Annotated in this window: 196 protein-coding genes, 2 tRNA genes and 1 pseudogene (2 of these 199 only partly in view); 95 read left to right on the top strand and 104 right to left on the bottom strand. The window is 43.6% G+C overall.

The window, feature by feature from the left end:
* Positions 1 to 4,431, top strand: the 3' portion of a protein-coding gene (locus tag O3Q51_02215; protein ID MCZ4407607.1) for a DNA repair ATPase. 483 nt of this gene lie to the left of the window's left edge; only the last 4,431 of its 4,914 coding nucleotides appear in the window; the start codon falls outside the window, past its left edge; the stop codon is at positions 4,429 to 4,431.
* On the top strand, positions 4,431 to 4,808 hold the full coding sequence (locus tag O3Q51_02210) for a hypothetical protein (protein ID MCZ4407606.1): 378 nt from the start codon (positions 4,431 to 4,433) through the stop codon (positions 4,806 to 4,808). Before O3Q51_02215 ends, O3Q51_02210 begins: the two co-directional genes overlap by 1 nt.
* A gap of 5 nt (positions 4,809 to 4,813) precedes the next feature.
* Here O3Q51_02210 and O3Q51_02205 read toward each other — a convergent pair whose 3' ends face one another.
* From O3Q51_02205 to surE, 4 genes are read right to left on the bottom strand one after another with little or no spacing between them, the layout of a single operon-like run.
* On the bottom strand, positions 4,814 to 5,983 hold the full coding sequence (locus tag O3Q51_02205; protein MCZ4407605.1) for a SpoIID/LytB domain-containing protein: 1,170 nt from the start codon (positions 5,981 to 5,983) through the stop codon (positions 4,814 to 4,816).
* 36 nt (positions 5,984 to 6,019) lie between these two features.
* Complete coding sequence (gene lpxB / locus O3Q51_02200; GenBank protein MCZ4407604.1) at positions 6,020 to 7,141, bottom strand: lipid-A-disaccharide synthase; 1,122 nt, start codon at positions 7,139 to 7,141, stop codon at positions 6,020 to 6,022.
* Entirely contained in the window at positions 7,141 to 7,449 is a 309-nt protein-coding gene (locus tag O3Q51_02195; GenBank protein ID MCZ4407603.1) for a hypothetical protein, read from the bottom strand. Before O3Q51_02195 ends, lpxB begins: the two co-directional genes overlap by 1 nt.
* Positions 7,439 to 8,221, bottom strand: a complete 783-nt coding sequence (surE, locus tag O3Q51_02190; protein MCZ4407602.1) for a 5'/3'-nucleotidase SurE — start codon at positions 8,219 to 8,221, stop codon at positions 7,439 to 7,441. Before surE ends, O3Q51_02195 begins: the two co-directional genes overlap by 11 nt.
* A 119-nt stretch (positions 8,222 to 8,340) precedes the next feature.
* Here surE and ftcD point away from each other — a divergent pair, with 119 nt between their 5' ends.
* From ftcD to O3Q51_02160, 6 genes are all read left to right on the top strand, one after another.
* Positions 8,341 to 10,032: a glutamate formimidoyltransferase gene (gene ftcD, locus O3Q51_02185; GenBank protein ID MCZ4407601.1), complete on the top strand. Its 1,692-nt coding sequence runs from the start codon at positions 8,341 to 8,343 to the stop codon at positions 10,030 to 10,032.
* Positions 10,033 to 10,182: 150 nt separating this feature from the next.
* Positions 10,183 to 12,351 carry a hypothetical protein gene (locus O3Q51_02180; protein ID MCZ4407600.1) on the top strand — a complete coding sequence of 723 codons (2,169 nt, stop codon included), beginning with the start codon at positions 10,183 to 10,185 and terminating at the stop codon, positions 12,349 to 12,351.
* Between the two features lie 31 nt (positions 12,352 to 12,382).
* Positions 12,383 to 13,567: a DUF4105 domain-containing protein gene (locus tag O3Q51_02175; protein MCZ4407599.1), complete on the top strand. Its 1,185-nt coding sequence runs from the start codon at positions 12,383 to 12,385 to the stop codon at positions 13,565 to 13,567.
* Positions 13,551 to 14,078, top strand: a complete 528-nt coding sequence (locus O3Q51_02170; protein ID MCZ4407598.1) for a DinB family protein — start codon at positions 13,551 to 13,553, stop codon at positions 14,076 to 14,078. Before O3Q51_02175 ends, O3Q51_02170 begins: the two co-directional genes overlap by 17 nt.
* 1 nt (position 14,079) lies before the next feature.
* Positions 14,080 to 14,415: a translation initiation factor gene (locus O3Q51_02165; GenBank protein ID MCZ4407597.1), complete on the top strand. Its 336-nt coding sequence runs from the start codon at positions 14,080 to 14,082 to the stop codon at positions 14,413 to 14,415.
* A complete protein-coding gene (locus tag O3Q51_02160) occupies positions 14,390 to 15,565 on the top strand; it encodes a THUMP domain-containing protein (GenBank protein ID MCZ4407596.1) in 1,176 nt (391 codons plus the stop codon). The genes O3Q51_02165 and O3Q51_02160 overlap by 26 nt, the downstream gene beginning before the upstream one ends.
* Here O3Q51_02160 and O3Q51_02155 read toward each other — a convergent pair.
* The 8 genes from O3Q51_02155 to O3Q51_02120 form a co-directional block, all read right to left on the bottom strand.
* Positions 15,562 to 17,559: a dehydrogenase E1 component subunit alpha/beta gene (locus O3Q51_02155; GenBank protein ID MCZ4407595.1), complete on the bottom strand. Its 1,998-nt coding sequence runs from the start codon at positions 17,557 to 17,559 to the stop codon at positions 15,562 to 15,564. The genes O3Q51_02160 and O3Q51_02155 overlap by 4 nt on opposite strands.
* Positions 17,560 to 17,658: 99 nt before the next feature.
* Entirely contained in the window at positions 17,659 to 20,607 is a 2,949-nt protein-coding gene (locus O3Q51_02150; GenBank protein MCZ4407594.1) for a T9SS type A sorting domain-containing protein, read from the bottom strand.
* Positions 20,608 to 20,761: 154 nt separating this feature from the next.
* Positions 20,762 to 21,268, bottom strand: coding sequence for a DUF4920 domain-containing protein (locus O3Q51_02145; protein MCZ4407593.1), 507 nt, complete (start codon positions 21,266 to 21,268; stop codon positions 20,762 to 20,764).
* Positions 21,269 to 21,294: 26 nt separating this feature from the next.
* Positions 21,295 to 23,292, bottom strand: coding sequence for an OmpA family protein (locus tag O3Q51_02140; GenBank protein ID MCZ4407592.1), 1,998 nt, complete (start codon positions 23,290 to 23,292; stop codon positions 21,295 to 21,297).
* A 41-nt stretch (positions 23,293 to 23,333) separates the two neighbouring features.
* A complete protein-coding gene (locus tag O3Q51_02135; GenBank protein MCZ4407591.1) occupies positions 23,334 to 26,180 on the bottom strand; it encodes an AsmA family protein in 2,847 nt (948 codons plus the stop codon).
* Positions 26,177 to 27,589, bottom strand: a complete 1,413-nt coding sequence (locus tag O3Q51_02130) for a dicarboxylate/amino acid:cation symporter (protein ID MCZ4407590.1) — start codon at positions 27,587 to 27,589, stop codon at positions 26,177 to 26,179. Before O3Q51_02130 ends, O3Q51_02135 begins: the two co-directional genes overlap by 4 nt.
* A complete protein-coding gene (aroC, locus tag O3Q51_02125) occupies positions 27,586 to 28,662 on the bottom strand; it encodes a chorismate synthase (protein MCZ4407589.1) in 1,077 nt (358 codons plus the stop codon). The genes O3Q51_02130 and aroC overlap by 4 nt, the downstream gene beginning before the upstream one ends.
* 90 nt (positions 28,663 to 28,752) lie before the next feature.
* Entirely contained in the window at positions 28,753 to 29,604 is an 852-nt protein-coding gene (locus O3Q51_02120; GenBank protein ID MCZ4407588.1) for a prephenate dehydrogenase, read from the bottom strand.
* A gap of 125 nt (positions 29,605 to 29,729) precedes the next feature.
* On the opposite strand from O3Q51_02120, the gene hutI reads away from it, so the two are divergent.
* Positions 29,730 to 30,986, top strand: coding sequence for an imidazolonepropionase (hutI, locus tag O3Q51_02115; GenBank protein MCZ4407587.1), 1,257 nt, complete (start codon positions 29,730 to 29,732; stop codon positions 30,984 to 30,986).
* Positions 30,987 to 30,990: 4 nt separating this feature from the next.
* Here hutI and O3Q51_02110 read toward each other — a convergent pair whose 3' ends face one another.
* From O3Q51_02110 to O3Q51_02085, 6 genes are all read right to left on the bottom strand, one after another.
* Complete coding sequence (locus tag O3Q51_02110; protein ID MCZ4407586.1) at positions 30,991 to 31,569, bottom strand: hypothetical protein; 579 nt, start codon at positions 31,567 to 31,569, stop codon at positions 30,991 to 30,993.
* Between the two features lie 223 nt (positions 31,570 to 31,792).
* The gene (locus tag O3Q51_02105) at positions 31,793 to 34,360 is read right to left on the bottom strand and encodes an adenosylcobalamin-dependent ribonucleoside-diphosphate reductase (GenBank protein MCZ4407585.1); all 2,568 of its coding nucleotides are present in this window, start codon (positions 34,358 to 34,360) and stop codon (positions 31,793 to 31,795) included.
* Between the two features lie 373 nt (positions 34,361 to 34,733).
* On the bottom strand, positions 34,734 to 35,498 hold the full coding sequence (locus O3Q51_02100; protein ID MCZ4407584.1) for a succinate dehydrogenase/fumarate reductase iron-sulfur subunit: 765 nt from the start codon (positions 35,496 to 35,498) through the stop codon (positions 34,734 to 34,736).
* A complete protein-coding gene (locus O3Q51_02095; GenBank protein ID MCZ4407583.1) occupies positions 35,495 to 37,405 on the bottom strand; it encodes a fumarate reductase/succinate dehydrogenase flavoprotein subunit in 1,911 nt (636 codons plus the stop codon). Before O3Q51_02095 ends, O3Q51_02100 begins: the two co-directional genes overlap by 4 nt.
* Positions 37,402 to 38,064: a succinate dehydrogenase cytochrome b subunit gene (locus O3Q51_02090; GenBank protein ID MCZ4407582.1), complete on the bottom strand. Its 663-nt coding sequence runs from the start codon at positions 38,062 to 38,064 to the stop codon at positions 37,402 to 37,404. The genes O3Q51_02095 and O3Q51_02090 overlap by 4 nt, the downstream gene beginning before the upstream one ends.
* Positions 38,065 to 38,148: 84 nt before the next feature.
* The gene (locus O3Q51_02085) at positions 38,149 to 38,916 is read right to left on the bottom strand and encodes an NYN domain-containing protein (protein ID MCZ4407581.1); all 768 of its coding nucleotides are present in this window, start codon (positions 38,914 to 38,916) and stop codon (positions 38,149 to 38,151) included.
* A gap of 134 nt (positions 38,917 to 39,050) precedes the next feature.
* On the opposite strand from O3Q51_02085, the gene O3Q51_02080 reads away from it, so the two are divergent.
* The 5 genes from O3Q51_02080 to O3Q51_02060 are packed head-to-tail and all read left to right on the top strand — an operon-like array spanning position 39,051 to position 45,518.
* Positions 39,051 to 39,659, top strand: coding sequence for a TetR/AcrR family transcriptional regulator (locus tag O3Q51_02080; protein MCZ4407580.1), 609 nt, complete (start codon positions 39,051 to 39,053; stop codon positions 39,657 to 39,659).
* Positions 39,652 to 40,770: an HlyD family efflux transporter periplasmic adaptor subunit gene (locus O3Q51_02075; GenBank protein MCZ4407579.1), complete on the top strand. Its 1,119-nt coding sequence runs from the start codon at positions 39,652 to 39,654 to the stop codon at positions 40,768 to 40,770. Before O3Q51_02080 ends, O3Q51_02075 begins: the two co-directional genes overlap by 8 nt.
* A complete protein-coding gene (locus tag O3Q51_02070; GenBank protein MCZ4407578.1) occupies positions 40,767 to 43,919 on the top strand; it encodes an efflux RND transporter permease subunit in 3,153 nt (1,050 codons plus the stop codon). Before O3Q51_02075 ends, O3Q51_02070 begins: the two co-directional genes overlap by 4 nt.
* Complete coding sequence (locus tag O3Q51_02065; GenBank protein ID MCZ4407577.1) at positions 43,916 to 45,223, top strand: TolC family protein; 1,308 nt, start codon at positions 43,916 to 43,918, stop codon at positions 45,221 to 45,223. The genes O3Q51_02070 and O3Q51_02065 overlap by 4 nt, the downstream gene beginning before the upstream one ends.
* Before the next feature lies 1 nt (position 45,224).
* Positions 45,225 to 45,518: a DUF3817 domain-containing protein gene (locus O3Q51_02060; protein MCZ4407576.1), complete on the top strand. Its 294-nt coding sequence runs from the start codon at positions 45,225 to 45,227 to the stop codon at positions 45,516 to 45,518.
* Here O3Q51_02060 and O3Q51_02055 read toward each other — a convergent pair.
* Entirely contained in the window at positions 45,515 to 47,110 is a 1,596-nt protein-coding gene (locus O3Q51_02055; GenBank protein ID MCZ4407575.1) for a T9SS type A sorting domain-containing protein, read from the bottom strand. The genes O3Q51_02060 and O3Q51_02055 overlap by 4 nt on opposite strands.
* A 101-nt stretch (positions 47,111 to 47,211) precedes the next feature.
* Between O3Q51_02055 and O3Q51_02050 the strand changes: the two genes are divergently transcribed.
* Positions 47,212 to 47,802 carry an alpha-ketoglutarate-dependent dioxygenase AlkB gene (locus tag O3Q51_02050; GenBank protein ID MCZ4407574.1) on the top strand — a complete coding sequence of 197 codons (591 nt, stop codon included), beginning with the start codon at positions 47,212 to 47,214 and terminating at the stop codon, positions 47,800 to 47,802.
* Between the two features lie 8 nt (positions 47,803 to 47,810).
* Here O3Q51_02050 and O3Q51_02045 read toward each other — a convergent pair whose 3' ends face one another.
* Entirely contained in the window at positions 47,811 to 48,884 is a 1,074-nt protein-coding gene (locus O3Q51_02045) for a T9SS type A sorting domain-containing protein (GenBank protein MCZ4407573.1), read from the bottom strand.
* Positions 48,885 to 48,991: 107 nt separating this feature from the next.
* Between O3Q51_02045 and O3Q51_02040 the strand changes: the two genes are divergently transcribed.
* On the top strand, positions 48,992 to 50,107 hold the full coding sequence (locus O3Q51_02040; GenBank protein MCZ4407572.1) for a serine hydrolase: 1,116 nt from the start codon (positions 48,992 to 48,994) through the stop codon (positions 50,105 to 50,107).
* Here the strand turns inward: O3Q51_02040 and O3Q51_02035 are convergent.
* Positions 50,098 to 50,430 carry a hypothetical protein gene (locus tag O3Q51_02035; protein MCZ4407571.1) on the bottom strand — a complete coding sequence of 111 codons (333 nt, stop codon included), beginning with the start codon at positions 50,428 to 50,430 and terminating at the stop codon, positions 50,098 to 50,100. The two genes, O3Q51_02040 and O3Q51_02035, sit on opposite strands and share 10 nt — an antisense overlap.
* A gap of 164 nt (positions 50,431 to 50,594) precedes the next feature.
* On the opposite strand from O3Q51_02035, the gene O3Q51_02030 reads away from it, so the two are divergent.
* Positions 50,595 to 52,523, top strand: a complete 1,929-nt coding sequence (locus O3Q51_02030; protein MCZ4407570.1) for a DUF3857 and transglutaminase domain-containing protein — start codon at positions 50,595 to 50,597, stop codon at positions 52,521 to 52,523.
* A 109-nt stretch (positions 52,524 to 52,632) separates the two neighbouring features.
* On the opposite strand, the gene O3Q51_02025 is transcribed toward O3Q51_02030, so the two are convergent.
* Genes O3Q51_02025 through O3Q51_02015 form a run of 3 tightly spaced genes read right to left on the bottom strand, consistent with a single transcriptional unit; the run spans position 52,633 to position 56,215 of the window.
* Entirely contained in the window at positions 52,633 to 54,123 is a 1,491-nt protein-coding gene (locus O3Q51_02025) for a DUF5723 family protein (GenBank protein ID MCZ4407569.1), read from the bottom strand.
* Positions 54,124 to 54,177: 54 nt separating this feature from the next.
* Complete coding sequence (locus O3Q51_02020) at positions 54,178 to 55,710, bottom strand: PH domain-containing protein (GenBank protein ID MCZ4407568.1); 1,533 nt, start codon at positions 55,708 to 55,710, stop codon at positions 54,178 to 54,180.
* Entirely contained in the window at positions 55,703 to 56,215 is a 513-nt protein-coding gene (locus O3Q51_02015; GenBank protein MCZ4407567.1) for a PH domain-containing protein, read from the bottom strand. The genes O3Q51_02020 and O3Q51_02015 overlap by 8 nt, the downstream gene beginning before the upstream one ends.
* 59 nt (positions 56,216 to 56,274) lie before the next feature.
* On the opposite strand from O3Q51_02015, the gene O3Q51_02010 reads away from it, so the two are divergent.
* From O3Q51_02010 to O3Q51_01975, 8 genes are all read left to right on the top strand, one after another.
* Complete coding sequence (locus O3Q51_02010) at positions 56,275 to 56,463, top strand: hypothetical protein (GenBank protein MCZ4407566.1); 189 nt, start codon at positions 56,275 to 56,277, stop codon at positions 56,461 to 56,463.
* Positions 56,464 to 56,465: 2 nt separating this feature from the next.
* Positions 56,466 to 57,215: an outer membrane beta-barrel protein gene (locus O3Q51_02005; protein ID MCZ4407565.1), complete on the top strand. Its 750-nt coding sequence runs from the start codon at positions 56,466 to 56,468 to the stop codon at positions 57,213 to 57,215.
* A gap of 144 nt (positions 57,216 to 57,359) precedes the next feature.
* On the top strand, positions 57,360 to 58,541 hold the full coding sequence (locus tag O3Q51_02000) for a T9SS type A sorting domain-containing protein (protein ID MCZ4407564.1): 1,182 nt from the start codon (positions 57,360 to 57,362) through the stop codon (positions 58,539 to 58,541).
* Positions 58,542 to 58,679: 138 nt separating this feature from the next.
* The gene (locus O3Q51_01995; GenBank protein ID MCZ4407563.1) at positions 58,680 to 59,372 is read left to right on the top strand and encodes a DUF2064 domain-containing protein; all 693 of its coding nucleotides are present in this window, start codon (positions 58,680 to 58,682) and stop codon (positions 59,370 to 59,372) included.
* A gap of 44 nt (positions 59,373 to 59,416) precedes the next feature.
* Positions 59,417 to 62,434 (top strand): TonB-dependent receptor, encoded by a 3,018-nt coding sequence (locus O3Q51_01990; protein ID MCZ4407562.1) that lies wholly within the window; start codon positions 59,417 to 59,419, stop codon positions 62,432 to 62,434.
* Positions 62,435 to 62,468: 34 nt separating this feature from the next.
* Positions 62,469 to 63,449, top strand: a complete 981-nt coding sequence (locus tag O3Q51_01985) for a phosphotransferase (protein MCZ4407561.1) — start codon at positions 62,469 to 62,471, stop codon at positions 63,447 to 63,449.
* Positions 63,446 to 64,420, top strand: a complete 975-nt coding sequence (locus tag O3Q51_01980; GenBank protein ID MCZ4407560.1) for a nucleoside hydrolase — start codon at positions 63,446 to 63,448, stop codon at positions 64,418 to 64,420. Before O3Q51_01985 ends, O3Q51_01980 begins: the two co-directional genes overlap by 4 nt.
* A gap of 150 nt (positions 64,421 to 64,570) precedes the next feature.
* Complete coding sequence (locus O3Q51_01975) at positions 64,571 to 65,734, top strand: hypothetical protein (protein MCZ4407559.1); 1,164 nt, start codon at positions 64,571 to 64,573, stop codon at positions 65,732 to 65,734.
* 15 nt (positions 65,735 to 65,749) lie between these two features.
* Here the strand turns inward: O3Q51_01975 and O3Q51_01970 are convergent, their stop codons facing one another.
* The 3 genes from O3Q51_01970 to O3Q51_01960 form a co-directional block, all read right to left on the bottom strand.
* Positions 65,750 to 68,188: a TonB-dependent receptor gene (locus O3Q51_01970; GenBank protein MCZ4407558.1), complete on the bottom strand. Its 2,439-nt coding sequence runs from the start codon at positions 68,186 to 68,188 to the stop codon at positions 65,750 to 65,752.
* An 87-nt stretch (positions 68,189 to 68,275) separates the two neighbouring features.
* The gene (locus tag O3Q51_01965; GenBank protein MCZ4407557.1) at positions 68,276 to 69,502 is read right to left on the bottom strand and encodes an NAD(P)/FAD-dependent oxidoreductase; all 1,227 of its coding nucleotides are present in this window, start codon (positions 69,500 to 69,502) and stop codon (positions 68,276 to 68,278) included.
* A 67-nt stretch (positions 69,503 to 69,569) separates the two neighbouring features.
* Positions 69,570 to 72,845: a glycosyl hydrolase gene (locus tag O3Q51_01960; GenBank protein ID MCZ4407556.1), complete on the bottom strand. Its 3,276-nt coding sequence runs from the start codon at positions 72,843 to 72,845 to the stop codon at positions 69,570 to 69,572.
* Between the two features lie 190 nt (positions 72,846 to 73,035).
* Between O3Q51_01960 and O3Q51_01955 the strand changes: the two genes are divergently transcribed.
* The 6 genes from O3Q51_01955 (at position 73,036) to O3Q51_01930 (ending at position 82,558) form a co-directional block, all read left to right on the top strand.
* On the top strand, positions 73,036 to 75,273 hold the full coding sequence (locus O3Q51_01955; protein MCZ4407555.1) for an NADP-dependent isocitrate dehydrogenase: 2,238 nt from the start codon (positions 73,036 to 73,038) through the stop codon (positions 75,271 to 75,273).
* Between the two features lie 93 nt (positions 75,274 to 75,366).
* The gene (locus tag O3Q51_01950; GenBank protein MCZ4407554.1) at positions 75,367 to 76,137 is read left to right on the top strand and encodes a hypothetical protein; all 771 of its coding nucleotides are present in this window, start codon (positions 75,367 to 75,369) and stop codon (positions 76,135 to 76,137) included.
* Between the two features lie 3 nt (positions 76,138 to 76,140).
* On the top strand, positions 76,141 to 76,962 hold the full coding sequence (locus O3Q51_01945; GenBank protein ID MCZ4407553.1) for a hypothetical protein: 822 nt from the start codon (positions 76,141 to 76,143) through the stop codon (positions 76,960 to 76,962).
* A 155-nt stretch (positions 76,963 to 77,117) separates the two neighbouring features.
* On the top strand, positions 77,118 to 77,855 hold the full coding sequence (locus O3Q51_01940; GenBank protein MCZ4407552.1) for a hypothetical protein: 738 nt from the start codon (positions 77,118 to 77,120) through the stop codon (positions 77,853 to 77,855).
* A gap of 84 nt (positions 77,856 to 77,939) precedes the next feature.
* Positions 77,940 to 81,545, top strand: coding sequence for an SBBP repeat-containing protein (locus tag O3Q51_01935; GenBank protein ID MCZ4407551.1), 3,606 nt, complete (start codon positions 77,940 to 77,942; stop codon positions 81,543 to 81,545).
* Between the two features lie 26 nt (positions 81,546 to 81,571).
* Entirely contained in the window at positions 81,572 to 82,558 is a 987-nt protein-coding gene (locus O3Q51_01930; GenBank protein ID MCZ4407550.1) for a PorP/SprF family type IX secretion system membrane protein, read from the top strand.
* A gap of 330 nt (positions 82,559 to 82,888) precedes the next feature.
* On the opposite strand, the gene O3Q51_01925 is transcribed toward O3Q51_01930, so the two are convergent.
* The 5 genes from O3Q51_01925 to O3Q51_01905 all read right to left on the bottom strand — a co-directional run bounded on the left by O3Q51_01925 (position 82,889) and on the right by O3Q51_01905 (position 89,634).
* Positions 82,889 to 82,962: transfer RNA gene (locus O3Q51_01925), tRNA-Asp, on the bottom strand.
* A gap of 104 nt (positions 82,963 to 83,066) precedes the next feature.
* Positions 83,067 to 83,990 (bottom strand): DUF58 domain-containing protein, encoded by a 924-nt coding sequence (locus tag O3Q51_01920; GenBank protein ID MCZ4407549.1) that lies wholly within the window; start codon positions 83,988 to 83,990, stop codon positions 83,067 to 83,069.
* A 225-nt stretch (positions 83,991 to 84,215) separates the two neighbouring features.
* Positions 84,216 to 84,533, bottom strand: coding sequence for a thioredoxin (gene trxA, locus O3Q51_01915; GenBank protein ID MCZ4407548.1), 318 nt, complete (start codon positions 84,531 to 84,533; stop codon positions 84,216 to 84,218).
* Between the two features lie 84 nt (positions 84,534 to 84,617).
* Positions 84,618 to 88,895, bottom strand: a complete 4,278-nt coding sequence (gene dnaE, locus O3Q51_01910) for a DNA polymerase III subunit alpha (GenBank protein MCZ4407547.1) — start codon at positions 88,893 to 88,895, stop codon at positions 84,618 to 84,620.
* Between the two features lie 94 nt (positions 88,896 to 88,989).
* Positions 88,990 to 89,634: an HD domain-containing protein gene (locus O3Q51_01905; GenBank protein MCZ4407546.1), complete on the bottom strand. Its 645-nt coding sequence runs from the start codon at positions 89,632 to 89,634 to the stop codon at positions 88,990 to 88,992.
* A 170-nt stretch (positions 89,635 to 89,804) separates the two neighbouring features.
* On the opposite strand from O3Q51_01905, the pseudogene O3Q51_01900 reads away from it, so the two are divergent.
* The 4 genes and pseudogenes from O3Q51_01900 to O3Q51_01885 all read left to right on the top strand — a co-directional run bounded on the left by O3Q51_01900 (position 89,805) and on the right by O3Q51_01885 (position 92,849).
* Positions 89,805 to 90,431, top strand: a pseudogene (locus O3Q51_01900) (30S ribosomal protein S16).
* Between the two features lie 282 nt (positions 90,432 to 90,713).
* A complete protein-coding gene (rimM, locus tag O3Q51_01895; GenBank protein MCZ4407545.1) occupies positions 90,714 to 91,244 on the top strand; it encodes a ribosome maturation factor RimM in 531 nt (176 codons plus the stop codon).
* A 55-nt stretch (positions 91,245 to 91,299) separates the two neighbouring features.
* On the top strand, positions 91,300 to 91,962 hold the full coding sequence (locus tag O3Q51_01890; protein MCZ4407544.1) for a methyltransferase: 663 nt from the start codon (positions 91,300 to 91,302) through the stop codon (positions 91,960 to 91,962).
* 101 nt (positions 91,963 to 92,063) lie between these two features.
* A complete protein-coding gene (locus tag O3Q51_01885) occupies positions 92,064 to 92,849 on the top strand; it encodes a hypothetical protein (GenBank protein MCZ4407543.1) in 786 nt (261 codons plus the stop codon).
* Here the strand turns inward: O3Q51_01885 and O3Q51_01880 are convergent.
* Positions 92,841 to 94,196: a saccharopine dehydrogenase NADP-binding domain-containing protein gene (locus O3Q51_01880; protein ID MCZ4407542.1), complete on the bottom strand. Its 1,356-nt coding sequence runs from the start codon at positions 94,194 to 94,196 to the stop codon at positions 92,841 to 92,843. The two genes, O3Q51_01885 and O3Q51_01880, sit on opposite strands and share 9 nt — an antisense overlap.
* 354 nt (positions 94,197 to 94,550) lie before the next feature.
* Between O3Q51_01880 and O3Q51_01875 the strand changes: the two genes are divergently transcribed.
* From O3Q51_01875 to O3Q51_01840, 8 genes are all read left to right on the top strand, one after another.
* The gene (locus O3Q51_01875; GenBank protein MCZ4407541.1) at positions 94,551 to 95,888 is read left to right on the top strand and encodes a hypothetical protein; all 1,338 of its coding nucleotides are present in this window, start codon (positions 94,551 to 94,553) and stop codon (positions 95,886 to 95,888) included.
* Positions 95,885 to 97,258 carry an LPP20 family lipoprotein gene (locus O3Q51_01870; GenBank protein ID MCZ4407540.1) on the top strand — a complete coding sequence of 458 codons (1,374 nt, stop codon included), beginning with the start codon at positions 95,885 to 95,887 and terminating at the stop codon, positions 97,256 to 97,258. Before O3Q51_01875 ends, O3Q51_01870 begins: the two co-directional genes overlap by 4 nt.
* A 56-nt stretch (positions 97,259 to 97,314) precedes the next feature.
* Positions 97,315 to 97,905, top strand: coding sequence for a hypothetical protein (locus tag O3Q51_01865; protein MCZ4407539.1), 591 nt, complete (start codon positions 97,315 to 97,317; stop codon positions 97,903 to 97,905).
* Between the two features lie 72 nt (positions 97,906 to 97,977).
* On the top strand, positions 97,978 to 98,403 hold the full coding sequence (locus O3Q51_01860; GenBank protein MCZ4407538.1) for a DUF423 domain-containing protein: 426 nt from the start codon (positions 97,978 to 97,980) through the stop codon (positions 98,401 to 98,403).
* A 135-nt stretch (positions 98,404 to 98,538) separates the two neighbouring features.
* The gene (pckA, locus tag O3Q51_01855) at positions 98,539 to 100,152 is read left to right on the top strand and encodes a phosphoenolpyruvate carboxykinase (ATP) (protein MCZ4407537.1); all 1,614 of its coding nucleotides are present in this window, start codon (positions 98,539 to 98,541) and stop codon (positions 100,150 to 100,152) included.
* Between the two features lie 60 nt (positions 100,153 to 100,212).
* Positions 100,213 to 100,908, top strand: coding sequence for an RsmE family RNA methyltransferase (locus O3Q51_01850; protein ID MCZ4407536.1), 696 nt, complete (start codon positions 100,213 to 100,215; stop codon positions 100,906 to 100,908).
* A gap of 18 nt (positions 100,909 to 100,926) precedes the next feature.
* The gene (locus O3Q51_01845; GenBank protein MCZ4407535.1) at positions 100,927 to 101,592 is read left to right on the top strand and encodes a DUF4159 domain-containing protein; all 666 of its coding nucleotides are present in this window, start codon (positions 100,927 to 100,929) and stop codon (positions 101,590 to 101,592) included.
* 3 nt (positions 101,593 to 101,595) lie between these two features.
* Entirely contained in the window at positions 101,596 to 103,026 is a 1,431-nt protein-coding gene (locus O3Q51_01840; GenBank protein MCZ4407534.1) for a DASS family sodium-coupled anion symporter, read from the top strand.
* A 67-nt stretch (positions 103,027 to 103,093) separates the two neighbouring features.
* Here O3Q51_01840 and O3Q51_01835 read toward each other — a convergent pair whose 3' ends face one another.
* From O3Q51_01835 to O3Q51_01770, 14 genes are all read right to left on the bottom strand, one after another.
* Positions 103,094 to 103,954, bottom strand: coding sequence for a DUF4249 domain-containing protein (locus O3Q51_01835; protein ID MCZ4407533.1), 861 nt, complete (start codon positions 103,952 to 103,954; stop codon positions 103,094 to 103,096).
* A 5-nt stretch (positions 103,955 to 103,959) separates the two neighbouring features.
* A complete protein-coding gene (locus O3Q51_01830; protein ID MCZ4407532.1) occupies positions 103,960 to 106,320 on the bottom strand; it encodes a TonB-dependent receptor in 2,361 nt (786 codons plus the stop codon).
* Positions 106,321 to 106,476: 156 nt separating this feature from the next.
* On the bottom strand, positions 106,477 to 107,166 hold the full coding sequence (locus tag O3Q51_01825) for an alpha/beta hydrolase (GenBank protein MCZ4407531.1): 690 nt from the start codon (positions 107,164 to 107,166) through the stop codon (positions 106,477 to 106,479).
* Entirely contained in the window at positions 107,163 to 107,630 is a 468-nt protein-coding gene (locus O3Q51_01820; GenBank protein ID MCZ4407530.1) for a hypothetical protein, read from the bottom strand. Before O3Q51_01820 ends, O3Q51_01825 begins: the two co-directional genes overlap by 4 nt.
* Positions 107,631 to 107,805: 175 nt before the next feature.
* Complete coding sequence (gene hutH, locus O3Q51_01815; GenBank protein ID MCZ4407529.1) at positions 107,806 to 109,311, bottom strand: histidine ammonia-lyase; 1,506 nt, start codon at positions 109,309 to 109,311, stop codon at positions 107,806 to 107,808.
* The gene (hisS, locus tag O3Q51_01810; protein MCZ4407528.1) at positions 109,311 to 110,687 is read right to left on the bottom strand and encodes a histidine--tRNA ligase; all 1,377 of its coding nucleotides are present in this window, start codon (positions 110,685 to 110,687) and stop codon (positions 109,311 to 109,313) included. Before hisS ends, hutH begins: the two co-directional genes overlap by 1 nt.
* 82 nt (positions 110,688 to 110,769) lie before the next feature.
* Positions 110,770 to 112,458, bottom strand: a complete 1,689-nt coding sequence (gene ettA, locus O3Q51_01805) for an energy-dependent translational throttle protein EttA (GenBank protein MCZ4407527.1) — start codon at positions 112,456 to 112,458, stop codon at positions 110,770 to 110,772.
* A 204-nt stretch (positions 112,459 to 112,662) separates the two neighbouring features.
* A complete protein-coding gene (gene rimO / locus O3Q51_01800; GenBank protein ID MCZ4407526.1) occupies positions 112,663 to 113,979 on the bottom strand; it encodes a 30S ribosomal protein S12 methylthiotransferase RimO in 1,317 nt (438 codons plus the stop codon).
* An 8-nt stretch (positions 113,980 to 113,987) separates the two neighbouring features.
* Entirely contained in the window at positions 113,988 to 114,941 is a 954-nt protein-coding gene (ftsY, locus tag O3Q51_01795) for a signal recognition particle-docking protein FtsY (protein MCZ4407525.1), read from the bottom strand.
* Between the two features lie 75 nt (positions 114,942 to 115,016).
* On the bottom strand, positions 115,017 to 115,172 hold the full coding sequence (locus O3Q51_01790) for a DUF4295 domain-containing protein (GenBank protein ID MCZ4407524.1): 156 nt from the start codon (positions 115,170 to 115,172) through the stop codon (positions 115,017 to 115,019).
* Positions 115,173 to 115,181: 9 nt separating this feature from the next.
* Positions 115,182 to 115,364 carry a 50S ribosomal protein L33 gene (gene rpmG, locus O3Q51_01785; protein ID MCZ4407523.1) on the bottom strand — a complete coding sequence of 61 codons (183 nt, stop codon included), beginning with the start codon at positions 115,362 to 115,364 and terminating at the stop codon, positions 115,182 to 115,184.
* Positions 115,365 to 115,375: 11 nt separating this feature from the next.
* Positions 115,376 to 115,615: a 50S ribosomal protein L28 gene (rpmB, locus tag O3Q51_01780; protein ID MCZ4407522.1), complete on the bottom strand. Its 240-nt coding sequence runs from the start codon at positions 115,613 to 115,615 to the stop codon at positions 115,376 to 115,378.
* 57 nt (positions 115,616 to 115,672) lie between these two features.
* Entirely contained in the window at positions 115,673 to 116,932 is a 1,260-nt protein-coding gene (locus O3Q51_01775; GenBank protein ID MCZ4407521.1) for a competence/damage-inducible protein A, read from the bottom strand.
* A gap of 94 nt (positions 116,933 to 117,026) precedes the next feature.
* A complete protein-coding gene (locus tag O3Q51_01770) occupies positions 117,027 to 117,164 on the bottom strand; it encodes a hypothetical protein (protein MCZ4407520.1) in 138 nt (45 codons plus the stop codon).
* A 281-nt stretch (positions 117,165 to 117,445) separates the two neighbouring features.
* Here O3Q51_01770 and O3Q51_01765 point away from each other — a divergent pair, with 281 nt between their 5' ends.
* From O3Q51_01765 to O3Q51_01730, 8 genes are all read left to right on the top strand, one after another.
* Complete coding sequence (locus O3Q51_01765) at positions 117,446 to 117,775, top strand: PadR family transcriptional regulator (protein ID MCZ4407519.1); 330 nt, start codon at positions 117,446 to 117,448, stop codon at positions 117,773 to 117,775.
* A gap of 5 nt (positions 117,776 to 117,780) precedes the next feature.
* Positions 117,781 to 119,514: a PspC domain-containing protein gene (locus tag O3Q51_01760; GenBank protein MCZ4407518.1), complete on the top strand. Its 1,734-nt coding sequence runs from the start codon at positions 117,781 to 117,783 to the stop codon at positions 119,512 to 119,514.
* Positions 119,515 to 119,591: 77 nt separating this feature from the next.
* Complete coding sequence (locus tag O3Q51_01755; protein ID MCZ4407517.1) at positions 119,592 to 119,777, top strand: hypothetical protein; 186 nt, start codon at positions 119,592 to 119,594, stop codon at positions 119,775 to 119,777.
* 87 nt (positions 119,778 to 119,864) lie between these two features.
* On the top strand, positions 119,865 to 122,267 hold the full coding sequence (locus tag O3Q51_01750; GenBank protein MCZ4407516.1) for a thiamine pyrophosphate-dependent enzyme: 2,403 nt from the start codon (positions 119,865 to 119,867) through the stop codon (positions 122,265 to 122,267).
* A 140-nt stretch (positions 122,268 to 122,407) separates the two neighbouring features.
* Positions 122,408 to 125,353, top strand: coding sequence for a TonB-dependent receptor (locus O3Q51_01745; protein MCZ4407515.1), 2,946 nt, complete (start codon positions 122,408 to 122,410; stop codon positions 125,351 to 125,353).
* A gap of 41 nt (positions 125,354 to 125,394) precedes the next feature.
* Positions 125,395 to 127,128 (top strand): T9SS type A sorting domain-containing protein, encoded by a 1,734-nt coding sequence (locus O3Q51_01740; GenBank protein ID MCZ4407514.1) that lies wholly within the window; start codon positions 125,395 to 125,397, stop codon positions 127,126 to 127,128.
* 69 nt (positions 127,129 to 127,197) lie between these two features.
* Positions 127,198 to 127,998 (top strand): N-acetylmuramic acid 6-phosphate etherase, encoded by an 801-nt coding sequence (gene murQ, locus O3Q51_01735; GenBank protein ID MCZ4407513.1) that lies wholly within the window; start codon positions 127,198 to 127,200, stop codon positions 127,996 to 127,998.
* A 5-nt stretch (positions 127,999 to 128,003) separates the two neighbouring features.
* The gene (locus O3Q51_01730; protein MCZ4407512.1) at positions 128,004 to 128,582 is read left to right on the top strand and encodes a hypothetical protein; all 579 of its coding nucleotides are present in this window, start codon (positions 128,004 to 128,006) and stop codon (positions 128,580 to 128,582) included.
* Here O3Q51_01730 and O3Q51_01725 read toward each other — a convergent pair.
* A complete protein-coding gene (locus O3Q51_01725; protein MCZ4407511.1) occupies positions 128,568 to 128,987 on the bottom strand; it encodes an NUDIX domain-containing protein in 420 nt (139 codons plus the stop codon). The genes O3Q51_01730 and O3Q51_01725 overlap by 15 nt on opposite strands.
* Positions 128,987 to 129,658, bottom strand: coding sequence for a tRNA (5-methylaminomethyl-2-thiouridine)(34)-methyltransferase MnmD (mnmD, locus tag O3Q51_01720; GenBank protein ID MCZ4407510.1), 672 nt, complete (start codon positions 129,656 to 129,658; stop codon positions 128,987 to 128,989). The genes O3Q51_01725 and mnmD overlap by 1 nt, the downstream gene beginning before the upstream one ends.
* Before the next feature lie 93 nt (positions 129,659 to 129,751).
* Here mnmD and O3Q51_01715 point away from each other — a divergent pair, with 93 nt between their 5' ends.
* Complete coding sequence (locus tag O3Q51_01715; protein ID MCZ4407509.1) at positions 129,752 to 133,069, top strand: T9SS type A sorting domain-containing protein; 3,318 nt, start codon at positions 129,752 to 129,754, stop codon at positions 133,067 to 133,069.
* On the opposite strand, the gene O3Q51_01710 is transcribed toward O3Q51_01715, so the two are convergent.
* Entirely contained in the window at positions 133,070 to 135,130 is a 2,061-nt protein-coding gene (locus O3Q51_01710; protein ID MCZ4407508.1) for an OmpA family protein, read from the bottom strand. It abuts the gene before it with no gap.
* Positions 135,127 to 136,221 carry a tetratricopeptide repeat protein gene (locus tag O3Q51_01705; GenBank protein ID MCZ4407507.1) on the bottom strand — a complete coding sequence of 365 codons (1,095 nt, stop codon included), beginning with the start codon at positions 136,219 to 136,221 and terminating at the stop codon, positions 135,127 to 135,129. Before O3Q51_01705 ends, O3Q51_01710 begins: the two co-directional genes overlap by 4 nt.
* Positions 136,222 to 136,334: 113 nt before the next feature.
* On the opposite strand from O3Q51_01705, the gene O3Q51_01700 reads away from it, so the two are divergent.
* Positions 136,335 to 137,429, top strand: coding sequence for a M42 family metallopeptidase (locus O3Q51_01700; protein ID MCZ4407506.1), 1,095 nt, complete (start codon positions 136,335 to 136,337; stop codon positions 137,427 to 137,429).
* Here O3Q51_01700 and O3Q51_01695 read toward each other — a convergent pair.
* The 6 genes from O3Q51_01695 to O3Q51_01670 all read right to left on the bottom strand — a co-directional run bounded on the left by O3Q51_01695 (position 137,426) and on the right by O3Q51_01670 (position 141,285).
* Positions 137,426 to 137,965 carry a DUF4924 family protein gene (locus tag O3Q51_01695; GenBank protein MCZ4407505.1) on the bottom strand — a complete coding sequence of 180 codons (540 nt, stop codon included), beginning with the start codon at positions 137,963 to 137,965 and terminating at the stop codon, positions 137,426 to 137,428. The two genes, O3Q51_01700 and O3Q51_01695, sit on opposite strands and share 4 nt — an antisense overlap.
* A complete protein-coding gene (locus tag O3Q51_01690) occupies positions 137,965 to 138,594 on the bottom strand; it encodes an OmpH family outer membrane protein (protein MCZ4407504.1) in 630 nt (209 codons plus the stop codon). Before O3Q51_01690 ends, O3Q51_01695 begins: the two co-directional genes overlap by 1 nt.
* A gap of 2 nt (positions 138,595 to 138,596) precedes the next feature.
* Complete coding sequence (locus O3Q51_01685) at positions 138,597 to 138,857, bottom strand: hypothetical protein (protein MCZ4407503.1); 261 nt, start codon at positions 138,855 to 138,857, stop codon at positions 138,597 to 138,599.
* A 51-nt stretch (positions 138,858 to 138,908) separates the two neighbouring features.
* On the bottom strand, positions 138,909 to 139,328 hold the full coding sequence (locus O3Q51_01680; GenBank protein MCZ4407502.1) for a DUF1987 domain-containing protein: 420 nt from the start codon (positions 139,326 to 139,328) through the stop codon (positions 138,909 to 138,911).
* Between the two features lie 168 nt (positions 139,329 to 139,496).
* Positions 139,497 to 140,234, bottom strand: coding sequence for a LytTR family DNA-binding domain-containing protein (locus O3Q51_01675; protein ID MCZ4407501.1), 738 nt, complete (start codon positions 140,232 to 140,234; stop codon positions 139,497 to 139,499).
* The gene (locus O3Q51_01670) at positions 140,206 to 141,285 is read right to left on the bottom strand and encodes a histidine kinase (protein ID MCZ4407500.1); all 1,080 of its coding nucleotides are present in this window, start codon (positions 141,283 to 141,285) and stop codon (positions 140,206 to 140,208) included. The genes O3Q51_01675 and O3Q51_01670 overlap by 29 nt, the downstream gene beginning before the upstream one ends.
* Positions 141,286 to 141,354: 69 nt before the next feature.
* On the opposite strand from O3Q51_01670, the gene O3Q51_01665 reads away from it, so the two are divergent.
* Together O3Q51_01665 and O3Q51_01660 are read left to right on the top strand one after the other, a co-directional pair.
* Entirely contained in the window at positions 141,355 to 141,945 is a 591-nt protein-coding gene (locus O3Q51_01665) for an acyl carrier protein phosphodiesterase (GenBank protein MCZ4407499.1), read from the top strand.
* Between the two features lie 65 nt (positions 141,946 to 142,010).
* Positions 142,011 to 143,480, top strand: coding sequence for a transporter substrate-binding domain-containing protein (locus O3Q51_01660; protein MCZ4407498.1), 1,470 nt, complete (start codon positions 142,011 to 142,013; stop codon positions 143,478 to 143,480).
* A 1-nt stretch (position 143,481) separates the two neighbouring features.
* On the opposite strand, the gene O3Q51_01655 is transcribed toward O3Q51_01660, so the two are convergent.
* Positions 143,482 to 144,078 carry a hypothetical protein gene (locus tag O3Q51_01655; GenBank protein ID MCZ4407497.1) on the bottom strand — a complete coding sequence of 199 codons (597 nt, stop codon included), beginning with the start codon at positions 144,076 to 144,078 and terminating at the stop codon, positions 143,482 to 143,484.
* Positions 144,079 to 144,095: 17 nt separating this feature from the next.
* Here O3Q51_01655 and O3Q51_01650 point away from each other — a divergent pair, with 17 nt between their 5' ends.
* The 4 genes from O3Q51_01650 (at position 144,096) to O3Q51_01635 (ending at position 148,273) form a co-directional block, all read left to right on the top strand.
* On the top strand, positions 144,096 to 144,746 hold the full coding sequence (locus tag O3Q51_01650) for a dienelactone hydrolase family protein (protein ID MCZ4407496.1): 651 nt from the start codon (positions 144,096 to 144,098) through the stop codon (positions 144,744 to 144,746).
* Positions 144,747 to 144,811: 65 nt separating this feature from the next.
* On the top strand, positions 144,812 to 145,183 hold the full coding sequence (locus O3Q51_01645; GenBank protein MCZ4407495.1) for a BlaI/MecI/CopY family transcriptional regulator: 372 nt from the start codon (positions 144,812 to 144,814) through the stop codon (positions 145,181 to 145,183).
* A complete protein-coding gene (locus tag O3Q51_01640) occupies positions 145,180 to 146,424 on the top strand; it encodes a TonB family protein (GenBank protein MCZ4407494.1) in 1,245 nt (414 codons plus the stop codon). The genes O3Q51_01645 and O3Q51_01640 overlap by 4 nt, the downstream gene beginning before the upstream one ends.
* A 67-nt stretch (positions 146,425 to 146,491) precedes the next feature.
* Positions 146,492 to 148,273 carry an agmatine deiminase family protein gene (locus O3Q51_01635; protein MCZ4407493.1) on the top strand — a complete coding sequence of 594 codons (1,782 nt, stop codon included), beginning with the start codon at positions 146,492 to 146,494 and terminating at the stop codon, positions 148,271 to 148,273.
* Here the strand turns inward: O3Q51_01635 and O3Q51_01630 are convergent.
* Positions 148,251 to 150,044, bottom strand: a complete 1,794-nt coding sequence (locus O3Q51_01630; GenBank protein MCZ4407492.1) for a hypothetical protein — start codon at positions 150,042 to 150,044, stop codon at positions 148,251 to 148,253. The genes O3Q51_01635 and O3Q51_01630 overlap by 23 nt on opposite strands.
* 98 nt (positions 150,045 to 150,142) lie before the next feature.
* Here O3Q51_01630 and O3Q51_01625 point away from each other — a divergent pair, with 98 nt between their 5' ends.
* Both O3Q51_01625 and O3Q51_01620 read left to right on the top strand, forming a co-directional pair.
* Positions 150,143 to 150,601, top strand: a complete 459-nt coding sequence (locus O3Q51_01625) for a MarR family transcriptional regulator (protein MCZ4407491.1) — start codon at positions 150,143 to 150,145, stop codon at positions 150,599 to 150,601.
* Positions 150,602 to 150,616: 15 nt separating this feature from the next.
* A complete protein-coding gene (locus tag O3Q51_01620; protein ID MCZ4407490.1) occupies positions 150,617 to 151,225 on the top strand; it encodes a YceI family protein in 609 nt (202 codons plus the stop codon).
* Positions 151,226 to 151,280: 55 nt separating this feature from the next.
* Here O3Q51_01620 and O3Q51_01615 read toward each other — a convergent pair whose 3' ends face one another.
* Genes O3Q51_01615 through O3Q51_01600 form a run of 4 tightly spaced genes read right to left on the bottom strand, consistent with a single transcriptional unit; the run spans position 151,281 to position 154,136 of the window.
* Positions 151,281 to 152,051 carry an outer membrane beta-barrel protein gene (locus O3Q51_01615; protein ID MCZ4407489.1) on the bottom strand — a complete coding sequence of 257 codons (771 nt, stop codon included), beginning with the start codon at positions 152,049 to 152,051 and terminating at the stop codon, positions 151,281 to 151,283.
* Positions 152,051 to 153,157: a M23 family metallopeptidase gene (locus tag O3Q51_01610; protein MCZ4407488.1), complete on the bottom strand. Its 1,107-nt coding sequence runs from the start codon at positions 153,155 to 153,157 to the stop codon at positions 152,051 to 152,053. The genes O3Q51_01615 and O3Q51_01610 overlap by 1 nt, the downstream gene beginning before the upstream one ends.
* 51 nt (positions 153,158 to 153,208) lie before the next feature.
* Complete coding sequence (locus tag O3Q51_01605) at positions 153,209 to 153,556, bottom strand: hypothetical protein (GenBank protein MCZ4407487.1); 348 nt, start codon at positions 153,554 to 153,556, stop codon at positions 153,209 to 153,211.
* The gene (locus O3Q51_01600) at positions 153,549 to 154,136 is read right to left on the bottom strand and encodes a nitroreductase (GenBank protein ID MCZ4407486.1); all 588 of its coding nucleotides are present in this window, start codon (positions 154,134 to 154,136) and stop codon (positions 153,549 to 153,551) included. Before O3Q51_01600 ends, O3Q51_01605 begins: the two co-directional genes overlap by 8 nt.
* Before the next feature lie 44 nt (positions 154,137 to 154,180).
* Between O3Q51_01600 and O3Q51_01595 the strand changes: the two genes are divergently transcribed.
* Positions 154,181 to 155,599: a M20/M25/M40 family metallo-hydrolase gene (locus O3Q51_01595; GenBank protein MCZ4407485.1), complete on the top strand. Its 1,419-nt coding sequence runs from the start codon at positions 154,181 to 154,183 to the stop codon at positions 155,597 to 155,599.
* Positions 155,600 to 155,705: 106 nt separating this feature from the next.
* Here O3Q51_01595 and O3Q51_01590 read toward each other — a convergent pair whose 3' ends face one another.
* Positions 155,706 to 156,506 (bottom strand): TIGR00266 family protein, encoded by an 801-nt coding sequence (locus O3Q51_01590; GenBank protein ID MCZ4407484.1) that lies wholly within the window; start codon positions 156,504 to 156,506, stop codon positions 155,706 to 155,708.
* Positions 156,499 to 157,785 (bottom strand): mechanosensitive ion channel, encoded by a 1,287-nt coding sequence (locus O3Q51_01585; protein ID MCZ4407483.1) that lies wholly within the window; start codon positions 157,783 to 157,785, stop codon positions 156,499 to 156,501. The genes O3Q51_01590 and O3Q51_01585 overlap by 8 nt, the downstream gene beginning before the upstream one ends.
* Positions 157,786 to 157,875: 90 nt before the next feature.
* Between O3Q51_01585 and O3Q51_01580 the strand changes: the two genes are divergently transcribed.
* On the top strand, positions 157,876 to 158,988 hold the full coding sequence (locus tag O3Q51_01580; GenBank protein ID MCZ4407482.1) for a VWA domain-containing protein: 1,113 nt from the start codon (positions 157,876 to 157,878) through the stop codon (positions 158,986 to 158,988).
* A gap of 102 nt (positions 158,989 to 159,090) precedes the next feature.
* Here O3Q51_01580 and O3Q51_01575 read toward each other — a convergent pair whose 3' ends face one another.
* Complete coding sequence (locus tag O3Q51_01575) at positions 159,091 to 159,813, bottom strand: DUF6090 family protein (GenBank protein MCZ4407481.1); 723 nt, start codon at positions 159,811 to 159,813, stop codon at positions 159,091 to 159,093.
* Between the two features lie 187 nt (positions 159,814 to 160,000).
* Between O3Q51_01575 and O3Q51_01570 the strand changes: the two genes are divergently transcribed.
* On the top strand, positions 160,001 to 160,489 hold the full coding sequence (locus tag O3Q51_01570; GenBank protein MCZ4407480.1) for a hypothetical protein: 489 nt from the start codon (positions 160,001 to 160,003) through the stop codon (positions 160,487 to 160,489).
* Between the two features lie 106 nt (positions 160,490 to 160,595).
* Here the strand turns inward: O3Q51_01570 and nqrF are convergent, their stop codons facing one another.
* Genes nqrF through O3Q51_01540 form a run of 6 tightly spaced genes read right to left on the bottom strand, consistent with a single transcriptional unit; the run spans position 160,596 to position 166,569 of the window.
* Positions 160,596 to 161,891: an NADH:ubiquinone reductase (Na(+)-transporting) subunit F gene (nqrF, locus tag O3Q51_01565; protein ID MCZ4407479.1), complete on the bottom strand. Its 1,296-nt coding sequence runs from the start codon at positions 161,889 to 161,891 to the stop codon at positions 160,596 to 160,598.
* A 21-nt stretch (positions 161,892 to 161,912) separates the two neighbouring features.
* Complete coding sequence (gene nqrE / locus O3Q51_01560) at positions 161,913 to 162,527, bottom strand: NADH:ubiquinone reductase (Na(+)-transporting) subunit E (GenBank protein MCZ4407478.1); 615 nt, start codon at positions 162,525 to 162,527, stop codon at positions 161,913 to 161,915.
* 3 nt (positions 162,528 to 162,530) lie between these two features.
* Positions 162,531 to 163,241 carry an NADH:ubiquinone reductase (Na(+)-transporting) subunit D gene (locus tag O3Q51_01555; protein MCZ4407477.1) on the bottom strand — a complete coding sequence of 237 codons (711 nt, stop codon included), beginning with the start codon at positions 163,239 to 163,241 and terminating at the stop codon, positions 162,531 to 162,533.
* Positions 163,238 to 163,999: an NADH:ubiquinone reductase (Na(+)-transporting) subunit C gene (nqrC, locus tag O3Q51_01550; protein ID MCZ4407476.1), complete on the bottom strand. Its 762-nt coding sequence runs from the start codon at positions 163,997 to 163,999 to the stop codon at positions 163,238 to 163,240. The genes O3Q51_01555 and nqrC overlap by 4 nt, the downstream gene beginning before the upstream one ends.
* A gap of 2 nt (positions 164,000 to 164,001) precedes the next feature.
* The gene (locus O3Q51_01545) at positions 164,002 to 165,201 is read right to left on the bottom strand and encodes an NADH:ubiquinone reductase (Na(+)-transporting) subunit B (protein MCZ4407475.1); all 1,200 of its coding nucleotides are present in this window, start codon (positions 165,199 to 165,201) and stop codon (positions 164,002 to 164,004) included.
* 15 nt (positions 165,202 to 165,216) lie between these two features.
* A complete protein-coding gene (locus tag O3Q51_01540) occupies positions 165,217 to 166,569 on the bottom strand; it encodes a Na(+)-translocating NADH-quinone reductase subunit A (GenBank protein MCZ4407474.1) in 1,353 nt (450 codons plus the stop codon).
* Between the two features lie 149 nt (positions 166,570 to 166,718).
* Between O3Q51_01540 and O3Q51_01535 the strand changes: the two genes are divergently transcribed.
* Together O3Q51_01535 and apaG are read left to right on the top strand one after the other, a co-directional pair.
* Positions 166,719 to 168,053 carry a DUF5103 domain-containing protein gene (locus tag O3Q51_01535; protein MCZ4407473.1) on the top strand — a complete coding sequence of 445 codons (1,335 nt, stop codon included), beginning with the start codon at positions 166,719 to 166,721 and terminating at the stop codon, positions 168,051 to 168,053.
* Between the two features lie 71 nt (positions 168,054 to 168,124).
* Entirely contained in the window at positions 168,125 to 168,511 is a 387-nt protein-coding gene (apaG, locus tag O3Q51_01530; protein ID MCZ4407472.1) for a Co2+/Mg2+ efflux protein ApaG, read from the top strand.
* 1 nt (position 168,512) lies between these two features.
* On the opposite strand, the gene O3Q51_01525 is transcribed toward apaG, so the two are convergent.
* Positions 168,513 to 171,578 (bottom strand): triple tyrosine motif-containing protein, encoded by a 3,066-nt coding sequence (locus O3Q51_01525; protein ID MCZ4407471.1) that lies wholly within the window; start codon positions 171,576 to 171,578, stop codon positions 168,513 to 168,515.
* A 232-nt stretch (positions 171,579 to 171,810) separates the two neighbouring features.
* On the opposite strand from O3Q51_01525, the gene pruA reads away from it, so the two are divergent.
* The 6 genes from pruA (at position 171,811) to O3Q51_01495 (ending at position 176,885) form a co-directional block, all read left to right on the top strand.
* Positions 171,811 to 173,439 (top strand): L-glutamate gamma-semialdehyde dehydrogenase, encoded by a 1,629-nt coding sequence (pruA, locus tag O3Q51_01520; protein ID MCZ4407470.1) that lies wholly within the window; start codon positions 171,811 to 171,813, stop codon positions 173,437 to 173,439.
* A 54-nt stretch (positions 173,440 to 173,493) separates the two neighbouring features.
* Entirely contained in the window at positions 173,494 to 173,817 is a 324-nt protein-coding gene (locus O3Q51_01515) for a septum formation initiator family protein (protein MCZ4407469.1), read from the top strand.
* Between the two features lie 64 nt (positions 173,818 to 173,881).
* Positions 173,882 to 174,481 carry a hypothetical protein gene (locus O3Q51_01510; protein MCZ4407468.1) on the top strand — a complete coding sequence of 200 codons (600 nt, stop codon included), beginning with the start codon at positions 173,882 to 173,884 and terminating at the stop codon, positions 174,479 to 174,481.
* A gap of 55 nt (positions 174,482 to 174,536) precedes the next feature.
* Positions 174,537 to 175,262 carry a hypothetical protein gene (locus tag O3Q51_01505; protein ID MCZ4407467.1) on the top strand — a complete coding sequence of 242 codons (726 nt, stop codon included), beginning with the start codon at positions 174,537 to 174,539 and terminating at the stop codon, positions 175,260 to 175,262.
* Positions 175,263 to 175,385: 123 nt separating this feature from the next.
* Positions 175,386 to 175,550 (top strand): hypothetical protein, encoded by a 165-nt coding sequence (locus O3Q51_01500; protein ID MCZ4407466.1) that lies wholly within the window; start codon positions 175,386 to 175,388, stop codon positions 175,548 to 175,550.
* Positions 175,551 to 175,613: 63 nt separating this feature from the next.
* Complete coding sequence (locus O3Q51_01495) at positions 175,614 to 176,885, top strand: sodium:proton exchanger (GenBank protein ID MCZ4407465.1); 1,272 nt, start codon at positions 175,614 to 175,616, stop codon at positions 176,883 to 176,885.
* On the opposite strand, the gene O3Q51_01490 is transcribed toward O3Q51_01495, so the two are convergent.
* Complete coding sequence (locus tag O3Q51_01490; GenBank protein ID MCZ4407464.1) at positions 176,868 to 177,770, bottom strand: hypothetical protein; 903 nt, start codon at positions 177,768 to 177,770, stop codon at positions 176,868 to 176,870. The genes O3Q51_01495 and O3Q51_01490 overlap by 18 nt on opposite strands.
* A 79-nt stretch (positions 177,771 to 177,849) precedes the next feature.
* Here O3Q51_01490 and O3Q51_01485 point away from each other — a divergent pair, with 79 nt between their 5' ends.
* Entirely contained in the window at positions 177,850 to 179,322 is a 1,473-nt protein-coding gene (locus O3Q51_01485; protein ID MCZ4407463.1) for an SDR family oxidoreductase, read from the top strand.
* On the opposite strand, the gene O3Q51_01480 is transcribed toward O3Q51_01485, so the two are convergent.
* The 4 genes from O3Q51_01480 to rpsF form a co-directional block, all read right to left on the bottom strand.
* Positions 179,300 to 179,752 carry a DUF4199 domain-containing protein gene (locus tag O3Q51_01480; GenBank protein ID MCZ4407462.1) on the bottom strand — a complete coding sequence of 151 codons (453 nt, stop codon included), beginning with the start codon at positions 179,750 to 179,752 and terminating at the stop codon, positions 179,300 to 179,302. The genes O3Q51_01485 and O3Q51_01480 overlap by 23 nt on opposite strands.
* Positions 179,753 to 179,860: 108 nt before the next feature.
* Entirely contained in the window at positions 179,861 to 180,307 is a 447-nt protein-coding gene (gene rplI / locus O3Q51_01475; GenBank protein MCZ4407461.1) for a 50S ribosomal protein L9, read from the bottom strand.
* Positions 180,308 to 180,311: 4 nt separating this feature from the next.
* A complete protein-coding gene (gene rpsR, locus O3Q51_01470; protein ID MCZ4407460.1) occupies positions 180,312 to 180,581 on the bottom strand; it encodes a 30S ribosomal protein S18 in 270 nt (89 codons plus the stop codon).
* An 11-nt stretch (positions 180,582 to 180,592) separates the two neighbouring features.
* A complete protein-coding gene (gene rpsF / locus O3Q51_01465; protein ID MCZ4407459.1) occupies positions 180,593 to 180,943 on the bottom strand; it encodes a 30S ribosomal protein S6 in 351 nt (116 codons plus the stop codon).
* 180 nt (positions 180,944 to 181,123) lie between these two features.
* Here rpsF and O3Q51_01460 point away from each other — a divergent pair, with 180 nt between their 5' ends.
* The 3 genes from O3Q51_01460 to O3Q51_01450 all read left to right on the top strand — a co-directional run bounded on the left by O3Q51_01460 (position 181,124) and on the right by O3Q51_01450 (position 185,521).
* Complete coding sequence (locus O3Q51_01460; protein ID MCZ4407458.1) at positions 181,124 to 183,031, top strand: DNA polymerase III subunit gamma/tau; 1,908 nt, start codon at positions 181,124 to 181,126, stop codon at positions 183,029 to 183,031.
* A gap of 195 nt (positions 183,032 to 183,226) precedes the next feature.
* Positions 183,227 to 184,183 (top strand): hypothetical protein, encoded by a 957-nt coding sequence (locus O3Q51_01455; GenBank protein ID MCZ4407457.1) that lies wholly within the window; start codon positions 183,227 to 183,229, stop codon positions 184,181 to 184,183.
* A 6-nt stretch (positions 184,184 to 184,189) separates the two neighbouring features.
* On the top strand, positions 184,190 to 185,521 hold the full coding sequence (locus tag O3Q51_01450; protein ID MCZ4407456.1) for an MATE family efflux transporter: 1,332 nt from the start codon (positions 184,190 to 184,192) through the stop codon (positions 185,519 to 185,521).
* Between the two features lie 76 nt (positions 185,522 to 185,597).
* On the opposite strand, the gene O3Q51_01445 is transcribed toward O3Q51_01450, so the two are convergent.
* On the bottom strand, positions 185,598 to 186,236 hold the full coding sequence (locus tag O3Q51_01445) for a hemolysin III family protein (protein MCZ4407455.1): 639 nt from the start codon (positions 186,234 to 186,236) through the stop codon (positions 185,598 to 185,600).
* A gap of 169 nt (positions 186,237 to 186,405) precedes the next feature.
* On the opposite strand from O3Q51_01445, the gene O3Q51_01440 reads away from it, so the two are divergent.
* Positions 186,406 to 187,179: a formate/nitrite transporter family protein gene (locus tag O3Q51_01440; protein MCZ4407454.1), complete on the top strand. Its 774-nt coding sequence runs from the start codon at positions 186,406 to 186,408 to the stop codon at positions 187,177 to 187,179.
* A gap of 39 nt (positions 187,180 to 187,218) precedes the next feature.
* Positions 187,219 to 187,536, top strand: coding sequence for a hypothetical protein (locus O3Q51_01435; GenBank protein ID MCZ4407453.1), 318 nt, complete (start codon positions 187,219 to 187,221; stop codon positions 187,534 to 187,536).
* Between the two features lie 56 nt (positions 187,537 to 187,592).
* Here the strand turns inward: O3Q51_01435 and O3Q51_01430 are convergent, their stop codons facing one another.
* Complete coding sequence (locus tag O3Q51_01430) at positions 187,593 to 187,784, bottom strand: CsbD family protein (GenBank protein ID MCZ4407452.1); 192 nt, start codon at positions 187,782 to 187,784, stop codon at positions 187,593 to 187,595.
* Between the two features lie 235 nt (positions 187,785 to 188,019).
* Here O3Q51_01430 and O3Q51_01425 point away from each other — a divergent pair, with 235 nt between their 5' ends.
* A complete protein-coding gene (locus O3Q51_01425) occupies positions 188,020 to 188,892 on the top strand; it encodes a mechanosensitive ion channel family protein (GenBank protein ID MCZ4407451.1) in 873 nt (290 codons plus the stop codon).
* 75 nt (positions 188,893 to 188,967) lie between these two features.
* On the opposite strand, the gene O3Q51_01420 is transcribed toward O3Q51_01425, so the two are convergent.
* Positions 188,968 to 189,405, bottom strand: coding sequence for a hemerythrin domain-containing protein (locus O3Q51_01420; protein MCZ4407450.1), 438 nt, complete (start codon positions 189,403 to 189,405; stop codon positions 188,968 to 188,970).
* Positions 189,406 to 189,671: 266 nt separating this feature from the next.
* On the opposite strand from O3Q51_01420, the gene O3Q51_01415 reads away from it, so the two are divergent.
* On the top strand, positions 189,672 to 190,232 hold the full coding sequence (locus tag O3Q51_01415) for a type 1 glutamine amidotransferase (GenBank protein ID MCZ4407449.1): 561 nt from the start codon (positions 189,672 to 189,674) through the stop codon (positions 190,230 to 190,232).
* A gap of 73 nt (positions 190,233 to 190,305) precedes the next feature.
* Here the strand turns inward: O3Q51_01415 and O3Q51_01410 are convergent, their stop codons facing one another.
* From O3Q51_01410 to O3Q51_01375, 8 genes are all read right to left on the bottom strand, one after another.
* Complete coding sequence (locus tag O3Q51_01410) at positions 190,306 to 191,355, bottom strand: AI-2E family transporter (GenBank protein ID MCZ4407448.1); 1,050 nt, start codon at positions 191,353 to 191,355, stop codon at positions 190,306 to 190,308.
* A gap of 333 nt (positions 191,356 to 191,688) precedes the next feature.
* Complete coding sequence (locus O3Q51_01405) at positions 191,689 to 192,039, bottom strand: hypothetical protein (GenBank protein MCZ4407447.1); 351 nt, start codon at positions 192,037 to 192,039, stop codon at positions 191,689 to 191,691.
* Complete coding sequence (locus tag O3Q51_01400) at positions 192,039 to 192,269, bottom strand: YtxH domain-containing protein (GenBank protein ID MCZ4407446.1); 231 nt, start codon at positions 192,267 to 192,269, stop codon at positions 192,039 to 192,041. Before O3Q51_01400 ends, O3Q51_01405 begins: the two co-directional genes overlap by 1 nt.
* Before the next feature lie 81 nt (positions 192,270 to 192,350).
* Entirely contained in the window at positions 192,351 to 192,866 is a 516-nt protein-coding gene (locus O3Q51_01395) for a hypothetical protein (protein MCZ4407445.1), read from the bottom strand.
* A 174-nt stretch (positions 192,867 to 193,040) separates the two neighbouring features.
* Positions 193,041 to 193,469: a PA2169 family four-helix-bundle protein gene (locus O3Q51_01390; protein MCZ4407444.1), complete on the bottom strand. Its 429-nt coding sequence runs from the start codon at positions 193,467 to 193,469 to the stop codon at positions 193,041 to 193,043.
* 165 nt (positions 193,470 to 193,634) lie between these two features.
* Positions 193,635 to 195,089 (bottom strand): ATP-binding protein, encoded by a 1,455-nt coding sequence (locus O3Q51_01385; protein ID MCZ4407443.1) that lies wholly within the window; start codon positions 195,087 to 195,089, stop codon positions 193,635 to 193,637.
* Complete coding sequence (locus tag O3Q51_01380) at positions 195,086 to 196,462, bottom strand: sigma-54 dependent transcriptional regulator (protein MCZ4407442.1); 1,377 nt, start codon at positions 196,460 to 196,462, stop codon at positions 195,086 to 195,088. Before O3Q51_01380 ends, O3Q51_01385 begins: the two co-directional genes overlap by 4 nt.
* A gap of 49 nt (positions 196,463 to 196,511) precedes the next feature.
* Complete coding sequence (locus O3Q51_01375; GenBank protein MCZ4407441.1) at positions 196,512 to 196,883, bottom strand: response regulator; 372 nt, start codon at positions 196,881 to 196,883, stop codon at positions 196,512 to 196,514.
* 118 nt (positions 196,884 to 197,001) lie between these two features.
* On the opposite strand from O3Q51_01375, the gene O3Q51_01370 reads away from it, so the two are divergent.
* The 3 genes from O3Q51_01370 (at position 197,002) to O3Q51_01360 (ending at position 200,119) form a co-directional block, all read left to right on the top strand.
* Positions 197,002 to 198,075: a DUF748 domain-containing protein gene (locus tag O3Q51_01370; protein MCZ4407440.1), complete on the top strand. Its 1,074-nt coding sequence runs from the start codon at positions 197,002 to 197,004 to the stop codon at positions 198,073 to 198,075.
* Complete coding sequence (locus tag O3Q51_01365) at positions 198,075 to 199,106, top strand: DNA topoisomerase IB (GenBank protein MCZ4407439.1); 1,032 nt, start codon at positions 198,075 to 198,077, stop codon at positions 199,104 to 199,106. Before O3Q51_01370 ends, O3Q51_01365 begins: the two co-directional genes overlap by 1 nt.
* Before the next feature lie 95 nt (positions 199,107 to 199,201).
* Positions 199,202 to 200,119 carry a mechanosensitive ion channel family protein gene (locus tag O3Q51_01360; GenBank protein MCZ4407438.1) on the top strand — a complete coding sequence of 306 codons (918 nt, stop codon included), beginning with the start codon at positions 199,202 to 199,204 and terminating at the stop codon, positions 200,117 to 200,119.
* Positions 200,120 to 200,526: 407 nt separating this feature from the next.
* Here the strand turns inward: O3Q51_01360 and O3Q51_01355 are convergent, their stop codons facing one another.
* Positions 200,527 to 200,685: a DUF1328 domain-containing protein gene (locus O3Q51_01355; protein MCZ4407437.1), complete on the bottom strand. Its 159-nt coding sequence runs from the start codon at positions 200,683 to 200,685 to the stop codon at positions 200,527 to 200,529.
* Positions 200,686 to 200,986: 301 nt separating this feature from the next.
* Here O3Q51_01355 and O3Q51_01350 point away from each other — a divergent pair, with 301 nt between their 5' ends.
* Positions 200,987 to 201,919, top strand: a complete 933-nt coding sequence (locus O3Q51_01350; protein ID MCZ4407436.1) for a YihY/virulence factor BrkB family protein — start codon at positions 200,987 to 200,989, stop codon at positions 201,917 to 201,919.
* Positions 201,920 to 201,943: 24 nt separating this feature from the next.
* On the opposite strand, the gene O3Q51_01345 is transcribed toward O3Q51_01350, so the two are convergent.
* A complete protein-coding gene (locus tag O3Q51_01345) occupies positions 201,944 to 202,573 on the bottom strand; it encodes a porin family protein (GenBank protein MCZ4407435.1) in 630 nt (209 codons plus the stop codon).
* Positions 202,574 to 202,865: 292 nt separating this feature from the next.
* On the opposite strand from O3Q51_01345, the gene O3Q51_01340 reads away from it, so the two are divergent.
* Positions 202,866 to 203,396 carry a DUF421 domain-containing protein gene (locus O3Q51_01340; GenBank protein MCZ4407434.1) on the top strand — a complete coding sequence of 177 codons (531 nt, stop codon included), beginning with the start codon at positions 202,866 to 202,868 and terminating at the stop codon, positions 203,394 to 203,396.
* 44 nt (positions 203,397 to 203,440) lie between these two features.
* Here the strand turns inward: O3Q51_01340 and O3Q51_01335 are convergent, their stop codons facing one another.
* Both O3Q51_01335 and O3Q51_01330 read right to left on the bottom strand, forming a co-directional pair.
* Positions 203,441 to 204,475, bottom strand: a complete 1,035-nt coding sequence (locus O3Q51_01335) for an AraC family transcriptional regulator (protein ID MCZ4407433.1) — start codon at positions 204,473 to 204,475, stop codon at positions 203,441 to 203,443.
* 49 nt (positions 204,476 to 204,524) lie between these two features.
* The gene (locus tag O3Q51_01330; GenBank protein MCZ4407432.1) at positions 204,525 to 205,091 is read right to left on the bottom strand and encodes a hypothetical protein; all 567 of its coding nucleotides are present in this window, start codon (positions 205,089 to 205,091) and stop codon (positions 204,525 to 204,527) included.
* Between the two features lie 311 nt (positions 205,092 to 205,402).
* Here O3Q51_01330 and crtI point away from each other — a divergent pair, with 311 nt between their 5' ends.
* From crtI to O3Q51_01285, 9 genes are all read left to right on the top strand, one after another.
* Positions 205,403 to 206,863: a phytoene desaturase family protein gene (crtI, locus tag O3Q51_01325; GenBank protein MCZ4407431.1), complete on the top strand. Its 1,461-nt coding sequence runs from the start codon at positions 205,403 to 205,405 to the stop codon at positions 206,861 to 206,863.
* Complete coding sequence (locus O3Q51_01320) at positions 206,860 to 207,513, top strand: carotenoid biosynthesis protein (GenBank protein ID MCZ4407430.1); 654 nt, start codon at positions 206,860 to 206,862, stop codon at positions 207,511 to 207,513. Before crtI ends, O3Q51_01320 begins: the two co-directional genes overlap by 4 nt.
* A 3-nt stretch (positions 207,514 to 207,516) precedes the next feature.
* Positions 207,517 to 208,611, top strand: coding sequence for an AI-2E family transporter (locus O3Q51_01315; GenBank protein MCZ4407429.1), 1,095 nt, complete (start codon positions 207,517 to 207,519; stop codon positions 208,609 to 208,611).
* 409 nt (positions 208,612 to 209,020) lie between these two features.
* Complete coding sequence (locus O3Q51_01310; protein MCZ4407428.1) at positions 209,021 to 211,270, top strand: DPP IV N-terminal domain-containing protein; 2,250 nt, start codon at positions 209,021 to 209,023, stop codon at positions 211,268 to 211,270.
* A 7-nt stretch (positions 211,271 to 211,277) separates the two neighbouring features.
* Complete coding sequence (locus O3Q51_01305) at positions 211,278 to 212,672, top strand: peptide MFS transporter (protein ID MCZ4407427.1); 1,395 nt, start codon at positions 211,278 to 211,280, stop codon at positions 212,670 to 212,672.
* A 12-nt stretch (positions 212,673 to 212,684) separates the two neighbouring features.
* Positions 212,685 to 214,289, top strand: a complete 1,605-nt coding sequence (locus O3Q51_01300; protein MCZ4407426.1) for a peptide MFS transporter — start codon at positions 212,685 to 212,687, stop codon at positions 214,287 to 214,289.
* Positions 214,290 to 214,337: 48 nt separating this feature from the next.
* Entirely contained in the window at positions 214,338 to 214,874 is a 537-nt protein-coding gene (locus tag O3Q51_01295; GenBank protein MCZ4407425.1) for a DUF255 domain-containing protein, read from the top strand.
* Positions 214,875 to 215,004: 130 nt separating this feature from the next.
* Positions 215,005 to 216,291: a citrate synthase gene (locus tag O3Q51_01290; GenBank protein ID MCZ4407424.1), complete on the top strand. Its 1,287-nt coding sequence runs from the start codon at positions 215,005 to 215,007 to the stop codon at positions 216,289 to 216,291.
* A gap of 120 nt (positions 216,292 to 216,411) precedes the next feature.
* Positions 216,412 to 217,227, top strand: a complete 816-nt coding sequence (locus tag O3Q51_01285; protein ID MCZ4407423.1) for a universal stress protein — start codon at positions 216,412 to 216,414, stop codon at positions 217,225 to 217,227.
* Between the two features lie 347 nt (positions 217,228 to 217,574).
* Here the strand turns inward: O3Q51_01285 and O3Q51_01280 are convergent.
* The 5 genes from O3Q51_01280 to O3Q51_01260 all read right to left on the bottom strand — a co-directional run bounded on the left by O3Q51_01280 (position 217,575) and on the right by O3Q51_01260 (position 222,927).
* Positions 217,575 to 217,650: transfer RNA gene (locus O3Q51_01280), tRNA-His, on the bottom strand.
* Between the two features lie 64 nt (positions 217,651 to 217,714).
* Entirely contained in the window at positions 217,715 to 219,193 is a 1,479-nt protein-coding gene (locus O3Q51_01275) for a TolC family protein (GenBank protein ID MCZ4407422.1), read from the bottom strand.
* Complete coding sequence (locus O3Q51_01270; protein MCZ4407421.1) at positions 219,181 to 220,554, bottom strand: biotin/lipoyl-binding protein; 1,374 nt, start codon at positions 220,552 to 220,554, stop codon at positions 219,181 to 219,183. The genes O3Q51_01275 and O3Q51_01270 overlap by 13 nt, the downstream gene beginning before the upstream one ends.
* A complete protein-coding gene (locus O3Q51_01265) occupies positions 220,532 to 222,256 on the bottom strand; it encodes an ATP-binding cassette domain-containing protein (GenBank protein ID MCZ4407420.1) in 1,725 nt (574 codons plus the stop codon). Before O3Q51_01265 ends, O3Q51_01270 begins: the two co-directional genes overlap by 23 nt.
* Complete coding sequence (locus tag O3Q51_01260; protein MCZ4407419.1) at positions 222,244 to 222,927, bottom strand: TetR/AcrR family transcriptional regulator; 684 nt, start codon at positions 222,925 to 222,927, stop codon at positions 222,244 to 222,246. The genes O3Q51_01265 and O3Q51_01260 overlap by 13 nt, the downstream gene beginning before the upstream one ends.
* Before the next feature lie 129 nt (positions 222,928 to 223,056).
* Between O3Q51_01260 and O3Q51_01255 the strand changes: the two genes are divergently transcribed.
* Positions 223,057 to 225,153, top strand: coding sequence for a cation-translocating P-type ATPase (locus tag O3Q51_01255; protein ID MCZ4407418.1), 2,097 nt, complete (start codon positions 223,057 to 223,059; stop codon positions 225,151 to 225,153).
* Here the strand turns inward: O3Q51_01255 and bshB1 are convergent.
* The 6 genes in view from bshB1 to ccsA are tightly spaced (at most 22 nt apart) and all read right to left on the bottom strand, a layout consistent with a single transcriptional unit that may run on beyond the window.
* Positions 225,150 to 225,872 (bottom strand): bacillithiol biosynthesis deacetylase BshB1, encoded by a 723-nt coding sequence (bshB1, locus tag O3Q51_01250; protein ID MCZ4407417.1) that lies wholly within the window; start codon positions 225,870 to 225,872, stop codon positions 225,150 to 225,152. The genes O3Q51_01255 and bshB1 overlap by 4 nt on opposite strands.
* Positions 225,869 to 226,423, bottom strand: coding sequence for a Maf family nucleotide pyrophosphatase (locus tag O3Q51_01245; protein ID MCZ4407416.1), 555 nt, complete (start codon positions 226,421 to 226,423; stop codon positions 225,869 to 225,871). Before O3Q51_01245 ends, bshB1 begins: the two co-directional genes overlap by 4 nt.
* 22 nt (positions 226,424 to 226,445) lie before the next feature.
* Positions 226,446 to 227,441: a geranylgeranylglycerol-phosphate geranylgeranyltransferase gene (locus O3Q51_01240; GenBank protein ID MCZ4407415.1), complete on the bottom strand. Its 996-nt coding sequence runs from the start codon at positions 227,439 to 227,441 to the stop codon at positions 226,446 to 226,448.
* A 3-nt stretch (positions 227,442 to 227,444) separates the two neighbouring features.
* The gene (locus O3Q51_01235) at positions 227,445 to 227,969 is read right to left on the bottom strand and encodes an HAD hydrolase family protein (GenBank protein MCZ4407414.1); all 525 of its coding nucleotides are present in this window, start codon (positions 227,967 to 227,969) and stop codon (positions 227,445 to 227,447) included.
* On the bottom strand, positions 227,953 to 228,738 hold the full coding sequence (locus O3Q51_01230; GenBank protein MCZ4407413.1) for a DUF2520 domain-containing protein: 786 nt from the start codon (positions 228,736 to 228,738) through the stop codon (positions 227,953 to 227,955). Before O3Q51_01230 ends, O3Q51_01235 begins: the two co-directional genes overlap by 17 nt.
* Positions 228,735 to 230,686, bottom strand: partial view of a cytochrome c biogenesis protein CcsA gene (gene ccsA / locus O3Q51_01225; GenBank protein ID MCZ4407412.1) — the 3' portion only. Its footprint extends 853 nt past the window's final position; only the last 1,952 of its 2,805 coding nucleotides appear in the window; its start codon lies off the right edge, out of view; its stop codon occupies positions 228,735 to 228,737. Before ccsA ends, O3Q51_01230 begins: the two co-directional genes overlap by 4 nt.

Here is a 230,686-nt window from a genome sequence, read left to right as displayed (position 1 = left end):
GAAGACATAAAGACCTTTAAATGGCTGGTGGGAAATGGTCAGGCTACCTATGTTGACAATCGAAGCGATCACGAATTTACCTTTCCCAATCAACAAGAGTTCAGCTGGATAAAAGCGACAAGGGATATGCAAAGGCATGGTGTTCACCCCCATGTATCAATTGAAGACAAGGTTTTTGTAGAAACCGTAGGAGGAAATCTAACCATAAAAATTGAAGACAACACCAAGTCAGGAAAGGGGATTTTGGAGGAACCCGTAGACGAAAAAGATCAGACCCTTGACGATGCTGAGATATATTATGCTCCTCTGGGAAATCTGATGGCGCTTAAAATAAGACCGTATAAAGAGGACCATTTCAGGCATTTCATTTATAATGAGAAAATCAAACAGGCTTTAAGGGTTGATGCCATGGCTTCTGCCTGCGTTCTTTTACCTGATGATCAGGGATTGATTTTCGCTGAAGGGTATTATGTTCAAACAGGTGAGTTCAAGTTGTTTCAAAACGACTTAAAAAACATGCTCTTCGAAAAGAAAATACAAGCACCAAACGGTGAAGATTTTCTTTATATCTTCTATGAAAAAGAGCAAGGAATATACGTTCTTCTCTCCTACAACATCATCGTACAAGAAGTAAAAACTCCAACAATTTGCAATGGTTTCAGCCTGTTTGAAAGTGGAGAAATGATACTTTTCAAAGCCGAAGCGGACCAAACAAAGCACCACGCCATTCAAATTTGGCAAACCCCTTTTCACTCTCCCAACCTTGTAATTGACTCGGAAAACAAAGCCTATCTATACAAAATCGGAAACAAAGAGGTGGTGCGAGCTATGGCAGAGGCAAACGAGCTACTAAAACTTCTGAATAAAGAAGATTCTTATGGCAACCTCTACACTGATATTACCCGGATGGCTACAGATCTGCTCGACTCGTATCACTGGTTGGATCATAAGGAAGCGGGTAGTATTAATGAGGTTCTTAAAGGCGTCCGCGATGCAGCAGATTCCGCCATATCAGAGTTTGAGAAAGTTACCGAGCTCAGAAAAAATGCAGCTGAAGAACTTTCGGAAATTGAAGCTAAAGCTTCAAGCGCAATCAATAAATCGCAAGGAAGCCACAGGAGTATCAATCAATACGTCGAACACCTCTCCAAACTTCGCGAGATGCGAGGAAAAGTCATAGGACTTAGAGATCAGCGCTACATCGACGAACAAAAAGTAAATGAATTAGAAGAGAAGCTCACCGCGGTCAGCAATAGCTTATCTACGTCATGCCTTCAATTTTTATTGAGAAAGGAAGCTCTGACACCTTATCAGACTAAGGTTGAAAAACTCAACCAGACAGTTGCCGAGATAACTAAAGCAGCCGATGCCGTTGAGCTGAATAAGGAAATTGAGCGAATAGCTCAAGAATTAGAAATGCTGATAGAAATTGTAGGAAATCTTAAAATTGACGATTCCACAAAAACGACTCAGATTATCGACAGCATTTCAACCATTTACTCTCGATTCAATCAGATTAAAGCAGTCCTTTCTAAAAAACGTAAAGAATTAGCACTGAATGAAGGGGAGTCGGAATTCAATTCCCAATTAAAGCTGATAAACCAAAGCCTCGTAAATTATTTAGACATTTCTGATAGTCCCGAAGCATGTGAGCAGAATATGAACAAGCTCATGGTTCAAGTGGAAGACCTTGAAGGGAAATTTATCGATTTTGAGGCATTCATTTCAAAGCTTTCCGAAAGAAGAGAAGAAATATACTCAGCCTTCGAAAGCAAAAAAATAGCACTTGTTGATCAGCGAAACAGAAGATCACTTTCCCTTCAAGAATCGGGAAATAGAATAACTACCGGTATACGCAAGCGATTGCTAAGCATGTCCACTGAAAGTGAGATCAACGCCTATTTCGCTTCTGACATTATGGTCGAAAAAGTGCGAAGTCTTATTAGTGACCTACTGGAAATGGGCGACTCAGTAAAAGCTGATACGCTGCAATCATCTTTAAAGTCAGCATTTGAAGACTCGCTAAGACAGCTTAGGGACAAAACCGAACTATTCGTAGATGGAAAAGATACAATCAAACTTGGCAGGCACTTATTCAATACCAACAACCAAACTGTTGACTTATCACTCGTAAAGAGGCAAGAAGATTTCTTCTTCCATATCACAGCGACCAATTTTTTTGAAAAAATTGACCAAGCCAATTTCGCTTCTCTGAAAGCAGTTTGGAACCAAGAAATTATAAGTGAAAATCATTCGGTCTATCGAGCCGAATATCTGGCCTTTAAATTATTCAAGCAAGCTGAAAACCAAGTCAACGAGTCTCCTACTTTGTCAGAGTTTAATGAATTGACTGAAAAGGAGGTTACCGAATTTGTAAAGCAAGAAATGGCAACTCGGTATGAGGAAGGATACGTAAAAGGAGTACATGATCATGATGCAGCAAAACTTCTCATGAGAATGGCTGCTCTGAATCAAAGTCTGGGTCTGCTGAAGTTTTCAGGTTTATGCCGAATGAAAGGGTTAATAGGCTGGCGCGTTATTCTGTCAGGAGATAGCCGAGAATTTTGGATTTCACAAATTGCCAATGCAACCAGAGTAAGAAAGGTTTTTCCCTCTACCTCATCATTCGGGCCATTGATAGGTGCATTGAAGGTAGCGTTGAACGAAGCTCTCAAGAGCACATATTGGGATGAAGCCGATTCAAAGGAAGCAGCCCTATTTATTTTTGATAAAGAAACATTAAATCTGCCTTTTCAATCAAGCGAAGAAGCATACAGGCTTTTCCAAGAATTTAGAACTTACTTAAAGAATAGCAAGGCCTTGATGAAGTTTAACGATTCTCTGACCAATTCTAAAGGTGCTATCGAAAAACAATTTATCCTAGCGACCAGATGGATCGAATCCTTCGCTGAACAAAATAAATTAGAAGCAGATAAAAGCCTGATCGGCGAAGCAGCGTATCTCGGGTTGCTGTCGGAAAACTCCATAGCAAAAGAGCATCGCCATTCACTTTCTGTAGAGTTGGATGAGCTCAGAGGTGATCATCCCAGCCTAAACGGGAACGAAAAGTATGTTTTACATTACAATAAGTTTCAACACCGCTTACACGATTTCGACCTTCATTCCACGGCTCAATTCAAGAAGTTTACTCATTTGCGGAAAAGGCTTTTGGAAGAGAAAAGAGAAGAAATCAGGTTATCAGAATTCAAGCCAAGAGTGCTGAGTTCGTTTGTTCGGAACAAATTATTGGACGAAGTTTATCTGCCTATGATTGGCGAAAACTTAGCCAAACAAATTGGCGCAGCAGGCGATAGCAAACGAACCGATCTAATGGGTTTGCTTCTCTTGATATCACCTCCGGGGTATGGGAAGACTACCCTAATGGAATACATAGCAGACCGACTCGGTTTGATATTTATGAAGATAAACGGGCCATCGCTTGGACATGATGTAAAAAGCCTTGACCCCGAAGTAGCCACTAATTCAGGGGCGCGAGAAGAGTTGGAGAAACTCAACTTAGCTTTTGAGATGGGTGACAATGTCATGATATATATCGATGACATCCAGCATTGTAATCCTGAGTTTTTGCAAAAATTCATTTCCCTTTGTGATGCTCAACGAAAGGTAGAAGGAGTCTATAAAGGAAAGAGCAAAACTTATGATTTCAGAGGGAAGAAAGTTGCTGTGGTCATGGCAGGTAACCCATACACAGAGAGCGGTGAACGATTTCGAATACCGGATATGTTAGCCAACAGGGCAGACACCTATAATTTAGGTGACATCATTGGTGGTCAAGAGAGGGCATTTGCCTTGAGCTACTTGGAAAACAGTATTTCTTCCAATGAAGTGGTGGCGCCACTAAACAAGAAAAGCAGATCCGACCTTCACGCGATCATTCGAATGGCGGAATCAGGCGAAACAGAAGGAGTTGAGCTGGAATCGAAACATAGCAGTGAGGAAATAGACGACTACAGAAAAGTATTCACTTTGATGCTACGTGTGCGTGACATCGTTTTGCGCGTGAACAAAGAGTATATCAGGTCTGCATCACAAGCAGATGAATACCGTATTGAACCACCATTTCGGCTACAGGGTTCCTATCGAAACATGAATAAGCTGGTAGAGAAACTAAGCCCGATAATGAACGAGAAAGAGTTGGAGATTACGGTACTATCGCACTACGAAAACGAAGCACAAACACTCACTCAAGGAGCAGAATTCAACTTTCTTCGCTTTAAAGAACTAAACAAGCTTACCTCAAAAGAAGAGGAGGAGCGCCTTGCATCCATTCGTGAAACCTTTATGCGCAATCAAAAACTTAAGGGATATGGATCAAATAAGGATGCTCAATTGATGGAGCAAGTAGAACTTATCTCTAAAGGATTATTCAGTATCAGCAAAGCAATAGACACAAGACAAAACGAAAAATAATGGAAAAAGAATCTCACTTAGCCAACCTTATTACATTGGCAAAAGCCGATGGAATTATGCATCCGATGGAATCCCTTTTTATTCAAGGAGTTGCAGCCCGAATGGGAATAGATAATGTGGCCTTCACACGAATAGCCCGAAGTCCTGAGATCGCATCAAAAATGGTTCCCACCAACGATGAAACGAGAGTAAGACATTTCTGTGAACTCATCGTTTTGACTCAGGTGGACTTTATGGGAAGTGATGAAGAAAAAAGGCTACTTGAGGAGATCGGAGAAAGAATGCATATCCCGAAAGAGAAAGTCACAAAACTTGAAAAGTACCTTTCTGAAAACAAGCTACCCCAGGACTATACGGAACTCTATAACAACCTCTAGAGAGGCTATTCCTCTCTAAAGAAATCCAGTGCACGTAGATCGATCACGTGCACATCATCATAGTAGAAGTGCAGTATGTCGACATAGCCAAAACCCAATTCGGCCATCCGCATGGCTCCTTCTTGACTCAAACCAATGCCATGTCCGAAGCCTTTTCCGGAAATGACTAAGGAGTCTCCATCCGACGTGATGTCAAAAAAGGTTGACTTCAATTTCCAATCCATTCGGATGTCTTTGAGCGGGATCTTGTAAGCCGGATCAATAAAAAATACTTGACGATTTGGCTGTTTGTAATTGGTAGCCATCTCGGAGATTTGCTCATCCTGATTAGAAAGGTCGTATTTCTGATAAAGGTACTCCAGCCATTTATTCCTGTGGACCTTTTGCTCCCATGTGTAGTGCTCCCCTGTTCGGGAAAACTCGTCTGATCGCGGGCTTAAATAGGGCAGCTGCTTGGACCAAACATCATCGCTACTCACCGTCTCACCACCGCTGTTTGAATGAAATGCAGCGGTAACAAGATTCATTTCACTATCCACCAAAACTTTCCCTTCGGTTTGGCGCACCGCTTCAAGAATACTTGGCTCCCAGCGGCACTTACCGTGGTATACCTGACTATCGACGAGGTCATTCAGGTTAAAGCCTTTCGCTAAAAACTTGCGCCGATTACTCAAGGCATAAGTCCTGGAAATAATGGCTTGTACTTTATAGAACTCCAGCTCCTTTTCTTTACCCGACTCTGCTTCAACGACACCCGCAACGTACTTTTCCAAATTCACCCGATTGATTAATCGAAGTTCATTTTTGAGTGGTTTTATGATCAGGTGATCGTCATATACCCTTTCGTCCTTTTTGGGTGACAAGACATAGATTCTGAAAAAGCCCTCATCAGTCAGACTCATGAGTCGAACCTCTTTGAAAAGACCTAGTGTCCTTCCGGGGAAACTCACCTTCACCCGCCCGTTGGATAAAGAAAGACTAACTCTTTCACCTGCCCTTATTGTAGCCTCATTGTGACCATCAGCAATGACCGCAAATGATCCTATTTCAGGAATAACCTGCACAGCTGACGGGTTTATCGGATCAAGGATTCCAATGTCAATCAACTCAAAATCAGTAGCTGCATTTGAGAAATATGAGACCAAAAGAAAAAATGCGAGAAAGGCTCCTCTCATAAAACGAAATTAGCATGCTGGTGATGGCATCTCCTATCAATCATTCAGACTTTTCAACATGAGTTCTGCGGTAAGCGCAGAAGCACCCTTTCCGCCGAGTTTGTCATAGAGCTCGTCGTACTCTCGTAGCTGCTTGGCGCGGGGTTCCCCGTCCTTTGCAATTTTGGAAAACTCCGAATCGAGATTCTTGAAATTGAATTCGGTTTGGATCAATTCCTTCACTACTTCTCGATCCATGATCAAATTGACCAGGGAGATATACTTGATCTTCACCAGATTTTTGGCAATCACATATGAGATAAACCCTCCTCTGTAACAAACGACTTGTGGCACTCTAAAAATGGCTGTCTCAAGTGTTGCCGTGCCCGATGCCACAAGAGCAGCGCGAGCATAAGAAAGGAGCTGGTAAGTCTTTCCGGAGATCAGCTGCACCTTTGACTTACCTATAAATTCATGGTAGTATTCCGCGTTCTGCCCCGGAGCTCCCGCAACCACAAAATGATATTCAGGGTGCTTCTCGGCTACTTGCAGCATTAGCGGAAGCTTCTTACTAATCTCTTGCTTACGACTGCCCGGCATGAGCAAGACAAGCGGTCTGTCTGACATTCCGTGCTCTTTAAAAAACAGTTCCTGATCGGGAAGGGTTTCTTTAAACTGATCAACGGCATCAATCAGTGGGTGGCCAACAAAATGCACATCCACGTCAAACTTGGCGTAAAAGTCTTTTTCAAAGGGGAGAATGACATACATCTCGTCTACGTAGGCCTTGATCTTCTTTACCCGATTTTGTTTCCAAGCCCAGATTTGCGGAGAGATGTAATAAAAGACTTTAATTCCTTCTTTGTGGGCAAACTCCGCCATCCGAAGGTTGAACCCTGGATAGTCAATTAAGATCAAGACATCGGGAGAAAAGCTGAGAATATCGGCTTTGCAGAGCTTGAAGTTTTTCAGAATAGTGCCAATATTGGCAATAACTTCAGCAAAACCCATAAAGGCCAAATCGCGATAGTGCTTGACCACATCGGCCCCCGCTTCGCTCATCAAGTCACCACCCCAAGCGCGAATTTCTGCATCCGAATCCTTCTTAATGATTTCCTTAACCAAATTGCTTCCGTGCAAGTCGCCCGAAGCTTCGCCTGATATGATATAATACTTCATTACCAGAAGCGAAGGTAAAGAACCAAAGGAACGTAGATAAACAGAGCCAGCAGAACTCCTCTTCCGCTTCGGTATCGATCAGAACGAAGAAAAACGAAAAAAGGAACCAGATTGAAAATCAAGCTGAGGGCCACAATGGAAGATTGAAAAGCCTGAACTCCGATGAATATGGTATTAATAAAATAATCGAATGGTTTTTCGAAGTAGATGGACCACAGCAATCCGTAGATGGCAAAACCGATCAATGGGCTTATCAATCCCGCAGCCAAGCCCAGGGGCATACTGTCATACTTTTTCTTAGGCATCATAATCCCATTCGTTTAGCTCGGCCATAGCGTGGTGAGCTGTGAGGTCAAATTGAACGGGAACGACGGACACATAATTGTGATCCAATGCCCAAACATCGGTATCGTCCCCTTTGTCGGGATTTACAAACTTTCCGGTTATCCAATAATAGATTTTTCCCGAAGGATCTTTTCGCGGCTCAAAATCATCTTCCCAAGAAGCTTTCGCCTGACGGCAAACCCGAATACCTTTGATCTCTTCGATCGAGACATTGGGAATATTTACATTCAAGCAAGTATTCTTGGGGACACCCTTCTCTAAGGCGTTCTTTACCACTTTTCTTACCACTTCTTTACTGGCTGTAAAATCAGCTTCGGCACTGTGATCGAGCAAGGAGAATCCAATAGATGGAATACCCTCCACTGCTCCTTCTACCGCGGCCGACATGGTACCGGAGTAAATGACATTGATGCTGTAATTTGCTCCGTGATTAATTCCAGATAGAAGCAAATCAGGCTTCCTCTTGAGAACGCGGTAAATGGCAAGCTTAACGCAATCTACCGGAGTGCCCGTGCAGCTGAATTCCGTTACTCCTTCCACATCACTGACTTCTTCTAATCGAAGAATATCGTGCACCGTGATAGCATGTCCCATTCCACTTTGAGGGCTATCGGGAGCTACTACCCAAACATCACCAAATTCTTGCGCAACCTCGATGAGGCTTCTAATACCGCCTGCCGTAATTCCATCGTCATTAGTAACGAGGATGAGAGGCCTTTCTTTTTTTTCGCTCATGTTGGACAAAACTAAAGAAAAAGAAACCGAAAAATCGCTTTGAAAAAGACTTGAATCTCTTCATCATACCCATAGCGAATTCATATATTCGACCCCCGAACCACCTGAATAAAATCAACATGTCAGCACTCATCGAATGCGTCCCCAACATTAGCGAGGGACGAGACCCTAAGATCATTAAAGAAATCGCCTCAGTCGTAGAAACCGTCGAGGGTGTAAAGCTCTTGGACGTAGATCCGGGTAAGAGCACTAACCGCACGGTGATCACCTTTGTCGGTGCTCCCGAACCCGTTATTGAAGCGGCTTTTCGATTGATCAAAAAGGCGAGTGAACTGATTGACATGCGCAAGCAGAAAGGAGAGCATCCACGAATGGGCGCTACCGATGTTTGTCCGCTGGTGCCTATCTCAGGAATTGAGATGGAAGAAGTTGCCAAATACGCTCACAAACTCGGCGAACGAGTAGGAAGAGAGTTGGGAATTCCAGGCTATTTCTACGAGAATGCAGCCAAAGAGCCAAAACGTAAAAACCTGGCCTACTGCCGATCGGGTGAATACGAAGGCTTGGACAAACTGAGTAAGCCCGAATGGAAGCCCGATTTCGGCCCTGCTGAATTTAACGACTCGGTGAAAGGAACAGGAGCGACAGCAATTTCGGCGCGAGACTTCTTGGTAGCCTACAACGTCAATTTGAATACAACTTCGGCTCGAAGAGCTAATGCCATCGCCTTTGATATACGCGAGGCAGGAAGAGTGAAGAAAGATGGAGATGGCCTTACCGGCAAAGTAGTCACCGACGAAAACGGAGAGCCAGTCAGAATACCGGGGACGCTGAAAGCGGTAAAAGGAATTGGGTGGTACATTGAGGAATATGGCATTGCCCAGCTTTCGCTGAATCTCACAAATATCAAAATCACCCCAGTGCACAAGGCGTTTGACGAAGCTTGCGAGAAGGCAAGAGATCGCGGAATCCGCGTCACGGGTTCAGAAATTGTAGGTTTGGTTCCGCTTCAATCACTGCTCGATGCGGCAGATTACTTTCTGAAAAAGCAAGAGCGCTCATTGGGCATCTCGGAATCTGAGAAAGTAAAAATTGCCGTAAAGAGTCTCGGATTAGATGACCTGACCCCTTTCGATCCATACAAAAAAGTGATCGAGTACATGATCAAAGATGATTCGACTAAGAAATTGGTCGATATGAGTTTGACAGCTTTTGCGGATGAAACTGCTTCAGAATCTCCCGCCCCGGGAGGTGGAAGTGTTTCGGCTTACATCGGTAGTTTGGGAATTTCGCTCGCAACTATGGTGGCTAATCTTTCTTCGCACAAGCGCGGATGGGATGACCGATGGTCAGAATTCTCCCAATGGGCCGAGAAAGGTCAGGAATTGAAAGAAAAACTCATTGCAGCCGTTGATGAAGATACGGCGGCCTTCAACGAAATCATGAAGGCCTTCGGAATGCCAAAAGACAAGCCCGAAGAAATTCAAGCCAGAAAAAAGGCGATTTCAGATGCCACAAAATATGCGGCAGAAGTTCCTTTGAAAGTGGCTCGCCTGGCAAACGAATCTTTTGGAGTGATCAAAGCCATGGTAGAAATTGGTAATCCGAATTCCATTACTGATGCGGGGGTCGGAGCTCTATGCGCTCGGGCAGCTGTAAAAGGAGCTGCCATGAATGTGCGAATCAACCTAAAAGGATTCAATGATTTAGACTTTGTAAGTCAGGCTATTTCGGAAGTTGAAAAGTTAGAAAAGGCAGCAGATGAGCACGAAAAAGAAATCAATAAAAAAGTGATGAAGGCAATCGCATAAAGCAGGATAACCGAAGTAGATGGTTTTGCGTAAGTAACAAGAAGAACACCCCTTATGGTAGCTAAGCCCACAAATAGGCAGAAGCAAAATCGATTTTGGTACTTTTTTCCGTTTCAATTGGCATTGCTCCATTTGAAGCGAAACCACTTCTTGTTATTATTTTGGATCGTTCTATTCGCATTTACAACCCAGGCTTTCGCCAACAAACTGGGAATTCCTTCTCAATTTCTTTCCCCGGAATATCAAGGCGTTGTGGGGATCACTTCATTCATGATTCTTGGTTTTGCCTTGGGTGCCTTTATTATGGCATTCAACATATACACCTACATTAACCATGCACATCGTTTCCCTTTCCTAGGAACACTCTCAAGACCATTCTTTAAGTTTTGCATCAACAACTTCATTATACCTGTTGCATTTATTATTACCTATATCTGGAGTTCTTCAGCTTTCTTGGGAGCGATCGAACTAAAGACCAGTTTTGAGATTTTCCTAGACATGTCGGCTTTCCTTTTTGGAAACGCCCTGTTCATCGGCTTGGCATTTATTTACTTTTTCCCTACCAATAAAAACATCTTCAAAATTACAGGGCTTTCGGAAGCTGAGTTTGAAGCGAAACTAGAGAAGAGTATAGCCCGCAATAAAAAAAGGGGGTATAGAATTCCGAGCGTCACCGAGGGCTCACGCTGGAGAGTTGATACGTATCTGGTAAATCCGTTTCGGGTGAATCTGGCTCGCGAATCGCAACACTACGATACTGAAACACTGAAAAAAGTCTTCTACCAAAACCACGTGAACGCTTCTCTTTTTGAAGCCATTATCGTACTAGTCTTCTTTGTGATCGGAATCTTTCAACACAACGATTTTTTTGTGATACCAGCTGCCGCTAGTGTATGCTTGGTATTTACGGTAGTATTGATGGCCATCAGCATTGTCATGTCCCGACTTAAAGGGTGGACGCTGACTTTCTTCGTGATTCTCTTTCTTTTGGTAAACTGGGCTTCTTCGAATTGGGACATTTTGAATCAAGCCAATTACGCTTACGGCCTCAACTATGACAAGGAGCCGGTGGCCTACAATCTTGCCACCATTGATAGCTTGAACAACGATCTGGTTCGAGTAAATATCGACAGGGAGCACCATGAGCGAATCTTGAAATCAAAAGTGATTCAGATCGGTGGAAGAGACAAGTCTGAAAAGCCAAAACTGGTAATTGTAAATGCGACGGGGGGTGGCCTTAGGTCGACACTTTGGACAATGCGCACCCTGCAATACGCAGACAGCATAACACTAGGTAAACTGATGCAACATTCCGTATTGATGACTGGCTCGTCAGGGGGAATAATCGGGGCTTCCTTTTTCAGAGAACTGGTACTGAGAAAAGATTCTTTAGGCGAGAGCATATACGGCCAGACATACCGAGATAAATCTTCAAGTGATATTCTCAATCGTGTCCTGTTCACTTTCGCGACAAACGATATTTTTATTCGCTTCAGAAGGACACAGGTTGATGGGAAATCTTACATCCTCGACAGAGGAAAGACATTCGAAAACCAGCTTAATCGCAATACGGACAACGTCATGAACAAAAAACTTCATGACTATTATAAACCGGTTTCGGGTGGATTGATTCCCATGATTGTGATGGCACCTTCTATTACAAATGACGGTAGGCGATTACTCATATCATCCCAGCCCATTTCTTTTCTGAGTTATGAATATCCCGACTTAAGAGATCAGCTCAATATTGGCAGTGAAAACATCGAATTCGGCAGAATCTTTTCGCAGCACGATGCCAATGATTTGCGCTTTACGTCAGCGCTTCGGATGAACGCCACTTTCCCCTACATCATGCCCTATGCCAATCTGCCCACAGAGCCGAAAATAGAAGTGATGGACGCAGGGCTCAGGGATAACCTAGGTACCAAAATCACGGCCCAGTACCTTAAGGTATTTCAGGATTGGATTGAAGAAAACACCAGCGGTATTATCATACTTCAGATTCGAGACACAGAGAAATTTACCGAACCCAAAGAAGGCAATGTCTCCATTCTCGATCGCTTAACAAATCCGATCGGATCGTTCTATGGAAATTACTTCAATGACCAAGATTACAATATGGATCAACTCCTTGAAATCTTGCAATCGTCATATGAGGTACCCATTTATAAAATTCCTTTGGAGTTGCGCTATGAGTTAGATGAAGAAATTCCATTGAGCTGGCACCTCACCGCTCTGGAAAAGAAAATGATCAACGAAGCAATCTACCGTCCGCATAATGAGGAGTCGTTAGTGAAACTTAAGACACTGCTTCATTAAGCTCGACTGTTTTTAGTTAACTTCGGCCGCCATGGGAATTCGTCGATGGTTGACCATCTTATTTCTACTTCTCCTCAATAATCTCACCGCTCAGAACATAGGTGAGAAAACGAGTGTATCGCTAATCACCTGCGGATCGGGAAACGAACTGTACTCAACATTCGGTCACAGCGCACTCCACATATACGACCCCACCACAGGGCTCGATCGAGTGTACAACTATGGCACCTTTGATTTCGACACACCGAATTTTTACGTCAAGTTTTGCCGAGGTCAGCTCAACTATTTTCTAAACGTCACCGACTTCAACCGATTCGTAGGGACTTACCAATATGAGGGGAGATGGGTGTACCGTCAAGAGTTGAATCTTACTACCAATCAAAAGGCGGAGATTTTTGCTTTTCTCGAAAACAATGCCTCGCCGCAAAACAAGTTTTACAAATACGACTTCTTCTACGACAATTGTAGCACTCGGCTGCGAGACGTTATGGAAAGGCTATTGGGAGAATCCTTAGTTTATCCTGATGTGAGCACAGACACCACTGCGACCTTTCGGCAAATGATTGACCTCTATCTGATCGATCTGCCTTGGAGCGACTTGGGTATTGATTTAGCACTGGGTATGCCTTGCGATGAGGAGGCCGACTTTCGAGAGAAGATGTTCCTACCGGATTACCTGATGGCTAATTTAGGAAAGGCCAAAGTGCTCCGAGACGGGGAACTAATGCCACTGGTAAAAAAGGAAGGACTTGTTTTGGCAGAAAATCCCAATCTCACCAAATCCGATGCGTCTTCCATCTTATGGATTTTTTGGGTCTTGATGATTTTCTGTTTCATCACGGGCATCTTCATTCATCCCAAAAAACTGAAATGGTTTGACATTTTCTTTTTCATCCTAATTGGAATTCTAGGCATCGTGATCGCTTTGCTTTGGTTTGCAACTGAACATAGCGCCACCAAATGGAACCTTAATTTGCTGTGGGCGGCACCCTCTTGGATTTGGGGGGCGATTCTCTTAGTACGCAATAAACCAAGCAGTAAATTTTTCAAGGTTCACGCCATTATTACCTTTACCATAGTGGTATTCTGGATTGTCATTCCTCAGTCGTTCCATCAGGCGGTCATTCCGATTGTTTTGGCTTTAGCAGCCAGAAGCTGGTCATGGCAAAAAAGAAGATTCATCATCAAAAAAGCGGCCGATGCTCCCCAAGTTTGAGAAGAAGTTGAATAGTATGGATGAGTCCTTGGCTGAGATGATTGCTTTTTTGGACCAATTGGACTCTGATCAATTGCATCATAAGTCAAACGGAAAGTGGAGTGGCGCTCAAGTCTTTCAACATCTTCACGATTCTGAAAAAGGAACTACGGGATACCTCCAAAAGAAATTGCAGGCCCCTCCCGGCGAAGTTCCATCAGGAGGAATTGCTGCTGCCATTCGATCAATGCTCCTGAGGCGAGCACTGAGAAGTAGAAAAAACCAATTTACGGCGCCGAAGGTTTTGGGTGAAATTCCTGAAACGCCCAACTACCTTGAGTTGAAGCAGAGCTACCTTGACATCCGAAAAGAAATGAGAGAAATCTTGTCGGACATTGATTCAAAAGGATCGTCGAAAGAATATTTCAACCATCCAAGAGCAGGAAGATTAACCATTGGTCAGACTCTCGGATTTTTAAAAGATCACTTTGACCGGCACTTTGACCAAGTCAAAGCAAGAACAAAACAGTAGTATGGCGAAGAAGAATAAAAAGAGGATTGTATACAGCACTAGTCCCGATTTCAATTATTCCTACAGCGATCATGTTGGGGTAAAGACTTTGCCTCCCAATGAGCAGGATCTACGCGTTTGGATTGATCGCAAAAAAGGCGGAAAAGTGGCCTCGATTATTAAAGATTTTGTGGGAACGGATGAGGATATGAAGATTTTGGCCAAAGAGCTCAAAAGCCTCTGTGGAGTTGGCGGAACAGCAAAGAACGGCGAGATTTTGATTCAAGGAGATCACCGCGATAAAATAATGGATTACCTCAAGAAAGAAGGCTATGGCGCAAAGAAAGCAGGTGGGTAATCCATCGGACAATAAACGATTCCAAATGGTGGCCACCACCTTGGAAGGGCTTGAAAATGTCTTGGCTAAGGAACTGATGATGATCGGTGGAAATGACGTGCGCACGGGGAAGCGCGCAGTCTACTTTTCTGCTGACATGGATTTGCTTTACAAAGCGAATCTGCGGCTGAGAACTGCCCTGCGCATTCTCAAACCGATAAAGCTTTTCAGGGCCGTGAACGAAGAAGACCTTTATGACGGCATCGCCTCCATCGACTGGACGGAGATTTTTGATGTCAATAAATCATTTGCGATCAAGACCGCCGTCAGTGGGAAATTTTTCACCCACAGCCACTTTGCAGCATTGAAGTGCAAGGACGCCATCGTCGATCAATTTCGGGAAAAGTTCAACGAGCGACCCGATATCGAAACACGCGAACCAGACTTGGTTTTTCACGTGAGAATTCACCGAGATCAAGTGACTGTTTCGTTGGACAGCTCTGGAATACCGCTCAACAAAAGAGGGTATCGCCAAGCTGATGCAGCCGCTCCGCTAAATGAGTGTCTCGCCGCAGGTATGCTCCTGATAGCGGGCTACGAAGGAAAGCGAAATTTCGTGGACGGCATGTGCGGTAGCGGAACCTTATGCATTGAGGCCGCATTGATCGCTAATAAGATTGCTCCGGGCCTCCTTCGCGAAGATTTTGCTTTTATGCATTGGAAGGATTTCGATCCTGAGCTATATGAGATCATTCACAACGCCACTGTGAACAGAATCAAGGAGAGCACCCATGAAATCATGGGTTACGACGAGAGTATGTCGGCAGTAAAACTGGCAAGGAAAGCAGCGCAGGCAGCTGGTGTTGAGGAGTCAATCAACTACAGGATCACCGACTTTTTTGACGAAGACCCACCCGAAGCACCAGGCATTTTAGTGATGAACCCTCCTTACGGCCAACGGATAGAAATGAATAACATCGAGCTGATGTACAGTGAAATCGGTGATAAATTCAAGAAGGCTTACCCTGGCTACCAAGCATGGATACTGTCAGGTCATGAGGATGCGATGAAAAGCGTCGGTCTGCGCACTTTTGATACGCACCACTTGATCAATGGAAAAATTCCTTGTCGGTATTCGGGGTATCGGATATATAGTGGATCGAAAAACTAGTAACCCAATAGAGATTTCACCTTTTCAGAAAGTAAGGCACTCGCCAAAAACTGTTTTTCCAAACTACCCACAAACGGCACCGCCGTATCCATACTGGCACAGCGCATCACCGGTGCATCCAGCGCATCGAAGCAGTTCTCATTGATCAAAGCGGCCAACTCGCCGCCGAATCCACCAAAAAGGGTGTCCTCGTGCAATACGAGTACCCGACCCGTTTTGCGCGCTGATGTGAAAACAGTTTCCGTGTCAAGTGGTACTAAGGTGCGCAGGTCGATTACTTCGATGGAAGCGTCATGGTTATCGGCTTCCGCCAATGCCCAATGCACGCTCATGCCGTAAGTCACAATGGTGAGGTCGGTTCCTTCTCTAACAGTATTGGCTTTGCCGAAAGGCAGATTGTAATAGCCCTCGGGCACCTCTGATTTCAAACTTCGGTAAAGTGCTTTGTGCTCAAAAAACATCACCGGATTCGGATCTTCAAATGCTGTGATCAAGAGACCTTTGGCATCTTCCGGAAAAGCGGGATAAACCACTTTCAAGCCCGGGATATGCGTAAACCAAGCTTCATTGCTCTGCGAGTGAAATGGCCCCGCTTGGACTCCTGCTCCTGTCGGCATACGCACTACCACGTCGGCATTCTGCCCCCAGCGGTAGTGAATCTTGGCCAAATTGTTCACGATCTGATTAAAGCCTTCGGTCACAAAATCGGCAAACTGCATTTCAACCATGGCCTTCATTCCCTTGATGGAAAGGCCTAAGCCCGTTCCTAGAATAGCAGCTTCGCAAAGCGGGGTATTGCGAACACGTTCTTTTCCAAATTCCTCGACGAAGCCTTCGGTGATCTTGAAAACACCACCATAGTCGGCAATGTCTTGTCCCATCAAAACCAAGTCGGGGTGCATACGCATAGCTTCACGCAGCCCATCTGAAACAGCATCGATCAGACGCATTTCTTTTTTTTCTCCGGTGGGTAGAATCTCTTTGAAGTCATATGGAGCATAAACATCTCCAAGCTCCTTTTCGATCGAGGCTTTAATGTCTTCTTCGGCGTAAGCCTCCTTGAGTCCTTGTGCTATTTCAGCTTTGATCCTTTCTCGTTCTCTTTCTATCTCCTCCGCTTTCAGTACGTTGATTTCTTTAAGAAAGTCTTCATAATTGGAAATTGGATTCTTTCTCCCCCACTCTGCCATCAGCTCGTCGGGAACATACTTCGTTCCCGAAGCTTCCTCGTGTCCGCGCATTCTGAAGGTGAGGCATTCTACCAATACGGGACGAGGGTTTTGACGAATATCTTCCGCTAAATCTCTTAATGCGGTATAGACTTCCAAAACGTTGTTACCAGCCAATTGGAGGGATTCCATTCCGTAGCCGATTCCCTTATCGATGAATTGCTTGCAGCGAAATTGCTCTGAAGAAGGAGTTGATAATCCGTAACCGTTGTTTTCAATGATGAACATCACGGGGAGATCCCAAACGGCGGCCACGTTTATACTTTCGTGGAAATCGCCCTCACTCGTTCCGCCATCTCCTGAAAAAACTGCCGTCACGGCTTTTTCGCTTTTCAATTTGTGTGCCAGCGCTATTCCGTCAGCCACTCCCAGTTGAGGCCCGAGGTGGGAAATCATCCCCACAATTTTGGCCTCCTTCACACCGAAGTGAAAAGAGCGATCTCGACCATTGGTGTAACCATTGGCCTTGCCTTGGAACTGACTGAACAAACGATTCAGTGGCAACTTCCTGGTGGTAAACACCCCCAAATTTCGGTGCATTGGAAGAATGTACTCTTCATCGTTTAAGGCCATCGTAGCTCCGATGCTTATCGCCTCTTGGCCAATGCCCGAAAACCATTTGGAAATTTTTCCCTGACGGAGCAAGCTGAGCATTTTCTCCTCAATCAATCTCGGCTTGAGAATGTTGCGGTAGATGGCTAGAAGTTGCTGGTCGGATAAGTCTTTTCGATCGAAGGTGGTTTGCCTGTCCTCGGCAGTGATCATAGGTAAATTGTTTAACCAAAGGTAGACAAATTTGAATTTGACAAAACGCAAAAAAGCCCACTCCATTCAGAGCGGGCCCTTTTTTAGCTGTAGTCGGTATTAGTCTACAATAAGTTTTTCCGTCGTAATCAGTTCATTTCCAGCTCTCGCTTGGAGGAGGTAAATTCCCTTGCTCAATCCATTCAGATTCAATCGCTGAATTCCTGATGAATTTGGAATCAATTCAGAAATGAGTTTCTTTCCTTGCAGGTCATAAATTTCGAGAGAGATTTGGTCTTTTTCCAAAGCAGTTTCAATGGATATTTGAATTTCAGATCCATCCGATGGATTTGGGAAAATCATTATTGACAACTGATCATCTTGTTCCATGGAATAGTCGGTATTCGGAAGAACAACCAGACCACTTAAACCTTCCACGGTGATTTCACATCCGTTGGAATAGTCTCCTTGAAGTCCTCCTGAGTTAGCCTTAACGGTCACGTTATAGGTATCTCCAGAAATGAGACCTGTAACAAATGACAAAAGCACATTTCGATTTGGTCTCACGATCTCAATCGGGTTTTCACCAGGCTGGGAAACATTATCAAATCTGAAGGTATATTGCTCAGCAGAGCAAACCTCAACCGCAGTAAGAACCTGGCTTAAAGAAACGGTTACACCGCAAGTGAAAAGCATTGGATTCACTTCCGTATTTGGAACAAAATTGTTCATATTAATTTCCTTAGCCAGACTGATTGTGCTTTCATTTCCCTGAGCGTCAGTGGCAAAAACCGTTACCGAATAAGTCGTTCCTAATTCCAATCCATCAACCAATTGAAGTGGACAAATCGGACTTGTTGTTCCAGAGTTGTATTCCAATTGATCCGAACCATCATCAAATACCCATCGGTAATTCGTCGCTCCAAAAATTCTTCTGGCTTTCACAAAATCACACATGTTATAAAATCCATCTGCAAAATTGTCAAGCAAGAACGTGGTAGGACCATCAGCCATCGAGATGGTACACGAAACACCATAGTCTCCAAGATTAGGACCTTGATACATGCGTGCTCTCACCCTCACATCGTACGAACGACCGTATTCAAAGTTTTCAAACCATCCGATGTAAAAGTTAGGATTGGTTCCGTTTGGTGATTCTACTTCATACGTTTCGAACGGCGATTCTAGCTCAGTAAATTCAAATATGAAACCGTCTAAAAGGAAATTCGGATTTGGTAGAGTCGCTCGAATCAAACTATTGGCGGTGAGTTCTGAAGCTCCACAATCGGCGGGACGCAGTCTAACGAAAGGAATGTGCGCTACACCCGTAGTGAATGACGTGGTTGCCGGAGCTGATCCACCTGCATGATAAACACGGTATACATATTCCTGTCCAGGTGTCAAATCGTTTACCCAAAACAGTTCACGGAGTCCTGCACCTGCTTCGTTTACACAAGCGAGTTGCGTTCCATCACAGCCATCAAATACTTCTACAGCAGGATCAAAATCACCTGAAGTTTCCACTCTGAAATAGCTGGTACTTCCTACCGCCGTGAAAGAGAAATATGGATCGGGATTATTTCCGGGTCCGTTGCATTGAGGTTCCAAAGAATAAGTGACAGATGAAACATCACCACCTATTTCTGAGTCAGCGAATGTGGTTTGAGATATTACTGTTGAAGCATTCAAACAATTATCACCTGTAGGGCAAGTGAAATCAAGGCCACCTTGAACCAATTCACAACCGGAGATACTTTCACTCGACACGGTGATTTCAACGGGTGAACCAATATTGAATGGTCCAACATTTTGAACACCGGTAGCACTAACTCCTGTAGTAGCGGTAACACCTGCATCGTTAGAAATAGAAACAGATGCGCTGTTTCCGAGAGATGTGATATCTACATCAACTGTAAACGTTCCCGCTCCACAATTATCAACAACAGTAAAATCTACTGTCGGAGCAGTACAACCCTCACAGGAAACTTGCCAAGCCCATCCCAATTCAAAATTGAAACTACCGTCTTCACAGCTTCCGCTTACATCAGATGTAGCTGTCATAGACAAGCTTCCACTTGTGGCAGTTTCACTAACTCCTGTTAAATCACCTCCATTGCTTCCTTGAAAGAGAATTGTTCCTGCCCCATCGCTACCGTCTCTGATAGTGATTTGATCAAGAACGTCTTCCAGCTCTCCCGAAAGGAATGTCAACGTGATGGGAGAACCATCAGGCGAACTATATAAAAATGAAGTGTTATCGTTGTTTTGATAGCAATAAGATTGATCGAGGGTATTACCACAAGTCAATACGTTGTCGCAAGCCAAGCCTACATCTGTTACGAGTTGGCTAACATTACATGTATTATCGTCATTATGAACTACGTTAATGGTAGCTGAAGTTCCTAAAGGAAACGGGCCAACGGTTTGAATTCCTGGAGAAGTAATATTCGTAATGGAAGCAGCGCCTCCGTCATTGGTTATGTTCAATGAAGTGGCATCTCCCAATGAAGAAATAAAAACGTCTACCTCATATTCATTGCCTCCGATACATGATTCTGAAAAAGCAACCGTAGGTGGTGTACAAGTCGTTGCTCCATTGGCACAAATACTGTAATCACCTTGAACATTATTGTTTGTTTCCCAAAGTTGTATGAATACGGTTTCGCCTGCTGTACCTGTCAGTTCGAGTTCAGGAAAAAATCCCGGACCACTATTGGCATCGCAACCTATTAGCGTTAAGCTACCGCAAGTTCCTGAATAAGCTGCAGCATTAATGTTTAATGCAGGTGGTGTCGTGCCCGGGATCAATGTAGTAGAAACCGTTACAATTCCTGAAGCAGGAATGACTATTGAATACCATCCATCTCCGCCCGAGTAAAAATCACAATCAGCACCTACAGGTACTTGACCAGAGTTGGTCAATCCTGTATTTGAAGCCGCGCTAAACACGCAACTCCCAACATTTACAGTGAGGGATTGGGCACTCGAACAGTCATTTCCCTGACCATATGAGTCAATAGACCATGAGCCAAAAAAGGTAATCATGATCATCAATAATAAATTTTTCATTTTGGAATTGAGTTTAAGGGTTAAAGAGTACTTCGTCTGCATACGAGGGCTTTGCAAAATAAGATTCAAAATACCCCTTTGAAATTCGTGAAAATTATGAGAAACAAAAAAGCCCGCATTTCTGCGGGCTTCAGATTCAATTTCAAAATGAGTACTATTCAGTGATTACGACACCTACTGCTTCAAAATTCATGCTGATCTCAGGCTCTGTAATTGCTGCAATCTCTTCAGGCGATTTTTCAGCATCTTCGGCTAAGTGCTTTAAATAGTCAACATCCAGGGTATCCGTAAATGCTACTCCTTCCATAATTACATTCATTCCTCCTACACCTTCTTTAGGAACGAAGAATCCGTAATCCTTAAATCTCACTCGCATCTCTTCACCATTCCCCATATCCACTGTCATCCAGCATCCCTTCACTTTACAAGTCTCATTGATGGTAGCTTGAAGAGTCGTGTAAAGTGAATCCTTACCTTCCATTGCTGTTAAAAAAGCTTCAGGTGTCAAGGCTCCAGACGTTTCGATGGTATCACCGTAATAATTCATAGAAATGGTCTGTGCAACCGTTTCAACTTCTGGAGTTTTAGCTTCTGTGTTCTCAACTGTTTCGCTACAAGCGTAAAATCCGAGTAGTGCTAATGCTAAAAGTAGTCTTTTCATGGTTTAATATTTTGCCGCAAAGATAGTTAACGCTTTACAATCTTGAACTCGGTCCGTCGATTTATAGCACGGTCTGCATCAGAATTATTCGGAACCAATGGCTTTGATTCACCAAACCCTTTAAAATTCATCTTGTCGGGGTTCACACCTGATTCTTGCAAGTATCCAAACACTTCAAACGCCCGATCAGCACTAAGAGCTAGATTGGCTTCTGCATCTCCTACATCATCGGTATGTCCGAATATATCAACTTGATAAGTTGGATTATCGTTTAAGTAATCGGCAAATTCACTGAGTACAGATTTTGATGCCTCATCGATTTCAGAAGAACCCGTTGCGAAGCGGATATCGTTCATTCGATATGTCTTTCCTGAAACCAGCTTCTCGACCTTCATTTCCAAATCACGCACCGTTTCCGCCGTATCGGCTAAAGTGAATACGCGGGTATTAAAGGCTAGATCTTCTGTATCGCTTTTTACGCTCACTACGACATCTTCGTCTTTTCTAAGATTGACAACTGCGGCGTAAGTCCCGTCTATATCGTCAACTTTAACCTCCTTCACTTCTTTGGTCTCGGCATATTTGATTTCAATCTTCGCATCGGTCACCAACTCACCTTGTTCATTCTTTACATCACCTTTTAAAATCAGCACCTTCTCAGGTCTGGCTTCCTTCGGAACGTCAAATGCATATATATCCAGTCCTTTAGCTGAAGCGACATTCGACGATGCAAAAAGCGCAATTTTTCCGTCGGTGCTCACAACCAAGCCGTGCTCATCTTGGGGAGAGTTTACGGGGTAACCAATGTTCTTTGGCCTCGTCCAACCGCCATCATCTTCTTGCTTGCTGTAAAATATATCGTAGCCGCCTGCTCCGAGGTGACCATTGCTGGCAAAGTACATCGTTCGGCTATCAGCATGGAGAACAGGGCTCTTGTCGTTTCCATCAGTATTGATGTCATCGCCAATAGGTTTGGCAAGAGACCACTCGCCAGTCGCAGAACGCTCCGTGTAGAAAATATCAATAGTTGGATTTCCGTCTTTATCAGGCGTGGTCGTCTCTCTTATGGTGGCGAAATAAAGCGTATTTCCATCTGCCGACAAGGTGGGCTGCGCCTCCCAGCCATCTGAAGTATTCACATTCTCACCTAAATTTTCCAGCCCGGTCCAATTGTAAAGGACCTTACCCGCATCATTCGTTTCTCGTTCATATCTCGAAACATAGAGATCGCAGTTTTTATAGCTGGAAGAAACAGGCTTGCACACTGTAATGAACATCTCGCGATTGTCCAGAGAGAGGGTCACTCCTCCATAATTATCTCCGACATTGAAAGGAGCAGGAAGAGATTCAGCATTGTCGTATTCACTGGCACCATCGATTTGTTCAGCCATCATGAATCGCTCCACCTCTGTCGCGTACAAGTCGCCTTTTGCTTTTTCCTTAGATTTCCGAGTGAAAAATATCAGCTGGTTATCGGGCGATAACATAGGCAAGTACTCTCCTGCTGCTGTATTCACATTTGCCAGCCTTCTCGGATCGTAGTCCACCGGATTGGAATAAAATTCATTGTAGAAACGTACTTCGGGCAATACAGATGCAATATCCCCTTCTTTTGCTTCGTGATCACGCGACGTTTTCCCAGCCTCCTTATCGAAAGTCAAAAAGCCTTCAAAATACTTCTGAGCATTCTCGTAGTCTTGGTTTGCATATGCAATGATTCCAGCGTAATAATAAGCATCTGCGTGGTAGTTCGGACAGGAAGTGATCACTTCTACAAAATCGTTGTAGGAACGATCATACCCCGTATTTTGCTCCATGGCTAAGCCATATTCCGCTCGGGCTTTTCCAAAAAGACATTCGATGCATTCAGGGTCTGCATCAAGTGATTTTCGGAAAACATCAATTCGCTCACCGAGGTCCAGCCGCGAACTGTTCATCGCTTCATCTAAAAGCTTTTGGGCTTTTTTCGACGAAGATGGACCGCAATTCTGTGCCTGCAACGCAAAACCTATCAAGAAGGTCACGCTTAGACTTAGATATTTTATTGCTTTAAAAATCATGGAACTTACTCTCCGTTATTGATCTTATCTGCTTGTTTTCTGGCGTCAGCCATAATCTTATCAGCTTGCTTTTGGGCTTCCGCTACCAATTTATCACCTTGCGTGTCCGCTTGCTTCCTCAACTGATCGGCTCCTATTTTTGCACCAGCTTTCGCAATCGGATTCTTCGCATCCTTGATCAACTTATCCGCTTGCTTATCTGCTTCCTTACGAAGGTCATCCGCAGCTTTTTCAGCCTCTCTCACCAATTTATCGGCTTGCTTTTGCGCATCGGCCAATATTTTATCCGCCTCCTTAGCAAGCTCTTCCTTGGCATTATCGATCTGCTTATCCACCTCTTCTTTGATGGCTTCAGTAGCTTGCTCTTTAACAGAACTTTCGCCCTCCATGCCTGCAAAGGCAGGTTTGATTGAAGGATCATAAAGATCTCCCTCGATCGTTACGTCCATATTGATGTATTCACCCAAAGACATGTTCCCACCGAGAAAAGCATTGGCTTGACCTAAGAGCCCTTCAGCCATTTTGTTGAATTCACCTCCTAACTCTTCACGTGGAATTTTCATCTTCATGAGGTAGTCGATCTTTTCATCAAAGCTTACCCAACCGCTCACATTGGCCGTCATTGCATCGATTTTTACATCGAAAGGCGAAGTGGTAACTTTTCCGTCTTCAATTACAAAAGTTGCATCTAAGTCTTGAATGCGTTGTTCTTTCAAACCAGGCGCTTTCATAGTAGTCGAAAGCTTTTCAAGGAAATCGCCACCTTTTAAAACCACCTCATCACTCACTAAAGAGCCACGTCCTTGCATGGTTTCATAAATGGGCTCCATATTCTGATCGAGAATTCCTTCAACCTTCAAATCAGAGCTCACCTTACCTTTCGCGTGCTTCGCAATCGGGGCAATCTTTTGAACAGTGTTGAACGTATTAAAAGCTTGGTCAATCTCAATTGAGTTTAGGTCATATGCAAAGTCATATGAGGGTTTATCCAGGTCTTGAGTCGAATAGCTACCGCTAATACCCATGGTTCCTCCAAGCCCCTTAGCAACTAATTTCTCCAACTCAGCCCTCTCATTTCGCAAGGTGATTTTTCCTTTGATATCCGAAAGAACAAGATCGTCGTAAGTAATTTCTCCGATAGTGGCATTCAAGACCAAGTCCAGATTATCAGGAATTGGAACGACTCCAGAAGCGCTATCGCTTGAAGCTGTCTCAACTTCTTCACCAGTTGACTCTTCAGCCGTTACTGTTTCCTCTCCTTCTTCTGATGTCATGAATTTATTGACGTCAATCTTGTCAGCACCGAAATTGAATACTCCTTGGAGCGTAGTGTCCTGAAGAGCGTAAGCCACATAATTGCTGATGTAGCCATCCATCTCCATATTGATGCCTTCGTAAATCAACTTCACCGTTTCGACATTCAATCTTTGTGGAGTAAAATCCATTTTAGCAATCGGCAATGCCACATCTACCTCTGCATCTCGATAAATGAAATCATTCATTGCCGCAGCCCCTGAAGCATCAAAATCATTGAACCGCTGGTTCTCGATAGCGCTAAGATTTCCATCCAATTTGAAGTGGGCCGAAAGAATACCTGCCATCTCAAATTCTTCTTCCATAGGAACCACGTCGCTAAAGCTGCCCAAATCGAGATCGGCGTCCACTTTCGTGCGAATGTTCGGATCACTCATCGGATTGCGCAAAAAGAGGTATGCATCGATTGTATTAGGCTTAGCAGCTGTTTTCCCAATTTCCATGTGAAACTTGGGAACGTCCACCGCTATTTTATCCAGATCATTTCCTTCGGGGCTTTCTACCTTCGCGTCAATGGCGATGTTTTGAATGCTCTTTGGCAAATCGGGATATTGCACCGATCCATTATCAACTTTAAGCTCGGCCATAAAAGCAGGCATGTTCTGCTCGTTGTAGGTTCCGCGAACATAACCATCCAACAAGACCGATCCCGAAGCACTTACACCTTCTAAATCTTGGGTGTAATATGCAGGAATCAAACTCATAATAGCTGTAAGCTCTGCCGTTTCTGTGGCAAAGGTGATATCCATATCGATGTCGTCAGTCGGCATGGCCACAAAACCATCAAACTTAAGAACCAAGGCATTCACGTCGAGTTCGTTTTCCATAAACTCAAACCGCATTTCTTCAAGGTTCATGGCCAAATCGGCAATCAAATCAGCTTTGAGCGCATTCGCATACTTGATGCCGTCATAATCAACGGTGAAAGCCTGAATATGCGTTTCGGTCTTAAGCGTAAAAATATCCTGAGCAAAATCTCCATTGCCGGTATGATCCAAATCGTCGATGACCAAGCGCATAGGCAAGGTGGCGTCATCGTAGATAATTACCCCATCTGAAATACTGTATTCTTTTATCGACAAGTTGAGCGGGGCACTCTCTTCAGTGACAACCTCTTCTTCCTCGGCTGAAGAATCATCAGAGGCAATGGCGATGTCGTAATTGGCAGTACCGTCTTCCAATACCTTCACCATGAAATAAGGCCTCTCGAGGTTGATGCTTTTCACCACGATTTGATCTCCACTAATGACGCTCATCACATCCATCACGAGTCCAATATTTCCAATGCTGGCCAAAGTGTCGCCTTCGAAATCTTCGATACCGACAACACTCAATTCTTCAATCCCAACGGCCAGGTTCGGGAAATTGCGAATAAGCGAAAGCCTTACATCGTTAAACTCGACTTTCGCGCGGAGATTCTCGTTGGCTTGCTGTTTTACCAGATCAACGATTTTCCCTTTAAAGACAAAAGGAAGAATCAGCAGGAGCAGAAAGATAGCCACGACAATGATGGCAATAATTTTCAGCGCTTTTTTCATATGTCCTCTCGGTAATTTAGTTCGTTTTCAGATTTCGCAATCACGGTTGAAACAGTTGCATCTCCCGTTACATTTACTACGGTACGACACATGTCTAAGATACGGTCAACGGGGAAAATTATTGCGATCCACAATGGATTCAACCCGACACTTTGGAGTACGATAATAAGCATCACAAGGCCCGCACTAGGAACTGCAGCCGATCCAATAGAAGCCAAAGTGGCAGTGAGAACAATTGTTAATTGCTGTCCAAGGCTAAGATCAACATAGTGTAACTGAGCCAAAAAGATAACGGCAACCGCCTGATAAAGACTTGTCCCGTCCATATTGACGGTCGCCCCAATGGGAAGCACAAAGCCGGTAATGCTTCTGGAAACGCCAATGTTCTCCTCTACACATTCCATGGTAACAGGAAGTGTTGCGGCACTGGAACTCGTAGAAAAAGCGAGGAACTGAGCGGGTGCAATTCGTTTGAAAAACCCACGGTAGGTCAACGGTTTAACCACCGTTTTCGCGATAAGCGGATAGAAAACAAAAATCATAAAGGCCAACCCAACCGCCACCGTGATGGAATAACTTCCGAGTCCTTTGAATATTTCGAATACTTGAGCAGGCGTATCGGCCATGGTGGAAAGCACACCTGCCATCAAGGCAAAAACAAAGAAAGGTGCGGCTTGCATGACAATGTCTACCATTTTAAGGAAGACCTCATTGGTTCCTTCCACAAAGGCCTTCAAGACGCTCACTTTTTCTTCGGGAACAATTGCCAGACAAAGACCAAAGAAAATGGCAAAGAAGATGACTTGGAGCATTAATCCATTGTCGGAAATGGAGAGAATGATATTCTCGGGAACCATGTCCACCAAGAACTTTAGAGGGCCATCTTCCTTTGAATCATCAGCGGTCTTGAGCTTTTCTTGGGCTTTTGCAAGACTTTCCTGGTCGGCTAACATCTGAGCCTCCTCCGTGAGATAATCAGCGTAGGCTGGATCTCCCGAAAAGTACTTGCCGTCTTTGATTTCGATCTCATTCGAAACAGCCCAAGTTTCATAAGCAATCCGATTTTTAATCCGAGATTCTTCATCGACAAAACTTCCCGGCTGGATGACGTTTACCAGCAAAAGACCAATACCAATTGCGGTAACCGTCGTAATAAGGTACAATCCCAAGGTTTTGGCTCCGAGTCTTCCTAGCTTCGAAACATCCTTGAGTCCTGCGATTCCCGACATGATGGAAAACAGGACTAACGGAACAGCTATAAACTTGAGCATTCGGATAAAAATTACCCCGAATGGATCAATCCAATTTTTGGTAAATTCATTCCACCCAAGGTAACTCGCCAAAAATGCCCAGATAATTCCGAGCACCAATCCTATGATGATTTTCCAATGAAGTGCGAGTTTGGTCATAATCGTATCGTGCGGTTTCTGAGAAGGTGATCGGCCAAGATGAGTGCAGTCATAGCTTCGACAATGGGCACCGCTCTGGGCACTACACATGGATCGTGCCTTCCTTTTATTTCCAATTCAGTTTCTTTCCCTTCTCGGGTAATGGTTTGTTGTTTCTTTCCAATGGAGGCCACGGGTTTAAACGCCACTCGAAAAACTATATCCATTCCATTTGAGATACCGCCTTGAACGCCTCCACTATGATTGGTTTGAGTATGTGGCTTGCCGTCCACTATTTCGAAACCGTCGTTGTGATCGCTTCCTTTCATTTTGGCGGCCTCAAATCCGCTTCCTATGTCAAAGCCTTTTACAGCATTGATGCTGAGCATGGCCTTGCCTAAATCGGCGTGGAGCTTATCGAATACGGGTTCGCCCAATCCTGCAGGAACGCCCAGAGCTAGTCCGGTAACTATCCCCCCAAGGGTATCGCCCTCATCGCGGGCTGTTTCTATGGCCGTTCTCATGGCTTTCGCCGAATGTGGATCAGGACAACGAACTTCATTTTCGACGGCAGTCAAATCCAGCTCTGTGTGCGGCTTATCAACTTCAACTTGTCCAATAGCGCTCACATAAGAATTAATTTCAATCCCTTCTGCTTGTAAGAATTGCTTGGCAATAGCTCCTGCCGCCACTCGGCAAGCCGTTTCACGAGCAGATGATCGCCCACCACCGCGATGATCTCTAATGCCGTATTTGGCCTCATAAACGTAATCGGCGTGCGACGGACGAAAGACATCTTTGAGGTTTCCGTAGTCTTTTGATCGTTGATCGGCATTGGGAATAATGAATGCAATTGGAGTGCCCGTAGTTGTTCCTTCGAAAATTCCCGAAAGGAATTTAACGGTATCCGACTCTTTTCGTTGGGTAGTCAAATCGCTTTGACCGGGCTTCCGACGATCCAGTTCTTTTTGGATGGCATCCATATCGAGCGAGAGACCCGCGGGACATCCGTCTACAATTCCTCCGATCGCCTCGCCATGCGATTCGCCGAAGGTGGTGAGCTTAAAAAGGGTACCTAAGCTATTTCCCGCCATGCGGCCAAAGATAGAAATCTTTCGTGCGGAGAAGTATAGATTTCAATGGAGGATTGAGAAGAATTTACTCGCCTTTTTAGGCTTTCGCTTTTATGCATTCATCCCATTTAGAATGCTCCTGATATGATTCGCACTTTGCATTTCGCTGTAGATTGCTTCAAAATCGTCTTCTTGCATCAACTGTTTGAATCGTTCCAAATTCCGAATGTATTCTTCGAGCGTCTCGATCACATTGGCTTTGTTTTGCTCAAATATTGGCGCCCACATGGCAGGGGAACTTTTTGCCAATCGTACAGTAGATTCAAAACCACTCCCCGCCATATCGAAAATATCCCTTTCGTTTTTTTCTTTCTCAATTACCGTCTTTCCCAGCATGAATGAACTGATGTGTGACAAATGGGAAACGTATGCTATGTGTCGATCGTGAGCGAAAGGATCCATGTAGCGAATGCGCATACCTATCTTTTTAAAGATCTCTAAGGCCCTTTCTTGTAGTTTGAAAGCTGTTTTTTCCACCTCACAAATGATGTTGGTCTTTTCCCTGTACAAATCCTTCAAGGCGGCCTTTGGCCCCGAAAATTCAGTTCCCGCAATAGGGTGTGCCGCCAAGAAATTACGCCTCTTCGGATGGCCCGCCACGGCTGAGCAAATCCCTTGCTTCGTAGATCCAGCATCAATGACTACAGCATCGTCGTGAATGACATCGAGTACTTTGGGAATTAAATCCAAGCTTACATCTACCGGGACAGTAATAAATACAACATCGGCCTTTGAGAGATCGTCAATTGTGGCTTCTTCATGAATGACATTCAGGTTTTTGGCTTCAGCCAAATGCGCAGGATTATGATCGACTCCATAGATTTTTGCCTCAGCATAAGCATCTTGAATATCCAGGGCAAAGCTGCCTCCGATTAATCCCGTACCCACTATATATACGTTCATATTTCTATTTTCGATTTACAAGTATAGAAGTACAACCTTTAACTTCAGGTATCAGAAGTACTATTTACGAAGTTTGATTCTTTGTTAACTATTTGAATGGTTTTCTTTGTCACAAACTTGGAGTCATGAAAATTCTCATCAAAAACATCAAAGGACTTGTCGGTCACTATGAAGAGGCACCCGCTTTTTTGCGCGGACATCAGATGGACGAACTTCCTGTTTTAGAAAACGCCTTTTTGGCAATTGAAGATGGAAAGATTGGGATGTACGGAAAGATGGAAGACTGGGGTGGTATAACCGACTGGAGAGATTTAGAGGTGGTCGATGCGGAAGGTCGATTCGTGCTGCCTTCGTTTTGTGATTCGCATGCGCACTTGGTTTTTGCCGCTTCGCGCGAATTGGAATTCGAAGACCGCATCAAAGGATTGACTTACGAAGAAGTTGCAGCCCGAGGTGGCGGAATTCTCAACTCTTCGCGAAAGCTCCGAGAGATAAGCGAAGACGAGCTTTTCGAAAGAGCGATGGTGCGTTTGAAAAAGGCTCAGCTTTCGGGAACGAGTGCCATCGAAATCAAAAGCGGCTACGGACTTGACACCGAGTCAGAATTAAAAATGCTGCGCGTCATTCGTCGCCTCCGCGAAGAATCGGGGATGATGATCAAGTCGACATTCTTGGGCGCGCACGCTCTGCCACCTGAGTTTAAAGACAATCGCGAGGGATACGTCGACCTCATTATAAAAGAGATGATTCCCGAAATTGCCAAACAAGGATTGGCCGATTACGCCGATGTCTTTTGCGAGAAAGGCTACTTCACCACGGCTGAAACGCTGGCCATTGTGGAAGCTGCATCACAGCGCGGAATGAAGAGCAAGATCCATGTCAATCAGTTCAATGCGTTCGGCGCCATACCCGAATTGGTGAAAGCGGGTGTAGTTTCGGTTGACCACCTCGAAGTATTGGGCAGAGGCGATACCGCCGCTTTGGCAAATTCAAATACCATTGCTACGGCACTTCCGCTTTGCAGTTTGTTCCTGAGCATTCCCTACACGCCAGTTCGCGAATTGATTGATAACAATGCTATCGTGGCTCTCGCCACCGATTTTAATCCTGGCTCGGCCCCTTCGAGCAACATGGCTATGGCCGTTTCTTTGGGATGTATCAAAATGAAAATGACTCCGGCCGAGGCTATCAATGCAGCGACGATCAATGGCGCCGCTGCCATGGAAATATCGGACACACATGGAACAATCACCCAAGGAAAATCGGCCAATGTAATGATCACAGAACCTTGCGAGCATTTGAGTTATTTGGCTTATAGTTTTGGAGAGCCTGCGATTGATGGGGTGATATTGGAGGGAGAAATTCTTAAAAATTTCGATTAGCCTGTTAAAATTGGAGAATGGCTCCTACTCCTCCTGGAGCTGCATTAAGGCTCAAAATCATATTCTCACCTATCACCACCTTCTTATGAATCAAGACCATCGCCACATCAAAAGCAAAAAGAAAGGCCCCTTGAAACATAATCGAGCGGCCATACCCTTTCCAGAGGTCGGGGTTTTTGGAAACGTTCTTTGAGCGCTCTATCATCCAAGCTCCCGCGGCAATGTATCCTAAGTCGAGGCCCGCATTGAAAAGAAGTGTCTTGTCGATCCCCATCTGCTCTTGGAGGAGTTCCAGCGCAGTACCGTCAGTCCCTAGCTTTGCCGCACTGAAATACCCAAAACCCGCAATAGCCAAGTTGACTCCATTCCAAATGGCGTTCATTTCCCAAAAGCGTGAATCAACTCCGGTGGTGTTGGAACGCATCACCAAACCAGAGGCGATATTGGCCACAGCCCAGCTTCCCAGAACCATCATTCCCGTTTGACGGTAGTTCTGCTCGGCCTCCCAAGATTCAGTTAGGGATTGGCCGAAAGCCAAAAACGAAACAAGCAGAAAGACGGAAGTGAGAATGGTTGATTTCATAATAAAAGAACAGACATTTATCTGCATAGTTCAAATCTAGAAAATGAAAAAAGCCCGCAAGCGGGCTTTTAAGTCTATCTTTTGTTAATAGGTCAAACTAGTGTTCGATCAAGTAAGTTCGGTAGCAAGGCAGGCGCAATTTGGGGAACCAAGGAGTTGACATAAAGTCAATGACTGTTCGCAAAATAAGAGTAACGCAGCTAATGAGCTTTCATGTCGGACACTAACCGCATTTGCTGTGCCCGCAGTTTTTGCAATTCAAACATCCTTCTTCGTAAACGAGTGACTCCTGTCCACACTCTGAACACTCGACTCCTTCGGCTACCGTGCCCGAAGGAACGTATTGCTTGAGCGCTCGGATGACTCCGTTCTTCCAAGTGTTCAATGTCTCGTCGTTGAGGTGGAGATTTTCCACCATGTGCACCACATCAGCGATGGGCATACCGTGACGGAGTACTCCGCTGATGAGCTTGGCGTAATTCCAGAACTCAGGGTCAAATGAGCGCGAAAGTCCTTCGATAGTTACAAAATATCCGTCCTTGTCTTGGTAGCGAAAGTCGTAGCGACTTTTGCCCGTTTCTTCGTCTTTGCTTTTGATGACAAATCCCGCGTCAACGGCTTTTGGCAGGTGAAAAGACTCTTCGGCGTGACCCGTGAAAATCTCGTAAGGTCGACCGTTCAAAATACCGACAACTGCCAGCCATTTCTCCGAATCGTTGTTGAAGCGTACGACATCTGCCTCCAGAGATTTCGGTCTCGCAGGAGCAGGATTCTCTGATACGATTTCTTTGGTTTCAGGAGTGTCGGAGATAAGTACACCCGAGCGCGAACCGTCGCGGTAAACGGTGATTCCTTTGCAACCACTTTCCCAGCCGGTTTCGTAAATGCTGGCTACCATTTCTTCCGTGGTCTCGTTGGGGATATTTACCGTCACAGAAATCGAGTGATCAACCCATTGCTGAACTTTTCCCTGAAGGTGTACCTTGTTTACCCAATCCACATCGTTTGCTGTAGCGCCGTGATAGGGTGACTCAGCGATGAGCTTGTTCAATTCTTCATCGCTCCAGTTTTGAACTTCCTTCACGTCATGGCCTTTGGCTTTGAGCCAATCGGCAAATTTGTGGTGGAACACCGCAAACTCTTGCCAGTGGTCTCCTACTTGATCCACAAAGTCGGTGCGAGTGTTTTGATCGTTGGGGTTAATCTTTTTGCGACGCTTGTACGAGACCATAAATACGGGCTCAATTCCAGAACTCGTCTGAGTCATCATACTCGTTGTCCCCGTTGGCGCAATGGTCAAAGAAGCGATGTTTCGTCGACCGTGCTTCTTCATGTCCTTAATCAGCTGAGGATCAGCTTCAGCCAAACGCTGGATAAACGGATTCTCCACTTCTCTTTTCCAATCAAAAATCGGGAAGCTTCCACGGTCTTTAGCCAAGCTCACAGAACCGCTGTAAACAGATACTGCGAGAGACTTGTGCACTTTTTCCGAGAAGGAAATAGATTCTTCTGAACCGTATTTGATACCCAATGCAGCCAGCATATCACCCTCTGCAGTGATTCCAATCCCCGTTCGGCGACCTTGGATACACTTCTCTTGAATTTTCAACCACAGGTTTTTCTCGGTAAGCTTGATCTCTTCACTTTCAGGGTCGGCATCGATCTTGGCGATAATCGCGTCGATCTTCTCCATTTCCAAGTCGATGATATCGTCAGCGATACGCTGTGCCAATCGACCATGAGCTTCAAATTTTTCAAAATCAAAACTCGCCTCTGGCGTAAATGGATTCTCTACGTAGCTATAAAGATTGATTGCCAATAGGCGACAAGAATCATAAGGACACAATGGAATCTCGCCACAAGGATTGGTAGAAGTCGTTTTGAATCCGAGATCAGAATAACAATCAGGGATGGACTCTTTGGTGATCGTGTCCCAAAACAGGATTCCTGGTTCGGCGGAAGCCCATGCATTGTGAATAATCTTCTCCCAAATTCGCTTGGCATCCACTTCATTGACGTGAGTCGGAATGTCTGAATCAATTGGGTATTGTTGCTTATAAGTTCCGCCTGACTTTACCGCTTTCATGAATTCATCGTCGATACGAACAGAAACGTTTGCTCCCGTGACCTTGGTTCCGTCCATCTTCGCGTCTATAAAACGTTCCGCATCGGGGTGCTTGATTGAGATACTCAACATCAATGCTCCGCGGCGTCCGTCTTGTGCCACCTCGCGAGTAGAATTGCTATAGCGCTCCATAAAAGGAACAACTCCCGTTGAAGTAAGCGCTGAATTTTTTACCGGTGATCCCGTAGGACGAATTCCCGAAAGGTCGTGCCCTACTCCACCGCGACGCTTCATGAGCTGCACTTGCTCTTCATCCGTTTTCATAATCCCTCCGTATGAGTCACTTTTGCCGTCATTTCCAATTACAAAGCAATTGGATAAAGAGGCCACTTGGTGTTTGTTTCCAATTCCCGTCATCGGTCCACCTTGAGGAACGATGTACTTGAATTTTGCCAAAAGGTCAAAAACCTCATCCTCCGAAAGTGGACTTGGATACTTGTTTTCGATACGGGCAATTTCCTTCGCCATACGTCTGTGCATGTCGTCAGGATTCTGCTCGAAAATGTGTCCGTAAGAGTCTTTAAGTGCGTACTTATTGAGCCAAACACCAGCGGCCAGTTCATCGCCGTCAAAATACTCAGTAGCGGCCTTCAGGGCTTCATCATACGTATGGCCAACTTTCTTCTCTTCAGTAATTACGGGGGTTTCCAAGGTTTTTGTGCTCATTTTTCGGGATTATAGAATTTTTAAAAACGGACTTTAAAGGTACACGAGGAATTCATTTTTCGTCTATCGAAAAAGGAGTAATCCCAATAAAAGCATGCACAAAGAATTGTTGATATCGCCGTTACCTTCGATGGAATAACGGGTTGCGATCGGATGGGTTGTTGAAAGCTTTTGACAGCAGATTTTGAGCTAAATCACAATGTTAGAAACTGTCATATTACCGTTAAAAAACAATGCTCACGAACCGGTGAGGGTGATGCTTTTTCTTACTATGAAGCTCCCCTTTTGAGTTAAGATAAGGTCACGCTAAATCCGTATTTACGCAGATGATCCATTTAGACAATCGCAGGACACATTCATCCGGCGGTATCGACTAACTTGGCTTGCTATCCAAAAAATCGACTAGCTTCGATTTAAAGAATGAAGAATTCATCTCAGCAATTGAAGCCACCGAAATCTCCACAGGACATTCCACCGAGCAAGCGCCCGTGAACGAACAGTTTCCAAATCCTTCGACAGCCATTTGGGCCGTCATTTCCAAAGTTCGCTTGGTTTTCTCAGCCTTTCCTTGAGGAAGGGTGTTGAGGTGGTTGATCTTTGCGGAAGTAAATAATGCCGCCGAGGCATTTTTACAAGTAGCTACGCAAGCTCCGCATCCAATGCAAGCGGCATGATCCATCGCTTTGTCAGAAATATCCTTCGCAATCGGTATGGCATTGGCCTCGGGAGCGGTTCCCGTTTTTGCAGAAATGTATGCACCCTTCTCAATAATTCGATCAAAGGCCGATCGATCGACCATAAGGTCTTTGATGACAGGAAATGCTTTCGCTCGAAATGGTTCAACGGTTATCGTATCACCATCCTTGAAGCTACGCATATGCAATTGACAAGTAGTAATATGATCGTGTGGACCATGAGGACGACCGTTAATGAACACGCCGCACTGTCCACAAATTCCTTCACGGCAATCGTACTCATAAGAAATGGTTTTCTCCTTTCGGCGAACGAGCTCTTCGTTGAGGTAATCCAATGCTTCAAGGAAAGACATCTCTTCAGTAAGCCCTTCCACCGGGTATTCTACCAACTTACCTTCAGAATCAGGACCGTCTTGCCTCCATATTTTAAACGTCACTCTCATTTGTAGCTTCTTACGGTTGGTTTCACTTTCTCAAATTCCAGCTCCTCTTTGTGGAGTTTGAATTCCCCTTGCGCATATTCCCAAGCAGAAACGTAGGTGTATTCTTCATCGCGACGAAGAGCCTCCCCTTCTTCAGTTTGGAACTCCTCGCGAAAATGAGCGCCGCAGGATTCTTCGCGTTGAAGGGCATCGATGCACATCAATTTGGCCAGCTCGATGAAGTCTGCCATACGATACGCCTTTTCCAACTCGCCGTTATGCTCCGTCGAAGTTCCCGTCACACAGACATTTTCCCAAAACTCCGATTTGATTTCATCAATTTGCTTCAAGGCCTTTTTCAATCCAGCTTCAGATCGACTCATCGCACATTCATCCCACATGATACGTCCCAACTCACGGTGGAAGTCATCAACGGTTTTTTCTCCATTTATCGACATGAGTTTGTCCAAATACTCCGCGACCTCTTTTTCGCTTTCCGCGAAAGCGGGGTGATCTGTAGATAGTGATGGGTCGGCCAGATGATCTGCCAAGTAATTATTGAGTGTATTCGGCAATATAAAGTAGCCGTCGATGCTCGCCTGGAGCAAGGAATTTGCCCCAAGGCGATTGGCACCGTGATCGGAGAAATTGCATTCGCCTAAAGCGTACAAACCAGGAATGGTCGTCATTAATTCATAATCCACCCAAAGACCGCCCATCGAAAAATGCGCCGCGGGAGAGATCAGCATGGGTTCTTTGTAGGCATCTATTCCCGTGATCTTTCGGTACATATCGAAGAGGTTACCGTAGCGATCGCGAATAACATCCAATCCAAGTCGTTCGATGGCATGCTTGAAATCAAGGTAAACGGCATTCTTCAAGGTTCCGACTCCGTGGCCCGCGTCAATTCGCTCCTTGGCTGCTCGCGAAGAGATATCGCGAGGTGCGAGGTTCCCAAAACTCGGATACCGTCGTTCGAGGTAGTAATCGCGCTCTTCTTCTGAAATTTGGTTGGCTGGTCGCTGATCTCCTTGCTTCGATGGAACCCAAATGCGGCCATCGTTTCTCAAACTCTCAGACATCAGAGTCAGTTTTGACTGAGCGTCGCTGGCTTGGGGAAGAGCGGTAGGGTGAATTTGTGTGAAGCTCGGAGCGGCAAAAAAGGCTCCTTTCTTGTGTGCCTTCCAAATGGCACTTCCGTTGCAACCAATGGCCAAAGTTGACAAGCGGAAAACGCGGGAATATCCACCCGTGGCGAATATGACCGCATCTCCCGAAAATCGCTTAAGCTCTCCCGTAGTGAGTTCGCGAGCGATCACTCCTCTGGCTCGACCATCGATCAGCACCAAGTCCATTATTTCATGGCGAGGAAGCATGGTGACTTTCCCCGCATTGATATTCTTGTAAAGTTGTGAGTAGGCTGCCATCAGCAATTGCTGACCTGTTTGACCACGGGCATAAAACGTGCGCTGCACCTGAACTCCGCCGAAACTTCGATTGGAAAGGACGCCGCCATATTCCCTGGCAAATGGAACACCTTGCTGCACAAAGTGATCGATCAGTGGAGCCGAAAGCTCTGCTAATCGGTAGACATTGGCCTCACGCGAACGGAAGTCGCCTCCCTTAAGCGTATCGTAAAACATCCTCCAAACACTGTCGCCATCGTGTTGGTAATTCTTGGCGGCATTTACACCTCCTTGTGCGGCTACTGAATGGGCGCGTCGGGCAGAGTCCTGATAGCAAAAACAAGTCACTTCGTAACCAAGTTCGGCCAATGAAGCCGCAGCGCCTGCTCCTGCCAATCCCGAACCTACGACTAAAACCTTCAGCTTCTTTTTGTTTGCGGGATTGATCAGCTTGCTATCCATTTGGTAGCGCTGCCATTTCTGTTCCAATGGACCTTCGGGTATTTTGGAATTCAGACTCATCTCAAATACACGATTATAGGGATTAAGGCAAATCCTGCCGTCATGATCAATGCATAAACCAGCGCTACTTTCGATAGAATGTTCAATCCCTTAATGGAATGAAAGCCCAACGATTTGAAAGCACTTTTCAAACCGTGGTGGAGGTGAAAGCCCAGCGGAATAGCCGTGATTGCATAAAACGCCGCGTAAAAAGGATTCTGAAAAAGCGTGTAGGTCACCGAATAAACGTCTAAATATCCATCCACATCGAGAGCCACAGGTTCGCCGAGTCCAAGTTTGATTCGCGACCAAAAGTTGACCAAATGAATCACGATAAAGAGTAGAATCAAAATACCCAGCCATCCCATATTTTGCGATGCCCATGAGCTGTTCGCTGCCGGCTTATTCACTTCGTATTTCGTCGGTTTCGACTTTCGATTTCGAATGGTGACGATGGCCGTAAAGACCACGTGCAGGATAATGGAAGCATAGAGCAAGTAAGCGATTATTGCCACCAAAGGGTTCTCGCGTAAGAAGGTAGAATAGGCATTGTACATGCCTTGTGATAGACTCTCGGGAAGAAGTAGGATCAGATTTGCCGAAAGGTGAACGATCAAAAACAGGCAAAGAAAAAGGCCTGTTAACGCAATCCAAACTTTCCTAGTTATAAGGGGGTTCATTCTACCACAAATCTATTCTTAGCTCGTTAAAGCTAATCGAAAAATATCATGTGCCCCCACAGGATGACCTAAAACTGACGAAAATCACCTCTTCCGACCGGGAGCTTTCCTCTTCACTTTATTACGGACGTAAATCAACTTATTTGAACCACGATTACCCTGTCTTTGCTCAATCTCGAACTCACCGATTGAGTCAATTAAAGGCGTAAGCTTCTGAAAACCATAATTCCGAGAATCAAAATTGGGCTGTTTTTTCTGAATCAAACTTCCTACATCACCTAAAAAAGCCCATCCGTCATCGTCGGAAAGATCAGATATGGATGAACGGATCAATCGAATATCTCGAGCGGTAATTTTATCAACGCCGCTCGTATTATCATCTTCTTCGGAAGGCTTGGTTTCTTTCTTGTCATCTGATCGAGACTTCAATATCTCCACATAGATAAACTTGTCGCAAGCCACAATAAAAGGCTCGGGTGTTTTCTTCTCCCCCATTCCCAGTACGAGCATTCCTGCTTCTCTGAGTCGGGTAGCAAGCCTAGTAAAGTCGCTATCGCTGGATACAATGCAAAAACCACTCACCTTTCCCGAGTAGAGAATGTCCATCGCATCGATGATCATCGCCGAATCAGTAGCGTTTTTCCCCTTGGTGTAGCCGTATTGCTGAATGGGCGTAATCGCGTTTTCAAGAAGTAAATTCTTCCATTTCGAAAGGCGGGGATTGGTCCAGTCGCCATATATGCGCTTGATAGTCGGATTACCGTATTTGGCAATCTCTTCCATCATTTCTTTTACGTGGGCTGAGGGTATGTTGTCACCATCAATTAAGACAGCTAGCATTGAATTTTCCATTGTCCAAAGGTGACGATATTTTTAGAAGTGATATACCTGACATGGTTTTCTCAAAATTGGTAACTAAAAATAATTTCAAAAACTTGAACAATTCACCATCTAACTAAGTTAGATTCCCCACTTTTGTACCCGAATTGAAACCGACAATCACCCAACGAGAGTCTGCAACCCGAGAAGGCATAATCTCCGAAGCCCTGAATTTGGCTAAGGAAGAAGGCTGGAAAAAGGTAACCGTACGTGCCATCGCGGCACGTTTGGATTACAAGCCTCCCGTGCTCTATCAGTTTTTTGACAACAAGGATCATCTGATTCAAACCATTTTAAAAAATGGATTTGAAACGTTGAGTGCTTCCTTGATGGAGGCAAGGATGAGCCAAGATAATCCCGAAGAAAAACTGCTGGCAATGGCGAAAGCCCGTTTTCGCTTTGCAACGGAGCACGCGGCCCTGCATTCCTTAATGTTCACTACCGACAATCCTGCCTGGTTTCGAGAGACTGTTTTTTCCGGAATGTGCCAAACCCGAGAAATCGTGACTTCCCTGATCCAAGAGATTTCAAGAAGAGAAGACGAGTGCCTCGACTTGGTAACAAACTTCATTTCCCTGATAAAGGGCTATACATTTTTTGCCACCGAGCTTCCCGCTGACCTCGCCAAGAGTCAGTTTTTTGGCTTGAAAACTCCCGAAGAAGCATTGGCAGAAGCCATGACAAGATTTATAAATTCCATTCAACCCAATGAATAAAAGACAAATCATTATCGTCCTCGCCGGAGTCGCTATTCTAGCGCTCGCCTTCCTCCTTTCCGGAATGCTGACAAAGGAAGGAGCAGAAAAGCCCAAAGAGTTTCAGATGCTCACTGCTGTTCAACTCAAAAAGATGACTCCAAACACCATTGTGCGCACTATCCCGATTACCGGAAGGTTGATTCCTAAGCAATCGGTGATGCTTTATGCCGAAGTAGGCGGAAGAGCGACTTTTGGTTCGAAGCCGTTTAAAGAAGGGGTGAGTTTTGGTCAAGGCGAAGTCTTGTTGCGCATCAATAGCGATGAACTGCAAAGCAGCCTCAGCGCCAAGCGCAGCAATTTTCAAAGTTTGCTGGCCTCTGTTATTCCCGATCTAAAACTCGATTTTGTCGATGCTGCCTCAGAATGGGAAGAATACCTTTTTGAAATTGACACCGATAAAAAGCTGCCACCACTCCCTGAGGTTGAAGACAAGAAGCTAAAGCTATTCCTGAGCGGTCGAAAAGTATTTTCAGAATACTACAGTGTTGCCGAAATGGAAACGCGCTTTGACAAACACACCATTCGCGCTCCGTTTCGCGGGTCTTTGACGAAAGTTGAATTGGACGAATCATCATTGGTACGAACGGGTCAGCCCTTGGGAACGATCATTAGCTCGGGGCAGTACGAAATCGAAGCGGGTGTGAGCTACACCGAGGTGGATTACATGAAAGTGGGGACGACCTTTACCATGGCCGACATCAACACGGGGAAGGAATACCAAGCGAAGGTGGTTCGAATCAATGATTCGGTAGATCCCCAAACGCAGCAGGTGAAGGTCTACGCTGCCATTACAGACCCCGAAGCGAAGAGTGGGATTTATTTGAAAGGACAAATTCCTGCAGGTGAAGTCGAAGAAGCCATTGCCATTCCTTTGGAGGCATTGGTCGGGGAAGACCAAATCTACCTAATCAAGGATTCTATTGCTACACTCCAAAAAGTAGAGGTCGCCTATAAAAATGGCGAGCAAGCGATCATTTCTGGCCTCAAGGGTTCGGTAGACGTGGTAATTGACAAGCATAACGAAGCATTGAATGGATCGAAAGTAGCACCCGTAAATCTGGCTGAATGAAAAAGATCATCGCATTTTGTGTTCAAAATCAATTGCTGGTTTACTTGGCCATGTTCCTCGTGATCATTGGCGGAGTGATCTCGGCGAAGCGAATGAACACCTCGTTTTTTCCAGCTCAAAAGGAAAAATTTATCCAAATCAACGCCATCTATCCCGGAGCTTCTCCAAGTGAAATTGAAGAGGGAATCACCCTAAAAATAGAGGAGAACCTGAAAGGAGTAACGGGCATAGACCGTGTGACTTCTACCAGTAGCGAAAACGCCGCAAATATTCTTGTCGAGATTGAGACCAAAGCCAACGCTGATTTGGTATTGCAGGATGTCAAGAATGCCGTGGATCAAATTTCGAATTTTCCGGAAGGAATGGAGCAAATTGTGGTTTTTGTCCAGGAGGTGGTCAACTTCACTTCTAAATTGGCATTGGTAGGTGATGTTGACATAAACACCTTGGAAGAAACCGCTGATCTTGTAGAAGATGAATTGCGCTCTTTGCCAAACATCTCTCAAGTGAGCGTTTATGGATACTCTGAAGAGGAGGTAGAAGTGGCGGTGCGCGAGAACGACCTTCGCTCCTTTGGATTGAGCTTTCAGGACATTGCCAACGCTATCGGTCAGCAAAACATTGAGGTGACAGGAGGACGAATCATGGCCGACACCGAAACAATCATTCGCTCTGATCACAAAGAATACTCAGCAGATGAGCTTCTGGATCTCACGATAAAAGTATTGCCCGACGGGCGTCGAGTGGAACTACGGGATGTGGCAGATCTTCGTGAAGATCGAGCCGAAACCACGAATGCTGCTTTTTTCAATGGGCAACAAGCCATTACCATCACGGTAAATACATTGAACGAAGAAAACATTCTGGATGCGGCAGATGCCGTGGATCAATACCTGATGGATTTTAACAAACGAGGTGGTGCCGTAGAGTTGGTTTTGATCCAAGATGGAACAGTCACACTCAAGGAACGAATTACTCTGCTTCAGGAAAATGGAATTCTAGGGGCGGTTTTAGTCTTTATTCTTCTCGCGCTCTTTTTGAGAATCAGACTGGCTTTTTGGGTTGCCGTAGGTATCCCGATTTCTTTCTTGGGGATGTTTATTATCGCCAACTTGGTTGGGATCACCATTAACGTACTGTCCCTTTTCGGGATGATCTTGGTGATCGGTATTTTGGTGGACGACGGAATCGTCGTGGGAGAAAACATCTTCCAGCATTATGAACGGGGTAAGAGCAGACTTCAGTCGGTAATTGATGGAACTGCAGAAGTGTTTCCGTCGGTTCTCTCGGCCATCCTTACCACTTGTGTGGCCTTTGCCTTCTTCCTTTTCATAGAAGGTCGTTTAGGAGAATTTTTCGGTGACGTAGCCATCGTCGTTATCGCGGCATTGGGCTTCTCTTTGATCGAGGTATTACTCTTTCTTCCGGCTCACTTGGCACACATTAAAGACCTTTCAGATGAGGCTCATCCAAACAAAATAAAAGAACAGGTTGAGCAACTATTGATCAGGTTTCGGGATGTGGTTTTCCAACCCATCATGAACTTCACAATTCACCATAAGCTTTTCACGTCCTTGGTTGTAACTGCAGCATTTATCCTTACCATCGGAGCCTTCAAAGGTGGATTAATACAAGGTGTTTTCTTCCCGAATATCGAACAGAACACGGTCAATGTGACCTTGGAACTGCCTTCAGGAACATCAGAAAGAGTGACCGTAGAAACCATGGATTACATCATGGAAAGGGTGATCAGACTGAACAAAGAATACGCTGATCGAGAAGATGTAGGCAAAGAGCTTTTTACGGACTACGAGGTACGATATGGGCCACAAAGCAATGAAGCCCTGGCCACTATTTATTTAGTCGGATCGGAAGAACGAAATATCAGGAGCTTCGATATATCGAATGATCTGCGAAGAATTGTTGGACCTATTCCCAGAGCGGAAAAGTTGAGCTATGCTACGCAAAGTCCTTTTGGAAAGCCGATCAATATTTCACTGGCAGGAAATGACTACAATAACTTAAGAGCAGCCATTGATGAACTCAAAGTGGCCATTATGGCAACAGGTGAGGCAAAAGATTTGATCACCAACGATAAGGTAGATCAGCCTGAGCTAAACGTATCATTGAATGATGCAGGGCGTGCAATGGGCTTCACCGAGCTCGGTTTGATTAGCCAGATCAGAAGTGGTTTCTTCGGTTATGAGGCTCAACGCCTGCAACGCGGTGATGACGAAACAAAAGTTTGGGTGCGCTATGCACGTGAAGACCGACAAAGTCTTGACCAGCTTGAAAACATGCAAGTGCGCGCACCGAATGGGCAGCTGGTTGCGGTGAAGGATATTGCCACTTTGGAGCGCCAAAACGGATTGATCGCCATCAACCACCGCGATGGAAGAAGAGAGATCACGCTCGAGGGAGAAATAGCCTCGCTGGAAACCAATGTGGTGCAGCTCTTGGGCAGAGTTCAATCAGAGCTCCTTCCTCCTATTTTGGCAAAATACCCGGGCATTGATGTGAGCATGGAAGGGCAGCAAAGGGACACGGCAAAGCTTCAAAAATCAATTGCGACAGTTGGCCCTGTGATCTTGATTTTGATTTTGGCCTTGCTCATTATTAGCTTCCGTTCTTACAGCCAATCTTTCGCCTTACTGATGCTGATCCCGTTCGGATTGATCGGAGCGGCTTGGGGGCATTACATCCACGACCAACCCATGAGTATTCTTAGCTTCTTGGGATTAATTGCTTTGATAGGGGTATTACTCAATGACGGCCTCGTTTATATCAATGCCTTCAATGGCTACTTGGGAGAGGGAATCAAGTTCAACGATGCTCTGAAGAAAACGACTCTCTCTCGTTTTAGACCCATCTTCCTGACTACCATTACCACTTCAGCGGGACTTGGACCACTGATTTTTGAGAAAAGTTTCCAAGCGCAATTCCTCATCCCAATGGCCATTTCGATTGCTTACGGGATGATCGTTGGTTCTCTTCTCATCATCATCTTTTTGCCAATTACACTTACACTCACCAATCGAGTTAAAGTATTGGCAAAATGGCTTTGGGTAGGAGAAAAACCCTCACGGGAGTCGATGGAACAAGCGGTGAAGAGAGCGAATCAAGAAAAAATAACTTTCAGCGAATCATGAGAATAGGTATACAACTTTTCCTTGTACTAATACTGATGGTGCAATCGATCTCGGCTCAGGAAATCGACTTGAATCAAGCCATTGCCATCGCTTTGGAAAACAATTACGACATTCAAGTAGCGAGCTATTCGTACGAGATTGATCAAAACAATGCCGAGCTCGGAAATGCGGGATTCATGCCATCAGTTTTCCTATTGGCCAATGGTTCATATAGTAGTCAAAATACTGAAGTCACTTTCGCCAATCCTGAGCAGCGGCCTATCGAGGGAAATGGAGCAACGACAATTGGATATGGTGCCAGTGCCAATTTGGAATATGTCCTTTTTAATGGTGGCCGACGCGTGCACTTCCTGAATCAGCTTGAAACATTGAGCGAAGACGGGAGATTGCGACAACGGCTTTCGATGGAGAGCACAACCCTTCAGGTTTCTACACGATTCCTAGAATCACTTCGGCTGAAGGAAGAGGCAGAGATTCTGGAAGAAACCATTGAGCTATCACAAAAGCGATTGGAACGCGCCGAACAAGGGTATGAATATGGTAACACCAACAAGCTTCAAGTATTAAATGCCGAAGTAGATCTGAGGAGAGACAGTATTGAATTGGCTCAGAAAGATTTGGAATACATCAAAAGCCTGAGAACATTGTTTGTAAGCATGGGCATTCCTGCAGATACGACATTGGCTTTAGGCAGTGACTATGAATTTTCGGCTTTTCTGGATAAAGAAACTCTCCTGAAAAGAGCACTCGAAGCCAATACCATTTACTTACGTTCGCGCAATGGACTACTTACGGCCGAAGAAAACCTGGACGTAGCCCAATCCGACATTTGGCCTACATTGGCCGCCAATGCGGCTTACCAATACCAATACAGCGACTTTGAAGCCAACTTCTTAAATACCCAAGAGAACCTTGGGTGGAACGCGGGTCTGACATTTCGGTTCAATATTTTTGATGGAAATCGAGTACAACGGAATATTGCCAATGCAAAACTCAACCGCGATATAGCTGAGGTTGAAGCGAAAAGATCGGAGAACGAAGTCGTGCAATTGGTCAATAATGCCTACGACACCTACCTCACTAATCTGGAACTCCTCGACATCAGCGAACGAAACCTCGAAGTGGCGCAAACCAACTTCGAGCGAAGTGAAGATGCCTTTGCTACAGGTCAGATTACGGGTATCGAATTGAGAAACGCACAGTTGAATATGAATGATGCTCAAACAGCCATCGTTCGACAAAGAATAATTACAAAAGTAGCCGAGCTAGCTCTCTTGTTTGAAGCAGGAGCATTACTGGAATAATATGAATCTGAAACAATTTATCTTAATTGGAAAAGCGGAGGGAATCTCTTCTCTTCTGCTCTTTTTTGTGGCCATGCCACTGAAGTACATGGCCGACATACCGCAAGCGGTAACTTATGTGGGAATGGCTCACGGAGTCTTGTTTTTGGGCTATGTGGGCTCAGCTTTACTAAATGGTTTTGAGCGCAAGTGGAAATTTTCAAGCTTCGCACTTTTGGCTTTAGCCTCTATTCTACCGGGCGGACCACTTTACCTCGATCCTGTAGTATTGAAACGAGAAGGAGAAATCGTTTAGTCTAATAAAATGATTTTTTGGCTACTGGTCTGTTCGCCCGCCATAAAGCGAACCGTGTAATTTCCCGGAGGTAAATCCAAGTCGACAGAAAGAAGATTTTCTCCGACCGTCCATTGCTCTCTAGAGTAGACTTTTGAGAAAACTTGCTTCCCCGTTTCGTCGATTAATTCGATTTCGACAGGAGTTAATTCCTTCAGATTAAATCGAAACGTGAAATCTCCGGTTGATGGATTCGGATAAACCGTTAAGGCTAAACCATCACTTTTTTTTTCATTCGCGTCGCCCGTCGACAAGGTTTCGAACACCAAATAAACCGCCAATATTTCTGAGCTAGCCTCGCTTTGGGTTCCGTTGTTGATCCAGAAAATATTACGATCGGTGCTTCTGATTCCTCCGTAGATGTATCCCAACAAAATCGAATCTCCCTCCAAGGCATCCAAGTCGATGACTCTATTCTCAAGAATGGGCAAATCATCCAGTGCAATAAACTCCGCACTCGCCCCCAGCAGGTCGGGCATTTCACTGTCAAGTTTGTACTCGGCCATGCTGCCATCGGCCGATCGGGTAACCTGAGCAATTGTGCGCACAAAAGGAACATTGTCGTCCTGAATCAAACCGCCATCTACCTCATAGTACTGCGCCATTCCGCCGAAGAAAACGGTGTGCATTTCATTGGTAGCGTCGCTGTATAGCGGAATATGCGCGCAGTGGTAGTGATTGTAATATTGAGTGAAATCGTTGTTAACGGTATAGCCATCTTCCGAAATATCTATAGAGTTCAGCCAAGGCAAGTCGTCTGAATTAAAGACGCCCGAAAATGCCGTCAACCCAAAAGAGCCATCAGGCATAATTTGGGAAACGACGTTGTAATCCCTTCGGTGAAGATTTGCTGCATCGTACCACTCTTCCAGATGCGTGATCTCTAGATTTTCACCGTCATCGACCAAGGTAAATCTACGAATGGAGTTGGTGTATTCTTGTACGAAAGTGGGATTATTCATAGGGTTATAGGCCCCATCGAACCGCTGACCGCCAACTAAGTAATAGGTTCCATTTATATAATCCAGGTAACCGCCCGTTACCGCAAATACCTCATCCTCCACTTGACGGAAGTGATCTTGCAGATCGCCGCCTGACTTAACAGCGCTGATTACGGCAGGCACATCAACGGCAGTCAGCCGTGGATGGGTAATATGGTCATCATTGGAAGGACTAAAGCCATAACCTCCGATGACGTAGAGGTAATCTCCTTGCTGATAAAACTCAAGATTTGTGGAGCTGAGTTGTTCTCTAAGGTTGGTCTCCAAACTGCTGATCGGAGCTGACCAAGATTCGCCTTCTTCAGGGTTTACCACGATGAGTTGGTTATTGTTTCCCGCCTCATCAAAAGAAGCCCACGGCTGACGTCGGTGCAGGCCGTCAAGTCGACCACCGATGATGAGCCAATCTCCTTCGTGCGTTCCAACCGCGTAGGACTGAACACCACCTAAACCCGAAATCTCAAGTGGTTCCAAGTGAACTTCGAGCAAGGTCTGCCCGAAGAGCAGAGATGTCCAAAAGACAAAAAGCAAAGAAAGAAGTCTAGCGTGCATGGCGATAGTAGTTTGGAGTAAAGTTAAGGCCGATCTATCATACCCGGAGTGACTCAAGTCGCATTGCTAAACCGAAGAGCTATGTAGTTGTTAAGAGCACCATGAATCATTCCGAAAACCTTCTTCCCGCAGACGGAGTCGTCCACCTTTTTGAGAATTGGTTGAGCTCGGAAACGGAGCAGCTGTTTCGGGCATTGGCCAAAGAAGTCGACTGGAAACAAGACGAAGTGGTCATGTTCGGCAAGCGAATCACCATGCGCCGACTTACGGCTTGGTATGGCGATCGGCCGTTTGAGTACACCTATTCGCAAGTAAGTCGTAAAGCCTTGCCTTGGTCGAAGACCCTCGCGGAAATCAAAGCAGAAGTTGAGAAAATATCGGGAGAAACCTTCAACTCCTGTCTACTCAACTTTTACCACAATGGCGAAGACTATATGGGTTGGCACAGCGATGACGAACCCGAACTGGACCCCAATGCATGTATTGCCTCAGTGAGCCTTGGCGCTGAACGAAAATTCTCTTTTAAACATAGAAGGAGCAAGGATACTAGCTCAGTTTTTTTGAATGACGGAAGTCTCTTGCTGATGAAACCACCCACTCAAGAGCATTGGTTGCACACTTTGCGCAAAAGCAAGAAGGTGACTGAAGGGAGAATTAATTTGACTTTTCGTAAAATGCGGATAGTGCCTTGAGTGCTTAACTAAGGCACAATAATCTTCTTGGTACTGGAATCATTCCCAATACGAAGCTGCGCAAAGTAAATACCCGTGGCGAGCTCGACTCCATTCAACAAAACTTTGTACTCCCCGGGACTTCGCATCCCCTCTATAAGGGTTACCACCGTTTTTCCAGATTCATCGAGAATGGAAAGAGCGACCTGAGTATGAGTGGTAGTTGTGAATTGAAAATAGGACTGATTGGTGATGGGGTTCCCGATAGTACCGAATTGAAAGCGATCATCACTTCGATCTCGGACTGAGAGAGGGTTTTCAAAACCTACAAACGTCACTGTATTATTACCACTATTTGGAATAGCGAGAGTATCGATTTCTTTGGCGTAACAGATGTCGGCAGGATTAGAAATTCCCGGTGCTTCGATCGTTTCGGGCGTTCCTGAAAAGTCGGAATTGAACTTAGAGATCCGCAAAGGGCTCCACGAACTCACAAAGTAATTATCGGCTGCGTCGTTGTCGATTCCATCGCAATTCCCAAGAGATGTTCCGGTCAAGGTACTTACTTGATACGTTTGAAGATTTACAGCTTTGATATCGGCACTTCCTCCCCAATTCACAAAAACGAGACGATCATTGGTCTCGTCATAAACGATACCATTGGGGGTGCTACCCGTATTCGCCACTACCATTTCTGAAGTCGGGTTATCGAGATCGGTCACGTCAATCTCGTAAATTCTGCCATTGGAAAAGTCAGTGACCCAAAGTCGATTTACACCATCACTGGCCATCCCATTCAAAAAGCCTGAACCTGGAATGCTCAAGCTCATCACCTCTTCTTCCGTTGATAAATCGTACCCTTTTATTCCATTACTGATGGCAAAGAGGGTATTGTTCATCACCTCCATTCCAAATCCTGCAGCACCATCACCAAAGAAGGACAATTCAAGGGTAGGTTGATCCATCGCAATTATCGAATTGGAATTCGACACCAAAAATCGGCTGTTCTCATGGTCGTACTCCACACTCTCAATGTTTTGAAGAGCCTGCGAAAATGATAAAAAGGAAATGGTCAGAGAAAGGAGGAGTAGAGATGTTTTCATGAGCTGATGATTAGTGGGAGTCAAATGTAGCAACCTTGCTGAGAACCTAGACTTTCTTTGGAAATCGGAGTAAATTCTTTTCTGCGGAAGTTTATACATTGGTCCCTATGAATAGACGTCTTCTCTTCCTTTTTTCAGCACTGCTTATTATCCTTGCTTCGTGCACTGCAGGTAGAATGATCATTTACAACTTTGCTGACATCAAGGATTATAAGAAATTCGCAAACCGACCTATCCAAGCACCTTCAGATACCTGGACATTTTCTTACGGTGATTCTTTGAAACCTCCTAAGACTATAACTGCCGACGGCGAATCGATGGCATGGAGAGATTTTCTGGAAGAGTATAAATCAGTTGCTTTTCTACTGATTCGAAACGACACCATTCTGATCGAAGACTACCTCAATGGCTACGATGAAGAATCTATCGTAACATCTTTCTCAGTGGCGAAATCGGTGGTTTCGATTCTTTATGGAATTGCTATTGAAGAAGGCATCATAAGCGGCGTGGATGAACCGGTTACCCAATACATTCCCGAGTTGAAGGAGGCAGGGTTTGACAAGGTCACAATCGAGCACTTGCTTCAGATGACTTCGGGCCTGAAGTTTAACGAGAGCTATGCCAACCCATTCGGTGAAGCAGCCAATTACTACTACGGTAGCAACCTGGAAAGGCTGGTAACGCATGCAAAGTTGGAAAACGAACCAGGTGCGGAATTCAATTATGTAAGTGGAGACACCCAAATACTCACACTCATTCTTTCTCGTGCCCTCGGAGAAAAAGCGGTAAGCGCCTATTTCGAGGAAAAAATCTGGAAACCTCTTGGTATGGAGTTCGATGCTTCTTGGAGTTTGGATAAAAAGGATGGCTTGGAGAAGGGGTTTTGCTGCCTTAACATGCGTGCTCGTGATTTCGCAAAAATCGGGCGACTTTATTTGAACAAAGGCAATTGGAACGGAACCCAAATCGTACCCGCAGATTGGGTAGCCCAATCCACAAAAGTTGACAGTTCTAATGGGAGTGCCGACTATTATCAATACCAATGGTGGCTTTTTCCTGAAAAGAATGAATTCTACGCCAATGGAATTTTGGGGCAATACATATTTGTAAGTCCTGATAAGAACATCGTAGCAGTGCGATTGGGGAAGAAAACTGCCGGTGTCGGCTGGTCAGGGTTTATCTCGAAATTGTCTGAGAGCTATGGACAGCAAATTCAAGAGTAACTTTTCAATATCCGCTTCAACCCGATCATCAAATTCTGCTCTAAGGTGGAGTAATCTCCATCGGCCTTGAACAGTTTTAAAACTTCTGAAGTGAGGGTCGCCGCATCGGCTTGAGAATAGTTTCCCTTTTCCATATAATAGCGAATTCGATCAATTCGCTGGATGTCGTTGTGCTTTTCGAAAATGCGATTCACCCGGTTGAAGGTCGATTCATCCACCTTAGAAAGAATATATTCTCTTTCCTCTTCATCAAAATTAAAATCAGCGTGGGTGGCGAATAAGAGAAGATAAGTAAGAAAATCTTTGTGAAATTCAGCTTCCATAATTCTGATGAAGATAAGCTAAAACTTAAGTTTACCGAAAATAAAGATCATTTTCAGAAACCTAAAGACGCACATATGCTACCGCTCTGATAGGCACTTTGGTTTCCGTTTTTTGCCCTGAAATTTTAAATGGATTATACTTGTGTTCTTATTTCCATTAGTCTATGAAACATATTGCTTTGTGCTTTTTTCTTTTGCTAAGCGTAATTACATCGGGACAGAAAATTGCTTTCACCGAAATACCCGAATGGGTAAAAGACGAGATCCCGGAAATTACCTCAAAAACAACCAAGAATGATGTGATTGGTGGTGCTTATACATCGGTGATTGACTACCAGACTAACCTGATTACAAAAGACGACTATTTCTTCACGAGAACACACGTACTTACTGAAACAGGCGTGTCATGGTCGTCTGAAATTAGCATAACGATTGATACCATTTACAATGAGCTCGATTTTCACTATTTCCGAATAATTCGGGACGATCAAATTATCGATCGAACTTCAGACCTGACATTGGATTTTCTTTCCAGAGAAGACAACCTAAGTCAAGGAATTTATACCGGTGCGGTAACGGCACACGATATCTTAGAAGACATAAGAAAGGGGGATATCATAGAGTATGCCTACACTATCAAAGGAGAGAATCCCATATTCGAAGGTCACAGTTACCGCAGTTATGCTCTGGCATCTATAAACCCTATTGACTATTACCGACTTCGCTTAATAAAAGATCCGAAAAGTGAGTATTTCATTTCAGCATTGAATATGGAGGATTTGCCGACGTGGAATAAGAATGGAAAAATAGAAGAACTAGAGTTGGTGAGAACAAATTTAGAATCATTCGAATTTGAGGAATCTACTCCACCTTGGCACATAGCTTTTCCTTACTTTTTCGTATCAGCTTTCCCCGAAATGAGCTCAGTAAGCAATTGGGCCGTGAAAATTTTTGAACTGGAAAATGAAAGTAAATTGGCCATCTCAACCTTATTTGAGCAGATCACAGCAGGAATAGACAAGGAAGAAGAGAAGATAGATGCCATCATCAGATGGGTTCAAAATGAGATTCGATACATGGGGATAGAATCAGGGATAGGATCAATTAAACCATTTCAACCCGCCCAAACCATCGAACAGCGCTATGGTGATTGCAAAGACAAGACGCTGCTCTTGGTTTCCCTTTTAAAGGAGATGGATATAGAGGCCTACCCGTATCTAGTAAATTCCACGATGCAGCACAGGCTTGGAGACCTAGCACCCGGTGCCCAAATCTTCGATCATGTTATCACCTATTTTTCTTATGATTATGAAGATTACTATATCGATCCTACCGTATCATTTCAAGGAGGTAGCCTGGGTAAGAGAGCAACTTTTGACTACGGTTTAGGGCTTTTGGTGAAAACAGGTACCGAACTGAGTGAGATGGAAGGACAAGACAATGAATCGTCGATGTTGATAGAAGAATCCTTTGAAATTGTTGATTTCGAAAATGCCGGAATGCTTACCGTAAAATCGACTTTGAGCGGAATGAACGCAGACTATATGCGCATGTATCTCGATGTCTTTTCTACACGTGAATTATCGAAGGAGTTTAGAGCGGTCTATGGTGTGCTTTACGATGTATTTGAAAAAGAGAAGCTGAATATCTCTGATGATCTCAATGCCAATATTATCGAGATTACCGAAGTCTATGAAACTCAATCGATTTTTAAAACAATAGAACAGGAGGGTAAAGAGTTTTACCAGATGCATTACGAGCCTTTAAGCCTTTACGACTACGTGAGCAGTATGAACTGTGAGTACAAAAACTATCCTGTATATGTCCCCTACCCTGTAAATTTCAAACAGATTACCAGTGTAAAACTTCCTCTGCCTCTGATCATACCTCTGGACGTAAAAACTGTAGATAATTCGGCATTTAACTACCTGTATTCAGAAAAGATGAAAGACATGACTGAACTAGTACTTTCCTACACTTACCGAGCGAAAACGAATGAGATTAAAAATACAGAGTTCAATCAAGTTTGTCGGGACATGCAAGGAATCATACAAGAATTGCCGCTTACACTCACCTTTCCTAAAAATCTTTAAGTCCTGAAAGCTATTCCAAAAACGAACCGTTAAGGAAAGTCAGGTATAAAAAGAGGTCACACCACTTTGTCACTCAGATACAGGGCACTCGGATTTAGCACAAACTAAACTAGTACATCCTTGAAGGGTTCTCCTGCTCCATATCTCCAAAACGGAAACGAAGTAGTCCCATTACAAAAGATAAATTGGGACGATCATCACGGAAGAAGTACATCACATCTCTCGATGCTACGCCTAGTTCCCAGCTTCCTTCATTAATGACGAAATTCACTCCAAACGGAACTCTGAATCCAAAGTTGTCTCCTGCACCAATTCCCGCCGACAAGCTCACTGAAGAGGCCACGAGGTATTCCGCTCCAAAAGCAAATGCCATTTTCTCAATATTTCCGGGTTCTTCATTTAAAGGAAAAGCGAAATCCAAACCTACTCTGAGTTTTTCATCATGAAAATAGCCAAACCCTGCCCGAAACTGGGTAGGTAGATTTACCTTTTGTTCGCGCTGCCCCTTCCAATCAAATACACCATCATCACCAGCGAAAGAATCGTAATTTCCGAAGACATTATAGCTGTCGATTCCTTGAGTTTCAATATCGAAAACGATCGTATCGGCCGAGCTGTATACGTTGCCATCAAAGTTTATCGACCCAATATCAGTAATGGAAGCAGAAACTCTAAACTGATCACTTATTTCCGCATTCACACCAATATCAAATCCAAAACCATCACCAACGGGAGAATAACCTGAACCCTCTTGAAATGAGGGGTTGTCCTCGCCATCACCAAGATCTATATCCAACGCGGGAGATGCTGCGATGAAAGCATCTTGAACTTGGCCTCCCTCTAGATTCAAATCTACAACGAAGAGACCTTGTAAGTACTTTACTCCTACCCCCGCATTGATAGAAATATCGTCATTCTCGTATACATTGCGTCCATAGCCAAAGTTCAATTCAGTAAATGCCATTGACTTCAATCTTGAATCTCGGTACAAGTCACTCGCGAATTGTGGATTACTTGCAATACCCAAGAGAACGTCATCAAGCCGGTCTGATTCTGCACCGCCATTGGGAATAATTGACGTTGTACCATCTTCATTTTGCACTTCCCACTGGTCAAAGTACGGATCAATATATCCGGTAAACAATTGACTCGCACCCACATCATTGAAAGTGGAGTAGAAAGAGGTACGGAAGTTTACACTTACTGCAAAATATCCTGCGTTTTCCGTATTCACCGCAAACCCGAAAATGGTGGTATACAGATTTACAGAATAGTCAGAATCGGCAAAATCAATTCCTGCCTGTTGCTTTTCAGCGGCAGTCAAACTCCCGTCTACATCGGTTATCCCATCCCACAATTGTTCCTTAGTGAATGCCTCGCTATAAAAAGACAGACCTGTTTGTCCCAGGCCAAGAGTGTACTTTTTGTTATATGGATTTCCAAAGGCAAGGTTGGCAGGGTTGATACCCAGCGCATGATAATCAGTTGCGAAAGCGAACGAAGCACCTCTACCGGTTTCGGTAAAAGCAGCATTTTCCATTTGAGCGGAAGCGAAGAAGGTACAGAAAAAAGCACCTACGAGGGTTAGTGTAGTTTTCATTGTCGGATGATTGGTTGCAACGAATATAAGTAATTCGAAAAATTACACGTATCACTACATCCAGCTACCCTCGTATTTCTCCACTGCATATATCAAAGAGTTATATACTTCTAGAGCCTCACGCTCATTCAGAAATCGAACGGTTTTGCTTCCTGCAGCAGTAAAAAAAGTGAGGTGACAGAGCTTTCTTCTCTTCAAGATAATATTCTGTGTGAGCTGTAGCGACTGAGTCTTGTATGAAGGAAGAATTACTCGTTTGGGAAACAACCAGCCTCGGAGAATATAGACATGCTTTTCATCAAAATGGACGCGAACCGTTTTACCGTATCGGTAACCATAGGCTGCAAACATTCCGACCAAAAGTAAGATAGCGATACCAGGATAGGAGTACTGCCAATAAAGGATTCCAGCGAGTGGAGCGAAAATTATTGCACCGATTATAGCGTGCAAACGAGCATAGGCCCATGGATCTCCATCAATATGCTCATCGGGTTTTTGAGCTCCCGGGAAGACTCCCGTTGCCAGGTAATTGCTTTCTTCTATCCGTAAAGCGGGAATTTCAATGGATTGTTTATTGGCTACCTCCCCCACTGAATTAGACGGCTTGATGGTAGCAGATTCGTAACCTGCAAGCTTTCTCAATGGGTTCGTCTCCCATTGAATGTATTGTATTTTGTTTTTCGGAATGCGGTACTCGTTTCGCTGCAGGAGACCCGTAGATATTTCAAGAGCTTCACTCTTTAAAACGGCCTTCAAATCAAAAAACCGCAAGAGCGTTCTGACTAAACTTATAAGCACCGATACAATAGCGTAAAAAATCAAAAAGCTGATCACAACGGCTATTCCTGCATCCGTAACTTGAGAGGCGTAAGTGTCGACATAGCCTTCAATGTATTCTTGTAACAGTTCCTGATACTGACTAGCATAACCAAACACGAATGCCAACGCGATGAAACCTGTCTTCAGGTGGTTCTCGGTAAGGCCTACTTTCAAGAGATCGAATAGCCCCAACTTGACCAATACTCTTCCTTCATCTTCGGGCAACTTAGCTTTTGGTGCTTCCGCCTGATCTACCTCAGTTACTTCGTCAGTCTCACTAGTATTAGTGATGAGAAGCGCCTCTTTCTTTTGATAAAGCAAATCGCGTAAAGCGTCGGCACGGTCTCTTTCTAATGCTGGAATTTCAAGCTCATTTCCACGAGATCCCGCCGTATCGACTTTGAGAGCCACCAAGCCCAAAAGTCGTTGAATCACGTTTTTGGTGACTTGAATGGATTGGATTCTCTCGATGGGAACGGACTTTCTGTCTTTAACCAGTACTCCTTTGTGAATAATGAGATTATCTCCTTCTACATGAAACGTGAAGTTGCGGTATTGCCAATAGGCGAATAGTGCAAATAAGATGAGGAGCGGAATTATCGCAATGCCCATAATAGTCCAAAACATGGGAGCAGCTGCTGCAACAGCAACAAGCGAAATCAATAGAGTCCCTAAAGCGCGTAAATTCCTGAGCAGGTATACAATCACTCCAAGGTAACTTTGACGGGTCGGCTCGTGGATATCCCAATCCTTATTTTCTTCACTCATAAATTGCGGCTTTCTTTGCTACAAATTCTTTGAGTTGTTCGGCCTCATCAGCCTCAAGTCCCGGAATAGACAAGTCAGAAGTACTTCCTCCTGCCGTGTAAATTTTAAGTGTACTGAGTTCAAATTTTCTCTCGATGGGTCCGCGTGAAATCTCTGTGTGTTGAATTCGGTTAAAAGGAATGGTAATCATCGAGGAAAAAATCCACCCTTTTTTATAAGTCAAATCTCTTTCGCGGAGCGCATATGACCTCTTTCTATAGCCGATGGGTATGGCAATAAAACTTAAAAGAATCAAAAAAGCCAATCCGCCGCCGATAAAGGCGAGCCAAATACCGGGCGCGATTATAGCCGGTATAGTCAACCCAATTATGGGGAAGCTCCAAAAGATTACTGCCAACAGTCTTCTGTAAGTCATGTAACGAACAGGATGCTTTTGAAATGACACTTCCTCGATCACCGGCAGCTCATTGATTGGAACTACTTCATTATGCCAAGTTTCTTCCATGCGTCGAAATTAGGGCTTCCGCCGAACAATTTAAATCTATTTTTGTCCAATTAAGTCATATGGAAAACATCACACCAGGCCATTGGGTTTTCGCAGGGATTTTTGTTGTGGCATTCGTTACCGCCATGGCGCTTGCTTACCGCAAAGATTTGAACCGCCTAAAACCGCATTACAAGAAAATTTGGCTACTCTTTATAGCCATGATAATCATCTATTTTATTATTTTCGGCCTCAATAGAATTACCTAATTATGAAAGCATTCCGACGCTTTATTATCGCCGCCTTATTTGGCCTCGCAACAAGTGCCTCAGCACAAGATGCATCAAACGATTACAGTTCCAATAAAAGCTATGTCTCATTCGAAGGAGAAATGATCTTTTCATTCGCTGAGTTTGATACACCGGATGGGGTTGATGTAGAGCAAAACATGCGTTGGTCTCCCGTATTCAACATGGCGTGGCACTACAACTACGATGTAAGCGACCATTTTGGCTTAAACCTTGGTTTGGGATTTAGAAATGTCGGTTTCATTGTGAAAGCCGATCAAATCGATCTTGAAGATGAAGACATTGATCGAAAGAAATTCCGCACCTATAATTTGGGTATACCCTTAGGTTTTAAAGCCGGAAGGCTAGATCAGGAAAATCCTTTGTTTTTATTCGCTGGTTATGAAATCGAGTTTCCTTTTCACTACAAGGAAAAGGAGTTTGACGGTGGAGATAAGCTAAGAAAACGAACTGATTGGTTCTCTGATCGCACGGAAGATTTTCAACAAGCCGTTTTTGTAGGAGTTCAGCTACCAGAGGGTTTTTCGCTTAAAGCGAAGTACTATTTAACTGATTTCTTTGACCCTAATTTTTCTGAAACCGTTCGGATCGATGGAACAGACAGTGATGTTGTAGTCAAGCCATATGAAAACTTCAACGCCAGCGTCTTTTACTTCTCCATCACTTGGTTTCCATTCCAAGATTTAGAGTATGCAAAAAACAAATACTTCTAATCTCTGGTTAAAATAGGAATAAGGCCTCTGATAGTAAAACGAAATAGAGTTCTACTAGACTATTCTAATTAACAGCAGTAAAGCTTCATCAGGAACGAGGCTTTGCTTCGATAAGAATTTGTGTTTTGATTCGTTAATTGCGGGATGCTGCGCCTAGCCATTTTAATCGTTTTCTCAATATTTTGCTATTCGACTTTCTGCCAAAGCTGGGCTGAAATCAGTCCGTTCCCTGGCTTGTCGAGAGATGATGGAATCGCTTTTTCCATAAATGGCAAAGGGTATGCGGGAACAGGGTTTGCAGAAGGATTCGTTCTCACCAACGATTTTTATGCTTACGATCCCAATTTAGACTCTTGGAGCCCAGTGGCTTCACTTCCATCTGAGCCACGTCAGTATTGTGGTCGTTTTACAGTAGCTGACACCGGCTATGTCGTCTGTGGATTCGGACAATCAGGGTACCTCAACGAGCTTTGGGCTTATCATCCGGAAACGGATACTTGGACGGAAAAAGCCCCTTTTCCCGGAGAGCCTCGATCCTCGCCCATTGCGTTCTCCATTGCCGGAAAGGCATACGTCGGTACCGGAAGAAACGGAGACGACTATTTTGAAGATTTCTGGGAGTACGATCCTGAACGAGATGTATGGACTCAGCTCAACGATTTTCCGGGAGGACGTCGATTCGAATCCATCGGTATGAGTTCAGGCAGTTTTGGCTATGTAGGACTCGGTCGACTACAAGACGAATCTTTTGCCAATGACTGGTGGCAATTTAATCCTGCGACTAACCAATGGCTTCAAAAAGGTGATTTCCCCGGTGCGAATCGATATTACGCCATTGAATTCAGTTTTAGTGGAAAAGGCTACATAGCGGCAGGTCAAAACGTAAATTTGGAATACCTTAATCAAGTATTTGAATACGATGCATTTAATGACCAATGGACCGAAACCGCACCAATTCCTTCTGTGCCGTTAAAAGGGGCCTTCGCTTTTTCCATTGGCCATTCAGCATTTCTGGGAGTAGGAATTACGTCGCAAGATGTGCGCCTAGACAATATGTACCGCTTTGAAAATCCAGCGAAGGGCCAAACCATACGTGTGTACCCAAACCCTGCCACTGATGTGGTCTTCTTTTCATGGACAGGGGAATCACCAATAAGTATGGAGCTCTACGATAGCCACGGAAAACTGATCAGCACCTCTTTGATAACCGAACAATACTATCTCCGAGAGCGTTTAATCGCTCTTTTGTCAGGTGGTTACGTTGCTCGATTTCATTGGAAAGATGGTAGCGAGGTATCCAAAACTTTCATTAAAGGAGGCAATTAGACCACCTACTTGCCGCACTGGCGACATAACACTGTAAATGATCTTCCATCGAGAATTAAGTTCATTTTTAATATTCATATTGCACCCTTCAAATCTGATCGTCATTTTCACACGTAGGTGATTTGAATCGATTAAAATATGCTTCACCCGTCTAAAACCGCTATCATCTATTTCGCCCGCAGCGCCGGCGAAGATTATAAGCGAAACCGCTTTTCTGAAAGAGATGTCCATGGTCGGTTAATCGACCGACTCAGTCGCCACACGCTTAGCACCATTAGAGCGACAGGACTGACAATACTTCTCTCAAACGAAGCGAATCAAGAAGGTGAAAACCTGGCTGAAAGACTCGCTCACGCTTTTTCGGAGGCCTTCGCCAAAGGCTATCAAAATGTCATTGCCGTTGGAAACGACACTCCTGATCTTGATGCGAAGACTCTGATTCAAGCAGCAAATGAGCTTGCCGATGGAAATCCCGTTTTGGGACCTTCCCTCGATGGAGGAAACTACCTCATCGGTATTCGAGAAAAGGATTTTAAAGAAACGGCATTTTGCCGAGCTCTCAAGGTTCCGGGAGAGACTCACGCAAGACTCGGCAGCCTCCTGGGGAAATATGAGGAGCTCCCGACCCTCATCGATGTAGACGATGAGAAATCGCTGAAAAGGTGGCTCCGCTCCTTCTCATCTGATTCTAAAAAAACTCTTTTCCGAAAGGAGATAAAAGGAATACTTGCCGTTCCTTCGACGGGTAGAAATTACACTCCTGCGATCAACCTCCGCTTGAGTGAATTTAAAATTTCTGATCGAGCTCCACCCCTCCGACTGGCCTCATAAGTATCTATTCCCCGTTCACCCGTTTTTAAACTTATCCTTTTCTAATGAAAAAGCTATACACACTTTGTGCCTTGGCCTTACTGCCTTTTTTTGCGCAAGCGCAAACCCTCACGATCACCCTTAAATCATTGACTCAATCCACGCCAATAGATAGCATGGAGGTATTTCTTGTGGGCCCCAAAGACATCATTTCCGATTTTACCGATAAAAAGGGAGAGGTGGTTTTCCAAAACTTGGAAGCCACTGCTAAGTACCGCGTTTTTGTAGAAGACAATAACAAATACCAGTATACCGCCTCACCCGAACTAAGCGTAGACGGTGGCAAAAAGTATTTGATGCAAGTACCCGACCGCATGTCGGCCAGCTTAGGAGAAGTCTTGATAACAAGTTCGCCTATGGCCAAAATGAATCGGCAAGATGCTACTGTCTCAGGTCAGCTCAAGAAAGAAGAGTTTATGAAAATGCCCATCGAGGGTCGCGATGTGACGAGGGGCTTGTACCGCTTACCGAATGTGACCCAAGCTGTTTTGGGATACGCTGAAGGGCCAAATATCAGCATCAACGGGTTGAATGGAATCTTTACCAATTACCTCGTAGATGGAATGGACAATAACGAGCGGTTTCTGGGAAACATGAAGATTAACACGCCCGTTGGATTTGTAGAAAACGTGACCGTTCTAACCAATAACTACTCTGCAGAGTGGGGAAATTCGAGCAATGGAATTGTCAATGTGCTGAGTCGCTCAGGAACAAATGAGGTAACGGGTGAAGCATTTTACTTGACTCGCCCAGGATCGGTGATTGACTCACCCTCTGATTTTGCTCAGCGCGACCTTTCGGGGAACTTGGTGAAAGATGGTTTCCAGCGCCACCAATTCGGGTTCTCAGTTGGTGCACCCATCAAGAAGAACAAGACATTCCTTTACATCAATGCAGAGCAAACGATTGACATCAAAGACAATCTCTTGAATTCACCCGAACTCGACGTAAACGAGACGGTTCGTGGAAACAACTATTTCACATTCATAAGCGGGAAAATAGACCACAGTTGGTCCAACAAATGGCGATCCTCACTTCGCGGACAGGTAGGAAGAATCTACATAGACCGTCAAGGTGGTGGACTGGAAGGCGGAGTAACCTTTCCGTCGGCAGCCTCGGCTCAGGACAACGATACGTACCTCATTGCCTTTAAAAACACCGGAGTAATCAATAGCCGATTGAGCACCGAGGTAAACTACTTACACAGCTATTTCCGCTGGAATTATCGGCAGCCTGTGAATCCCGAAAACCCCTCTGTGACACTAAGAGATCCTATGCAGCAGACCATAGCAGTTATTGGTCAGGCAGGTTCCATATTCGACGACAAAGAATACACGCACCAATTCCAAAACAAGTGGTTTTACGATGCAGGAAATCACTATATCAAGGCAGGTGTTGAATTCATCACTTCCGATTTCAACTTGACAGGAGGTGGGAATCCCAACGGGAGTTACCTGGTTGATTTGAACGAAGAGCAACTCGCCGAAATTCGCAATAGCGGCGTGGGTGCAGATTTGAATGTAAACGATGTTCCGTCTGATGCATCCGTGTTTCAATACGATGTGGAGTTGCGGCCGAGATCACTCGGAAGAACTCAAAATGTGACTAGCGCTTACATCGAAGACAGATGGTCCATCAACAATCGCCTTACGGCAAATATTGGATTGAGATGGGATTATGACAATCTATCCAAATCAGGAGGAACAGAGGGAGATTGGGACAATATCGCCCCCAGATTCAGTTTGAATTTTCAATTGACTGAGAACAGTGTGATCCGAGGTGGTTATGGGATCTTCTACGATAAAATAAAGTACTCCGTTTACAGCGATGCGCTGCAGTTCAGCAATAACTCGAGCGATTTCAAAGCGCAGCTCGCCGAGCTTCAAAGACTCGGAATACTGGATGCCGATGCCGATTTAGATCGGATTACCTTTGAAGGAAATCTCCAAGCCACGGCTCCTGATGTGGACTACTTGCAAGGGCCAACCGCGGAAGACCTCAGCGATGAGCGCGAAGGTATATTTAGAAACAACACACGCATTCTCAACCCAAACGGTTGGGACAATCCATACAGTCATCAATTCTCTATTGGTTACCAATACAAACCCGATAACGAGACGCTCTTCAAATTTGACGCGGTACACACGCGTACGGAAAATCTATACGTCGTGAGGAATCTCAATGTAGCCTCTCCTTATCTTTTTGAAGAGGGAATCGACCCTGACGATGTCGTAGCCAGATCAAGAGACGAAGCAGATGCCAGCCGACCCGTCGCCGTATTCAGCGATGATGCCGGTTTCTATAGCGTGGTTCAAGGCGATACGCTCAGAGGCGGAACCAGAAACGTTTTTATGACTACAGGTGATGGCCGTGCAGAATACACCGCGTTGAACTTTATGCTCCAAAAAGAAGTGAACGATGGTAAACTCGGATTTCGATTGCTTTACACCTTGAGCTGGACCAAAAGCAATACCAGCAGTATCAATACCAGAGCTCAAGATAATAACGATTTTGATGCAGAGTACACCTGGGATGAGAATGACCGTCGCCATGTATTGAGTGCGGTTACGATTTATCAACCTATCAAAGGATTATCCATTTCGCCAACAGCTTTGATTCAAAGCGGTCAGCCGGTAACACGAGTGGCTGATGCGACGATTTTCTATTATTTTGATGACGATGGAAACCAAAGATTCACAGGAGATCTAAACGGAGACGGAGAAAACTTCGGTCTACCTGCCGACCGATGGCCTGGCGTCGATGAAAATACGGACAGATTGCCTTGGGCTGCTACCTTCGACATTTCGGTAAAATACCTCTGGAGCTTTGGGAAAGACAATCAAGGAATTGAATTTAGCGCAGATGTATTCAATTTGTTCAATGCTCAAAACTGGTCGGGCTACAATACGACGCGATCGGTGAGTAACCAAGCCCAAGTAGGCCCTCCAGACTCATACAACTACCGATTGAATTCTGCTTCTCCGCCACGTCAATTCCAGTTCGGAGCGCGATACATCTTTTAAAAAATTGAGTTATTTTTAGAGCAGATTTAGAGCTATGAAATTTGAACTCAAAGTAACAGACCTCTCGAGTTTAGAGAGTTACCTCAAGAAAAATGAGGTGATCAAAACCGAAGAAAAAATCACTCACTTGGCAACGGCAGGAGAAGGAAATATGAACCTGACCTTGCGCGCTGATTTAAGTGAGAGAAGCCTGATTGTCAAACAGGCCAATCCGTTCGTACAGAAATACCCCTCGATAGCTGCGCCGGTAGAACGAGCCGAGATGGAGTACACCTTTTTCACAGAGGCAAAGTCAATTAAGAAAATAGCGCACTATTTGCCTAGAGCGATTTTTTATGATGGCGAAAATCACATTCAAGTGATAGAAGACTTGGGCCGACAAGGTGACTATTCCAAATACTACTCACCCGATCTCAAATTTCCTCCACGCCTCACGCATCATTTGGTTGAGTTTCTGCAGCTGTTGCACACTTCGACTCAAAAAAGCTCAGCTGTATCAAACTTCAAAATGAGGGAACTAAACCACCAACATATTTTTGACATACCTTTTAATCCGACAAGTGGATTGAACCTCGACGAGACTCAAAAAGGACTTCAAGCACTTGCAAAAAAGTATGTTTTGAATAACCCAGAACTGCGCAAAACCGCAACAGAACTCGGCGACATATACCTTTCGGTAAAAGGGCCCGCACTGCTCCATGGCGATTTCTTTCCAGGCAGTTGGCTCGATACCGAGAAGGGGGTGAAAATCATCGATCCTGAATTTTGCTTCTCGGGTCCTGTAGAGTTTGAGCTGGGAGTTTTCAAAGCCCACTTGATTTTTTGCGGAATGAGCAACAGAGGCATCAACACCATTTTGCGGCGCTATGGCGATTACGATAAGCTCCGCGCCGATCAATTTGCCGGAATTGAAATTTTGCGACGCCTTTTTGGGGTGGCACAACTGCCGTTGTCGCGCACCATTTCAGAGAAGGAAGAACTGACTCAAACAGCATTGAATTTACTGAACCTATGAGAATACTCGCACTTGCACTTTTTGCTTTTTCCTTTTGCCAAACGGCATTTTCACAAGAGACTCCGAAGAGAATTTGGTTTGATACCGACATCATGATGGGTCTCCCCGAAAGGGCACCACGAGAAATCGACGACGGCGTAACGCTGATTATGGCCTTGGCCCAAGACAATATTGAAATTGCAGGAATCACGCTTATCACCGAGGTGGATTACGGCGAAGAAATCACCGAGGAGATTCTGAAAAGATACGCTCCCGAAAGAAACATTCCCGTTTACAAAGGCTCACCCGATTGCGACGATTTGGGAACGGAAACGGACGCATCGAACGCTTTGGCGGAAGCCCTGAAAAAAGAAAAAATGGCCATACTCGCTCTGGGACCTGCCACCAATGTCGCGACCGTACTAATGAACCACCCTGAATTGGCCGATCAAATTACTGAGATTGTCTTTTGTGCGGGACGCACCACGGGCTATGCCTTTCAACCTGGCTTAAGGCAAAACACCGTTCACGATTACAATTTCGAGAGAGATGTGGAGGCTTTTCGTGTCGTCCTGAACGCGGGAATCAAAGTCGTATTAAGCGGTTTTCAATGCAGCGAATATTTACTGCTCAGCCGCACCGATACTGACTTTTTAGCCAGTGGAAGCAAAAACGACCAGTGGCTTAACGCCTTTATGGTTCCATGGCAAGAGCGGGCACGCGGCATGTTCGGGATACCTGGTTTCATTCCATACGACACCACTCCTCTAGGCTACTTAACGCATCCTGAGTATTTTCTTGTTCATGAGGATATGCCCACTGTAATCAATTATCGAAAGAACGATGCGACGATGGGTCGAATGCGCTCAGATGAGAAGCACTACTTGGAGGCGGGTTATGAATACACCTCCGATTGGAAGGTAGATTTTGCCTACAGAACCCTTCCGGGCTTTGAGGAGATTGTGATCGAGTCGTTGAAGTGGGAAGAGTAGTCACAACTTTCCCCTATCTATAAGAGCGAACTATTCGAGCGCACTCAATAACTGACTATTCGCTCGTTCGATTTGTTAATAGTTTGAAAATGCATTTTCATTCTGCCTCGGAAATAGGAGATTCGCATTTGCTCACTTTATAAGTTAAAAATGAAAGCTCTTCTCGTCGCGATTTCACTTATCGTTTCAACCCCATTTTACAGCCACGCCTGCAGCATGTTCAAAATCACCAAGGCTGGAAAAACCATTGTTGGCAACAATGAAGACTGGATAAGTCCAAACTCGAAATTTTGGTTTGAAGGAGGTAAAAAAGGTCACTATGATGTGATGTACATGGGCCAGCTAAACAATTTTGCCCAAGGAGCTATGAACAGCGCGGGACTCGTTTTTGATGGATTTGCCATGGACTATCTGGCCGTCAACAATGCGGAGGGTAAAGTCTCGATTTCCATAAGCGATGCTGTTCGCGAGATCATGCAAACCATGAATGATGTTGCTGAAATTAAAGAATACTTAGCGACCATCGATCTGAGCTTTTTAACTACGGGGATGATTGTTTTTGTCGATAAAAACGGTGACTACCTCATCGTAGAAGGCGAAGAACTGATCTTAGGATCTGAACCAGAACAGTGCTTTTCAAATTTTTACTACTCTCAAATCGAATCTACTGATGAAGTAGAACTGGTTAATTTCAGAAATGGAATGAAATACCTTTCTGAAAGTGAAGGGAAGGCTACAATCGATTACACCGGCGAAGTCATGAAAAACATGATGAGTCCTGAAGGTTCTACACAATACACTACGGTATACGACTTGCAAGAACTCACGGTAAGGGTTTATCTTTTTCACGATTACACCAATTTTGTTGAATTCACACTGGATGAAAAAATCCAAGAAGGTGACCATCAGGTAATGATAGCCGAGCTCTTTCCGCAAGATTCCCCTGGATACAGAAACTATGAGCAATACAATAATTCCGATCACCCTACCTTTTACTTAGAAGAGCTAATCGGAGAAGAATCCATCAATGAGGAAGAGTTCGAGCAAATGGGGTTTTCTTGGATGGTGAACACCATTGGCTATGAATGGCTCGATGATAAGGGTGATGCCAAAGGCGCGATAGAAATATTCAAATTTGGGACGAAACTTATGCCGCATAACGCCGACCTTTTTGATAGTTTGGGTGAAGGGTATTTTAAAAATGAGCAGTTTGAAAAGTCAGCGGCGGCTTATCGCAAATCGCTGGAGCTAGATCCCAAAAATGAGGGTGCCAAACAAAAGCTCAAAGAGATTGCTGCTCTGAAAAAGGAATAAAGAAAGACAATTCGTCTAGTTGCTTATTCTCTTCAGCTCATCGTCCATTGCCCCTCTTGATCGACGCATGGTTTTGAGCTTTTGATTCCCGAAGTTCCAAGTGGCTCCGGCTCCGAAACGTTGATTATCGAAGGATCTCGCTCCATCGGTTTGTATTCCGCCATAATCGCCCTGATAGAAGTAATCACTATCCGTTCTAAAGACATCACTTCCCGTAATTCGCACCTCCAATTGGCCATCGAGAAACGACTTTCGAAAACCGAAATCCAATCGCTGGTTTCCCTCCACATCGACCGATCCACGCCAGATCCAGTCGCTGTATCGCATATACGTCAAGTCCATTTTCACTCCCCATGGTAGTGATATGCTGTTTTGAATTCTGAAGCTCCAGGTCAATATCTCCAAGTCGATAATAGTTCCTTCCAAATCGCCGTCATAGGTGTTATAACCTCCATCGGCAAAAGCGATAAACTCCCAAAATGCATTTACCTCGAAAGGGTAACTCGCAGAGATGGAATAGCGCGTAGTGTTCTGCATATTGCGCGGGATAAGGACGTTGCTTTGATCGCCGGTAATCTCAACAATCGTGGCAAAAAAGTCCGTTGTTTCGCTGTACGAATTGGTGATGGTCAGCTTCTTTTTGAATGCGTAGGTAAGCTGGTAGTTCATGGTATAACTTGGGCTGAGAAAGGGGTTTCCCTTCCAAGCACTCAGCTCACTTAGGGGTGATTCAAACGGATTTAAGTTTTGGTAATTCGGCCGAGTGATTCTGCGACCTACGCTAAGGCTGAGAGCGTGATCTTTATCATCGCTGAACGAAAGACTTACATTTGGAAAGAAGTCCGTGTAGTTTCTCTTTACATCATTGTTGTCTACTTCTTGGGCACTTTCAAGTCTTCCACGTGAATCCGTGTTCTCCATTCGAAGTCCTGCACTGAGGTTAAATTTGGGAGATAGCTTGACATCGGCTATCGCGTAAAGGGCGGCTACTTTCTCTTCGTAAGTAAAGTCATTGCTTTGAGAAGGATCGAGTACCTGTTCGCCGTCATTCACATTGTAGAAAGCAAAACGATTGTCAGTGATGATACTTGCATATTTCGATCCGACCGATAGGCTCCATCCCTCCCAATCCTTTTCATAATCGACCTTTCCCGACCACAGATCGATGTACGTATCAGAGTCGAAAGCATTATCCGAAACATCAATAACTGTTGTGCCATCAGGAGCAAAAAAGGTATTCGGTTGAAACGTGCTTCCCTCCGAATTGAAATCCCCAAAGCTCATATCCGCCGACAATTTGGAAGAGGAACTCAGTTTCCAATGGTAGTTTAAGTTGAAGTTGTAGTTCGAAGATTCTTGATCGAGTAGAGTCTGTGACTCCAGAATTTCGTCCAAGGATCCCGTTTCGAGCAGAGAAATGAATGTGGTACTCTCGAGATCATCGTTATTGGAATTAAGAATGGCATTCCCCGAGAAACTAAGGCTGTGCTTATCATCTATCGTATACTCCAATCCCGTCGTAACGGTATAACCATCAAAATTCCTGATTTGATCTGAAGCGAGCTCAAAAGAATAGCCGTTCTGTATTCTTGTTTCACGAAAGTTGTCATACGTTTCATTATCTACTCGACTAACGCCGAGGTTGGCCTTCAACTTTTCACCGCCGTAATTGAGATTTACGCTTTGATTGTTCCTAAAATAGTCTCCTTGTGTAAAGGAAGCTATCGCACTTCCGTTGAAACCCGTTGCGACATTTTTCTTCAGGTTAATGTTGATGATCCCGGCATCACCTTCCGCCTCGTACTTCGCGGATGGATTCGAAATAATCTCAATATCCTCAATATTGTCAGACCCCATGTTTTGGAGAAGGTTGGCCAGATCATTTCCCGAAAGCCTGGTAGGCCTTCCATTGATGAAAATCCGAACGCCCGATTTGCCTAACAAGGCGATATTGTTGTCCATATCTACGTTCACTCCCGGAGATCTCCGCAATAATTCCAAAGCATCAATACCCGAAACGCTGGGAGTCGTAGCTACATTGAACACAATTTTGTCGGGACGTACTTCGATCATGGATTTTTGGGCGACGATTTCTACTTCTTTCAATTCCAGATTATCACTCAATGCGATCTCACCCAGATCAACATCTCCCGAAGTGGCATCGACAGTAAACACATCAATACCGCTCTTGGTGAAACCTACCATACTCACCTCGCAGAAGTAACTTCCAGCGACCACGGATGAAAAATTGAACTCCCCGTCTTGATTGGTCACTGCTCCTTTGATAAAACCAGTGTCCGCAGCCGAAAAAAGAACCACATTGGCATAAAGCAATGCCTCACCTGAATCATTCACGACCTTGCCTCTGATCTCACTCTGAGAAAAGCCGGTCAGAGTTAAAGCGCAAAAAATGAACAATAAAAGGCCTTGAATTCGATGAGCAGTCTGGGTCATTAATTTGTAGTCAGGATTAATCTTGCTTTTTCGAGCAGATTCTGTAAACGGTTTAGTTTTGCCTTGTGGCAGGCGAAAGTACGTTTTTCAATTAGCACCACCTGCGGTCTTACCAGCCAAATACCCACTCGTCCAAGCGTGCTGAAAATTATAGCCGCCGGTTACGCCATCTGCATTGAGTACTTCTCCCGCGAAGAAAAGACCGGAATGCTTCTTAGATTCGAAAGTGCTTAGATCAACTTCACTCAAGTCGACACCACCTGCCGTTACAAACTCTTCTTTGAAGGTCGTTTTTCCATCTACCTGATACGGGCACCGCACCAAGATTTCGATAAACCGATTCATGGTCTTGGCGGGTAAATCGGCATATTTCAGCGATTCGGGAATCTCTGCCTTCTGGCAAAGACGCTCCCAAAGCCGTTTAGAAATCTCAAACTGAGGATTGCTGGCAATCTGTTTGGTGGGATGATTTTTTCGCATTTCCTGTAAGATTGACCGCACACTGTTCTCACTTTGCCCCGTCCAATTGATGTGGATGGGAAATCGATAGTTTCTGGAGTGTAAATCAATCGCGGCCCAAGCTGACAGCTTGATCACGGCAGGAGCGCTAAAACCCCAATGGGTGATAAGAATCGGCCCGTCGTCTTTCCACTTGCTGCCTGGCACAGATACGATTCCGTTATCCACCGAGAGTCCTTGCAAGTCTTTCATATCCGAATCGGGAACATTGAAGGTAAAAAGCGAGGGAACGGGTTCGACGATTTTTAAACTGAGATCGCGCAGCCATTGGTAGCTCTCAGATTTCGGGTAGCCGCCCACCGTGACAATTACCTTATCGGCCTTGAAGGACTCACCGCTTTTCAGCTCCAGACTAAATCCATTTTCGTGGGGTTTTAATTCGGTGACTTCCGACTTGGTTCGGATTTCAATCCCTTTCGATTCGACCTCCTTCATCAGGCAATTGATGATGGTTTGGGAATTATCCGTAATCGGAAAAACCCGACCATCGGATTCGGTTTTGAGCTTGACTCCCCGCGACTCAAACCATTGTCGGGTATCGTTTACGTCAAATTTGTTGAAGGATTTTTTCAAGGACTTCAAGCCGCGTGGGTAGAACTTCACCAATTGGCTTGGATAATCACAGTCGTGGGTGACGTTGCACCGTCCGCCTCCGCTCACCTTCACCTTGGACAAAAACTTTGTAGTCTTTTCAAGAATGATCACTTTGGCTCCGTTCTCAGCCGCTTGGATTGCCGCGAAAAAACCCGCTGCGCCCCCACCAATAACAATTGCATCCCAGTCCTTTCGAATCATAAAAATACGTCAACACGGTGATAGATGCAGCTAACTGCTAACTGCTAACTGCTAACTGCTAAAATAATTATTCTTCCCCCCAATCACTTCCTCTTCCCGGTGTATATGGCACTTTCATTTCAACCAGCCTCTTTTCCATCGCTTCCACTGAGCTGGCTACACCACGCATTTTTTCGAGAATTTCCACGTACTCCTCCTCGGCGATAGTGATTTGCTCTTTGGCCGTTTTGGTAGGCTCTGCCGTATTCCACCAGCTGGAATAAGCCGCGTACCCTACTCTTCCATTAAGGCTAGGCTCAGTCTCTATATCGCGAGATGATCGCGTTTGATCGCCGTAAATAGCCAATCGAATTTCGTAGAGTTCATCTTCCAATTGGCGAATTTCATCCATCATCGCCATAGGAACTGCGGGATACATCTCCACCGCTTTTTCGATGTATTCAAGTTTCTCCTTGTTTTCGCCATAAAGCTTATTGGTTCCTGAAATAGAGCGTTGCAACTCAGCTACCTTTTCCTGAAAAGCCAACACCTCTTCTCGGTCTTGCGCCATCAGCGTTTGTCGGTCGAGCGGAGTGACCTCAAAGGCCACTGGCTCATGAATTTGGGTAAACTCGCCATTGATATTTTTGTACATCTCGACGGTGTATGTTCCGGGCAGCGCAAGCATCCCTTCGTCGGGAGACGAGTAACGACCGAGCTTTCCTGTTTTCAACTTAATAGGCGAAGTCGTGGTGTGGCGTAAATTCCAAGTAAGGCGGTGCATTCCCTTACTCACTGATTCACGCATTTTGCGAATGGGTTCACCTGAGGAGTCTTTGATAACAAAAAGCAGATATGGGGCTTCTTCTCGATCCTCTTTTCTCAACTCATCCAAGGATGGATACGCCTCGTCGAGGTTTTCGTTTCTCAGTTCCTTCTCTTTCTCTTTCCGCTGATCTTCGAGCGTTTTGATTTCTTCACCCAAATAGTAGGTGATCGTTGCACCAAAATCAGGATTCTCAGAAATGAAGAGCATACCTCCCTGAGAGCCCTTTCCTCTTCCTCCCATTCGGTTGTCTTTGACATAAAGCAGAGCGTCTTTTATCGGATAGATATGCGCATCCTTCGCGACTACCTCATCTGATAAATCGCGCAATGGAGTGTAGTCATCGAGTACGTAAAAGCTACGTCCGAATGAAGCGACCACCAGGTCGTTCTCCCGTCGCTGAATTTCCAAATCACGGGCAGCGATCGTCGGAATTCCACCTTTGATTTGCAGCCAATTTGCTCCGCCGTCATTGGTAAAGAACACCCCAAACTCCGTACCTACAAAGAGTAGGTCTTCATCTACGTGATCTTGAATGATCGCATAGGTAGATCCTCTTTCAGGGAGATTGGAGGTAATACTCGTCCATGACTTTCCGCGGTTGTCGCTACGGTAAACATAGGGCTTAAAGTCTCCTTCCTTGTGGTTATTAAAAACAGCATAAACGACATTTTCGTCATAAAGAGACGCCTTCAACATATTGACGTACGTGCGGTCAGGAACTCCCGAGACGCTCGCGACCTTCGTCCACGTATCACCGCCATCCTCTGAAATTTGAATCAGCCCGTCATCGGTGCCTGCGTAGAGCAAGCCTTCCTTAATCGGCGACTCGTCAAAAGCCACGATATTTCCATAGATCGACGTCGATTTGTTTTTCATAACCGCATCGGGACCCCATACCTTGTCCATCACCTTGAAGGTATTTCGATCGAGTTGCTGTGTCAAATCAGGACTAATTGTTTCCCATGAATCGCCGCGGTCTTCGCTTTTAAAAACCTTATTGGCTGCGAAGTAGAGTCTCTTCGGATTGTGCGGGCTGATTAGAAGCGGTGCGTCCCAATTCCAGCGGTAAGCTGCTTCGTCTTTGCCCGGCTGAGGCTGAATGGCCACGCGTTCTCCGCTTTTCTTGTCATAGCGCACTAACCATCCGTATTGGGCTTGACCGTAAACGATGTCGGGATTGGTCGGGTCAATGGCGGGTTCAAATCCGTCACCACCGTTGGTGATAAACCAATCAGAATTCATGATGCCGTGCTGACTAGTCGTCCGCGATGGTCCACCTTGGGTATTGTTGTCCTGAGTTCCACCGTATACATTGTAAAATGGCTCAGCATTGTCAACGGCTACTTTGTAGAACTGCGTGATGGGAAGATTCGGATAGTACAACCAGTCTTCTGCTGCATTCCAAGTTTCGTAGAGACCACCATCGCAACCAACACGCCAGTGATCGGGCTGATCGGGATCGATCCACATGCAGTGGTTATCCACGTGCTTGTACTTTTCACCCGTTTCTTTAAAAGTCTTTCCGCCGTCTTCGGTATGATGCAACCAAGTGCTCATAGAGTAAATGATGTCCACATCGTAGGGATGGCAAACAATCTCTTGGTAGTAGTTTCCACTAGTCTGATAATCCGACATTTTCTTCCAACTCTCACCGCGATCCATTGAGCGGTAGAATCCGCCATTATCTGTAGCTTTGATGATCGCATAAACCACATCAGGATTGGCAGGAGAAATGTCCATTCCGATTCTACCCATGTCGTTCTTGGGCAAACCACTTTCAAGCTTTTTCCAGTTAGCACCCCCATCAGTACTTTTGTAAATGGCCGACTCAGGACCACCATCGATGTAAGTGAATACGTGACGCCGTCTCTGATGTGCCGTTGCATAAAGCAAATCAGGATCTCGCGGATCCATGTGTATTTCGTTAAAACCGGTATGCTCTGAAACCTCGAGTATGAGCTCCCAGTTTTCGCCGCCATCGGTGGTTTTGTAAATACCACGCTCACCTCCTGCACTCCATAGCGGACCGTAAGCCGCGACGTAAACAGTGTTTTCATCATCAGGGTGAATGGCAATCATACCAATGTGTTCCGACTCTTTGAGTCCCATATTTTTCCAAGAAAAACCGCCATCGGTACTTTTATAAACTCCATCGCCGTAGGCTACACTTCGCTGGTTGTTGTTCTCACCAGACCCGACCCAAACAACACTCGAGTTGGAAGGAGCCATCGTAATACACCCCGTCGAATAAGAACCTTCTCCATCAAAAATCGGTTCGAAGGTGGTTCCGTTATTAATTGTTTTCCAAATACCACCTGAGGCGATCGCCAAATAAAACTCATGGGGTTTGTCAGGGTTCACTGCTATGTCGGCGATTCGGCCCGAGGTAAGAGCAGGACCAATATTCCGAAATTTTAACCCGCTGTATGCCGAGGCTTCGTATCGGGGTTTCTCTTCTTCTGATTTATCTTTCTTCTGGGCTGAAACGCCAATAGCTAGGAACAAGCCCAAAATGAGCGGGAGTGCTTTTTTCATAATTCTCAATAGTGGATTTTATAATTCGTGAATATAAGGAAGGTCCTGAAACTTATCTTGAGAAGTCTGATAAGGCGCACTTGAACACTTCATCGATTCCGAAGGCTAATACTGATGAATGACTTTTGTACATTTGCAGCCCGAAATCGGCGAAACTGACCCCTCGGAATTGAACTTAAAAACACGATAAATGCCCATTAATCCTACTATAATTTACACCCTTACTGATGAGGCTCCTTATTTAGCGACTCACTCATTTCTTCCCATTGTAAAAGCCTTCACGTACACAGCCGGCGTGCATGTAGAGACAAGAGACATCTCCTTGGCCGGGCGAATTCTATCGCAATTTTCCGAGAGGCTCTCAGCCGAACAGCGCGTTTCTGACGATTTGGCCGAACTGGGAGAAATAGCCAAAACACCCGAAGCAAACATCGTAAAGCTTCCGAATATCAGTGCCTCTCTTCCACAGTTGGAAGCGGCCATCAAAGAGCTTCAAGGAAAGGGGTACGATATTCCCAACTATCCGGAAGAGCCAAAAAGCGAAGAGGAAAAAAGCATACAGGCTAAGTACGATAAGGTAAAAGGTAGCGCCGTGAACCCGGTATTGAGAGAAGGAAACAGCGATAGACGCGCACCCAAAGCCGTGAAAGATTACGCTAGAAAACATCCACACTCGATGGGCGCTTGGAGTAGTGATTCCAAAACCCATGTATCAAGCATGAACGGTGGTGACTTTTACGGAAGTGAGAAATCCGTAACCATGCCAAATGCGGATGTAGTTTCCATCGAATTGGAAAAAGCCAACGGTGAAAAGCAAGTGTTGAAAGCCGGTCTTCAAGTACAGAAAGGAGAAATCATCGATGGCTCTTTTATGAGTGCAGCGAAATTGAGAAAGTTTCTCGTTGAGCAAAAGAAAGACGCAGCAGACAAAGGAGTTCTTTACTCCATTCACTTAAAAGCAACAATGATGAAGGTTTCCGACCCCATCATTTTTGGTCATGCGGTAGAGACTTTCTTCAACGAAGTTTTTGAAAAACACCGAGAAACGCTGGAAGCAGTAGGTGCTGAAGCGAACAACGGTCTTGGAAGTGTGCTCACCGCTATAGCAGAATTGCCATCAGAAAAGCGCCATGAAATTGAAAGAGATATTCAGGTAGCTTACGAAAACGGCCCTGATATCGCTATGGTCAATTCAGACAAAGGCATTACCAACCTTCACGTACCGAGTGATGTAATCATCGACGCATCGATGCCCGCCATGATTCGCAAATCGGGTCAAATGTGGAACAAAGACGGGAATCAACAGGACACGAAAGCCATCATTCCGGATCGCTCTTATGCCGGCGTTTATGCGGAGACCATCGACTTTTGCCGAGAGCACGGCGCATTCGACCCAGTGACTATGGGTAGCGTTTCCAACGTGGGGCTTATGGCCCAAAAAGCCGAAGAATACGGTTCACATGACAAGACTTTCAAAATTCCGGCTGATGGTAAAGTGGTGGTTAAAAACGCTGCAGGAGATGTACTTATGAGCCACGACGTGGAAAAAGACGACATCTGGCGCATGTGTCAAACCAAAGATGCACCGGTGAAAGACTGGGTGAAACTTGCGGTAAACCGAGCGAAAGACACAGGCGACCTGACTATCTTCTGGCTCGATGAAAACAGAGCACATGACAGAGAAATCATCAAGAAAGTAAATCTATACTTGCCTGAGCACAATACGGAAGGATTGGATATTCGGATCCTTTCTCCCGTCGAGGCAACAAAGCTTTCTCTTCGTCACATAAAGTCAGGAAAAGATACCGTATCTGTAACGGGTAACGTTCTTCGTGATTACCTCACCGACCTTTTCCCTATTTTAGAAGTAGGAACCAGTGCGAAGATGCTTTCGATTGTTCCATTGATGAATGGAGGCGGACTGTTTGAAACAGGTGCGGGTGGATCAGCTCCGAAACACGTTCAGCAATTTGTCAGTGAAAATCACCTCAGGTGGGATTCTTTGGGTGAGTTTTTAGCCCTATCAGAATCTTTGAATCACCTTGGAAAAACATTTGACAATAAACGAGCACTTTTACTCGGAGAAACACTTCAAGAGGCTACCGGAAAATTCTTGGATGAGAATAAGTCTCCTTCTCGAAAAGTAAAAGAGCGCGACAATCGCGGAAGTCACTTTTTCCTTGCTCTTTACTGGGCAGAAGCATTGGCCGCACAAGAGGAAGATCAAGAACTCAAGCAAGCATTTACCGAATTGGCCCAAGAGCTTCGAGAAAATCTCGACAAAATAAACCTAGGACTTCTTGACATTCAAGGAGCACCAGTTGATTTGGGAGGTTATTATAAGCCGGAAGAAAATAGGGTAAACAGTTCAATGCGACCAAATAGTACGTTGAATCAGGCAATCGATAAAATTTCCGAATTGGTTTAAGATCAATTTTGGATAGAGAATACAGGAGGATAGTCAACTATCCTCCTTTTTTTTTGAGATTTTTTCTATTTTCGGAGGGACGAAACAAGAAAAATGATGAGGAGACTATTGAACCTTTCCCTTGCAACCTTAATTCTCAGCTCCTGTGCCATTCACACCGGCAACACTTCGAGCAATGCGGCGGTAACCGATGACAACTTTCGAATAATGGATCTGGCCATTGGCCAAGCCCAAACAAAACAAGTCTTCGGAATCGGCGGATTAAATCCCGATGCCCTGGTCCTTGAAGCAAAAACGGCAATGTATAGAAACTACCCACTGGAGGCAGGTCAGATATATGCCAACGTAACGGTAGATTACAAGCGTTCGTTCTACCTTATAGTGGTTACTACCATGGTGACGGTGAGCGCAGATGTGGTTCAATTTAATCCTTCCGAATCTCAGAAAAAAGAAGACATTTTTTCAAAACAACAAGCAGGCAGACCAAGTGCCGAGCCTATGGCCAAACCCTCGGGAAGAAGCACAAGCGAATACTTGAAACCTGGTGAACAGGTGGGCGTCTATACGATGGGTGACTTGAAAGTGATGAAATTAGAAAACCAAGTCGGGAAGAAACGCTACGAGCTGCTTTCCACCGATTCGAGCAAATTCATTTATGATGTAAAAAGCATCTACCTCATTGATGAATTGACTTATGATTTCGAACATGGGTATTCTGTGGGTGAGCAGGTTAAATGGGAAGTTCGCGGAGAATCTAAGACGGGAATGATTATTGGTGTGAATGAAAATATGCTGGTAATAAAAAATGAAGATAAGATCACCGAATTTCCACCCGAAGATGTAAACCCAATCGAAACAGAATAAGTTATGAGACGAGTTGCCGCTTATTTATTTGGTCTACTTTTTTTGAATTCCTGCGCCTTCCATTCGGGAATGATGACCGCAAATCTCCCGGATAATTTCGATCAAGAAATAATCGCTCAAGCGGAAGGTCGTGCCTCTGCAGTTTACATTTTTGGAATTGGTGGTCTGGATCACAAATACCTTGTAACCGATGCAAAGAAGAACCTTTACTCCAACTACCCTTTAGAAAAAGGTCAAGCCTATGCTAATTTGGTAGTGGATCGGCGGCTGTTTCCTTTTCTGTTGGTCAACGTGAATCAAATTTTCGTTACAGCAGATATTGTAGCCGATCCCTCTCTGAAGAATGATTCTCTTCAGCACTTCTTTGAGCCACCAATCAATGAGAAGGGGCTACAGATATTTTCGAAAGAAGGCATTTGGATAAAAGCGAATGATGAAGTTGCAATAGTAAAAAGCAAGAAGAATGAAGTTGGAAGAATTGTTAGAGTCTTAGGAAGAAAAAAAGTGATGGTTACTTCTCCGGCTTTTGGTGAGAAGAAATATAAATTGAGGAAATTCTTTTTGAAGGATCAGAACGTCCGATTCAAGGATGTCGATTACTTTGTTGGCCAATCTGTACCTGCAGAATATAAAGGAGATGATGTTACCGCCACGGTTTCCGGAATCAACCACAAGTATTTACTCTTACAAACAGATTCAACTTTTTTAGTGCGCTCCATCCACGCGACAAATGAACTCTTGGAAGATGCCGAAAGTGAAGTAAATTCTAAAGGATCTTCTGGTCCAAGTGTAGAGCCGCGACTACGCTCTCCTCAACCAAAATAAAATGCGTTTCTGAAGCTGTGATTATCAAAATTCTAGATGAGAAATCTATTACTGTTATGACTGTTGAACAGGAAGCTATTTAGACCAAAATCAAGAAACATCGAGGTATAGCCAAGAAACGCTATGACTAACCAATTAATAGTTCTTAAAAGACGATGAAAACACTAAAACTATTCACCTTAGCTGTGCTAGCCACTGGCATCAGTTCCTGCGCCTTCCATCAAGGAATGATGAATGACAGCGCCAGCCTGCACGGGCAAGATTTTGAATTAATCGGAATGGCAGTTGGCAATGCACAAACGACTCATGTGCTCGGAATAGGGGGACTTGACCCCACCGGGCTTGTTCTTGATGCAAAGAGAAGTATGTACAACCGCTTTCCACTTAGAAAAGGACAAGCATACGCAAATCTCAGCGTAGATTTCAAGCGGTCATTCTTCTTTATTGTTCAAACAACCCAAGCCACGGTGAGTGCCGACATTGTTCAATTTGGAGAGTTAGAAACGGATAGTCTCCAAAAACTTTTTCAAAATAACCTGGAGCTAGCGTATACTACAAACCTTGACGACAGTGAGGTTTTAGGAATTATGCTAAACGGGAAATTAATCAGAGTAAGCATTCTAAGAAAATCAAATAATGGCCACTTAACCCTGATCGACCAAAACGGAAAAATTTATGAAAACATGAAGCAATATCTCCTATTCCAAATGAAAAAGGGATATACCACCGATGAAATTGATTTCAGCGTGAGAGATCAGGTCGGTTTTAAAATTGATGAAAGTACCTTAGTGAGAGGAATGGTGATTGGAATATCGGGGTCAACCATCGCCATTAAAGCACAAGAAAAAACCTATCAAATCTTTGCGCAGGATATTTTCGAAGTTATCAAGTAAGCTTAACCTGTTAACTATTGCCAAATTCTTATTCCAAGCTACGGTCTGAAATCCTTATCTTGTTTCAATCAAATGAAATCCGATATGAGACAGACGATATTCACGACACTGTTCTTTTTTTTAGTCAGCACGACGTGGGCAGGTAATCCCACACCATCTCCCAAAGCCTTTGTGAAAAACGAGGGCCAAATCCGTACGACTACAGGAGTGGCAAATGACGCCGTTCAATACCTCTGGTCTTCGCGCAACGGGATGAACGTCCAATTCAAAAACTCAGGTCTTGCTTTTGATACTTACCAGAAAAGCGTCGATGATGGATCGATACTCTTTCACCGCATGGACATGGATTTCATTGGTACCAACACAGATGTACGGTTGCTCGCTCGAAACAGATCAGACGAAGAGCTAAACGTGATCAAAGGAGATGAGCGATTCGAAAAAATCGGCCTATACGAAGAACTCATTTACAACAACGTTTACGACAACATTGACATTGTTGCCCACTCCGGTGGAGCGCATTTCAAATATGATTTTGTTCTAAAAGAGGGAGCTCAAGTCAGCGATATTCAGATGAGCTACAAAGGCTTTGATGCCTACGAAGCCGAGGCAGGAGCTATCACTTTCATCCTTTCGGGAAAAGAGATTAAAGAAAATATTCCAGCCAGCTGGCTCAGTGAAACGGGAGAACAAATTGAAGTCGAGTACCGAATTATTGAAGAGGGAGAGCATTCAATCATTGTGGGATTTGAGATTTGCGATGACAATCATCAGAACAAAACGATGGTCATTGATCCCGAGGTAGTTTACGAATGGTCAACATATCATGGTGATAGCCTATACGATACGGCAAATGATATTGTGGCTGATTCACTTGGCAACGTATTCATTGCAGGAACTACGGAGAGTTTAGAGATGATAGCCTCTGAGGGGAGTTACCAAAATACTTATGCGGGTGGCGGCACTGATGCCTACCTTCTCAAATTCAATCAGCACGGTCTTCGGCACTGGAGCACTTACTATGGAGGAAGCTCCGAAGATGAAGGTTTGGGAGTCTGCGTCGATAATTTCGAGCACGTTTATCTGGTTGGGCGCACCAACTCTATCGACTCTATTGCACAAGGAGAAGCTTTTCAAGATTCATTAGCGGGAAATCAAGACGGATTTGTGGCAAAGTTCGACCGTCTGGGAACGATCATTTGGGACACCTATGTAGGCGGCCCAATGGATGATAATGTCGTTGCATGTGAAGCATTCAACAATGGGTCAATTCACGCATTGGGGACTACGGCGAGCACATCATTCTTGGAGGATAATAGCCTGAATGTCCCTCAACCCCATGGTGGAGGAACCGATGCCTTTTTGGTGCAATTGAATTTTTCGGGAGAAGCAGAACGCGGTATGTATCTCGGAGGAACAGGCAACGAAACGGCAGTTGGATTTGCGATCAATGCCATACCTGAGTTGTTCGTAGCCATCAACACGGATGGCTCTACCGGATTAGCCACTTCAGATGCAGCCAACACAGTACCGTTAGGAAATTCAGACGGTGTAATCTTCAGCATGGACACGACCTACAATGTTTGGTGGTCGAGCTACTTTGGTGGAGCGGGTGAAGATATGATCACAGACATCTGCGCCAAGCAAGATGAATTGGTCTTCTTTCTGAGCGGATATTCCGATTCAGAAATAGATGGAATTGAGACCTTCACAGATTTGGCAATGCCGTCAGGTGGGCTGGATGGATTCATCGGAAGTTTCAGCGATCAAGGATTCAACGACTGGTTCACTTACGTTGGGGGCCCATTGGATGATCAAGCCATCTCCATTGACTTGGATGGTGATACATCCATATTCGTACTCGGAAATACGCTTTCAGAAGAAAACATTGATCTCCCCGAAGATGAATTCACTGACCCTACTACCCTGGGCGGCGAGTACGACGCTTTTCTAACACGATATGACATGAATAGTGGAGCAAAACTTTGGGGCAAGTACTTTGGCGGAGAATTGAACGAAACGGCAAAAGGGATGGATGTATACGGCGTTTCCGCAATATTCTTTGCCGGTGAGACGGCGTCAGACTCAACCATTTCCTTTGCTAATGGCGAAGAGGAAGAAGCCCACCAAGCAGAATATGGGGGCGGTCTTGCCGATGCATTTGTTACCAGATTTACAACAAACCGATCCACACCGCCCTATGACATTTGCGTTGGAGGAAATCAATATGGAGTTGGCCAAGGACATTATGATCCAGCCATTTGCTTGGGCGATAGCATTTTAGTAAGTGTAGGCGGAGGGTGCTTGGCACAAGGAGCTATGTGGGTATGGTATGCTGATACGTGTGGAGGTACTGACAATTTTATAGGAGAAGGGAATGAAATTTGGCTCGCACCGGATACCACCTCTTCATTTTACATTAGAGCGGAGAGTATAGATAATTACACCAGTTGTTCATCGGTAAGAATCATCGTTGAAGAACCATTTGAAATTACCGCGACTGTCACCGATTCTATCTGCGAAGGAGAGGAATTGATATTCACAGCCGACAGCGCCCTCACATATGAGTGGATAGGACCTGACACCATTTCATTTTCGGGATCACCCTACACTCTGGATAGTGCCACGGTCGAGAATATTGGCTGGTATTATGTAACGGGAACAGGCCTTGCATGCACCGATGATGATTCAGTGCAGGTCACTACAATCTATCCTGCCCCGTTCATCCAAGCCGACTTGTTTAACCCTACTTGTGTAGGACTGGCCGACGGAACCATTACGATAGAGCCTTTGGACGAAACTATTACCGCTTTCTCTTGGACAGATATCCCGAGTGATACGCTCTTCCGAGATAATCTTTCTGCTGGTTTTTATCCATACTCTGCGGAAAATATTTACGGATGTACGATCAATTCCGGATTCGGACTTTCAGACCCTGCTAACCCTGTAGACAGTATTGCCGTTACACCTGATAGCTGCGGTCAAAGTATCGGTACAGCCATTCTTTCTTTGTCGCCAAATGCATTGGACGAATATGAATTAACATGGTCAGGGGGCGTTCCGGTCAATACTATCGAGGCTCTAGACTTGTCGGCCGGCACTTACACCATTGAAGCATCAAACATCTACGGTTGCACCTTCGAGAATAGCTTGACAATTGGCTCATTTGGAGATTTCACCACTATCATAAGTCCCGACTCACTCTTTCTGGAGTTTCTCCAATCTGAAACCGTCCAAGTTTTTAATACACCCGAACCAGACAATCCAACCTACCTATGGACTCCGGAGAATGGTCTGAGCTGCACGGATTGTAGCACTCCTGTTGTGAACCCTGCTGCCACTACAACCTATGTTGTTCAAGTAACCAGCGAGCTTGGCTGTACCTCTTCAGATACGCTCTTCGCGGAGCGAGAAATCCCACCGCCGACTACATTCATTCCAACCGTATTTTCTCCAAATAACGATGGGCTCAATGACCAACTGTGCATACTTGGAAATGGAATACTGGAAGTTGACTTTGCCGTGTATAATCGCTGGGGTGAAGAAGTATTCGCTACCAGTCGATTGGAATCATGTTGGGATGGCACCCACAATGGCGAGCCCGTATCGGGTGCCCTAATTTATACTTTTAAAGCCGTGCTTGAAGAAGGTGAACCCGTTGAAGAGTCTGGCAATATTCAGATTCTCAGATAGTATTGAGGTGTTTCAGATACGTCATATTGGTATTGTTATTTTCTGCGGAATTAAGTGCTCAAGACGCGCTGTTTTCGCAGCAATATCTTTTGCCCACTTTAATCAATCCAGCTGCAGTAGGCAGTGGTAATGATTTCAGGGCCGGGCTTAACTACCGCAATCAATGGGGATCGGTGGCGAAGCCGTTCAACACCATAGCTGCGAGTTTTGACACCCGCTTGACCAAGAATAGCCGATCCAAAAAGAAAAACGGTTTAGGTGTGGGAATCAACTTCCTGCGCGATAAGGCCGGAGATCCCGAATTAACTACCCTTCTCGTAGAAGCACAAGTAGCTTACCGCGTTCAGCTTTCTGCAAACTCGACTCTCTCGGGAGGACTCTCCACGTCATTTGACCAAAGAAGCGTAAATCCAGCTGATGGAAAATGGGCCAGTCAATTCAACGGAGTATTCTACGATCCAAGCATTGGAAGCGGGGAGTCTTTTGCAGGAGACAGCGAAAGTCATCTGGATTTGGGGGCAGGTGTCGTATATGAAATGCAAAAGAAGCCCATAGGCCGAAGCAAAAAATTACCCCTACTATTTCAAGCCGGTCTGTCAGCTTACCACCTCGGCCGGGTTTCACTTTCCGATTCCCAGTTGCTCACACAAGAAATTGGAGCGCGGGTGACAGGTTTTGCCAATGCCCAAATTGGAATCAAAGAAATGATGGCTGTAGTCCCTGCAGTATTTGGTCATTACCAAAATGGTTCCTCCAAAATTGTAGCGGGTGCATACTTCAAGCAAGTCTTGGTATCCGGAAATACGTTTATTAAAGAGATCAATCAGTCATCCATGATGATTGGGGCTTTTTATGAGCCCTCACGAGCCGTCATTGTAAAAGGTCTGGTAGAATGGGGAAACTACACCCTTGGTTTGGCATACGACATCGACATTTCCGATGTGGCCGATTTTGGTTCATCGGCCAGAGCCTTTGAGCTGAACTTGGTGTATCAATGGGGAAGGAAGAGGTGACAACTTCACGAAAGTGAGATTGCCTCCCTCTGGTCGGCGGACTCAAGGGGGGCTTCGCAAATAAAGCCAATCGCTGCGCGCTTGTTCTTTTTTGCTTTTGGGATTAGGCCAAGCTTGCTTGGCAACTGACTTTTGTTGCAATAAGAAAAATTGTTTCTATTTGAGAGACGAGATTGCCTCCCTCTGGTCGGCGGACTCAAGGGGGGCTTCGCAAATAAAGCCAATCGCTGCGCGCTTGTTCTTTTTTGCTTTTGGGATTAGGCTCAAGCAAGCTTGGCCTAATCCCAAAAGCAAAAAAGCCTTCCATCTTGCGATGAAAGGCTTTGTTTGCGGTCCGGACGAGACTCGAACTCGCGACCTCCTGCGTGACAGGCAGGCATTCTAACCAACTGAACTACCGGACCTCTTATATGCTTCTCATTCGAAGCGGAGGCAAAAGTAAATGATTTTCTTAATTGAACAAACCTATTTTGAGGAAAATAAAACTTTGATTTGAAATGATTCGCAATCACTTCATTTTCCCCCTCTTAATCAAAAACTTGAGCAAGATTTGATTAAAGCCTTCGGCAATATCGGCCTCAACTAAATCAATACCGTACTGTCCACAGCGAATTTTAAGCTCTTCTCGGAATTTTTTGATCTCCGTGAGGTAAGTTTCCCGTATCTCATTCGGGTGCGCCTTCACTTGCTCACCTGTTTCAGTGTCGATAAAGGTATATGGTCTGTTTTCAAAATCGAAGTCGAGTTCGGTCTTCTTGTCTGTAACGTGAAAAAGCACCACCTCATGTTTATTGAACTTCAAATGCTGAAGTGCTGAAAACAGCTCTTCCTCACGATCTGAATTGTCGAACATATCGCTGAACACAATCACAAGGGAGCGTCGCGGGATTCGCTCTGCGACTTCGTGAAAAGCGTCAACCGCAGACGTTTTAGCTCCTGTTCCCTCATCCGCCATAATCTTCTCCATCTCGGTGAAGAGAAATTTGTGGTGTGCAGTAGTGCTCTTGGCCGGTGAATGAAAATTCACTCCTTCATCGAAGGTGGTAAAACCTACCGCATCTCGTTGCCGACGCATAATTTCAGTCAGAGCTGCGGCTGCATAAACGGAAAAGGTAAACTTGCTGTGTTCATCGTCGCCTTTTGGCTCGGGATAGCGCATGGATCCCGAAGTATCAAGAAGAATCCGACAGCGTAAATTGGTCTCCTCCTCGTAGCGTTTTACGAAAAGCTTCTCTGTTCTGGCTGCGAGTTTCCAATCGATGTGTCGCGTGCTCTCGCCTGTATTGTATATACGGTGTTCGGCAAACTCTACCGAGAAACCGTGAAAAGGACTTTTATGTAATCCGGTAATGAAACCCTCCACCACTTGTTTGGCCAAGAATTCAACCTTGGTGAGGTTTTGGTACCGATTGCGATCAATGTTTAATGGCATAAAGTCGAAGTTAGAAAAACCAACGGTGCTAAACCAAAAAAAGCGCCTTAGGGGCGCTTTTAATTACTTTTAAAGTTAGCCTGAACTAACAACAAATAATGTGGCTGAAATGAAAATTCGATAACAAGGCTTTCGAAGTTTTGGAATTCAGGGAGTTGACAAATGTCAATGACTGATTACAAAACAAGAATAACGCAGGTAGCGGATTATTCAGGCAGCCACAGATTACATTTGGCTATCAAGCTTTTCAGTCAGAACGTTCTTAGGAACAGCTCCTACACTCTTATCAACTACTTCTCCATTCTTCAAGAAAAGGATCGTAGGAATGTTACGGATTCCGTACTTCATCGAAATTTCAGGATTCTCATCCACGTTTACTTTTCCGATAACGGCTTTTCCATCGTATTCTTTTGCAATCTCTTCGACTACAGGTCCGACCATTCTGCATGGTCCGCACCATTCTGCCCAGAAATCGATCAAAACCGGTTTGTCTGATTTAAGTGCCATTTCTTCGAAGTTTGCTTGTGTAAATTCAACTGCCATGATAGTATAATTTGAGATCAAAAGTATTTCAAGTTTCGTTGTCGCTTTGACAACTAAACGACGTTGTTCAAATAGGGCACAAAATTAAGCCTTTAACTTGTAGCTGACTCCGTGAATGGTATCTAATTGCTTTATGGAATCATTGGATAAATCTATTCTCATAGATCGAGATGGCATACGAACGGAAAGTTTTCGCACAGGATCAACCACACGAAACTCCACAGCGCAGGTGCCTCCGTTTCCATTTTTGTGCATTAGCGGCTCCAATCCTTTCAGTAACTCCTCGGAAATATCCTCAGCTCTAACCTCGAGCAGCACTTTCTTGGTGCGCTTCTCCCTGAGCTCATTTAGCAATTCGATTCCTGTAATTTTAAATTCCAACTCACCTGTCTTGCTCCATTTCTTGGGCATGACCTTCCCACGAACCAATACGAAAGCTCCTGTGATCAAAAAGTGTTTCAACTTCAAGTAGTCTTCAGCAAAAAGGAAGAACTTATGGGTATCGAAAAAGTCTTCCAGCTCGAAAGTTCCAAAGGGATTTCCGTTTTTGCTCATACGGTGCTGAACGGCTCCCATCATTCCGGCTAATGCCAATTCCTTTCCATTGATCGGATGGAGGTCGCTGAGCAATCGAATATCACCACGGGTGAAGTTTTCAAGCTCCAGCTTAAAATCGTCAAGTGGATGGGCTGAGATGTAAATCCCGACTACTTCCTTCTCTTTGTTCAATCGCTCCAGTGTACCCCATGGAGCCACAGGAGGGGCTACGGGAGTTTGCACTTCTACGGCTACGGTATTTCCGAAAAGGTCGGGTGGGGCATCCTGTGAATCTTGCAAGGCTCCTCCAAATTTCACCAATTGTTCGGCGAAGTTGGCACCACTCGCTGTCTCGGCAAAGTACTGACTGCGGTGAACGGATTCAAAACAGTCCAAGGCTCCTGCCAATGCTAGGTTTTCCAAGCATTTTCTGTTGACGTGTCTCTTGTCCGTACGCGTCACGAAGTCATAAATATCTTTGTAAGGACCGTTGGCTTCGCGCTCTTCGACAATGGCACGCACGGCATTCCCCCCTACTCCTTTGATGGCCGCCATTCCAAAGCGAATTTGATCGTTTTCGTTGACAGTGAATTTCAGATTTGACTCATTCACACTCGGCCCGAGTACAGGCGTTCCCAAGCGGCGACACTCTTCCATAAAGAAGGTCACCTGCTTGATATCGTTCATGTTATTGCTGAGCACCGAAGCCATGTAGGCTGCGGGATAATTAGCCTTAAGATACGCCGTTTGAAAGGCCACCCAAGCGTAGCAAGTGGAGTGAGACTTGTTGAAGGCGTAGGATGCAAAAGCTTCCCAATCCTTCCAAATCTTTTCCAGTACCTTTTCATCGTGGCCCTTGGCTTTGGCCTGCTCGATGAACTGAGGCTTCATTTTGGCCAGGACATCGTGCTTCTTCTTACCCATTGCCTTTCGCAAAACGTCGGCCTCACCTTTGGTGAAATCAGCCAATTTTTGCGAAAGCAACATCACCTGCTCTTGGTAGACGGTGATTCCGTAGGTACTGGTCAAAAGCTCTTCGCAATCAGGCAAGTCGTAAGAAATTTCCTCTTCTCCGTGCTTCCGGCGAATGAAGCTGGGAATGTACTCCATCGGCCCCGGACGGTAGAGGGCGTTCATGGCAATGAGGTCATCAAAGGTCGTCGGCTTCAAGTCCTTCATATGCGCCTGCATCCCTGGCGATTCGTATTGGAAAACTCCAACTGTATCACCGCGCTGGAAAAGCTCGTACGTTTTTGGGTCGTCTAGTGGAATTTCATCGGGATCAATATCAGTCCCATACCGCTCTTTTACAATCACCACGGCATCCTTAATCAGGGTAAGCGTTTTCAACCCGAGGAAGTCCATCTTGAGTAGTCCGGCATCTTCTACCACGGAGTTGTCGAACTGCGTACACCACATGTCGCTGTCCTTCGCAAGAGCGACAGGAACGAATTTGGTGATGTCATCAGGGGTAATGATCACTCCACAGGCATGAATCCCGGTATTCCTGACAGAACCCTCCATAGAGTGGGCCTGGTTCACCACGTCCGACTCCAATCCTTTTCCTTTGGCTAAAGCCAAAAGTTCATTGATACCAACCACCTCATCATCGCGAAAACTGTCTTTGATGGTCTTGTCGTCCATTTTGAACAGCTTCTTCAGCTTCGAGTTGGGGATAAGCTTCGCAATGCGATCAGTATCAGAAAGAGACAACTCCATCACACGACCTGCATCGCGTACAGACGATTTGGCCGCCATCGTCCCGTAGGTTATAATTTGAGCTACCTGATTGGAACCATATTTTTCAATTACATAATCGATTACTTTTTGGCGGCCTTCGTCGTCAAAGTCGATATCGATATCGGGAAGCGATACACGATCGGGATTGAGGAAACGCTCGAAAAGGAGGTCGTACTTGATCGGATCCACATTCGTGATACCAATGCAATAGGCTACAGCCGATCCTGCGGCGGACCCACGGCCTGGCCCAACGGAAACACCCTGATCGCGAGCCTCTCGGCAAAAATCCTGAACGATCAAAAAGTAACCCGGATAGCCGGTGTTCTCGATAGTTTGCAGCTCAAAATCGAGGCGCTCCTGAATTTCGGGAGTGATTTCCCCATAGCGCTTCTTCGCGCCTTCAAGAGTAAGATGGCGCAGGTAGGCGTTCTCTCCTCTTTTTCCGCCGTCTTCATTATCCTTGGCATCAAGAAATTGCTCAGGAATATCAAATTTGGGCAGAAGTACTTCGCTCGCTAGCTCGTAACTCTCGAATTTTGCCAACAGTTCTTCCATATTCTCAATGGCCTGCGGCATGTCGGCAAAGAGCTTCTTCATCTCATCCCCCGACTTGAAATAAAACTCGTCGTTGGGAAAGCCATAGCGGTATTCGCGCCCGCGCTTTCCAACGTATTTCTTCGGTTTGTTCACCGATTCGGCATCGCGCACACAGAGCAGAATGTCGTGTGTGGTGGCATCACTTTTATCGGTGTAATAGGTATTGTTTGAAGCGATTGCTTTTACGCCATACTTCTCTCCGAACTTGATCAACGTCTCGTTAACGATGTCCTCTTCCGGAATTCCGTGACGATTGAGCTCGATGTAAAAATCCTCACCGAATTGCTCTTTCCACCAAACGAAGGCCTCCTCAGCTTGGCTTTCGCCAACGTTTAGAATCAAGAAAGGCACCTCTCCCCAAAGTCCACCAGTGGTGGCAATGATGTCTCCTTTTAGTTCGATAAGTGTTTTGCGATCGATTCGAGGAACGTAGTAAAACCCTTGAGTGAATGAGATCGAAGAAAGCTTGGCCAAATTGTGGTAACCCGCCTTATTCTTGGCCAAAAGAACGGTCTGGTATCCGTTGTCTTTTTTGGTTTTGTCAGCGAGATCAGCGCTAAGGTTGAATTCACAACCCACAATCGGAGTGACATCATTTGCCAAAGCCTCACGCACGAAGTGAAAGGCCGCCATCATATTTCCATGATCGGTCATTGCCACGGCAGGCATGCCGTATTCTTTGGCCTTAGCCACCAAACTACCCACAGTAGACGTAGATTGGAGTATCGAAAACTGCGTGTGGCAATGAAGGTGTGCGAAGACCATGTCTTCCATCTCTCCGATATCAGCTTTATTGACCTGCTTGAGGTCGGTGGCCGTTTCGGGAGCCATTTCGGGAGCCTTCTTGAAATTGGCTGCGGCTAATGTCGGTGGCTCGTAAACGATCTCGGCGGGATTGGTTACTTCGTCGACCGTGAAGACTTTTCGCTCGATCAGCGCGAAGAAGCACTTTGCCGTTGCGTCCACATCGTAAGCCGCATCGTGGGCATCTTCAAACCCCACTCCGAATAATTTGTGGTGGAGTTCGGTGAGTGTAGGCCATTTAAACTTACCGCCTCTTCCACCGGGAATGGCACAATACTCAGTCGAAAGATCTTTGGTATCGAGCTGAGGCGCATCAACGACGGGATAAGGCAATCCTGCTCTGAAGAATTCAGCACCGATGACGTTGACGTCGAATTCAATGTTGTGACCGGCAACGTATTTGGCTTTGGCTCGAGCCTCTTCAAATCTCGCCAAGACTTCTGTGAGAGGAAGCCCCTCTTCCAGCGCTCGCTCGGTGGTAATCCCGTGAATTTTCACTGAGTTGTACGGAATGGTAAAACCATCCGGTTTTACAATCAGATTTTCGGCCGAGATCAGTTTTCCCGTTTCGTCGTGCAACTGCCAAGCGATCTGAACGACTCGGGGCCAGTTCTCGCTATCGGTTACAGGAGCATTGTAATTATTGGGAAGACCGGTGGTCTCGGTATCAAAAATCAGAAACATGGGTGGGGTGCTGTTTGACACAAAAATACCGAATCCCATTCCGAATTTGAGGCGGTGTTAATAAGAATTAATAAGTCGGAAGTGACTTATTCGATCACCGTCTCCCCTCCCATTCTCTATGAAACTGCTCCAGAAACGATTCCATAAAAGCGTGTCTTTCCTCTGCCATTCCCTTGCCTGAATTCGTATTCATTCTATCCTTTAGTAGAAGTAGCTTTTCGTAGAAATGGTTGATCGTAGATGTCCGCGTTTTGGCGTAAGCCTCGAAATTGCCGTGAAGAGTAGGCTCCAGTACAGGATCGTGAATGGGTTGGTTGCGGTGGCCTCCATAAGCGAATGTTCTTGCTATCCCGATGGCACCAATGGCATCGAGCCTGTCGGCATCTTGCACCACGGCCGACTCGATGGATGAAACGGGCGTTTCAACCCCTGCGCCTTTAAAGCTGGTTTCGGTGATGATCGTGCTCACCCGATCGGCAAGTTCCTGATCGCCTCCATATTCCAATATGATCGACTTCGCCTTGGCAGGCCCTGCAGTAAGGTCGTTGTCGTGAAATTTGTGATCTGCAATATCGTGGAGCAAAGCAGCCAACTCAACTACCTCCATGTCTGCTCCCTCGGACTGTGCGAGTTTCAGAGCTACTTTTCTAACCCGATCGATGTGGTACCAATCGTGGCCGGTACCTTCTCCTTCAAAGGTGGCCTTTACCAATTCAACAATACTTTCTACAAGACTCATGGCCTCAAAAATATACCTTTGACCTCAGTAAATGGAATCCTGCAAACTGATCAGTGCAGTTTATTCTCTTAAAAACTGATCATTTCCTTCGCGTATTCAAATAAAAAGCAGATATTTGCGGCCCTAAAAATTAATAACGGAGGTTTTCGTACCTCAATATTTAATGATTTATGCCAGTAAAAATTAGACTTCAACGTCACGGAAGAAAAGGACAACCTTACTTCCACATCGTAGCCGCTGACGCGCGTTCACCACGAGATGGTAAATACATTGAGCGCCTCGGATTCTACAACCCCAACACCAACCCGGCTACTATAGAGGTAGACGTAGATACTGCAGCGCAGTGGTTGGTAAACGGAGCACAACCAACTGATACGGCAAGAGCAATTTTGTCTTACAAAGGTGTGCTTTACAAGAATCACCTCATGAGAGGTGTTCAAAAAGGTGCATTCTCTGAAGAGGAAGCCGAAAAGCGTTTTACTGCTTGGTTGGAACAGAAACAAGAGAAAATCGAAGCCAAACAAAAAGGCTTGGATACCGCATCTGATACCGCCAGAAAAGAAAGACTTGCGGCTGAAGCTGAAAAGAGCCAAGCACGTGCAGCCGCTATTGCCGCTGCCAATACTCCTGAACCTGTAGCAGAGGAAGTTGCTGAAGCGACTGAAACTCCTGTAGATCAAGCGGAAGCTCCTACTGAAGAAACTCCTGCTGCTGAAGCGGAAGCAGCTCCGGCGGAAGAGGCTAAAGTTGAAGAAGCTCCAGCTCAAGCTGAAGAGCCGAAAGCTGAAGCAAAAGAAGAAGCTCCTGCTAAGGAAGAGAAAGCTGAAGTAGCTGAAGGAACAGCTGAGGAGAAAACTCCTGTACCCACTCCCGAAGCTGATCCTGTAGAAGCTAAGGCCGAAGAGGCAAAAGAAGAAGCTCCTGCTAAGGAAGAGAAAGGTGAAGAGCCTAAAGCCGAAGCGAAGGAAGAAGCTCCTGCTGAAGAAAAAGAAAACAAAGAGGAAGAGAAGAAGTAATTCTTTTCCAATCATCAAATTCGAAAACCTTCGGCAGATTCTGTCGAAGGTTTTTTTATACCTATGATATTATCTCACAAAGACTGTTTCAACTTAGGACACATTGCCAAGAGCAAAGGTTTTAAAGGGGAGCTCTCTCTATTTCTCGATGTGGATGAACCCGAAAACTACCAAGAACTAGATCGGATTCTGGTAGATTTAAACGGGGTATTAACTCCATTTTTTATTGATGTTTTTCGATTGAAAAACGATGGTTATGCCGATATAAAACTGGAAGGCGTTGAAACCAAAGATGACTCGGTGAGACTTTCAGGCAAACGAGTTTACCTGCCTTTGACAGATCTTCCCCCACTTCCCGGAGACGAATATTATTTGCACGACTTGGAAGGCATGGAGGTAATCGATGAGAGTCACGGAAACTTAGGAATGGTTTTGAAAGTATTGGACTACTCCAATAATCCACTGCTTGAAGTGAATGATGGAAAAGCAGAAGTCTTAATTCCCATAAACGACCTTTTCGTAAAAAAAGTCGATAAGGCAAAAAAACAAATCTTGGTGGACCTTCCCGAAGGACTCGTGGATGTGAATAAATAGAGTGAGCAGACCCTTCCGTTTTAAGCAATTCACGATCCGCCAGAACCACGCACCAATGAAAGTGGGCACGGATGGAGTTCTATTGGGAGCATGGGCCGGTAGAGGAGTTCCCAAAAAAATTCTTGATATCGGAGCAGGTACCGGGCTCATTGCTTTGATGTTGACACAGCGATTTCCTGACGCGCGCATTACGGCTATTGAACCCAACAGTGATGCACTTTATGATGCGGAGTTCAATTTTAGGAATTCCCCATTCGCCGAAAGGCTAAAACTGGTCAAGACCAACATTCAAGACTTTAAAACGGAAGATCGTTTCGACCTGATCGTCTCTAATCCTCCATTTTTCACCAATTCTCTGGTCTCAGAGAATGAAGGTAGAACCGAAGCGCGGCACGCCCATACACTGAGCCCTGGTGATTTGGCGAAAGCCACTGCCCTACTGGCTGAAAATGGAAAAATAGCAGTGATTTACCCGACTGAGACCTACATCGCTTTCAGCGCTGCGATGCGCAAAATCGGATTCTTTGAAGAAAGAAGAACAGAAGTAAAGCCAACGGCGACGAAACCTTTTCACCGCATTATGGGAGTTTTTGGAAAAAGCAATCAACCAACAGAACGTGCCGAGTTGGTCATCGAAAAATACGGCAGACATCAATACAGCGAAGAATATGTTGAGTTGACCCGTGACTTCTACCTTTTCGACGATTCCAAGAGCTAAAACTATTTACAATCCTATCTTCGTATCTCTCTATTGGTAGGGAATCCCATCAACGGAATTGTTTTATCTTGCGCACTATTACGTTTTTCACTCCGAGTAAAATGATTAAACGCAGTTTCTTTTACACCCTGTTTTTGCTTCTAGTATTGGCGTCATGCAACAATGATGGTGATGACGAAAGTGATTTCCCCAGCAGCATAGGGATCAGAGGAAAGGTATTGACTCAAAATGAGTTTCAGCAGCCCTTGTATGAAGAGCGCGACGGAGTGGAGCTTCAACTCGAAGTGGGCTTCCGTGAGTTTTTCCTTGACGCTGACAATGTCGGGCAGTGGCAGTTGGGCGGAGCTCCCGTTGGAACTTATGCATTTACCCTTCAAAAAGAGGGCTACGGAACGATTGAACAAAGAGGAATTCGAATTAGTACGGTAAATCCTGAATACCCCGTTTTTAATGGATTTCAGACCATCCCGACTTTTGTGTTGACAAAGCTTCCGATAACTCAATTTGAAGATATTGAGCTCGATCTCACCTTTACTGAAATGGGCGAAGACACGATATGGAATTTGGATATGTCGGCCGTGATGAGCCCAGCCCCACCGCCAACCGGTCAAGCGAAAGGTTACCGCGTTTTTTGGGGAACCGATGAGTTTTTGAGTACGGAAAATTACCTCTTCCAGGCTCACTACACTTCCACATCACCTGAGATTACTTTAAACTACAATGATCAAATTTTTGATCTTTTGGGTGTTAAATCAGGAGATGTCATCTACGCACAATTCTACGGTGACGCTAATTTCAATCTTGAAATCACAAACCAAGACGGGACGTTGACTTTCCCTAATCTTTCGGCAGAGCCGAGCCCGATTGTTTCGGTAGCTCTACCCTAAGCTAGCATTTTCTATTTCTCTTTCGTTGAATTCAATTCCATGCTCCTCTAGCTCGGATAATATTGGCTTATACAGCTCAGGAATTGTAGGAATGTGCACCCCGGAGATCTTGAACTCACCGTTTAAAACCAGTCTTGCGGCCATGCCAACAGGAAGTCCTACAGTCTTGGCCATCGCCGTTCGAGGACTTTCGTCCCCTATCACAACGAGACTCGAATTAATCTCTTTCAATTCTTCTTCACCTGGCTTCTTGTAGCAGAGTTTATGCCACATGACAATCATGTCTTTATCACCTGGATCTAGTGTCCATTTCTTCTCCAGAATGTGCTGTAGGATTTGAGCAGGACTAGATGGTTTATCCAACCCTATCGGTTCGTCATCAAATATTCCGATCCATTTCAATTTATCAATGATCTCGCTATCCTGATCCAGCTTCATGTAGTGCATCAACTTTAGCTCTACACTGTCGTTTTGATTAAAAGCCAAAAACGCATTTGTAAATTGACGATGCGTCATATTCGGACAATCCTCAATAGTATAAGAATCATCGGTCATTCCCATTTGCACAAAAATATTCCAAGCTCTACAAAAACCCACACGACGCAGAGTTCCGCGATAAATAGTAGGTATACCTTTCAGATCGTAAGTACCTCGATAGTTCAGCGAATCGCGATTGGCGTATCCTTCGAAGCGACCATACCCTGGAATCTCAATAATCTCAGTACGTCTAAATAGCTTTTGGTAAGGAATGTATTTGAATCTGCCATTGTGTTTAAACTGCACCGCACCACCTTGTCCGGCAAGTACTACGTTGCGCGGATTCCAAGTGAACTTGTAATTCCACGGATTGTTATCACTCTCGGGAGCTACCAAACCACCGGTAAAGCTTTCGAAACAGGCTATTTCATTTCCTTGAGATCTTATTTCATCAAGGAGTTTCATTGCCGACATATGGTCTATACCCGGGTCAACTCCGAGCTCGTTCAAGAAGATCAAACCCTTTTCTTTTACTTGATCTTCCAACTCGCGCATCTCTTTACTGACGTAGCTTGGTGTTATCAAATTCTTGCCTGCATTAAGGCAATCTTTTGCCACTAAAATGTGCAAGAAGGCCGGCAACATGCTTATGACCAGATCAGCTTGGGAAATCAACTTCATCCGCTGCGAGTCATTTTTGGCGTCGAGCTGAACCAATTCTACATCGGCATCGTCTACCAGAGATTTAGCAGCTTCGGGATTCGCATCAGCAATGATAATCTTCCACTGATTTTGTCCTGATCTTTCTATCAAATAATCCAAAAGTGAAACGGACGATCTCCCCGCTCCAAGGATCAATACATTTTGCATAATGGCAATTCTTTATTCTAGGGAAAACGAAGTTATGACTCTATGGTAACCCATCATAAATTCTCACGTATCTTCTTTTCAACAGAGCTACTGCATAACTTGATTGGAGCATTTGGCACGAGCGTTGCTAATCTCTGAACAGAAAAAAGTTAATTTAGCTTCTGACCTCTTAAACATGATTAAAAATTTACCTGAATATTTTCATAAATCAATGGATCACTCGTCTTTGAAAGACGGTAATTCAAAACATGAGCTCAGAGGCTACAGTAATAAATTGCAATTTTCTTCTTAAGACAAGAAATGCCTCTACTCAAAACATACAACGTTAAACTGATCAGAAAGCTGGTCTATTGTATGGCGATATGCTTCATAGCATACGGATGCAATGGCTCAAAATCGCTGTCAAAAAAGGCTGTAAAGCTTGAAGAGGCAGGACTATACTCAGATGCTGCTCTCTTTTATTACAATTCCCTACTCAAAAATCGAAACAATGTAGATGCCCGTATTGGCTTGACCAAAATGGGCCAGCGAATGCTGAATAACAAGGTGGATGAATTCACCAAAACCAAGGCCATGGGAGAAACCAAAGAAGCGGTTTATTCCTATTTGGAAGCCATGGCTTACCACGATAAGGTGGAGCGATTGGGAATAGACCTAACCTACCCACGCTACATTACTGATGACTATGAAGATGTAAAAGCCGCATACATCAAGGAGCTATATAACGAGAGCAACGAATTGATGGCTGATAAGAAGTTCAATCAGGCTACCATCTTGCTAAAGGAAATAGAGCAGTTGGAACCTGGTTATAAGGATGTTTCAGCTCTTAAAAACACTGCCGTAAACGAACCACTTTACATCGCAGCAGTGCAGCATTTTGATGGTGGGAGATACAGATTGGCTTACTACGAATTTGATGAAATCTATCGGGTTGATCCCAATTACAAAGATGTAGCTGTACTTCGGGATGAGTGTCTCGACTTAGGCAAATTCCCTGTGGCAATAGGTGAGTTCAAGAATAGTTCTAAGCAAAAAGGAGTGAACGATAGACTGACTGCTTTTGTCATTACCGAACTGTCGGCGATCAATGATCCCTTTTTGAAAATTGTCGAAAGAGATAACTTGGAGTTGATTCTGGAAGAACAAAGAATGAGCCTGAGCGGAATTGTCGATGAAGGGACTGCTGTAGAAGTTGGAAACTTGCTCGGCGCAAAGGCAATTATAACGGGAACCGTCATTTCCTACGCCGAGCGCAGGGGCCGATTGAAAGTTTCTGAAAAGAAAGGGTTTGAAGGGTACCGAGTAAAACTTTACAATAAAGAGACTGACAAACACTACTACCAGACGAGGTATAAGCCGGTAACATACAAAGAGTACTACAATGCGAATGAAGTATCCATCTCATTCCAGTACAAAGCCATCTCGCTGGAAACCGGTGAGGTACTGTTTTCTGACATCGCAGAAAAAAAGATTTCTGATGATGTGTATTATGCGTCGTATGAAGGTGAAGCTACGAAACTCTACCCTGCAAATGATGATGGAGTGATTACATCTCGTTCTGACAAAAACCGACTCTTAGGTATGTTGAGAGCCGAAAGGACATTGCAAACAGTAGATCAATTAGCAAATAGTGCCTACTCAAGCGTAGCTTCTGACCTCGCCTCAGAACTCACAAAACTTATGCGCCAATGAGAGTTCTGAGCTATGTCTTTTTATGTACCGTCCTTCTATTTTCTTGTTCAAGCCAAAAAAAAGTTGCTACAACAGAGAACTTCCCTGCTTCGCCCACTTGGGTTCAAAGTAGACCAATTACCAACTCTTACTATGTGGGAATTGGAGTTGCCCAAAAAACGCCGGGAACTGATTTCAGAAGTGCGGCCAAAGAGAATGCCTTAAGCGATTTAGCCTCAGAAATAAAAGTGAACGTCAATTCCAACTCTCTCTTATACACCCTTGAACGCGAATACAAATTTGAACAAGAGTTCAGAGAAACCATACGAACGAGCACCAATCTTGATTTGGAAGATTTTCAGCTTGTAGAACAGTTTGAAGATGCCGATGCATATTGGGTTTATTACCGGCTCGATAAATCCACATATGCAGAAAAGCAACGACAGAAAAAAGAATCGGCTGAGTCATTGGCTTTGGACTTTCTAGCGAAAGCCGAAGCCGCCGAAGCTGATGGACGCTACTCTGAATCGGTCGACTATTACTTGAGAGGCCTTCAAGCCATCGAGGAGTTCTGGGCAGACAAAAACGAGGCTGTCTTTCGCGGGCAATCAATATTGCTCGACAATGAACTATTCAGCGGACTCAAATCAATGCTCGACGGAGTGGTATTGGACCTAAGCAATAAGCCAAGACTCACTTTTCAAAACAGTTACCAAACCGAAGCAGAACTATCGGTGGCTGATTCAGAATCGGGCCAACCGCTTTCGGGTGTTCCTATCAACTACGTTTACCAAGGCCAGTACGGAAGAATCAAGGGTTCGCTTTCCACCAATGTCAATGGCAGAATTACTATACCCATTTCGGAAGCAGAACGGTCTACTAAGCCAAATATGCTTTCAACCGAAATCGATACAGAACAACTTTTTGAACCTTTCAAGGGAGACAGCTTTATGCGAAAGCTGACTGAATCTTTGAGAGGCAAAAGCATCTCTTCTCGGATCGACTATTCACCACCCTTGGTGCACATCGATGCTGATGAAAGAAATTTGGGAAACGAAATGAGCGGTGAACCAATAAGTGCTGCCATTATCGCGTCGCTCAATAGAAAGGGGGTGCGGTTTACGAAAGATCCCAAAAAAGCCGACGTAATCATCGAATTAAAATCTGATACGAAGTCTACGGGAGAATCACAGGGATTTTCAACTGTAAGACTCGAGCTCGATGCCAATGTAATCGATGCTCGAAAAAGTGAAAGTGTATACAAGATTTCGAAAACCGATATTAAAGGAGTTGACCTCACTTTTGAGAAGGCCGGACTCAAAGCTTATCAAAATTTCACTAAAAACATTGAATCAGAGCTGATGAGAAAGCTCGCAAACGACTTATTTTAAACACAATAGCCATTTGGCACAATTTCTGAATAAACTAACAACCTAATACGGAAACAATGAGAACAATTGCACGAAGCACCGGAATTGCAAAAACTGCCTTTTTATTTTTGGCGGTAGGACTAGCCTTCACGGCTTGCAAGAAAAACAAAGAAGTAGCAGCTCCCGCAGGAGAAGTTTTAATTAACGAGTACTGCGCCGGAGAAGAGTATTTCAGCAACGATGAATTCTTCAGATCAAATGGTTTGGGAGAAAGCATGGATCAGGCCACAGCCAAAAAGAAAGCATTCAGTAATGCGAGAGCTGATTTAGCCTCTGCGATCAATACAACCATCCAAGGAACAATTGATAACTACGTGAATTCACGTGAATTCAACAACCGCGAAGAGGTAGAAGAAAGATTTGAAGGTTTGACCCGTGAAGTTCTGGACCAAGAACTAACAGGTACTAAGACCATTTGCCAAAAGGCAGTGAAAGTTACGGAGACCGGAAACTACAAATACTATGTGGCAATCGAGTTGAGCGGACAAGACTTGATCGGTGCTATGAATGAAAGGTTATCTCAAGACGAAAGGTTGAAAATTGACTATGACTACGAACAGTTCAAAGAAACCTTCAACCAAGAGATGGAAAAATTGAAGAAAAACTGATCCTCGACTCTATGAATCAGGAAAGGCGGCCAGGAAGGGTCGCCTTTTTTTGTTCTTGACTATTTTTGACAAATGAATTCAATCGAAAAGTCAACAATTGCCATCGGTGCTCTTTCTATGGCCATGGCGGTCATACTCGGGGCGCTTGGTGCTCATGCTCTCGAGGCGCTTATTTCAGCTGAGCAGCTAGACAGTTTCAAAACAGGTGTCCGCTATCAAGTGTGGCACTCTTTGGCACTCATCGTCCTTGGATTTTCAGGGAGTAAATTACTCAGCACGAAAAATTTCAAGATTCTCTCCTCTCTCTTCATTGGGGGTATTATATTCTTCAGTATTTCTATTTATCTCTTAAGCACTCGAGATCTTTTGGGCATTGAATCTTGGAAGTCCGTGTTGGGACCAATTACTCCTATTGGAGGCTTATTACTAATTGTAGGCTGGCTGTTCTTTGCATACAGGGCTTGGACAGCAAAGAAGACAGGGATATCTGTTGATTGATTTGTTAAAATGATCCTGTTTAATAAACTTTTCCACGATACAAACTGTCAAAAGTCAGGAATTCTCATTCTCTATTATGACCTCAAACCCTTACCTTTGACATGTAACACCAACTGAAGAATTAAACCATTTACTATGAATAATTACGGAAGAATTCCTGAGAAACACGATCTCTCTTATCTGGGTTTAGAAAATGTGGGAAGCGCATTTTGGAACTTAACACCAGCCGAATTGGTAGAAGAAACGTTGGTTCTAGGACTAGGGTCGCTTTCAAGCACAGGTGCTTTAGCTATTGACACGGGAGACTTTACAGGAAGATCTCCTAAAGACAGATTTATTGTAGAAGACGATATTACCCGCGATGCCGTTTGGTGGGGTGATATCAATAAGAAATTTGATTCCGACGCTTTCGATCGCCTTTATGACCGCATGTGCGCCTACCTAACAGGCCGCGAAGTCTATGTGAAGGATGCAGCCATTTGCGACGATCCTAAGTATCGTGTACCGGTAAGGGTTGTCACCGAATTGCCTTGGAGCAATATGTTTGTAGACAATATGTTCCTGCGTTTGACGAACGAGGAAATCGATAAAAACGATCCCGAATGGAATATTGTTTGTGCCCCAAATTTCTTTGCTGTTCCTGAGTTAGACGGAACACGCCAGCCAAACTTCGCCATCATCAACTTCACCCGTAAAATGGCCATTGTAGGTGGGACTGGATACACTGGTGAAATCAAGAAAGGGATGTTCAGTGTATTAAACTTTATCCTTCCACACCAGAAGAATGTACTGGCTATGCACTGCTCTGCCAACATTGGCAAAGACGGAGATACAGCCATTTTCTTCGGTTTATCAGGAACTGGTAAAACAACACTTTCTTCAGATCCTGAGCGAGGATTGATCGGAGATGATGAGCATGGTTGGTCAGACGATAGCGTCTTCAACTTCGAAGGGGGATGTTATGCGAAATGTATTGATCTTACCGAGGAACAAGAACCTGAAATTTACCGAGCGATCAAATTTGGAGCTATTTTGGAAAACATCGTTTTCAAAGAAGGTACATCTGAGCCGGATTATACGGATTCGACTAAAACTGAAAATACGAGAGTTAGTTACCCAATTCACCATATTGAGAATGCGGTAAGTCCTTCGAGAGGAGGAGTTCCAAAGAACGTATTCTTTTTAACTGCTGATGCTTTCGGAGTGTTGCCTCCGATCAGTAAACTGACTCCCGCCCAAGCCTCTTACCACTTTATTTCAGGTTACACGGCAAAGGTTGCCGGAACTGAAGAAGGAATCACAGAACCTGTTGGCGCATTTTCGGCTTGTTTCGGAGCGCCATTTATGCCATTGCATCCGGGGGTTTACGCAGAAATGCTAGCTGACAAAATGGAAAAAAGCGGAGCCAATGTTTGGTTGATCAACACAGGTTGGTCAGGTGGTGCCTACGGAACAGGAAGCCGAATCAAATTAAAGTTCACGAGAGCCATGATTCACGCAGCTCTTGACGGGCATCTTGATAATGTTGATTACCACAATCATGAGATATTCGGATTGGCTATTCCAAATGAATGTCCAAATGTTCCTACAGAGATTTTGAACCCGAGAAATACTTGGGCCGACAAAGATGCCTACGACAATAAGGCCAATGTCCTTGCAGGCAAGTTTGTAGACAATTTCAAAAAGTTTGAGTCAGGCGTATCTGAAGAAATTCTGAACGCAGCACCTCAAGTAAAAGAGAACGCTTAAACACAATACATTACTCAATGAAGCCCCATGGATTTCCATGGGGTTTCTTTTTCTCAAATAATGCACTTCTTCTTAGACCCTGAATTCGATCCGAAACATGGCTTTCTCAATCCTGAGGAGAGCAAGCACGCTGCGCGTGTTCTTCGATTGAGGGAGGGCGATGAAGTTCTGATCGGAGACGGAAAAGGCGTGCAATACACTGCCAAAATCAGCCAAATCTCCAAGCTGGATGTCAAGGTGAGTGTTTTGGAGAAGAAGAGCTACCCTAAACCACTTCACCGTGTGACAGTAGCTATTTCACCTACAAAAAACCTGAGTAGATTCGAGTGGTTCTTGGAAAAGGCAACCGAACTTGGCATAAGCGAAATCGTTCCATTGATTTCTAAACGAACGGAGAGAGCGAGAATCAAAGATGAAAGGTCTGAGAAAATTATTCTCAATGCTTCAAAGCAATCCCAAAGAGCTTTTGTCCCGATCCTTAGGCCGATGATTACTTTCGAAGAACTTGTGAGAAAAGATAGCAACGGGGGATTGATCGCCCACTGCATTAGCGACAAAAAGCGCACACCCATTGAGGTAAACCCCGAAGGATCTGAATCGCTGATCTTGATCGGGCCCGAAGGTGATTTCACTCTGGAGGAAGTTGAACTAGCGGAACAGGCAGGATTTAAAGGAGTTGTGCTGAATGAAAACAGATTGCGCACCGAAACGGCAGGAATTTTGGCCGTGGCAATGCTTCAAATGTCTTCGCGTTAAGTTTATATTTGACTGAGCATGAAAAAACTTCTCTTCCTTTTCGTATTGATTTCAAATTCCGTCTTTGCCCAAGACGGCTCATTTTCATTGGCGGTACTTCAATACCGTGGCGGAGGAGACTGGTACTCCAATCCGACTTCCGTTCCCAATCTGGCGGAGTTTTGCCGTGAGCAACTCAACATGAGTATTGGTGAAACGAAATATGTTGAGGTAGGTAGCCCTGATATATTCAACTATCCTTTCATCCACATGACGGGGCACGGAAATGTGGTGTTCAACAGCAATGACCGTGAAAACCTTCGGCTTTATCTACTTGGAGGTGGCTTTCTGCACATTGACGATAATTATGGAATGGATGCTTTTTTGAGAAATCAGCTAGAGCAGGTTTTCCCCGAAAAGGAGTTGGTTGAAATTCCTTTTGACCATCCCATCTACCACCAGAAATACGACTTCAACAAAGGGCTGCCAAAAGTTCACGAACATGATGGAGCGCCGCCGCGCGGTTACGGAATCTTTCACGAAGGAAGACTTGTACTCTTCTATAGCGTAGAGTCTGATCTCGGAGATGGTTGGGAAGATCCTGCCGTGCACAATGATCCTGAAGAGACTCGTCAAGAAGCCCTGAGGATGGGCGCCAACTTGGTTCAGTACGCTCTGGTAGGCGAAAAAACAGAAACACCTTAGAAAATGGCAACATACGACTCCAGAAGAGCCGCATTCCGTCACTATCGAAAGAAAGCATTTCACTATTTATTCAACACTTCCACTTTTATTGGGAATGTCATAATAGCGCTCGGAATAGCCTATTTCATTGATATACCGGATTCGTCTCCCGCGATGAACTACGTGCTATTCCTACTCATTCTCGCAGTCGGCTTGTGGCTTACTGAAGCCATTCCTCCTTTTGCCGTGGGAATCTTCATCATTGCCTATCTGGTCTTTGTACTGGGCTCAGACTACTTCCTCGTATCGCCTATGGACGTATCGGTCTACGTGGGCACTTGGACAAGTAATGTTATTTGGCTCTTATTGGGAGGGTTCTTCCTTGCCGAAGGAATGCAGCGAGTGCAACTCGATAAAGCCCTGTTTCAATTTACCGTAAAGCGGTTTGGGTCCAAACCGACTAGCCTTCTCTTTGGACTTATGATGATGACTGCCGTCGCGAGCATGGTCATGTCGAATACAGCCACTGCTGCCATGATGATTACCAGTATTCTGCCATTGGCTCGAAGCCTGGGAAAGGAAGCACCGATGACCAAAAGCCTATTGATCGGAATCCCTGCAGCAGCATCCGTTGGTGGTTTGGGAACTATAATCGGTAGTACGCCAAATGCCATTGCAGTAGGGGCTCTAGAGGCTGTTGACATCAAAATCGAGTTCCTCACCTGGATGGCTTTTGGAGTTCCACTAGCCCTATTCTTGGTTTGGAGTTTTTGGGTTTATCTAAGCAAAAGGTATGTCCCTCAAGTCAAAGAACTCGACTTGAGCTTCATGGAGAAAGAAGACGAAGCGCATCCAGTTGACAAAAAAGAACGTAACATCATGATTTTCACGTTGGTTTTTACCGTATTGCTTTGGAGTACCGAAACTTTACACGGTATTCCTTTGGCGGCAACCTCCGCTGTACCAATTGTTATTCTCACGCTTACGCGAATCATCCGCGCTGATGAAGTCAGATCACTACCATGGGACACTCTGATGCTCGTTGCCGGTGGTCTTGCCCTTGGTCATGCCATCGTTGATGTTGGCCTTGCCAATGAATTTATCGTATTGCTGGAAAGCATCAATATGCCCATGGTCGTCTTGGCCATCCTTTTTGGGTATTTGACTTTGGCCTTGAGCAATGTCATGTCAAACACGGCAGCTACCTCGATTCTAGTTCCGATAGCACTCGGGCTATCAGGCACCTACCAACTTTCGGTTCCATTGATTGTGGCGCTCTGCGCCTCATGCGCCCTTTTTCTACCTGTCTCTACTCCCCCGAATGCAATAGCCTACAGCACGAATCTACTCGAGCAAAAAGACTTTAGAATCAGCGGTGGTTACTTCTTTGTATTGGCCCCTGTGATCATTTTTCCGCTGGCGATGCTGGTGGCGTATCTGATAACGATGTATTAGGTACGAAGTATTAAGAAGGCCACCTATCAAAATGACTTTGTACTTCGGTCTTAAAACTTCAAAAAACTCACTCCACTCCCACCACAATCGTGGCCCTATCTCTTCCTGAAGCTCCGAAAAAGCCCAGCGCTATATCATCAGGATCATTCACATTTTCAATGTTTCCTCGAATGGGTGAAGGAGGAGGATCGAAAGGTCCACCCACAAAGGCTGTCTGCGTTTGCAACAATTGTAAGAATTCGCGTGCGTCACGCGAGATGCGTTCTTGAATGATCACAACTGTATCAAACTGAGAGTAAAGTTCATCCGTCACGTTAAAATCAGGAATTGGATTTCCGTCTACGAATTGGTCATCAGTAACAAAAATATCGAACGGTTCACGCGCTTCTTCTCCGTTCAGAATAGAACGCCAGCGGTAGTTGTCACCAAGACCGGCAGGCTCTATGGTAAAGATAAGGACATCGTAAATATCATCGATATTTTCACCGTCATCTACATCGGGTTCATCTTCCGATAGCTGCCATTGGATATCTAGAATCGGAACAGGCTCGAAAATTTCCTCGAAAGAAGACAAGTAGCGTTTTCCATTTTCTAAGACAATCTCCAGTTGGTAGGCTTTACCAACAGTTCCCGAATCGGGATAAGTATAAACGCCCGGGCTTGTTTCCGTCAATAGAGTTTCCATTCCTTCATTGTCGCGGATAAAGACATTGGCTCCGGACACGGGCGCGGGATCGGCTTCGTCAAAATAGGCGGCCGTAGTGGTGAGAATAACATCATGCGGCCGATTTTCATTGGTAATCCAACCTTCTACGACTAAGAATTCATCGCCTTCGGGCAAGTCGAGTTCTACAACATCTTGGCAAGAGCTTAGTATTGCTGTAGCGGCCAAAAACAAAAAGAGGTTTTTATATAAAGTTCGTTTCATGGCTATTAAAATTTGAGGTTATAAGTAACGCCCGGAATAATGCTTCCGAAGATGCTCAAGCGCACTGCTTCAGTCTGAGCGGGATTGTCTTCATTTTGACGGAAGAAAATGCTGTATGGGTTTCTTCGTCCATAGGCATTGTAAAGGGAGAAGGTCCATGACCCTTCCCAAGTATCCGGTCTATTGAAAAAGAAAAAAACTTTATCCGTTTCATTGGGAATCAAGGTGGCAGAAAAATCCAAGCGGTGATAAGCCGGTGTTCTGGCCCCATTTCGATTGGTATAGTTTGGAACAACGATTCCTTCGTACACGTACCTGGAATCGGGATAAGTAATCGGTCGCCCCGTCATAAAGGCAAAGTTTCCACCAAACTTCCACTTTTCGTTAAGTTTAAATTGAGCCACTACGGAAATGTCATGAGTTTTGTCGTAATTCGATGCATACCAATCGTTTCGATTGATGCCATCCACTTGGAGCTCACTTCGGCTTAAGGTATAACTCACCCAACCGGTCATTCTACCTTTCACTTTCTCGACTTGAAATTCCAAACCATATGCTCTTCCAATTCCTTGCAAAAGCTCCGTCTCCACATTGTCATTGAGCAGCAGCTCTGCATTGTCCTTATAGTCCAGCAGATTTTGGTAGTCCTTGTAATAGACCTCCACCGATGCTTGGTACATATTGTCATCAAAATTGCGGAAGTACCCAACCGAAATCTGATCGGCAATCGCAGGATCCACATACTTACCGGCAGGCGTCCAAATGTCGATCGGAGTAGCTGCGGTGGTATTTGAAACGAGTTGGATGTACTGACGCATTCGATTGTACCCTGCCTTAATCGACGATCGTTCAGAAAAGGTATAGTTGATTGCAAACCTTGGCTCAAATCCACCAAAATCGGCAATTACTTCTCTGTTTCCGAAACTCACGGTATCCACGATGGCTAAATCCGAACTCGGAATGTCGTCTTCGTACATAAATACATCACGCGCACCGTAATTGAAGAAATGGCTGTACCGCACACCATATTCAATGGAGAGTCTTTCTGTGATGGTTTGCTTATTACTGATGTAAGCAGCAGCTTCCAGTGCATTTTCTCCTTGTACTTCAATTACATTGAAAATAGACTGCTCTCCAATTCCTTCGGCACGACCGGGAGAAAAGCTGTAGAACGTAGCGTGCGCACCAAACTCTATGGTGTTCTTTACATTGGGGAAAAATGAAAAATCAGCTTTAAAAGCTGTGTTTTGAATCCCCGCTTCCCACTCAAATGCGTTTACACCTTCCGGCACACCGAGAGAGTATTCATAGTCACTATAAACGGCAGAAAAGTTGGAGAACAGTCTTGGGTTAAAGAGGTGATTCCATCGCAAAGTGGCTGTATTGTTTCCCCAGTAGCTTTCAAAATCATTGCCGAATTTAAAACGGTCTGCGCCGAAGTAACCGGAAAGAAAAAGTCGATTCTTTTCGTCAATCTTGTAGTTCAGCTTGGCGTTTACATCGTAGAAGAATAGTTTGTCCCCTCTGAAGTCCTCATTAAATATGGGTAGCAAAATATCGCCGTATGAGCGTCGACCTGCGACCATAAATGACATCTTGTCTTTGATGATAGGACCTTCAAGTAATAATCGACTTGATACCAGTCCGATACCAGCGTTGCCTGCAAACTTTTTAGAGTTTCCCTCTTTTTGACGAACGTCTAGAACACTGGAAAGCCGCCCACCGTACTTGGCGGGAACACCACCTTTGTAAAGCGTCAAATCCTTTACGGCATCGGCATTGAACACCGAGAAAAAACCGAACAGATGAGAGGAATTAAATACCGTGGCCTCATCCAAAAGAATAAGGTTTTGATCGATATTTCCTCCGCGAACGTTGAACCCCGTAGCTCCTTCTCCCACTGTAGAAACTCCCGGTAAAAGCTGAATACTTCTGATGATATCTACCTCTCCCATGAATTGTGGGATATCCTTCACCATTTGAGCATCCATCTTCTCAACTCCTATGTCGAGGTTCTTGACATTCTCATTTGCTTTATCGGCGGTGACCTCAACGACTTGGAGTAGTTTTCGATCTGGTTGCATTTCGACGTCGTATGTGCGATCGCCGGTTAATTCTACAGATTCCGTTTGCGCGGCAAAACCAAGGTAATTGAAAGTAATGTTGTACGTGCCTTCCGGCAAAGAAATCGAGTAGAAACCGTAAACATTTGTAGTGGTTCCGGAAGCGATTTCGTCCACGTAAACGGTGGCACCGATCAGGCCTTCCCCGTTCTCAGAATCCCGCAGGTATCCGCTCAAGGTATACTTGGACTGCGCAAGCGCTGAAGCACTCACGAGTACAAGCATTAGTGTGATAATTCTCATGGTTAATTTATTGTTTCGTTTTGGTTCTTGCTCCTAGTGACACGTAAATCCCAAAAGGTTGCACGGGAATCGTAAAAATACCGACTGGATAACTGCGCAAAGGTGAAAGAATAATATGCAAGGGAATCAACTTTTGTACGAACGGCGGCCATAAGGTTATGAGCGGCATTCGTCTGAGAGGTAATTTATTCTAACCAATATATCATCAATTGTTTGGGAAATAATTTTCGTTATTTCCTCCCCTCTCTCAAAAATCATAAAATGATTGCCTCCTTCGATCATCGTAGCATCGGTGATCTTTGATGCGGGGAAAACCCGGTCGATCGTTCCGTGGATGCGCACCGTGGGAAGCTTGTTTTCAGGTGGTTCCCATTCGAGGATAGACTTAGCCCCAAACTTCATGAAATCAGGATCAGAATCGTGAAGCATATCCAAAAATAGCTTCCGCCCTTCGGGAGACTTCATCGTAAACTGATCGGCAAATTTGGCTATGCCTTCAAGAGCGGGTTTATTAAAAAGTGAAGCCAATCGAAGTTGGCGAGCCCATTCAAATAGCAGGGGCATTTCTGCTCGTGAAGTCGCTGTGGAGATGAGCACCAATCCCGAGGGATTGGTTACGTGCGCCAGCTCCTGAGCAATCATTCCACCCATGGAAATTCCACCGAGAAAATAAGGCTCTTCGAAAGTGTAGTGCTCCGCTAAAAGCTGTGCATAGTCCCTTAACGTTTTCGATTCTTTGGGATGAATAAATTCCAATGGAACCAATTCGTAGCCTTCGATCGAGCCGAGATTTTTAAATAGGCGAGTATCGGCACCCATGCCGGAAAAGAGGTAAATCTTTTTCACTCCTTGGGGAATTTCTTGACTTGTGTTTGGTACATGATGATCCAAACCAGATTCCAAAGCAAGGTGAAAACAAGCACGGCAATTCCAAATTGGCTAAAGCCACCAAAGACGGCAGGAATAAATGCCAAACCGATTTGCGAAGCGATGTAGAGTACAAAACCGATTCGGTTGAGTCGAAACATCAATATGACCCCGATCATCTCAATCCCAAAAAAGAGAAAATTGGCAGCTGCTACATTTCCCATCGTCAGCATCAGGTTGAGGTAATAGGTCTTTACATCGTCGCGAAGCCCTTCCATCGGTAATTCAAATTGATCAAGCCGCTCCATGAAGCCATCTATAAAGGCCTGATCCACATCCGGCGGAGCGATGGCTCCGAGCACTCCCGAGATAATTCCGTAAGACGCGTTGAGCAAACTCAGGAAACAAATGACTTTGAAGAATTGGGTATGGATAGGTTTCAAATGGTGCAATTAAGAATGTTCAATTAGGGATGTTCGATTAAGAATGAGCAATTGAGAATTAAAAATGTTCAAGTTCGATTAGCGTTCCTGCTAACTGATTAGCAAACGGCCCTAAAATTGTGTCACGAGTCGAGAGCGGACAATCCTCATTTTAAATTCTTCATTGTCATATTCATCATTTCTTTTGAAGATACTTACTCACCAAAAGTTCATCTAAAAACTCCTTGCTCTTCGCAATTAATAAGTACATCTCTTGATCGTGCTCGATAGCAGGAACAGTTTTGCGGTAAGCGGCATACAGGTTTTTGATGCCGGAAGCACAACCTTCCGTTCCCCTAAGGTGAAGCGCTTGGCAGGCATTCAAAAGCTCAATGGCTAGAACGGACTGCACGTTTTCTACAACTTCCATGGTTTTCACAGCAGCGTTGGCTCCCATACTCACGTGGTCTTCCTGCCCGTTGGACGAGTCAATGGTATCAACAGAGGCGGGCGTGCAGAGCTGCTTGTTCTTGCTCACGATACTCGCGGCTGTGTATTGAGGGATCATAAATCCCGAGTTCAATCCTGGGTTCGCGACCAGGAAGGCGGGCAAACCACGGGTTCCTCCCACCAATTTATAAATTCTCCGTTCGGAAATGCTGCCGATCTCGGCCATAGCAATCGCCATAAAATCCAGGGCCAGTGCCAAAGGTTCTCCGTGGAAATTTCCTGCCGAAATGATCTCATCCATTTCGGGAAAGATGGTAGGGTTGTCAGTAACGGAATTGATCTCATTCTCAAAAACATCGAGGCAGTGGTTCACCGCATCGCGGGCCGCTCCATGCACTTGAGGAATGCAACGGAAACTATAGGGATCCTGAACGTGGGCTTTGGCCTTGTAGAAATTCTCGCTGTCGCCCAGCAGGTTTCGGAAATGCTCTGCCACCATTCGCTGTCCCGGCTGACGACGCACTACATGCACCGCATCGTTAAACGGTTCGGGGCGTCCATCATACGCCTCGAGAGACGTCGCGCCAATCAGGTCGGCCATGTCGAGTAGCCGTTTTGCATCCAGGCAAATGGCCACTCCATAAGCACTCATAAACTGAGTACCGTTCAGCATCGCCAAGCCCTCCTTACTTTTCAAAGCCAAAGGCTCCAAGCCGTAATTGGCCAAAATCTGAGCAGTTGGACGCTTCTCGCCTTTTTCCCAAACTTCGCCGAGACCGAGCAACGGCAAGGCCAAGTGGGCCAATGGGGCCAGATCGCCCGAAGCGCCGAGGCTTCCTTGATCGTAAATCACAGGAAGGACATTGTTGTTATAATGCCAAATCAATCGCTCTACCAATTCAAGTGTAGCGCCCGAATGGCCGTAAGACAAGCCTTGAATCTTTAGCAAAAGCATCAATCTGATCAGCTCGGGCCGAATTGTTTTTCCCGTTCCCGCCGCATGGGAGGTCACCAGATTTTGCTGCAATTGCCCAAGACTTTCATTGCTGATTGTGGTGTTGCACAATGAACCGAACCCAGTGTTAATTCCATAGATCGGATCATCGGATTTCTCCATTCGTTGGTCCAGATACTCCCGGCACTTGATAATTTTCTTCTTCGCTCCTTCACTCAACTCCAACTTCGCACCTGAACGAACGATCTCGTCTACTTTGTCCAGGGTTAAATATTCATCAGAAATGGCGTGTTGCATCAAGTGAGTTTTTGAATGAGTTCGTCAATGTCGAGGGCAAATTGCTCGCCGCTCTCCATGTCTTTCAGGGTCAGGTGGCCACTGTTCATCTCGTTCTCCCCCACTAGTGCCACAAAAGGTACTTGTTTGTCGTTGGCGTACTTCATTTGCTTTTTCATCTTGGCCCCATCGGGATAAAGCTCCGCACGGATGCCTGCCTTTCTGATTTTCACCAAAGCATTGTGGCAGTAGTCGGCTTCGCTTTCGCCAAAATTCACAAAAAGCAATTTCGTGCCTTCGGTCTCCTTATCGGGAAAGGCATTCTCGGCTTCGAGAAGATCGTAGATTCGGTCGGCACCAAAAGAGATTCCTACTCCCGACATGTTCGGCATTCCGAAAATTCCCGTGAGGTCGTCATAACGTCCGCCGCCACAGATACTACCTACTTGACTTTCTGTCAATGGCCTCACCTCGAAAATGGCACCAGTGTAATAATTCAGTCCGCGGGCAAGACTCAAGTCCAAAACGATTTTGGCCGATTCCATTCCTAGCTTCTCAATCTTTTCCAAGATAAATCGGAGTTCCTCTACTCCTTTTTGACCTTCTGGGCTTTCGCCCAAAAGCGTTGCAACTCGATTCAGCATCTCGGCATTGGGCAATTTCTCGGCGGCTATTTCCAAAAAACTTTTAAGCTTATCGATGGCCGACTCGGGAAACTCCTGCTTTCGCAAATCTTCCAAAACGGCATTCATAGGCATCTTGTCCAGCTTGTCAATGGCGATGGTCATCGGCACCAAACGGTCTTTCTCACCGATGTATTCGGCCAGAGCTGCGAGCAGTTTTCGGTTATTGAGACGAATCTCAACAGGCAATCCCAGCTCGGAAAATACCTCATCGAAAATCTGGCAATACTCCACTTCACATCTCAGCGAATCGGTTCCCACCACATCGGCATCGCATTGAAAAAACTCGCGGTAGCGGCCTTTCTGCGGACGGTCAGCTCTCCAAACAGGTTGAATTTGGTAGCGCCTGAAAGGGAAGCTGAGGTCGTTTTGGTGCTGGACGACGAATCGCGCAAAGGGAACGGTGAGGTCGTATCTTAATGCAATATCCGCCAGATTTTTTTCCGACAACTTCCCATCTTCAGTTTCTCCTTGATTTAGGACAGCGCTGAGTGCTTTCTGTAATTTTTGATCGCGTTGTAGAATCTTAAAAATCAATCGATCCCCTTCATCGCCATACTTCCCTGTTAAGGTTTCCAAGTTCTCCATCGCGGGAGTCTCAATCGGCTGATAGCCGTACTTCTCAAAAACCGCACGTATCGTCCCGAAGATGTAGTTTCGCTTGCGAACGACGTCAGGCAGAAAATCTCTTGTTCCTTTAGGGGTGTTGGGCATATGTTATTCAGTATTAAGACGGCAGTATTAAGTATTAAGAGTAAAACCCGTCTTTATACTTAATACCTCGTAATATCGTCAATTATCCACGTACCAACTTCCGATACTTAATCCGCTTCGGGCTCACATCACCCAATCGTTTCTTCTTGTTTTCTTCGTATTCGCTAAACGAACCTTCGAAATAGTACACTTGTGAGTCTCCCTCGAATGCGAGAATATGCGTACAGATTCGGTCGAGGAACCAGCGGTCGTGAGAGATTACCACGGCGCAGCCCGCGAAACTCTGAATACCTTCTTCCAAAGCACGAAGAGTATTCACATCAATATCGTTGGTCGGCTCATCGAGCAGGAGCACGTTTGCTTCTGTTTTTAAAGTCATTGCCAAGTGCAGTCGGTTTCGCTCGCCACCGGAAAGCACTCCGACTTTCTTGTTCTGCTCGGGGCCATTAAAGTTGAATTTGGAGCAGTAAGCACGTGAGTTGACTTTCTCTCCGCCTACTTCCAAAAACTCCGTTCCACCTGAAACAACTTCCCAGACTGTTTTCTCTGGATCGAGATCATCATGTTGCTGATCCACATATCCGATTTCTACCGTTTCGCCGATTTTGAATTCACCTGAATCGGGTTTTTCCTCACCCATTATCATGCGAAATAAAGTGGTTTTACCTGCACCGTTCGGTCCTATGATTCCCACGATACCTGCGGGTGGCAATTTGAAATTCAGTCCTTCGTAAAGCAGACGGTCGCCGTATCCTTTCGACACATCCACCGCTTCGATTACTTCGTTCCCGAGTCGTGGACCGTTAGGAATAGCCAAGGAAATGCGTTGTTCCTTGTCCTTGGTGCCTTCAGCCATCATCTTGTCGTAGTTGGCGATACGTGCTTTATTCTTGGCTTGGCGGCCTTTTGGATTCATGCGAACCCATTCCAACTCGCGCTCCAATTCTTTTCGTCGCTTGCTCTCTTTTTTCTCTTCCTGCGCAAGTCTCTTGGATTTCTGGTCGAGCCACGAGCTATAGTTTCCTTCCCAAGGAATACCCTGTCCGCGGTCGAGCTCGAGAATCCATCCCGCTACATTGTCTAGGAAGTAACGGTCGTGAGTCACGGCCAGTACCGTTCCTTTGTACTGTTGTAGGTGCTGCTCCAGCCACATTACCGATTCGGCATCGAGGTGGTTGGTAGGCTCATCGAGTAGCAAGATATCAGGCTCTTGCAAAAGGAGTCGGCACAGTGCGACGCGACGACGTTCCCCACCCGAAAGGTTCTTTACAGGAGTATCACCTTCAGGCGTTCGAAGGGCATCCATGGCGATCTCTAATTTCGTATCCAAGTCCCATGCACCGAGTGCTTCGATCCGCTCCTGTACTTCCGCTTGGCGATCGATCAACTTCTGCATTTTGTCGGGGTCGTTCATGATCTCTTCGTCCATGAACTTGTTATTGATGTCTTCATATTCCTGAAGTACGTCGGTAATTTCTTTCACCCCTTCCATCACGATTTCCTTCACTGTTTTGGATTCATCCAATTCGGGTTCCTGCGGCAAGTAGCCAAGAGTGTATCCAGGAGAACGAACTACTTCGCCTTTGTAGGCTTCATCTAGACCAGCGATAATCTTCAACACCGTTGATTTTCCCGCCCCGTTGAGACCGAGGATTCCGATTTTCGCTCCGTAGAAAAAGGAGAGGTATATGTCTTTGAGTATTTGCTTTCCTTGAGGTGTGGTCTTATTGACCTTCACCATGGAGAATATGACTTTTTTGTCGTCGCTCATAGAGGTTTATTTTGAGGGGGCAAATATCGGAAAAATGCGCCGTTTTATTTAGGGTTTCTTAGGACTTGCTAAACAATTCACTCCAGCCTCAAGCAAGAGACTTGCATAAGTCAACTCCTAGAAGGGAAGGAGCTCACAGTATTCAAAAACATGTGGAGAGCAGATTAACAAAAGATGAAATCTACTATAAGACTGAAGGAATTCTTAAGGAGCGACCAACTCCCCATAGAGATCATACGGAGCACAATCCGTGATCTTCACTTCGGCAAAATCACCAATCCGCGCATAGCCCGTCGATTTAGGAATAATCACTTCGTTGTCCACCTCGGGTGAGTCAAATTCGGTGCGACCGATGTAGTCGTTACCTTCTACTCGATCGATCATCACCTTAAAGGTTTTACCAACTTTTTCTTGATTGATCTCGTGTGAAATGCCGCTTTGCAATTCCATAATTTCATCGGCACGTTGCTTCTTCAATTCTTCAGGGACGTCGTCCTCCGAATTAAAAGCATGCGTATTCTCCTCGTGCGAATAGGTGAAACAGCCCAATCGGTCAAAGCGCATTTCGCCAACCCATTCCAACATTTCAGCGTGGTCTTCTTCACTCTCGCCAGGGTATCCGGAAATGAGGGTTGTTCTCACAGCGATTCCGGGAACCTGCTCGCGAATTTTGCGGATCAATTCAGTCGTCTTCTCTCGGGTGATTCCTCGTCGCATCGCTTTGAGCATTCGCGTTGAGGCGTGTTGAAGTGGGATATCGAGATATAGGCAAACGTTTGGATGCTCGCGCATCACATCGAGCACCTCCATAGGAAAGCCACTCGGAAAGGCGTAGTGCAAACGAATCCATTCGATTCCTTCCACATCAGCTAAAGCCTGAAGCAATTTCGCTAACTCTCGCTTCTTATAAATATCAAGGCCGTAATAAGTTAAATCTTGTGCAATAAGCATCAGCTCTTTTACTCCTTTCGCTGCAAGTCCCTTGGCTTGCTCCACCAATTCCTCGATTGGAGTTGAGCGGTGCTTACCACGCATTAGCGGAATGGCACAAAACGAGCAAGGTCGGTCACATCCCTCTGCAATTTTGAAATAGGCGTAATGAGATGGAGTCGTGAGCAATCGCTCTCCCACTAACTCATGCTTGTAATCAGCCTTCAGAGTTTTCAGCAATCGAGGTAATTCACGCGTACCGAAATAGGCATCCACTTCGGGGATTTCTGTTTCAAGATCTCCCTTATACCGTTCCGAAAGACATCCCGTAACGTAGACTTTATCTACAAATCCACGCTCTTTGGCATCAGCCCATTGAATAATGGTGTCAATACTCTCTTGCTTGGCATTATCGATAAATCCACAGGTATTGATGATAACGACTGAGGCATCTCCGTCGTCACTTTCATGCACCACGTCATACTTATTTGCCTGAAGCTGGTTCATCATTACCTCACTGTCGTAGATATTCTTTGAGCAGCCTAGAGTAACTACATTAACCTTGTTCTTTTTTAGGGTCTTCGTCTTCATCCTACACCTTACTTGCTGAAAAGGGAATCAACAAATTCGTATTTATTAAACACTTGTAAGTGCTCCATTCCCTCTCCTACCCCGATGTACTTTACGGGAATTTTAAATTCATCTGATATTCCTATGACGACACCTCCTTTGGCAGTGCCGTCGATTTTAGTCAATGCTAAAGCCGTTACCTCTGTGGCTTTAGTGAACTGACGCGCTTGCTCAATGGCATTTTGACCAGTACTCCCGTCCAATACCAAAAGCACCTCATGGGGCGCTCCCGGGACGATCTTATCCATCACGCGGCGAATCTTGGTCAGCTCATTCATTAAGTTCACTTTGTTGTGGAGCCTTCCGGCCGTATCAATCAATACCACATCGGCATTTTGCGTTACCGCAGATTGAAGGGTATCGAATGCTACTGAAGCAGGATCAGCACCCATACCTTGAGAGACAATTGGAACTCCTGCTCTTTCAGACCATATAATGAGTTGATCTACCGCTGCCGCACGGAAAGTATCAGCTGCTCCTAACACAACTTTCTTTCCGATCTTCTTAAACTGATAAGCCAACTTTCCGATAGTGGTCGTTTTACCAACTCCGTTCACACCCACTACCATGATCACATAAGGCTTATGGGTATCAGGAACAGAATATTCAGTGGCAACTCCTGAATTATTCTCTTCAAGCAAAGCAGCTATTTCTTCACGAAGAATCTTGTCGAGTTCTCCTGTACCGAGGTATTTATCCTTGGCTACTCGCTCTTCGATGCGCTCTATGATTTTGAGCGTAGTATTCACTCCAACGTCCGAAGAGATCAAGATCTCCTCGAGTTCATCGAGCACTTCTTCGTCAACCTTTGACTTTCCGGCGACGGCTTTGGTAAGTTTGGAAAACAGACCGGTTTTGGTTTTTTCCAAACCTTCGTCAAGCTTTTCCTTCTTGTCTTTCGAGAAAAAATTAAAGATTCCCATGCTTTGATCTATTAAAACACAAAAAGCCTTTTTCCGAATTTTGGAAAAAGGCTTGTAAAATTATTACATGGAGGACTATTTGTCTTCTTTGAAGAAGTCGCCCACTTTATCGTTGGTTACGATTTCTTCACGAAAGCTGTAAGAACCTGATTTAGACTTTATCATCTTAATCACTTTTGAGTGGTTCTTTCCGCCACCTGTCTGGAGTGTTGCTACGGTCTTCTTTGCCATGACTCAGTATTATTTAATCTCCTTGTGGACAGTCTTTTTCTTCAAGATAGGATTGTACTTCTTGAGCTCCATTCTGTCCGGAGTGTTTTTTCTATTCTTGGTAGTGATGTAACGAGAAGTTCCGGGCATGCCCGTCTCCTTGTGCTCAGTGCATTCCAAAATAACTTGAACGCGATTGCCTTTCTTTGCCATTTCTACTCTTATTATCCGTTGTAATAGCCTTTTTCTTTCGCTCTTTTCAAAGCTTTGGCTAATCCAATCTTGTTAACCGTGCGAAGAGCTGAAGTCGAAATTGTCAGTTCGATCCATTTTTTCTCCTCTGCGAGGTAAAATTTCTTTCTTATCAAATTCGGGTTAAAGCGACGCTTGGTTCTTCTGTTCGAAAACGAAACATTGTTACCAACCATTGCTGTCTTGCCCGTAAGTTCACATGCTTTAGCCATGATTACTGTCCTTTAGGGTGTAAAAAGTGGGGTGCAAATAACGGTATTTTCTATCTATTATTCAAAGGTTCCCGAAATAATTTCTTGTCTCAACCAATTCAAGACGCTAAGCATTGATATTCTGATGTTTCGCTCACGACTTTTACCCAAATTGAGTCTTTTTGACAAGGTTTTTCCAGGACCTGCGACAGAAACCCATACCGTTCCAACCGGTTTTTCTTCGGTACCACCATCAGGACCTGCTACTCCTGAAGTAGCAATTGCATAATCTGAACCCAGTTTCTGCCTCACTCCTTCAGCCATTTCTCTAACCACCTGTTCACTCACAGCACCATACTCTTCCAGGCTTTCTTCCTTTACACCTAAAATGATCGTCTTAGCTTGGTTGCTGTATGTAACCATAGATCCCATAAAGTGGGCTGAAGAACCCGGAATAGAAGTGATCTCGTGAGCAATTAATCCACCGGTACAACTTTCGGCGGCTGCCAAAGTCAAGCCGCGAGACTGAAAAAGATCCTGAACAGCTTTTGCGACCGTATCCTTTTCCCTCCCAAAAATATATTCAGGAATCCTCCTTTCTAACTCCGAAATGTAATGTGCTATTTTATCAGATACCTCGTCTTTATTAGCACTATCAGCATAAGCAGTAAGTCGCAACTTAACCAAGCCAGGTGAAGGCAAATAAGCCAGAGATACACCGTCATTTCTTAATGCAGTTTCCCAATCGCTGATTATCTCGGCAAGAAAGCTTTCACCGATGCCTTGTGTTTGAATCGTCTGATGCAGGATTGTCTTTGTGGGGAAGAAATCTTGGAGCATTCGTAGACCATGGTCCTGCATTATGCCTTTCATTTCGTAAGGCACTCCAGGCATTGAGATCAATACTTTCCCATTTTTCTCAAACCACATTCCCATTGCGGTGCCTCTGGTATTGCGAAGGATTTTAGCGTCTTTGGGAAGATCGGCCTGTTTGCGGTTCGACTCGAGCATTTGCAATCCCTTGGCCGTAAAGTAGGAATCGATCTCATCTAAAACTTCTTGATTCCGCTCAAGGGTAGTCCCAAAAAATTCTACTAAAGTTACTTTGGTCACATCATCTTGGGTAGGCCCAAGCCCGCCGGTCATCAATATCAAATCGGCTCGATTAAAAGAATCGTCTATAGAGTCACGAATGGCCTCAGGGGTGTCGCTGATGGTAACTATTCTATTCAGCTTTACACCTATCAGATGAAGTTGCTCCCCAAGCCAGGCTGAATTGGTATCTATGGTTTGACCGATTAATATCTCGTCGCCAATGGTAATTATCTCCGCTTTCACAGCGCAAAATTACGCATTAATAAGAGGGTTAGAAACAAAAAGAATCGGCACATAGGCCGATTCGTATTCTTGATCTTGCAGGTTTCTTGGATGCTTATTGCACCTCGTGATAGGATGGCTGGTTGCTCGTATCATGCTTGGTGTAAGCCGCGCATTTCTTTTGTCCGCTTGAACAGGATTGGATCAGAGCCACAACTGCTATTCCTATTACTATGGAGAATAACTTTTTCATGCTTGAGGTTTCTTTATTCTCGAAAGTATACCTGAATAAGCGGTGAAGGTTTCAAAAAACTACAACACCAACCATTTATCCTCAAATAAAACCACCCAAATAGTACTTGGTTAAATTATGGTACTTTGTTTTGCATAGTACTGTATTAAATATGTATGTTTGTATCGGTTAAACATTAAACAAGTTAAATAAATGGCAAATTCAAAAACAGGGGCCGAATACAAAAATCCCTATGGCAGGGAAATTCAGCACCTAATTCACGAATCAGAACGACTCCAATTATGAAGATTGAAAACACAAAAGCGCAAATGCGGAAAGGAGTCCTTGAGTTTGTGATTCTTCAACTGCTCAGCCAAAAAGAAATGTATCCATCGGATATTATAGGCGAGCTAAAGGAATCAAAGCTCATCGTAGTTGAGGGTACTCTCTATCCCTTGCTGACGCGACTCAAGAATGCGGGTCTTCTGGACTACCGCTGGGAGGAATCCAAATCAGGCCCCCCGAGAAAATACTATAAGCTCACCGAGCTAGGAGAACAATTTCTAAGCGAATTGAGCCAAACATGGAATGAATTGGTTCACGCCGTTAAACAAACCACTACCAAGGACTGACTATCATGAATAAGACAATAAACGTAAACATAGGCGGACGCATTTTCAGTATAGAAGAAGATGCCTTCGCCAAATTGGAAAAATACTTGGAGGCGATTCGGAACTCATTCGAAGGTCACCAAAGTGCAGACGAAATAATATCTGATATCGAATTGAGGGTTTCTGAACTCTTCTCAGAAAGAATCAATGAAAGCAAGCAGGTAATCGTCTTTGAAGATGTAGAAGCGGTCATTGCTATTATGGGTAAACCTGAAGACTACATCGATGCAGAAGATGAAGAAATGGAACAGGAGTTTAAGAGAAAAACCTCAGGAAAAAAGTACGAAAAGCGTGTTTTCCGGGATCCTGATGACAAACTATTATTTGGAGTTTGTAGCGGTCTAAGTGCCTACTTGGGCTGGGATCCAATTATTCTAAGAGCCCTGTTTGTAATCTCAACGATCGCATTCGGTGTGGGACCAATCGTGTACATTATACTTGCCTTGATTATACCGAAGGCAAAAACCACTGCTGAGAAACTCCAGATGAGGGGTGAAGCAGTTACAGTAAACAATATCTCAAAGAAAGTAAATGAGTCATTTTCGGATATCAAAGACGATATCAAAGATTTTGGTAAAAGAAATGACATCAGCGGTGACCGCGTCAACAGCGCGGGAAAGCATCTAGGCGACGTCATCAGTGATTTTTTCGATGCACTCGGAAGAATTCTGAAAGTCCTGATTGTCGTCTTGGCAAAAATCTTGGGAGTAGTCTTTTTTCTGGCAGGAGCATTCGCGTTAATGGCTCTGATTACCGGACTCTTTGGAATTGATTCGTTTCTATCAGCTACCGGTTCCGGTGAGCTAAGAGAGTTTATGAATTCTACCTTGGCTGACTCTACCAATAGAGGACTATTCGTAGGAGGAATAGCACTGGTACTAGGAGTTCCGGCCGTTTCAATACTCTTACTTGGAATCAGAATACTCTTTCAGAAGATTCGCTACTCGGGTATCGTTGCGATAGCATTAATTGTCATTTGGTTCGTAGGTATTGGGTTACTAGCTGCCAGTGGTGTTCAATTATTCGAGAATCGTCAAACGAAAGCAAGATTTACGGAAACCCTGCAAATGGATGTCGATTCTCGCATTGATACTCTGATTTTGGATATTGAAGGAAGCGAACTCACTCGATTCAAATTTTCCGGAGACTTTATTGACGGCTCGATTTTTTTCGAAGGTGGTGTAACAATTCCATGGGTTGATTCGACTAATGTAGTGTACGTCGGAAAGAACACATTAACCACTAGGCAAGCAGCTGGAGATCGTTTTCTTTTTGAAGTTGAAAAATCGGCGAGAGGTTCTTCGCAAAAAGATGCCATCAGGAACGCTCGTCAAATGAAATCGAGCTGGTCGATAAGCAACGATAGTTTGAGGGTATCACCTTATTTCATTCTTGAAAAGGGAAATAAGGTAAGGTCTCAAAAAGCACGCTACATTCTCTACATTCCTATAGGAAAAGCTATAACACTAGCACCTAGTTCTAAGGAGGTGATCTACGATATTCCGAATGTCACCAATACCCGTGACCGAAATATGTTGGGCCATACGTGGCTGATGACAGAGAAAGGACTAAAGTGTAGGACTTGCCCAATTAGTGAAGAGGAAAAAGCACAGGCAAGGGAAGACATTTTACAAGAATCAGCCAAGCAGATTGAAGCGGAATTACCAGAAGACTTAGACATTAATAAAGACAATGATTAACTGCTAACCATTAAACAAACCAAACAACATAAAGCAGGCCCTTTTAGGCAGGGCCTGCTTTAAAAAAACTCAAAGCCATGACCAAGAAATATGCACCCGCCCTGATCCTGATAGGATGCTTCGTAGTTGTAGCCTTTCTTACTATGATTTATGGTTTCACGCATGCGGCCCCATTTACAGAGAAACCACCCGAAGCAGAAAAAACAACCGCCACTTATTCGATGCCAAACATCGTCCCTTCCGTTTGGCTGGGAAAGCATTGAGCAGCAGACCGTTCTTATGAATCCCCACCCACTACTGAAAAATGGCATTCGCTTTTGCTATCTTTGCAGCATCTAAATGCCACCTACATGACGACCGAAGAACAAAACGTTTCCGTAGAGGAGGAAGCGTTTATTCAAGAGATTATTACAGATTATAAATTAGCATGCGAGAGCCGTGAGGCTTCACTTTTGGGTAGAAAAGAAGTTCTGACGGGAAAAGCCAAATTCGGAATTTTCGGAGACGGAAAAGAATTGGCTCAAATTGCCATGGCGAAGCAATTTCAAAATGGCGATTTTCGATCCGGATACTACCGTGATCAAACTTTTATGATGGCCATAGGGGCGCTATCAGTAAAAGAAGCTTTTGCCGGTTTATATGCACACCCCGACCCTGTGAAAGAACCAGCCAGCGCAGGCAGGCAGATGGGCGGACACTTCAGTACCAGAAATCTGGATGAAAATGGAAACTGGAAGAATCTTACAACTCAAAAAAATTCTTCTGCAGACATCTCTCCCACTGCGGGACAAATGCCCCGACTTGTTGGGTTGGCGCAAGCCTCAAAAATCTATCGTAAAAACAAGGAACTTCATGCAGGATTTGAAAAATTCTCAAATCAGGGAAATGAAGTAGCGTTTGGAACCATAGGTGATGCAAGCACCAGTGAAGGAGTATTTTGGGAATCCATCAATGCCGCCGGTGTTTTGCAAATACCCATGGTCATGTCCGTTTGGGATGATGGATATGGAATTTCTGTTCCTAAAAAATATCAAACAACAAAAGGTAGTATTTCTGAAGCTCTCAAAGGATTTCAGAGGTCAGAGAATAGCCCGGGATATGAAATTTTCAAAGTAAGAGGCTGGGATTATGTCAACCTCATAAAAACATATGAAGATGCTGTAGCTATATCTCGCAAAGAGCATGTCCCTGTGCTTATACACGTCGAGGAGGTAACTCAACCTCAAGGCCACTCCACATCAGGTTCACATGAACGATATAAGTCAAAAGCACAATTGGAGTGGGCAAAAGAACACGATTGCATTGTCAAGTTTAAGACTTGGATTCTCGAGCACGACTTATCTACGGAAGAAGAGTTAGAAGCCATAGCCAAGCAAGCAAAGAAAGATGTTCGCTCAGCACAGAAAGAAGCGTGGAAAGAGTTTCAGGATGATATATTAACTGAACGCGAACAGTTATTCTCAATTTTTGAAAAGGCAGAAGGAAACGGAGAGATCCGGTCTGTTCAAAACGACCTGAAGTCCTTAACGGAACCTCTTCGCAAAGATTTGCTTTCAGGTGCAAGAAAATTACTTTATAGTTTTCGAGATAGTGATGATCCGATCCGCAGCGAATTGCAATTATGGATAGAGAATTATCGGAGTCTCAATAACGATCGTTACAGCTCTCATTTGTACAGCGAAAGCGAACAATCTCCTCTAAAAATCGGAGAAATCAAACCGACCTACGACTCTGATGAAAAGGTCGATGGACGAATTGTACTACGCGATAATTTTGCTGCACTGTTTAAGAAATACCCGGAGGTTTTAACCTTTGGCGAGGACGTTGGAAAGATCGGTGGAGTCAATCAGAGTATGGAAGGAATGCAGGAAGCGTTTGGAGAAATTCGAGTTTCTGATACGGGTATTCGAGAAGCCACCATTATAGGCCAGGGAATCGGCATGGCGATGCGCGGACTCCGACCTATTGCCGAGATCCAGTATTTGGACTACTTGCTTTATGCCCTGCAAATAATGAGCGATGATTTGGCAACAGTTCAATACCGCACCAAAGGAGGTCAAAAGGCCCCATTGATTGTTCGCACAAGAGGCCACAGATTAGAAGGGGTTTGGCATTCGGGCTCACCAATGGGAGCTATTCTCGGCGCTATCCGAGGGATTCACATTTGTGTTCCCCGAAACATGACTACTGCCGCAGGTATGTTCAACACCTTACTGCAAGGAGATGATCCCGCTTTAGTAGTAGAACCGTTGAACGCATACCGCAGTAAAGAACGACTACCGTCAAACCTGAGTGAATATAAGGTAGCATTGGGAATACCTGAGATTGTGAAGGCAGGAACAGATCTCACTATCGTGTCATACGGATCCACATTCAATATTGTTGAAGAAGCGGTAGAGTCACTTAGCTCGATGAATGTGGACGTTGAGCTAATAGATGCCAGAACTTTATTGCCTTTCGATAAAAATCACATGGTTGTTGAAAGTCTGAAAAAGACTAATCGACTCATGATTGTAGATGAAGATGTGCCTGGTGGCGCCTCTGCTTTTCTTCTTGACAAAATTTTAAATGAACAAGATGGATATTTCCATCTCGACAGCAAGCCAATAACCCTTTCAGCAAAGGCTCATCGACCGGCTTATGGGACTGATGGTGACTACTTTTCGAAGCCAAATCACGAGGATATAGTTGAAGCGGCCTACGGAATCATGCATGAATTTGACCCGTTTTCCTATCCACCATTATACAATTAAGTGTGCGCAAGGAATTGCTCAACAATTCAATTGTGCAGAAAATATTTCCTAAAAATTGAGACGGTAAGTCGCGTCACATCGATGATTTCTTTATTTTGGCACTCCGAGGTGTAAAATTGACACCATTATTTCTACAACGAATGAATTTGACGATAACGTGGAAGGCGGCGGTGTTCGCACTAATTTTTGCATTAATTAGCTCTTTTTCCTACTCACAAGGCACTATTAAAGGGACGATTTCGGACGATGACACAGGCGAAACCCTGATCGGTGCATCCGTTGTAATAAAGGGAACAACCACTGGAACCACCACTGATATTGACGGTAATTTCTCACTCGATGTAAGTCAGAACCCGCCAATCACTTTGATTATAAATTTCTTGGGGTATACGGCTCAAGAGTATACTGTAAGCTCCTTTGACGAAAAGGTAAAAGTGGCTTTGGGCACTGACAATGTTTTGATAAACGAAGTGGAGATAGTAGGAAGTAGGATCAGTGAAAAAAGTAAACAGGCCCCACTTACAGTTGAGTCTATGGACGTGATAGCAATCAAAGAGGCACCCTCCGGAAGCTTTTATGAAGGTCTGGGAAATCTAAAAGGTGTTGACATCACATCAGCTAGCTTAGGTTTTAAAATACTCAATACCAGAGGTTTTAACAGCACATCTCCCGTTCGTTCGCTTCAACTAATCGATGGAGTAGACAATCAATCACCTGGTTTGAACTTTTCACTCGGAAATTTCTTGGGAGCCTCAGACTTGGATGTACAATCTGTCGATATCGTGGCTGGTGCGAGCTCGGCATATTACGGCCCGGGAGCCTTTAATGGAGTCATCGATATGAAGACTAAGGATCCATTTCTTTTTCCTGGATTGACTGTTTCCCTCAAAGCCGGAGAACGATCGCTTTTTGAAGGAGCAATTCGTTGGGCTGAGGTCTTTAAAAACAAAGACGGAAAAGAGAAATTTGGATACAAGTTGAACGTATTCTATTTGAGTGCTTTGGATTGGGAAGCTGAAAATTACGACGCTATAGAAGGATTAGCCGTCGATGAAACAAACTTCTCGGGCTATGATGCTGTGAACAGATATGGAGATGAAGTAACAACCGGTGGAAATATTTTCATCAACGACCTGGGACCTAGCATTGAACAGAGACCGGCTTTGACGAGGGTTTACCGCCCCGGATACCGCGAAATAGACCTGGCCGATTACGATACCAGAAACCTTAAGACCAGTGCAGGATTATACTACAAAATCAAGGACGATTTGGTGCTTGACTACTACTTTAATTATGGAAACGGTACGACGGTCTATCAAGGAGACAACCGCTACAGCCTAAGAGATATTCAATTTTTCCAGCACAAAGTACAGATTGAGAAGAAGGACAAGTTTTTCTTCAGAGCTTATGCAACCAGCGAGGACGCAGGCAATAGCTACGATGCCGTTTTGACGGGAGCATTAATGTCAGATGCGCACATGACGGAGGGTACGTATTACCGTTCGTACTCTCAAAACTATCAGACTTTTAATGACGAGCTTTTCATGGCAGGAATGCCGAGTCCTGATAGTACTGAATACTCTTCTACGCGACCTAATTTTATTGACTTTTTTGATCCCGAAACAGGCACAGCTCCAGGCTTTGCTGAGGCAAATACTGCCTGGAGGATGATGGTTCAGAGCGATCAATTGCAGTGGGCACAGGACAACGCAGAGTTCATGCAAGAGTACAACGATCTCATTCAGAGAACTACCAAAGGACAGGGTGAAAATGCCTATTTCGAACCGGGAACGGCAAGATTTGATTCACTCTTTAACGATGTGACTTCTCGATTATTCACAGAGGGCGGATCTCGCTTTTACGACAAGTCCAGTTTGTATCACGCACAGGGAGAATATATTTTTGACACAAGGTTTGCGAAAATAAGAGTTGGAGGTAGCGGTAGACTTTATCGTCCCAATTCACGCGGAACAATCTTTGAAGATACTCTGGAATACACACGAGAAACGATCATGAATGAAGACGGTACTACTTCAATCGTGAGAACGGACTCGAGCTATCGAACTGTTACCAATTGGCAAGCCGGAGCTTATGTTGGATTAGAGAAGAAATTTATCGATGAAAGGCTAATACTTCAAGCGACTTTAAGAGTAGATAAGAATGAAAATTTCGATGCTATTGTCTCTCCTGCAGCAAGTTTAGTATTTCAATTAAACGAAAACACTGTGCTGAGAGCAGGTGTATCATCAGCCGTTCGTAATCCCACAATGGCCGATCAGTTTCTGTACTATGATGTCGGCCGGGCCATTCTACTTGGTAATTTGTCAGGGCAAGATTCTTTAGTTACTTTGGAATCCTTTGATGAAGCACGGAACAGTTCTCTCTTCGACTGGAATCGTCTCGAATTTTTCAATGTTGACCCTATCCGACCAGAAAAAGCCAGAACATTTGAGGTCGGATATCGAAGTACCTTGTCAAACAAGATTTATGTGGACGCTAGCTATTATTACACCTTCTATGAGGATTTCATTGGTTTCAACATTGGTTTGACACTGCCTTATACTCCTCAAGCCGAGCGACCTGACTTTACCAGCTTACAGGTTTTCAGAGTTGCGGCCAATGCCACAGAAACCGTTACAACCCAAGGATTCTCAGTTGGAGTAAATTACTATTTCTACAAAACTTTCGCTCTCACAACCAATTATAGCTGGAACAATCTGGTGAGTGGTGAAGATGATCCGATCATCCCGGCGTTTAATACGCCTGAACACAAAGTAAACGTTGGAATAAATGCAAGAGACCTAAAAACAGATCTGGGCTTCATGAGACTCAAAAACTGGGGATTCAGTGTGAATGCCAAATGGGTAGATGGGTTTATTTTCGAAGGCAGTCCGCAGTTTACAGGTTTTGTTCCGTCATACTACATGGTGGATGCAGCCGTGATGACCAATTTCAAAAAGATCAACACCACACTGAAATTAGGAGCTTCGAATCTTACTGACAATAGAGTATTCACTGTTTACGGTGGACCTTACGTTGGAAGAATGGCCTACTTTTCCATAATTTATGAATGGCTAAATCGATAAATGTCTTATTTTACAATTCAAATAGCAAAAACAAAGCACGTATGAAGAAACACCTACTCGGCCTAAGTCTGGGATTATTCCTAGCAGCCTCGTTACAAACACAAGCGCAGCGATATGCTACAGAGATTTTCTCCTCGAACGAGGTCGAAAATGACGTGGTATTTGGAGCCAATGTGAATCCATTCTCTATTCCCGGTATCCTTACTGATCCTGCGACTTGGACCGCTGAAATGACAGCGTTGAATGAAAATATTGACAATGATGAACCATTCCCAACAGAATATTTCATTCCGACAGGAGCACCAGGTGGAGATCAGACATTGGTAAAACTCTCATCATTGGAGATGGACATATACACTCCTCCCGGAGAAGATGATTTGGATTCGCGTCCACTGATTATTTTCATCCATACGGGTAACTTCCTTCCCGCTCTTTTCAACGGTTCTATTACTGGTGATAAAATAGACAGCGCAGGTGTAAACCTCTGCCGTCAATGGGCTAGAAGAGGATTTGTTGCGGCTTCTATTAACTACCGTCTCGGATGGAACCCTGAGTCAACTGATGCAGACGTACGTCGTGGAACTTTGCTTCAAGCGGTTTACCGTGCATTGCACGACACACAAAGCGCTGTCCGGTTTTTCAAGGCTTCTGTAGATGACGGAAATCCTTATGGAATTGACCCTGATAAAATCGTCCTATTCGGACAGGGCTCAGGAGGATACGTTGCACAAGCTTATGTTACACTTGATGATTATGTTGAAGAAATAGCCAGTTTGCCCAAATTTCAGGGAAACGATGGGCCATATGTTATTCCGGCCATTGATGGTGACATTGACGGTGGACCAGGCGCGACAAGACTGCCCGACCCACGTCAAGAAGCTGGAATATCCAAAGAAATTCACATGGGTGTAAACGCAGGTGGAGCACTTGCCGATAGCTCTTGGCTTGATGCGGGAGAAGTTCCAATGGTAAGCTTCCATTGTATCAGAGATCCATTTGCGCCGTTTGATGATGGAACTGTAGTCGTTCCTACTACGAATGAAAATGTTGTAGATGTGAGCGGAGCAAACGTATTTGTTCAAAATGCGAATGATCTTGGTAATAATGATATTATTCAAACGATGCCTTCAGATCCATTTACCGATCGCGCTCGTTCATTGTATGGAGAGACGTTTGACTATATTCTTCCGACACAACCTACCATGACGGTAGCATCCACTCCTGAGGGATTGTTCCCAATTCTTCTTCCGATAAATGAGCCAATTCCTGGTGTTCCTTTCTTTAATGAGAGTGGGCCTTGGGATTTCTGGGATCTTCCAACCCTTGAAGCTGTAGTTGCTGCTACAAATGCTGCAGCAGGAACTGCTTTTAACGCGCAAGAACTTCATCAGACCGGTATTCTTGGAAATCCGGGAATGGGTCCTGAAAAAGGTCTTGCCTACATTGATACTATTCAAGGATACGCCGTGCCGCGTATTATGTGTGTATTAGGTTTAGAGGGAGCTAGCTGTGGTCCAAATAGTACCGATGATGTAGTTTATGAAAACTCAACCATTGTTTATCCTAATCCTACTCAGGGAGAATTGACGATTCGAAATGATGAATTCGTTATTCGCAGAGTTGAGCTTATGGACATCACAGGTCGCGTTGTCATGAATGAAGTAGTGAATTCAGGAATCTACTCAATGAATCGGACTGACTTTAGCGATGGAGTATACCTCATGCGCGTAGTCTTTGATGACAATCAGGTTACCAAAAAAGTTCTTTTTAACTAGTACTAAGAATTGAATTAATCTTGAAGCCCTTTCGCCTATGCGAAGGGGCTTTCTTTTTACCTTTACGCCGTGAAGAAACACACCGAAAAAGAGTCTCATTACGACGACTTAGAAAAGAAAAGTATCGGAACAATCTTAACCGAACTCAATCAGGAAGATGCCAGAGTTCACCAAGCCATCAGCGAAAAGCTGCCGCAGATTGAACAATTTGTATTTGAAGCTACCAAGCGAATGAAAAACGGTGGCCGCCTTTTTTATATAGGAGCCGGCACAAGCGGCCGACTGGGAATAGTCGATGCTTCTGAATGCCCACCGACCTTCGGTGTGCCGCATGGCTTGGTCATAGGAATTATCGCAGGAGGTGACTCAGCCATTCGAAAGGCGGTCGAATTTGCGGAGGACAGTGAAAATCAAGGCTGGAAAGATTTGACTGAGCACAAGATTGGTCCTGAAGATACGGTCGTTGGAATTGCTGCTTCAGGCACTACACCCTATGTAATCGGTGCCGTAAAAGAAGCGCGACAAAACGGCATTCTTACCAGTGCCATTACCTGCAACGAAGGGTCACCATTGGCGGAAGCCGTAGAATACCCCATCGAAATAATCACGGGACCTGAATACGTAACGGGTAGCACCCGAATGAAGGCCGGAACGGCTCAAAAGCTTGTTCTCAATATGATCTCAACCAGCTTGATGATCCAGCTGGGAAGGGTAAAAGGGAATAGAATGGTAGATATGCAGTTAAGCAATAATAAATTGGTAGACCGAGGAACAAGAATGGTGATGGATGCGTTAGGAATCGACTATCAAAAAGCAAATGAATTGCTTCTAAAGCACGGCAGTGTGAGGGAGGCGATAAACAGGAAATAAGATTAATGCACAGTATTGAGCCATATTTTAACTGGAGGGAATTTTACACTGCAGAGGAAGACCCTCGATCTCCTTTTTATGGAAATGAATACAGTGAATTTGAATTCACCAATGCACTATACGATCACCTCATACACCCGCAGTGGGATCAATTCGGCTCTCCTTCCCTCTTTGTAAAAGTACTATACGCCAATTATAATGAGGGCATTGTGATTCTTGAGCTCTTTGGCGAGTGGAATGATTGTTTGCACAACGACATTATGTTTTTAAAGCGTGATCTGGCAGACCATTTCATCGGCTTAGGAATAGACAAATTCATTTTAATCGGTGAGAACGTATTGAATTTCCACTACTCCGATGATTGCTATTATGAGGAGTGGTTTGAAGACATTTCAGAAACAGATGGATGGATCGCATTAGTCAATTTTAGAGATCACGTTCTTAAGGAATTCGATGAAGTAGGCGCAGACAATTACTTTGTACTAGGGGGCCGATTACAAGAAGTGAATTGGCGCACTAAGAAACCCACAAAAGTGGCAGATTCCATCTCGGGTTACGTTCAAAAGCGACTAGAGCTTTTTTAATTCTGAGACGAGCTTTTTATCAATGGGAAAGGTGAAATGCTCTTCGCACAGATCACGAAGTTGAATCCACTTAAATTGCTGATTTGCCTCCCTTGGCTCAATTGGTCTAATACTTTCTAGTCCCTCTGATTTCACCAAATAGTAGATTGAAATCACCTGGTGATCCTTGTTGAATGCAGAAATCTGAAAAAAGTCGGTGGTATAAATATGTCTCACAACTTCCACATCAAGCCCCGTTTCTTCTCGAAATTCTCGCTTGAGACAATCAGGCGTTCCTTCACCAAATTCAAGCCCGCCACCCGGCAATTTGGTAAATGAAAAATCCTTTATTGTTTCGTCGCTCAGGAGGATGTGATTTTCACAAATCAACGCACCGTATACTCTTACGTTAAAGGGAAAACTCATTACAACTTCGTGGCTCTCATCATTTCTCTTTTCCCGGGTGCTCCGGGAATTTTCTCTACCTCAAACCCTGCTGAAATCATGTTTCTTCTGGCCGAACCTTTTGAAGCGTAAGTCACCAAGATTCCACCCTTTCGCAATAACGAAGCACAAATTTGAAATACTTCAATTTCCCAAAGCTCACTTTGAGCGCGATGTCCGAAAGCATCAAAGTAGAGTAAATCAAAACTGCTTTCCTGATCTGAATAATCAAAAAAGTCACCCTCAATTTTTTCCAGAATAAAATTCGAATTGATCTCCACCTTTTGCCCCCAAGTAGCTCCGGCAATAGCATGACAATCTCGAGCGTAATCAGGTGATGGTAGTAAGAGCGAATATCCCAAGCTGCAGTGATCAGAAATACTTAATGGGTATTTTTCAATGGTTCGATAGTGAATTTTGCAGTTTGATTTCCTTGCGAAATCGGAAGTGAGATAGGCATTGAGCCCCGTTCCAAAACCCATCTCAAAGACTTTTATAAGTTTCGGATTATTTTGATCTACTAAGTACTCAATCCCTGACTTAATATAAACATGCTGTGATTCTTGGAGTGCACCATGCGTAGAATGATAGGTTTCATCCAATTCCGGGAGATATAATGACTTACTACCATCTTTCGTCTCGATAACCTTCATACACTGCAATAGTTTGGAATTACAATTTTGACTTTATGATTGCCCGAATTCAACCACAATAAGTTCTATTTTTCGGCAAAGTTCCAAAGTTCTATGAGAAAACTACTGTTTTTATTCGTTTTTGTATGTGCAGCTCTTTACTCAGAAGCCCAGACTTGGGTTGATCTGATGACAGACGATAATGTGAATTTCTACGAGGTTCAAGAGGCCTTTGAAGAAGAATGGGGAGATCAAGGGTACATACGAGGTCGCGGCTACAAGCAATTCAAACGCTGGGAATACTTTATGGAACCACGCGTCTATCCTTCCGGAGAAAGAGTGTCGGGAGTGAAATTTATGGAGGCATTGAAGGTGATGAACAAGATGGGTGGCTCAGAAATGAAATCGGATAATCCGTGGACACCTGTTGGACCCACCTCATGGACAGGATTCGGATGGAACCCCGGGCTTGGCCGAGTGAATGCAACATATGTTGATCCTACCAACTCAGAACATATATATGTGGCCACACCGGCAGGTGGACTATGGAAATCAACTGACAACGGAGACTCATGGACCTCACTTACTGATACATTGGTTGCGATAGGGGCAAGCGCCATAGCTGTAAATCCCGAAAATACAGATGTCATTTATTTGGCGACAGGAGATGGAGACGCAAATGACACCTACAGCTTTGGTGTCATTAAATCTACAGATGGCGGAAACTCTTGGACGCCCACTAATTTGGGTTTTGACATCGAAGATCAAATTCGTTGCACAGACTTACTGATGGACCCTCAGAATCCTGAGAAGATTTACGTCACGTCTTCACAGGGACTATACGTTACCGAGGACGGTGGTGAAACTTGGGATCAACCACTGAGTATATTCTTGAGGGATGTAGCCATTCACCCGGGAAATTCAGATATCGTATATACTACCGGAACCAGATTCTACAAGTCTGAAAACGGAGGTGAAAGCTTTGATCAAATCACTTCAGGTTTACCTTTTTCCTCAGAGGTAAATCGTTTGGAAATGGCCGTTACTGCTGCAAATGATCAATTGGTCTACATTCTGGCAGGAGACGCCGGCGACTCAGGATTTCAAGGTTTTTATAGAAGTACCGATGAAGGAGAGTCCTTTGAATTAATGAGCAACTCACCGAATCTTTTAGGGTACTCACAAAGCGGAGATTCACCGGGTGGTCAAAGCTGGTATGATTTGGCCATTGCCGCTTCGCCTACTGATGAAGACCGAGTATTTGTAGGAGGAATAAACGTTTGGGAAACCACGAATGGGGGAAACAGTTGGAGTATCAAATCACATTGGTACTACCCACCTAATATTGCATACACTCATGCAGACATTCATTCGCTTGACTTTTTTGGAAACGCTCTCTATTGTGGGAGCGACGGAGGTGTTTTTCGCTCAGAAGATAATGGAAATGCGTGGGAAGATATTAGCGAAGGTCTTCAAATCAGTCAGTACTACAGGATTGCCGTTTCAGTGAGTGATCCTGATAAAATTCTAGCTGGTGCACAAGACAATGGTACAAATCTTTTCAGTAGCGACAACGCATACGAACACATACTCGGTGGAGATGGAAACGGAGCGGCCATTGACTATACGAATGATGACATCATGTATGCCTCTTACCCCGGAGGGGCGTATCAACGATCTACCAACGGAGGTCTCTCTTTTCAAGACTACACAGATGGCATAAATGAATCAGGGGCATGGGTTACTCCTTTTGAAATTCATCCGACCAATCCTGATATTCTTTTTGCCGGGTATGAAAATGTTTGGAAAAATGAAGAGGGCTTTTGGACCTCTATTAGCAATTTTAACGCAGGGACTACTTTAAGAGCCCTACGCGTAGCCCCGTCGAATCCCGATGTGATTATGGCTTCCACTTTTCAATTGCTTTACCGAACAGAAGACGGTGGCGAAACGTGGGATGAAATAGGAAATGGACTCCCCAATTTGTTCATCACTTCGATAGAAGTAGATCCCCAAGACAGCGATAGGATTTGGGTAGGGCTTTCGGCATACGAAGAAGGTCAAAAAGTATATTACTCTGACAACGGAGGAGATAATTGGGAGAATATAACCGGCAACTTGCCCAATATTCCCGTGAACTGCTTACACTACCTTCAAGGCAGCAATGACGCGATCTACGCCGGCACCGATGCAGGAGTATTCTACATTGACGGTGATCTCGAAAATTGGAGTCCATACAATGAGGATCTGCCAAATGTTATCGTCAATCAAATCGTATTTCACTATTCAACCCAACAGATCTTCCTAGCAACCTACGGCCGAGGAGTATGGAAAAACGGATTCTTCAATTCGGACGACTTAGCACCGATTCCTAATTTCTCTGCAAATAATACCGCCATTTGTCCAGTCGGCGAAGTAATATTTAATAACCTATCGCTCAATGCCACCTCTGGAGTAGAATGGACATTTGAAGGCGGTCAACCCGAATCAAGCACTGAATCAAGCCCTCTAGTTACTTATTCAGAATCGGGTTTTTATCCGGTAAAGATTAAGGCGATAAATGGAGATGTAACAGACAGCTTGACGATAACGAACTACATTCAAGTATTGAATAATGAAAGTGCTCCCTATACAGAAGATTTTGAAGAGCAAACCGAAGACTTGGAAGATTGGATTGTATCAGAACCTGAGCAGAACATCACTTGGGATTTTAATCCTGAAGTAGGTTTCTTGAGTGATAAATCTGTTTTCATAGAAAACTATAACCTGATCGGGAATGGCCAAATAGAACTTACCAGCCAAGTCATTGACTTATCTCAACTGGACACAGCTTTCATTTCCATGCGAGCAGCCTTTGCCAGAAAAACGGATTCAGGTTACGAGGCTCTCCGAGTATTTGTAAATACTGACTGCACCGATGACTGGACCTTCAAAAAGGTATTCCCTGCCTCGAGCGCCTTACCTTCAGTCGAACCAACGGATACTTATTTCATTCCCCAAAACGAAGATGAATGGAACTATTTGGTAGTGACCAATATTCAACCCGAGGAACGAACGGAAAACTTCAGGTTTCGATTTGTTTTCTACAATAACGGAGGAAACAATATTTACCTCGATGACATAAACCTCTCTGAAAACAATGTACTCAGCTCTTTTGAGCAATCAACATTTAGCGGCGAAGTGAAATTGTTTCCAAACCCCACTACTGATAAGGTCAATATCGCACTGACGCTCACCAATCCCGAAACTGTTTCACTCCATTTGATGTCAACCGACGGAAAACTCTTGTTCCAAGAAGGTCCTCATGAAATGAGTCAGGGAACACAAAACGTAAACCTTTCATTGGGTTCGATGGCTCCCGGATCTTATATTCTTGAAGTGGTTGGCGAGTCTGGAATTTCTCACCATAAAATCATCTTAGCCAAACAGTAATCAATCGATAATTTTAAACTCAGTTCGGCGATTTTCTTGTCGACCTTCAGGAGTATCATTGGTAGCGAGTGGTTGAGATTCACCATATCCTTTTGCGATCATACGCGATGGATCTATACCATTGCTTTGCAAGTGTGAAACAACTGATTGAGCGCGCTGCTCCGAAAGATTGAGATTATAATCATCGCCTCCCACATTATCGGTGTGGCCTGATATTTCAACTTTTATGGTTGGATTTTCAACCAGTACCTTCTCTAATCGATCAAGTTCAGCAGTTGATTCATCGCGGATGGTGGCTTTATTGTAATCGTAAAAAATATTTCGAAGTACAATGGTCTCCCCTATCTTAATGCGCTTCATTTTGATGACTTTGTAAAACTCACGATAGCCTGCTGAGTCGGGAATATTGAAGTTTAACGAATTGAAAAGGTAGCCATCAGCATTTACATTCAAACCGTAATTTTTACCTGCGGGTAACGAAACCAAGTATTTACCCGAAGAGGGTTCAACTTGAAAAGAAGCAAGAACCTCAGCTGTAGAATTATCGATCAAATCTATGGTCGCGGCAACAGGTGCCTCTGTTTCGTCATCTAAAACCAATCCCATAAGGAGAACCATTTTACTGGTTCGGATCTCTACTGCGGGTTGTAGTGGAATCTCGATTTTTCGCTCATTCGACCCGGCAATCAGTCGATCTTCAACATTGAGGACTGGTTGCTTTTCAGGCCCTAAAAATGTCAATCTGTAAATATCTTTTTCGCCATAACCTTCTTCTCGATCTGAGGAATAGTAAGCCGTTCGGCCATCAGCGGCTACACTGAAGAAGACATCATCGTCCGGTGTATTTATAGGAATACCCAGATTGACCGGTGTTTTCCACCTTCCATCGTCATATTCGGAATAGAAGATATCATTTCCCCCAATTGAGTTATGACCTTCTGAGCTGAAGTAAAGGGTTTTTCCGTCGGGATGCATGTATACCCCATCTTCGTCATAGGGCGAATTGACAACAGGGCCCAAGTTTTTGGCTTCCCCCCATCTTTCTTTTTCCACATCCCACTGCGCTTCATAGATATCTTTACCTCCGAAGCCACCTTCTTTCTCGCTAATAAAAAACAGCGATTGTCCATCAAAAGAGAGTGCTGCAGCAGACTCGTGTGCATCCGTATTGATTGTTTTGTAAAGTGCTTTAGGTCTACTCCACTCGTTGTTTTGATAAACGGATTGATAGATGTCGCCTCCCCCCTTTACGTCACCTCGGAATACGAAAAGCGTTTTTCCATCAGGCGAAAGACCCGAACCAGCATCATGGCCAGAGGTATTTACATCCTTTCCAATGTTTTTCAAGGGAGACCATTCACCGCCTGAACTTCTGCTATAATAAACATCCTCAAAGGGTAAATTATCCGATTCGTCTTTAAGTCCTCCTTCATTTGATTCTCTTCTAGCGGTTATGATCAGTAATGTCTCATCAGTAGAAATAAGCGGAGCATACTCAGGAGCAGCAGAATTTATTGCCGATCCGAGATTGTCAACCCAAACCCGAACAGGTGATTTTTCGAATTCTTTTCCGTGCTTAGACTCAGTCAAGCGTTTTTGCACTTTTTGGAATTCAATTTGTTCACCGTCAGATTCAGTCAGCACCTTTAATTGCTTTTCAAACTCAGCGATGGCTACATCCCAGTTTGAGTTGAGTTGATGGGCCCAACCGAGTAAATAGTGGATGTTGTATGGATCGAGATTGACATCTGATTCATAAGCCTTCGTCAAAAAAGGAAGACTCTTTCTCTTCTGAGAAGAAAACAAGTAACACACCCCCAATTTGTAGTTCAACTCAGCGTTGTCAGGATTAAATTCATGAGCTGCGGTGTAAAAAGGAATAGCCAAATTGAAATACGCTCTTCGGTCTTCTTCAAAGATCCGATCTCCTTCTTTTATATTCTTAATTGCCAGTTTAAAACCATCCTTATCATTGGGAAAGTTTTCTTTTTCGAACGGGACATTCTGAGCATGAGCAATAGAAGCAAATCCCAAAAGGAGAATGATCAATAATGTTCTCATGGCTCAACGTATTTACAAACTGAAGCTTGGTAATCAGCGGCATTTTTTACGTGAAGGGTTGCTGCCATTTCCCAGTCGCTACAGGCACCGCGAATGTCGCGAACCATCTCTCTTGCTATCCCGCGATTTAAATAGGCAAATCCATACTCAGGATCGAGCGATATGGCCTGACCGGCAGCGTCAACAGCTTCTTGGTACTTTTCCAGCCTGATGTAGGCTGAAGCCAAATTATTGTGTGCATAAGCATACTCCGGTGATAGAGCCGTTGTGTTTTTGAAATCTTCCACAGCCTTCTCATAATCTTCCCCAAGGAAATAAGCATATCCCCTGTTGTTTAGAATCATTGCATCTTCCGGTTCAATTTTGAGTGCATCGGTATAGGCATCAATTGCCTCATCGTAGCGCTCTAATTTTCTCAAAACGGTTCCCAAATTGGCGAAAGCCGTTGCCAAATCGGGGCTCACTAATGCCGCTTGTCGATAGTCTCGCTCTGCTGATTTAAAGTCAAGGAGAAGCTGATATGCCGAACCCCGATCGTGCAGCACCATGCCGTCAGAAGGGTGATACCGCAAATATGCGGTATAGTTGTCGACAGCCTCTTGATAAGCCTCATTTCTCAATTGAATATTTCCGATGGCTAAGTATGCCAAGTCGGCTTGATCTTCTTTTTGCGCAGCAGTTTGATATGCGCTCAAGGCATCTTCCTGTCGTCCCAGTTCATCCAGAATAGCTGCTCGTGTGAAGTATCCATTAGAGGCAGTATCCGTTAGAGCCAAGTACTGATCTATGTCAAGTAGCGCACCACTCAAATTATTTAATACCAAAAATGCAGAGCTACGATTGTAGTATGCTTTGGCAAATTCGGGCTCGAGCTGGATGGCTTCTGTAAAATAGATAATGGCAGAATCTGTCTCTTGTACTTCGGCTTTTTGGAGAGCGAGGTTGTAAAGACCAAGGGCTTCAACGGAGATGCCACCTTCTTGCATGTCTTTTCCCAACGTATCAGCAGCTACTTTTACCAGAAGAGAATCATCCTGAGCAAAACTGCAGATACTGAAAATAAGAAAGGTGAAGAGTAAGGTTCTTTTCAAGTGGATAAGATTTGTATGAATTTACATGTTCTACGTATAAATTAGTCTTAAAGGTTGCCACAGTTATTCATCGCCATTGGTTGAAAAGGCTATTTTTGCTCAAAACAATATTTATGGCCCAAAAATCCATTCTCAATAAGAAATCTATTGCCTTTTTAGAAAAGTACATCAACAATGCCTCTCCTACAGGTTTTGAAACCCAAGGACAGAAGATGTGGCTCGATTACTTAAAACCCTACATAGACGATTACCAAACGGATATCTACGGTTCGGTAGCTGCGGTGATCAATCCGGGACAAGACTACAAGGTGGCTATTGAAGCCCATGCAGATGAGATTAGCTGGTTTGTACACTACATCACCGATAAGGGATTTATCTACTTGCGTCGAAATGGTGGTTCAGACCATATGATTGCTCCAAGTAAGAGAGTAGTCATACATACGGACAAAGGTCCTGTAAGAGCGGTCTTCGGTTGGCCTGCTATTCACACAAGAAATGTGGCAAGCGGCAAGGACGAAGCACCGAGCATGAAAAACATCTTCTTGGATTGCGGATGTTCATCAAAAGATGAAGTCGAAAAGCTAGGAGTTCATGTGGGCTGCGTGGTAACTTTCGAAGATGAGTTTATGACTCTCAACGAGAAGTATTACGTAGGTCGCGCCTTTGACAACCGTGCGGGTGGTTTTATGATTGCCGAAGTGGCAAGGCTACTTCATGAAAACAAAAAGAAGCTACCCTTTACCCTGTACATTGTGAATTCCGTTCAAGAGGAAATAGGTCTCCGTGGAGCCGAGATGATAAGCAGAACGCTTGAGCCAAATATGGCTATCATCACCGACGTTTGCCATGACACTCAAACCCCGATGATAGATAAAATCGAGCAGGGTGATTTCCATGCGGGGAAAGGACCCGTATTGACATACGGACCTGCGGTGCAAAACAATCTTTTGAAAAAGATTATTGCCACCGCTGAGGCAAAGAAGATTCCGTTTCAGCGGGCAGCAGTGAGCCGCAGCACGGGAACAGACACCGACGCTTTTGCATATTCAGGAAAAGGAGTTGCCAGCGCCTTGATATCCTTGCCACTGCGATACATGCACACTACAGTAGAAACCATACACAAAGATGACGTGGAGAATGTGATCAAACTGATTTACGAAACACTGCTCACAGTAAAGAAAGGAGAAAGCTTTAGCTATTTCGACTAAAAGGGTTTGCCGGATTTCATTAAGTGGTAAGCTCTTGTAAGCTCCCTCAAATACGCCGATATAGGCGCCATTGCTTTAGAGGTCTCTTCGGAGACCTCTTTTTTTGCAATCCGCAAAGTGAGGACTCCATAAAGCGCAGTAAGGGCTGTTTCTATGTCGCTCTTTGGAACTTTCTCACCTTTCTTTCTAAACTCTTCTAAGACAGGTTGAGCCTCTTCATATGCTTTTATAAAGGGTGCACTTTTGGTTATGGTGAGCAGTGTTTGTTGAAGCATCGCCAATTCATTCAAAACTTCATAAGTCTCGAGGTGATGACCACTCACTTGAAGAGAGCTTCTCTCCATATCTCTGGCCATTTCTGCCAACCAACTTCTCGTTTTCAATCGCTCGGCTTCATCTACAATAGATGGCAGGATTTCAGCATCCAGTCTGGATAAATCAAAATCAATGCCTCGCAAAAGGTCTTCCATTTGCCACAAAAAAAGGAGATACTCTGAGATGTTCTCCTTTTGTTTATGCTTTGCAATGCTATACATTACTCTGTCGTATTCTCTTCTGATTGTTGGGTAAGATCAGCATCATACTGATCGTTTAGCTTCTGTAATACCTCATCGGTTATGTCGTATGAATCTTTAATCCAAAGTAGATTTCCTCCCGGTTGGAAATTTAAGATCATATCGTAAGTTCCATCGGAATTGTACTCTTCCAGCATCTTGTTGACTCTTCCTGTATACTCTACCTGCAACTCTACTTCTCTTTTTCTAAAATCAGTAGCGAGGCGTTCTTGAAACTGCTGTATTTCGATATCTAAATTCTGCAATTCCAGCTGGGCTTCCTGAACTTGCATCTGGGTCATGGTAGGCGCCTGCTTTTGCAATTCCATAGCGCGTTGCTCAGCTTTTTGCAACTTTCGGTTGATTCGTTCTTCAATCACTCGTTGCTCTTTTTCCAGCTCATCTTGCGCATCCATCAAAAACCTGTACTTGGTATTGACTGTGTCTCCATAAATAAAAGCTACTTTCAAACCCGATACTTCAACCTCAATTTTCGCACTGTCAACAGCGCTTTGAGCAGATTCATTTGGCAAATCTTTTACTTGAGAATCGTTGCAAGAGACCATTAAAAGGACAGCAGCCAAGGCTGATGTAAATAAGATGTTTTTCATGTTCAGGATTTATTGAGGTTAGCGTATCGGTTGCGGTAAGAGTCGGCAAAATCTTTTCCCATTTCCGAAAAACGTTTTAAAACAGAAAGGAGAAAGTCTTCAGTGAGCATAGCTTCCAGCTCGTCTAAGCCTGCTACTTCGGTCGAATCAATCTTAAAGGATTGCTCCAGGTGGGCATCCTCAATTTTGATGATGTACTTATTATTCCAAGAAAAGACGGTGATCTTAAAACGAAAGTGTGGAATTTCCTTAACGACGCGCATATCCTAGATTCAGGAGCGCAAAGATAATAAAGTAGGGTGATTGGGAATGTTTTATCCAAGTTTGGCGAAAGCCTGCTCTTGACGCTCAACCAAATCATATTCCTCAAAGGTGAAAATAAGACTATCGATCATAACGTTATAGTCTTGGCCGATTTCAAGCATATCTTCATCGAATCGCTCGTACATCCAGTGAATATTCACCTTGACACCTTTCTCTTGGAGGTCGGCTAATTTGTAGAGTATGAATAAGATTCTTTTTGAAGAAGCGATATTGAAAAAATCGAAGCGAAAACGGAAATCAACAACTGAAACTTCACTTGCAGAAAGACCATCAACCCAGTCTAATATAGGGCCGAAAAACTGCTCAGCATCAATAGGAATGGATCTACCTGCCAACAAGTATGTACCTTCTCTCGTATCGAGATGAACATAGGGGGTGGATTTGGTTGGTCTTCTGATAAATGCTTCCATAAATCTTTTGATTACAATTAGCTCTTACTCCTTTAGCTGCCCTAAGGTTCGAGTTTTTAATCGAATTATCAAGAGAATTTCTACCAATGCCGGATTATGGCAGACTAATATTGATCAATGAAGGATTAGAAATTTTGGTTATCCACAAAACGTCGTTGAATTCTTATTTCAAAGACTCAACAGATCCTTAAATTTAGCAGACTGCCTGCGCGAAACTTCCAACTGTTCGCCGGTTTTCAGTTTAATTTGAAGTCCTCCGTTAAACCAAGGTTCAATGTGAATAACCTCTTTTAAATTGACTATGAACTTACGGTTAATGCGGAAAAAGTCCTTTTCAATTAAGCGCTTCTCCAGGTTGTTAAGGCTTTTCAATATGAGGGGCTTGCTGTTTCCGAAGTATACACGAACGTAATTTCCTTCTGACTCAAACATCTTGATATCCTTGAGGGTAACAAACCAACACTTATCGCCGTCTTTGAGAAAAATTTGATCTTCCATAGTTAATGGAGAATCATTTTCAGACTCGGTGTCATCCTCTTTCGTTTTGTCAACTCTCTCTTGAACCTTTAGTAAGGCATGGTCTAGTCTTAACTCATCTACAGGCTTCAGCAGATAATCAAGAGCGTTTACCTCGAATGCCCGAATAGCGTAATCGTCATAAGCTGTGACAAAGATAACTTCCGGCGTAGCTTCCAACTCTTCCAGCAATTCAAACCCTGTCTTTCCAGGCATCTGAATATCGAGGAATATGAGATCCGGATTCAATTCCTCAATTAATTTTTTGGCCTCATCAGCATTTTGCGCCTCCCCGATAATTTCAATATTATCGTGCTTTTCCAATAGACTTGAAAGCTCTTTGCGCGCCAGACGCTCGTCGTCAATAAGAAGTACCTTCATTTTTAGCATTGATTAGTTTGTAAGGAATGAGCACTTCGCAAACAACTTCATTCCCCTGATTGTAAATATTCAAATTTGCTTTTCCTCCGTAGAGCAGTTTTAACCTTCGCTTGGTATTTTCAAGTCCGACCCCCGTGGAATCATTTATCACATTTGATTTTGAAAGTTGGCCCGTATTAATCACAGAAATCTTCAATAATTCACCTTCCACAAATTCAGAAATCACCGAGACTTTGCCCCCTGAAGGCAAATGGGCTATACCGTGCTTGATGGCATTCTCTACCAATGTTTGAATTAATAGAGGAGGTATGGAGCAGTTCATGTGTTCAGGGCCGAATTGAATTGAAAAACTCAGGCGTTCCTCATACCTGATCTTCTCAAGTTCCAAGTAATCCTTCACCACTTTCATCTCTTCGCCGATATTCACAAATTTCTTCTTTCCGGATGCGAGACTGCTCCGCAGGATATGACTCATTTGGGTAATACTCTTTTTGGCTAAAATCGGATTTTCATCTACCAGCGCCCGTATACTATTCAATGCATTAAAAATGAAATGCGGATTCATTTGAGATCGGAGGTTGTTTAGCTCGACCTCGTTCATGGACGCTGTCAAACGGAGATTCTTTACTTCTTCTCTTTCGTAATTTTTGAGATAGATGGCAGCAAAATAGAGGATATTCCAAAAAAGAAAGATGGTGATAAATGGAATAATCAGTTCGATGATAATGGCGTAAGGCATCACTAGAATCGGGTCGACATCGACGAAAAAAAGATCGGAGATGAGGCCATATATAAACGCTGCAAGAATACCAGTCACAATCGAAAGGATGATCAATCTTGGCAGTAGTCTATAGATCTTTGTTTTGAGCAAACCACTCTTGATAATCACTAATCTCATAAGGTGAGAAAGCCCCACACCAAGAATAAAGTTGACGATCAAAACCTTTACGATCCCTACATCTACATTACCCACCACCAAATTGGTGAATAGGATAAGCAGGATGTAGCCAAACCAGCCGGCCACCTGTGAGAGCCAATAGAGTGCTTTTTCGTCGCTCATATTGTGACGAAGATAGCAGTAGAATTGATTTCTTTCTCCACTCAATTGCTGAGCTTACCTTTACCCCCTATGAATTTCTTAGCCCACCAATTTCTCTCTTTCGAAATCAAACCCATCATGGTGGGAAACTTCATAGCCGATACGGTAAAAGGAAATGCACTGAAAAATTACGATGTACCCATTCAAAAAGGTATCGTTTTACACCGATTTATAGACAGTTTTACGGATAGTCATGAAATCACATTACAAAGTAGAGAAAGGCTATACGCTCATTTTGGAAAGTATGCGGGTGTCGTACAAGATGTTTTTTATGACCATTTCCTGGCTATCAACTGGTCGGATTACCACGATCAGGATTTGAACGATTACACTGATTTCATTTACCTGACTTTAGGCGGCTATCGCTCTGTCTTTAATGAACGAGCTGAACGAACCTTTCAGTACATGCAAATGCAGGATTGGCTCGGGAACTACGCTACTCAGGAAGGAATTCATCGGGCACTGACAGGCTTATCGCGAAGAGCAAGTTTTCCCTCCAATATGGAAGAATCACTTCCTGCTTTGGCCAAACATGGCGAGGCTATATCAAATGACTTTAAAATCTTCTTTCCCGATCTAATTTCTGCCACTCAATTGAAGCTGGAAGAATTGAATTCTTGAAACTTCTCAATCTTCCTCTCGTATCCATGCTTTGATTTGGCAATCTAAGTGCCGCATCTGAACGCATGCAAAAGCATCGCAACCATATCGCATGGATGGTGATTTCTCTTCTGGCCGTAACCCCTCAAGGTTGCGAAAAAGACGACGCACCACCCAAAGTCCAAACAGCTTCTATCGAATTACCCGAAGAAGTTATAGTGGGACCTGACCTTGAAGCAATAAAGGCCAGAGGGAAACTTGTAGCCCTGACACTCAATTCTTCTACTTCATACTTTATTTATAGAGGGCATGCCATGGGCTTCGAATACGAGCTACTTCAGCGATTTGCCAAAAGCATTGGCGTGGAATTGGAGATTCAGCTGATCCCCGACGTGAACACCATGTTTGATATGCTCAACAAGGGAGAGGGTGATCTAATAGCCTGTAACCTCGCCATTACAAGCGACCGTCAGGAAAAAGCCGCTTTTAGTGAACCATATAATTTCACTAAGTTGGTTTTGGTACAAAGGCTTCCGGATAACCACCAAAATATGAGCAATCGTGAGATCAGTAAAAATTTACTACTCAGACCTTTGGATTTAAGTGGTAAAACTATCTACGTCAACCGCAGATCGCCTTCTTATGAGCGATTAATCAACTTGCAGAAAGAATCAGGAATCTCTTTCGAAATCATTAAAGCTCCGGGCTACATAGATCCTGAGAAGCTAATCCAAAAAGTAGCCGATGGAGAAATCGACTACACCGTGGCTGACGATAATCTAGCCAGCCTAAACGCAACCTATTACAGCAATATAGACGTATCAGTACAGCTGAGCTTTCCGCGTCAAATCGGATGGGCCGTTCGCAAGACAAACGCCAATCTATTGGAAGCTGTGAATGACTGGTTTGAGAATGATCGATTAAACTCCGTTCATGCATACATCTACAAAAAGTACTTCAAAGCTCCCAAAGAAAAATGGGAGGAATACAATGGAGAATTCTCTTCGCTAAATGGAAATCGAATCAGCAATTATGACGAGCTACTCCGCGAGTACTCCGACATAATCGACTGGGATTGGAGACTATTGGCAGCACAAATGTATCAAGAGAGCAAATTTAATGAGAACGCACGCTCATGGGCAGGTGCATTTGGTTTGATGCAATTTATGCCGGCTACAGCCAAAATGTATGGCGTTGATAGTTCATCGGGACCGAGAGAACACATCCGTGGTGCAATTCTTCATTTAAGCAGGTTGGAAAGCTTTTGGCAAGATCGTATTGCTGACCCTGAAATTAGAATCCAATTCACTTTGGCCTCATACAATGCAGGATTAGGTCATGTACTTGATGCTACAAACTTGGCGGCCGAACTAGGCTATGACCCCATGATTTGGGAGAACAACGTAGCCGAATGCATTAAGCTCAAAAGTCAAAAGGAATACTACACATCAGACGTGGTGAAACACGGTTATTGCCGTGGTGAAGAGCCTGTTACATACGTCAAGAAAATCATCAATCAGTACAGGCACTACAGTCGAGTAATCGACCAGAGTTAGCTCAACTAAAAAGCTTCACTGCCAATTGCCGAAAATCGAGTGCATTGGTATAATTCCTATCCGAATAACAGCTTACCATTACCTTTAAATAGGCGGGCTTTTTGTTGTAGGCCACATACTCCAATAATATATTTCCGTAACGCTGATCAATCGGTAATTCCAAAGAAGGATCCAAAGATGGCTTCAGGTAGTGACGCTCCATTTCTTGGACAGAATCGGATTTTTCTTGGTATCGCTTCTCACTGGAATAAATAGAATAACCTTCTTCCAGAGCCCTGTCTTTGAAATGATCGAGGATAAAACTGAATTCTTCTACTTCAATACCGGTTCGGTCGTCAAAGAAAAATCCATTGGCCTGTGGAGTCTTATGAATATGGAGTAAATCGGTCTCCTGACCATTAAGAACATCCTCATGCAAACTTGATAATCGAGTAAAAACTGCGGCACTTCGGCTCGAGTCTTTCCATTCCTGAAAATCATAAAGAAACTTATCGCTTCTTTTTAGTTTCTCTTTAACAGGAGGCATTTCCTCCCGGGACGAATCCGATTTATCTCCAAAGAGTTTATTGAGTATACGGTCTACAAATTCTTTTGCCATTGCGTTACATTTGGCCTATGAGCGAAAAAAGAGAAATCAAAATTGAAAAAACGGCTCGATATTTCACCCATGGCTCCGATATAACCAAGGCAAAGCGGGTTTGGTTCGTCTTGCACGGATATGGTCAATTGGCCGAATATTTCATTCGAAGCTTCAGACATCTGAATCCCTCCGAAAATTTTGTGATTGCTCCTGAAGGAATTCATCGATTTTATTTAGAAGGATTTTCAGGACGGGTAGGAGCTTCGTGGATGACCAAAGAAGAAAGGCTAGACGATATTGACGACTACGTGAAGTACCTAGATCAGCTCTACGACGCTCAGCAGATTTCTTCAAATTCAGAAATAATCCTACTTGGCTTCTCCCAAGGAGTGGCTACAGCTATGCGATGGTTAGCTTTGGGGAAATCTTCTCGCTTCAATCGAGCTATCCTGTGGGCAGGCTCTTTTCCACATGACCTAAAACCACAGAAGGCAACCACTGCTTTACAAAACCTTAAGGTGCACTGTGTTATTGGAAATAAGGACCCTTTTCTAAACGAGGAACACATCCAAAGAACCAAAGATCATCTCGCCGAATTGAAAGCAGAGGCCCACTGGTACGAATACAACGGTGATCACCGAATACCTAAAGAAGCTCTGAACGCAGTACTTATAGAGTTCAAGTAAGAATCTTTTTCATATATTAACTAAATAATTAGTTGTTTAACTATCTTTTTAGTTACATTTGATTCATGAAAACATTAACGAAGGCTGAAGAGCAGGTAATGCAATACTTATGGGAGTTGAAGGGTGGCTTCGTTCGAGAAATCATAGAACGCTATCCCGAGCCAAAACCAGCGTATAATACTGTATCGACCATTGTCAGAATTCTAGAAAACAAAGACTTTCTCATCCACAAGGCTTTTGGGAAATCACATAAATATATCCCGACTGTCAGCAAGGAGGAGTACCGAGCCTTTACCGCTGAAAAAGTAGTTGAAGGCTACTTTGGCGGCTCAGCAAAAAACTTGGTCTCCTATTTCATAAAGGATAAGAACATGGACATATCCGATCTCGATGAAATTTTAAAAATGATCGAGGACGCTAAAACCAACAAGAAATGATGAACGCCCTGTTGTACGCGCTGGAGGCGAATTTGTACTTATCACTATTCGCCATCTTTTATTTCTTCGCCTTGCGAAAAGAAAAGAATCACCTGACTAACCGGATGGTTTTACTATCCTCCATCCTAATAGCCTGGACCATTCCAGGTATCAGCTATCTGGAACCAGTGTCGGGTCTTTTACCCAGCTTAAGGTTGGAGGCCATTACCATCTCGCCTAACACCTTGGCGGATTCACCAACGGTATTCAACTTTTCCTTTCAAGAAGTTCTGGCTTCAATCTACGTTTTAGGGATTATGGTAGGGTCTGCGATTTTCATCAAAAGACTCTTAGGTACCCTCTCCTTTTTTACTTGGAATTCTACGAGTCCCATTTCCTCATTGAAGCTGGTCGAAACTGATTCAAAGGAAGCATGGAGCTTTTTTAACCTCATCGCCTTAGGAAAGGAAATTCCCGCTGAAAACAAAGAGTGGATTCTTGAACACGAAAAGGTTCATGTTGAAGAGAAGCACTCAGCGGACAAACTTTTGATCCAGTTGGTGAAAATTATCGGGTGGTTTAATCCGGCAGTCTACTACCTGGAATTCGCCTTAGAGGAGAACCACGAGTTTCGCGCAGACGAAGTGGTCTGTGAAAGATTTTCAAATACCATTACCTACTCGCATGTGCTGGTAAGTCAGTCTTTGGGAGGAATTCCCGTCAATTTGCTCGGCAATCAATTCTCTAAAAAAACACTTCTCAAATCCAGAATACAAATGATAAATCAAACTAAACAAACAGGTAAAATGAAGTATCTCTTAACCATTCCCGTGTTAGCAGTGGCTCTGCTATTGCACAGTTGTACCAAGGAAGAGTCTGCCACAACGAGTAGCTCTGAACCCTCGGCTATAGCACAAACGGCTCAAACCAATTCAGACGAAGTTTTCGATGTGGTCGAAAAAATGCCTGAATTTAAAGATGGCATGGAGGGCTTGATTGCTTTCATGTCAGAAAACACAGTTTACCCGAAATCGGCCAGCGCTGCTGATGAAACAGGAAAGGTTTTCGTCACTTTCGTCATTGACGAAGCAGGAAATGTGACCAACCCGGAGGTGGTAGAAAAAGCTTCCGTGCAAAGTGTGGCACTGCGCAATGCAGCTCTTGAAACCGTAGGCAAAATGCCCGCTTGGACTCCCGGGGAACAAAGTGGTAAAAAGGTGAAAGTCAAGATGACATTGCCGATTAAATTCGAATTGGAATAGATTGAGATTCCTATGATCATTTGAAGGCTCGAAAGAAATTTCGGGCCTTTCTTTTTACCTTGCTTGCATGAAAAGAATCTTTACTACTCTGAGCATATTTGCTCTAAGCTTCACGGCATTCTCCCAAGAATCTGAACAAGTACTACCTAGGTATATGACAGAAGCCGAGAAGGCTAAGATGAGCACTTACAACTTTTCTCAGGCGAAAGGAATTGAGACTCCTCCCCCATTTGATAATCTCAGAACTATGGCAGAGTGGGAAGAGATTCAGGCATTAACAATCACTTGGAGAAGTTTTCCAAGCATTCTCAAGCAGATCACCCGAGCTGCAATGGAAGAAACCCAAGTGATTATATTCAGCGAAAACCCGGGCTCCACTGAGAGCTATCTCATGGGGAGCGCAGCAGGAGGACCACTGGAGAGCATGGCCAATGTCCAGATCGTCGATGCGGAATCAAACTCAATATGGATCCGTGACTATGGTGCGAATACCGTTTACGGAAACCGTGTCGACACGCTGACTTTGGTAGATTGGATCTACAACCGCCCTCGCCCCGACGACGATGTGATTCCAGACGTGCTGGCCGATGTATTGGGCATCGACGTCTACACGACCACTTCTGCGCCAAATGACTTGGTAAATACAGGAGGAAACTTCATGTCTGACGGTCAGGGAACAGCCTTCGCAAGTGAATTGATTTTGGAGGAAAACGAACCAGGTAATCCGTATAATGTAACAGCGAAAGACGAAGAAGAAATAGATGATATACTTGGCAATTTTCAAGGTATAAGCCGATACGTAAAAATGACGGCTCTCCCATATGACATTATCAATCATATTGACATGCACATGAAGATATTGGATGAAAAGACCTTACTTATAGGTTCTTATCCTGACGATATTGCTGACGGGCCTCAGATCAATGCGAACATCGATTATGTGGTCAATAATTTTTTGAATTATTTCGGTGAAGAGTATGACGTCATCCGAATTCCGATGCCCGATTCACCAAGTGGACTCTGGCCTGATGATAACCCTGCAGGATACTACAGAACCTACACGAACGGAGTCTTTGTCAATAAGACCTTTATTTATCCCTCTTATCGAGAAGAATACGACACCACGGCGGCGAGAATCTACGGGGAACTGCTCCCCGGATACACTTTGGTACCGATCGATTGCGATGATCCGGGCTCCCAGATAATTGCCTTGGCGGGCGCCATTCACTGTATTACACATAGCGTTGGGGTAAACGATCCGCTTCTAATTGTACACAACTCCCTTGCCGATACCGAAGATCAAATAAACCCTTACGAAGTAATGGCCACTGTAGAGCACCGATCGGGAATTGCCTCGTCTACTCTGCACTGGAGGCTCGTGGGTGACGATGACTTTAACTTAGTGGAAATGTCTCCGGGTGAAGGAGTAGAATGGCTCGGCAATATTCCCGCTCAGCCCGTAGGATCTGTCATTGAGTACTATGTTTCTGCTGTAGCGGAAAATGGTAAAACTCAAATGAGGCCAATCGTCGCTCCCGAAGGTTTCTGGAGTTTTGAAATACTGGGTACTGTTACCTCAGTGAATACACAGGACCTCATAAATTTGGCTAATGTTTACCCGAATCCCGCAACAGATTTGGTGAGTATTCCAATCAATGCAAGGCGCACATTGGATGTAACGGTTTACATGACGGACATCACGGGAAAAATCGTAAAGCAGATCCATTCAGGTGAAATAGCCGGAGACCGCAGACTGAGCGTTTTTGTGAATGATTTGGCTCCTGGAGTTTATACCGTAGTTGCAGAAGGCATATTTGGTAGAACAGCTACCCCTTTATTGGTGAGGTAGTTTTGGTCAATCCCATTCGCTCCAAAAGGAAGCGAGCATTCATGTTCTGACAAACTCCTTCTCGAAGCTTGTAATCAAAGTGCAAATCATCGTTTCTGAATTCCACCTCAAAGGAGTAATTCTTAATAGCTTGGGGATGATCATTCTGCATCTCGCAGAGAGAGAGATCGTGAGTGGCGATCAATCCACGCGCGGGTAAATCCAGTAATTTCTCCATGAAAAGCCTAGATCCTTCAGCTTTATCTACTGAATTGGTTCCTTTTAAAATCTCATCCAATATCACAAATAGAGCCTTTCCTTCCTCCAAATAAGTTGTGAGTTCTTTCAACCGTTTCAGTTCGCTGAAGAAATAAGATTCTCCTTCTCCCAAATTATCGGCAGTGACCATACTGGTAAAAATCTGTGTAGGACGGAAGCGCATGAGTTTTGCAGGGACGGGAAGTCCGCTCATTGCAAGAAGCAAATTGGTACCTACGGTGCGCAAGAAAGTACTCTTTCCCGCCATATTAGCTCCTGTAACAATAATGAATTTGCGCTTGCCGGAAATCAAAAAGTCATTCGTAACGCCATTCTCATGGAGCAGAATGTGGTTGGCTTCTTGGAGTATAAATTCTTTTTCAATTGTTAGCTCGGGGTAATGGAATCCCTGATGATTGTGAACGTAGATCGACTGCGAAAAAAGGGCTTCCATTTGATGAGCCAGCCCGATCCATCCGTTGAAACGTTGGGACCATTCGCGGTCCCAATTTGCCAAGCGTCTATGGCATTGAAAATCCCAAAGCAGCAAAAGATTCAGAATAATCCCGACAAAAATATTGTTTCGGCTATCTATCGCTCCGTTAATCTTTTTGAGAGATTCAAGGGCACCTTCACTTTTTGCCAAGTCGGCGTTATGGAATAGCTCTTTGAGCGAATCTGATTTTGCCTCATGGCCTCTTAACAAAGCCAAAGAATTGTTGTAGGCAGCAGCCGTTTTCAATCTGTCCTCATAGGTCTTGAAATCCGTCATGTTCTTTTTCAGGAAGACCATAACAGGGATTGCTGACAACAGAACCAACTGAAAATAAACAGCCCACTCAATCAGGTCAAGGATAAAAATCAGTGTGAGCGAAAGCATAATTGCGGGCAAAATCAACGTGAGTAAAACCATTGCCCATTTCGGATAAGCTTTAATAGCGCCTGGAGCAGTTGAACTCGATTCGGAAATCCTTTCTTCTTCCGCTATTTCAGCCACTGCCAAATAGTTAAAAATGAATTCCGGCTTATTACCGAATTCTTTGATGAGCTCCCTTCTCTCAAGAATGGCCCGGGGATCGGTTTCATTTCTCCTTAAGAGATTGGCCAATATTCCCTTTGCCTGACGTGACTTCGTCCGGTTCAAGTATTCGAAAATTGATGAAGGTCCGAATATATCGAGGTCGGAAGTATACGGATGGCTTGGATCGATGAATTCTGTCCCTGTATCATACCCTTTGGTCTTTCCGCTTAAAAAAGAAATCTCAAAGTCTGCGTAGCTTCTGATCCTTCTGGATCTGTCACTCTCAGCTTTCAAATCAACATGCCGTCGCACGACAATCAGAAAAATCGCAAAACAGACAACGCCTATACCAATAGCTACATTGACCTGATCATTGAAGTACCATATACCTGCTATGGCGATAATGAATAGAATGAGTCTGCTCCAGCCGTATAAAGCAATGCGCCTTTTCAAATCGGCAATCTTCGCTGTATACTCTTTCGAGATCTTATTGTATGTTTTCTCAGGATTCACAGTTGGCAAATGTAGCCATTGGTGTCAGTCAGCCGACTCATTTCAGAAATTTTCACATTAGTGTTGTGTATTTTAATGTAGCTACATATATTTGCGTCATGAAAATTGAAGAAGCCATTCACCAAAAGAAATTCCAGTCGGAATTTGAAAAGTTAGTGGTCAACATCATTTACACTTCCAGATGGTTGGAATATGAAGAGGGAAAGCTCTTTCGAAAGTACGATATCACTCTACCTCAATACAACCTATTGAGAATTTTGCGAGGACAATTGCCAAAAGCTGCATCGGTCAACCTTTTAATTGACCGAATGTTAGACAAAAGCTCGAATGCTTCCAGAATTGTGGAAACCTTGAGAAAGAAGGGGCTGGTAGATCGAAAAGCCTGTAAGGCGGACAGAAGAAAAGTGGATGTGATTATTAATAAAAAAGGACTAGAAGTGCTGGAGGCAGCTACTAAGGAGATGGCGACTCTACATGAAAATCATAAAAAATCTTTAACAACAAAAGAGGCAGAACAACTAAATGAGCTCCTCGATAAACTCAGATCAATAGAATAAATCAACACTTAAAACATGAAAAAAACAGTAACATTTTTGGCAGCAGCTCTTCTTAGCGCAGCAGTAATTGCAGGATCGGGAGAAAAAGAAATCTATACCGTGAACGCTGAAAAAAGCACAATTTTCTGGACAGGTAAAAAAGTAACAGGAGAACACACCGGGACTCTCGCGATTAAAAGTGGAACGGTAACTGTGGAGAATGGAATGCCTGTAGCAGCTACATTCGATATCGACATGAACTCAATCGTCTGCACAGACTTGGAGGATGAAGGGACGAATATGAAATTAGTCGGTCACTTAAAATCAGCTGACTTTTTTGGTGTAGAAGCTCACCCAACGGGTAAGTTCGTTGCCACTTCATTCACTCCAATTGCAGGAGCGAAAGACAGAGAGCCGAATTACAAAATCAAAGGAACATTGACTTTGAAAGGAATCAGTCACGAAATCGAATTCGAAGGATTGATCGCTATGAAAGGTTCTGGCTTGGTTTCAAATGGCAGCGCCGAATTTGACCGTGCCAAGTACGATATTCGCTACGGGTCAGGTTCTTTCTTCGAAGACCTTGGAGACAAGACTATCTACGATGAAGTTGGTTTGACCTTTGTTCTTTCTGCGACAAAATAATTTGAATTGAAATCATTGAAAAAGCCATCGTGCCCTGCACGATGGCTTTCTTTTTTTACATGTTTTTCCAATCGGGCTTAACCACTCTAACCTTTGGTCGCTTATCTTCCTTTACAGGAAAGAAATACCGAAAATCGATTGCGAAGTAAGCCCCTTCTATCACTCCTCTGGCAGCATAACCGGGAGGAATTCCATCTCTTTGGTAATTGACCTGAGCAGTCATAATGTCGTCAAACGGCTGATGAAAAGATCCGCCCAAATAGAAGTAACCGTCCTCCTCCGTTCGAAACTCTGCCCCTACTCCACCGAGTATTGCGCCATTCAGAACCCTATTGCTCAAGCCTCCAAAAGAATATGTGTTTCCGAGGCCAAATACTTCCACATTACTGGCAATGAAGTTGGCAGAAACTCCTAATGCCACATTCGCAAAAAGTTTTTCGCCTAAACGAATGTATACGAGTCCCTTCAAAGGGATCTCATAAGAAATGATATTTAGAAAGGATTGATCTGTTGCTCCCGTAACGAGATCACGAAAATTGAGTTCATACCGCTGACGGGTATAGTTAATACCTGTTTCAATATTCCAAACATCGGTAAGCTTAACTCTAACGACCCCGCCAAATCCAAAGCCACCTGCAAATTCATAAACGCTTCGGAATTGATTATCGGCATCTACCAATACCACACTATCTAAATTTAATACTCCGAAATTTTGTAACAAACGTATCTCCACACCAAAACTAAGCTTGGGTGGCACCTTCTGAGCTTGAAGGGACGAAAAAAGAACTGAAAGAAGAAATAAAATTAGACCTACTCGAATCCGCATTAAGTGCCAACTATCAACTTTTGGCCCACCTTAAGTGATTCGGTACTTTTCAACCCGTTCATAGCACAAAGCTCTTCAACAGATAATCCGAAAAGGCGAGCAACTCGATAAAGGTAATCACCTTTTTTTACTTGATACTCGTTCATTTCAGGAACGGCAGCCAGAAATGCACCCGACCGACTGAGCTGGATAACATTGCTGCGCAGCTCGTTCGTTTTGAAATTAATAATTTGTGAAGGCTTGATAGGAACGCCTTGGAAACGGACTTCAAAATGGAGGTGAGATCCTGTAGAATTTCCTGAGCTACCGCCCAAACCTACTACATCTCCTGCTTCTACAATATCACCCGGCTTCACTTTAAATCGATGAAGGTGTGCATAAAGCGTTTCCAGTCCGTTGTGATGCCTTACTACTACCACTCTACCAAATCCCTTGTAGTATCGAGCTACCCGAACTACACCCGGAAATGCCGAGTGAACAGGATCCCAAACTTCGAGATCAATGTCAATACCGTTGTGATTTCTTCCGTAACGCCAGCCAAAATGACTGGTCACCACGCCGTTAAAAGGGGTTTGAAAACCACAGTTCGAAAGACTATCAACCAATAATAATGTAAGAGTCGAATCGAATTTCGTGAGCTTATTTCGGAATGGGTTGGGCACTTGAGTATTCCATTCTTCATAGAATGCATTGGCCGGATAAGGGCTATTATCTGCAGGAACGTATAACTCAAATCCCGAAGGTTTCACAACGGCTCTATCAACAGCAGTCATATAAATATTGACTGCATTCAAAGCATTTTGATTCACTTCACTCGACTCGAAAATGCTGTCAATAACGAAAGGAAGATCCGAGGGTTCTTTTTCAGAAAGAGTTTTATAAATGCTCAATTGCTTGATCAGCGATACGGGAACCGTATCTAGTAAAACCAATGAATCAATAACATTTTCATAGTGGGCAGCTGAGTAATCTGCCCTTGGTACGAATTTTACTTCAGCATCATAAACGACCATAGCCGAAGCTGTATCCCGTCTTACAGGATCGCCTTCGCCAAAAGAAGAAAGTGACACCAAGAGTGCCAGAAGGATTAAAGGGGATAGTTTCATTCCTTGCAGGGATTGGATTCCGCTTTATATACTGTGAAAACAAATTAGAAGTTACCCGTTTTGGCGCAAAAAATAACCAATCAAGGCAAATGCTATCACCACCAACGTAAAGACTAGTACGAAATTGCGCATTGCGTTGGTTCCTAAAAATGGCTTGCGGTAGTAATTCCCAACCTCATCGTTCAATATTTCAGCCTTCTCCTGATAAGTACGGTGTACTCCGATCAAATGCCTTCTAACCATATCCTGACCTGCCCCTCGTTCGAAAGGAATCTCATTTTCAAGCAACAAAGCCTCAAAATAATCAGCGTGATCCTTGGCGTAAAAGTAGAAAACGGTGAAGTTCCTCTGCTTGTGGTGAGGCTCAAAGTTGGCGTATTTGACGGGTTTCTTAGCCATCAATCCACTCCGTAACAAACTCCAAAGGCTTTCGGTGACTTTTTGGCCAATCACCGGAAGGATAGCCGAAATAAAAGAGCCCGAGAATCTTATCGTTTTTGTCCAGACCAAAAGAGGCATTTGCTTCTTCAGTGTAGAGAAATTTTGGCGAAGACCAAAAAGTTCCCAAACCATAAGCTGCAGCCGTTAACATGATGTTTTGGGCAGCACAGCTTACCGCTTCAATTTCTTCCAATTCAGGGATTTTTGTGTCTGGTGTTCGCTTCATTGATAGGAGCACAAGTGCTGAAGTCTTTTCAATCCTGGACTCGATTCTTTTGTATTTGACCTCTTTAAAATCCTCCTCGGGGATTAGAGATTTATAAAGATTCAACATCTTTTGAGACAAGCCTGCTATACCCTCTCCGGTATACACTTTAAATCTCCAAGGTTGTGTTTTTCCGTGAGTCGGAGCCCAAAGTCCGTTGGTAAGTATGGTTTCAAGCATATCACGCTGAACCACTCTTTCAGTATATTGTTCAGGATAGATAGTTCTCCTGTTTCTTATCAATTCGGTTATTTCGCTGAGGTTGTATCTCATTTCTTCAATAAATATTCCGACAAAATTAGGTTAATTCGCAAACCATGAATAAAACTGCACGCATCGATCTTTGTTCCAGCCCAAGTCATCTTTTTAAATGGCTTGCCATTGGCTTCGCCATATTCATAGCTTGCTCAGCTTTCGCACAAGGTGATAGCCTAAAAATCAGAGAAATCTATGATATGGCGCTAACGGAAGGTCAGGCCTATGAAAACCTGCGACAACTCTGCAAAGATGTTGGAAATCGACTTAGTGGTAGCGAAGGTGCCGAGAAAGCGGTTCGATGGTCACAAGCCAAAATGGAGTCTTACGGCTTTGACAAAGTCTGGAAAGAGCCCGTGATGGTTCAGAAATGGACTCGTGGCGAAGAAGAGACTTGCTACCTCCTTCCCGACCGAACACCGTTAAAGGTTTTGGCTTTGGGATTCAGCGTAGGAACGGATGGCCCGCTGGAAGCGGAAGTAGTAGAATTTGAAACGATGCAAGCCTTAAAGGACGCGCCCGAAGGTTCCCTTGAGGGAAAAATCGTTTTTCTGAATCAAGGGATGAACGCCAAACTCATCAGCACATTTAGCGCTTACAGCGGATGTTCTGGTGGACGCGTTCGAGGCCCCTCTGTAGCCTCCGAAAAAGGAGCAATTGGATTCGTGATGCGCTCACTGGGACTGAGAGCCGATGATTTCCCTCACACGGGTGTGATGTATTATTCAGGAGAAACCGACAGCATACCCGCCCTTGCCTTGAGCACAAATGCCTCTTATGCTCTTTCCCAACATATCGAAAAAAACGGATCAGCTCGAATTGTGATGGAAGCCAATTGCGAATTTCATCCAGATGTGGAATCTCACAATGTGGTTGGTGAAATTACGGGCTCAGAATTTCCCAATAAGGTAATCACCATCGGCGGTCACCTAGATAGCTGGGATGTTGGCGAAGGAGCCCACGATGATGGAACAGGCGTCATTCAATCATTGGAAGTGCTGAGAATCATGAAAGAATCAGGGTTAAAACCCAGACACACAATCAGGTGCGTCTTCTTTATGAATGAAGAAAACGGAGCCAGAGGTGGTAGAGCTTACGCCGAATACTGTCGAGAAAGAGGAGACGATCATCTTGCTGCAATGGAAAGTGACCGTGGAGGATTCACCCCGAGAGGATTTACCGTAGACGCCTCATCTGCTGAAATAGACTACCTCGCCGAATGGGTTTCGCTTTTTGAGCCCTACAATGTTCACTTTATCAGAAAAGGCTACGGAGGTGTAGACATTAATCCTTTAAAAGAATCGGGAACTCCACTTATTGGTTTCGTACCTGACTCGCAGCGCTATTTTGATGTGCACCACACCGAGAACGATGTTTTCGAGAATGTCAATCAGCGAGAACTCGAACTAGGAGCGGCTACTATGACTTCGCTTATTTATTTGATAGATAAGTATGGGATGCCTGAGAAAATTGTTGACTAGTAGTCGGTAGTCAAAAATAAAAAAGAGTAAAGAGCCTCAAGATTAAGAAGTAACATTCGACTTACGGATACTCGGACACTGAATACAAAGTACAGAATACTAGCGACTAAATACTGTTATCCCCATCCAATAGATCACCCAATCCGCCCAGGATACTTCCTTCTCCTTTTCGCTTCCCACCCATTTTTGGGGCTACACTGATAATTTTGTCAGCCAATCGGCTGAAAGGCATACTTTGGATCCAGACTTTTCCAGGTCCTCGAAGGGTAGCCAGGAATAATCCTTCTCCGCCAAAAAAGGCATTCCGAATTCCTTTTACCATTTCGATGTTGTAATCGATGGATTGGTTGAAAGCTACTAAACAGCCGGTATCCACACGCAAGACTTCGCCTGCCGCCAACTCCTTTTCGAGGATAGTGCCACCTGCATGAACGAATGCCATTCCGTCTCCTTCGAGTTTTTGCATAATAAACCCTTCACCACCAAATAACCCCACTCCAATTCGTTTTTGGAATTCGATGCCTACCGAAACTCCTTTTGCAGCGCAAAGAAAAGCTTCCTTCTGGCATACAATCTTACCATTGAATTGGCTTAAATCAAAAGGCACTACCTTCCCTGGGTAAGGCGCAGCAAAGGTGACGTGTCGTTTACCAAAACCCTGATTGGTGTAGGCCGTCAGAAAAAGGCTTTCGCCTGTCAATACGCGCTTTCCTGCCGAAAGGAATTTATTGAAAATTCCTTGATTCTGATCGGAACCATCACCAAATATGGTCCGCATTTCAATGGAATCGTGCATCATCATCAATGAACCAGCCTCAGCCACAACAGATTCTTGGGGATCAAGTTCTATTTCAACACATTGAAGTTCTTCACCGATGATTCGATAGTCAATTTCGTGATTAGTCATGTTTTAGTTGTTTTTGATTCATTTGGTGCCAATCAGAACCAGCGGGGTTTTCGAATACCTCCAAGTCAAACTGACCTACGGCTGCCAAAATATGATCAAACATATCTGATTGAATTCGTTCATAGTCTATCCAGGACTGAATAGCTGAAAAACAGTAGACTTCCAGTGGAACACCTTTTTCAGTAGCTTCTAATTGACGAACCATACAGGTCATATCCTGATTGATATTCGGATTCTGTTTAACGTAGCTGAGTATGTAAGCTCGTAAAATTCCGATGTTCGTCATTCGACGGCCATTTACCACAGAGGATTTGGTGTCGATGTGCTTTTCTGAATTGAAGGTGTCGATTTCCTTTTGCCTTTGGGCAATATAATCCTTCACTAATCCCACTTTTGAGAATCGGTCCAACATCTCTTGATCGCAGAATTTGACTTTGGAAATCTTTAAGTTAATGGCCCTTTTAATTCGTCGTCCGCCACTTTCCTGCATTCCCCGCCAGTTTTTAAAACTATCGGAAACGAAAGAATAGGTCGGAACGGTGGAGATGGTCTTGTCCCAATTGGCCACTTTAACGGTAGTCAGGTTGATTTCAATCACATCGCCATCTGCTCCATATTGTGGGACGGACACCCAATCGCCGATGCGCACCATATCATTGATGGTCAACTGAATGCTCGCCATAAACCCAAGGATCGTGTCTTTAAAAACTAAGATCAACACAGCTGAAACAGCACCGAGCGCAGTGAAGATGGTCAGTGGATTTTTGCCCAGGACAATTCCGAAAAGAGCAATACCACCGATAGACCAAACGATGATTTTAGCCAGCTGAGTGAAACTGGCAATCGGCTTGTCTTTAAATTTTGGAGAGCGGTGAAGAAAAATGGACATGGCTCCTATGAAGGCCACAACGATTCGGATGATGATGAACATCACGAAAGCATCCGTAACTTGCTCTATGGCTGGGATGGCATCAGGGTAGTCACTAAAAACAATCGGCGTTAGTTCACTCACTACAAAGGCTGGAACAATGTGCCCTAGCTTTCGAAATACGCCTTGTTCTAAAAGAACATCATCCCAATCTGCATTCGTCTTTCGTATGACTCTTTCGAGCAATCGATTGATAATTTGCTGGCCAATCCACCACAAAATACTAGCTGCAAATACCGTAAGAACCAACAAGATGATCATCTTCAATAGTTGGGTCATGGCCAAATCGACACCCATACTCTCGTGGAGCCATACTTCGATAAATTCTGCGAAATCAGTTTCTGCCTGCATGTAGGCAAAAGTAAAAATTCATTGAATGCCTCAAATCAAAAACAAGGTGAACGGGTCTGCCGTTGTATGAATGGTTCATACCTTTATATCATGCAAGGATTCCTTTTTAGAGAATACATTCCCGAACTCGACAAGCGCTCACCTTTCGAACGACTCCTGGAAATCTTCCTGGAACTCATTACCTATACTTCAGGTGATGTAGACGAGGCATTGGACTGGCTGCGTGAGTTGGACAAGGAGCACAGACTTACCAACGACGACTACACGATTGAAGATTTCATAGAAGACCTATTTGCCAAAGGCTACCTACAGCAAGGTGGCGATGGCGATGGAGAAGGAAATGGCGGAGGCTCGAGCATTTCGGCAAAAACAGAGCAAGCCATTCGCAAGAATGCCATGGAGCAGATTTTCGGGAAGATGAAAAAGAGCACCACCGGCGGACACCGAACGGGTCAAGCGGGCAGCGGAGATGAACCTACGGGAGACCGCAGACCATTTCAGTTTGGAGATCGAGCCGATCAAATCGACTTTACCGATAGCATACGCAACGCACAAATCAGATCAGCGGGAGGCGAATTCAGCCTTCACGAGCAAGACCTCGAGATTCGAGAAACGGAATTGAAAGCATCAGCCTCTACCGTGCTCATGATCGACATCTCCCACTCCATGATTCTCTATGGAGAAGATCGAATCACCCCTGCCAAGAAAGTGAGCATGGCTTTGGCGGAATACATCAGCACCCGATACCCGAAAGACACTCTGGACATTATCGTTTTCGGAAACGATGCTTGGCAGATCAGCGTGAAAGACCTCCCCTATCTCAAAGTAGGCCCGTACCATACCAACACGGTGGCGGGACTGCAATTAGCCATGGACTTGCTGCGTCGACGCAAAAATAACAACAAGCAGATTTTCATGATTACCGATGGGAAGCCTTCTTGCCTGAAGACAAAAGACGGTTACTACAAAAACAGCTTTGGACTTGATCCGGTTATCGTTAATAAGTGTCTGAATCTTGCCTCTGAGTGTCGTAAAATCAATATCCCGATTACAACCTTTATGATTGCTCAAGATCCCTACTTGCAGCAATTCGTCGAGGAATTTACGGAAGCCAACAACGGTAAAGCCATCTACACAGGCCTTGGTGGCTTAGGTGAATGGATCTTCAGCGATTACGAAAGGAATCGGAAGAGAAAGGGGTGAAAATGGAGAATCTCATCAAGAGGAATCCACCCCTTTGAACTAAAGCAGGTAAGAATAATCAGCTTCAAAAAACAAATTCACTTGTCGCCGAAGAAGAAGAAGTCAAATTTCGTCTTGAATCATTTCGCTCAACTTCTTATAGTCTTTCCTCTTGTCTCGATATATTTCATTGAGTACCGAAGTGAGGTGATAACGTCCTGATGTCATATTGAGAAAAACTCTGCTGCTAAATAGCGCTTCCAGAGTTTCTTCCGTGAGAAATTCGGAAGGATCAGCTTTGTATATATCGAGATTTTGTTCCAATAAGTTGTGTACCTGAATGGAGGATGTTTTATCCAACTCCTCCCACCCGCGGAGTAATTTTAGGTTTGAAGTCCAAGAAGCGAGGGCTAAACGAATGCTATCATTTTGAATAATATCCAAGTTTCCCGATCCGAGTATATCACTCACCGTTCCGTCTTGTGACGCGAAGGATGTATACCCTGTCAGGGTCATCATTAGCTCGCCCATGTCGCTTGGCTCTATAGATTCGCTTTGATCTCGGTGAATACTGAGGATAGAATCTGCTGCAAGCGCCGTGATTTTTGACTTCTCAATTACCCTGTCCAGCTCTCGAATGCTGGCAGCTATATCGGTCTGAAAACTTCTTAGCAATTGGCGCTCTAGAGCCCTGTTCTGTCTATTTTGATTTGCCGTGTTTATTTGAATTGCGATGAGAATGCCTATCACTACCAGAACAATCTCACCAATAGCATAAAGCACATATCGCGCGAAACGATATTCTTGGAGGTTCTTTTTCCTGACCTTTCTGAAGAGGCTTATCATCTTGATCGGTATTAGCGATAGCTGTCAGCTTTGATAATCGTAAATATATGATAATCAAGAATGAAATGTTGGGATAGTCAGAGCAGTGACTAAATTGTTTCACCCATCGGCTATTACATTTTGGCGAACATTTGCCAATCCAATTCGTAATGTTACCTTTATGTTAAGTAAATATTACCTCAGAGTTATGTCAAAAAAATACTTTAAAGAGAAGGTAGAGATTAAAGGGAAGGTGTATTGGATCGGCGGGATTGTTTTGATCTTTCTATTATCCATGCTAGGATTCCTTGATAAGATGAAGGAGTCTGATAGCCTATCGAGTCTATCAGGAGCGAGCATAGCCGCACTGGCAGTGGGCATGATTATTTTTGTCATTACAAAGGTAGAGCTCAAAACCAAGGTAACATCTAAGAGCATTGATGTGAAACTCTCTCCATTTTATCGATCAAAAGTCAAGATCCCCCACTCCGATGTGGCCTCATACCGAATCGTAGAAACAGAGCCGTTCACTGTGAGAACTACAAAGAATTTCAATTCATGGTTTGAAAAGAGGTTTACCCTTACCGGTAGAAACGGTGTTTCCATCACGACCTGCAATGGTAGAAACTATTTTATAGGAACCACTGACCCCGCTGCGCTGAAAAAAGCATTGCAGAAAGCTTACGGAAGCAAATAAGGACCTTTTACACAAATAGAACTGCAAAAAAGAGAAGCCAAAATCTCTGAATCAAAAAAAAACCCCGCCAATGGCGGGGTTTTTTTATATCGTAACTTATTATCCTTTACCCTCCAAAATCATCGAAGGCCACATTCTCAGGTGGTACTCCCCAATCGTCTACCATTTTTAGAACGGCAGCATTCATCAAAGGAGGTCCACAGAAATAAAATTCAATATCCTCTGGCGCTTCATGGTGTTCCAAATAGTTATCTATCACCGCCTGATGAACAAACCCGGTAAATCCGTCACCTTCGTCATCCATGCTCTTCTTCTCCTTCCAATTATCTTCAGGAAGGGGCTCAGACAGAACGACATGGAAAGTAAAGTTCGGAAATTGCTTCTCGATCTCTCGGAAGTGATCTAGGTAGAATAGCTCTCTCTTCGAACGTCCACCGTACCAGTAGGATACCTTGCGGTCTGTCTTCAATGTATGGAAGAGGTGGAACAGGTGTGATCTCATCGGTGCCATTCCGGCACCACCACCGATGTAAAGCATCTCAGAACCAGTCTCTTTGATGAAGAATTCACCGTAAGGGCCTGAAATAGTTACTTTATCACCTGGCTTGCATCCAAATACGTAAGATGAACAAATACCAGGATTCACATCCATCCACTTGTTTTTCTCTCTATCCCATGGTGGAGTAGCGATACGGATGTTCAGCATCACAATATTTCCTTCCGCAGGGTGATTGGCCATGGAGTATGCTCGGAAAATTGTCTCCGGGTTCTTCATTTTGAGATCCCATAAACCAAACTTGTCCCACTCACCTTTGAAGTCCATTGGATCACGACCCAATTCAGGATGTGAAGTGATGTCCATATCTTTGAAATCTACCTCGCACGGAGGAACATCCACTTGGATATATCCACCAGCTTCGAAGTCCAAGTTTTCACCTTCGGGCAAACGAACGACAAATTCTTTAATGAATGAAGCGACATTGTAATTTGAAACAACTTCACATTCCCATTTCTTGATTCCGAAAATCTCCTCAGGAACATGGATCTTCATGTCGCCTTTTACTTTCACTTGGCAACCCAGCCTCCACTGTTCAGCAATTTCTTTACGCGAGAAGTACGGCGCTTCGGTTGGCAAAATTTCACCACCTCCGTCATTAACCTGACACTTGCACATAGCGCAAGTTCCTCCCCCTCCACAAGCTGAAGGAAGGAAAATCTTCGCTTCACCAAGCGTAGAAAGCAAGGTATTTCCAGCTTCCACTTCAATGGTTTTCTCACCATTGATCTCAATCTTCACCAATCCCGAGGGCGATAGTTTTGACTTTGCAAAAAGCAAAACACTCACCAACAACATAGTAACCACTAAAAAGACGGCAATTGTTGCTATGATAGTTACACTCATCTTCCTTGTTTTCTAATCTGTTTATAATTCTATTCCCATGAAGGCCATAAACCCTAGACCCATGAGACCTGTAATGATAAAAGTAATTCCAAGTCCTCTAAGCGGCGCAGGAACGTTTGAATAGCGAATCTTTTCGCGAATGGCTGCAATAGCTACAATAGCCAAAAACCAACCTACTCCACTTCCTAAACCAAACACCGTAGCATCGCCAATGTTTGTGTACTGACGTTCTTGCATAAAGAGTGCACCTCCAAGAATCGAGCAATTCACTGCTATCAGCGGCAAAAAGATACCTAGAGCTCCATAAAGCGCAGGAGCAAATTTCTCTACGATCATCTCAACAAGCTGTACCATAGAGGCAATAACCGCGATGAACAGAATGAAACTTAAAAAGCTCAAATCAACTGTCGCGAAAGATTCGTCGACCCAAGTGAGTGCTCCTTCAGCCAAGACAAAGTTTTCAAGCAGGTAGTTAATGGGTACGGTAATTCCAAGAACGAAAATTACTGCTGCTCCAAGACCTACTGCAGTTTTAACCGTTTTGGATACTGCCAAGTATGAACACATACCCAAGAAGTATGCGAAAATCATGTTGTCGATAAAGATCGACTTAACGAAAATATTTACTGCTTCCATGACCTAGTTTGCTTCAATGAGTTTTTGATTCTTCGAACGTTGAATCCAAATGATAATACCCACGGTGATCAAAGCCATCGGAGGAAGAATCATCAAGTTATTGTTCATATACCCGGCATCGAAAAAGCTTTGGGGAAGGAATTTAATCTGTCCGATACCAGGAAAACTGATCGCTCCTGACCCGAAGATCTCACGAACAATGGCGACTGCCACCAAAATCCAAGCATATCCGATTGCATTTCCAATTCCGTCTAGTGCAGATGGCCATACTTTATTACCCATTGCAAAGGCTTCAAATCGTCCCATGATAATACAGTTGGTAATGATCAAACCAATGAATACGGATAGTTTTTCTGCGATATCAGGTAAGAACGCTTTAAGAATCTGATCAACCAAAATCACCAATGAGGCAACTACTACTAGCTGAACAATGATTCGAATTCTGGAAGGGATCACATTCCTCATCATAGAGATGATCATGTTTCCAAACAACATTACAAAAAGTACCGACATACACATTACCACGGCCTGCTGCACCTGCACGGTGATGGCTAGTGCAGAACAAATTCCCAACACCTGAACGGTAATTGGGTTATCATCATTCAACGGATCGGTAAGGAGTCTTTTGTTCTTTGCCGAAAAGAGTGGTTCTCTTGGAACTGCTTCTTTTACAACTTCTTGAGTATTTGCCGCTGCGGCTGTCTCAGTGCTCATTGCTTTTGGCTGATTTGAGAATTGTTTTTAAAATACGAATCATAAACCCCGAAGGTGCGCTCCAGCATCTCATCAACTCCATTACTGGTGATGGTTCCGCCGGTGATACCATCAACTGCATGAGGATTATCAGGACCAGCAGAGCCCTTCACTACATCGACAGAGACCAACTCGCCTGATTCGTTATAGATGGTTTTTCCAATAAAGGGATTTGAAAACCAAGATTCTTTGATTTCAGCACCTAACCCCGGAGTTTCAGTCTTGTGATCGAAATTTGCTCCGTAAATGGTATTGAAATCACTTTCCAGTGCAACATAACCCCATATTGGGCCCCAGAGTCCTTTACCCACAAGCGGAATAATGACTACTTCTTCGCCCTCGATAGAAGCGACATAAAGGGGGTAGTTGCGATCATCAACACTTAGGGTCGGATCTCTAAACTCTTTTTTCACATCAACGTTAAAGGGGTCTTTCGGGTCCGTCGGCATCACTTCTCCTTCTTTGGTTGATAGAATTTCACCTTTCGAGTTCAAAATGTAGCGCTGAGTAATATTAGCGTAAAAAAGCTCCTTGGCATTTTCGCGGTCAGCCTCAACCCCGATTGAAGTAAGGATATTGATCATTTTCTTGTCAATGTTATTCTTAACCTGCAGCGGTTTCAATGACATTGCCGCAAATGAAAGCACGGCTCCCACCACCACTACCATTATAAAGGCGAAGATGAAGGTAAAAGAGTTGCTGTTTTTATCTACTGCCATCTTTAAGCGGTTTTAAGTCTTTTGAGTCTTTTATTAATGTTTCCTTGGACTACATAATGATCGATGGTTGGTGCCATTACATTCATAAATAGAATGGCCAACATAATTCCTTCAGGGTATGCCGGGTTTGCTACTCTAATCAAAATACCGAGTATCCCGATTAGGAAACCGTAAATCACTTTCCCTTTGTACGTCTGTGCGGCTGAAACAGGATCTGTCGCCATAAATACGACTCCGAACATGAAACCTCCCATCACCAACTGATGCCACCATGGCACTTGAAGGTAGAGATTGTCAGGAGATACCTGTGGACCGAGGATGTTAAAAATCAAACCCATGACCGCGCCACCGATTACGGCAGAGAGCATAATTCTCCAACTTGCCACACCTGTCCACAAAAGAATGGCTGCTCCGATTAATATGGCAAGTGTAGACGTTTCTCCAATTGATCCAGGTATAAAACCAAGAAAGGAGGCCATAAAACTATCCGAAACAGAAGCATAAGCAACTCCTGCAGTATCATAGAAATCTGCCCCGCGACTAATCGCTTGTCCAAGGAGGGTCTCTCCAGTAAACCCATCCACTACTGTTCCTCCTTCGGTATTAACCCATACTTTATTTCCCGACATCATGGTGGGATAGGCAAAGAATAGGAATACACGAGCAGTTAGAGCAACATTCAGAATATTCATTCCGGTTCCACCGAAAACTTCTTTAGCGATAAGCACGGCAAATGCAGTAGCAATCGCCACCATCCAAAGTGGTACATCCATCGGCATGATCAGAGGAATGAGCATTCCCGAAACCAAAAAACCTTCTTGGATAGAGTGACCTTTGATAATGCAAAAAATAAACTCTACACCAAGTCCTACACCATACGAAACAATTATTAGAGGAATAGCTTTCCATAGTCCGAAAACAACCATCTCCATAAAGGAAGCTTCTTGCTGAAGCGCCAAGAAATGCTGGTATCCTGTATTGTATATTCCGAACAGAAGGCAGGGAATCAATGCAACGATCACCAAGAACATGGTTCGTTTCATATCAATAGAGTCTCGAATATGAGCTCCCTTGTGCGTGGTATGATCAGGCACAAATGCAAACGTTTCCAATGCATCATACATCGGATACAACTTCTCCAGCTTTCCACCCTTATCAAAAATGGGTTTTACCTTACCCAATAGATTCTCAACAACTTTCACTTTCGCTGATTTAAATTAAGATTCAAATTCTTTTCTCATATCGGCCAATCCATTTTCAACAACTTGTTGAATGTTGACCTTTGACGTACATGCAAACTCGCAAAGAGCGAAGTCTTCAGGAAGCACTTCGTATATACCAAGTTTCTCCATCGCATCAATATCATTAACCATAATGGACTTGATAAGTTGCATTGGATAGATATCAAAAGGAAAAACTTTTTCCAGCTCTCCCGTTACTACAAATGCTCGCTCTTCACCATTGAGATTAGTGTCGAGGCGGTATCTCTTGCCCGGATTTAACCAAGATGGAAATGCTTTAGAAAGACTAAAACTGTTGAAGCCAGGAGCAAGCCATCCTTCCGTTAAGAAAAACTTCTTGTGGTCGCCTTCAGGCAATACGGTAATTTGAGAATTGTAGAATCCCAAATGTCCTTCAGCATCAACTGCATCGCCTGTAAGAGGATCGCCGTTGATAATTCTATTGTTATCTCCTTTCAGCTTTCCACCTAAAATGGAGTCCATTTTGGCTCCTATCATTGTAGTGTAGAAATGTGGATTCTCTACTTCTGAACCAACAAGGGCTACTGTTCGCTCAGCCCTAAACTGACCGGACTTCAGTGATTTCCCTATGAGTGCCATGTCCATTCCGTTGACTGTCCAAACGACTTCACCTTTGTTGATAGGTGAAACATGGTGTATAAGCACCCCAACATTACCAGCAGGATGAGGACCTTGAATGGTGTGTTTCTTCACTCCTGTAAACCCATCAAAGAAAGAATCGCCGGCTTTCACCCCCACATGCACTTCGCCTGAGGTCAAAAGATTCAAAGCATCAAGAGCAAGTTGAACATTTTCCTTTTCGCTTTCGAGGACAAAAGATGCTTCGGGTGCTAAAGGTGCAGAGTTGTAAAAACTCACAAAAATGTCGCGCGGCGTATCAGTAGGATTGGCAATAACCCCATAAGGTCTTTGCTTCACAAAAGGCCAAAGCCCCATGTTGAGCATGGTATTTACCAAAGCCTCCCTGTCGGAACCACCAGCCCAGGGAGTAAAAGTTTCGTAGCGGGTTTCGACATCAGCCAAAACCTTTACTTCCAAAATTTTACGTTTTGCTCCGCGTTTTACTTCCACTACCTCGCCGCTAACGGGAGAGGTAAACTTTACGCGTTCTCTCGCTTTGTCATAAAACAGAGGAGAACCAGCTTTCACCTCGGCTCCTTCTTTCACTGATAATTTTGGAATGGTTCCAAAAAAATCATCGGGTTTTAGAGCGAAAACTGTCGATCTTTGGGCAGCAGAAATAGTTTTATCGGCTACACCGATTAACTTAATATCCGCACCTTTCTTTATTTTTATGGCCTTAGACATGCACTTAGAGGTCCTTTAAATTTGCCGGCAAAATTAACAATAACTTTGATTTTTGTCTAGTGCTATTAAAAGGCTCATGACTATTTACAAACTATTTAGAAATATCTAAATAAAACTGTCGTTACCAGGCTATGCAAACTATTTCAAAGATGTTCTACAAGTGCGTCTTCCTTGTGTTTTTAACTTCTCCTTTTATCTCAGCTTGTAGTGCTTCCAGCTCTCTTCAATCAGAAAACGACCCTGCGGCTAAGTCACAACCTGAATATTTTGACGATAAAGAACTTCAGTATACAGACAAAATTTACGACGAGAGTATTCGAACCGTCATCCTTCATATCAAAGGATCGGAACTTGATGCACCAATCATCCCACTAAACGGAGATGAAAAGCTCATCTTGCGATTTGACGACTTGGATGAAAACACCCGTGAGATGCACTATTCATTCATCCATTGCACCTGGGACTGGAAACCTTCCGATCTGCAGGAAATGGACTACCAGAAAGGATACAATAGCGACATTATAACGGATTTCGACTTTTCGTTTAATACGGTAAACAACTACGCCAATTACAAACTCGAGTTTCCCAATGACAGAATTGGTTTAAACAGGAGCGGAAACTATCTGATTAAAGTGTATGCGAATGGAGACCCCAAAGATTTGATTCTCACCAGCAGATTTATGGTCGTAGAGCCGAGGGTAACCATAGGGGCCGGCATTCACCCTTCAAATGTAGTATCAGACCGTGAGTATAAACAAGAAGTGGACATTGAAGTGAATCTGGGCTCCATTCAAACCATGAATCCATATCGAGATATAGAGCTCGTGGTCATGCAAAACCTGAGGCACGACAACGCCATTATAGGTGTCAAGCCCAACTTCATTAAAAATGAGCAGCTCACATACAATTACCAAGGCGAATTGGATTTTGACGGTGGAAATGAATTCCGCTTTTTTGATGGCAAGAGTTTGCGCTACCGCAGTGAAGAGGTGGAGGAGATTAGACTGGAAGATGATGGATACCACATCTATTTGGCACCCGACCAGGGCAAAGCATTCAAACAATACACTTTTGAAAATGACATTAATGGAAAATTCTTGGTGAAAAATGATGACATGATCGATCCACACCTTGAGTCGGATTATGTCACAGTTCATTTCAGTTTTCCTGTAGATGCCATGTTGGGAAATGGAGAGATGTTTGTGATGGGACAACTTTCTAATTGGAGGTTAAAAAAGACCCATCGCATGACCTACAATCCTGATAATCTCAGTTACGAGTTGGCACTGCAGTTGAAACAGGGATATTACAATTACACCTACCTGTGGAAGTACCCAAGAGAAGCTCAGGGTTCGTCTGATCTGACAGACGGCAATCACTCCGAGACGGAGAATGACTATTTAATTTTGGTTTACTTCAAAGACCAGAGTTACTTTTCGGATCGTTTGATTGGTGCGGAAAGAGCGAATAGTTTGGGCAGGTAACTTTAATCGACCCGTATCTTTTGAAAGTATCTTGTTTTTTTTCACCTTGCGAAAACCTTCAGGCACCAAGCATGACTACAGCTTTAAGTTCAGGTATTAAGATTTCAGTAAAGTGCAATTTTGAAGATCGCTTTTCGAAGCCGGAAAACGGACTTTTTCTCTTCTCTTACAATATCGTGATTGAGAATCTCAATAGCTTCTCCATTCAGTTGATGAAGAGGCATTGGTACATATACGATAGTTCAACAAAACGAAGAGAAGTGGAAGGTGAAGGAGTCATTGGCGTTCAACCGGTGATCAATCCCGGAGAGACGTACTCTTACAATTCATCTTGCGACTTCACGACTGATACCGGAAAGATGTACGGGTATTACATGATGAAGAATCTTGAGACAGAAGAAGAGTTCCAGGTGAACATTCCTTCATTCATGATGATGGTTCCGCACAGACTGAACTAAATCAGTTATCACTGCCTACATCTTCGAAATCGAGCTGATAAAAAGCTCCTTTTAAGTCATCTCTGACGATCAAGGTTCCATTTAGCTGTTCAGTCAAAGCTTCAATAAGCTCGCTTCCAAAGGAGTCTTTTTCTTCCTCAAAATCATCAGGAAAACCTACTCCGTTGTCACCAATAATCAATTGAAATTTGCCGGGGGCAACTTGATGAAGAGCAACGGTAATCGTTCCTTCTTCGCCATTTGGAAATGCATATTTTAGGGAATTCGAAAAAATCTCATTGATTATTAATCCCAATGGTGTTAGTGTATCTGCACTGAATCTATCGACGGAAATGTCAACCGATAAATTCACGCTCTGACCAACTCGATAAGTATCCAGCAGGTTTTGCGCCAGATCGTCCAAGTACTCTTTTAAATTTACTGATGCCAAATTTTTAGTCTTATACATCTTTTGGTGAATTAAAGACATGGACCTAACTCTGTTCTGAATTTCAGAAAAGACATCAAGCATGCTTTTGTCTTTGATATAATGAGACTGAAGGCTCAGTAAACTCACAATTATCTGCAGATTGTTTTTCACCCTGTGATGCACCTCACGGAGAAGTACCACATTCGTATCTCTCTCTTTTGCAATTTCTTTCGTTCGGATAGAAACTGAATGCTCCAATACTTTTCTCCTGGCTTTTTCAGATTCAATCTGATAGCGGTTTATCAAGAACAGAATTGCAAAAACCACGAAAACCATGGCTATTCTAAACCATGCCGTTTCCCAAATAGAAGCCTCTACAATAAGCGTCACTCTGGCAGGCTCTTTACTCCACAAGCCATCATTGTTGGAACCAATAACCTCAAACGTGTAAGTGCCGGGAGTTACGGTAGAAAAACTCACATAACGCCTGGTCCCAATGTATTGCCATTCATCAAAGACACCTAACAAACGGAAAGCGTACTGATTTTTTTCAGGCTGCTTGAAACTGAGTGCAGAAAATGTGAATGACACACCTGTATAGTCAGCGTTTATAGCCAATGTATCATCTATGCTATAAATCATCTTTTGGAGTGTGTCGCTCCCCTCAGTAGTGTAGAGATTATATCCGACTATCGAAACCGAAGGACTATAGTCATTCTCTCGCAGACCAATTGAGTTGAAATAGTCAAATCCGTTTGCTCCGCCAAAATAGATCACTCCCTCGCCATCTCTGAAAAAGCTACCTTGCAAGAAGGTATTCTTTCCTAATACAACTTCTTCCGTATAGTTTCTGAAGGTTCTTGTATCCTCATTGAAAGCAGTGAGTCCTGCATTGGTGCTGAGCCAAATGATGCCAAACACGTCTTTTGTAATCCCGTGGACGACCTGATTGGCCAAACCGTCAGTCCTATTGTAGACTACCACAGAATCTCTGTCTCGATCTATGCGCACTAATCCTTCTCCGTTTGTGCCTAACCACAAGATGCCGTCACTGCCTACCATTATGGAATTGATGGAATTATCGGGTATTTGACGGTCATTTGATTTAACGTGATATCTGGCAATAAACTGTTTGCTCTTTGTATCGAGAATATAGAGACCTGCGTTGCCAGTACCTGCATAAAGAAGCCCGTTATTATCCAAAGCCAGACTGATCACATTATTGTCACGAATAGAATTGGGGTCTCCACCATCAAACCTGAAGGACTCGAACTGCTCAGTTTTTACATCAAAGTAGATCAAACCACCTCCGGCTGAGCCAAGCCAAAGGTTACCTGATTGATCATCTGCAATTTTTATAATTTTATTAGAAGTCAAACTCAGAGAGTCTTCAGAATCTATCTCGAAAATTTTGAGCTCATCACGAACCACATTGTATTGCCAAAGCCCCTTTTCAGCAGTTCCTACATACAGCATCGAGTCATTTAATTCTTTTACTGCAAGTGCTGTGCAATCATCTCGATTAATCGGATGATTCTTTCCCTTCAAATTGAAAACGCTTTCTTCCGCGTAAATATCAAAGAGATTAATCCCTTGACCTGTTGCCACCCATACAGAGGTGTCTCCAGATCCTGAGAATCCGTAGATTCTATTCTGTTCAGGTTCGTATCCTTTAAGGTTTGAGTAGGTAACGGAATTGAACTGGGGAGCCTCGCGATCGAGTGTAGCCACACCCGCCGATTGAGTTCCCACCCATATTACTCCGGAGCGGTCAAGCAATAAACTCAATATGTAATCATTGGGCAACGAGTTGAGTTCATTTTCACCGTATCTATATACTATTGACTTCTCTCTTTCATCAAAAAGCTTGTTCAATCCAGATGGTGTGCCTACCCAGAGGTCGCCCTTGTTATCGTACAGCAACGACTGGATAATATCTGAGGAAAGAAATTCTCGTTTGGGCTGGTTAGCATTATAGCGGCGGAAAGTCATTGAGTCAGTTTTCAACTCGTTCAAACCTTGTCTTGTTCCTATCCAAACCGTATTGAAATCACCCTTTTCTAAACAAAAAATATTGTTGTTGCTCAGACTATTATCATCGTCAAATTTGTAGCGATATCGTTTAAAAGAATCTGAAAAAGAATTATATGATGCCAACCCTCCCTCGGTGGCAATCCAAAGCGCACCCATGTCGTCTAGCAATATATCCCTCACTTCTTTGCCTGGCAAACTCGTAGAATCTCCCTCTGTTATTTCATAGCGTATGAACGAACTGTCTTCATCATTCAGCCGGTTGAGCCCATTGTCTGTCCCTACCCAAATATTGCCTTCAGCATCTTGACCTATGCTCTTGATAAAATTACTACTAATGGTCAGTGAGTCTTCAAACCAGTGAAAGTAAGTCCGAGTTTCAAAGCTCTTAGGGTCGAACCGGTTTAACCCAAAAGAAGTTCCAACCCAAAGTATGCCCTCGGTATCCTGGAACAAGGACGTGATGGAATTGCTGGAAAGTGCTGTGCTATCCCCTTTAGAATTTCGAAATACGATGAAGTCATAGCCATCAAATCGGTTCAACCCATCTTTAGTCCCCATCCAGACATAACCTCTATCATCCTGGATCATAGTGGTAACCGTATTCTGCGAAAGACCTTCTTTCAAAGAAATGGTATTGAAGTGTACAGATTGGCCCACAAGGCTTTTACCTAGAACTATAAAGCTAAGTAGCAAAAAAAGGATAGTCTTGATTTCGGGAATTTTCAAAGCTTCAATAACCCAATCTTTGGGGTGGCAGACAAATGTACAATCTCAAACTTTCTATTGCCATTTCTCTTAACGGAGTTTTGATTTGTACCTTTGCGGCGAAATCCATTTACTCAAAAAAACCATCAATATGCCTAAAGGAGTTTATCAGATACCTTATCCATCAAACGAACCAATATTTGATTACGCACCTGGCTCGGACGAGCGTCAAAAGTTGCAAACGGCTCTGGACCGTATGCTAAACCAAGAGCCTGTGAACGTGCCAATGTACATTGGTAATGAAGAAATTTTCACGAGTAAGAATAAAGATTTGACTCCCCCTTTTGACCACAAGAAAAAAGTCGGTCAAGCAAATTTTGGTGGAAAAGAACACGTTAAAAAAGCAATAGACGCGGCTCTGGCTGCAAGAAAAGAATGGGCCAATCTTCCTTGGGAGCAGCGCGCTTCTATATTCTTAAGAGCCGCTGACCTAATTGCAGGTCCTTACAGATATGAAATGAATGCAGCTACGATGGTAGCGCAAAGTAAAAATGCATTTCAATCAGAAATCGATTCAGTTTGTGAGTTGATTGACTTTTTGCGATTCAACGCCTATTATATGGAGGAAATCTATTCGGTTCAACCGAATAGCTCTCCAGGAGTATGGAATCGTCTTGAATACCGCCCACTGGAAGGTTTTGTTTTTTGTATAACTCCCTTCAACTTCACCGCCATCGCAGGGAACTTACCTGCTTCTGCTGCAATGATGGGAAATGTTTGTGTATGGAAACCAGCCGATTCACAAATTTATAGCGCGAATGTTGTGATGAAAATCTTCAAAGAGGCGGGACTCCCGGATGGGGTGATCAATATGGTAACTGTCGATGGGCCCGATGCCGGAGAAGTTGTCTTTGAACACCCTGATTTTGCTGGGCTGCACTTCACGGGCTCTACAGGAGTTTTCAAAATGCTCTGGAAGACGATTGGTAAAAACATCGATAAATACAAAACATACCCACGTATCGTCGGTGAGACCGGTGGAAAAGATTTCGTAGTCGCTCATAAATCAGCTGAGCCAAAAGCCGTGAGCACTGCACTAACCCGAGGAGCATTTGAATTTCAAGGTCAAAAATGTTCTGCCGCATCCAGAGCATATATTGCTGACAATATCTGGCCTGAAGTAAAAGCAGGATTGATCCAAGACGGCAAAGACATGAAAATGGGAGCTCCTACTGACTTCTCGAATTTTGTAAACGCTGTAATCGACGAGAAAGCATTTGACAAAATTGCTGCATACATCGACTATGCCAAAGAGCAATCAGATGCGGAAATTCTCACAGGAGGAGGATATGATAAGAGTGATGGCTACTTCATTGAACCAACTGTTATAGTGACTACCAATCCGAAATTCAAAACCATGGTCGAAGAAATTTTCGGGCCCGTTTTGACCATTTACGTATACGATGCTGAAAAATATGAAGAAACGCTAAAGTTGGTAGATGAAACGTCTGAATATGCCTTGACAGGAGCCATTTTGGCAAAAGACAGATATGCTGTCAATCTAGCGACCAAGATGCTGGAAAATGCAGCAGGAAACTTTTATATCAACGATAAGCCAACGGGAGCTGTGGTTGGTCAACAACCTTTCGGAGGAGCGAGAGGCTCAGGAACTAATGATAAGGCAGGGTCTCACCTCAACTTACTCAGATGGGTTTCTGCTAGAACGATTAAAGAAACGTTGGTTTCTCCAACAGACTTCAGATATCCTTTTTTGGGTTAAAAAAACGGCACATCTTTTTAACATTAGCTCCCGCATAAAAACGGGAGCTTTTTTTTGCCAGGTCAAAATGCTCCTGTAGCTTTACATATGCTAAAACGGATTCCACCTATACTCAAAAATAAGTACGTTGCAGTTTTGGTGATTTTCGTGCTCTACATCAGTTTTTTTGATGCTCATGATCTTATTTCACAAATCGAAATCAAGATGGAACTGCGAGAAATATCAGAAGAAATCAACTTTCTTGATACCGACACGGAGTCTGCAAAAAGACAGATCCAAGAACTAACTTCGGATAAGGATAAACTGGAAAAGTTTGCTCGCGAGCAGTACCGTATGAAGCGGGAAAACGAAGAGATATTTGTATTACTACAAGAATAGTAACTGTCACAAGTTCTTGTAACATTCAGCTACGTTCCTTGTTATACTTTTAAATCTTGATCTTATGCAGAAGACCCAACTTGCCCTATTTCCATTGCAGTTGTTTCTTCTCCCGGGCGAAACAACAAAGCTGCACATTTTCGAAGAGCGTTACCGTCAGCTGCTCGCTGATTGCGAAGATGTTCAAATTTCATTTGGCATTCCTTTTACAGAGAATGGAACTATGTCGGGCTATGGCAGCATGGTTAACCTGAAAAAGGTGATCTCTCGTCACAACAATGGCTCTGCTGATATTGAAATACAGGCCATCGGTATATTCAAAGTTGAACGATTCTTTCTACGCATGGGCGAAAAAATGTACCCAGGAGGAGACGTAATCATTATGGATCACGAAGATACCCCACCCGTTAGTAATGCGCTATTTAGCATGTTTAATGCCTACATGTCTGAATCTGATAAAATATTGGCTCCCGAATATTTTTCGGCCGATTTGAATCTGATCGATTTGGCTCGGCTATTAAAACTAGAGGACCCTAAGAAGATCAGCTTTTTAAAACTAGAATCGTCTATTGATATGGAACGTTTTCTTTTGGACGAGATTCGTATGAGAATGCTCATGTTGAAACAGAAAAACAGCATTGAGCACAATATATTCTTAAATTGAAAAACTTCTCTAAAAGAGATTTGTTAGCTTAGCATTAGAAAAATTACATTGACATATGTTTGAAAAAGTGAATTTGGAAAGAGCGCTTTTAAAAGAGCGCAGCGTGCAGAAAGAAGTTAGTGAGAATCAAATTCTATCTCAATTCAAAGCTCTCTTTGAGGCGGAATGGGAACAAGATCGTCGAGTGCTCCGAACAATTAACAACGGAGCTACATCATCAGCGCTTCCTTCTTCCGAAAACCTGTTGGAAGAAAGAATTTTTGATATTGATAGTATTAAAAATCTTTGCGTCAAGTACCGACTGAGATTTCTAAGTACAAAACAATTTAAGGGAGACATTCCTTCCACTGCTATCTCTTCAATCAAGGAGACTGAGAGCAAAGTAGGTCATAATTTAGATGCTTTTATGATCGCGGCTCCTTCAAAGTTGTTCAAACTCGAAGATTCTAATAAGGATCCATTGCTGTTTGCTCCACTAGACGATGGTCGTTTCTATTTGATCGATAAGTGGGGAGATGATATGGCTTGGTATCGTAAGATTGTCAACTGGCCCCTTACCTCACCCATAACCCTTCTCTTAACGGTACTCGGACTTTCCGGCCTCTTAGCAGCTGCTGTTCCTTCCAGCCTTCTTTCTGTATCAGGAGAGTTCTTTAGTCTAATGCGCATCGTTGCCTTTGGATGGAATGTAATATTTCTAATGGGAATCACCTCATACCTGTGGTTTGCTTCTCATGCCAAGTTCAGCATTCACGCTTGGAATTCTAAGACTTTTAACTAGGCAACAATTACTTAATAGAGTCTTGGTGAAGGGTTTTTGTTGGATTATAATTTGACAGTAAAGGATTATTTTGGTTACCTTGCATTGCGTTAATCACCAATTGACCAATCAAACAACCAACCAATGACTACTATTTTTAAGAAAACTGTAGATAACATCTACTCGTTTTTACTTGCCGATGCGGCAGGAGAATTCGCAGCTTCATTTCGTTATAAAGTGCTTTTTGTATTTCTAGCCATTGCCATGTGCTCATCAGCCGCATATGCAATGCTTTTTATGCAATCTTAAACCTTACGGGAGGTACTATGTCTAGGCGAAGTGTTAACTTCGACGCCTTAACATAGAAGCAATTTGGATACAAATTACATTCTAATCTTTCTCAGTCTGGTCGTGGTGTTCTCTTACACCTTTGACTTGATTGCCAAAAGAACCAAGGTTCCTTCCGTTATTTTCTTGTTCGGAACAGGCTTGGGTATTCAGTATGGCCTGAAGTATTTGGGCATCGAAATACCGAATGTTTCGCAGTTCTTGCCTGTTATAGGCACGGTAGGTTTGGTGCTAATCGTTCTGGAGGGTGCTCTCGAACTCCGATTCGAGAAAGATAAGATCGCGCTCATCCGAACAACTTTTGGATCAGCCTTTTTCATATTAATTTTTACAGCCCTTATACTTACATTTCTGTTTAGGTACATGACCCATTTACCTTTTCAAATTTGTTTGGTAAACTCTGTTCCACTGGCAATTATCAGCAGTGCCATTGCCATACCTTCAGTCAGTGATCTTTCTAAGAGAAAAAAGGAATTCGTCATATATGATTCGAGTTTTTCAGACATACTCGGTATTATGTTTTTCTATTTCGCCAAACAGAATGAAACATATGACTTTACGGCTTACTTCAATCTAAGTAAAGACATTGTTATTACGCTCCTAATTGCAGTAGCGATTTCGGTAATTTTTCTTTTTCTGATTAAGCGAATCACACACCATATCAAGTTTTTCTTGATTCTTGCCTTGCTCCTACTGGTGTATGCAATTGGAAAAAAATTCCACCTTTCTTCTCTAATCGTCGTTCTCTTTTTGGGATTGTTCCTGAACAACGCTGAGATCATCCCCATTAAGAAATTTAAAGAACTATTTCTTTACGAAAAGCTGAGAAATGACTTGGATCAATTTCTACTCTTAACCGCCGAAAGTGCATTTATTATCAGAACATTCTTCTTTCTGATCTTCGGATACATCATGGATATCTATTCACTGCTCAATTGGAGTGTCTTAATGAACGGAACAATAGCTGTGATAATAATCTATGGAGTCAGAGCATTGTACCTTAAGTATGTAGCAAAACACGAGCTTCTACCGGAAGTCTATATTGCCCCCAGAGGTCTCATTAGTATCCTGTTGTTTTTTGATATTCCCGACTCCATGAAGCTCAATAGCACCGCCGACGGACTTTTACTTTTCGTGATCTTGGCTACTAGCCTTATCATGACATTCGGACTCATAAGAACCAAATCCGACAAGAGTTCGGAGCAGATAACAGAAGAAGGAGGAGGAGAAGTGAAATCTGAATCCTCTTCAATAGTCAAGACACCGAATATTGCGCCTTCAGAAGGAAAAGCCTAGCCCTAGTCCTAGTTGTAGTCTCCCTGCTGTAATTCCTCCTTCCAGATTGTCATAAAGACTTTGCAAACCCAATGCAAGCTCGGGGTTCATCTCAGAGGAAGGGTTAAGTTCGAATGAGCTTAAGCTAAAGCCCTTTAGCGAAAAGAAAGCAGGCAAATAAAACCCTTCTCCAAGACCCAGTTGGAAACTAGCAGAAAGATGGCCTCCTAAGGCAGAAGATGTTAGGTTGTAAGCTCCGATGAAATCACCCTGATCTTCAAAAGTCAAGAGCCCCATACCCACATCTATTTGGAAATTTACAGTAGAAGATTGGTTTATTCTAAAAGCCAAATTGAGTGCATAGTAATTTAAAGTGCGATCATGAGACAATTCCCCTATCAAATCCGTGCCTGACGGGAGAGAAACCAGAACGGGAATATCAGAATCTGTCTGGTAACCCGAAGTGGAGTAAAGCACTCCAAGGCCGATACCTTTATTAAAGAAATAGTTTGCCCGTGCATCCACAAAAAATCCGTTTCTCATCTCATCGTAAACGGATTCGAAATCATCTCCATAAAGATCGTCTGTACTCAAAATCCTTGAATAGCCGGCGTGGACTGAAACTTGAAAAGATTTATACCCTTTCTCAAACTTCTTAGGTGGAATCTTAGTTTTTATGGAAGTGTCGATCCCATAAAGAATTTCCCTGACCTCTTTGCGTGCAATAACCTCGGTCTCACCTCGACTCGTCCTTTCAGTTCGGTAATAGATAAATCGTTCGTCTTCCCTATCAATCTTGGAGTGAATGGTATCTCCGTAAATCCGAATAATCAGATCTTGACCTTTCGCTGAAAAAGCGGAAAGCCCAAAAAACACAAACAGAAAAAACGCTAAACGGATAGACACGGAACAAATATAATTTTTGCCTTTTGATACCATCTAATCAGTTTTCCAACAATCTTTGGAATCCCCACGTTCTATTAATATGAAAATCCTACTCACCGGAGCTAACGGATACATTGGTATGCGTCTTTTACCCTCTCTTCTAGATCAGGGGCACTTTGTTTATTGTTGCGTAAGAGATCAGACAAGATTTCCCATAGATACGACCAAACAGGATCAAATAGAGATCGTAGAAGCGGATTTTTTAAAACCCGAAACGATCAGCAATTTACCTTTGGACTTTGATGCTGCATACTACCTCATCCACTCGATGAGTGATAAGCTAGGTAACTTCTCAGAAATGGAAAGGCAGTCAGCGCAAAACTTTGTAGATTTTCTTGATTCTACCGAATGTAAGCGAATCGTTTATCTGAGCGGTATCGTCAATGATGATGAATTGTCAGAACACCTTAATAGCAGGCTGGTAGTAGAAAATGTTCTCAAATCTTCCAAAGCATCTCATACCGTCCTCAGAGCAGGAATAATTGTGGGTAGTGGCTCTGCTAGTTTCGAGATTATTCGTGACTTGGTGGAGAAGCTCCCCGTTATGATTGCTCCGAAATGGCTAAATACAAAATGCCAGCCAATTGCAATTCGAAATGTCATTCATTACTTGAGCGGTGTACTCGATAAAGAAGAGACTGAGAATAAAGTATATGATATAGGTGGCCCGGAAGTACTTACCTACAAAGAAATGCTGCTTCAGTACAGTGAGGTGCGCGACTTGAACAGATACATTTACACAGTTCCCGTGTTATCACCCAGACTGTCATCTATGTGGTTGTACTTTGTCACAGCTACAAGCTATAATCTGGCAAGTAATCTGGTCGACAGCATGAAAGTAGACGTGATTGCGAAAAATGATGGGCTGAGCAATACTATTTCAGTGAAGCCAATCACTTATAAGCAAGCTGTGGAATTGGCTTTCCAAAAGATCGAACAAAACCTGGTTTTATCAAGCTGGAAAGATGCAGTAGTGACCAGTGGAAGCGAAGTTTCTAATATTGAGGAGTTTGTTAAAGTACCTGAACACGGGTGTTTCAAAGACAAAAAGCAACGAATCCTTACAAGACCTTCTATAGAAGTGCTGGACAATATTTGGAGGATTGGAGGAGAGCAAGGATGGTACTACGGCACATTTCTCTGGAAAATAAGAGGCTACTTAGATAAACTATTTGGAGGCATAGGCTTGCGCAGAGGCCGAAGAAGCCCCACCGAAATCTATCCCGGAGACGCTTTGGATTTTTGGAGAGTCATTATTGCTTCACGCGAAAATGGAAGACTTTTGCTCTACGCCGAAATGAAACTACCGGGTGAAGCTTGGCTCGAGTTCAGAGTTCTCCAAAAAAACGGAAAAAATATCGTCAGCCAAATTGCTACTTTTCGCCCCAAAGGCTTACTAGGAAGACTCTATTGGTACGCCGTTTGGCCGTTTCACATCTTTGTTTTCAACGGAATGATCAACAAGCTCGTATCGTACGAAAGATCGACCGCTAAATATTCAGAGAAGCATTAGGAGAGACGGTATACTTTTTAAAGTACTGCATCCATGCAAAGCTAATGACTACAGAAGAGGCTATCCCTTCTATCAGAATTCCGGTTACTGCCTGAGAGAGTGTTATATCAGTTCCCCAAATTTCTGACTCTTTGAGTATCTGCATAAATTCAGGATCAAAGAAATTAATATATCCCGCCAGAAAAATCAGGAATACGATGACGGAACTGACGGTGGCTCTCAACCCTAAACCTAGTCCCTCAAAATAAGTGACCGATTGTGTTGAACGAACAATCTCATTTCTCATAAGGAAATAGACTCCTGCTATGAGGATTATGAAATTGAAAATTCGTAAATAGAAATTGGTTTCCAATCCGAGCAACTTCATCAACAAAAAGTAAGCAACCAGGCCAGCTGCCATTATCAGTCCGTACACAAATCCTTTACTCATTTTATCTTTTGTTTTCATACTGCAAAAAGAAGCAAGGTCTATACCAAAATGAAAACACAAAAAAAGCCCGAACATACATTCGGGCTTCAAATCCTGATCAAAAAAAACTTATTCTCCTACAACCTCAAATTTGATGGTTTGCTTGATGTCCTTGTGCAAGGTCACTTCAGCCTCATAAGTTCCAATCTCTTTAATCGGCTCGTTTTTGATTACGATGTGTTTGCGATCAACCTCGTGACCGGCTTCTTTCAAAGCATCAGCCAATTGGATCGTATTTACAGAACCGAAAATCTTTCCGTTCTCTCCAACTTTAGCACCGATTTTAATCGTTTCATTTTCGAGCTTAGCCGCTTTAGCATTGGCCTCAGCTTGAATTTTTTCTTCTTTGTGAGCACGTTGACGAATAGTCTCTTCCAACATTTTCTTTTGAGAAGCTGTTGCCAAAACTGCCAAACCTCTCGGAACTAGAAAATTTCTAGCATACCCGGGCTTTACATCAACCATATCATCTTGGTAACCAAGATTCTCTACGTCTTTTTTAAGTATTACTTCCATCTTTCTAGTTCTTTAAAAGGTCAGCAACATAAGGAAGAAGAGCTAAGTGACGTGCTCGCTTGATAGCTTGAGCCACTCGACGCTGGTATTTCAACGAGGTACCTGTAACTCGTCGTGGAAGAATTTTCCCTTGTTCGTTGACTAATTTCAACAAAAAGTTTGGGTCTTTGTAATCAATAAATTTGATACGCTTCTTCTTGAATCGACAGTATTTCTCTTTCTGAGTGTCGATGCTGATCGGAGTAAGGTATCTTATTTCGGTCTTATCTGCCATGTCTGTCGATTTTAAGCGTTCGCTTTTTCTTTTGATTTGTTACTGCGTCTTTTCTCCGCGTATTCAATGGCGTGCTTGTCCATTCTTACTGTGAGAAATCGGATAACTCTTTCATCGCGACGGAAAGCCAGTTCCATGTCTGCAATAAGAGATCCTTCAGCTTCAAACTCGACCAAGTGGTAAAAACCTGTCGATTTTTTCTGAATAGGATAGGCCAGCTTTCGCAGACCCCAGTCTTCTTCGTGGTGCATTTTTGCTCCACCATCCTTTAGAAGACTTTTAAACTTCGCAACTGTCTCCTTTGCCTGTTCTTCAGACAAAACGGGAGTCAAAATGAAGACAGTTTCATAACGATTAGTCATAACTTCCTTTTGGTGTTAATAATTTGTATTAAAAAAATGGAGTGCAAAGGTAGCAAAAAACTGATCTGTAGCAAGCTGCAAAGGAACTTTCGAACGTGTTGCCTCTCCTCTTTTGAAGATATTAGATCAAGCACTCGCAATGGCAAGTTCTTTTATCTTTGCCCTTCATCAAATTATTGAATGGACGAGTTTATAGTTTCGGCGCGAAAATACAGACCAAATACCTTCGAATCGGTAGTTGGACAGGAAAATATTACCCAGACTCTTCTCAAGGCTATTGAGAATAATCACCTCGCTCAGGCATTCTTATTCAATGGCCCCAGGGGTGTAGGAAAAACCACCTGCGCCAGAATTCTAGCTCGAGAAGTCAATCACTTCCACTCTGAGGGTATAGATGAAGGAAATGACTTTTCCTTCAATATTTTTGAACTGGATGCCGCATCAAATAATAGTGTTGAAGACATTCGAAGCCTGATAGACCAGGTTCGCATCCCACCACAGATCGGTAAATACAAGGTGTATATTATTGATGAGGTACACATGCTTTCGAAAGCCGCCTTCAATGCCTTTCTGAAGACATTGGAAGAACCGCCGTCATATGCCATTTTCATACTGGCTACAACCGAAAAACACAAAGTTCTTCCGACCATTATTTCGCGTTGTCAGGTATTTGATTTCAATCGAATTCAAATCAGCTCAATGGTGGCCCATCTCGCTCAGATAGCAGAGAAAGAGCATATTTTTGTTGAAGAAAGTGCTCTTCATGTCATCTCAGAAAAAGCAGATGGCGCCCTAAGAGATGCCCTTTCGATCTTTGATCAAATGGTGAGCTTCTCGGGTAACAACGTCACCTATCAGGATGTAATCGATAACCTCAACATTCTCGATTACGACTACTACTTTGCTCTATGCAACTGCTTTCTGAACAGCGATACAGAGACAGCACTCGTTACCTTCAATCAAATTCTGAATAAGGGTTTCGACGGTCACAATTTCATCAATGGCTTGGCCAATCACATTCGAAATCTCTTGATGTGCATCTCACCGAAAACGGTAGGTATTCTTGAAGTAGGTGAAACGATAAAGCAGCGTTACATTGAAGAGGCCCCAAAATTTGAAACAGGCAGTTTGGTCACCGCTCTTGAACTCTTAGGCAAGGCAGATTTGGATTATAAAATCAGTCGAAATCAGCGACTACTTGCAGAGGTCTTGCTCTTGAGGCTTTGCGCTCTTTTTAGCGGAAGCGGTGAAAAAAAAAACTCCAATGACGAGTTTGAAGTAGCTCCTGCAAAACCGGGAAGCAAAAAAGATAACGATCTGGTAGTCGCTATTCCGGAGATTAAGGAAAGTGCTTCGCCAAAAAACCCTCCACCAACCCCAGCTCCTGTTGAAGAGGTTTCTCCCGTTGAAAAACCTGTCGCAGAAAAGATTGAAACGCCAAAAGAGCAAATTGAAGAAGTAAGTATTGCCCATACGATTGAGACTGCACCTACTGAAGAGAAAAAGCCTGAGCCTCTCCCTTTAACGGTTGGCAACGGAGTTCAGGAACCAAAACCAGCTCCATCGGGTTTTAGCTCTAAGCTTGGCAAAGGAAAGATGACGGGGCTTCCTTCCATTTCAGCTATGAAGGAAAAACTGGAGACCAAGGATGAAAAGACTGACACCGATCCTACGAATGAAGCCGCTTCTTACGAAGGCAAGCCGGCTGATGCCTTCAACCTGAATGAGCTTTGGGATGCCTGGAAAGAATATGCATCAAAAATAAAAGCAGAAGATAAACAGAGCTATTACGTGACTTTGACCAAACACGACCCTGTAATGGTTGAGGAAAATCAAATCGAATTTTTGGTCGACAATCACGTGCAGGTAAGTGACCTGAATGAAGACAAGGCTAATCTATTGGAATTCTTACGAGAAAAATTGAACAACTGGAGAATATTGCTGAACGTGGTGATTGATGAAACGGAAACAAAAGACGGAGACAGCCTCTATGATCCTTCAGCCAAGTTTGAAGCGATGGCTGAAAAAAATCCGCTTCTGAAAGAGCTAAGAAGTCGATTCGATTTGGATATCGATCATGATGTCTAATCGCACTCTCACGATAGTTTATACCCAAAAAGTGATGAACTTAATTGAAAATAATCCGGACAAAGCCCATTGATAGCAGCTTGACTCTTTCGAACTGAAATTGTTACTTAGAACCCAACCATGAATATTAGTGATGAGGTGCACCCTTGTAAATTCACTATCTTCACGATCCGAAAAAACAACAACCCAATTCACATGAAACTGACCAAAATTTTCACTTTTCTTTTCGCCTGCTTCACCATTGGTACCCAAGCTCAAATAGCTGAAAAAACCGAGGAGAAAGCAAAGCAAAAAACGGAACAGCGTGTTGATCAAAAAATCGAAAATGGCATTGACAGCGGTCTTGACGCCATCGAAGGTATATTCTCGAAAAATAAAAAGAAAAAGAAAAAAGAAGTTGTAGAAGAAACAGAAACTGAGGCCTTAACTGAAACAAAATCGTCAGAAGAAGTATCAGCCAATGCATCAACTATGGCTATGCCGGGGGGTGCTGATGTACAAGTTCAGGACGAATACAAGTTTGATCACCGCTTTGTGATACTTATGGAGGACTATGACAAAAAAGGAAAGCTCAATCAATCGAATGAGATGACTTTTTTAGCCAAAGAAGAATCGTCGCTGATGGGAATTATAATGAATCAAGAAGGCATCAACACTGAAATGATCTATGATTTGGCCAGTTATGAAATTGTGACTTTAATGAATACAGGCGGTCAAAAAATAGGAACCACCATGTCTATCGACAAAAGTCAGGTGGAGAGTATGATGCCAAAGGAAGATTCTGAAGCGACAGATATGAGTGAAATGCCGACTTTCAAAAAAACGGGCAATACAAAAACCATCTCAGGTTATTCTTGCGACGAGTACGTCGTAGAAAATCTCGAAAATGGTGACGGCAGCAGCATGACCTATTGGGTAACCGATGAGTTGGAAATCGATTGGATCAAGTCCATGGCAAACATGTCGGGCGTGAACAAGCAAATGCCCGATATGTACGCAGGTAGTGGTTATCCCGAAGGTTCGGTCATACAGATGATTGTAACCCAAAAGAATGGCGAACGCATGGAGATGACTGTGAAAAAAGCAGAAGTTGACCAAAACATTACCATAAGTACCAAAGGATATACCTTCATGAATATCGGGGGAAGGTAAATCTCAATGGCAGGCAAATCGCCGATTGAAGATTCAATAAGCAAGCGAGAAATCAATCGCTTGGCTTTGCCTGCAATACTCACGGGCATCGCCGAACCCGTCATTACTCTAGTAGATACAGCCTTCGTGGGTCAAATTGGCACCACCGAGCTGGCTGCAGTAGGTATTGCGGGCAGCTTCTACCTAATGACAGTATGGATTCTCGCCCAAACGCTGACGGCTATCGCGGCCATTGTCAGTCGGTATTACGGTAGCAAGAGATTAACTGAAATTGAGACTTTGGTGCCACAAGCGCTCGTCTCTAATATTCTTTTAGGCGTTGGATTTCTCGTCCTAACGAAAACATTCTCCGAAGATATTTTCCGATTCTACAATGCAGATGGTCCTGTGCTCGAACTTTGCAAAGACTACTTCAGCATTCGGTCGTGGGGATTTCCTTTTACGCTGGCTACTCTCCTGCTCTTCGGGGTTTTCAGAGGATTGCAGAATACATCCTGGGCCATGATCATCTCGCTTTCGGGCGCAACAGTTAACCTGATTCTCGACTACATCCTGATTTTTGGCATCGACGGAATGGTGAATCCAATGGGAATAGAAGGTGCCGCTGCAGCGAGCTTAGTCTCACAAATCCTCATGTTCTTGATGGCGCTCGTTTTCCTGTATTACAAGACTCCTTTTCGACTGAAGATTCAGCTCAAACTCAATGCCGAATACAGGAATTTGGCAGGGATGAGCATTGACCTCTTTATTCGAACCATTCTGCTCAATCTCACCTTCTATCTAGCCACCCGCTACGCAACGGGATATGGAGAAGAGGTGATTGCAGCGCATACCATCGCCATCAATATCTGGCTGTTCTCCTCTTTCTTCATCGATGGGTATGCCCATGCGGGAAATGCCTTGGCAGGAAGACTTCTAGGAGAGGAACGCCCGAAATTACTGTACAAAATGGGGTTGAGGATCAACCGTATCGCCATATGGATTGGATTTGGATTAGCCGTAATTTACGGCATCGGCTATTTCCAGATCGGCAAATTCTTTTCGAATGATGCCGCAGTACTTGCCCAATTTGAAGCGATCTTTTTCTTGGTGATCATTACACAACCCATCAATGCTTCGGCTTTCGCCTTTGATGGAATCTACAAGGGATTGGGTGAGATGAAACTATTGAGAAACCTCTTGATTTTCTCTACCCTTTTTGGGTTTGTACCCGTCAGTGTGAGCTTCCATTACTACTCTCCCGGTCTACTTGGTATCTGGATTGCCTTTTTGGTTTGGATGGTCATCCGCTCGGGGTGGCTCGTATTTGACTTTAGAAAACGGTATGGACGCTCGTAGTGCGAGGTTCGTAGTTCATAGCTCGATTTGCGCAGCTCGATATGCATACGCGGTGTTCGCAGAGCACTGCTAACGGCTAACTTTCAAATATTTTCAGAATGCCAATGTAGTGGCATAGTGCTCCACCGAGAACAAAGACATGCCAAATGGCGTGGTGAAAAGGAATTTTTTTGACCAAGTAAAATACTGCACCGATCGTGTAACAGGCTCCACCGGCAGCAATCCAGTAAAATTGCTCTTGGGGCAAGTTCTCGCTAAATGAATCGGGAGCGAATACCACCATCCAACCCATGGCCAAGTAAATTAACGTAGAGACCACCCTGAACTTCCCCGTGAAAAATACTTTGAAGACCGTTCCTGCAAATGCGAGTCCCCAAAGAATCCAGAGCATCAACTTAGCATCCTCAGGGTTGGCGTAAGCCAGCAAAAAGGGTGTATAAGTCCCCGCTATCAAATAGTAGATGCTGATATGATCCCATATCTTCATCAGCATTCGGGGCTTGGTTTCTTTCTGAGCGTGGTAAAGTGTCGAAAATCCGAACACCATAAGGAAACCGATTCCATAGACGATTCCTCCCGCTACATCGCCCACAGAGGTCTCTGCAGACTCGGAAATCGCTATTACCAAAAAGGGCAACCCCACAAGCCCGAATAAGAATCCAAGCAGGTGGGAAATGATATTGGCTTTTTCATGGACGCCCGGGTAGTCTGACATGGTGCAAAGGTGAAATTATTCTTCAAATTTTAAAGACTCCGATATATTGGCTTTTTGATGTTTTAAGAAAGATACACTATGTGTTATGAAAATTTGCAACACCAATAGTTTATTTAAATTGAATCGGCTCTTCCGGCCCAATTTTATAACTCTAGCTAAAAAACATTTTATGTCAGATCAGCCGAAAGAAAGCGAAGAGATACTCAAGGAACAGTATGCATCCAGCATAATGGAGTACAGAAGGAGTCAATCCGGGTTATTCCTGAGCGCCTTTACGGCTGGTCTTGAGATTGGCTTCTCCATAGTATTGATGGGATTATTCTACACAACATTTGTAGAAACTGTGGACAAAAATGCGCTACACCTCATTGTTTCACTCGGCTATCCGCTGGGCTTCATATTCGTTATTATCGGAAGAAGCCAGCTTTTTACAGAACAGACTTCGCTGGCTGTCATTCCATTTTTAAAAGGCGTGGTCAACTTTAGTGAATTAATGAAACTATGGGGAGTAGTTCTTATGGGAAATCTAATCGGCGGTTCTCTTTTCGCCGTCTTCATCGCCTGGATAGGACCTGAAAGAGATATCATTAGCAAGGAAGCTTTTGTAGAGTTTGCTCATGTGCTTACCGAACCTTCTTGGTACGTCATCTTAGGAAGTGCTATTCTTGCCGGTTGGATGATGGGACTGCTTGGGTGGTTAATTACCACTGCACAAGAAACCATTAGTCGAGTCTTCATGATTGTCTTGGTCACATTTGTTATAGGATACGGCAAGCTCCATCACTGCATAGTAGGAACGGTAGAATTGGTAGGAGGATATATCCACTCTGTCGATCCAAGTTTGGGCGATTATGGAGCGGCTCTGGCCTTTGCCATTTTGGGCAATATTATCGGTGGAGCTTTCTTCGTAGCGGGATTAAAGTATTCGATAAATGAACTGTAAAAGATAAAATTCAGAAGTGGTTTCTGTGGTCAGTTGTGCATGAATCGAAAATACGTCATACCAATTATAGCTACACTTTGCTTTGCTGTAGGAACAGTTTCCATTCTGCTCCCGTTTTTGCCGCTAGGCTGGTTCCTCTATGCGGTTACAGCGCTTTTGCTCATCCCTTACTTCAGCCCCTTCCAAAAAGGATTTGAATGGATGGCAGAGAGAGACGAAACGGGTTTCACAAAGAAAGCATGCGACTTCACCGCAACGATTTATCGATGGGCCAAAGACGAAAAGAATGCTCACTTAATTGAAAAAATGAGCAGCGAGTGCGCAGATACCCAACTAGGAGAAGATGAATTTAAATGAGAAAGCCGCTACATTAATTTTGCAACGGCTTTCTATTATTGTCTAATCTCGGGAGACTATAGTTGATCAATAAACTCTTTGATCTGTTCTTTAGACTTTCCGGTCTTTTCTTGAATTTTTCCTAAGAGTTCATCTTCTTTTCCTTCAGCGTATGTTAGGTCGTCATCATTGAGCTCTCCGTATTCTTGCTTGAGCTTTCCTTTTAGCTGATTCCAATTTCCTCTAATTTTATCTTGTGTAGAATCCATAATATTTGTTTTTGGTTCAAACTATAGGGTTCAGTAACCGTACCGGAGAATCATCTAGTGAGATTACTGCCTCAAACCCTCACTGGGCAGGCGCCTAAGCTTTATGGACAAAAAATTAGGAGTATGCAGCGGAACCAAAATTCCCCAAACATGTGGTGCGATCAACACATAGTAAAACACATCTATCTATGAATAGCTCGATGTTTGCTAAAGCATCTTCGCTTAACTTTAGACTATGGAAAATCAACTTTTCGAGCCTTTCAATCAAATCAAAGATCAACTCATAGATAAGTTTCCTTCAATCTTCTGGGGGATAATCAGTCTTACCCTACTCGTTTTTTTGGGTCTGGGCATTAGCTGGCTAGCAAAGAACAGACTTAAAAGAAGGGTAGATGATATGTTGCTGGTGAACTTCGTCGGAAGAATTATCACCATCTCTTTTTTCCTCTTGGGAATTGTGTTCTTTTTGAATGCAATCGGCCTCGGCACAGCAGCAGGTAGCCTCCTGGCAGGTGCAGGTGTATCAGCCATTATTCTTGGTTTTGCCTTTAAGGACATCGGCGAAAACTTTATCGCCGGTTTTTTTCTGGCGTTCTCCAGACCTTTTGGGATTGGAGACTTGATAGAAGTAGAAAGTGTGAAAGGTGTAGTGAAAGCCATGAGTTTCCGAACAACTCACGTGCGAACTTTTGATGGACAGGACATATTCTTACCAAATGCTATGTTGGTGAAAAACCCCTTGTCCAATTATACCCGCGACGGATTATTGCGGCACAAGTTTGTTTTGGGAATAGACTATGGTGATAATATTGGCAAAGCCATGCAAGTGGTGATGGGCGCTTTGAAAAGAATGGATGAACTGGAGCAAACAAATGGGCTGGAGCCTTTCGTGATGATTGAAAACTTCGGAACAAGCACGGTAAATCTGGGAATCTACTATTGGATCAATTCCGATAAGCAAAAAAGAGGAGTAATCACATTGAAAAATGAAGCAATGGCTGCTGGATTAGCTGCACTCACCGAGGCTGGATTCAGCCTTCCGGCAGATATTGTAGAATTGAAAATTTACCAAGAGGGGCAACCGATCCCTCTTCGCATGATGGAGTAGCCGGAGCTGGAAACAAAAAATGCCCTTGACTTAACATCGAGGGCATATCTTTTAAAAAGAGGAAACTAAGAAGGGCTATGCATTCTCTTCCATCATTTCCCTGTAGGATTCTCCCAATTTGATTTTTTCCGAATTTTCCAAAGCCTTACCGGCCATCTGAAATACTTCATGCTCTTCTTCGGCAAGGTGATGAAGCACTCTCTCCTTCAGTTTCTCAGCTGTACTCAACCAAGCTGAGTTATCCATCTCCGTATTGTCTAATTTTTCAAGAAGCTCATCTATTTCGTGGTGTTCGGCTACACTGTGTCTGGCTTTATCCTGAGTTAAATCATCTCTGAACAGCGGCTTGTAGAAGTACCGTTCTTCGGCGTCAGCATGAATTTTAAGGTGATGCTTTAATTGCTCGTATAAGTCCTTTCTCGTTTGGCTATGCCCTGAAGTTTCTACTAAATCTTGTATGAGCGCTCTCTGTGTTTCGTGGTCCTCTCTAATTTGTTCGAATATATTTTTCATAGGATCTTTTGATGGGTATTATTTCAAAAACATTGCCGGCAGGCTGAATGCCTTTCAATAGGAGGATTCTATATGTGCACTGTGGAATTTCCGTAACAAGACTGTGCGTACAATGCTCAATAGATGGAGGTGGTTTTGACAGAAGCATTTAAGCAAATCGTTAAATCACTATTCTTCAGATTCTTAGACACAACTTGGGTACCGATTCATCCCTTGGAATGGTCTTCGCACCCTATAACACAGTTATTCACATAAAATCAACTATTATGAAAACACTAGAAAATAAAAGAGTCTCCATCCTCGCAACTGATGGTTTCGAAGAATCAGAATTAACCTCACCGATGAATGCACTCAAAGAAAGCGGTGCTGATGTAGATATCGTATCCATTAAATCGGGAAAGATCAAAAGCTGGAAGGATGGAAACTGGAATATGGAAATAGATGTGGACAAAACGCTTGACGAAATCTCATCATCAGAATACAACGCATTGATGCTCCCCGGAGGAGTAATAAATCCTGATATTCTGAGAAGAAACGAAAAAGCTGTTCAGTTCGTCCGTGACTTTTTTGATGACCACAAACCCGTTTCTGCCATTTGCCATGGTCCGCAGATGCTCATTGAAGCCGATGTGGTTAAAGGAAGAAGAATGACATCATTCGGTTCGATTTCGACTGATCTTATAAACGCAGGCGCACACTGGGTGGATGAGGAAGTAGTGACCGATCATGGATTGGTAACCTCAAGATCTCCTGCCGACTTAAACGCATTCAATGCAAAAATGGTAGAAGAAATAAGAGAAGGTCAGCACGCTGAACAAACCGCATAAAAACACGGTATAGCAAAGTGCAAAAGTCGGGTATCTTCCCGACTTTTTTTATGCTTAAACTTTGCTCAAATAGCTATTGATCGTTTTTCAATAAAAGATTTAGTGGCTTCAGAACGGAAGAATGATCGAAAAGAATAACCAAGACCGCCATTAAGGGAACAGCTACAACCATTCCTATGACTCCCCAATACTGACTCATTACCAACAGTGCAAGCACGGATGCAAAAGGATTGACATTGACGCTATTTCCCAGAATTACTGGGGAAATAAAGTTGTTTTCTACAAACTGAATGACCGCATAGAGAGCCATTACACCGAAACCATAAGCCAAGGAGTCCTTTGTAAGAAATGCGAAGGCAATCGGAATAAGCGCCCCTACAAAAGTTCCGATATAAGGTATCACCGTGAGGAGCGCGGAAAGCGTACCCAGCAAGAGCGCGTAGGAAATTCCAATGGCCCAAAGGCCTCCTGTAGCGAGGGAAGCGTTGATTAAAATGACCAAACCCATACCTGAAAGATAACTTTGCACCATCTCCTTAGATTCTTTGGTAGCAACTGTTAGTTCCCCTGAACCTTTGGAGTCAATCCATTCCAAGAATTCTGATATCCTACCTCGGTAGAAGAGGATGAAGAATACGAAAATCGGAATCAGGGTAAGGGTAGTGAGAACATCTCCCGTTACTTTTAATGCGTCGCCGAAGAATGATCCTAAAAAGCTAAGATCCTCCGGAAGTACCTTTTCGATATCATCGACCTCACGCAGTTTTGGAGGCTGAAAATTCTGAGGTAAAATCTCTGTTAATCGATTTAACTTGGAAAAGAAAGTATTTTCAATGTCACCAATAGAGGAACCCAAATCCTTAAGCTGAACAACGCCAACAAGACCTATTCCTATGACCAGTAATGCGACCACACCTACTATGGTAATGCCGCTAAACAATCTGTTAAACCCAATTCTCTCAAGCCAGTTTGCCAATGGAAGTATGACCAAGGAAAGTATGATGGAAAGCACCAATGGAGCTGCAACTGCTTTAAGTTGACTCCCTAAGAAAATGATGACTCCAATCAGGACAACCGAGTAGAATACTTTTTGAAGGCTGATATTTTTTGATTCTTTTTTCATAAAAAAACCTGCAAAGCATTTAACTCTACAGGCTAGGTTTCATTTATAGAATTATCTTATTTGAAGATTCTTTTAAGCATCTTCCAACCAAATTTTGAGGCCTCCACGGTGGTGAGAACCTCTAGGATTGTCTTAATCAAAACAGATGAAGCTGAATTTTCGTCATTTCGAGGAAAAATAAATTTAACGAGTTTCCAGCCAAGAGAGGCAGGTTTCAACATTTCACGAACATTTGACACTCGTAGAGAAATATCATTTCTAATAATCCTCTTCTTCAGTTCAGTTCTGATTATCTCGTCGTCAATATCGCTTAGAGTCTTAATGTGACTAAATTTATGAGGCATCGTAGATCTCTTTAAGTGTTCTTTTAATAATCGAACGATTCAGGATTTTACGCAATACTAGTGAGGCGATAATGGTGATGAAAATGCCCACCCCTCCTGCGCATAGAAACCCCAGGCTGGTGCTCTGAAAGTATTCTGCCAAAGCAAACCCCAAGGACATAAGAAGAATAGTCAAACTAACGAACCCCAAAAGAACGGTTAAGGTCACAGCCATCAGTTTCCCAACATACCGCGTAGTTCTCTTGACTAACTTCAGTTTGATCAAGTCTGCCTCAGTCTCGGTATAGAGCTTAGCTGCTGCCTTTGCTTCTATATACTGATCTTCAAATTTTGAGGACATTATGCCTTTGTTGCGTCTTTAACTTTGCCCGCTGCATTGTTAACCTGTTCCTTCAAATTGTCGTAGGCTTTATTCACTTTTTCTTCTATGGTTTGTTCCATATCAGAAATTTTGTGGACAGCGTCTTTTCTCAACTTTTTACCGTTTTTACTATTGAGGTAGAGACCCGCTCCAACTCCAATGGCAGTTCCCAATAAAAATGACAGTATTTCATTATTTCCTTTGCTCATCTTGTTTGTTTTTAGTGGTATTAATTTACAAAAAATAAATGGACTTAATTGTGCAATTGATTCAGAATCAATCGAATTTTTTTACTTCATTGACAATTTGAGACTGTCAACTTTTTGTTTGGTTTCATCTTTCAAGTTATCGTAATTCTCTTCGATCCATTCCATACTCTCTTCCCATCCTTCTTCTACCTTGTCTCCGGTTTCATCTGAGGCAATTTCGACATCGTCGCCCCTTTCATCCAACCAATTTTTCATATCGGATATTTTCTCCTCAGCCATTAGATTTAACTCTGATAATTTCTCATCGTTCTCTTCTTTAGATGACTCAAATCGACTTTCAAGATTGTCAAATTTTGACTGAAGTTCATTATTTATTTCCCCCGCATTTTCTTCGGCCTTATCCTCAAGTGTTTCAAATCGCGCTTCAAGAGTTTCCCAGTTGTGACGGGCGGAATTTTCAAGGTTATTATTGATGCTGTCTACATAGTTTTCCAAATCCGCCATTGCTTCAGAATGATCATCTTCGGTAGATGTATCTGAGCATGAAATGATAAAGAGTGCAGTGGATACAATTAAAGAGAATTTTAAAATTTTCATTGTGATTAGATTTTGTTTAATTTCTTATTCGGCTTACTAATGTCAAAAGGGATACCGCGATTGGAGAGGACCTGAAACAAAGTATAAATTCTGATTGTCAGACACATAAGATTATTGTTTACGCTAGTTTCTCAATTTATGTAGACTTTACTCCACAGATCAGGTCTACAAGCTCTACACTACTCTGGCTAATTCATCCATTGTGCTTCGCGCAGCTCTGATTTTGTCGTACTGCGTCATTATGAGCTTTCTAAGTTCTGTACTAAAAGGTTCTGTTTCGATCACCTTCTCATATTGAGCGATTGCTTCGCCTTCACCTCTGCTACACTCTTCCAATAGTGCTTCATCTTTGTCTGAAGAAACTGAGTCTTTTATTTTCACCAAGGCTTGATGGAGATCTCCTAACAATGAAGTATTTTCAACAGGCTCGCCACCCAAATCCAAAATCTCCTGCTTCAGTTCTTCCGCATAACGTTTTCTCTGATCGGCATACGTTTTTAAGAAGTGACGGAAATTGTCGTTTTTAATGTTTTCTGCAGCATAGCTGTATCCTTTGGCAGCATCTAGATTTACTTTTAATAGATTATTGAGTATATCAGTCATTGATCTTTTTTTTCACTTAAGTTGCAAAGCCTATACCCAAGCAACATATGATGATAAACAACTGAATGACAGCACCTGTAAAACACTGCGCAGTTTTAATATGAGCGTAGATTCTACGGGAGTGTAGATTAAGCCCCACGGTAGCCTTTGGATACAATGGTATGACTAACCGTCGATGGGCAAGTAAATGGAAAAGGTTGAGCCGACACCTTTCTCGCTCTCTACTTCTATTTCTCCTTGGTGCTCAGAAATGATGGTTTGGGTTGAAGTTAAACCGAGACCTACACCACTGGATTTACTGGTAAAAAAAGGATCAAAAAGCGATTCCAATTGCTGCTGATCCATACCCAAACCGTTATCCTCAACTTCAATGCGTACATAATTTGCATCCAAGCTCACACGGCTCTGGATGATTTTAGACTCCTTATCCATGCTTTCCAATGCATTGGTAAAAAGATTGGTAAATGCAATTCTCAGCTTTTCCACATCACCATCCAAAAAAGCTTCTGTGATAGCGTATTGAGCAGTCAATTCAACTCCTTCCAAGCGCGAACGATCTTTGATCGCCTTGACCACCTCTTTAAATAGGGCTATTACATCGAAGTTGGTCCGTTTAAATACTTGTTGCTCAGATGAACTGAGCAATTGACTCAATATGCCATCGATTCGCTTGGTGCATCTCTCGATGATATCAAAGTACATCTCAAAATCACCAATAGCGTTGGTCTCCTCTTTGAGCTGATCTACCGCCAGATTCACATTGGTCAATGGGTTTCTTATCTCATGCGCCATCGTTCGTGCGAGACGGTAAGTCATGGCTATTTTTTCGGATTTTTTACGAACTGCATTTAGCCTCTCCTCGTGTGAAATGTTAATGAGAGTACCGTGGTATGCAATGATTCTATTACTTAGTTGGCCTTCATGCATCACCGATTCTCGAATAAGTGATAACTTGAGTCTTCCCAAAAACTCTACCCCATTTTCATCAATCGAAAAACGCACCTGTTGATCGATGCTTCCTGATTTTAATTCTCTCAAACGAGAAATCAATTGTTTTCTACTACTACCGGACTTAACAAATGTGAAAAACTCCTTCCCCAGTGCTAGTCTCTTTGAAATTTTAAATACTTCGAGAAAAGCATCGTTGAGACCTGTAATGGTAAATTCATGGTCCAAGAAAAAAGCAGGCTCTATCGCGTTGTAAAAGAGAGAAGAGTAGCGTTTTTGTTGTTGCTCTAATTCGAGTTTCAGATTGTTGGTTTCTAAGGCGTACCTAATGGTGTTGTGCAGGCCCGAAGATGTCATTCGGCTCTTGACTAAAAAATCAGCTGTTAGGGATTTGACCGTTCTGTACTCTACTTCTCCTTCAGGCTCCTGGTTGACAAGCAGAATAATTGGGCGCGGGGCAAGCTGAAAATTGGACTTGGCCAAAAAGTCAATTGCCTGTTCAGGCAATGCCGAAGTGTCCAATAATGCCACATCGCTCTCGGGTATATCCTCGTTTAAATCTTGGATAAACTCTATTGAATAACGGGTGTCCCATTTATCAAAAAGAAATTCTTCAACCCTAGACCGAAACGCTTCAGAAGGACTGATTAAAAGGACTGATATTTTACTCATGAAGGATTGATATCAAAAAGCTTGAGCTTATTGTAAAGGGTCTTTCGATCAATATTGAGAATTTTGGCTGCTTTTGATTTGTTGTTACCCGTCTGCGCGAGAACACTCAATATCCGATCTCTTTCAGCGTGATTGGCGACACTTTTCAGGCTATCGTCTACGGGCCCGTCTGTGTGTGAAATTCCATACTTAATTTCCTCGGGTAGCGAATCGAGTTCTATCGTATCACCCTCCGTCAGCAGGACTGCTCGCTTTACCACATTCTTCAGTTCGCGAAGGTTTCCAGGCCATGAATAGCTCTTGAATTTATCCATCACATCGTCAGTAATACCAGACACTTTGCGATGCAATTGTTCATTGGCTTGATCAATAAAAAGGTTGGTAAATACTTCTATATCGTCTTTTCTATTTCTCAATGGATTCAATGTGAGACTAAACTCATTTAACCGGTAGTATAGGTCTTCTCTGAAATTGCCCTCGTTGACTGCTTGTCTCAAATTTTCATTGGTAGCCGCCAATATTCGAACATCCACCTCAGTATCCTTAGAACCACCAACTTTCGTGAATTTTCGTTCTTGTAAGACGCGAAGGAGTTTCAATTGAATCTCATAGCTTAAGTTTCCTATTTCATCCAAAAACAAAGTACCTCCATCAGCCAACTTAAATTTTCCTTCTCGTGAAGAAACAGCTCCTGTGAAAGCTCCTTTCTCGTGCCCGAAAAATTCGCTACCTGCAATATCTTTCGGCAAAGCTCCACAATCGAGGGCGACGAAAGGCTTGTCGCTTCGCTCGCTCAGGCGATGAATCTCCTTCGCAACGAATTCTTTTCCTGTTCCTGTTTCTCCATGAATGAGCACCGACATCGGGGTTGGCGCTACAATCGTCATATTCTTATACAAACTTTGAGATCCCGCGCTCTCTCCTTTGTGATATTTAAAATTGTTTCCACTCGATTTAGTCGAGGAAGCTTTTTGCTTTGTAGGGCTAGATTTAATGGCTGGTTCACTTTGATTCAAGGCTTCATTAACCATATTTAAAAGCTCCTCAGGGTAAAGCGGTTTTGTGACATAGTCAAACGCGCCATACTTGATTACCTCTACGGCCATTCTAATATCTGAATATCCGGTGATAATTATAAAAGGTACAGCTGGTCGAAGTGCTTTCATCTCCTTCAGTAAGTCAAGACCATTATAATCAGGTAATCTAAAATCGCTAATCACCAAATCAAAAGCAGTTTTCGAAACAGCTTTAAGCCCGTCTGAGCCTTTATGAACCGTAGTAACTATAAATCCCTTTCTTTCAAGAAAGCGCTTTAAAAGCAGACAAATATCTACTTCATCATCTATGACGAGAATGTGGTGATTAGTATCCATTAGTAATATATCGGGAAATGTGGGGATTTTGTTTTACAGTTCTGTGGAATTAGTGTGGAGGTGAAAGGACTTCCAAGATTCGCTTCCTGTTAAATGGTTTTTCAATCAAATGATCAACATTACTATCTTCTACCTCCTTTCTTATCTTCAATTCTTTTTGAGCTGTAATGACTGCAATGGTGGGCTGATGATCGAAACTACGTATAACGGGAACTAAGTCCAATCCATATTCATTGTCAAGATTTAAATCCAAGAAAACCGTGTGAAAGTCATCTCTTTCCAAAGCTTCCTTAGCTTGATCTAATGTCTGGACAAATTGCACTTCATAGCCCTCAGATTTAAGTAGAATTTTCATTAAAAAACCTATATCTCGCTCATCATCAACTACCAATACTTTTTTTGAACTTTCGATTTTGCTCATTGCTTGCATTTTCAGTCTGCACTTTTCATTTGATTTTTAAATAAAGGGATGACCTACTGTTTGGAATATTCATGCCAATAAGTTCAATATCGGCACAAGAATGGATAATCCACAAAACATGAAAACAAAATATAAGTGGCTTTTGACCGGATTGGTTTTGTTGATTGGATTTCGAATTGCACTTCCATTTATCATGAAAGGCCAGATCAATAAAAATCTAGATAATATAGAAGGATATAACGGTGCTGTTGCAGATGTAGACTTACAACTCTACAGAGGTGGGTTTCAAATCGAAAATCTCAAAATATTCGAGGAGGCTTCTGAGAAACCTGAAGTACCCTTGGTAGATCTGGCCCATTTGGATTTCTCTATAGAGTGGCGGGCACTTCTTAAAGGTAGCTTCGTTGGAGAGGTATATTTGGATTCACTCTTAGTAAACTTCACCCAGAGAAAATCTGAGGAGATAAATGACACTGATACCACCGATGCACGAATCGAGCTCATCAAAGAAATTCAAAGTTTCAACCCAATTAAAATTAATATTCTGGAAGTAAAGAACAGCCAACTCGTCTATTTTGACCCAACCTCTGAGCCTGTTGTAGACATTGAATTGAAAGAATTCTATTTACGAGCAGAGAATTTGGGAAATGTGGTGAATGAAGACAAAGATCTTCCTGCTAGTTTGGTTTTTAAGTCAACCACCAGGGATAGCGGATCTATCCACTTGGAAGCTCAAATGAACTACCTCATGGATCCTCCTGATTTTGACTTCGATTTGGAAATAGAGAGAATCGACATCCCAAGATTCAATGAGTTTTTCGATGCTTACGCCAATCTCGATTTCGAAAGCGGCTACTTCAACTTTTATTCAGAAGGAAAAGCAAGAGACGGAGAAGTGGAAGGATACGCAAAACCATTAATAGAAGGTTTAGAAGTAGCGAAGGCAGACTCCTCAGAAGGACTCGTGAAAAAAATCTACAGAGGTGCTGTTGAAGTCGGAACTGACCTTTTTAAAAATCAAGAGGAAGATCAGATAGGAACCAAAGTGCCGATATCGGGATCCTTCAATGATAGTGAAGTCGACATACTGCAATCCATCTGGAATTTTATTAAAAACGCATTTTTTGAAGCTTACAGGCAAGAAATTGAGCGCTCAATAAGCTTTAACAGTGGGACCGATAAGGAGAAATAATGGCTAATACCAACGTGCCACCAGGCTTGATTTACACTTCTGACGATCAACCGGGGATAACGAGAAAAAAGCATGGGAAAGGTTTTGCCTATTACTATCCTAATGGAGAGCACATCAAAAAGGGCAAACACCTTAAACGCATTCAACGCATTGTAATTCCTCCTGCTTGGAAAAACGTGTGGATATCACCTTTAGAAAATGCTCATTTACAAGCAACCGGGAGAGATGAAAGAAAGAGAAAACAATACCGCTATCATGAATTATGGATAGAGTTTTCGAAAGCTCAGAAATACCATCAATTGATCGAATTTGCGCGGGCTCTGCCAGATATAAGAAAGCGATACTCGCTGGACCTACAGCGATCTGAGTGGGATTATAAAAAAGTAGCAGCACTAGCAGTTGCGATTATGGACTCATTGCATCTGAGGATTGGAAACTCCTATTATTCCAAAGAAAATCATACGTTCGGTCTTACGACTTTGAGAAGAAAGCATCTAAATTTAAAAGAGGATTCTCTCAAGCTCAGTTTCACCGGCAAGACAGGCAGAGAAAGGAACTTAAAGCTTGAAGACAACAAATTAATACGGCTGATCAAGGAGTGTTCAGATCTTCCGGGGTACGAAGTCTTTCGTTATAAAAAGCGAGGTGAAATTTGCCACCTGAAAAGCGAAGATTTCAACCAATATCTACGCAAAACCTCCAACTCAGAAGGGATTAGCGCTAAGGATTTCAGAACGTGGGGAGCGAACGTGCTCTGCTTAGAAAAAGCAGAAGCTGCAAAAGAAGCAGCTGAGAATTCTCGGAAGACACTTGAAAATACATTGGTAAAGATGGTTGCTAAGGAAATGGGCCATACTATCAGTACATGTAAATCATCGTATTTGCACCCAACTGTTCTGAAATTTGCTGTTGAAGCTACCATCCCACATGACGATATATCAGATATTCTATCAGGACTCGACGAAAATGAGAACATGCTCCTTTCGATCCTGCAATCTTCGGAGTCATTGACGCCACAGGGATTGGGGTGAAATGTCCACAACCCACAACTCAAAAGCGGGAATATCAGAGGACCAAGGTGTTTGGTCTTATATTTTCATTACTCCGTTGAACTAAATCAAGAACTATGGAAATGAACTTAAGTGATGTGACATCAACAGTATTCGATAAATTGAAAGACTGGGCAGAAACAGGAATTGCATTAATTCCAAACCTCGCATTGGCGATCGTTGTTTTGATTGCCGGTTGGATGGCAGCACGATTTATTTCAAAATACGGTAAAAAGTATATAACCAAGTTTTCTGGTAATAAGACGATCGGCAACTTCCTTGGAAAACTTCTCTTTATTGGAATCTTTGTTCTTGCAGGTGTTTTGGCCCTTTCGGTAATGAATTTGGACAAAACCATTTCCTCGATTCTCGCAGGTTTAGGGATCGTTGGTTTGGCTCTTGGATTTGCCTTTCAGGATACGGCGGCGAATCTTATGTCGGGGATCTACATCTCTCTAAAACAACCTTTCGGTTTGGGTGACATTATAGAGACTACCAACGGTTATATGGGTAAGGTAAAAGACATCAACCTCCGTGTAACCAAAGTGCAGCTTTTCAATGGCCCGATAGTTTTCGTCCCAAACAAACACCTGTTTCAGGATTACTTTATCAATTATACAGAACCTGGTAAAAGAAGACTGAAACTGGATTGCGGAGTAAGCTACGGTAGCGATTTGGAACAGGTAGAAAAGATTGCGATTGAAGCTGTTGAAGGAATTCCAAGCAGATTACAATCGGAAGATGTCACGTTGCATTGGAAAGAGTTTGGTGGAAGCTCTATCAACTTTTCCGTTAACGTATGGATGGAATACGACAAGGAGCATAGCAAATATATAGGTGTGCGAAATGAAGCTCTCAAAGCCCTTAAAAAAGCCTTTGATGATAATGATATTACCATACCTTTTCCCATTCGAACATTGGATTTTGGAATCGAGGGTGGTCAGCACCTACGCGAAGAGCTCCATGCCTTACATCCTAATGGAAAAAGTAATTGATGCGGGAAACAGAATCACGACAAAAGTCGCTGCCATGCAGCGACTTTTTTATTGAAGTTTGCCATTTCCGATTGAATTTCAATGTCGCTTGGGGATACTTTCCTTTCAACCGCACTTGTGTCGATATTCTAAACGCATAAGTGTAGCTTAAACTACACTTAAAAGAATTCGTGGGTGACCCAAAAAACTTCTGATCAATACCCAAAAGGAAGCTTAAAAAATTTATGGCAATGCTTCAAACAAGTGTAAACAGGATCAACTAGTCTTCAGTGTTAATCTGAACTCGGAAGAAGTTTCCCAGCAAATCATTTCAAACCTTCGGGTAGTAACAGAGAGCTTTTGGCACAAAAAAAAGCCCTTGCCTTAATAGCAAGAGCCTAATCATAGCTACATTATTTAAAGTAAGGCTATCCCAAAAGGTTCATAACTACAGTCACGATAAGAACTACCACAAAAATGTAAAAAAGTACTTTGGCAATTTTTGCGAAACCTGAAGCGATTCCTCCAAATCCCAAAATTGCAAATAAAACAGAGAGCACTGCGGCTCCAATTATCCATCCGATCATATTAATTAGGTATTGATTTACACAAATAAATCCAAGAATAATACCGGCAAGAATCCTTCATACAGAACCGCATGGTCGTAGCCTAAAACCTCTCTACACCCCAATAAAACCAATTGATTCAGGTTTTCTAACTTCTAAACCGTTTCGAATCAGACTAACCGAACCATAAAGGATATTTTCTCATTTCCGGGGAAAAAAGTGGAAGTATTTCCCCACACGCCCAATCCAAAGAAGCGGATCCACAGTACTTTCCTTAAATGGAATCGTTTTCGCTCTAAGTTTGGCTAAACGAACACATAAGATGAGCACTAAAAATTCGAAGAATAAAGAAGAAAAATTCAAACTGAAAGATAGCTTCAGCATATTGAAGGAGGCCGCAATTGGTTGGAATAATTCAGACCCCTTTCGACTCAGCGCGGTCATAGCTTATTACGCTGTGCTGTCTATGCCTGCGCTGCTCGTCATAATCGTTAACCTCTTGGGGCTAATTTGGGGGAATGAAGTGATCGAAGGTCGCTTGAGCGCTCAACTCTCTTCTGTTTTGGGAACCGATAGCGCTGAGGCTGTTTCAAGTATGATTGAAAACTCCAGAACGGAAAACAGCAGCATTCTTTTTAGTATTATTGGAATAGGGAGTTTATTGTTTGGAGCCACAGGAGTGTTTTTTCATCTCCAAATATCACTGAACAAAGTTTGGAACCTTAAACCCAACCCCGATGCGACGTGGAAAAGACTTGTCATTGACCGTGTGCTGAGTTTTGGGTTCGTGCTGGTTCTAGGCTTTCTGCTTCTTATCACTTTCGTGTTAAGCGCGGCTATGACTGCATTTAGTGATAAACTGAAGACTATTTTTCCTGATATTATGGTTACCCTCGCTCAAATAGCTGATGGTGTTCTCTCCCTGGCTGTCGTCACTGTGTTATTCGCGCTCATTTTCAAATATCTTCCACATGCAAAAATTAGATGGAGATCGGTATGGGTAGGTGCTATTCTTACTTCTATTCTATTTATTGCAGCCGAATATGCCTTGGGATTTTATTTCAGTCAAGTAGAACCGGGAAGTACTTACGGCTCGGCAGGTTCAATTATCCTTATCCTTTTGTGGGTTTCTTATGCCTCATTGATTTTGTTTTTTGGTGCTGAGGTAACTTACGTTTTTGCAAAAAGATATAGCAAAGGGGTGCAACCTACTGAGGCGGCGGTAAAAGAAAAAGCCGCTCAAAAAGCGGCTTAATTTCTTTCAGTAAATAGGTAGAAATCAGTCGTAGTTGCCTATTCGAAGAGCGATATAAGCTTGAACATTTCTGTTTTGCGCATCACCTAAGAACAATTCAGCTTCGGGTGAATCCTCTATTTTGGCCAGCCCATGCGAATACCGCGCTCCTACTTGAATCGCATTGAAATTAAGTGCAATTCCAATAGCCAAACCATAGTCAAATCCATTGAAAAAATCTTGGTCCAGTTTCTCGGTATTTTCGAAGTCACTTCCCGCAAAGTCCCCTTCCAAATCAAACTTAGCAGTCGAAAGAAAACCGAGGTAAGGTCCAAAATTAATTTGAGCAACCTCGCCAAGATTTAATACACCTAATAGAGGGACCTCTATATAGTTTAGTCGAAGCGTGCTCTCGCCCTCAAGCTCCAAAATGTCAATATTATAGGTAGTTTTCGAACCTTTGGTGGAAAAAAGAACCTCGGGCTGCACGGAGAAAGCGTCGCTCAATGGAATATTCAGAAAAGCACCTGCATGGTACCCCAGGAGTAGCTGACCTTCGTTGTCTTCAATATTTAAATTTGAAAAGTTCAGCCCACCTTTTAACCCGAGGTACTGCGAATAACCCATTGTAAATGTAAAGATCACCAGTGTGATTGATAGTATTATATTTTTCATGTTTTTGATTTTGTTGAGTTGTGAAAAAAACGCTCCATTCTTAAACTCTTTTTTACAACACCGCTCAACTCACTGACATAAAAACATTTGCACATGACTCAACAATCTGTCATCCCAACTTTGAAGGTCTCACGACGGGGTGCTTTTACCCCAAACTTGTACTACTCATTTCACAAATATGGAAGCGAATGAAATCGTGTAGTTGAGTGTTAACAATTGCTCCACTGGTGATTTAACATTAGCTAAAGTCTTTGGAGACCTTCTTGCAATACCTTGCCTAAACTTCAAAGCTATGCTCGATATATCAGAAGTGCCTTACACCTTTTCACAGGGAATTAATCTGCTTCAAAGCAGCCTACTCATTTATATCTCGGTAATTGTCATAATGCGAATAAATGGGCTCAGGACATTCGCGAAATTCACTGGATTCGACTTTGCTATTACAATTGCCATCGGTAGTATTATTTCAGCAAGTCTTATGAGTACCCAGACTAAAATCATTCAAGGGGCTTTAGCGATAGCCGCATTAATTGCTTTGCAATCTCTAATAGCCTTTCTGAGGAAACGATCACAAACGTTTCAAGCCATCGTTTCAAACAAACCTATTCTCCTCATGAAGAACTCTGAATTTCTAGAGGAGAATATGCGAAAAGGAGGCGTTACAAAAGATGACATTTATGGAAAACTAAGAGAGGCCAATGTGCTTTCAATCAAGATGATCAAGGCGGTAGTTTTAGAGCCAACAGGCGATGTTTCTGTTTTACACGGAAATATTGACGATAATTTGGATCAAGTTATCCTGAGCAACGTGGAAGATAAATAGGGAGGAAAATTTGTCAAACTCTGATAAAGCCTTTATTCCGACTTCTACTTTCTTTGAACCAGAGTTTGACCGAACATCAAACGGTACTCAGTGGGAGCCATTCCAAATTCTTGTCTAAATAGTTTTGAAAAGTATCCACCATTACTTAGACCGATGAGGTGAACGATTTCAGCAATGCCATAATCCGTATTAACCAATAAATCTCTGGCCGTATTCATCCTCGAATCCTTCAAATAACCTCGAACCGTTTTGTTATAGAGCAACTTAAACCCAGCTTGAAGCTTATTTTCGTTCAATCCTGTTTTTACGGTTAAGGAAGGAATGGAATGATCAGCTGTGAGATTATTTCTAATAATTTCGGACAACTGCGCAATCTTTACTAGTTCCGATTGACGGATCAAGTTCTGATGCGTTTTGTCTTTTCTGTCATCAGAATATTGCCTAATCTGCTCTGTAAGAATCTCCAACGATTTCGCCTGAAGATACATTCTTCGAATTAAGCCTGAACCCGAATGTTTTGAAATATGACCCATGATGTGATTGAGCTCCGCGCTGTATTGACCCTCGTGGTAAAATTTATATTTTGCCTGGGTATCTTGAAATAACTTTCTGAGAGAAGGACTGACTGTATTCAAATCACACGCGATTTGAGATTCAAACTTTTTACGATCTATTTCCAAACTTCCCACCTCCGTTTGAACGCCACCTTTGAATTGTATTTGATGACCCGATATGCCTTTACTAGCCACTATTGCACTTTGATACTGATCTAAGTCATGGGCTTCATCTGAGTCTAAAAAACAATGCCTGAGGTATCCTTCCTTGCAGTAAAGGAATTTGGCCGGGTGTACATCGCTTACATCAAACTTTATAACCACGTCCTCATGAAATGTGCAGTTGTAATAGATCAGCCCTATTCCTAAAGGGAAATTAATACCGCCAATACTACCCGAACCGTGAGATTTTGGGATTTTTAAAAAATAAACTTCACAGTCTTCAGTAGCCTTTACGTTCAATTGGTTTGCAAGATCTTTGATCACTTCTTTAAAAGGCAAAGACTTGACGTGTAGCGTAAACATAGTCCGTATGATGAAAGAAAATGACGAATTTAATTAAAGAATGATCTTCTCAGACTCTACGCTTCAGCATTAACTTAATGTAGTTCTCCATTTCATCAAAGGCTAAATCTATGCCTACTTTTATATCATCCTTGTCGTTCGGACTTAATTCATCCCGCACCTTATCAAGAAATTTGCGTCTACTGGCCAAATCATCATGAACAGAATTGAATACACGGTTTATAGCGGTTTCATAATTGGTTTGTTCCAGAAGAGTATGGGCCAAACCATGAGAATGAATTTGAAAGAGGTGAAAAACATAAAGGTACCCCGACACAACGGAATCACTGGCTTCTCGATGCAAACCTACGTTCATATTTGATTCAGGAAGACTACCCAAAGCGATCAATGCTCTAATCGTATCATACAATCGATTTGACGAGATCATCACCCACTCGGGCTTGTTTACACGTAGTTTCTCAACCGAACTATAGACTTGGTGAACACTTTGCAAAACAGCAGTTAGAATACACGGGTCAACTTCACCTGCACTGTTCAAATCCAACTTTAAGCAGTCTTCGATCAAGATCTCTCGTTTCTCCGTCTCAGTTCGCAAGAATGAAATAATTTCTCCCATAAAGTATAATCGTCCCAGATATCCTTATTAGAAAATCAAAAATCTGAGACGCTCTAATAGTTCAATTCGAGAAATAGATGCACAAAAGTATTTTCAGTTTTTGATAGGCTCTGTTCAGAACGGCATAAATCCTATCTCTATTGACACAATTAACGTAAAGAAGGCTCAGAGCAGATGATTTGAGAAACTGATCAACTCATGTTGTGAAGACTAATACGTTTGATTAAGAGTTGTCATGAACTTTAGGCTAAGATTCTAGTTAATTTGACCTGCACTAACTTCCTCTTCCAGAAATTCACATCTTTATCAACTTGAAAAAAATTGGAATAATCGGCTCTGGTGTTGCAGGACTGTCTGCGGCCATTCACTTGCAATCAGCAGGTCATGAGGTGACAGTGTTCGAGGCAAACAGCTATCCCGGAGGAAAGCTTACCGCCTTTGAACAAGACGGATATCGGTTTGATTCAGGCCCTTCGCTGTTTACCATGCCCCAATTTCTCGATGAGATTTTTCAAATGGCGGGGAAAAATCCAAGAGATTACTTCGATTACATCAAAGTAGATCCGGGTTGCCACTACTTCTGGGAAGACGGAACTCGATTTGACGCACCGAGCAATGCCGATCGTTTTGCCACTCAGGCGGAAGAAACCTTTGGGGCGTCAAAAGAGAGAGTCAAAAAATACATTGAAGATTCTTTTGAACTCTACGATATTACTGAAGACGTATTTCTCAAAAACTCCCTCCACAAGGCTTCGACCTATTTAAAGCTTTCTACGGCAAAGTCATTCGCTCAGCTACACAAGGCTCACCTCTTTTCGACAATGAATGAGGTGAATGAAAAGAAACTCGGACACCCAAAACTCATACAGTTCTTTAACCGATATGCCACTTACAATGGCTCAAACCCTTACAGTGCGCCCGGAACGCTCACTGTGGTGCCTACTCTTGAGTTTCGCTGGGGTACCTTTTTGCCGAAAGGCGGAATGCACGAGATCACTCAATCGTTGTTTCGACTGGCAAAAGATATCGGAGTTGAGTTTCGATTTGAAGAGAAGGTAGAACGCATCTCTACATCTCAAAATGAAGCCAATGGCCTAATGACCGCCAAAGGAAAATACGCCTTCGACACTGTGGTGAGTAATATGGATGTGATCCCAACTTACAATCGACTATTGCCTGATAACAAGATTCCCGGGAGGGTAGAAAAACAAGAACGATCTTCCTCGGCGTTGATTTTCTATTGGGGAATTGAGAAGGATTTCGGGCAACTGGGGCTGCACAACATCTTTTGGACTGAGGATTACAAGAGAGAGTTTTCTCTTCTTTTTGAGAAAAAAGAAATCATCGATGACCCAACGGTTTATGTGAATATTACTTCCAAATATGAAAAGGGGGACGCTCCTGAAGGATGCGAAAACTGGTTTGTGATGGTCAATGCGCCTCACGTGGCGGGGCAAGATTGGGACAAAACGGAGCGAGAAACGAGAAAGAATATCTTGAAAAAGCTCTCGAGAATGCTGGGAACGGACGTAGAACCACTCATTAAAACCGAACGGGTTTTAAACCCTCCGACCATCGAATCGCAGACGTCAAGCTACCTTGGTTCTCTTTATGGAACTAGCTCAAACGATAGAATGGCGGCTTTTCTGCGGCACCCCAATTTCACTTCAAAAATCAAAAACTTGTACTTCTGTGGCGGCAGCGTGCATCCGGGTGGTGGGATTCCACTATGTTTGCTGTCAGGAAAAATAGTCGGCGATCTGGCGTCATGAGCAAAAGCAGCACATTAGAACAGTTTAAGTCAAAGAAGGCGGGAATAGGCATTCTCATTCTTTTATACATTGTGGGAGCACTCGGCTTTTTATCCCCTCTCTCCGAATGGTTTGTATACCTCACCCCCATAAATTTGATCATAACGGCAGGAATGCTGTGGATCGATACCAAGCCGGGAGGTAAGAATGCATTCTTGATCATCTTCATCATTTGGTTACTCGGATACCTCATTGAAATTATTGGCGTAAAAACAGGCTTTCCCTTTGGTGACTATTCGTATTCAGAAGTATTGGGATGGAACTTTTTTGAAGTACCACCACTTATCGGAATCAATTGGTTGATTATCATTTGGGGTGGGCATTCGCTTGCTCGCACTTTCCAAATCCCAAAGAATTTCAGGTGGTTGTTCACTGCAATCTTAGCGGTGGGACTGGACTTTATTATCGAACCCGTAGCCATAAAGTATGAGTTTTGGTATTGGACTTCAGAATTGCCACCACTCGAAAATTATTTAGGGTGGTTTGTTGTGGCTGCCATGTTGGGATTGATCTTTGAAAAATATCCGCTGGTTCAAAAACCGCGCTTGGGAGCGACAGCCTTTATTTGTCAATTGCTTTTCTTTGGTTTGCTTTACAGCCAAATAAGATAGCAAATGGAAAGGCGAATTTTACGATTTATCGCTGTATTAGGCTTACTGTTCTTAATCGGGTGGCTCATCTATGAGTCCGCTACTGTGATTATTTACATTCTACTATCTCTGATTGTAGCGCTAATCGGAAGACCATTGTTTAAGCTTCTTGAACGGATTCAAGTCAGAGGAAAACATCTTCCGGATGCCGTCAAAGCGGCAATCACACTTTTCGGCATATTCGGAATACTCGGGGGGCTTTTATCCTTCTTCGTACCTATGATTTTTGTTGAGGCCCAGCTTTTGACCAAGATTGATCTGATTCAAGTAAAAGCGGCTCTAAGTCCTGGGTTAGAATGGTTCAATCAAATGGTAGACCGCGTAAATCTCAATCAGGAGGCAAAAGTCAGCGAAAACGACATCATCCAACATCTTTTCGATGGTCTGGAAATAAGCGCCTTACCAAATTTCTTGAATTCTCTGGTTGGTGCCTTGGGAAATCTACTTATTGCAGTTTTTTCGGTTGCCTTTATGTCTTTCTTCTTTCTGAAAGACCGAAATATGCTCACCGAATTGGCTATGGAGCTTGTTCCAAAATCAAAAGAAGAAAGTGTAGAAAGCATATTCCGCAATACACGAAGCACATTATCTCGATATTTCCTAGGACTTTTAATTCAAGTAATCGCTATTTCCACCTGCATCTTCATAGGTCTACAAATTGTAGGAGTTGAAAACGCATTGCTAATTGCCGTTTTCACGGGAATAGTGAATCTTGTTCCCTACCTAGGTCCTTGGATCGGCGCATCATTCGGGATTTTCATTCTGGTCGCCAATAATATCGATGCAAGTTTTATTGATGTAATCCAACCAAAGATTATCGGACTGTTAATCGTTTTCGCAACCACTCAATTAATTGACAATTATATCTTTCAGCCTGCTATCTTTTCAAATAGTATCAACGCCAACCCTCTTGAAATATTCATTGTGATCTTGGTAGCAGGAAGTCTTGGCGGAGTTACAGGGATGATTGCGGCTATTCCTGTCTATTCATTTATCAGAATAGTATTCAAGGAAATGAATAAAGAATTCCGCTGGCTCCAACGAATCAAAGAAAGATAGCAATCCATCTCAACTACAAACTATTACAAAACTCGAAAGCTCTTCACATTTGAAGAGCTTTCGAGGCTATGAAACAGAAAAACTATCTTGGAAAACTTAGAGACTAAATTTAGAGTGAGACGATGAAAGAATGATAAGGAGGTAGTCCCTAAGTGTCTTTTCCAAGTAACTCAAATATAGCAGATTCTTTTTGCTTTTGCAATTCAATCGACGAAAAAAATAATTCACAGAGCTATTGAGGTACCACATCAATCTGTTTTACATTGATTTATAAAACACTTAAAAACACCCTTAGAACAATTTATGTCCTCAATTGGGCAATAAAAACAATATTGGCAACGATCTCTCACATTAAAAGGTTTGTTGCTTTTTTCTATATTCGGGGCCCATACTCTGTAAGTTACTTTTAATGAATAGGATCTCCTGCCTCTTTGCTGTTTTCTTCCTCACTTTCAATGCTTTCGGACAAGCTCCCATCACTCTGGAGGATATTTGGAAATCAAGAGAATTCAGCCCTAGATATGTTTCGGGGCTTAGAAGTACCGACGATGGATTGCACTACACCCGTTTAGTGAGCGATGAAGGGCGGCAAGTAGTAAAGTATTCATATGATACGGGTGAAGCAATTGACACCTTGGTATCATCTACCAATCTCCTTTACCAAGGCAAACCTGTCCAATTCTCATCATACAGTTTCAACAATGACGAGAGCAAATTACTTCTGGCTACTGACGAGGAGCGCATCTATCGCCATTCCACTCGGGCAAATTTCTTCATCTATACCATCGAATCAAAAGAGCTACAGCCCATTACTGATTTCGAAAAAGGTAAGCAGCAACTTGCTTCCCTCTCCCCTACTGAAAACAAAGTGGCCTTCGTCCGAGACAATAATCTCTTCATTTACAATCTTGAATCAGGAGAAGAAACTCAGGTCACTGAAGATGGTGAAGAAGATGAAATTATCAACGGAGCCGTAGATTGGGTTTACGAAGAAGAATTTAGTTTCCACCGTGGTTTTTATTGGTCGCCAAATGGTGAGCAAATCGCATACTATCGATTTGACGAATCTGAAGTTCCCGAATTCGAGATGGCGATCTACTCAGGTTTATATCCTGAAGAGTTTGAATTCAAATATCCTAAAGCGGGTGAAAAAAATTCGGAGGTGCGCATTTTCGTATACTCACTTAAAGATGGAGAGTTAAAAGAAATTGACATCAATGCCAATGCTGAACAATACATTCCCAGAATAAAATGGACAGAGAATGACAATAGGTTGGCCATTATGCGAATGAATCGCCATCAAAGTGAATTGGATTTCTTGATCGCTAAAACCGATGCGAACTCAAACAGCCTCATACCGACGGAGTCGTTTTACCATGAGGAAAGCAAGACCTACGTAGAAATCAATGACAACCTCATTTTTACTGAGGATGGAGATTATTTCTTTTGGAATAGCGAGAAAGATGGTTACAACCACATCTATCTCTACACCACGGATGGAAAAGAAGTTGCCCAATTGACCAAGGGCCCATGGGAAGTAGTTGAATTTTATGGTGTAGACCAACGCAACGGAAAAATCTTCTTTTCGGCTGCTGTAGAAGGGCCGCTTCAAAGAGCAGTGTTCAGCGCTGACTTCAAGAAACCGATCAAAACGTACAAGAAATCAAATAAAGCAGTAGTTCCCGAAAAGGACAACAGAAAGCAACTCAATGAGCTCACAGACAATGCCAATATGAACGACGCGGCTTTTTCTACTAGCTTCGATTACTTTATCAATTACGAATCAGGAGCTGAATTGCCTTATCAAATCGCTCTCTTCACAGACGAGGGAAAGCACGTCAGAGATTTGGAAATGAATGATGAGCTGAAAGCGAAATTGGCCGAAAGAAAACTGAGTCCAAAGGAATTTGACACTTTCGAAAATGAAAGTGGTGAGGCACTCAACTATTGGATGATCAAGCCTCCAAATTTTGATGAGGCCAAAGAATATCCGGTTATGTTTATGGTGTATGGTGGCCCTGGCCGAAACACGGTTGAGAAAGCCTGGGGTGGCAGCAACTATTTTTGGCACCAAATGCTTGCACAACAAGGTATAGTAGTGATTTCAGTCGATCCTCGTGGCACTATGTATCGCGGTAGAGATTTCAAGCATAGCACTTACATGGAGTTGGGTAAGCTAGAGACGGAGGATATGATATCGGCCGCGAAACACTTTGGTTCGAAAGGTTATATAGATGCTGATCGAATTGGTATGATGGGGTGGAGCTACGGAGGTTATATGAGCTCTTTAGCGATAACCAAAGGCCACGAGTATTTCAAATTGGCCATAGCAGTGGCACCTGTAACCAACTGGCGATTTTACGACACGGTTTACACCGAAAGATTTATGCGCACACCACAGGAAAATCCGTCTGGCTATGACGATAACTCTCCGATTAACTTCGTAGACTTGCTCGAAGGAGATTATCTGCTAATTCACGGATCTGCTGACGATAACGTGCACATGCAAAATACCATGGAAATGGTTGAAGCAATGGTACAAGCCGATAAGCAATTCGACTTATTTATTTACCCCGATAAAAACCACAGTATCTACGGCGGAAATACCCGCTACCACCTATACACCAAAATGACAAATTTCATTTTGGATAACCTGTAAGCAGCAAATGGATAACACAGTAATCAAACGCGAAGAGCTTTGGGGACACCCAAAAGGACTTTACATTCTCTTCTTCACTGAACTTTGGGAACGCTTTTCGTACTACGGAATGCGCGCTATTTTAGTGCTTTACTTAATTTCTACGGTAAGCGGTGACAATCCCGGATACGGATGGGACGAAGGCGATGCATTGGTACTTTATGGATGGTATACAATGCTGGTATATGTGATGTCCATTCCAGGTGGTTGGGTTGCTGACCGTTTTTGGGGACAAAAGAAAACCGTACTGATCGGAGGGCTCTTACTCTGCGCGGGGCATGGAATTCTTGCCGTCGATCACATCTATGCGTTCTATGCAGGACTTGCTCTCATTGTACTGGGAGTCGGTGGCTTGAAGCCAAATATCTCTACTATGGTTGGTGGTCTCTACCCTCCGGGAGATGAGCGAAGAGATAAAGGCTTTACTATTTTCTATATTGGAATTAACATCGGTGCTTTTCTATCGGCTTTAGTTGTTGGTTATATCGGTGAAAATCACGGATGGCACTATGGATTTGGTCTGGCAGGAATCGGTATGCTCCTTGGCCAAGCAGTGTTTATGTGGGGCCAAAAATTCCTGACTGGTGTTGGTGAATCCACCACAGCGCTATCCCCCGCAGAGCTTGAGGCCAGAAATAAACCGTTGAATAGCGTTGAAAGAGATAGAATGAAGGTAATGTTCATCTCGTTCCTGCTGATCATCGTATTTTGGGGTTCGTTTGAGCAAGCCGGTGGCTTAATGAATATCTATACAAAGCAAAAAACAGATCTCTTCATCGGGTTCCTTGATTTCACGGTCCCGGCATCTTGGTTTCAATCAGTTAATGCTTTCTTTATCATCACACTGGGTGTTCCTATTGCTTCCTTTTGGATTTGGTGGCAACACAAAGGAAAAGAGGCTTCGTCCCTATTCAAAATGGGTATTGGAGTAATCATTATGGGTTGGGGATTCCTATTCATGTCCGCGGCATCATTGCAGTTTGAAGCAGAGGGTTCCTCAGCTATGTACTGGCTCGTGCTAGCATACCTATTCCACACAGTCGGAGAACTATGTGCATCTCCTGTAGCGCTATCATTTATTACAAAGCTGGCTCCACTAAAATATGCCTCCTTTATGATGGGTGCTTACTTTGCAGCAACCGGATTAGGAAATAAGGTGGCCGGAATGCTCGGAGAGTGGTCTCAATCTGCAGGAGAGCTTGAGATATTCACCGGAATCGCCATTTTCTGCACCATAATCGGATTATTAGTAATCGCTTTGCTAAAACCTTTAAAACGACTGACGCATGGAGCAGAAAAAGGTAAAGCACATGATCCCCTGGAACAAGAACCCTTCGAGCTAGCTGACGAAAGAATAAACTAAAATCAACCTACCATGGACTTAACGCTGAAAATACTGATTGTAGGATGGGTATTTGTGCTCCTTTGGGTGCCATTCATTATTCTTACCAATAGGAAAACTCACCCTGCCGCTCTCTTCGTTTTATTCGGTGCAGAAATGTGGGAGCGCTTCTCCTATTATGGTATGCGAGCGCTTCTGACACTTTACATGGCAAAGGTCTTGTTCATTGATATGGGGCAGCAGCTAGCCGATGCAAAAGCATTAGCGATTTATGGATCATACACCTCCATGGTTTACCTTTTTCCCGTTATAGGAGGTTTGGTGGCCGACAGAATTTTCGGTTTTCGAAAAACGATTCTTTTTGGTGGGCTCCTGATGATGCTTGGACACTTCACTCTTGCGTTAGAAGACAGCATCCTTCCGGGTAGCTTAGCAGTATTCTTCTTAGCCTTATCCCTGATCATAGTGGGTAACGCTTATTTCAAGCCAAACATATCGAGTTTCCTCGGAGAATTTTACACCAAGGATGACCCTCGTAAAGACGGAGCTTTCACCATATTCTACATGGGTGTAAACATTGGTGCCTTTCTTTCTACCCTTACTTGTGGCTATGTTGGTGAGCAAATCAATTGGCACTATGGCTTCGGTCTTGCAGGTATCGGGATGGGAATTGGTTTGATCACATTCATGATCTTAGGACCAAAGCTTTTTGGTGGCAAGGGCCTCAAACCTGATGCTGAAGGAGTCATCAAGAAAATCGCCAGCCTGCCTGCCATTCCTTTTGTCTACATCGCCTCGGTAGTATTTGTACCCGTCTGTGCTTTGTTACTCAACTACGGAAACATTATGGCTACAGCTCTGATTGTGATCTCTCTGGGTATATTGGCTTATTTGGTTTGGTATGGATTTCAGGCTATAGCCAAAGATAAAGTAAACGGTGGTGATGAAGGCAAGAAAGAAGGTCAACGAATTTGGGTAGTTGCCGTGCTTTTCGTCTTTCACGCAGTCTTTTGGGCGCTGTTTGAACAAGCGGGTGGCTCGCTAACTCTATTTACTGACCGTAACGTAGATCGGGTTATTTTCGGAAATGAGATACCGGCTTCGATCTTTCAAAGTTTGAATCCGCTATACATCATGTTGCTGGCCCCCGTGTTTTCATGGATGTGGCTTAAACTAAATAAAAAGGACAGAGAGCCCAGTACTCCGATGAAGTTCGTGCTGGGCTTAACTCAGTTGGGCCTTGGTTTTGGAATAGTCGTATTGGGAGCGATGTTCTTTGGAACCAATGGAATGATTCCGGTAGTCTTCATTTTCTTCATGTACCTACTACACACAACAGGAGAATTAAGTCTCTCACCTGTTGGACTTTCTATGATTACCAAATTGTCTCCGGGAAAAATCGTAGGATTCGTAATGGGCGCTTGGTTTTTATCGATTGCTTTGGCTAACAAAGTTGCTGGTGAAATTGGTAAATTAACGGCAAGCGAAGATATTCCTGCAGACGCTTCAGCTACCGATACTCTTGCCATATACCTCTCCACTTATTTAAATTGGGGGGTCTATGTGGTCCTGGGAGCGGCTCTGATCCTATTGCTTCTCGTTCCTAAACTGCGCACATGGATGCACGGAATTCATTAAGGCATTATATTTGATGCTCCATGCATCAATTCTTTAAAGAAATTATCAATGAGAAAATTATTGCTCTTCGCATTCCTGACGCTTGCTACCTCTTGGTTAGTTGCGCAAGAAGACAAACCCCAGATAGATTGGATCACTTGGCAGGAAGCCGAAAAACGCATGGCTGATGAGCCCAGAAAGGTATTGGTTGACGTTTACACCAAATGGTGTGGCCCTTGTAAAATGATGAATAAAACTACTTTTCAAGATCCTATTGTAGTTGAATACATCAATAAAAATTACTACGCTATAAAATTTGATGCCGAAGGCCCTGAAACAGTAGAATTCAAAGGTTCAGTTTTTAAAAACGAGGGGTACGACCCCAACAAAACAGGTAGAAACAGCACCCATGATCTTACTCGTGCTATTGCTCCTGTCAACGGAAGAATTGCCTACCCAACAATCGTTTATATGAATGAGGATTTCCAAATCGTAACTCCTGTTCAGGGTTTTCAAAAAACTCCTCAAATTATGCCTATTCTTTCGTTCATAGTAGAAGAGGCTTACAAAACTCAAACCTTTCAAGAATACACTTCCTCAAATTAAGATAAGGCCCGGGCTAGACTTGTTTGAATTTTTAAACGAATAAGTGTAACTGTGAGAACAATAGCTTCGTTACCGCTGTTTTCACGTATATTTGAGAACCATTTCCTAAACTATAAAAGACATCTATAAAATGAGTGATACCGCGAAAATCATCGTTGATGGTAAAACGTATGAACTACCTCTGGTTCGAGGAACTGAAAATGAGGTAGCAATTGATATTTCCAAACTCCGAGCACAATCAGGGATCATTACCATAGATCCGGGATTTAAAAATACAGGGTCGACACAATCTGCGATCACCTATTTGGATGGAGAAAAAGGAGAATTACGTTACCGCGGATATCCTATAGAACAGCTTGCCGAAAACTCTGATTTTCTCGAAGTAGCTTATTTGCTATTGCGCGGCGAACTGCCGACAGCCGAGCAAAAAAACGAGTTCATTGAAGAAGTAACGCATCACACCCTCATACCTGAGGACATGAAGCATTTCTATGAAGCATTTCCCAGCCATTCTCATCCGATGGGAATATTGTCTTCTATGGTCTCTTCACTAAGCACCTTCTATCCTGATTCTCAGAACCCGAATCGCTCTAAAGAGGATATTGATTTGACCATTATTCGACTGATAGCCAAGCTACCTACACTAGCGGCATTGGCTTATAAGTCGAACATGAATCTACCATACATCTATCCCGACAATAGTTTAGACTACACTCAGAACTTCCTCCACATGATGTTCGCCGTTCCATCGGAAAAATATGAGATGGATCCCGTAGTAGTAGATGCTATGAATAAACTTTTGATCTTACATGCTGATCACGAGCAGAACTGCAGCGCCAGTACCGTGAGAATTGTTGGTTCTTCTCAAGCTAGTTTATACTCATCTATTTCAGCGGGTGTTTCTGCGCTATGGGGGCCACTTCACGGCGGTGCTAACCAAGCAGTTATTGAAATGCTGGAGATGATCATGAAAGACGGAGGAGACGTTACTAAATGGATCAATAGAGCCAAAGACAAAGACGACGACTTCAGATTGATGGGTTTCGGGCATCGTGTCTACAAAAACTTTGACCCGAGGGCTAAGATTATCAAAAAAGCCGCTGACGATGTATTAGCGAAGCTAGGCGTTAACGATAAAGCCCTTGAAATAGCTAAGCATTTGGAAGAAGTAGCCCTAAAAGACGAATATTTCGTGAAAAGAGGTCTGTATCCTAATGTAGATTTTTACTCAGGGATTATTTACAGAGCGATTGGAATTCCTACTGATATGTTTACCGTTTTATTCGCTATTGGACGTCTTCCCGGTTGGATCGCGCAATGGAGAGAAATGGTAGAGAATAAAGAACCTATCGGAAGACCGAGACAAGTTTATGTAGGCGCTACAAAAAGAGACTACGTTCCAATCGATAAAAGATAAAATAGTAAAACAACGGATTATAAAACCACTGAGAAATCAGTGGTTTTTCTTTTTGTGGTTTTGTTGTCCAATCGGCGAGGTCAAAGTATATTTGAGGAACACCTAGCAATACTAGTCAACATGAAAAAGATACTCGTACCAACAGACTTTTCCGAAGGAGCATTTAACGCGCTGATTCACGCGATTCACGCCGCCGACATATTAAATAATTCTCTGGAGATCATTCACGCATATAGTATGCCTGCTACAGGATCAAATGTAATGGTGGATATCACCGATGTTCTGAAAAAGAACGCTGAAGAAGAAATGGAGATTTTACAGAAACGAGTTGAGGACTTGGAAATCGCCAAAAATGTTGAAATCAACTTCGACACGGCTTATGGATCAGTAGTAGATGTGATTAATCGAAGAGCTAGCGAAGACAATGTAAGTGTAGTTTTGATGGGAACGCAGGGCGCTAGCGGTATCACGGAAAAGTGGCTGGGAAGCAATACTGCAGCAGCAGCAAGAAATGTCAATGTGCCCCTCCTCGCCATCCCTGCCGAACGACCTTATAAGGAAATGGAGCGAATTCTTTTTTCAACCGATATGAAGGTAATGGAGGATGCAGGGTGCATGGAATTTGTTGCGAAACTTGCTAAGATGACCAAATCTGAAGTGAAGTTCCTTCACGTCAGAAAGGCTGAAGAGCAAGTTGACGAAGAAGGGTATAAAAAGCAAGTGGAAGCATATTTTGACGATGTCAATCCGACTTTTTCTTTCGTTTACAATGAAAATATAGAGGCGGGAATTGAAGAGACGATAAAAAAAGAGGATCCTTCTTTATTGGTCGTTGTTCGTCATGATTACGGTTTCTTTCAAAGCATTTGGCACAGTTCGGTAAGCAGGCATATCATCAATAATGCTTCTCTACCCATTCTGGTTCTAAACGACTAAAAACTCGGAAACACATATTGACCAAAATAAAGAAAGGAGCCTGGCTGGGCTCCTTTCTTCGGTTAAACATTAAACAAACTAAACATTTAGGCTTTTGAATTTTGACCCGCGCTTTTCGCAACAGAGGTGATTCAAAATTCAATTACAATAATACTCAAATTCAACCTAAAGGTAAAGTGATATTGGTCACATTATTGGACAAAAACAGGAGTCCTGAAAAGGAAAAGCTGTGACCACAAAAAAGATTGCGACACCTCCCGCAAGACTTCTAGGATGCTGAAGTATCTGAGGTTGAAAAAGTTTCGGGTATGAAAAAGCCGCACTCTCGTGCGGCTTTTTTAATTTTTGGGTGGAAGATGGGATTTGAACCCACGACCTCCTGAACCACAATCAGGCGTTCTAACCAACTGAACTACAACCACCGTGTGTAATAGGGCGCAAAAATAACTAATTTCCGCTCTTGAGAAAAACTTAAGATCATTTTATTCTAAGGAAATCCCAACCCTCCGATAGTTCTAACCTCAGAAAGAAGTATTTTCTCCTTAGCCATGAGTTCGTAGTACTTAACCCTTGATTCAATCAACTTCGTTTCCCGCGCATTGATCAAAAACAGGCTACTCTCCCCTATTCGGAAAAGCTCTCGCTCTCCATTCAAGAGAACTTGAAACAACTCAACATTCTGCTCGAAGATATTTATCTGTTCACGCAAGTTTTCAAGTTTCACCAAGGTGGAGGCCAGTTTGGCATCGAGTTGAGCACGCTTGTTCTCTACTTCACGCTCAACCATATCAATTTTCACTTTGGTCATTCCCAACTTTCCCCTTGCTTCTCTTACGAAAATGGGGAATGATACTTTAGCACCAAAATTGTAATTCTCTTGAAAGAACGCATTGTTCTGAAAAAACTCATTTGGTGGCGCTGGAAGTACATTCTCCGTTAGGAAATTATACTTTAATTCGATCTTGGGAAGGATGTATTGAGAAGCGAGCCTTCGGTCTATATCCAGCGTTTGTCCTTTAAACAAAAGTTTAAGTAACTCGGGGTGAGTGATATCAATTGAAATAGGGACAAAAATTCCGTCAGAGGATAAATCTCCGGCCCAAATAGGCCTTACAAACGGGGGTAACGAAACAGGATTTCCATCATCGCTCCAAATATATGCTGAAGCCAAGTTGATGGATTCAATGTAATAATTCTGTGACTCTCGTAAATTGAACAATCGAGTCAATACTTGAGTGTAAGCTTCGACAGTATCTATAGCAGGCACATCTCCCAAGAAGTAGCTCTCCTTCACGCCAAGGTATCTGACGTTTGCCAGTTCAAGGGCCTCTTCAGCAACCGTTAGCGATCGACTCGCAAACGACCAGTTAAAATAAGCAGAGGTGGCCTCAAAATAAAGCTGATTGGATATAATCTGCCTTTGGTTTTCTCCTGCCTCCAGGCCTATTTGCGCTTGACGCAAGGCGGCTCTCCTGTCATCCATCAACAAACCCGCACCCAATTGAGCCGAGATTCCCGCATTGATCAAACCACTTTGTGGCACAGTGGCTTCAGGATTCAAGAATGCACCTTGATTATCTTCATACCCTGCCTGTAATGATATACCCATCCAAGTGGGAATTTCGATTCCAGCTTGGAGGGCATCGTAATATTCGGTGTCCTTGAAGTCTTTGGTACGGTAATTTCCGTAAAGCAATGGATCAAATCCTCCTCTGGACATGCGCAACTCCCCGCGCGCCAATTCCACTTCTAGATCGGCGATCTCTGCCACGGGGTGATTTATTCGCACCCAATAGATGAACTCCTCGTAATCGAGAATAGAGTCTGTAAGCATAGCCAGCATTGTATCAGGCGGCTGAACGTACTCGTAGTCGTCCATCTGGACCATCAAACTATCGGGTACAGGATTCTGGCTGCGAGCCATAAGTCCACAAAACAATAAGAAAAAGAAAACTACTCTCCCCATTGCTCTTTTTTTGCTTTTGCTTTCGGATCCTCCCCATTCATGTTCATGTAATAGTCAGGAGGGAAACCGTTGAGTTGTCGCCATAGTTCGTACCAAAGTGGAACATCTTTAAAAAGTAATATACCATCTGCACCTGTTCCAACACGCAAATCCTCAGGCCAAGGAACTTCTTCCTCATCGGGAGTTACTAGAATTCGGTACTTACCATTGGGTGATATAAAGTTGTCAATGGCAAGAATTTCACCCCCGAAAGTTCCGTTGCTAAGCTGAGGCCATCCTGAAAAAACAATGGCGGGCCATCCGTCAAACATCAATCTCACATCATTTCCTATATGTAAAAGCGGAAAGTCAACCGGATCGATGTACATCGCCACGGCAAAATCATAAGTAGCGGGCATAATGCTCACTATTTCTGCTCCTTCTTTAATGGTCTCTCCTATCCCTTGTGAAATGGTCTTGGTTACATAACCCGACTGCGGGGCAGTAATAAAGTAGTTGCTCTGCCTTACCTCATAATTGGAAAGCTGGTTTTCCATTTTTGCCACCTCCGCTTGTGTATCATAAAAGGTAGATAGAGCCGAATTTCGATCTGACTTCGCTTTGCTTAGCTTTTCGGCATAATCATTATCAATCGCATCTACTTCAATCTCCGCATTGATCAGCTCATTCCTGGAGGAGAGCAGTTTATTCTCTGCACTGATATTTTTGGCTTGGGCTTCCTGTACCTTCAGGCGCCGGCTCTCCAAATCAGTTAAAGACTTCAACCCCTGCTCAAACAGCTCCTCCATCCGATCAAGTCGTTGCTTGGCAATTTTATAATCGAGTTGAGCTGCCTGATAATCAATACTATCCGAAGTCACCTTTAAATCGGCCTGAATCAACTTATTTCTGGCTTGTGCAAGCTTATTGACTCTAGCTTTCGTTAGTGCACTAATTTGATCAGAAAGGGCTTCCGCTTTTTCAGCATAGTTGACAGCGGCACTTTGCTTGCTGCTAATTTGAGTTTCTGTTCGCTCAAGGAGGCGAGGATCGAAATAGCTATCCTTTACCTCAGAAATACGAACGATGGTATCGCCGGGGTTCACGAAGGTCCCTTCTCGCACGTACCATTTTTCGATTCTTCCGGGTATTACGTTTTGAACCGTTTGAGGTCGTTGCTCAGGATATAACGTAGTCAGACTTCCGGGAGCTCGAACGTTCTGTGTCCAAGGCAGAAAGAGAAAAACGATTAGACCCAAGGTGACATAGAGAAATATCCTCAGCTTTTTTATCGGCTTATCCCTGTCAGCAACAGCCATCAAGCTTGAGAAACCATCTCTATATTTTGACTCGTCAATTCTATTCTCTGATAAATTCAGCATAGCCAGAGTTTTTAAATTCATCAAATTTTCCTTCGAAGCTAATTGCTCCTTTATCCAAAAACATCATCCGATCTGCTTTTTGAATAAACTCACTTTCGTCGCTCACCGCGAAAAGAGTCCACGGCTTTGATAGCAAATAGTCATAGAATTTTTTACGTTCCGCATTTGTCATAAAGTCTGTTTCCATTTCCATCAGCAAAAGCTTGGGCTGCGATACCATACTTCTGGCTAAAATGATCTTTTTACTCAGAGACCTCGGAATTTTAACACCCTCAGGAAAGAGCAGTGTATTGAGACCTTCCTCCAACATATTGAGGCTATCGATCGCACTGACAGCTTCGAGTGCTTCCATCACCATGTCATCTGAAACGCCTGATTTACCAAGCGTTATGTTCTCACGTACTGATCCTTTGAAAATGGTTTCTTGCCAAATATTATCACCTATTTGCAACCTCAAATCATCGTGACATAAAGCAGAGAGAGGAACACCATTATATGTAATTCGTCCTTGGTAATCTTCATAGATACCCGTGAGTAGCTGAAGTAGTGTGGTCTTCCCTGAGCCGGCTTTCCCAGCCAACACCAACTTTTCTCCTTGTTTAATTTCAAACGAGACTTTATCAATAACTGAGCGTTCGGTTCCGGGATAATGAAATTGAAGACTCTCCACATTTACCGCAAAAGCCTCACAATTTGTCAAGTTAGAGGGGTTCTTCACTTTGTCTTCTTCCAACGGCATATCAGTAAGTGCACCTAGTTTTTCGACGGAAGTCAATACGTCATAAACAGACTCTAGGCCAACGATAAGCTTCTCGATCGAGTTCATAATCAAAATGATAATGATCTCTGCTGCTACAAACTGACCAAGGCTGATTTGGTTATCTATGAGAAGTATACTTCCCATAATTAAGAGTGCACCAGTGGTAATCACCTTAAAGGCGATCATCGTTTTGTACTGAGTTATTAAGATGCCAAAGTGCTTTCTTCGAAAGTATAGATAACCCATAATTAGCTTATCCACTTTTAGTAAGGGTAAATCCGTTATCCCCGCCAACTTAAAGGTGCCCATAGTTCTGGCCACTTCTTCGAGCCAGTGTGCCACTTCATACTTATGTGATGACTCTTTCAAAGAGGTGATCACACCTTGAGGGCCTGTGTAACGGAAAAGTAGCCAGAGCAGAAAAACAATGATTAACGAAAAGAAAAGGAAAAAAGGGTGATAGACTGAGATCAGAATTAAACCAAATATTACCTGAAGGGTTGCAGTCGGAAAATCAACCAACAACTTGGCCAATCCCTTTTGAAGATTTATCGTATCAAAGAATTGATTCATCATTTCAGGTGCATATCTATTCTGAAATGACTCCACCTTAATTTTAGGAATTCGCACTGCCAGCTCAAAAGAAGATTTGGTGAAAATCCTTTGTTGAAGCCGCTCAGTCAAAGTCATTTGTGCGATCTGTATCAATCCTGAAATCGTAAGACCCAAGACCACAATGACTATAAGGATAACCCAAGAGGAAGTCACTCGACCACCCATGATAAAATTCAGAATTGCCTGAATACCTAAAGGTAAAGTCAGTACAATGATACCATTGACAAGGGCATAAAAAAGGATCAAATAAATGATCTTACGCTCACTGCGTAAAAGCCTCCCCAACCGCTTTACCGGTTTACTATAACTGTATTCTACACCCGCCATTTTTCTATAGAGCTAAAGATGAGATTATTGTAAAACTTAAATCGAGTATTATCATTACCATTCAAATCACATATGGAAGGTAAGTGCTCTGAAAAATAAAGCTGATCCAAATGCGATTCGATGAACAGTGAAGCCAGAGAATGAGCAAATGGGTATTTCGGCGCCAGTTGCAAAATCATCTGAGATATTCTTTCGCATAGATTCTTAAATTGAATAAACAGCCCCTCTTTGTTTTCGTCATCAACTGACTTGGTAAGGTAAGACTTGGCGCCTTCAGCAATGATAACTCTTTGAAGACAATTCAAGTCAAATGGAGCAGTTTTAACTTCATTCAAATCTCTGGTAACGATCTTTATCGCCGTTTCAAGTCGCTTTTTTCCCGAGTCGATGTTAGCCGTTCCAAAGGCCAAGTTGTACTCAAGCCAGCCCCAATACCACGAAACATAATAATGAAGAAGCTTATGCTTGTTCTCAAAATAACGATAAACGGCACTCTCTGTGGTACCTATTTCACTGGCTAACTTCTTAAAAGTGAATTTCTCCAAACCCAAATCATCAATCATAATCAGGCCCTTTTCAAGGATATCTTTGCCCAAATCAGATGAATTAGGATCCTTCAAGAAGATCTTGTCGCTGACGTCTATTCGGACGTTTGTCAAAAAAGAAGGCATAGTGTTTAGTTCTTTTTGCGAATATTACACGCAAATATAATACCATAACTTTCATTTTGTTCAAATCACACACATTTTTGACTCGTCGCCATTTTATAGAAGAATGGTTTGAAGCCGTACTTTTGTTGTATGGTAAATGAGGAAGTGGTATTGAAAGTTGAAGGAATGACATGCTCAAACTGTGCAGCAGGAATTTCCAAGACCTTGAAGAAAGCAGGCTTCGAAGATGCACACGCTAGTTTTAGCGATGGAGAAGTGTCTTTCACTTTAGTCAATGAGCATCCCAGAATCGAGGCGATAAAGAAAATTGAAAGCCTCGGATATTCAGTAGCTAGCGACGATGAGAGTAAAATGAGCAAAGGCTTGAGCAGCATCGAAAAGAAATTCATTTTTTCACTTGCTTTTTCCTTACCGCTCTTTTTACACATGTTTGCGCCTCAAGACTGGTGGATTAATAATCCTATCGTTCAAATTGCCCTTTCTACACCTGTTTTTGTTTTGGGTATAGTCCATTTCGGCAAATCTGCCTGGGGCAGTATCAAGGGCGGTATGGCCAATATGGACGTCCTGATCTTTATTGGATCAAGTGCTGCATATTGCTACAGTCTGGTTGGAACAATTATCAATTGGGGTACGCCTGAAATTCACCAATATATGTTTTTCGAGACAGCCGCGATGATTATTACGCTGGTCCTTTTGGGTAATGTCATTGAGCATCGAGCCGTCAAAAAGACCTCTGAGCAAATAGGTGAGCTAACCAAGCTACAATCAGCCGTAGCGCGCATCGTAATGCGAATTAATGGAAAAGAAAAACTCTTCGAGACAGAGCCGAAAGCTGTAAAAATCGGTGATGAGTTGCAAATAAATCATGGAGATCACGTTCCCGTAGATGGAACTATCCTTTCGGGTAAGATCGAAGTAGATGAATCAGCAATTACCGGTGAAAGCGATGTTATCATCAAGCAAAAAGGAGATTCACTCTTTTCGGGTACTACTATTTTAGAAGGCAATTGTCGAATAGAAGCTACGGCTACTGCTAAGGATTCGACTTTGGAAAAGATCATTTCACTCGTGAAACGAGCTCGACGCGAACAGCCCGACATCCAAATTCTTGGAGATAAAGTCAGTGCTATATTCGTTCCAGCCGTTCTGGGAATAGCCTCTTTGACTTTCCTACTCGCCTATTTCGCTTTTGAAATTGGCTTAACTCAATCGATCATGAACTCCATTGCTGTGCTGGTTATATCATGTCCTTGCGCCATGGGGCTAGCCACTCCCACTGCGGTGGTGGCCGGAATAGGTCGTGCAGCTAAAATGGGTGTTCTCCTCAAAGGAGGAAATACTCTGGAACGATTTGCGAAAGCCGATGTGATCCTATTCGACAAAACAGGAACGCTTACGACAGGAGAATTCTCAGTAGACTTAAAGAATAACGAGATTGGCGAAAGAGCCAAAGGGCTGATCAAGTCATTGGAAAGCCATTCGTCCCACCCCATAGCACGCTCCTTAGTAAGTCAAATGGACGACGTCGAATCTGAGTCAATTAATGACATTCGTGAAATCAAAGGATTTGGAATGGTAGGAAAGACAGCTCAAGGTGAGAAAGTGTTCTTCGGAAAAGATGAGGAAGCCAAAAGCGATCTCGTTTTGCAGTTGAACGGAAAAACCGTTTGCCGCTTAGATATCGAAGACAGCATTAAAGAAGGTGCTAAAGAAATGGTAGCAGTCTTCAAACAAGCAGGTCTTGAAACAAAAATTCTTTCAGGAGATCGAGATAAAAAGGTATCCCAAGTTGCAAAAAAACTGGGTATTGACGAATATCAAGCGGCTATGAAACCAGATGAAAAACTGAAGTACATAGAAGCTCTTTCTGAGAAAAAAATAGTGGTGATGGTAGGTGACGGTATCAACGACGGCCCTGCACTTTCAAGAGCGCAAGTGGGTATTTCTCCGGAAGGTGCCACATCGCTTGCCATTGATTCGGCTAGAGTAGTACTCATGCGTAAAGATGAGATGAAAGCTCTGGTAGATGCCTACAAGATTTCTCAGCATACCTACAAAACGATTAAGCAAAATCTCTTCTGGGCCTTCTTTTACAACGTATTGGCCATACCCATTGCGGCAGTAGGGCTCCTCAATCCGATGGTTGCTGCACTATCCATGGCCTTCTCGGATGTCATAGTCATCGGAAATTCCTTGAGATTGAAAGTGAAGAAAATCGACTAAAGAAGGTCGGAAAGATCAGATATCCCAATTGTGCGATCGGCCACAAAGCCTTCTCCAAACTGAACTCCGATAGAGCGACCGAAATCACGGGCTCGGGACTCCAAGAACTTCATAAAATCCGGAGTCGAAATGGGGGTTACAGGTTCATTGTCTTCTTTCCCAACGTAGAATTGACTGGAAAAGGCCCGAATCGACTCTACCTTTTTCTCCCACTCAGCAGAGATATCCACTACAAAATCGGGATGCATGTAGCGATCTTGGATGTAATGGTAAACCGCTCTTGGACGCCAAGCTTCTTGGGTATTTCCATTTTCATCAAGAGTCGGTATCGCTTTCAATCCGCTTAAGAAGCACGACTTGGCTGCCAATGCAGCACCCATTCCATGGTCTGGATGGCGGTCGGCCAAGGCATTTGCCAAAACAATGTCGGGACGGTATTTCCTGATAAATGGAATGATAGCGAGTTGCTGCTCCTTGACATTGTTCAGAAATCCATCAGGCAGTCCAACGTTCTCGCGAATGGAAATCCCCATAACTTCCGAAGCTGCTTCTGCCTCCTTAGCTCTTAACTCAGCAGTTCCACGCGTGCCCAGCTCTCCTTTGGTGAGATCAAGGATACCAACCTTTTTTCCTTGTTTGATAGACCTGATGATAGTGCCCGAAGCACTCAACTCCACATCATCCGGGTGAGCCGCGATGGCTAGAATGTCCAGTTTCATGACTCAATGAATTTCTTTAACTCGTTGTAGAATAATCTCGTGGGAAAGCCCATGACATTGTAAAACGAACCTTCGATTTTTTCAATCCCCACGTATCCGATCCATTCTTGGATGCCATAAGCACCCGCTTTATCGAAAGGTTTGAATTCACTCACATACCACTCAATGGCTTCATGCTCCACCAGGCCGAAATGCACCTTGGTAGTTTCACTCACCACAACTTGTTTTTCTGACGTAGTAAGACAAACCGCCGTAATGACTTCGTGCGTTCGTCCTGAAAGTTCGGTAATCATAGCTACCGCTTCTTCCACATTTTCGGGCTTATTAAAAACGTGATTGCCCAGCCAAACTACCGTGTCGGAGGTTACCAGAATTTCGTCTTTCGCTAAATCAGATTTAAAGGCATTTGCTTTTTTCTCCGCGAGGAAAAGAGGAATTTCAGCGCCTTGAAGGGCAGGGTCAAAATCTTCATTCACCTCTTTGGTTCTCACTTCAAAGGGAATCCCCATACCTTTCATCAACTCGTGTCGACGGGGTGATTTTGAAGCCAAGATGATTCTATTTTCTTTTAAATCAAGATAATTCACTGGCGTAGTAAATGTAGTAATGAACTATGCTGTAGAGCAATCCGCCAAGCATAGCCAATTTCATGAAATTTCCCGCTCGCACGAATTGCGGTCGCCTTACCGCTCGATGATTTACCCAAAGGCCTGCCAGCAATGGAAGAATAACTGCAGCCATCATGTAAATCAAAGAATAAGGATCGTCAACGACTTTTTGCTGGAGAACCACCAGAGCAATGATAGTAGCTACTATCAAAACAGCGGTCACCTTCTTGGCGTTCTTAATTCCGTAAACCAAAGGCACCGTTCTGGCCCCTATTCTAGCATCTCCTTTTACATCAGCCATATCCTTTTGCAATTCGCGAATGAGATTGAGCGCAAAGGCAAAAGCCGCGTAGCCTAAAATGAAATAGAACAAGAGCTTGAAGTACAATGAAGGGTCTTCGCTAGGTCGCTGAATTCTGAAATACTGTACCACTTCTTCACCGTAGGTTTCTATAAGAAGCGGGATTTCATAAATCCCCACTAGAATGGGTACCAATCCCGCCAGGAGGGCGATCAGCAGGTTTCCGATGATCAAGTCACGCTTAAATTGAACGCTATAGAACCACAATGTCGCTGCAGCGAAAAAGCTTACAATACTAAGCTTCCACATGCCAATGGAGTAAGCGAGATAAACCGCCATTGCCAGGCCAATCAAATTGAAAAACTGATGTACGAACATGGCAACCCTGCGCTTCACATGGACTCCTACAATAATGTCATTGGGTTTATTTACCCTGTCCGTGCGCTGATCAAAATAATCGTTAATGATGTTTCCTGCAGCGGCAATTAGCACTGTGCTCACCACCAAAGTGAGAAACTGCCAGAAAGAAAGCTGTAGTTCGAAGCCATTAACTTCGACGAGAGGCCGAAGGACGAAATACCTCATCAGCACCATGGTGAGTGCGATAATGAAAAGGTTCAGCGGACGCGTGAGGCGCAAAAATTGCAGAAATGCTTGCATGACTTACCATTCAAGGGCATCTTCATCAAACCATTTTCCCTGAATCTTCAAGGTTTGCTCGATGATATCTCTCACACAACCGTGTCCGCCTTTCTTCACCGAAACATAATCGCTGATGCTCTTAATTTCTTCCGATGCGTCTGCCGGACAGATGGCCAAACCAGCCTTCTCCATTACTCGATAATCAGGAATATCATCTCCCATATAAAGTACTTCCTCCGCAGTGATGCCCTGCTTTTCGACAAAGGTATCAAAGACTTCCTCTTTATTTCGGCTTTGAAGAAAAATGTGTTTTACTCCCAAGCTATGCAGCCCATCCCTGACTGCCAAGGAATTTCCACCGGTAATGATGGCAATGCGCAACCCCTTTTTAACTGCAAATTGAATGGCATAGCTGTCCTTGGAATTCATCCTCCTTACGAATTGCCCATCGGGCATTACCAGTACCATTCCATCAGTAAAAACACCGTCTACATCAAAAATTAGTGTGGTAATCTCGTGAAGACGCTGCTTATAGCTCTTGCTCATGGGTGCGATTGTAAATTTCGTTGGTCAGACGATCGTAAATATTACGGTAGGAATTGCCTTCCCCCAGAAGGGCTCGATGCATTTTAATTGTCTGTTTATCTCCTCTGGCTGCAGGGCCCGTTTGAGAAACTTTTGCCGATTGCATCAGTACCTTGTTGGCTGTTTCCAAAATAAGCGGATGCAATATGCTGCGGTCTATTTCGGCTTTCGCCAAAAGATCTTCCGAAAGCTCAAACATCAGGTTGGCGAAGTTATTTGCAAAAACAGCAGCTAAGTGAAGGCTCTTGCGCTGATCGCTAGACAAAACGTGAATGCGCTGTGAAAGCAACTCAGCTAGTTCTCCTAATCCGTTCAGGTCCTCATCGTTTTCCGCCTCAAGGCAAAAGGGAACATTCTCCCAAACAATATTCTTATCGAGTGAGAAACTTTGCAGGGGATAGAAAACGGCCTTTCTCTTCACACCTTCCAAAGCAGAGAGTGGCACCGCTCCCGAAGTGTGGGCTACAAGTCCTTTGTTTCTAGGGTTCAGTTGACTTGCCACTTCAGAGACAGCATCATCAGAAACGGTCAGCAAAATTAAATCAGCTTGAATGAGATCAGACAAATTGTCTATGATTCTTGAATCTAGTTTTTCTGCCAGTTTCTCAGCTCCAGCTGAATTTCTGCCGTAAACACCTTCTATGTTCACACCCTGGTCATTCAAAGCGGCACCAAGCTGATGGGCCACTCTTCCGTTTCCGATTAATGCGATGGACTCAAACTGACTCATGCTTTTTTACCTTTTTTCGAAAGCCTAATGCGGTGACGAATCGCCATTACTGTTCCTAAAAACATAATGATACAGCCAATCCACAGGATATTGATCATCGGGAATTGGATAGCCTGCATCACGATAAATTCCTTCCTGTTTGCAAAACGTTCGGCCACGAAGAAGGTGTGTTTTCCCGTGACGGGATCAATCTTATCAAAATTCACTCGAACACCTGACTCGTCCTGAATGACCGGATCAGGAACGGGCAAGATGGAATCGCGCAAGATGTAAAGAGGCTCCACTTCAAATACTTCTCCATCCGCAGTTTTTATTCCGATTCGCGCTTTCACAGCCAAGTCATTCGGAGCGATACGGTACTTTTCTCTCTCCTCGTCTTTTACAACCGACAGCTGATTGAGCCGTACGGAGTTGGATCCGACCAAAGCTGTATCGCCTACACCCAATTTCAGCTCGGTGGCTGCGCGGAACCCTGTGGCATCCGTGTCTACTTCCAGTTCGGCCCAGCGTATATGTGTGTATATATCTTTATTCCAGTACCGCTTCGTTGAAGGCTCAGCTACGTTTCCAAATTCGGGGTTCAACTGAATTCTGGGATTCAAATCGAATAGCTTTTTGCCAGGGCGATACTGCGTCCATCGTGGAATGGAATCCAGCATCATTCCTCGCGGATCTTTTACCACTTCCCAATGATCTTTTTGGTCGAGAATGAAGTCAGGCCCGGGAACGTGATTATCCTTAGCTCGCATTACCACTCCGCGAGCTATCACATGATCGCCTTCCTTGTAGGTAATGGGCTTGGCATCGAAATACTCCACTTTGTAGTAAACGTTAAGCCCCTGCTTATCCCGCTCTTTGTAACTCACAAAATAGCCGCCCATCATGATCGTGTCTTGCTTAAATAGCAATACATCCTCATTGTTATTAAAGTCATTGCTGAGCTGCTCTATATCAAAACGCGAGGCATTTTCCGAAATCTTTTCACTGCGCGAGGTGGAAATCAAAGCTCCCAAAAGGACCAATCCAAAACCAATATGCGCAACACTTGCTCCTGACGCGTTGAATTTGCCTTTAAGGATTCGAATGGCGTAATCCAAATTCGCTAAGACGGCAAAAACAGTGGTAAAGAAAAGAATCAATAGAATGAACTCATCGCCATCGTAACTCAACTGAGTGGCTGCCGCCAATGTGATCAGCAGCGATACGGAAAGACTGAGAAGAATCTTCTTGCCAAACTGCTTGAAATTGCTCTTTCCGTATCGTAAAAATTGAGTGAATGCAATGAGGAATGTGACCACAAAAGCAAATGGAATCTGCCACTTATTGAAGTGATTGATTCGATCACTATTAGGAGCTAGTTTCCCTTCGGCGAGCGATTTCAGTCCTTCGATTTTCGTAACAGAGTAAATATCCATGAGCGGCCCTGCAAAAGGCTCGGCGAGAATATTCCAAATTGGCTTCGACGTTTCCAAAGCAATCTGTGCTGCCGAAAGCAAAAGCACCATCGATCCGATGAAAATCCAAAATTCCCGACTCCATAGTGGCTCTTCTTTTTCCGGTTTGACAAAGAACTTTTTGTAGGCGAGAATGGGCATGATTACCGACATGATCAAGAAAGCAACGATGGCCGCAACTTTCAATTCCAAGGCCCAACCAGCAATGATGAGAACGACTATTCCCGCGAGGTAGACAAGTCGTAGACGAGTCTCAAATAACATAAGCGTTGCAGACAATGCAACCAGAAACAGTAGAATAAATAAGTGCTGTTTCATCAATCCATCGTCGGTAAAAGAGTGTACAGACGTATCTCCAAGAACTCCTGAATGCACCAAAAAGGAGGCGTACATCACCAAAATGGCAGTGATCAATGTGAGAAAAAGCGCGGTGTATTGCGAACGATTCTTTCTTTGGTTGACCACCATTACGTGAGCAGCTCCAACCAAGGTAA

It is taken from the genome of Cryomorphaceae bacterium 1068 (genome assembly GCA_027214385.1).
Classification (GTDB): Bacteria; Bacteroidota; Bacteroidia; order Flavobacteriales_D; family Cryomorphaceae; genus JAKVAV01.
This window is presented reverse-complemented; position numbering and strand designations above follow the sequence as displayed.

Excerpts from the sequence above, each read along its gene's own strand:
- O3Q51_02210 (MCZ4407606.1), top strand. The coding sequence starts at position 4,431 with ATGGAAAAAGAATCTCACTTAGCCAACCTTATTACATTGGCAAAAGCC.
- O3Q51_02205 (MCZ4407605.1), bottom strand. The coding sequence starts at position 5,983 with ATGAGAGGAGCCTTTCTCGCATTTTTTCTTTTGGTCTCATATTTCTCA.
- lpxB (MCZ4407604.1), bottom strand. The coding sequence starts at position 7,141 with ATGAAGTATTATATCATATCAGGCGAAGCTTCGGGCGACTTGCACGGA.
- O3Q51_02195 (MCZ4407603.1), bottom strand. The coding sequence starts at position 7,449 with ATGATGCCTAAGAAAAAGTATGACAGTATGCCCCTGGGCTTGGCTGCG.
- surE (MCZ4407602.1), bottom strand. The coding sequence starts at position 8,221 with ATGAGCGAAAAAAAAGAAAGGCCTCTCATCCTCGTTACTAATGACGAT.
- ftcD (MCZ4407601.1), top strand. The coding sequence starts at position 8,341 with ATGTCAGCACTCATCGAATGCGTCCCCAACATTAGCGAGGGACGAGAC.
- O3Q51_02175 (MCZ4407599.1), top strand. The coding sequence starts at position 12,383 with ATGGGAATTCGTCGATGGTTGACCATCTTATTTCTACTTCTCCTCAAT.
- O3Q51_02170 (MCZ4407598.1), top strand. The coding sequence starts at position 13,551 with ATGCTCCCCAAGTTTGAGAAGAAGTTGAATAGTATGGATGAGTCCTTG.
- O3Q51_02165 (MCZ4407597.1), top strand. The coding sequence starts at position 14,080 with ATGGCGAAGAAGAATAAAAAGAGGATTGTATACAGCACTAGTCCCGAT.
- O3Q51_02160 (MCZ4407596.1), top strand. The coding sequence starts at position 14,390 with ATGGCGCAAAGAAAGCAGGTGGGTAATCCATCGGACAATAAACGATTC.
- O3Q51_02155 (MCZ4407595.1), bottom strand. The coding sequence starts at position 17,559 with ATGATCACTGCCGAGGACAGGCAAACCACCTTCGATCGAAAAGACTTA.
- O3Q51_02150 (MCZ4407594.1), bottom strand. The coding sequence starts at position 20,607 with ATGAAAAATTTATTATTGATGATCATGATTACCTTTTTTGGCTCATGG.
- O3Q51_02145 (MCZ4407593.1), bottom strand. The coding sequence starts at position 21,268 with ATGAAAAGACTACTTTTAGCATTAGCACTACTCGGATTTTACGCTTGT.
- O3Q51_02135 (MCZ4407591.1), bottom strand. The coding sequence starts at position 26,180 with ATGAAAAAAGCGCTGAAAATTATTGCCATCATTGTCGTGGCTATCTTT.
- O3Q51_02130 (MCZ4407590.1), bottom strand. The coding sequence starts at position 27,589 with ATGACCAAACTCGCACTTCATTGGAAAATCATCATAGGATTGGTGCTC.
- aroC (MCZ4407589.1), bottom strand. The coding sequence starts at position 28,662 with ATGGCGGGAAATAGCTTAGGTACCCTTTTTAAGCTCACCACCTTCGGC.
- O3Q51_02120 (MCZ4407588.1), bottom strand. The coding sequence starts at position 29,604 with ATGAACGTATATATAGTGGGTACGGGATTAATCGGAGGCAGCTTTGCC.
- hutI (MCZ4407587.1), top strand. The coding sequence starts at position 29,730 with ATGAAAATTCTCATCAAAAACATCAAAGGACTTGTCGGTCACTATGAA.
- O3Q51_02110 (MCZ4407586.1), bottom strand. The coding sequence starts at position 31,569 with ATGAAATCAACCATTCTCACTTCCGTCTTTCTGCTTGTTTCGTTTTTG.
- O3Q51_02105 (MCZ4407585.1), bottom strand. The coding sequence starts at position 34,360 with ATGAGCACAAAAACCTTGGAAACCCCCGTAATTACTGAAGAGAAGAAA.
- O3Q51_02100 (MCZ4407584.1), bottom strand. The coding sequence starts at position 35,498 with ATGAGAGTGACGTTTAAAATATGGAGGCAAGACGGTCCTGATTCTGAA.
- O3Q51_02095 (MCZ4407583.1), bottom strand. The coding sequence starts at position 37,405 with ATGAGTCTGAATTCCAAAATACCCGAAGGTCCATTGGAACAGAAATGG.
- O3Q51_02090 (MCZ4407582.1), bottom strand. The coding sequence starts at position 38,064 with ATGAACCCCCTTATAACTAGGAAAGTTTGGATTGCGTTAACAGGCCTT.
- O3Q51_02085 (MCZ4407581.1), bottom strand. The coding sequence starts at position 38,916 with ATGGAAAATTCAATGCTAGCTGTCTTAATTGATGGTGACAACATACCC.
- O3Q51_02075 (MCZ4407579.1), top strand. The coding sequence starts at position 39,652 with ATGAATAAAAGACAAATCATTATCGTCCTCGCCGGAGTCGCTATTCTA.
- O3Q51_02070 (MCZ4407578.1), top strand. The coding sequence starts at position 40,767 with ATGAAAAAGATCATCGCATTTTGTGTTCAAAATCAATTGCTGGTTTAC.
- O3Q51_02065 (MCZ4407577.1), top strand. The coding sequence starts at position 43,916 with ATGAGAATAGGTATACAACTTTTCCTTGTACTAATACTGATGGTGCAA.
- O3Q51_02060 (MCZ4407576.1), top strand. The coding sequence starts at position 45,225 with ATGAATCTGAAACAATTTATCTTAATTGGAAAAGCGGAGGGAATCTCT.
- O3Q51_02055 (MCZ4407575.1), bottom strand. The coding sequence starts at position 47,110 with ATGCACGCTAGACTTCTTTCTTTGCTTTTTGTCTTTTGGACATCTCTG.
- O3Q51_02050 (MCZ4407574.1), top strand. The coding sequence starts at position 47,212 with ATGAATCATTCCGAAAACCTTCTTCCCGCAGACGGAGTCGTCCACCTT.
- O3Q51_02045 (MCZ4407573.1), bottom strand. The coding sequence starts at position 48,884 with ATGAAAACATCTCTACTCCTCCTTTCTCTGACCATTTCCTTTTTATCA.
- O3Q51_02040 (MCZ4407572.1), top strand. The coding sequence starts at position 48,992 with ATGAATAGACGTCTTCTCTTCCTTTTTTCAGCACTGCTTATTATCCTT.
- O3Q51_02035 (MCZ4407571.1), bottom strand. The coding sequence starts at position 50,430 with ATGGAAGCTGAATTTCACAAAGATTTTCTTACTTATCTTCTCTTATTC.
- O3Q51_02030 (MCZ4407570.1), top strand. The coding sequence starts at position 50,595 with ATGAAACATATTGCTTTGTGCTTTTTTCTTTTGCTAAGCGTAATTACA.
- O3Q51_02025 (MCZ4407569.1), bottom strand. The coding sequence starts at position 54,123 with ATGAAAACTACACTAACCCTCGTAGGTGCTTTTTTCTGTACCTTCTTC.
- O3Q51_02020 (MCZ4407568.1), bottom strand. The coding sequence starts at position 55,710 with ATGAGTGAAGAAAATAAGGATTGGGATATCCACGAGCCGACCCGTCAA.
- O3Q51_02015 (MCZ4407567.1), bottom strand. The coding sequence starts at position 56,215 with ATGGAAGAAACTTGGCATAATGAAGTAGTTCCAATCAATGAGCTGCCG.
- O3Q51_02010 (MCZ4407566.1), top strand. The coding sequence starts at position 56,275 with ATGGAAAACATCACACCAGGCCATTGGGTTTTCGCAGGGATTTTTGTT.
- O3Q51_02005 (MCZ4407565.1), top strand. The coding sequence starts at position 56,466 with ATGAAAGCATTCCGACGCTTTATTATCGCCGCCTTATTTGGCCTCGCA.
- O3Q51_02000 (MCZ4407564.1), top strand. The coding sequence starts at position 57,360 with ATGCTGCGCCTAGCCATTTTAATCGTTTTCTCAATATTTTGCTATTCG.
- O3Q51_01995 (MCZ4407563.1), top strand. The coding sequence starts at position 58,680 with ATGCTTCACCCGTCTAAAACCGCTATCATCTATTTCGCCCGCAGCGCC.
- O3Q51_01990 (MCZ4407562.1), top strand. The coding sequence starts at position 59,417 with ATGAAAAAGCTATACACACTTTGTGCCTTGGCCTTACTGCCTTTTTTT.
- O3Q51_01985 (MCZ4407561.1), top strand. The coding sequence starts at position 62,469 with ATGAAATTTGAACTCAAAGTAACAGACCTCTCGAGTTTAGAGAGTTAC.
- O3Q51_01980 (MCZ4407560.1), top strand. The coding sequence starts at position 63,446 with ATGAGAATACTCGCACTTGCACTTTTTGCTTTTTCCTTTTGCCAAACG.
- O3Q51_01975 (MCZ4407559.1), top strand. The coding sequence starts at position 64,571 with ATGAAAGCTCTTCTCGTCGCGATTTCACTTATCGTTTCAACCCCATTT.
- O3Q51_01970 (MCZ4407558.1), bottom strand. The coding sequence starts at position 68,188 with ATGACCCAGACTGCTCATCGAATTCAAGGCCTTTTATTGTTCATTTTT.
- O3Q51_01965 (MCZ4407557.1), bottom strand. The coding sequence starts at position 69,502 with ATGATTCGAAAGGACTGGGATGCAATTGTTATTGGTGGGGGCGCAGCG.
- O3Q51_01960 (MCZ4407556.1), bottom strand. The coding sequence starts at position 72,845 with ATGAAAAAAGCACTCCCGCTCATTTTGGGCTTGTTCCTAGCTATTGGC.
- O3Q51_01955 (MCZ4407555.1), top strand. The coding sequence starts at position 73,036 with ATGCCCATTAATCCTACTATAATTTACACCCTTACTGATGAGGCTCCT.
- O3Q51_01950 (MCZ4407554.1), top strand. The coding sequence starts at position 75,367 with ATGATGAGGAGACTATTGAACCTTTCCCTTGCAACCTTAATTCTCAGC.
- O3Q51_01945 (MCZ4407553.1), top strand. The coding sequence starts at position 76,141 with ATGAGACGAGTTGCCGCTTATTTATTTGGTCTACTTTTTTTGAATTCC.
- O3Q51_01940 (MCZ4407552.1), top strand. The coding sequence starts at position 77,118 with ATGAAAACACTAAAACTATTCACCTTAGCTGTGCTAGCCACTGGCATC.
- O3Q51_01935 (MCZ4407551.1), top strand. The coding sequence starts at position 77,940 with ATGAGACAGACGATATTCACGACACTGTTCTTTTTTTTAGTCAGCACG.
- O3Q51_01920 (MCZ4407549.1), bottom strand. The coding sequence starts at position 83,990 with ATGCCATTAAACATTGATCGCAATCGGTACCAAAACCTCACCAAGGTT.
- trxA (MCZ4407548.1), bottom strand. The coding sequence starts at position 84,533 with ATGGCAGTTGAATTTACACAAGCAAACTTCGAAGAAATGGCACTTAAA.
- dnaE (MCZ4407547.1), bottom strand. The coding sequence starts at position 88,895 with ATGTTTCTGATTTTTGATACCGAGACCACCGGTCTTCCCAATAATTAC.
- O3Q51_01905 (MCZ4407546.1), bottom strand. The coding sequence starts at position 89,634 with ATGAGTCTTGTAGAAAGTATTGTTGAATTGGTAAAGGCCACCTTTGAA.
- rimM (MCZ4407545.1), top strand. The coding sequence starts at position 90,714 with ATGATATTATCTCACAAAGACTGTTTCAACTTAGGACACATTGCCAAG.
- O3Q51_01890 (MCZ4407544.1), top strand. The coding sequence starts at position 91,300 with ATGAAAGTGGGCACGGATGGAGTTCTATTGGGAGCATGGGCCGGTAGA.
- O3Q51_01885 (MCZ4407543.1), top strand. The coding sequence starts at position 92,064 with ATGATTAAACGCAGTTTCTTTTACACCCTGTTTTTGCTTCTAGTATTG.
- O3Q51_01880 (MCZ4407542.1), bottom strand. The coding sequence starts at position 94,196 with ATGCAAAATGTATTGATCCTTGGAGCGGGGAGATCGTCCGTTTCACTT.
- O3Q51_01875 (MCZ4407541.1), top strand. The coding sequence starts at position 94,551 with ATGGCGATATGCTTCATAGCATACGGATGCAATGGCTCAAAATCGCTG.
- O3Q51_01870 (MCZ4407540.1), top strand. The coding sequence starts at position 95,885 with ATGAGAGTTCTGAGCTATGTCTTTTTATGTACCGTCCTTCTATTTTCT.
- O3Q51_01865 (MCZ4407539.1), top strand. The coding sequence starts at position 97,315 with ATGAGAACAATTGCACGAAGCACCGGAATTGCAAAAACTGCCTTTTTA.
- O3Q51_01860 (MCZ4407538.1), top strand. The coding sequence starts at position 97,978 with ATGAATTCAATCGAAAAGTCAACAATTGCCATCGGTGCTCTTTCTATG.
- pckA (MCZ4407537.1), top strand. The coding sequence starts at position 98,539 with ATGAATAATTACGGAAGAATTCCTGAGAAACACGATCTCTCTTATCTG.
- O3Q51_01850 (MCZ4407536.1), top strand. The coding sequence starts at position 100,213 with ATGCACTTCTTCTTAGACCCTGAATTCGATCCGAAACATGGCTTTCTC.
- O3Q51_01845 (MCZ4407535.1), top strand. The coding sequence starts at position 100,927 with ATGAAAAAACTTCTCTTCCTTTTCGTATTGATTTCAAATTCCGTCTTT.
- O3Q51_01840 (MCZ4407534.1), top strand. The coding sequence starts at position 101,596 with ATGGCAACATACGACTCCAGAAGAGCCGCATTCCGTCACTATCGAAAG.
- O3Q51_01835 (MCZ4407533.1), bottom strand. The coding sequence starts at position 103,954 with ATGAAACGAACTTTATATAAAAACCTCTTTTTGTTTTTGGCCGCTACA.
- O3Q51_01830 (MCZ4407532.1), bottom strand. The coding sequence starts at position 106,320 with ATGAGAATTATCACACTAATGCTTGTACTCGTGAGTGCTTCAGCGCTT.
- hutH (MCZ4407529.1), bottom strand. The coding sequence starts at position 109,311 with ATGCAACACGCCATTTCTGATGAATATTTAACCCTGGACAAAGTAGAC.
- hisS (MCZ4407528.1), bottom strand. The coding sequence starts at position 110,687 with ATGCCCAACACCCCTAAAGGAACAAGAGATTTTCTGCCTGACGTCGTT.
- ettA (MCZ4407527.1), bottom strand. The coding sequence starts at position 112,458 with ATGAGCGACGACAAAAAAGTCATATTCTCCATGGTGAAGGTCAATAAG.
- rimO (MCZ4407526.1), bottom strand. The coding sequence starts at position 113,979 with ATGAAGACGAAGACCCTAAAAAAGAACAAGGTTAATGTAGTTACTCTA.
- ftsY (MCZ4407525.1), bottom strand. The coding sequence starts at position 114,941 with ATGGGAATCTTTAATTTTTTCTCGAAAGACAAGAAGGAAAAGCTTGAC.
- O3Q51_01790 (MCZ4407524.1), bottom strand. The coding sequence starts at position 115,172 with ATGGCAAAGAAGACCGTAGCAACACTCCAGACAGGTGGCGGAAAGAAC.
- rpmG (MCZ4407523.1), bottom strand. The coding sequence starts at position 115,364 with ATGGCAAAGAAAGGCAATCGCGTTCAAGTTATTTTGGAATGCACTGAG.
- rpmB (MCZ4407522.1), bottom strand. The coding sequence starts at position 115,615 with ATGGCTAAAGCATGTGAACTTACGGGCAAGACAGCAATGGTTGGTAAC.
- O3Q51_01770 (MCZ4407520.1), bottom strand. The coding sequence starts at position 117,164 with ATGAAAAAGTTATTCTCCATAGTAATAGGAATAGCAGTTGTGGCTCTG.
- O3Q51_01765 (MCZ4407519.1), top strand. The coding sequence starts at position 117,446 with ATGAAGATTGAAAACACAAAAGCGCAAATGCGGAAAGGAGTCCTTGAG.
- O3Q51_01760 (MCZ4407518.1), top strand. The coding sequence starts at position 117,781 with ATGAATAAGACAATAAACGTAAACATAGGCGGACGCATTTTCAGTATA.
- O3Q51_01755 (MCZ4407517.1), top strand. The coding sequence starts at position 119,592 with ATGACCAAGAAATATGCACCCGCCCTGATCCTGATAGGATGCTTCGTA.
- O3Q51_01750 (MCZ4407516.1), top strand. The coding sequence starts at position 119,865 with ATGACGACCGAAGAACAAAACGTTTCCGTAGAGGAGGAAGCGTTTATT.
- O3Q51_01745 (MCZ4407515.1), top strand. The coding sequence starts at position 122,408 with ATGAATTTGACGATAACGTGGAAGGCGGCGGTGTTCGCACTAATTTTT.
- O3Q51_01740 (MCZ4407514.1), top strand. The coding sequence starts at position 125,395 with ATGAAGAAACACCTACTCGGCCTAAGTCTGGGATTATTCCTAGCAGCC.
- O3Q51_01730 (MCZ4407512.1), top strand. The coding sequence starts at position 128,004 with ATGCACAGTATTGAGCCATATTTTAACTGGAGGGAATTTTACACTGCA.
- O3Q51_01725 (MCZ4407511.1), bottom strand. The coding sequence starts at position 128,987 with ATGAGTTTTCCCTTTAACGTAAGAGTATACGGTGCGTTGATTTGTGAA.
- mnmD (MCZ4407510.1), bottom strand. The coding sequence starts at position 129,658 with ATGAAGGTTATCGAGACGAAAGATGGTAGTAAGTCATTATATCTCCCG.
- O3Q51_01715 (MCZ4407509.1), top strand. The coding sequence starts at position 129,752 with ATGAGAAAACTACTGTTTTTATTCGTTTTTGTATGTGCAGCTCTTTAC.
- O3Q51_01710 (MCZ4407508.1), bottom strand. The coding sequence starts at position 135,130 with ATGAGAACATTATTGATCATTCTCCTTTTGGGATTTGCTTCTATTGCT.
- O3Q51_01700 (MCZ4407506.1), top strand. The coding sequence starts at position 136,335 with ATGGCCCAAAAATCCATTCTCAATAAGAAATCTATTGCCTTTTTAGAA.
- O3Q51_01695 (MCZ4407505.1), bottom strand. The coding sequence starts at position 137,965 with ATGTATAGCATTGCAAAGCATAAACAAAAGGAGAACATCTCAGAGTAT.
- O3Q51_01690 (MCZ4407504.1), bottom strand. The coding sequence starts at position 138,594 with ATGAAAAACATCTTATTTACATCAGCCTTGGCTGCTGTCCTTTTAATG.
- O3Q51_01685 (MCZ4407503.1), bottom strand. The coding sequence starts at position 138,857 with ATGCGCGTCGTTAAGGAAATTCCACACTTTCGTTTTAAGATCACCGTC.
- O3Q51_01680 (MCZ4407502.1), bottom strand. The coding sequence starts at position 139,328 with ATGGAAGCATTTATCAGAAGACCAACCAAATCCACCCCCTATGTTCAT.
- O3Q51_01675 (MCZ4407501.1), bottom strand. The coding sequence starts at position 140,234 with ATGCTAAAAATGAAGGTACTTCTTATTGACGACGAGCGTCTGGCGCGC.
- O3Q51_01670 (MCZ4407500.1), bottom strand. The coding sequence starts at position 141,285 with ATGAGCGACGAAAAAGCACTCTATTGGCTCTCACAGGTGGCCGGCTGG.
- O3Q51_01665 (MCZ4407499.1), top strand. The coding sequence starts at position 141,355 with ATGAATTTCTTAGCCCACCAATTTCTCTCTTTCGAAATCAAACCCATC.
- O3Q51_01660 (MCZ4407498.1), top strand. The coding sequence starts at position 142,011 with ATGCAAAAGCATCGCAACCATATCGCATGGATGGTGATTTCTCTTCTG.
- O3Q51_01655 (MCZ4407497.1), bottom strand. The coding sequence starts at position 144,078 with ATGGCAAAAGAATTTGTAGACCGTATACTCAATAAACTCTTTGGAGAT.
- O3Q51_01650 (MCZ4407496.1), top strand. The coding sequence starts at position 144,096 with ATGAGCGAAAAAAGAGAAATCAAAATTGAAAAAACGGCTCGATATTTC.
- O3Q51_01645 (MCZ4407495.1), top strand. The coding sequence starts at position 144,812 with ATGAAAACATTAACGAAGGCTGAAGAGCAGGTAATGCAATACTTATGG.
- O3Q51_01640 (MCZ4407494.1), top strand. The coding sequence starts at position 145,180 with ATGATGAACGCCCTGTTGTACGCGCTGGAGGCGAATTTGTACTTATCA.
- O3Q51_01635 (MCZ4407493.1), top strand. The coding sequence starts at position 146,492 with ATGAAAAGAATCTTTACTACTCTGAGCATATTTGCTCTAAGCTTCACG.
- O3Q51_01625 (MCZ4407491.1), top strand. The coding sequence starts at position 150,143 with ATGAAAATTGAAGAAGCCATTCACCAAAAGAAATTCCAGTCGGAATTT.
- O3Q51_01620 (MCZ4407490.1), top strand. The coding sequence starts at position 150,617 with ATGAAAAAAACAGTAACATTTTTGGCAGCAGCTCTTCTTAGCGCAGCA.
- O3Q51_01615 (MCZ4407489.1), bottom strand. The coding sequence starts at position 152,051 with ATGCGGATTCGAGTAGGTCTAATTTTATTTCTTCTTTCAGTTCTTTTT.
- O3Q51_01610 (MCZ4407488.1), bottom strand. The coding sequence starts at position 153,157 with ATGAAACTATCCCCTTTAATCCTTCTGGCACTCTTGGTGTCACTTTCT.
- O3Q51_01605 (MCZ4407487.1), bottom strand. The coding sequence starts at position 153,556 with ATGGCTAAGAAACCCGTCAAATACGCCAACTTTGAGCCTCACCACAAG.
- O3Q51_01600 (MCZ4407486.1), bottom strand. The coding sequence starts at position 154,136 with ATGAGATACAACCTCAGCGAAATAACCGAATTGATAAGAAACAGGAGA.
- O3Q51_01595 (MCZ4407485.1), top strand. The coding sequence starts at position 154,181 with ATGAATAAAACTGCACGCATCGATCTTTGTTCCAGCCCAAGTCATCTT.
- O3Q51_01590 (MCZ4407484.1), bottom strand. The coding sequence starts at position 156,506 with ATGACTAATCACGAAATTGACTATCGAATCATCGGTGAAGAACTTCAA.
- O3Q51_01585 (MCZ4407483.1), bottom strand. The coding sequence starts at position 157,785 with ATGCAGGCAGAAACTGATTTCGCAGAATTTATCGAAGTATGGCTCCAC.
- O3Q51_01580 (MCZ4407482.1), top strand. The coding sequence starts at position 157,876 with ATGCAAGGATTCCTTTTTAGAGAATACATTCCCGAACTCGACAAGCGC.
- O3Q51_01575 (MCZ4407481.1), bottom strand. The coding sequence starts at position 159,813 with ATGATAAGCCTCTTCAGAAAGGTCAGGAAAAAGAACCTCCAAGAATAT.
- O3Q51_01570 (MCZ4407480.1), top strand. The coding sequence starts at position 160,001 with ATGTCAAAAAAATACTTTAAAGAGAAGGTAGAGATTAAAGGGAAGGTG.
- nqrF (MCZ4407479.1), bottom strand. The coding sequence starts at position 161,891 with ATGAGTGTAACTATCATAGCAACAATTGCCGTCTTTTTAGTGGTTACT.
- nqrE (MCZ4407478.1), bottom strand. The coding sequence starts at position 162,527 with ATGGAAGCAGTAAATATTTTCGTTAAGTCGATCTTTATCGACAACATG.
- O3Q51_01555 (MCZ4407477.1), bottom strand. The coding sequence starts at position 163,241 with ATGAGCACTGAGACAGCCGCAGCGGCAAATACTCAAGAAGTTGTAAAA.
- nqrC (MCZ4407476.1), bottom strand. The coding sequence starts at position 163,999 with ATGGCAGTAGATAAAAACAGCAACTCTTTTACCTTCATCTTCGCCTTT.
- O3Q51_01540 (MCZ4407474.1), bottom strand. The coding sequence starts at position 166,569 with ATGTCTAAGGCCATAAAAATAAAGAAAGGTGCGGATATTAAGTTAATC.
- O3Q51_01535 (MCZ4407473.1), top strand. The coding sequence starts at position 166,719 with ATGTTCTACAAGTGCGTCTTCCTTGTGTTTTTAACTTCTCCTTTTATC.
- apaG (MCZ4407472.1), top strand. The coding sequence starts at position 168,125 with ATGACTACAGCTTTAAGTTCAGGTATTAAGATTTCAGTAAAGTGCAAT.
- pruA (MCZ4407470.1), top strand. The coding sequence starts at position 171,811 with ATGCCTAAAGGAGTTTATCAGATACCTTATCCATCAAACGAACCAATA.
- O3Q51_01510 (MCZ4407468.1), top strand. The coding sequence starts at position 173,882 with ATGCAGAAGACCCAACTTGCCCTATTTCCATTGCAGTTGTTTCTTCTC.
- O3Q51_01505 (MCZ4407467.1), top strand. The coding sequence starts at position 174,537 with ATGTTTGAAAAAGTGAATTTGGAAAGAGCGCTTTTAAAAGAGCGCAGC.
- O3Q51_01500 (MCZ4407466.1), top strand. The coding sequence starts at position 175,386 with ATGACTACTATTTTTAAGAAAACTGTAGATAACATCTACTCGTTTTTA.
- O3Q51_01485 (MCZ4407463.1), top strand. The coding sequence starts at position 177,850 with ATGAAAATCCTACTCACCGGAGCTAACGGATACATTGGTATGCGTCTT.
- O3Q51_01480 (MCZ4407462.1), bottom strand. The coding sequence starts at position 179,752 with ATGAGTAAAGGATTTGTGTACGGACTGATAATGGCAGCTGGCCTGGTT.
- rplI (MCZ4407461.1), bottom strand. The coding sequence starts at position 180,307 with ATGGAAGTAATACTTAAAAAAGACGTAGAGAATCTTGGTTACCAAGAT.
- rpsR (MCZ4407460.1), bottom strand. The coding sequence starts at position 180,581 with ATGGCAGATAAGACCGAAATAAGATACCTTACTCCGATCAGCATCGAC.
- rpsF (MCZ4407459.1), bottom strand. The coding sequence starts at position 180,943 with ATGACTAATCGTTATGAAACTGTCTTCATTTTGACTCCCGTTTTGTCT.
- O3Q51_01460 (MCZ4407458.1), top strand. The coding sequence starts at position 181,124 with ATGGACGAGTTTATAGTTTCGGCGCGAAAATACAGACCAAATACCTTC.
- O3Q51_01455 (MCZ4407457.1), top strand. The coding sequence starts at position 183,227 with ATGAAACTGACCAAAATTTTCACTTTTCTTTTCGCCTGCTTCACCATT.
- O3Q51_01450 (MCZ4407456.1), top strand. The coding sequence starts at position 184,190 with ATGGCAGGCAAATCGCCGATTGAAGATTCAATAAGCAAGCGAGAAATC.
- O3Q51_01445 (MCZ4407455.1), bottom strand. The coding sequence starts at position 186,236 with ATGTCAGACTACCCGGGCGTCCATGAAAAAGCCAATATCATTTCCCAC.
- O3Q51_01440 (MCZ4407454.1), top strand. The coding sequence starts at position 186,406 with ATGTCAGATCAGCCGAAAGAAAGCGAAGAGATACTCAAGGAACAGTAT.
- O3Q51_01435 (MCZ4407453.1), top strand. The coding sequence starts at position 187,219 with ATGAATCGAAAATACGTCATACCAATTATAGCTACACTTTGCTTTGCT.
- O3Q51_01430 (MCZ4407452.1), bottom strand. The coding sequence starts at position 187,784 with ATGGATTCTACACAAGATAAAATTAGAGGAAATTGGAATCAGCTAAAA.
- O3Q51_01425 (MCZ4407451.1), top strand. The coding sequence starts at position 188,020 with ATGGAAAATCAACTTTTCGAGCCTTTCAATCAAATCAAAGATCAACTC.
- O3Q51_01420 (MCZ4407450.1), bottom strand. The coding sequence starts at position 189,405 with ATGAAAAATATATTCGAACAAATTAGAGAGGACCACGAAACACAGAGA.
- O3Q51_01415 (MCZ4407449.1), top strand. The coding sequence starts at position 189,672 with ATGAAAACACTAGAAAATAAAAGAGTCTCCATCCTCGCAACTGATGGT.
- O3Q51_01410 (MCZ4407448.1), bottom strand. The coding sequence starts at position 191,355 with ATGAAAAAAGAATCAAAAAATATCAGCCTTCAAAAAGTATTCTACTCG.
- O3Q51_01405 (MCZ4407447.1), bottom strand. The coding sequence starts at position 192,039 with ATGTCCTCAAAATTTGAAGATCAGTATATAGAAGCAAAGGCAGCAGCT.
- O3Q51_01400 (MCZ4407446.1), bottom strand. The coding sequence starts at position 192,269 with ATGAGCAAAGGAAATAATGAAATACTGTCATTTTTATTGGGAACTGCC.
- O3Q51_01395 (MCZ4407445.1), bottom strand. The coding sequence starts at position 192,866 with ATGAAAATTTTAAAATTCTCTTTAATTGTATCCACTGCACTCTTTATC.
- O3Q51_01390 (MCZ4407444.1), bottom strand. The coding sequence starts at position 193,469 with ATGACTGATATACTCAATAATCTATTAAAAGTAAATCTAGATGCTGCC.
- O3Q51_01385 (MCZ4407443.1), bottom strand. The coding sequence starts at position 195,089 with ATGAGTAAAATATCAGTCCTTTTAATCAGTCCTTCTGAAGCGTTTCGG.
- O3Q51_01380 (MCZ4407442.1), bottom strand. The coding sequence starts at position 196,462 with ATGGATACTAATCACCACATTCTCGTCATAGATGATGAAGTAGATATT.
- O3Q51_01375 (MCZ4407441.1), bottom strand. The coding sequence starts at position 196,883 with ATGAGCAAAATCGAAAGTTCAAAAAAAGTATTGGTAGTTGATGATGAG.
- O3Q51_01370 (MCZ4407440.1), top strand. The coding sequence starts at position 197,002 with ATGAAAACAAAATATAAGTGGCTTTTGACCGGATTGGTTTTGTTGATT.
- O3Q51_01365 (MCZ4407439.1), top strand. The coding sequence starts at position 198,075 with ATGGCTAATACCAACGTGCCACCAGGCTTGATTTACACTTCTGACGAT.
- O3Q51_01360 (MCZ4407438.1), top strand. The coding sequence starts at position 199,202 with ATGGAAATGAACTTAAGTGATGTGACATCAACAGTATTCGATAAATTG.
- O3Q51_01355 (MCZ4407437.1), bottom strand. The coding sequence starts at position 200,685 with ATGATCGGATGGATAATTGGAGCCGCAGTGCTCTCTGTTTTATTTGCA.
- O3Q51_01350 (MCZ4407436.1), top strand. The coding sequence starts at position 200,987 with ATGAGCACTAAAAATTCGAAGAATAAAGAAGAAAAATTCAAACTGAAA.
- O3Q51_01345 (MCZ4407435.1), bottom strand. The coding sequence starts at position 202,573 with ATGAAAAATATAATACTATCAATCACACTGGTGATCTTTACATTTACA.
- O3Q51_01340 (MCZ4407434.1), top strand. The coding sequence starts at position 202,866 with ATGCTCGATATATCAGAAGTGCCTTACACCTTTTCACAGGGAATTAAT.
- O3Q51_01335 (MCZ4407433.1), bottom strand. The coding sequence starts at position 204,475 with ATGTTTACGCTACACGTCAAGTCTTTGCCTTTTAAAGAAGTGATCAAA.
- O3Q51_01330 (MCZ4407432.1), bottom strand. The coding sequence starts at position 205,091 with ATGGGAGAAATTATTTCATTCTTGCGAACTGAGACGGAGAAACGAGAG.
- O3Q51_01320 (MCZ4407430.1), top strand. The coding sequence starts at position 206,860 with ATGAGCAAAAGCAGCACATTAGAACAGTTTAAGTCAAAGAAGGCGGGA.
- O3Q51_01315 (MCZ4407429.1), top strand. The coding sequence starts at position 207,517 with ATGGAAAGGCGAATTTTACGATTTATCGCTGTATTAGGCTTACTGTTC.
- O3Q51_01310 (MCZ4407428.1), top strand. The coding sequence starts at position 209,021 with ATGAATAGGATCTCCTGCCTCTTTGCTGTTTTCTTCCTCACTTTCAAT.
- O3Q51_01305 (MCZ4407427.1), top strand. The coding sequence starts at position 211,278 with ATGGATAACACAGTAATCAAACGCGAAGAGCTTTGGGGACACCCAAAA.
- O3Q51_01300 (MCZ4407426.1), top strand. The coding sequence starts at position 212,685 with ATGGACTTAACGCTGAAAATACTGATTGTAGGATGGGTATTTGTGCTC.
- O3Q51_01295 (MCZ4407425.1), top strand. The coding sequence starts at position 214,338 with ATGAGAAAATTATTGCTCTTCGCATTCCTGACGCTTGCTACCTCTTGG.
- O3Q51_01290 (MCZ4407424.1), top strand. The coding sequence starts at position 215,005 with ATGAGTGATACCGCGAAAATCATCGTTGATGGTAAAACGTATGAACTA.
- O3Q51_01285 (MCZ4407423.1), top strand. The coding sequence starts at position 216,412 with ATGAAAAAGATACTCGTACCAACAGACTTTTCCGAAGGAGCATTTAAC.
- O3Q51_01275 (MCZ4407422.1), bottom strand. The coding sequence starts at position 219,193 with ATGGGGAGAGTAGTTTTCTTTTTCTTATTGTTTTGTGGACTTATGGCT.
- O3Q51_01270 (MCZ4407421.1), bottom strand. The coding sequence starts at position 220,554 with ATGCTGAATTTATCAGAGAATAGAATTGACGAGTCAAAATATAGAGAT.
- O3Q51_01265 (MCZ4407420.1), bottom strand. The coding sequence starts at position 222,256 with ATGGCGGGTGTAGAATACAGTTATAGTAAACCGGTAAAGCGGTTGGGG.
- O3Q51_01260 (MCZ4407419.1), bottom strand. The coding sequence starts at position 222,927 with ATGCCTTCTTTTTTGACAAACGTCCGAATAGACGTCAGCGACAAGATC.
- O3Q51_01255 (MCZ4407418.1), top strand. The coding sequence starts at position 223,057 with ATGGTAAATGAGGAAGTGGTATTGAAAGTTGAAGGAATGACATGCTCA.
- bshB1 (MCZ4407417.1), bottom strand. The coding sequence starts at position 225,872 with ATGAAACTGGACATTCTAGCCATCGCGGCTCACCCGGATGATGTGGAG.
- O3Q51_01240 (MCZ4407415.1), bottom strand. The coding sequence starts at position 227,441 with ATGCAAGCATTTCTGCAATTTTTGCGCCTCACGCGTCCGCTGAACCTT.
- O3Q51_01235 (MCZ4407414.1), bottom strand. The coding sequence starts at position 227,969 with ATGAGCAAGAGCTATAAGCAGCGTCTTCACGAGATTACCACACTAATT.
- O3Q51_01230 (MCZ4407413.1), bottom strand. The coding sequence starts at position 228,738 with ATGAGTCAGTTTGAGTCCATCGCATTAATCGGAAACGGAAGAGTGGCC.